This window comes from Aeromonas sp. ANP5 (genome assembly GCF_963870295.1).
Classification (GTDB): Bacteria; Pseudomonadota; Gammaproteobacteria; order Enterobacterales; family Aeromonadaceae; genus Aeromonas; species Aeromonas veronii.
In genome coordinates, this window is sequence record NZ_CAWMRY010000001.1 from 1 (window position 1) to 230686 (window position 230686).

The 230686-nt window shown below is 59.6% G+C and carries 200 protein-coding genes, 1 tRNA gene, 1 pseudogene and 1 riboswitch (1 of these 203 cut by a window edge); of the genes and pseudogenes, 99 read left to right on the plus strand and 103 right to left on the minus strand.

Annotated features, from left to right (window positions below; translation table 11 throughout):
• Nucleotides 1-291 precede the first annotated feature (291 nt).
• The 4 genes from AACT07_RS00005 to rlmM are packed head-to-tail and all read left to right on the plus strand — an operon-like array spanning nucleotide 292 to nucleotide 3359.
• Complete coding sequence (locus tag AACT07_RS00005) at nucleotides 292-1212, plus strand: transcriptional regulator GcvA (RefSeq protein WP_005338622.1); 921 nt, start codon at nucleotides 292-294, stop codon at nucleotides 1210-1212.
• A complete protein-coding gene (locus AACT07_RS00010) occupies nucleotides 1205-1834 on the plus strand; it encodes an alpha/beta family hydrolase (protein ID WP_069526221.1) in 630 nt (209 codons plus the stop codon). Before AACT07_RS00005 ends, AACT07_RS00010 begins: the two co-directional genes overlap by 8 nt.
• A 51-nt stretch (nucleotides 1835-1885) precedes the next feature.
• On the plus strand, nucleotides 1886-2272 hold the full coding sequence (locus tag AACT07_RS00015) for a DUF423 domain-containing protein (RefSeq protein ID WP_019445902.1): 387 nt from the start codon (nucleotides 1886-1888) through the stop codon (nucleotides 2270-2272).
• The gene (gene rlmM, locus AACT07_RS00020) at nucleotides 2265-3359 is read left to right on the plus strand and encodes a 23S rRNA (cytidine(2498)-2'-O)-methyltransferase RlmM (RefSeq protein ID WP_069526222.1); all 1095 of its coding nucleotides are present in this window, start codon (nucleotides 2265-2267) and stop codon (nucleotides 3357-3359) included. Before AACT07_RS00015 ends, rlmM begins: the two co-directional genes overlap by 8 nt.
• Nucleotides 3360-3441: 82 nt before the next feature.
• On the opposite strand, the gene AACT07_RS00025 is transcribed toward rlmM, so the two are convergent.
• The 7 genes from AACT07_RS00025 to queF all read right to left on the minus strand — a co-directional run bounded on the left by AACT07_RS00025 (nucleotide 3442) and on the right by queF (nucleotide 12666).
• The gene (locus AACT07_RS00025; RefSeq protein WP_069526223.1) at nucleotides 3442-3900 is read right to left on the minus strand and encodes a hypothetical protein; all 459 of its coding nucleotides are present in this window, start codon (nucleotides 3898-3900) and stop codon (nucleotides 3442-3444) included.
• 117 nt (nucleotides 3901-4017) lie between these two features.
• Nucleotides 4018-5025, minus strand: coding sequence for an isocitrate dehydrogenase (locus AACT07_RS00030; protein ID WP_069526224.1), 1008 nt, complete (start codon nucleotides 5023-5025; stop codon nucleotides 4018-4020).
• 159 nt (nucleotides 5026-5184) lie between these two features.
• A complete protein-coding gene (xni, locus tag AACT07_RS00035) occupies nucleotides 5185-5985 on the minus strand; it encodes a flap endonuclease Xni (protein ID WP_069526225.1) in 801 nt (266 codons plus the stop codon).
• A gap of 135 nt (nucleotides 5986-6120) precedes the next feature.
• Complete coding sequence (gene ppnN, locus AACT07_RS00040; protein WP_005338611.1) at nucleotides 6121-7476, minus strand: nucleotide 5'-monophosphate nucleosidase PpnN; 1356 nt, start codon at nucleotides 7474-7476, stop codon at nucleotides 6121-6123.
• Between the two features lie 148 nt (nucleotides 7477-7624).
• A complete protein-coding gene (locus AACT07_RS00045) occupies nucleotides 7625-9241 on the minus strand; it encodes a GGDEF domain-containing protein (RefSeq protein WP_040068492.1) in 1617 nt (538 codons plus the stop codon).
• Between the two features lie 83 nt (nucleotides 9242-9324).
• Nucleotides 9325-11607 carry a tetratricopeptide repeat protein gene (locus tag AACT07_RS00050; protein ID WP_069526226.1) on the minus strand — a complete coding sequence of 761 codons (2283 nt, stop codon included), beginning with the start codon at nucleotides 11605-11607 and terminating at the stop codon, nucleotides 9325-9327.
• Nucleotides 11608-11817: 210 nt separating this feature from the next.
• Nucleotides 11818-12666 carry an NADPH-dependent 7-cyano-7-deazaguanine reductase QueF gene (gene queF, locus AACT07_RS00055; RefSeq protein WP_069526355.1) on the minus strand — a complete coding sequence of 283 codons (849 nt, stop codon included), beginning with the start codon at nucleotides 12664-12666 and terminating at the stop codon, nucleotides 11818-11820.
• A 204-nt stretch (nucleotides 12667-12870) separates the two neighbouring features.
• Here queF and syd point away from each other — a divergent pair, with 204 nt between their 5' ends.
• Entirely contained in the window at nucleotides 12871-13419 is a 549-nt protein-coding gene (syd, locus tag AACT07_RS00060; protein WP_069526227.1) for a SecY-interacting protein, read from the plus strand.
• A gap of 92 nt (nucleotides 13420-13511) precedes the next feature.
• Here the strand turns inward: syd and AACT07_RS00065 are convergent, their stop codons facing one another.
• From AACT07_RS00065 to AACT07_RS00085, 5 genes are all read right to left on the minus strand, one after another.
• Nucleotides 13512-14297 carry a Zn-ribbon-containing protein gene (locus AACT07_RS00065; RefSeq protein ID WP_069526228.1) on the minus strand — a complete coding sequence of 262 codons (786 nt, stop codon included), beginning with the start codon at nucleotides 14295-14297 and terminating at the stop codon, nucleotides 13512-13514.
• A gap of 3 nt (nucleotides 14298-14300) precedes the next feature.
• Entirely contained in the window at nucleotides 14301-14597 is a 297-nt protein-coding gene (locus AACT07_RS00070; protein ID WP_069526229.1) for a DNA-binding protein, read from the minus strand.
• An 84-nt stretch (nucleotides 14598-14681) separates the two neighbouring features.
• Nucleotides 14682-14918: a DUF2789 family protein gene (locus tag AACT07_RS00075; protein WP_005338602.1), complete on the minus strand. Its 237-nt coding sequence runs from the start codon at nucleotides 14916-14918 to the stop codon at nucleotides 14682-14684.
• 74 nt (nucleotides 14919-14992) lie between these two features.
• Complete coding sequence (locus AACT07_RS00080; protein ID WP_069526230.1) at nucleotides 14993-15292, minus strand: DUF3301 domain-containing protein; 300 nt, start codon at nucleotides 15290-15292, stop codon at nucleotides 14993-14995.
• A gap of 109 nt (nucleotides 15293-15401) precedes the next feature.
• A complete protein-coding gene (locus AACT07_RS00085) occupies nucleotides 15402-16442 on the minus strand; it encodes a DUF3549 family protein (RefSeq protein WP_069526231.1) in 1041 nt (346 codons plus the stop codon).
• A gap of 276 nt (nucleotides 16443-16718) precedes the next feature.
• On the opposite strand from AACT07_RS00085, the gene AACT07_RS00090 reads away from it, so the two are divergent.
• The 6 genes from AACT07_RS00090 to ptsG all read left to right on the plus strand — a co-directional run bounded on the left by AACT07_RS00090 (nucleotide 16719) and on the right by ptsG (nucleotide 23090).
• Nucleotides 16719-17054: a YqcC family protein gene (locus AACT07_RS00090; RefSeq protein WP_005338596.1), complete on the plus strand. Its 336-nt coding sequence runs from the start codon at nucleotides 16719-16721 to the stop codon at nucleotides 17052-17054.
• On the plus strand, nucleotides 17051-17824 hold the full coding sequence (gene truC, locus AACT07_RS00095) for a tRNA pseudouridine(65) synthase TruC (RefSeq protein WP_069526232.1): 774 nt from the start codon (nucleotides 17051-17053) through the stop codon (nucleotides 17822-17824). Before AACT07_RS00090 ends, truC begins: the two co-directional genes overlap by 4 nt.
• A gap of 90 nt (nucleotides 17825-17914) precedes the next feature.
• Nucleotides 17915-18355 (plus strand): flavodoxin, encoded by a 441-nt coding sequence (locus tag AACT07_RS00100; RefSeq protein WP_019445214.1) that lies wholly within the window; start codon nucleotides 17915-17917, stop codon nucleotides 18353-18355.
• Between the two features lie 542 nt (nucleotides 18356-18897).
• On the plus strand, nucleotides 18898-20160 hold the full coding sequence (locus AACT07_RS00105; RefSeq protein ID WP_042081112.1) for a maltoporin: 1263 nt from the start codon (nucleotides 18898-18900) through the stop codon (nucleotides 20158-20160).
• A gap of 77 nt (nucleotides 20161-20237) precedes the next feature.
• Nucleotides 20238-21236, plus strand: coding sequence for a MalM family protein (locus tag AACT07_RS00110; RefSeq protein WP_069526356.1), 999 nt, complete (start codon nucleotides 20238-20240; stop codon nucleotides 21234-21236).
• Between the two features lie 423 nt (nucleotides 21237-21659).
• Nucleotides 21660-23090 (plus strand): PTS glucose transporter subunit IIBC, encoded by a 1431-nt coding sequence (ptsG, locus tag AACT07_RS00115; protein WP_005338586.1) that lies wholly within the window; start codon nucleotides 21660-21662, stop codon nucleotides 23088-23090.
• Nucleotides 23091-23358: 268 nt separating this feature from the next.
• Here ptsG and AACT07_RS00120 read toward each other — a convergent pair whose 3' ends face one another.
• The 4 genes from AACT07_RS00120 to map all read right to left on the minus strand — a co-directional run bounded on the left by AACT07_RS00120 (nucleotide 23359) and on the right by map (nucleotide 28394).
• Nucleotides 23359-23742 carry a DUF3461 family protein gene (locus tag AACT07_RS00120; protein WP_005338583.1) on the minus strand — a complete coding sequence of 128 codons (384 nt, stop codon included), beginning with the start codon at nucleotides 23740-23742 and terminating at the stop codon, nucleotides 23359-23361.
• 127 nt (nucleotides 23743-23869) lie between these two features.
• Nucleotides 23870-24697: a 2,3,4,5-tetrahydropyridine-2,6-dicarboxylate N-succinyltransferase gene (gene dapD, locus AACT07_RS00125; protein WP_005338581.1), complete on the minus strand. Its 828-nt coding sequence runs from the start codon at nucleotides 24695-24697 to the stop codon at nucleotides 23870-23872.
• A 174-nt stretch (nucleotides 24698-24871) separates the two neighbouring features.
• Nucleotides 24872-27520 (minus strand): bifunctional uridylyltransferase/uridylyl-removing protein GlnD, encoded by a 2649-nt coding sequence (gene glnD / locus AACT07_RS00130; protein WP_019445217.1) that lies wholly within the window; start codon nucleotides 27518-27520, stop codon nucleotides 24872-24874.
• An 85-nt stretch (nucleotides 27521-27605) separates the two neighbouring features.
• Nucleotides 27606-28394: a type I methionyl aminopeptidase gene (map, locus tag AACT07_RS00135; RefSeq protein WP_005338579.1), complete on the minus strand. Its 789-nt coding sequence runs from the start codon at nucleotides 28392-28394 to the stop codon at nucleotides 27606-27608.
• A 371-nt stretch (nucleotides 28395-28765) separates the two neighbouring features.
• On the opposite strand from map, the gene rpsB reads away from it, so the two are divergent.
• From rpsB to accA, 17 genes are all read left to right on the plus strand, one after another.
• A complete protein-coding gene (gene rpsB, locus AACT07_RS00140; RefSeq protein ID WP_005303470.1) occupies nucleotides 28766-29494 on the plus strand; it encodes a 30S ribosomal protein S2 in 729 nt (242 codons plus the stop codon).
• Nucleotides 29495-29598: 104 nt separating this feature from the next.
• On the plus strand, nucleotides 29599-30480 hold the full coding sequence (tsf, locus tag AACT07_RS00145) for a translation elongation factor Ts (RefSeq protein ID WP_005338578.1): 882 nt from the start codon (nucleotides 29599-29601) through the stop codon (nucleotides 30478-30480).
• A 71-nt stretch (nucleotides 30481-30551) separates the two neighbouring features.
• A complete protein-coding gene (gene pyrH, locus AACT07_RS00150) occupies nucleotides 30552-31286 on the plus strand; it encodes a UMP kinase (RefSeq protein WP_005338577.1) in 735 nt (244 codons plus the stop codon).
• A 101-nt stretch (nucleotides 31287-31387) separates the two neighbouring features.
• The gene (frr, locus tag AACT07_RS00155) at nucleotides 31388-31945 is read left to right on the plus strand and encodes a ribosome recycling factor (protein WP_005338576.1); all 558 of its coding nucleotides are present in this window, start codon (nucleotides 31388-31390) and stop codon (nucleotides 31943-31945) included.
• A gap of 72 nt (nucleotides 31946-32017) precedes the next feature.
• Nucleotides 32018-32794: a polyprenyl diphosphate synthase gene (uppS, locus tag AACT07_RS00160; RefSeq protein ID WP_005338574.1), complete on the plus strand. Its 777-nt coding sequence runs from the start codon at nucleotides 32018-32020 to the stop codon at nucleotides 32792-32794.
• Between the two features lie 27 nt (nucleotides 32795-32821).
• The gene (locus AACT07_RS00165; protein WP_069526233.1) at nucleotides 32822-33679 is read left to right on the plus strand and encodes a phosphatidate cytidylyltransferase; all 858 of its coding nucleotides are present in this window, start codon (nucleotides 32822-32824) and stop codon (nucleotides 33677-33679) included.
• On the plus strand, nucleotides 33679-34875 hold the full coding sequence (gene ispC / locus AACT07_RS00170; protein ID WP_069526234.1) for a 1-deoxy-D-xylulose-5-phosphate reductoisomerase: 1197 nt from the start codon (nucleotides 33679-33681) through the stop codon (nucleotides 34873-34875). Before AACT07_RS00165 ends, ispC begins: the two co-directional genes overlap by 1 nt.
• Complete coding sequence (rseP, locus tag AACT07_RS00175) at nucleotides 34875-36227, plus strand: sigma E protease regulator RseP (RefSeq protein ID WP_069526235.1); 1353 nt, start codon at nucleotides 34875-34877, stop codon at nucleotides 36225-36227. Before ispC ends, rseP begins: the two co-directional genes overlap by 1 nt.
• 34 nt (nucleotides 36228-36261) lie before the next feature.
• Entirely contained in the window at nucleotides 36262-38793 is a 2532-nt protein-coding gene (gene bamA, locus AACT07_RS00180) for an outer membrane protein assembly factor BamA (protein ID WP_069526236.1), read from the plus strand.
• Nucleotides 38794-38942: 149 nt separating this feature from the next.
• Nucleotides 38943-39455, plus strand: a complete 513-nt coding sequence (locus tag AACT07_RS00185) for an OmpH family outer membrane protein (RefSeq protein WP_069526237.1) — start codon at nucleotides 38943-38945, stop codon at nucleotides 39453-39455.
• A 3-nt stretch (nucleotides 39456-39458) separates the two neighbouring features.
• A complete protein-coding gene (lpxD, locus tag AACT07_RS00190) occupies nucleotides 39459-40478 on the plus strand; it encodes a UDP-3-O-(3-hydroxymyristoyl)glucosamine N-acyltransferase (RefSeq protein ID WP_005343790.1) in 1020 nt (339 codons plus the stop codon).
• Nucleotides 40479-40502: 24 nt separating this feature from the next.
• Nucleotides 40503-40964, plus strand: coding sequence for a 3-hydroxyacyl-ACP dehydratase FabZ (gene fabZ / locus AACT07_RS00195; protein WP_005338559.1), 462 nt, complete (start codon nucleotides 40503-40505; stop codon nucleotides 40962-40964).
• Nucleotides 40965-40969: 5 nt separating this feature from the next.
• Nucleotides 40970-41761 (plus strand): acyl-ACP--UDP-N-acetylglucosamine O-acyltransferase, encoded by a 792-nt coding sequence (lpxA, locus tag AACT07_RS00200; RefSeq protein ID WP_005338557.1) that lies wholly within the window; start codon nucleotides 40970-40972, stop codon nucleotides 41759-41761.
• Nucleotides 41754-42893, plus strand: coding sequence for a lipid-A-disaccharide synthase (gene lpxB / locus AACT07_RS00205; protein ID WP_069526238.1), 1140 nt, complete (start codon nucleotides 41754-41756; stop codon nucleotides 42891-42893). Before lpxA ends, lpxB begins: the two co-directional genes overlap by 8 nt.
• 119 nt (nucleotides 42894-43012) lie before the next feature.
• Nucleotides 43013-43603 (plus strand): ribonuclease HII, encoded by a 591-nt coding sequence (gene rnhB / locus AACT07_RS00210; protein WP_069526239.1) that lies wholly within the window; start codon nucleotides 43013-43015, stop codon nucleotides 43601-43603.
• 38 nt (nucleotides 43604-43641) lie between these two features.
• Nucleotides 43642-47121: a DNA polymerase III subunit alpha gene (dnaE, locus tag AACT07_RS00215; RefSeq protein WP_069526240.1), complete on the plus strand. Its 3480-nt coding sequence runs from the start codon at nucleotides 43642-43644 to the stop codon at nucleotides 47119-47121.
• 15 nt (nucleotides 47122-47136) lie between these two features.
• Entirely contained in the window at nucleotides 47137-48087 is a 951-nt protein-coding gene (gene accA, locus AACT07_RS00220; protein ID WP_005338549.1) for an acetyl-CoA carboxylase carboxyl transferase subunit alpha, read from the plus strand.
• 286 nt (nucleotides 48088-48373) lie between these two features.
• On the opposite strand, the gene AACT07_RS00225 is transcribed toward accA, so the two are convergent.
• Nucleotides 48374-48556: a DUF3545 family protein gene (locus AACT07_RS00225; RefSeq protein ID WP_005338547.1), complete on the minus strand. Its 183-nt coding sequence runs from the start codon at nucleotides 48554-48556 to the stop codon at nucleotides 48374-48376.
• 160 nt (nucleotides 48557-48716) lie between these two features.
• Nucleotides 48717-49667: a transaldolase gene (gene tal, locus AACT07_RS00230; RefSeq protein ID WP_005349780.1), complete on the minus strand. Its 951-nt coding sequence runs from the start codon at nucleotides 49665-49667 to the stop codon at nucleotides 48717-48719.
• 701 nt (nucleotides 49668-50368) lie between these two features.
• On the opposite strand from tal, the gene AACT07_RS00235 reads away from it, so the two are divergent.
• Nucleotides 50369-51799, plus strand: coding sequence for an alanine/glycine:cation symporter family protein (locus tag AACT07_RS00235; RefSeq protein ID WP_013724018.1), 1431 nt, complete (start codon nucleotides 50369-50371; stop codon nucleotides 51797-51799).
• A 62-nt stretch (nucleotides 51800-51861) separates the two neighbouring features.
• Here the strand turns inward: AACT07_RS00235 and AACT07_RS00240 are convergent, their stop codons facing one another.
• Genes AACT07_RS00240 through AACT07_RS00250 form a run of 3 tightly spaced genes read right to left on the minus strand, consistent with a single transcriptional unit; the run spans nucleotide 51862 to nucleotide 55788 of the window.
• Nucleotides 51862-53877, minus strand: a complete 2016-nt coding sequence (locus AACT07_RS00240; RefSeq protein ID WP_069526241.1) for a transglutaminase TgpA family protein — start codon at nucleotides 53875-53877, stop codon at nucleotides 51862-51864.
• Nucleotides 53864-54859 carry a DUF58 domain-containing protein gene (locus AACT07_RS00245; protein ID WP_069526242.1) on the minus strand — a complete coding sequence of 332 codons (996 nt, stop codon included), beginning with the start codon at nucleotides 54857-54859 and terminating at the stop codon, nucleotides 53864-53866. The genes AACT07_RS00240 and AACT07_RS00245 overlap by 14 nt, the downstream gene beginning before the upstream one ends.
• The gene (locus tag AACT07_RS00250) at nucleotides 54859-55788 is read right to left on the minus strand and encodes an AAA family ATPase (protein WP_409012630.1); all 930 of its coding nucleotides are present in this window, start codon (nucleotides 55786-55788) and stop codon (nucleotides 54859-54861) included. The genes AACT07_RS00245 and AACT07_RS00250 overlap by 1 nt, the downstream gene beginning before the upstream one ends.
• Nucleotides 55789-56144: 356 nt before the next feature.
• On the opposite strand from AACT07_RS00250, the gene AACT07_RS00255 reads away from it, so the two are divergent.
• From AACT07_RS00255 to dtpB, 3 genes are all read left to right on the plus strand, one after another.
• Nucleotides 56145-57317: an MFS transporter gene (locus tag AACT07_RS00255; RefSeq protein ID WP_069526243.1), complete on the plus strand. Its 1173-nt coding sequence runs from the start codon at nucleotides 56145-56147 to the stop codon at nucleotides 57315-57317.
• Between the two features lie 18 nt (nucleotides 57318-57335).
• A complete protein-coding gene (gene yidZ, locus AACT07_RS00260) occupies nucleotides 57336-58298 on the plus strand; it encodes an HTH-type transcriptional regulator YidZ (RefSeq protein ID WP_069526244.1) in 963 nt (320 codons plus the stop codon).
• Between the two features lie 718 nt (nucleotides 58299-59016).
• Nucleotides 59017-60522: a dipeptide/tripeptide permease DtpB gene (gene dtpB / locus AACT07_RS00265; RefSeq protein WP_069526245.1), complete on the plus strand. Its 1506-nt coding sequence runs from the start codon at nucleotides 59017-59019 to the stop codon at nucleotides 60520-60522.
• Between the two features lie 60 nt (nucleotides 60523-60582).
• Here dtpB and ruvX read toward each other — a convergent pair whose 3' ends face one another.
• The 7 genes from ruvX to metK all read right to left on the minus strand — a co-directional run bounded on the left by ruvX (nucleotide 60583) and on the right by metK (nucleotide 66246).
• The gene (gene ruvX, locus AACT07_RS00270) at nucleotides 60583-61005 is read right to left on the minus strand and encodes a Holliday junction resolvase RuvX (protein ID WP_069526246.1); all 423 of its coding nucleotides are present in this window, start codon (nucleotides 61003-61005) and stop codon (nucleotides 60583-60585) included.
• 43 nt (nucleotides 61006-61048) lie between these two features.
• Nucleotides 61049-61603: a YqgE/AlgH family protein gene (locus tag AACT07_RS00275; protein WP_005349793.1), complete on the minus strand. Its 555-nt coding sequence runs from the start codon at nucleotides 61601-61603 to the stop codon at nucleotides 61049-61051.
• 200 nt (nucleotides 61604-61803) lie between these two features.
• On the minus strand, nucleotides 61804-62754 hold the full coding sequence (gene gshB / locus AACT07_RS00280) for a glutathione synthase (protein WP_047435649.1): 951 nt from the start codon (nucleotides 62752-62754) through the stop codon (nucleotides 61804-61806).
• 114 nt (nucleotides 62755-62868) lie between these two features.
• A complete protein-coding gene (gene rsmE, locus AACT07_RS00285; protein ID WP_069526247.1) occupies nucleotides 62869-63600 on the minus strand; it encodes a 16S rRNA (uracil(1498)-N(3))-methyltransferase in 732 nt (243 codons plus the stop codon).
• A gap of 120 nt (nucleotides 63601-63720) precedes the next feature.
• Complete coding sequence (locus AACT07_RS00290; protein WP_021229195.1) at nucleotides 63721-64425, minus strand: endonuclease; 705 nt, start codon at nucleotides 64423-64425, stop codon at nucleotides 63721-63723.
• Between the two features lie 85 nt (nucleotides 64426-64510).
• Nucleotides 64511-65026: a SprT family zinc-dependent metalloprotease gene (locus tag AACT07_RS00295; protein WP_069526248.1), complete on the minus strand. Its 516-nt coding sequence runs from the start codon at nucleotides 65024-65026 to the stop codon at nucleotides 64511-64513.
• Between the two features lie 68 nt (nucleotides 65027-65094).
• Nucleotides 65095-66246: a methionine adenosyltransferase gene (metK, locus tag AACT07_RS00300; protein ID WP_005338519.1), complete on the minus strand. Its 1152-nt coding sequence runs from the start codon at nucleotides 66244-66246 to the stop codon at nucleotides 65095-65097.
• A 349-nt stretch (nucleotides 66247-66595) separates the two neighbouring features.
• Here metK and tkt point away from each other — a divergent pair, with 349 nt between their 5' ends.
• Together tkt and AACT07_RS00310 are read left to right on the plus strand one after the other, a co-directional pair.
• The gene (gene tkt, locus AACT07_RS00305) at nucleotides 66596-68587 is read left to right on the plus strand and encodes a transketolase (protein ID WP_005343828.1); all 1992 of its coding nucleotides are present in this window, start codon (nucleotides 66596-66598) and stop codon (nucleotides 68585-68587) included.
• A 184-nt stretch (nucleotides 68588-68771) separates the two neighbouring features.
• On the plus strand, nucleotides 68772-69566 hold the full coding sequence (locus AACT07_RS00310; RefSeq protein WP_083249897.1) for an HNH endonuclease: 795 nt from the start codon (nucleotides 68772-68774) through the stop codon (nucleotides 69564-69566).
• A gap of 115 nt (nucleotides 69567-69681) precedes the next feature.
• Here AACT07_RS00310 and AACT07_RS00315 read toward each other — a convergent pair whose 3' ends face one another.
• Nucleotides 69682-70947, minus strand: a complete 1266-nt coding sequence (locus tag AACT07_RS00315; protein ID WP_069526249.1) for a RidA family protein — start codon at nucleotides 70945-70947, stop codon at nucleotides 69682-69684.
• 590 nt (nucleotides 70948-71537) lie between these two features.
• A complete protein-coding gene (locus AACT07_RS00320) occupies nucleotides 71538-71717 on the minus strand; it encodes a hypothetical protein (protein WP_139123718.1) in 180 nt (59 codons plus the stop codon).
• A gap of 537 nt (nucleotides 71718-72254) precedes the next feature.
• On the opposite strand from AACT07_RS00320, the gene AACT07_RS00325 reads away from it, so the two are divergent.
• On the plus strand, nucleotides 72255-73001 hold the full coding sequence (locus AACT07_RS00325; protein ID WP_253182211.1) for a hypothetical protein: 747 nt from the start codon (nucleotides 72255-72257) through the stop codon (nucleotides 72999-73001).
• A 22-nt stretch (nucleotides 73002-73023) separates the two neighbouring features.
• On the opposite strand, the gene AACT07_RS00330 is transcribed toward AACT07_RS00325, so the two are convergent.
• Nucleotides 73024-74145, minus strand: coding sequence for an anhydro-N-acetylmuramic acid kinase (locus AACT07_RS00330; protein ID WP_069526252.1), 1122 nt, complete (start codon nucleotides 74143-74145; stop codon nucleotides 73024-73026).
• A gap of 313 nt (nucleotides 74146-74458) precedes the next feature.
• On the minus strand, nucleotides 74459-75784 hold the full coding sequence (locus tag AACT07_RS00335; protein ID WP_069526253.1) for a peptidoglycan DD-metalloendopeptidase family protein: 1326 nt from the start codon (nucleotides 75782-75784) through the stop codon (nucleotides 74459-74461).
• 109 nt (nucleotides 75785-75893) lie between these two features.
• Between AACT07_RS00335 and tyrS the strand changes: the two genes are divergently transcribed.
• The gene (gene tyrS / locus AACT07_RS00340) at nucleotides 75894-77093 is read left to right on the plus strand and encodes a tyrosine--tRNA ligase (protein ID WP_005338509.1); all 1200 of its coding nucleotides are present in this window, start codon (nucleotides 75894-75896) and stop codon (nucleotides 77091-77093) included.
• 25 nt (nucleotides 77094-77118) lie between these two features.
• Here tyrS and AACT07_RS00345 read toward each other — a convergent pair whose 3' ends face one another.
• Entirely contained in the window at nucleotides 77119-78054 is a 936-nt protein-coding gene (locus tag AACT07_RS00345; RefSeq protein WP_069526254.1) for a LysR family transcriptional regulator, read from the minus strand.
• A gap of 108 nt (nucleotides 78055-78162) precedes the next feature.
• Between AACT07_RS00345 and budA the strand changes: the two genes are divergently transcribed.
• Nucleotides 78163-78957: an acetolactate decarboxylase gene (gene budA, locus AACT07_RS00350; RefSeq protein ID WP_005338506.1), complete on the plus strand. Its 795-nt coding sequence runs from the start codon at nucleotides 78163-78165 to the stop codon at nucleotides 78955-78957.
• An 18-nt stretch (nucleotides 78958-78975) separates the two neighbouring features.
• Nucleotides 78976-80646, plus strand: a complete 1671-nt coding sequence (gene alsS / locus AACT07_RS00355) for an acetolactate synthase AlsS (protein WP_069526255.1) — start codon at nucleotides 78976-78978, stop codon at nucleotides 80644-80646.
• Nucleotides 80647-80760: 114 nt separating this feature from the next.
• Here the strand turns inward: alsS and AACT07_RS00360 are convergent, their stop codons facing one another.
• Both AACT07_RS00360 and AACT07_RS00365 read right to left on the minus strand, forming a co-directional pair.
• A complete protein-coding gene (locus AACT07_RS00360) occupies nucleotides 80761-82173 on the minus strand; it encodes an MATE family efflux transporter (RefSeq protein ID WP_069526256.1) in 1413 nt (470 codons plus the stop codon).
• Between the two features lie 73 nt (nucleotides 82174-82246).
• Nucleotides 82247-83185 (minus strand): LysR family transcriptional regulator, encoded by a 939-nt coding sequence (locus tag AACT07_RS00365; RefSeq protein WP_042055187.1) that lies wholly within the window; start codon nucleotides 83183-83185, stop codon nucleotides 82247-82249.
• Nucleotides 83186-83683: 498 nt separating this feature from the next.
• Here AACT07_RS00365 and AACT07_RS00370 point away from each other — a divergent pair, with 498 nt between their 5' ends.
• Nucleotides 83684-84976, plus strand: a complete 1293-nt coding sequence (locus tag AACT07_RS00370; protein WP_069526257.1) for an HAAAP family serine/threonine permease — start codon at nucleotides 83684-83686, stop codon at nucleotides 84974-84976.
• 91 nt (nucleotides 84977-85067) lie between these two features.
• Here AACT07_RS00370 and AACT07_RS00375 read toward each other — a convergent pair whose 3' ends face one another.
• On the minus strand, nucleotides 85068-85787 hold the full coding sequence (locus AACT07_RS00375) for a substrate-binding periplasmic protein (protein WP_064337068.1): 720 nt from the start codon (nucleotides 85785-85787) through the stop codon (nucleotides 85068-85070).
• Between the two features lie 91 nt (nucleotides 85788-85878).
• Entirely contained in the window at nucleotides 85879-86901 is a 1023-nt protein-coding gene (locus tag AACT07_RS00380; protein ID WP_069526258.1) for an MBL fold metallo-hydrolase, read from the minus strand.
• Between the two features lie 152 nt (nucleotides 86902-87053).
• Here AACT07_RS00380 and AACT07_RS00385 point away from each other — a divergent pair, with 152 nt between their 5' ends.
• A complete protein-coding gene (locus AACT07_RS00385; RefSeq protein WP_069526259.1) occupies nucleotides 87054-87953 on the plus strand; it encodes a LysR family transcriptional regulator in 900 nt (299 codons plus the stop codon).
• Between the two features lie 101 nt (nucleotides 87954-88054).
• Nucleotides 88055-89332, plus strand: a complete 1278-nt coding sequence (yjeH, locus tag AACT07_RS00390) for an L-methionine/branched-chain amino acid transporter (protein WP_069526260.1) — start codon at nucleotides 88055-88057, stop codon at nucleotides 89330-89332.
• A gap of 42 nt (nucleotides 89333-89374) precedes the next feature.
• On the opposite strand, the gene AACT07_RS00395 is transcribed toward yjeH, so the two are convergent.
• Both AACT07_RS00395 and AACT07_RS00400 read right to left on the minus strand, forming a co-directional pair.
• On the minus strand, nucleotides 89375-89914 hold the full coding sequence (locus tag AACT07_RS00395; RefSeq protein WP_069526261.1) for a GNAT family N-acetyltransferase: 540 nt from the start codon (nucleotides 89912-89914) through the stop codon (nucleotides 89375-89377).
• 68 nt (nucleotides 89915-89982) lie between these two features.
• Nucleotides 89983-91743, minus strand: coding sequence for an ABC-F family ATP-binding cassette domain-containing protein (locus AACT07_RS00400; protein ID WP_069526262.1), 1761 nt, complete (start codon nucleotides 91741-91743; stop codon nucleotides 89983-89985).
• A gap of 630 nt (nucleotides 91744-92373) precedes the next feature.
• Between AACT07_RS00400 and cadC the strand changes: the two genes are divergently transcribed.
• The 4 genes from cadC (at nucleotide 92374) to pdxY (ending at nucleotide 99169) form a co-directional block, all read left to right on the plus strand.
• Nucleotides 92374-93921, plus strand: a complete 1548-nt coding sequence (cadC, locus tag AACT07_RS00405; protein WP_069526263.1) for a lysine decarboxylation/transport transcriptional activator CadC — start codon at nucleotides 92374-92376, stop codon at nucleotides 93919-93921.
• Nucleotides 93922-94671: 750 nt separating this feature from the next.
• Complete coding sequence (gene cadB, locus AACT07_RS00410; RefSeq protein ID WP_005347861.1) at nucleotides 94672-96006, plus strand: cadaverine/lysine antiporter; 1335 nt, start codon at nucleotides 94672-94674, stop codon at nucleotides 96004-96006.
• 76 nt (nucleotides 96007-96082) lie between these two features.
• Nucleotides 96083-98215, plus strand: a complete 2133-nt coding sequence (locus AACT07_RS00415; protein ID WP_069526264.1) for a lysine decarboxylase CadA — start codon at nucleotides 96083-96085, stop codon at nucleotides 98213-98215.
• 93 nt (nucleotides 98216-98308) lie between these two features.
• Complete coding sequence (gene pdxY, locus AACT07_RS00420) at nucleotides 98309-99169, plus strand: pyridoxal kinase PdxY (protein ID WP_069526265.1); 861 nt, start codon at nucleotides 98309-98311, stop codon at nucleotides 99167-99169.
• Between the two features lie 76 nt (nucleotides 99170-99245).
• Here pdxY and AACT07_RS00425 read toward each other — a convergent pair whose 3' ends face one another.
• Both AACT07_RS00425 and AACT07_RS00430 read right to left on the minus strand, forming a co-directional pair.
• A complete protein-coding gene (locus AACT07_RS00425) occupies nucleotides 99246-99683 on the minus strand; it encodes a PliI family lysozyme inhibitor of I-type lysozyme (RefSeq protein ID WP_058059044.1) in 438 nt (145 codons plus the stop codon).
• Between the two features lie 58 nt (nucleotides 99684-99741).
• Nucleotides 99742-101775, minus strand: coding sequence for a M13 family metallopeptidase (locus AACT07_RS00430; RefSeq protein WP_069526358.1), 2034 nt, complete (start codon nucleotides 101773-101775; stop codon nucleotides 99742-99744).
• 180 nt (nucleotides 101776-101955) lie between these two features.
• Between AACT07_RS00430 and tilS the strand changes: the two genes are divergently transcribed.
• The gene (gene tilS, locus AACT07_RS00435; RefSeq protein WP_069526266.1) at nucleotides 101956-103314 is read left to right on the plus strand and encodes a tRNA lysidine(34) synthetase TilS; all 1359 of its coding nucleotides are present in this window, start codon (nucleotides 101956-101958) and stop codon (nucleotides 103312-103314) included.
• 89 nt (nucleotides 103315-103403) lie between these two features.
• Here the strand turns inward: tilS and AACT07_RS00440 are convergent, their stop codons facing one another.
• On the minus strand, nucleotides 103404-104306 hold the full coding sequence (locus tag AACT07_RS00440) for a GGDEF domain-containing protein (protein WP_005347848.1): 903 nt from the start codon (nucleotides 104304-104306) through the stop codon (nucleotides 103404-103406).
• Nucleotides 104307-104424: 118 nt separating this feature from the next.
• On the opposite strand from AACT07_RS00440, the gene AACT07_RS00445 reads away from it, so the two are divergent.
• Nucleotides 104425-106377: a monovalent cation:proton antiporter family protein gene (locus AACT07_RS00445; RefSeq protein ID WP_069526267.1), complete on the plus strand. Its 1953-nt coding sequence runs from the start codon at nucleotides 104425-104427 to the stop codon at nucleotides 106375-106377.
• 28 nt (nucleotides 106378-106405) lie between these two features.
• On the opposite strand, the gene AACT07_RS00450 is transcribed toward AACT07_RS00445, so the two are convergent.
• The 4 genes from AACT07_RS00450 to AACT07_RS00465 form a co-directional block, all read right to left on the minus strand.
• On the minus strand, nucleotides 106406-107551 hold the full coding sequence (locus AACT07_RS00450) for a patatin-like phospholipase family protein (RefSeq protein WP_005347843.1): 1146 nt from the start codon (nucleotides 107549-107551) through the stop codon (nucleotides 106406-106408).
• A gap of 112 nt (nucleotides 107552-107663) precedes the next feature.
• Entirely contained in the window at nucleotides 107664-108542 is an 879-nt protein-coding gene (locus AACT07_RS00455) for an alpha/beta hydrolase (RefSeq protein ID WP_069526268.1), read from the minus strand.
• Nucleotides 108543-108624: 82 nt separating this feature from the next.
• On the minus strand, nucleotides 108625-109221 hold the full coding sequence (locus AACT07_RS00460; protein ID WP_069526269.1) for a TetR/AcrR family transcriptional regulator: 597 nt from the start codon (nucleotides 109219-109221) through the stop codon (nucleotides 108625-108627).
• A 113-nt stretch (nucleotides 109222-109334) separates the two neighbouring features.
• The gene (locus tag AACT07_RS00465; RefSeq protein ID WP_005338467.1) at nucleotides 109335-109979 is read right to left on the minus strand and encodes a response regulator; all 645 of its coding nucleotides are present in this window, start codon (nucleotides 109977-109979) and stop codon (nucleotides 109335-109337) included.
• Between the two features lie 171 nt (nucleotides 109980-110150).
• On the opposite strand from AACT07_RS00465, the gene AACT07_RS00470 reads away from it, so the two are divergent.
• The gene (locus AACT07_RS00470; RefSeq protein WP_042055224.1) at nucleotides 110151-110777 is read left to right on the plus strand and encodes a glutathione S-transferase; all 627 of its coding nucleotides are present in this window, start codon (nucleotides 110151-110153) and stop codon (nucleotides 110775-110777) included.
• A 75-nt stretch (nucleotides 110778-110852) separates the two neighbouring features.
• Here AACT07_RS00470 and AACT07_RS00475 read toward each other — a convergent pair whose 3' ends face one another.
• The 5 genes from AACT07_RS00475 to AACT07_RS00495 all read right to left on the minus strand — a co-directional run bounded on the left by AACT07_RS00475 (nucleotide 110853) and on the right by AACT07_RS00495 (nucleotide 116348).
• The gene (locus AACT07_RS00475; protein WP_069526270.1) at nucleotides 110853-112964 is read right to left on the minus strand and encodes an alpha-amylase; all 2112 of its coding nucleotides are present in this window, start codon (nucleotides 112962-112964) and stop codon (nucleotides 110853-110855) included.
• Between the two features lie 229 nt (nucleotides 112965-113193).
• Nucleotides 113194-114360, minus strand: coding sequence for a hypothetical protein (locus tag AACT07_RS00480; protein WP_005338464.1), 1167 nt, complete (start codon nucleotides 114358-114360; stop codon nucleotides 113194-113196).
• Nucleotides 114360-114731, minus strand: coding sequence for a GtrA family protein (locus AACT07_RS00485; protein ID WP_005338463.1), 372 nt, complete (start codon nucleotides 114729-114731; stop codon nucleotides 114360-114362). The genes AACT07_RS00480 and AACT07_RS00485 overlap by 1 nt, the downstream gene beginning before the upstream one ends.
• The gene (locus tag AACT07_RS00490; protein WP_069526271.1) at nucleotides 114728-115747 is read right to left on the minus strand and encodes a glycosyltransferase family 2 protein; all 1020 of its coding nucleotides are present in this window, start codon (nucleotides 115745-115747) and stop codon (nucleotides 114728-114730) included. Before AACT07_RS00490 ends, AACT07_RS00485 begins: the two co-directional genes overlap by 4 nt.
• Nucleotides 115748-115802: 55 nt before the next feature.
• A complete protein-coding gene (locus AACT07_RS00495) occupies nucleotides 115803-116348 on the minus strand; it encodes a hypothetical protein (protein WP_041202288.1) in 546 nt (181 codons plus the stop codon).
• 316 nt (nucleotides 116349-116664) lie between these two features.
• Here AACT07_RS00495 and AACT07_RS00500 point away from each other — a divergent pair, with 316 nt between their 5' ends.
• From AACT07_RS00500 to AACT07_RS00515, 4 genes are all read left to right on the plus strand, one after another.
• Nucleotides 116665-117429, plus strand: coding sequence for a substrate-binding periplasmic protein (locus tag AACT07_RS00500; protein WP_069526272.1), 765 nt, complete (start codon nucleotides 116665-116667; stop codon nucleotides 117427-117429).
• A gap of 92 nt (nucleotides 117430-117521) precedes the next feature.
• Entirely contained in the window at nucleotides 117522-119006 is a 1485-nt protein-coding gene (locus tag AACT07_RS00505) for a L,D-transpeptidase family protein (protein ID WP_069526273.1), read from the plus strand.
• A gap of 164 nt (nucleotides 119007-119170) precedes the next feature.
• Nucleotides 119171-119716, plus strand: coding sequence for a DUF882 domain-containing protein (locus tag AACT07_RS00510; protein ID WP_005338458.1), 546 nt, complete (start codon nucleotides 119171-119173; stop codon nucleotides 119714-119716).
• Nucleotides 119717-119763: 47 nt separating this feature from the next.
• Nucleotides 119764-120015, plus strand: coding sequence for a lipoprotein (locus tag AACT07_RS00515; protein ID WP_005338457.1), 252 nt, complete (start codon nucleotides 119764-119766; stop codon nucleotides 120013-120015).
• An 85-nt stretch (nucleotides 120016-120100) separates the two neighbouring features.
• Here the strand turns inward: AACT07_RS00515 and AACT07_RS00520 are convergent, their stop codons facing one another.
• Entirely contained in the window at nucleotides 120101-120715 is a 615-nt protein-coding gene (locus AACT07_RS00520; protein WP_005338456.1) for a trimeric intracellular cation channel family protein, read from the minus strand.
• A gap of 144 nt (nucleotides 120716-120859) precedes the next feature.
• Entirely contained in the window at nucleotides 120860-121624 is a 765-nt protein-coding gene (cysZ, locus tag AACT07_RS00525; RefSeq protein WP_069526274.1) for a sulfate transporter CysZ, read from the minus strand.
• 214 nt (nucleotides 121625-121838) lie between these two features.
• On the opposite strand from cysZ, the gene AACT07_RS00530 reads away from it, so the two are divergent.
• The 3 genes from AACT07_RS00530 (at nucleotide 121839) to ligA (ending at nucleotide 128504) form a co-directional block, all read left to right on the plus strand.
• Nucleotides 121839-125213 carry an AAA family ATPase gene (locus AACT07_RS00530; protein WP_069526275.1) on the plus strand — a complete coding sequence of 1125 codons (3375 nt, stop codon included), beginning with the start codon at nucleotides 121839-121841 and terminating at the stop codon, nucleotides 125211-125213.
• Nucleotides 125214-125228: 15 nt separating this feature from the next.
• Nucleotides 125229-126398 carry a cell division protein ZipA gene (gene zipA, locus AACT07_RS00535; RefSeq protein ID WP_069526276.1) on the plus strand — a complete coding sequence of 390 codons (1170 nt, stop codon included), beginning with the start codon at nucleotides 125229-125231 and terminating at the stop codon, nucleotides 126396-126398.
• Nucleotides 126399-126497: 99 nt separating this feature from the next.
• Nucleotides 126498-128504, plus strand: coding sequence for an NAD-dependent DNA ligase LigA (gene ligA, locus AACT07_RS00540; RefSeq protein WP_069526277.1), 2007 nt, complete (start codon nucleotides 126498-126500; stop codon nucleotides 128502-128504).
• 81 nt (nucleotides 128505-128585) lie between these two features.
• Here ligA and AACT07_RS00545 read toward each other — a convergent pair whose 3' ends face one another.
• Complete coding sequence (locus AACT07_RS00545) at nucleotides 128586-129560, minus strand: ABC transporter substrate-binding protein (RefSeq protein ID WP_005338444.1); 975 nt, start codon at nucleotides 129558-129560, stop codon at nucleotides 128586-128588.
• Between the two features lie 443 nt (nucleotides 129561-130003).
• Here AACT07_RS00545 and nrdD point away from each other — a divergent pair, with 443 nt between their 5' ends.
• The 5 genes from nrdD (at nucleotide 130004) to AACT07_RS00570 (ending at nucleotide 133767) form a co-directional block, all read left to right on the plus strand.
• Nucleotides 130004-132121: an anaerobic ribonucleoside-triphosphate reductase gene (gene nrdD, locus AACT07_RS00550; RefSeq protein ID WP_069526278.1), complete on the plus strand. Its 2118-nt coding sequence runs from the start codon at nucleotides 130004-130006 to the stop codon at nucleotides 132119-132121.
• A 54-nt stretch (nucleotides 132122-132175) separates the two neighbouring features.
• Complete coding sequence (locus AACT07_RS00555) at nucleotides 132176-132451, plus strand: hypothetical protein (protein WP_069526279.1); 276 nt, start codon at nucleotides 132176-132178, stop codon at nucleotides 132449-132451.
• A 2-nt stretch (nucleotides 132452-132453) separates the two neighbouring features.
• Nucleotides 132454-132963 carry an anaerobic ribonucleoside-triphosphate reductase-activating protein gene (nrdG, locus tag AACT07_RS00560; protein WP_005343869.1) on the plus strand — a complete coding sequence of 170 codons (510 nt, stop codon included), beginning with the start codon at nucleotides 132454-132456 and terminating at the stop codon, nucleotides 132961-132963.
• Between the two features lie 64 nt (nucleotides 132964-133027).
• Nucleotides 133028-133198: a YqaE/Pmp3 family membrane protein gene (locus AACT07_RS00565; RefSeq protein WP_005343870.1), complete on the plus strand. Its 171-nt coding sequence runs from the start codon at nucleotides 133028-133030 to the stop codon at nucleotides 133196-133198.
• A gap of 176 nt (nucleotides 133199-133374) precedes the next feature.
• Nucleotides 133375-133767 carry a TonB family protein gene (locus AACT07_RS00570; protein WP_069526280.1) on the plus strand — a complete coding sequence of 131 codons (393 nt, stop codon included), beginning with the start codon at nucleotides 133375-133377 and terminating at the stop codon, nucleotides 133765-133767.
• 56 nt (nucleotides 133768-133823) lie between these two features.
• On the opposite strand, the gene AACT07_RS00575 is transcribed toward AACT07_RS00570, so the two are convergent.
• The 5 genes from AACT07_RS00575 to AACT07_RS00595 form a co-directional block, all read right to left on the minus strand.
• Nucleotides 133824-134180: an MliC family protein gene (locus tag AACT07_RS00575; RefSeq protein WP_069526281.1), complete on the minus strand. Its 357-nt coding sequence runs from the start codon at nucleotides 134178-134180 to the stop codon at nucleotides 133824-133826.
• A 143-nt stretch (nucleotides 134181-134323) separates the two neighbouring features.
• Nucleotides 134324-135088: a substrate-binding periplasmic protein gene (locus AACT07_RS00580; RefSeq protein WP_069526282.1), complete on the minus strand. Its 765-nt coding sequence runs from the start codon at nucleotides 135086-135088 to the stop codon at nucleotides 134324-134326.
• Nucleotides 135089-135260: 172 nt separating this feature from the next.
• Nucleotides 135261-136358 carry a DUF2955 domain-containing protein gene (locus AACT07_RS00585; RefSeq protein WP_216093276.1) on the minus strand — a complete coding sequence of 366 codons (1098 nt, stop codon included), beginning with the start codon at nucleotides 136356-136358 and terminating at the stop codon, nucleotides 135261-135263.
• Nucleotides 136348-137403, minus strand: a complete 1056-nt coding sequence (locus tag AACT07_RS00590) for an HlyD family secretion protein (RefSeq protein WP_069526283.1) — start codon at nucleotides 137401-137403, stop codon at nucleotides 136348-136350. Before AACT07_RS00590 ends, AACT07_RS00585 begins: the two co-directional genes overlap by 11 nt.
• Before the next feature lies 1 nt (nucleotide 137404).
• On the minus strand, nucleotides 137405-137917 hold the full coding sequence (locus AACT07_RS00595; protein ID WP_005349886.1) for a MarR family transcriptional regulator: 513 nt from the start codon (nucleotides 137915-137917) through the stop codon (nucleotides 137405-137407).
• A gap of 986 nt (nucleotides 137918-138903) precedes the next feature.
• Between AACT07_RS00595 and AACT07_RS00600 the strand changes: the two genes are divergently transcribed.
• Genes AACT07_RS00600 through AACT07_RS00615 form a run of 4 tightly spaced genes read left to right on the plus strand, consistent with a single transcriptional unit; the run spans nucleotide 138904 to nucleotide 144079 of the window.
• Complete coding sequence (locus AACT07_RS00600; RefSeq protein ID WP_069526284.1) at nucleotides 138904-140220, plus strand: 2-hydroxycarboxylate transporter family protein; 1317 nt, start codon at nucleotides 138904-138906, stop codon at nucleotides 140218-140220.
• Between the two features lie 23 nt (nucleotides 140221-140243).
• Complete coding sequence (locus AACT07_RS00605) at nucleotides 140244-141794, plus strand: NAD-dependent malic enzyme (protein WP_069526285.1); 1551 nt, start codon at nucleotides 140244-140246, stop codon at nucleotides 141792-141794.
• A 17-nt stretch (nucleotides 141795-141811) separates the two neighbouring features.
• Nucleotides 141812-143380: an ATP-binding protein gene (locus AACT07_RS00610; protein WP_069526286.1), complete on the plus strand. Its 1569-nt coding sequence runs from the start codon at nucleotides 141812-141814 to the stop codon at nucleotides 143378-143380.
• Between the two features lie 3 nt (nucleotides 143381-143383).
• Nucleotides 143384-144079, plus strand: coding sequence for a response regulator (locus AACT07_RS00615; RefSeq protein ID WP_005338420.1), 696 nt, complete (start codon nucleotides 143384-143386; stop codon nucleotides 144077-144079).
• 76 nt (nucleotides 144080-144155) lie between these two features.
• Here the strand turns inward: AACT07_RS00615 and AACT07_RS00620 are convergent, their stop codons facing one another.
• Complete coding sequence (locus AACT07_RS00620; RefSeq protein ID WP_013724000.1) at nucleotides 144156-145055, minus strand: DMT family transporter; 900 nt, start codon at nucleotides 145053-145055, stop codon at nucleotides 144156-144158.
• Nucleotides 145056-145288: 233 nt separating this feature from the next.
• On the opposite strand from AACT07_RS00620, the gene AACT07_RS00625 reads away from it, so the two are divergent.
• A complete protein-coding gene (locus tag AACT07_RS00625; RefSeq protein ID WP_069526287.1) occupies nucleotides 145289-146074 on the plus strand; it encodes a helix-turn-helix transcriptional regulator in 786 nt (261 codons plus the stop codon).
• Nucleotides 146075-146154: 80 nt separating this feature from the next.
• Here the strand turns inward: AACT07_RS00625 and exaC are convergent, their stop codons facing one another.
• A complete protein-coding gene (gene exaC, locus AACT07_RS00630; protein WP_069526288.1) occupies nucleotides 146155-147672 on the minus strand; it encodes an acetaldehyde dehydrogenase ExaC in 1518 nt (505 codons plus the stop codon).
• Between the two features lie 236 nt (nucleotides 147673-147908).
• On the opposite strand from exaC, the gene AACT07_RS00635 reads away from it, so the two are divergent.
• From AACT07_RS00635 to AACT07_RS00685, 11 genes are all read left to right on the plus strand, one after another.
• Nucleotides 147909-149588 carry a sigma-54-dependent Fis family transcriptional regulator gene (locus tag AACT07_RS00635; protein WP_069526289.1) on the plus strand — a complete coding sequence of 560 codons (1680 nt, stop codon included), beginning with the start codon at nucleotides 147909-147911 and terminating at the stop codon, nucleotides 149586-149588.
• Between the two features lie 129 nt (nucleotides 149589-149717).
• On the plus strand, nucleotides 149718-150128 hold the full coding sequence (locus AACT07_RS00640; RefSeq protein ID WP_069526290.1) for a VOC family protein: 411 nt from the start codon (nucleotides 149718-149720) through the stop codon (nucleotides 150126-150128).
• 101 nt (nucleotides 150129-150229) lie between these two features.
• A complete protein-coding gene (gene phoB / locus AACT07_RS00645) occupies nucleotides 150230-150919 on the plus strand; it encodes a phosphate regulon transcriptional regulator PhoB (protein ID WP_005338414.1) in 690 nt (229 codons plus the stop codon).
• 8 nt (nucleotides 150920-150927) lie between these two features.
• Nucleotides 150928-152223, plus strand: a complete 1296-nt coding sequence (gene phoR, locus AACT07_RS00650; protein WP_069526291.1) for a phosphate regulon sensor histidine kinase PhoR — start codon at nucleotides 150928-150930, stop codon at nucleotides 152221-152223.
• Between the two features lie 178 nt (nucleotides 152224-152401).
• Nucleotides 152402-153376: a PstS family phosphate ABC transporter substrate-binding protein gene (locus tag AACT07_RS00655; protein WP_005338411.1), complete on the plus strand. Its 975-nt coding sequence runs from the start codon at nucleotides 152402-152404 to the stop codon at nucleotides 153374-153376.
• Between the two features lie 181 nt (nucleotides 153377-153557).
• Nucleotides 153558-154364, plus strand: a complete 807-nt coding sequence (locus AACT07_RS00660; RefSeq protein WP_005338409.1) for a M48 family metallopeptidase — start codon at nucleotides 153558-153560, stop codon at nucleotides 154362-154364.
• Entirely contained in the window at nucleotides 154352-154858 is a 507-nt protein-coding gene (locus AACT07_RS00665; protein WP_069526292.1) for a GNAT family N-acetyltransferase, read from the plus strand. The genes AACT07_RS00660 and AACT07_RS00665 overlap by 13 nt, the downstream gene beginning before the upstream one ends.
• Nucleotides 154859-154966: 108 nt before the next feature.
• The gene (locus AACT07_RS00670) at nucleotides 154967-155869 is read left to right on the plus strand and encodes an ROK family protein (protein ID WP_069526293.1); all 903 of its coding nucleotides are present in this window, start codon (nucleotides 154967-154969) and stop codon (nucleotides 155867-155869) included.
• Between the two features lie 41 nt (nucleotides 155870-155910).
• Nucleotides 155911-156636, plus strand: a complete 726-nt coding sequence (locus AACT07_RS00675; protein WP_069526294.1) for a copper homeostasis protein CutC — start codon at nucleotides 155911-155913, stop codon at nucleotides 156634-156636.
• Nucleotides 156637-156786: 150 nt separating this feature from the next.
• Nucleotides 156787-157398 carry an FKBP-type peptidyl-prolyl cis-trans isomerase gene (locus AACT07_RS00680; RefSeq protein ID WP_005338405.1) on the plus strand — a complete coding sequence of 204 codons (612 nt, stop codon included), beginning with the start codon at nucleotides 156787-156789 and terminating at the stop codon, nucleotides 157396-157398.
• Nucleotides 157399-157586: 188 nt separating this feature from the next.
• Nucleotides 157587-157901 carry a DUF2845 domain-containing protein gene (locus AACT07_RS00685; RefSeq protein WP_069526295.1) on the plus strand — a complete coding sequence of 105 codons (315 nt, stop codon included), beginning with the start codon at nucleotides 157587-157589 and terminating at the stop codon, nucleotides 157899-157901.
• A 52-nt stretch (nucleotides 157902-157953) separates the two neighbouring features.
• On the opposite strand, the gene AACT07_RS00690 is transcribed toward AACT07_RS00685, so the two are convergent.
• The gene (locus AACT07_RS00690) at nucleotides 157954-158172 is read right to left on the minus strand and encodes a DUF1107 family protein (RefSeq protein ID WP_005338403.1); all 219 of its coding nucleotides are present in this window, start codon (nucleotides 158170-158172) and stop codon (nucleotides 157954-157956) included.
• Nucleotides 158173-158375: 203 nt separating this feature from the next.
• Here AACT07_RS00690 and yfcD point away from each other — a divergent pair, with 203 nt between their 5' ends.
• Nucleotides 158376-158858: an NUDIX hydrolase YfcD gene (gene yfcD, locus AACT07_RS00695; RefSeq protein WP_069526296.1), complete on the plus strand. Its 483-nt coding sequence runs from the start codon at nucleotides 158376-158378 to the stop codon at nucleotides 158856-158858.
• Between the two features lie 83 nt (nucleotides 158859-158941).
• On the opposite strand, the gene AACT07_RS00700 is transcribed toward yfcD, so the two are convergent.
• Complete coding sequence (locus AACT07_RS00700; protein WP_069526297.1) at nucleotides 158942-159868, minus strand: phenylacetate--CoA ligase family protein; 927 nt, start codon at nucleotides 159866-159868, stop codon at nucleotides 158942-158944.
• A gap of 155 nt (nucleotides 159869-160023) precedes the next feature.
• Here AACT07_RS00700 and AACT07_RS00705 point away from each other — a divergent pair, with 155 nt between their 5' ends.
• Nucleotides 160024-160497, plus strand: a complete 474-nt coding sequence (locus AACT07_RS00705; protein WP_069526298.1) for a peroxiredoxin — start codon at nucleotides 160024-160026, stop codon at nucleotides 160495-160497.
• 126 nt (nucleotides 160498-160623) lie between these two features.
• Nucleotides 160624-161592, plus strand: a complete 969-nt coding sequence (locus AACT07_RS00710) for a calcium/sodium antiporter (RefSeq protein WP_005343920.1) — start codon at nucleotides 160624-160626, stop codon at nucleotides 161590-161592.
• A gap of 88 nt (nucleotides 161593-161680) precedes the next feature.
• On the opposite strand, the gene AACT07_RS00715 is transcribed toward AACT07_RS00710, so the two are convergent.
• Nucleotides 161681-162847: a type III PLP-dependent enzyme gene (locus AACT07_RS00715; protein ID WP_058056704.1), complete on the minus strand. Its 1167-nt coding sequence runs from the start codon at nucleotides 162845-162847 to the stop codon at nucleotides 161681-161683.
• Nucleotides 162848-163354: 507 nt separating this feature from the next.
• Nucleotides 163355-163470, plus strand: a riboswitch (glycine riboswitch).
• Nucleotides 163471-163577: 107 nt separating this feature from the next.
• Here AACT07_RS00715 and AACT07_RS00720 point away from each other — a divergent pair.
• On the plus strand, nucleotides 163578-164954 hold the full coding sequence (locus tag AACT07_RS00720) for an alanine/glycine:cation symporter family protein (RefSeq protein ID WP_069526299.1): 1377 nt from the start codon (nucleotides 163578-163580) through the stop codon (nucleotides 164952-164954).
• A 115-nt stretch (nucleotides 164955-165069) separates the two neighbouring features.
• On the opposite strand, the gene AACT07_RS00725 is transcribed toward AACT07_RS00720, so the two are convergent.
• Both AACT07_RS00725 and AACT07_RS00730 read right to left on the minus strand, forming a co-directional pair.
• Nucleotides 165070-165786: a lipoyl protein ligase domain-containing protein gene (locus AACT07_RS00725; protein ID WP_069526300.1), complete on the minus strand. Its 717-nt coding sequence runs from the start codon at nucleotides 165784-165786 to the stop codon at nucleotides 165070-165072.
• Between the two features lie 102 nt (nucleotides 165787-165888).
• A complete protein-coding gene (locus AACT07_RS00730; protein ID WP_040066712.1) occupies nucleotides 165889-167286 on the minus strand; it encodes a nucleobase:cation symporter-2 family protein in 1398 nt (465 codons plus the stop codon).
• 246 nt (nucleotides 167287-167532) lie between these two features.
• Here AACT07_RS00730 and AACT07_RS00735 point away from each other — a divergent pair, with 246 nt between their 5' ends.
• On the plus strand, nucleotides 167533-168654 hold the full coding sequence (locus AACT07_RS00735; protein WP_069526301.1) for a GGDEF domain-containing protein: 1122 nt from the start codon (nucleotides 167533-167535) through the stop codon (nucleotides 168652-168654).
• Nucleotides 168655-168687: 33 nt separating this feature from the next.
• Here the strand turns inward: AACT07_RS00735 and AACT07_RS00740 are convergent, their stop codons facing one another.
• Both AACT07_RS00740 and AACT07_RS00745 read right to left on the minus strand, forming a co-directional pair.
• A complete protein-coding gene (locus AACT07_RS00740) occupies nucleotides 168688-168936 on the minus strand; it encodes a YciN family protein (RefSeq protein WP_005338382.1) in 249 nt (82 codons plus the stop codon).
• Between the two features lie 123 nt (nucleotides 168937-169059).
• The gene (locus tag AACT07_RS00745; RefSeq protein ID WP_069526302.1) at nucleotides 169060-170439 is read right to left on the minus strand and encodes an MATE family efflux transporter; all 1380 of its coding nucleotides are present in this window, start codon (nucleotides 170437-170439) and stop codon (nucleotides 169060-169062) included.
• Between the two features lie 120 nt (nucleotides 170440-170559).
• Between AACT07_RS00745 and AACT07_RS00750 the strand changes: the two genes are divergently transcribed.
• Complete coding sequence (locus AACT07_RS00750) at nucleotides 170560-171417, plus strand: helix-turn-helix transcriptional regulator (protein ID WP_069526303.1); 858 nt, start codon at nucleotides 170560-170562, stop codon at nucleotides 171415-171417.
• A gap of 69 nt (nucleotides 171418-171486) precedes the next feature.
• Nucleotides 171487-173181: an NAD-dependent malic enzyme gene (locus tag AACT07_RS00755; protein WP_021229121.1), complete on the plus strand. Its 1695-nt coding sequence runs from the start codon at nucleotides 171487-171489 to the stop codon at nucleotides 173179-173181.
• Between the two features lie 97 nt (nucleotides 173182-173278).
• Here AACT07_RS00755 and ompA (AACT07_RS00760) read toward each other — a convergent pair whose 3' ends face one another.
• The 3 genes from ompA (AACT07_RS00760) to AACT07_RS00770 all read right to left on the minus strand — a co-directional run bounded on the left by ompA (AACT07_RS00760) (nucleotide 173279) and on the right by AACT07_RS00770 (nucleotide 176509).
• The gene (ompA, locus tag AACT07_RS00760) at nucleotides 173279-174277 is read right to left on the minus strand and encodes a porin OmpA (RefSeq protein ID WP_069526304.1); all 999 of its coding nucleotides are present in this window, start codon (nucleotides 174275-174277) and stop codon (nucleotides 173279-173281) included.
• A 307-nt stretch (nucleotides 174278-174584) separates the two neighbouring features.
• Nucleotides 174585-175604: a porin OmpA gene (ompA, locus tag AACT07_RS00765; protein WP_013723997.1), complete on the minus strand. Its 1020-nt coding sequence runs from the start codon at nucleotides 175602-175604 to the stop codon at nucleotides 174585-174587.
• Between the two features lie 308 nt (nucleotides 175605-175912).
• Nucleotides 175913-176509 carry a hypothetical protein gene (locus AACT07_RS00770; RefSeq protein ID WP_069526305.1) on the minus strand — a complete coding sequence of 199 codons (597 nt, stop codon included), beginning with the start codon at nucleotides 176507-176509 and terminating at the stop codon, nucleotides 175913-175915.
• A 258-nt stretch (nucleotides 176510-176767) separates the two neighbouring features.
• Between AACT07_RS00770 and AACT07_RS00775 the strand changes: the two genes are divergently transcribed.
• Nucleotides 176768-177034, plus strand: a complete 267-nt coding sequence (locus AACT07_RS00775; RefSeq protein WP_005338367.1) for a helix-turn-helix domain-containing protein — start codon at nucleotides 176768-176770, stop codon at nucleotides 177032-177034.
• Nucleotides 177035-177232: 198 nt separating this feature from the next.
• Complete coding sequence (locus AACT07_RS00780; protein WP_005338365.1) at nucleotides 177233-178573, plus strand: APC family permease; 1341 nt, start codon at nucleotides 177233-177235, stop codon at nucleotides 178571-178573.
• 69 nt (nucleotides 178574-178642) lie between these two features.
• Here the strand turns inward: AACT07_RS00780 and AACT07_RS00785 are convergent, their stop codons facing one another.
• The gene (locus AACT07_RS00785) at nucleotides 178643-179518 is read right to left on the minus strand and encodes a patatin-like phospholipase family protein (RefSeq protein WP_058057806.1); all 876 of its coding nucleotides are present in this window, start codon (nucleotides 179516-179518) and stop codon (nucleotides 178643-178645) included.
• A 45-nt stretch (nucleotides 179519-179563) separates the two neighbouring features.
• A complete protein-coding gene (locus AACT07_RS00790; protein ID WP_069526306.1) occupies nucleotides 179564-181102 on the minus strand; it encodes a sensor domain-containing diguanylate cyclase in 1539 nt (512 codons plus the stop codon).
• A 197-nt stretch (nucleotides 181103-181299) separates the two neighbouring features.
• Here AACT07_RS00790 and AACT07_RS00795 point away from each other — a divergent pair, with 197 nt between their 5' ends.
• From AACT07_RS00795 to AACT07_RS00805, 3 genes are all read left to right on the plus strand, one after another.
• Nucleotides 181300-182349, plus strand: coding sequence for an efflux RND transporter periplasmic adaptor subunit (locus tag AACT07_RS00795; RefSeq protein WP_069526307.1), 1050 nt, complete (start codon nucleotides 181300-181302; stop codon nucleotides 182347-182349).
• Nucleotides 182349-185465 carry an efflux RND transporter permease subunit gene (locus tag AACT07_RS00800; protein ID WP_069526308.1) on the plus strand — a complete coding sequence of 1039 codons (3117 nt, stop codon included), beginning with the start codon at nucleotides 182349-182351 and terminating at the stop codon, nucleotides 185463-185465. Before AACT07_RS00795 ends, AACT07_RS00800 begins: the two co-directional genes overlap by 1 nt.
• A gap of 173 nt (nucleotides 185466-185638) precedes the next feature.
• Nucleotides 185639-188014 (plus strand): YgiQ family radical SAM protein, encoded by a 2376-nt coding sequence (locus AACT07_RS00805; RefSeq protein ID WP_069526309.1) that lies wholly within the window; start codon nucleotides 185639-185641, stop codon nucleotides 188012-188014.
• A gap of 178 nt (nucleotides 188015-188192) precedes the next feature.
• On the opposite strand, the gene AACT07_RS00810 is transcribed toward AACT07_RS00805, so the two are convergent.
• The 4 genes from AACT07_RS00810 to AACT07_RS00825 all read right to left on the minus strand — a co-directional run bounded on the left by AACT07_RS00810 (nucleotide 188193) and on the right by AACT07_RS00825 (nucleotide 192678).
• Entirely contained in the window at nucleotides 188193-189482 is a 1290-nt protein-coding gene (locus tag AACT07_RS00810; RefSeq protein WP_139123721.1) for a hypothetical protein, read from the minus strand.
• A 501-nt stretch (nucleotides 189483-189983) separates the two neighbouring features.
• Nucleotides 189984-191483: a histidine-type phosphatase gene (locus AACT07_RS00815; RefSeq protein WP_069526310.1), complete on the minus strand. Its 1500-nt coding sequence runs from the start codon at nucleotides 191481-191483 to the stop codon at nucleotides 189984-189986.
• Nucleotides 191484-191697: 214 nt separating this feature from the next.
• Complete coding sequence (locus AACT07_RS00820) at nucleotides 191698-192138, minus strand: hypothetical protein (RefSeq protein WP_021229110.1); 441 nt, start codon at nucleotides 192136-192138, stop codon at nucleotides 191698-191700.
• Nucleotides 192139-192153: 15 nt separating this feature from the next.
• Complete coding sequence (locus AACT07_RS00825) at nucleotides 192154-192678, minus strand: DinB family protein (RefSeq protein WP_069526311.1); 525 nt, start codon at nucleotides 192676-192678, stop codon at nucleotides 192154-192156.
• Nucleotides 192679-193013: 335 nt separating this feature from the next.
• Here AACT07_RS00825 and AACT07_RS00830 point away from each other — a divergent pair, with 335 nt between their 5' ends.
• Complete coding sequence (locus AACT07_RS00830; protein WP_069526312.1) at nucleotides 193014-194195, plus strand: M28 family metallopeptidase; 1182 nt, start codon at nucleotides 193014-193016, stop codon at nucleotides 194193-194195.
• A 177-nt stretch (nucleotides 194196-194372) separates the two neighbouring features.
• Here the strand turns inward: AACT07_RS00830 and AACT07_RS00835 are convergent, their stop codons facing one another.
• Nucleotides 194373-194981 (minus strand): short chain dehydrogenase, encoded by a 609-nt coding sequence (locus AACT07_RS00835; RefSeq protein ID WP_005347588.1) that lies wholly within the window; start codon nucleotides 194979-194981, stop codon nucleotides 194373-194375.
• A 105-nt stretch (nucleotides 194982-195086) separates the two neighbouring features.
• Between AACT07_RS00835 and AACT07_RS00840 the strand changes: the two genes are divergently transcribed.
• Nucleotides 195087-195968: a LysR family transcriptional regulator gene (locus AACT07_RS00840; RefSeq protein ID WP_069526313.1), complete on the plus strand. Its 882-nt coding sequence runs from the start codon at nucleotides 195087-195089 to the stop codon at nucleotides 195966-195968.
• Between the two features lie 128 nt (nucleotides 195969-196096).
• Nucleotides 196097-197011: a Gfo/Idh/MocA family protein gene (locus tag AACT07_RS00845; RefSeq protein WP_069526314.1), complete on the plus strand. Its 915-nt coding sequence runs from the start codon at nucleotides 196097-196099 to the stop codon at nucleotides 197009-197011.
• Between the two features lie 113 nt (nucleotides 197012-197124).
• Here AACT07_RS00845 and AACT07_RS00850 read toward each other — a convergent pair whose 3' ends face one another.
• The 3 genes from AACT07_RS00850 to AACT07_RS00860 all read right to left on the minus strand — a co-directional run bounded on the left by AACT07_RS00850 (nucleotide 197125) and on the right by AACT07_RS00860 (nucleotide 200486).
• Nucleotides 197125-197475, minus strand: coding sequence for a TusE/DsrC/DsvC family sulfur relay protein (locus AACT07_RS00850; protein WP_019446869.1), 351 nt, complete (start codon nucleotides 197473-197475; stop codon nucleotides 197125-197127).
• Between the two features lie 24 nt (nucleotides 197476-197499).
• Nucleotides 197500-199665 (minus strand): YccS family putative transporter, encoded by a 2166-nt coding sequence (gene yccS, locus AACT07_RS00855; RefSeq protein WP_069526360.1) that lies wholly within the window; start codon nucleotides 199663-199665, stop codon nucleotides 197500-197502.
• 164 nt (nucleotides 199666-199829) lie between these two features.
• Nucleotides 199830-200486 carry a Bax inhibitor-1/YccA family protein gene (locus AACT07_RS00860; protein ID WP_005338308.1) on the minus strand — a complete coding sequence of 219 codons (657 nt, stop codon included), beginning with the start codon at nucleotides 200484-200486 and terminating at the stop codon, nucleotides 199830-199832.
• 208 nt (nucleotides 200487-200694) lie between these two features.
• Here AACT07_RS00860 and AACT07_RS00865 point away from each other — a divergent pair.
• Nucleotides 200695-200782, plus strand: a tRNA-Ser gene (locus AACT07_RS00865).
• Between the two features lie 115 nt (nucleotides 200783-200897).
• On the opposite strand, the gene ulaR is transcribed toward AACT07_RS00865, so the two are convergent.
• The 4 genes from ulaR to ulaG all read right to left on the minus strand — a co-directional run bounded on the left by ulaR (nucleotide 200898) and on the right by ulaG (nucleotide 204652).
• On the minus strand, nucleotides 200898-201656 hold the full coding sequence (gene ulaR, locus AACT07_RS00870) for an HTH-type transcriptional regulator UlaR (protein ID WP_069526315.1): 759 nt from the start codon (nucleotides 201654-201656) through the stop codon (nucleotides 200898-200900).
• 97 nt (nucleotides 201657-201753) lie between these two features.
• The gene (locus AACT07_RS00875; protein ID WP_069526316.1) at nucleotides 201754-202626 is read right to left on the minus strand and encodes an L-ribulose-5-phosphate 3-epimerase; all 873 of its coding nucleotides are present in this window, start codon (nucleotides 202624-202626) and stop codon (nucleotides 201754-201756) included.
• A gap of 14 nt (nucleotides 202627-202640) precedes the next feature.
• Complete coding sequence (locus tag AACT07_RS00880) at nucleotides 202641-203465, minus strand: Cof-type HAD-IIB family hydrolase (RefSeq protein WP_069526317.1); 825 nt, start codon at nucleotides 203463-203465, stop codon at nucleotides 202641-202643.
• A gap of 119 nt (nucleotides 203466-203584) precedes the next feature.
• On the minus strand, nucleotides 203585-204652 hold the full coding sequence (gene ulaG, locus AACT07_RS00885; protein ID WP_021229099.1) for an L-ascorbate 6-phosphate lactonase: 1068 nt from the start codon (nucleotides 204650-204652) through the stop codon (nucleotides 203585-203587).
• 512 nt (nucleotides 204653-205164) lie between these two features.
• Here ulaG and AACT07_RS00890 point away from each other — a divergent pair.
• From AACT07_RS00890 to AACT07_RS00905, 4 genes are all read left to right on the plus strand, one after another.
• Complete coding sequence (locus AACT07_RS00890) at nucleotides 205165-206916, plus strand: PTS ascorbate-specific subunit IIBC (protein ID WP_069526318.1); 1752 nt, start codon at nucleotides 205165-205167, stop codon at nucleotides 206914-206916.
• A gap of 44 nt (nucleotides 206917-206960) precedes the next feature.
• On the plus strand, nucleotides 206961-207437 hold the full coding sequence (locus AACT07_RS00895) for a PTS sugar transporter subunit IIA (RefSeq protein ID WP_042083631.1): 477 nt from the start codon (nucleotides 206961-206963) through the stop codon (nucleotides 207435-207437).
• Between the two features lie 40 nt (nucleotides 207438-207477).
• The gene (locus tag AACT07_RS00900; protein WP_069526319.1) at nucleotides 207478-208170 is read left to right on the plus strand and encodes an L-ribulose-5-phosphate 4-epimerase; all 693 of its coding nucleotides are present in this window, start codon (nucleotides 207478-207480) and stop codon (nucleotides 208168-208170) included.
• A gap of 125 nt (nucleotides 208171-208295) precedes the next feature.
• Complete coding sequence (locus AACT07_RS00905; RefSeq protein ID WP_064338471.1) at nucleotides 208296-208940, plus strand: 3-keto-L-gulonate-6-phosphate decarboxylase UlaD; 645 nt, start codon at nucleotides 208296-208298, stop codon at nucleotides 208938-208940.
• A gap of 63 nt (nucleotides 208941-209003) precedes the next feature.
• Here the strand turns inward: AACT07_RS00905 and exeN are convergent, their stop codons facing one another.
• The 18 genes and pseudogenes from exeN to AACT07_RS00995 form a co-directional block, all read right to left on the minus strand.
• On the minus strand, nucleotides 209004-209771 hold the full coding sequence (gene exeN, locus AACT07_RS00910) for a GspN family type II secretion system protein ExeN (protein ID WP_069526320.1): 768 nt from the start codon (nucleotides 209769-209771) through the stop codon (nucleotides 209004-209006).
• On the minus strand, nucleotides 209768-210259 hold the full coding sequence (exeM, locus tag AACT07_RS00915) for a GspM family type II secretion system protein ExeM (RefSeq protein WP_069526321.1): 492 nt from the start codon (nucleotides 210257-210259) through the stop codon (nucleotides 209768-209770). The genes exeN and exeM overlap by 4 nt, the downstream gene beginning before the upstream one ends.
• Nucleotides 210256-211440 (minus strand): GspL family type II secretion system protein ExeL, encoded by a 1185-nt coding sequence (gene exeL / locus AACT07_RS00920; RefSeq protein ID WP_069526322.1) that lies wholly within the window; start codon nucleotides 211438-211440, stop codon nucleotides 210256-210258. The genes exeM and exeL overlap by 4 nt, the downstream gene beginning before the upstream one ends.
• 122 nt (nucleotides 211441-211562) lie before the next feature.
• Entirely contained in the window at nucleotides 211563-212564 is a 1002-nt protein-coding gene (gene exeK, locus AACT07_RS00925; RefSeq protein WP_005359007.1) for a GspK family T2SS minor pseudopilin variant ExeK, read from the minus strand.
• 109 nt (nucleotides 212565-212673) lie between these two features.
• A pseudogene (gene gspJ / locus AACT07_RS00930) lies at nucleotides 212674-213321 on the minus strand (type II secretion system minor pseudopilin GspJ); the annotation flags it as partial.
• Nucleotides 213318-213677 (minus strand): GspI family T2SS minor pseudopilin variant ExeI, encoded by a 360-nt coding sequence (exeI, locus tag AACT07_RS00935; protein ID WP_069526324.1) that lies wholly within the window; start codon nucleotides 213675-213677, stop codon nucleotides 213318-213320. The pseudogene gspJ and the gene exeI, both read right to left, overlap by 4 nt.
• Nucleotides 213678-213759: 82 nt before the next feature.
• Nucleotides 213760-214332 carry a GspH family T2SS minor pseudopilin variant ExeH gene (gene exeH / locus AACT07_RS00940; RefSeq protein ID WP_005350046.1) on the minus strand — a complete coding sequence of 191 codons (573 nt, stop codon included), beginning with the start codon at nucleotides 214330-214332 and terminating at the stop codon, nucleotides 213760-213762.
• 38 nt (nucleotides 214333-214370) lie between these two features.
• Entirely contained in the window at nucleotides 214371-214802 is a 432-nt protein-coding gene (gene exeG / locus AACT07_RS00945) for a GspG family T2SS major pseudopilin variant ExeG (protein ID WP_005338297.1), read from the minus strand.
• A gap of 97 nt (nucleotides 214803-214899) precedes the next feature.
• Nucleotides 214900-216120, minus strand: coding sequence for a GspF family T2SS innner membrane protein variant ExeF (gene exeF, locus AACT07_RS00950; RefSeq protein ID WP_005338296.1), 1221 nt, complete (start codon nucleotides 216118-216120; stop codon nucleotides 214900-214902).
• Nucleotide 216121: 1 nt separating this feature from the next.
• On the minus strand, nucleotides 216122-217627 hold the full coding sequence (gene exeE, locus AACT07_RS00955) for a GspE family T2SS ATPase variant ExeE (RefSeq protein WP_069526325.1): 1506 nt from the start codon (nucleotides 217625-217627) through the stop codon (nucleotides 216122-216124).
• Nucleotides 217627-219666, minus strand: coding sequence for a GspD family T2SS secretin variant ExeD (gene exeD, locus AACT07_RS00960; protein WP_069526326.1), 2040 nt, complete (start codon nucleotides 219664-219666; stop codon nucleotides 217627-217629). The genes exeE and exeD overlap by 1 nt, the downstream gene beginning before the upstream one ends.
• A 21-nt stretch (nucleotides 219667-219687) precedes the next feature.
• A complete protein-coding gene (gene exeC, locus AACT07_RS00965) occupies nucleotides 219688-220521 on the minus strand; it encodes a GspC family type II secretion system variant ExeC (protein ID WP_139123726.1) in 834 nt (277 codons plus the stop codon).
• 227 nt (nucleotides 220522-220748) lie between these two features.
• Complete coding sequence (gene exeB, locus AACT07_RS00970; RefSeq protein ID WP_069526328.1) at nucleotides 220749-221444, minus strand: GspB family T2SS assembly factor variant ExeB; 696 nt, start codon at nucleotides 221442-221444, stop codon at nucleotides 220749-220751.
• Entirely contained in the window at nucleotides 221444-223012 is a 1569-nt protein-coding gene (locus AACT07_RS00975) for an ExeA family protein (RefSeq protein WP_069526329.1), read from the minus strand. Before AACT07_RS00975 ends, exeB begins: the two co-directional genes overlap by 1 nt.
• A 327-nt stretch (nucleotides 223013-223339) precedes the next feature.
• Complete coding sequence (locus tag AACT07_RS00980; protein WP_069526330.1) at nucleotides 223340-224785, minus strand: HD domain-containing phosphohydrolase; 1446 nt, start codon at nucleotides 224783-224785, stop codon at nucleotides 223340-223342.
• A gap of 49 nt (nucleotides 224786-224834) precedes the next feature.
• Nucleotides 224835-225956: a beta-ketoacyl-ACP synthase III gene (locus AACT07_RS00985; protein WP_069526331.1), complete on the minus strand. Its 1122-nt coding sequence runs from the start codon at nucleotides 225954-225956 to the stop codon at nucleotides 224835-224837.
• A 54-nt stretch (nucleotides 225957-226010) separates the two neighbouring features.
• A complete protein-coding gene (locus AACT07_RS00990; RefSeq protein ID WP_069526332.1) occupies nucleotides 226011-227174 on the minus strand; it encodes a vWA domain-containing protein in 1164 nt (387 codons plus the stop codon).
• Nucleotides 227175-227177: 3 nt separating this feature from the next.
• The gene (locus AACT07_RS00995; protein WP_069526333.1) at nucleotides 227178-228020 is read right to left on the minus strand and encodes an AAA family ATPase; all 843 of its coding nucleotides are present in this window, start codon (nucleotides 228018-228020) and stop codon (nucleotides 227178-227180) included.
• 159 nt (nucleotides 228021-228179) lie between these two features.
• Here AACT07_RS00995 and cysK point away from each other — a divergent pair, with 159 nt between their 5' ends.
• The 3 genes from cysK to ptsI form a co-directional block, all read left to right on the plus strand.
• Nucleotides 228180-229148, plus strand: coding sequence for a cysteine synthase A (gene cysK, locus AACT07_RS01000; RefSeq protein ID WP_047440293.1), 969 nt, complete (start codon nucleotides 228180-228182; stop codon nucleotides 229146-229148).
• Nucleotides 229149-229588: 440 nt separating this feature from the next.
• Complete coding sequence (locus tag AACT07_RS01005; protein ID WP_005338266.1) at nucleotides 229589-229846, plus strand: HPr family phosphocarrier protein; 258 nt, start codon at nucleotides 229589-229591, stop codon at nucleotides 229844-229846.
• A gap of 46 nt (nucleotides 229847-229892) precedes the next feature.
• Nucleotides 229893-230686 carry the start of a phosphoenolpyruvate-protein phosphotransferase PtsI gene (ptsI, locus tag AACT07_RS01010; RefSeq protein WP_021229076.1) on the plus strand. It continues 934 nt past the right edge of the window, so the window shows 794 of its 1728 coding nt (coding positions 1-794); it begins with the start codon at nucleotides 229893-229895; its stop codon lies beyond the right edge, outside the window.

Sequence of the window (230686 nt, forward strand, 5' to 3'; positions counted from 1 at the left end):
CGGGACAAAGGGATGAAAAAAGGCGCCATCCAGCTGGAGGCGCCAAACACATTCAGATGACAGACTGGGTCAAACCGGTGAGATTTGAGCCCCTCTTCCCGCAGAGGAAGAAACACAACACCACAATCGCAGTCGAAAGACTCACTAAAAACACATGTAAACCAACACGTAGTAGAAAATGTGAGCCATATGACGACTGATTGCTGGGCGAATTATGTTTATTCACTGGTCGACCCGCAACCGACAAATTATAATGCGCCCCATTAGAAAAACTCATCGTCGGCTGGTGTCATGTCTCGTCGTTTACCCCCGCTCAATGCCCTCAAAGCCTTTGAAGCAGCGGCTCGTCACTTAAGCTTTACCCGCGCAGCAGAAGAGTTGTTTGTGACTCAGGCTGCCATCAGTCACCAGATCAAGGCGCTGGAGGAGTATCTTGGCATCAAGCTGTTCCGCCGCAAAAATCGCTCCTTGTTGCTGACCGAAGAGGGGCAGGGCTATTTCCTGGATATCAAGGACATCTTTGCCTCCATCTCTGAGGCGACCGACAAGCTGCTGGCCCGCAGTGCCAAGGGGGCGTTGACTGTCAGTTTGCAGCCGAGTTTCGCCATCCAGTGGCTGGTGCCGCGGCTGGTCAAGTTCAGCGAGCGCCACCCCGATATCGACGTGCGGATCAAGGCGGTCGATCTCGACGAAGGGTCGCTCACCGACGATGTAGATGTGGCCATCTACTACGGGCGCGGAAACTGGCCGGGTCTGCGCTCGGACAAGCTGCATACCGAATACCTGATCCCGGTCTGCTCCCCCTTGCTGCTGACCGGGCCCAAGCCACTGCGTACGCCGCAAGATTTGACACTTCATACCCTGCTGCACGATACCTCCCGCCGCGACTGGAAGGCCTGGTTCCGCCAGCTCGATATCGATGCACCCAACGTCAATCAGGGGCCCATCTTCAGCCACTCCACCATGGTGATCCAGGCGGCGATCCACGGCCAGGGGGTGGCGCTTGGCCACAGCGTGCTGGCACAACCCGAGATTGAGGCCGGCCGCCTTATCTGCCCATTCGAGCAGGTGCTGGTGAGCAAAAATGCTTTCTATCTGGTGTGTCAGGAGCAACAGTCGGATCAGGGCAAGATCGTTGCCTTCCGCGATTGGATGCTGGAGCTGGTGGAGCAGGAAGAGGCGCGTCGCAGGGCAAGGCTCGCCGATGCCTGATGTAATCCGCGAGGGGGCAATTGATGCCCCCGTTCGCATTTTGCTGGCCCACGGGGCAGGCGCGGGGATGGATCATGCCTTTCTTGCCGAGTTGTCACGCCTGCTGGCTGGCCTCGACATCGAAGTGGTGCGCTTCAACTTTCCCTACATGACAAAGCGTGCACAGGATGGCAAGCGCCGCCCGCCTGACAGGGCGCCTGTGCTGCTTGCTCATTGGCGCGACATGATCCGCGAGTTTGCCCATCCACGGCTGTTTCTGGCGGGCAAGTCGATGGGCGGGCGGATGGCGGCGGAACTGTACAGCGAAGGCGAGGGTGAGATGAATGCTGCAGGATTGCTCATTCTCGGGTATCCTTTCCACCCTCCGGCCAAGCCCGACAGCTGGCGAGGCGAGGTACTCAAGCATATTGCAGTACCAACCCTGCTGTTGCAGGGGGAGCGCGACACCTTCGGTAGTCGTGCCGAACTGGCCGATTTCCCCTTCTCACCCGCCGTATCGGTCCATTGGTTGACCGATGGTGATCATGGGTTCAAACCGCGTAAAGCCAGTGGCGTGAGTGAGCAGGAGAATATGCAGCATGCAGCGGCGGCCATCAGCCATTTTGTGGCTCGACATGGATAGCACGAGAGGGTTGGTTTGATTGCCAGCCGTGATGAGAGAGGGAGAGTGAGGATGCAGATCCATCGACATTGGCTGATACTGGCTGGTCTCTTCGGGTTGACGGCCACCATGCTGGGGGCTTATGGCGCCCATGGATTGGCGGCGACCGGCATTACGCCCGAGCGTCTGGCGGCATTCAATACCGCCGTGCAATATCAGTTTTTTCACGCATTGGCCCTGCTGGTTCTGGGCTGGTGTGGTGTGCGCAGCAGGGTGATCCACCTGGCTGGCACCGCTTTTGTGCTGGGGATCATCGGATTCTCCGGCAGTATTTACGCCATGGTGCTGCTTGGCAGCAAGGGGCTGGGGTTGATTACTCCGGCCGGTGGCCTCTGTTTTATGTTGGGATGGGCGGCCCTCTGCTGGGCTGGCTGTCGTCTTGGAGGAAAAAATGAATAATCTGCTGCTTTATTGCCGCCCCGGTTTTGAGAAAGAGGCGGCTGCAGAGATCACCGAGCGTGCCGGTAACATGCAGTGCTACGGTTTCGCCCGGGTCAAGGACGACAGCGGTTATGTGATCTTCGAACTGTATGACGAGGAGCAGGCGGACCTGCTGGCTCGCAAGCTGCCGTTCCGCGAGCTTATCTTTATCCGTCAGATGCTGGTGGTCACCCACGATCTGAAGGATCTGGATGTTGCGGATCGGATCACCCCCATCATCGACGCAGTTCGCGAATACACCATTTGTGGCGATTTGCGGGTCGAAACTGCTGACACCAATGAAGCGAAAGAGCTGTCGGCCTTCTGCCGCAAGTTCACCGTGCCGCTGCGTCAGGCGCTGCGCAACAACGAGATCCTGACCAAGAAGGAGACGCCGAACCGCCCGGTGTTCCACGCCTTCTTCATGGCCAATGATCACGTGTTGCTGGGCTACTCCTATTCGTTCAACAACTCCGGATTCCACATGGGGATCCCGCGCTTGCGCTTCCCGGCCGATGCACCGAGCCGCTCCAGCCTCAAGCTGGAAGAGGCCTTTTACGTGTTCGTGCCGCGAGAAGAGTGGGATACGCGTCTCTGCTCCGGCCTGAAGGCGGTAGATCTGGGGGCCTGCCCGGGTGGCTGGACCTATCAGCTGGTGCGTCGTGGCATGATGGTGACGGCGGTCGACAATGGCATGATGGCCCAATCCCTGATGGATACTGGTCAGGTCAAGCATATCCGGGATGACGGTTTCGTCTGGCGTCCGAGCAAGAAGAACACCTACTGGCTGGTGTGCGACATGGTCGATAAACCGGCGCGGGTCGTCCACATGATTGCGGACTGGTTCCGGGAGAATGATTGCCAGGAGGCGATGTTCAACCTCAAGCTGCCGATGAAGAAGCGTTATGCCGAATCGGTGCACAATATCGAGGTATTGCGCGAGATGCTCAAGGAGATCGACAACGCGTTCGTGATCCAGGCCAAGCAGCTCTACCACGATCGTGAAGAGATCACCGTGCATGTCTACAACAAGTACTGGGTTTCCAAGCTCGAGCCCAAGGCGTGATGTAGCCGTTCAGCCCATATGATAAATACCAAGGCCGACAGGGAAACCTGTCGGCCTTTTGCTATTCGGCTGCCGGAAAATATCAGAAACGGTAATCGAGGCGCAGGGAGGATTCGTCGTCGGTCACCTTGATCTCTATCTGCAGCGGGATGGTTTTGTCGACCGGATTGAACTGCATTTTGATGCCATCCCCTCTCAGTCTGATTGCCGTATGCAGTCCACCGGCTTTGAATTTGACCTTGGGTCTGAAGCGTTCAATCGACAGACTGATGCTCTTTTCCGGGGTCAGATTGAGCTGCGGGTAGGAGGTGATCTTTTGATTGCCAAAGTTGTCGGTGGAGACTTCAATACCAAACGACAGGGGTTTGGGTGCCTTGAGCAGGTCGTTGGTATCCAGGCTCGAGCGCCATACCTCGGTGGCAGTCCGTTTTTCCTGCTGCGGCAGTTTGGCTGTTTGGGTTAATTGAGCCTGTTCGAAGGCACTTGCAGTACCACAAACCAGCATCAGACCCGACACCAGATAGCACCCGTATCCCTTCATGAAAAACACTCCCTGTTCTTCTTCTCTATTGAACATAGTTGCTGTTTGGGGAGTGGCAAAGGATTCGGAAGTATAAAAAAGGGAGCCGAAGCTCCCTTTTAAAATCAATGAATTAACTCACAGACGATCGATGATGGCCTGGGTGAATTCGCTGGTGGAAGCCGTGCCGCCCAGATCGCGGGTGACCCGATCACCAGATTCGATGGTAGCTCGTACCGCCTCGCGGATCCGCTCTGCTTTATCCTGCATGCCGAGGTACTCCAGCATCTGGATGGAGGCGAGGATCACCGAGGTCGGGTTTGCAATGTTCTTGCCTGCAATGTCGGGGGCAGAGCCGTGGACCGCTTCGAAGATGGCCGCGCCATCGCCGATGTTGGCGCCAGGCGCCATGCCAAGGCCGCCAACCAGACCGGCGCAGAGATCCGAGAGGATGTCGCCGAACAGGTTGGTGGTGACCATGACATCGAAACGCTCCGGATACATCACCAGATTCATGCAGGCGGCATCGACGATCATCTCTTCGCTCTGGATATCCGGGTAGTGGTTGGCGATTTCACGTGCCACTTCGAGGAACAGGCCGGAGGTTGACTTGAGGATGTTCGCCTTGTGGATGATGGTGACCTTCTTGCGCCCTTCCTGACGGGCCAGCTCGAAGGCGAACTTGACGATGCGCTCGGCCCCTTCGCGGGTGATGATGCTCATCGCCTCGGCACTCTTGTTGTCATCACTGCGCTTCTGACCTGCACCCGAGTACATCCCTTCGGTGTTTTCACGCACCGTGATGATGTCGATGTTGTCGTAACGGCTTCTGGTGCCCTTGAAGGAGATGACCGGACGCACGTTGGCGTAGAGGTTGAACTTCTTGCGCAGGGAGACGTTGATGGAGGTAAAACCGCCGCCGACCGGTGTGGTCAATGGCCCTTTCAGGCTCACCTTGTTCTTCTCAATCAGATCTAGGGTAGCCTGGGGCAGCAGCTCGCCATGCTTCTCGAGGGCAACCAGACCCGCATCAGCGTATTCGTACTCAAAATCACAGCCTGCGTGGGTCAGGATCTGGATGGCTGATTCAATGATGCTGGGGCCGATGCCGTCGCCGGGGATCACGGTAATTTTTCTTTTGGACATGAGAGGGTTCCACTTCCAGGGTATAGGGGAGGATGGGGCTGCTTTATAGCATTTACTCAGCAAACCAACCACATTCCTTTACATTCTACTCACTTTTATCAACAGCGAGGGTGAGTCTCGTCATGGTTCACGCCCTTGCCTGCATTTTTGTTCGGCACTTTAGTCTGGCTGGGGCGGGTAGCGGATGTCCCGCAGGTTGAATCCCAGCGGAATATCCCGCTGCAAGCGCACCAGCCGCTGGGCCAGCAGGGCCTCATCCTGATGTTGGCGCAGCTTGATCAGTGGCTTGGCGGCGTCCTCTTGCTGGCAGGTCTCGAGCATGGCTGCCAGATTGCCATATTTCTGCAACAGCTGGGTGGCGGTCTTGGGGCCAATCCCCGGAACCCCCTTGATATTGGAACCGCTGATACCGGTCAGGGCCCAGAAGTCGACCAGCTGAGCAGGGGCTACCCCATATTGCTGCTGGACGAAGGCCGCATCCAGCCAGCGCTTGTTGAAGTAGTCGCGCACCCGGATCTGCGGGCAGATCAGTTGGCAGAAGCCCTTGTCGGTGGAGATGATGGTCGCCTGATGGCCATGGCTGGCGATGCCGCAGGCGAGAGTGGCGATAAGGTCATCCGCTTCATCTGTCTCGGAGAGCAGGGCATCGACACCGCACTTCCAAAAGGCATCCTGCAGGGTCGCCAGCCCTTCACGCAGTTCGGGGGGCATGGGAGTTCGCCCCTCCTTGTAGGCCGGATAGACCTCCTTGCGCCAGCTATGCACCTCGCCATCAAACACGGCAATGACATGGGTCGGCTCGCTATTGGCCAGCAGCTTGCGGCAGGTATTGATAAGGTTGGCTCGGGTGGCAACCAGCGCCTGGGCAGGGGTCAGTGCCTGCTGGGCCTGTACCGCGTGCAGACGGCGAATGAGGTTGAGAGCATCGATGATGAGCAGGTGTGGCCGGATAGTTGACATGGGGCACTCTTGGCGGTCGGGACGCCCCATTGTAACAAACCGCTCGCCTTATGGGGGATTGATGGTAGTCGGGAAGGTATTGAGCCAATAAAGAGGGGCGCCGCTGCGCCCCTCTGTCGATGATGTATCTGTACCCTAGCGGACGATTTCGTAGCAGGGCACATACTGGCTGCCTGGCAGCTTCATCCGCTGCTGCTTGACGAAGCTCTCCAGCAGTTTGTCCATCAGGTGCATCAGCTCCTTGTCGCCGTGCAGCTTGAAGGGGCCCTTCTTCTCGATGGCGCGAATGCCCCCTTCCTTGACGTTGCCGGCGACGATGCCGGAGAAGGCACGACGCAGGTTGGCGGCCAGCAACTGGGGCGGCTGGTTGCGGTGAAGATCCAGACTGGCCATGCTGGCGTGATCCGGTTCGAAGGGGAGCTGGAACTCCGGCTCAATCTTGAGGGACCAGTTGAAGGAGTAGGCATCGCCGACCGATTTGCGGTATTCGCGGATTTTTGGCATCGCCTCCTTCATCACCCGGGCTACTTCCGGCGCATCGCCGACAATGATCCGGTAGAGCTTGGTCGCCGGTTCACCGAGGGTCGCCTTGATGAAGTCGTCGATGGCACGGAAGTAGTCGGCACTCTCTTTCGGGCCGGTCAGGATGATGGGCATCGGCTGCCGCTCGTTGGCCGGATGCATCATGATGCCGAGCAGATAGAGCAGCTCTTCGGCGGTGCCGACCCCCCCCGGGAAGATGATGATGCCGTGGCCGAGGCGTACGAAGGCTTCCAGCCGTTTCTCGATATCCGGCAGGATCACCAGCTCGTTGACGATGGGGTTGGGCGGTTCGGCCGCGATGATGGAGGGCTCGGTCAGGCCGATGTAGCGCCCGTTGCGCACCCGCTGTTTGGCATGGCCGACGGCGGCTCCCTTCATCGGGCCCTCCATGGCGCCAGGGCCACAGCCGGTACAGATGTTCAGCTCACGCAAGCCCAGCTCGCTACCCACGGCACGGGTGTACTGGTATTCGATCTCGTTGATGGAGTGGCCACCCCAGCAGACGATCAGGTTGGGATCGGCGCCGGGCAGGATCACCTTGGCGTTGCGCAGAATGGCGAACACCACGTTGGAGATGTGAGTGGAGTTGGTCAGATTGACCTGGCGGTTGGACTCGAGCTGATTGGAGACATAGAGAATGTCGCGCAGCACCGAGAAGAGGTGCTCCTGAATGCCGCGAATGATCTCGCCATCGACAAAGGCGTGCTCGGGGGCATTGAACAGTTCCAGCTTGACCCCGCGCTCGCGCCGGATCACATGAATATCGAACGATTTGAAGCGCTCCAGGATCTCCTTGGAGCTGTCGGTATGGCTACCTGAATTGAGCACTGCCAGCGAGCAGTTGCGAAACAGTTGATAGATATCGCTGGAGGCAGTCTGCTTGAGGCGATCCACCTCGAGCTGTGACAGCAAATCCATGCTGCCGACGGGATTGATGTGCGTAATCATAGGTTCCCCTTTACTCACTTGTTATCGTTGTGTTTTTCCCTGGGGAGAAAAGGGGACGCTATGTTGCATCCCCTGAGATCGATAGTAGTGGTAACAGAGGGTGGAGGGAAATAGGGCGACGACTGTTCGCTGTTTTTTTGACCGTTTGTCAGGCCAGTGTCACTTGATCCCGACCGGTGTGCTTGGAGTGGTAGAGCGCCTTGTCCGCCCGCTCGAACACATCTGACGGGTTGTCCCCATCCTTGAACAGGGTTGCACCGATGGAGATGGTGATCTCCACCTTGGCATCGCGAAAACGGAACGGGATGCTCTTGATGGTCTGGCGCAGGGTCTCCAGCGGCTTCTGGAACTTGTCCGGGTTGATGTTGGGCAGCAACACCACGAACTCTTCTCCACCAAAACGGGCGATGAAGTCGGTGTCACGCAGTGCACTCTGCAGCGCTTTGGCGACCACTTTCAGTGCCTTGTCACCCGCCATATGGCCGTAGTTGTCATTGATATTCTTGAAGTGATCGATGTCGATGATCGCCATACAGAGCGGAGTGCGGTAACGAAGCCAACGTTTGTACTCCTGCTCCAGCCGTTCATCGAGGGCGGCCCGGTTGTGTACCTGGGTCAGGCTGTCGAGGAACAGCTTGTGTTTTTGAATGGTCAGCCGCTTCTTGTACTCAGCGGTCTCCTCCTTCATCAAGCGCAGCTTGGACTCCATGGTGGAGAGGCGGGTGAGCAGGTGACGCTCTCGCGCCGCTGTGCTGTCACGCTCTTGCAGCAGCAGGTTGATGGCGCCCATATGGCCGGAGATGGCGCGCTTGAGCGCATCGATGGAGTTATGGCTGGCCAGGGAGTGATCGATCGCCTGCAACTCGTTGACCAGCGCCTCGCGGGTCTCGCGGGTTTCGTTTTGCAGCGCACGCCCCTCATCGAGGGATTCGGTAAACCCGACATGTACTGCGGAGAGGCTTTCGTTGAGGGAGCTGAGGAAGGCACGGGAGGCTTTACGCTCCTCACGGGTGCCTTCGATGATGAGCTCGATCACCTGCAGGCAGGTTTCCGCCAGCAGGGCAGGGTTGATCCCGATCAGCAGTTGGCGGCGAATGTCGCTCAGGCTCTCGCCGATGGCACCGGCAAAGTCGAGTTCGGTGATAAGCCGCTGCAGCTCATCGGCGATACGGGCGTGATCCTTGAGATCAAACGGGTCGACATCGGGTTGGCCATCGTTGCTGGCAGTATCGCTTTCTTGTTGAGTTGCACCTGAAGGTGCCAACAGGGGTTGGCTTGGCAGCAGCTGGATCTTGATCGCCTGCTGGTAGAACTCCAGCAGCTTGATCACCTTTTTCTGGTGATCGGCAATGCCGTAACCGGCGGGACTTGCCAGAAATTCCTTGAGGGACTTGCGGGTCTCTTCCGGGAAGCCCTTGATGTTTTTCAGCTGTTTGGAACCAAGCTCGATGGCGGTCTGGGTCAGGGTGATCGACTCTTCCAGCGCATTGCTGTGCTGCTGCAGCAGTTTTTCAATGGCCAGCAGATCCTCGTCTAGCGCGGTAAATGCGGGATTGTTATCCAGTTTCTGCTTGAGCTTGGCGAAGCGATTGTCCAGCTCGCGGTCGAAGCCACGGCAGGAGAGCATCAACTTGTTGATAAACTGGATGCCGCGAGCACGCTCTGCATCGGAAAACGACAGCACGCCGTCGAGTTCCAGCTGTTTCTGCTGAAGGGATTCCCTGAGTCTTGCCAATTGTCCTGCTACGGCAGCGATGTCATTCATTATCAGGTCGCCCTGTTGTCATTATTGTTTTTGGTGTTGGATAGCAACAGTGGTCGAACCTGGTTTCGATCCTCGCCTGTTATCTACATTATTTCCTGGTGGTTATCGGCTGCCGGCTTCCTTGCAAGGCTGGGCCAATTAACCCATTGCTTTTCATGAGAAGAATTGACTTTTACCAGTCCCTTGTCAATTGCCATCAGGCCGCATTGCCACACATCTCCATTAAAAAATGCCGCTTGTTGGCAATCGATCGCCGCGAGCTCCAACCAGGCGTTTTGCTGGCATTTTTCACTGAGCTGAATGGCTCCCGACAGGGCGAGATAGCAGAGGTCAAACAGGCCATTGTGATCGAGCGCGGTCGCCGCTTTCGGCAGGAAGGGGTGACTGACAATCCCGAGGCTGATCCGGCGATCCAGCGGATAGTTGCAAGGGAAGGCGGCGATGGCGGTCAGCAGGTCTCCCGCCAGTTGATGCAGGTTGGTCACATGGCGCTGTGGCACCACATAGAGCATGTGTCCTTCACGCAAGTCATAGATACGGCCATCTTGCGGGGTCAGGGTGTCCATATAGGCACCAAAGGCCTGCTCGATTTCTCTGCTGGCCTGATAGCCGTGGCGCTCCAGCGTGTTGACCAGAAAGGGCACCCGGAACAGCAGATAGTGCAGCTTGTCATCGAACTCGCTGGAGGGCTGTTCACTGAGGTACCAGCGATCCGATTTCAGCTGGCGCTTTGCCATCTCCCTCGGCCAGCGGTTCATCAGACGCTGCCAGTTGGCTAGCCCCGAACGTGGCTCGATCAGCAGGGCCTCATTGGTCCGTTTCAGTTGCAGGCGGGCAGTACGCAGCTTGAGCCAGAGGGTGAAGAAGAGGTAGATAAAAAGCGCCAGCAGCAGGCTGGTGGTGATACTCGACCAGAGATAGCGCTCCTGCTGATGCTGGCTGTTGTTAAGCCGCTGCTCCAGCTCCTTGATATGTTGCACCCGCTCGACCTGGACATAGTTGTCACGGATCGCCGCCTGCTCCATGGCCTGTTCCTGCTGGCGCACCTCTTCGCCAAGACGGTGGAAGCGCTTGTAGCTGTCGAGTGCCTGACGCAGATACCCCTTCTGCTCATAGGCTAGCGACAACAGGCGGAATACCTCGTACTGACGGCGGGTATCGCCGAGCTGATTGGCCAGCGCGCGGGCGTTCTCCAACTGCAGAATGGCGATGGCGGCCTCCTGCTTCTTCAGATAGAGCTCGCCGAGCAGCAACAGGGTATCGATCAGCGGCTCTTTGGCATCGCTCAGCTCATGGGACTGACGGGCCGCATTGAGGTAGTTGCTGGCCAGCGAGAGGTTGCCGCTTTGCAGGTAGGTTTTGCCGATTTCGTATTTGAGCAGGGAGGCTTGCGGTCGGTTGCTCCCCTCATCGAGCAGATCCAGCGCATTAAAGAAGTAGACCAGCGCCATATTGAGGTCGCCCTGCTCGCGGTTGAGTCGCGCCAGCACCATGAGGGAGTCGCACAGCAGGGAGGGGTTGCCGATGGAGTGGAAGTAGTTGGCCGCCTCATTGGCATACTGCAGCGCTTTTTGGGGCTCCTGCTCCTGCTGGTAGAGTTTCACTATCTGGTTCGACAGCAGGCCGAGAAAGAGCGGGTCGTTGAGGCTTTTGGCCTGTTGCTGGGCATCGATATATTCCCCCAGCGCCAGTTGCGGCTGCTGCAGCGCGCGATAAAGATCGCCGCTGATGGCGCTGACCCAGGCACTGGCGAGAGGATTGGGGGTGTTGGCGGCCCAGATCCGCGCATCTGCCAAGTGGGCCTTGGCATCATCGAAGTGCTGGTTCTCGATGTCGTAGCTGGTGCGTTGCAGGCGGCCATAGATCTGCAACTGGCTCTGCTTGAGCGTGGGGACGGCCAGCTGCTCGTCCAGTTGATCCATCAGGGCGCGGTTGGTGCTCTGGTTATCCGGTTTGAGGGCCTGACTGCGGATCTTGAGATAGAGGCCGTGCGCCTTGAGTTCCGGTTGCCGCTCTTTGTCTGCCAGCGCCATCGCCTTGTCGAGCGCTTGCTGGGTGGCCTGATATTGGCCCAGTTGCAGCAGACACTCCCCTTTGAGCAGATGGGCGCCGATGGTCTGGGCTGCCGTGCTGTAACTCAGGATGGGTTCGCGATAACCGAACTCCTGGCGATTGCTGATGATTTGCTGGGGATTATTGGCTGCGCGCGTCAGGAAGGCGGTGGTGATCTGGACGCATCTGGCAGGATCGGTCAGTACCATCGATTGCGCTTGTTGCAGATCGATAGAGAGTTGCTCCTTGTCCAGATCCAGATTCGGAGCTGACAGGGAGGACATCATCATGGCCAGAAAAAACAGTTGATTCATTGGATTAAGGACGGCGCAGAGGTGTTGGCATGTTATCCAAGCCCCCCCCTGCGAGTCCAGCGTTTACTGTGGTTTGCTGGTGGCCGGCAAGTGGGTTTCGTCTGGATTTTATTATCCAGCCCCCTTATCCCAGCTGCGTAAAGCATCGATTGAAACCTTTTTACCAGTCATGGAGGGCAGTGCGACTGCCCTCTCTGTCGCAACTCGACTTTATTGGCGGATCAGACGCAGGTTGGCGGGCACGGCTTCGAAATCGGAGCGGAACGGGTTGATGTCGAGGCCGCCGCGGCGGGTATAGCGGGCATAGACGGTCAACTGCTCAGGCTGGCAATAGTGCTTGAGGTCGATAAAGATCCGCTCGATGCACTGCTCGTGGAACTCGTTGTGCTGGCGGAACGAGATGAGATAGCGCAGCAGCTTCTCCCGATCGAGTTTCGGCCCCTTGTAGCGGATCACCACAGAGCCCCAGTCGGGCTGGCTGGTGACCAGACAGTTGGATTTGAGCAGGTGGCTGTGCAGGGTCTCCTCGACCAGCTCGCTGCCTGCCGCCCCTTGCAGCAGGGACGCATCAAACTCGTAATTGTCTACCTCGATATCCTGCTCGTCGATGCACTCGCCGGGCAGCTGGGCAATCTGGTGCGGTGCCTTGTCGAGGGGGAACAGGGTCACCTTGACGGTCTCGCCCGCACAGGCGCTCAAATCCCTGGTCAGCATGGCCGTGACTGCCTCGATAGAGTCGCAACGGGTCTGGTTGAAGGAGTTGAGGTAGAGCTTGAAGGATTTGGATTCGATCAGGTTCGCACTGGTGGCCGGGATGGTCACTTCACCCACCGCCACCATCGGCTTGCCCTTGGCATTGAGCCAGGAGAGCTCATAGAGGGTCCAGACATCGCAACCGCTAAAGGGCAGGTCATCGCCCAGCTTGAGATCATCCCGGTTCAGGCTACGTGGAACCGGCTGCAGCAGGGAGGGGGTGTACTGGCTGATGTAATCGGATTGCTGGCCCAGGCTCAGGCCGGTCAGGGCGCTGGCCCCGGCGTATCTATCTTGTTTGCTCACAGGGTTGCTCACGTAATGTGCTCATGATGAGTGGAATGAAACGGGCCATTGCTGGGCCGGATGGTTGCAGCCGTTTGGCTTGGGTGTCGGCCTCTCGGTATCCCGGGTTCTGTTTCCCGGGTCACTAGGTCGGCTGGCAACCTTGTCTGTTACCGGGTTTGGTGGTGCAATAGCGGACTTTGCCAGCAATTGTGGGGATTTTCGATGTCGGATCAAGTTTTGTCTGCCCTGGAGCACTTTTTTGCCCGCTGGCAACGGGATGGCGAGGCCAGACGAGGCCTGCCCCTGTGCGAGTGGGAGGCGGACTGGCGTTCCCCCTGCCAGCTTGGTGAGCCCGCCGATGGTCGGGTGGCCTGGCGTCCTCACCATCGCTCCGAGCCCGCTGACTTTGCAGCCATGGCCGATGCCCTCGAGCTGACAATTCATCCCAGCGCCATTGCCCTGTTCGGGCACTGGTTCAGTCGCCCCATTCCCTGCCTTTTCAAGGGGCTGCGCCTTGAACTGATCCTGCCGTGGAACGACGCGGATCTCGACCTGCTCAGGGAGAACCTCATTGGCCACCTGCTGATGCTGCGCAAGCTAAAACGAACCCCCTCCATCTTTATTGCCACCACCCGCAACGAGATGACGCTCATCTCGCTGGATAACGAGAGTGGTCAGGTGTGGCTGGAGTGGCTCGATTCCGGCCGCCGTCTGCCGTTGGCGCCCTCCTTGCCGGTGTTTCTGGAACGGCTTGAGACGTTGCCGCAATAGCACCTGCTCGAGCCAAGGTTACCCATCGGAACGAAAAGCGCCTTGCCATGCGGCAAGGCTCTTTTTTATGGCATCGCGTACAGGGAGCGCGCTTAATCCTTGAAATCCCAGGAGAGGTTGGAGACCAGACGGCAGCTGTCGCACTTGAAGTCGAAGATCTCGTGCAGTGACTCTGCCAGCGCCCACTCACCGCCACAGCTGGGGCAGGGGCGCGCCTTCTCCTCGGCCGTGCTCAACCCGCCCACCCGATAGAGGTAGTAGTAGGTGGGGATGCCGCTCAGCACTTCCAGCCGCTTGGCCAGATCGGTGCCACGCCTGTAGAGGCGGCTGCCCACTTCGCCGATTTCGTGCAGCGCCGGATGTTCGGCGATGGAGCCGTTCATCTGCAACTGATCGCACGCCTCCCAATCCTCCTGCCACTTGATGATCTGTTTCTGATCGCCGTTGGCGACCGCGGGCAGTTGGTAGAGCGGAATCGGGGCGAAGTGGTCGCCACAGCGCAGCGGCGAGCAGGTATGCAAAAAGCTGGTGTAGAGCAGCATCCAGCTGGGGCGCTCGCCCTGCTGGCCGCAAGGATCTGTGCTGTCGGAGAGCAGATCCGCCCCTTGCAAATGGAGTTTGGGCGCCAGCAGCCCGGCTTGATTGAGCTGCTGCTCAGCCAGTTTGACCTGCTCGCTCTGGTTGTCAGGGTGCAGGCTATCCTGCTCCGGACAGACCACCCGACTGACGAAATAGCCGTCATGCATGCTGGTGGGGAACTCCCGCCCGAGGATCTGACCCTGATAACGCAGCATGTCGAGGTAGTTGACGATGGCCCGCTCGGCGTCGCCAAGGGAGGTATCGCGGTAACACTCAAAGCAGAGTTCGACGATATACATGGTTCAGCCTTGCCCCTGCTGGAGGAGCAGGTCGGTCAGGCGATCCACCTTCTGTTCGATGCGCGCGAGCTGTTCGGCGAGTTGCTGCAGGGTGAGCGCCGGCGCTGGCTGAGGCACAGCCTCTGGCAGGAGCTCGCTCTCGGCGGTCGCGACGGGTTGCTGCTTCCACTGGCTCAGCACTTTCAGCAGCTCGGCCATCGGCACGGGCTGGGTAAGGCGGGCCTTGATCATGGCGGTGGTGGGTGTCAGGCCCTTGGCGGCCAGCTCGTTGGCAATTCGGATGATCTCGTGGGCGGACATAAGCATGCTCTGGGTGAGAAGGAGGGATCGATATCGGGGCGGGATCTTAACCAAAGCCAGCAAGGGAGGAAAGGGGCGGGCGGCTTAGCGGGGCTGGCGCAACATCACATCGAGCTGGTCGATCGCCTCGCACCAGTCGGAGTCGTTCCACAGGGCATCGCGCAGAAAGCTAGCCTGGGCGGCGTTCCAGAAACCGGCCTCCGGCAGCAGGGTCTCATTGTCGAGGTGATGGTCGTGCACAAAGCGGTGCAGGCTCAGCTCGTCGTTGGCCATCCCGAGCTGGGCAAACAGGGCTGGCAGATCGTGGACAAGGGGCTCCATCTCGTCTCTCCCTTTGTTTAATCCCTGAGATTATAGACAGGCATAGCCCACGGGCGCAGAGACGAGACAGGGGATCAGGCAGAGGGGATGCGATGGGGGGGCAGATCGACGCCCACAACGTGCAGCCCCTGCATCTTGAGGGTGCCCTGATAGTGGCTCTCGCCATCGCTGGAGAATTCAAACTGATAGTGGGTCAGCAGCCGCAGGGGATTGCGGGCCAGCTCCCGCCGATGGCGGGCCAGTGACAGCAGTTGCAGATCATGGTGCTGGCAGTAGCGGCGCATGTATTGCCAGGCCACTTCTGCCTGTTGGCGTTGCAGCCAGAACAGGCCGGCAATCGCAATCAGCAACAAAATTCCGAGCATCTCTCCCATAGGCGGGCTTCCTTATCGTGATGTCGATAACCGGGAGTCCTGCTCGGCACTCCCGGTCTCCTTTTCAATTTCCCGCCGTGTTGCCTCGTGGCGTGAGGGGGGCGAGGGATCAGGCCGAGGCAAACAGACGGCCGATGGCCTTGCCCAGCGCATCGCTGCGGTCGGGGTCACGCAGTCTGGCCAGCATATCATTGCGCAGGGCCGGTAAAGTGACCAACTCGGCAAAAACCTGATTGAAGAACTGGGTCGGTTGCAGTGCCAGTTGTTCCAGATAGTGGCTGAGCAGATTGGCATCCTTCAGATCGGGCCAGAGCCGGCCAGCGATGGCGAGCAGTAGCGCAGGGCTCGGCTGGGTTTGCAGCAGGGTCAGCAGTTTGTTGGTGCGCAAAGAGCTGCCGGGACAGGAGGCCATGGCGCGGCAGAGGTAGGCCAGGGTCTCCGGGTTGGGGGCGGCGCACTCCTGCTCCTTGCCGATCCGCTCGAGCAGGGCGCCTTGTACTGCCGGCGGCAGCGGGGCGTTTTCAAGGCTCTGGCAGAGAGCGTAGAGCGGCTCTTGCGGCAGTTTGGGCAGTGCCTTGCAAACCAGCGCCAGATTGCGTTCATCATGCAGTCGCTCGGCCAGATCGGCAAAGCCCTGTAGTCCCAGCGTCTGCCAACCGGTGTCGTTGGGGGCGGCCAGATAGTGGCAGAGGGCATCGTAATAGGCGGAAGGGGCCTGCTCCAGCTGGCGCGCCAGCTTGGCGTGCAGACTGGCCATCTTGGCCTCCGCCGGGCGGAAGGTGTAGGGATTGTCGGCCAAGCGCTGGGCTTTTTCCTCGTCCAGATCGCCGGTGAGCTTGTAGCCCAGGGTCTCCACCACCTGATCCATGAACAGCTTGGGACCATTTGACATCAGCAGGCCGCGCTCATCGAGGGCGAACTTGAGGAACCAGAGGTAGTGGCGAGACTCGCTCGGCTGGAAGAAGTGCACGCCAAGCCAGGCGTGCTGTTGCAGCGGCCAGGGATAGGGCTCCTGCTGCTTTTCGATGCGCACAAAGGTATCGCTTGCCAGTGACCGCACCTGGCGGCCCATGTCAAACAGCTGGAACTGGGTGCCAGCCTGAGTCAGAAATTCGGTCAAGGTATTGATGGCAGTAGGCGTCGCAGACATGGTGAGATCCGGCTAATGGTGATGCGGGCCGATTATAAGGCCCTTGTCGAGGATAGCCAGTGGCAGCAGACGTGCGCTGCGGCAGATATCAACATGGCAGCCATGCGGGGGGAGGTGTATAGTAACGCCCTTTTTTAACGGCGGCAGGCCGCGCTGGCTGCCGTGTATGTCGATGAGCCGACTGAATCGCCGGTGCTGCGCGACCGAATGTACCGGCATCCTGGCTGGCCCTGTCGGATCAGCGGATCAATCTGTGGTTATGAGGAAGAGAGCGAGATGAATCAATATTTGCTGGTAGCTGGCCTGTTGGGGGAACTCACCGCCGAGTTGCAGCGCCTTGAGCGCTGGCAAGCTGACCATCCCGGTGACGAAGCCCTGGCAAGCACCCTGCCTTTTTGTGTCGATACCCTGAGCTTTGATCAGTGGCTGCAGTTCGTGCTGATCCCGCGCATGGAGCAGCTGGTGATGTTGCAGGCTCCGCTGCCCACCAGCGTCTCCCTCTATCCCATGGCCAGCGAAGTCTACAAAGAGGATCTGGCCGAGGCAGAAGCGCTGCTGCGCCTGATCGCCCGCTTCGACCTGCTGCTTTCCGGCAAAGTGATTGAACAATGATGCCAGATCAAACCCGAGAAGAGAGTGACCTGAAGCTGACCCTGCTCTATCAGGATGAGTGGCTGGTGGCGGTCAACAAGCCGTCCGGTCTGCTGGTGCACCGCAGCTGGCTCGACAAGGGTGAGACCCGTTTTGCCATGCAGATGACCCGGGATCTCATCGGTGGTCGCCATGTCTATCCGGTGCATCGCCTTGACCGTCCCACCTCCGGCGTGCTGCTGTTTGCGCTCGATCCGGTGATTGCCCGCGCACTCACCGAAGCCTTCACCCAACGTCAGGTGCACAAGGAGTATCTGGCATTGGTGCGTGGCTGGGCGCCCGAGCAGGGGGTGATCGACTATCCCCTCAAGGAGCAGCTGGACAAGATTGCCGATGCCATGAGCAACCCGGATCGCCCGGCGCAGGATGCCGTCACCACCTTCCGGCGCCTGCATCAGGTCGAGCTGCCCCATGCGGTATCCAAAAAGCACCCTACCAGTCGTTACAGTCTGGTCAGATTGTTCCCGAAGACCGGCCGCAAGCATCAGCTGCGCCGCCATATGGATCACCTGTTCCACCCCATCGTCGGGGATACCACCCACGGGGATGGGCGTCACAACCGTTTCTTTCGTGAGCACTTTGGCTGCGAACGGCTGCTGCTGGTGGCCCGCACCCTGAGCTTTACCCATCCGGTGCTCAAGGTGCCGATGCGGATCCAGGCGCCACTCGGTCAGGATATGCTGCGCCTGTTTGCCGAGCTGGGCTGGCCCGCCAGCGAGAGCGACTACTAAGCGCCTGATCCTCAGCCTTGAACCGGTGGCATCTGACGCCAGCTTGCTGATAGAGTTGCTCAAAAGAGTGACTCAAGCAGGGAGAGGAGAATGGCGCAGATCGATATCGTGGTAGGAACTGTCTATGGCGCAGCCATGCTGGTGGCCGAGACCTTGGCAGATGAGCTGGAACGCAAGGGGCATCACTGTTCTCTGCACGAAGAAGCACGGCTGGCGGACATTGACCCCGGCCGTTTTTTATTGCTGGTAAGTGCCACTACAGGACAGGGGGACATTCCTCCCAATCTGCAGCCCTTTGCCAGCGAGCTGGCTGACAAGGCGCCCTGGCTCAAGGGGCTGCGGTATGCCCTGATTGCCATGGGCGACAGCAGCTATGACCATTTTTGTGGTGCGGGCCGTCGGCTGGACGGATTGCTGCAAGAGCTGGGCGCCACGCGAGTGATGCCCCCGCTGGAGCTGGATGCCACCGTGCACGATGAACCCGAACAGGTGGCACTCAGCTGGCTGAAAAAGTGGGATATTCAGCCCTGAATACTCTCTGAAATAGAGCCATATCAATCCCCTGATCCTTAACCGGCAGGGGATTGTTATTTGCACAAATGTCATCTCACTCAGCAAGCATATTTTCCACGCTTATTGTCGATAGTGGCGGAGGGATATTTTCCCCTTTTGGCATTCCATCGGCGTAATGGTTTCAAGCGCACCGCAGACCTGTCCTCCAAATAAAAGTTCAATCTTGAAAGCGATCTCAGTCATGTTTTTGTCATTCGATCGTAAAATAATGACTTTGGTTCAGTCGCGAATTAATTGCTGGTAACGCTTTCAGATTCGTTTTAATTGCTGACTTTGTTGCGTTGGTGGTTATATGTTGCCTCTTTGATTGGTTTTTTGCCTGATTGTGTTGTGGCGATCGTTTGCCGAGCGATTTGTCGCCATTTTGTGAGTCGCTTCATATTTGTCGTGAAATACGCTCCCTATAATCAACCTCGGTTATCACCAACAGGATTACATGGTGATAAGAAGTTGAATATTCAGGATCACACTCCTCACTGCGGGAAATAAGGAATATGACAATGAAAATGAAGTGGCTCCCGATTGCAGCAGCTGTTACTGCCGCCCTGGCTTCCCAAGCCGCCTTTGCCGTAGATTTCCACGGTTACTTCCGTTCCGGTGTCGGTGTTTCCGATAACGGCGATATGCAAAGTTTGGGGACTGCGGGTAAAAACCGCTTGGGTCGTCTTGGTCAAGAAAATGACACTTATGGTGAAGTTCAGCTGGGCCAAGAGGTTTACAACAAGAACAACCAGACTTTCTATGTCGACTCCATGTTTGCCATGACCTCAAACCAGAAGCGTGACTGGGAGAGTGTTGATGGAAAAGATGCAGACTTTGCTCTTCGCCAGTTCAATGTGCAGGCTAAAAACCTGTTTGGTGGGAACGAAACCCTGTGGGCGGGTAAGCGTTACTACCAACGTCATGACATCCATATCTCCGATACCTACTACTGGGATGTTTCCGGTGCCGGTGCTGGTGTAGAAAATATTGAGGTTGGTCCTGGCAAGCTCTCTGTTGCTGTACTGCGTAACGACCCATGGGATGCAATTACTGGTGATCCATCAGCAAAGACAATGGATACCAACGTATTTGATATCCGTTATGCCGGTATCCCATTGTGGACTGATGCATCTCTTGAAGTTGGTTATGACTTTGCCATGGCCAACCCGACTGATTTGCAAGACAAGCAGAATCCTAATATCAACGATGGACACATGCTGACCGCCGAGCTGACCCAGTCCATGTTGGGTGGTTTCAACAAGACTGTAGTTCAGTACTTTATGGATGGTCTGGCTGCTCAAGGTGTTAGCTATGGTGCCGGTTCAGGGAGTGGTCTGCAGTCTAACTCCAGCAGTGGTGATGGCTTCCGTCTTATCAACTGGGGTGTATTGCCAGTTGGTGACAAGGTTGAATTTGGCCATCAGTTGATTTATGCACAGGCCAAAGACTTTACTGAGTGGGGCACTCAGTATGACGATAAAGATACTTTCTCTGCAGTAGTTCGCCCGATGTACAAATGGAATGATGTAATGAAGACCATCGCAGAGGTGGGTTACTTCAAGGATAACCAGACCAAGAAAGGTGGGGTAGAGTCCTCCACTGATGGCACCAAGTATACTTTGGCTCAGGCTTGGTCTGCTGGTTCCGGCTTCTGGGCTCGTCCTGAAATCCGTGTTTTCGCCTCTTATGTACAGCAAGATGGGGCTTTCCGTGCAGATAGCAACGGAGTTAACCAAGACGATGCTTGGAACTTCGGTGTACAAGCCGAAGCTTGGTGGTAATCTCTCCATCACCTGATTTCAAGTCGCCCCCGCTTGTCGGGGGCTCTTTTTTTCAAGATGGCGTGTAGGGTATGCAGATGAAATATAGCAAGGTAGCGTTGACGATTTTGTGTTCCACTCTGATGACGGCATGTGCGTCGCTTGAGGCAACGGTGGCTCCGACTCAGGAGTACAAGAGCATCCTCGATAGCCGTGCCAGCGCACTTCAGCAGCTCGGCTCAGCCACCGTATGTTGCACTAGTATCAACGAGTTGCAGTATCAGCCGTTGGCTGCTGAGCAGAAAAGAGTGGTTGCTATTGATGGCAGCTCTCCGGCATTCAACTTCCCGGAAGGCAAGAGCTATTACGCCGCCTTCAAATTGCCGACCAATTCCGGTGATCTCAAGATCACAGTTGCTGGGCTGATTGACAAGACATTGTTTAACCCCACTGTGTTGCTGCTGGATTCCCAGTTCAAGCCGACCCGCACCATTGGTGCCGACATCATTACCTACAAACCAGCGCGTATGTTGGATGGCGATCGGGTTGAAGGCGTCTTTACCATCGACCGTTCCTATGTCGGCAATCCGAACAATGAAACCTATATGGTGATTTACACCACTCAGGCTACCTTGAGCCAGACCACCCAAGCCATGAGTCCTTCCAAGATGATGGCCAAGTCCTTGAGCGTGCAGGATTATGGTGCTAAGGATCCGTTGATCCCGCACTCTGCATGGGGTGTGGTCAAGATTGATGTGGAAGATATGAGTGCCAGTGCACTGGGCGATAACTTCTACAAGCCGGTTTACCAGGAGGCGATCGATGCCAATACACCGATCGTGGATGCGACACCTAACAAGTTGGTTGTGCCGGTCGCTACCGCTGCAACAGCAACTGCAGTGGCTGGGGCAACCGCAGCCAAACCTGCTCCTGCCATGCTGAGTGAAACTGAAACCTTCTATCAGGGCCAGATCGAAAAAGCTGTCAAGGCGGGGGATATCGACAAGGCGATGAAGCTGGTGAACGAGGCCGAGCGGGCTGGTTCAACCAAGGCAAAAAGCGTGTTTATTGATGCGGTCAAGCGCTCGCAAAAATAGAGTAATACGACTATTTACTGGTCAGATATATTTATTGAGGCCTCCCTTGTTGGAGGCCTTTTTAATCGGTAGACTGTAATAAATAAAAATCACGCCGTTACATTTAGTTACAATGAGTTGCCGTTTGATGTGAGCGGCATTATTAAAATACAAAGTGAAACTGCTATTTATATGTCTTTGTAATAGAGTAATCATGCGGATTATTAACTTATATTAGATGCGTTTTTTAGCCGCTAAACAAGTTGTGATCTTCCCTCCAAATTCAATATTCCCCCGCCTTCGAAAGCAGCAATTTATGACCCGCTGGGTTATATTCTGATGGTCAAAATAAACAAGCCCGACTCGAAGATATCTGAATGAATCAGTGCTTATTTCATCCAGATAGATCGTTCAGGGACGACAATCCATTCAGGAGCGCACACAATGTTCAAAAATGCTTTCTCTAATCTGCAAAAGGTTGGTAAGGCGCTGATGCTGCCAGTATCAGTCTTGCCAGTCGCAGGTATTCTGCTGGGGGTGGGGGCTGCCCACTTCAGCTGGATGCCGGAAATTGTCTCCCAATTGATGGAGCAAGCCGGTGGTTCCGTATTTGGCCAGATGGCCCTGCTGTTCGCAGTGGGTGTTGCTCTGGGCTTTACCAATAACGACGGTGTATCCGGTCTGTCAGCCATCGTTGGCTACGGCATCATGGTCGCAACCCTGAAGGTCATGGCACCTGTGATGGGTGTTGAAACCATCGAAACCGGCGTGCTGGGTGGTATCCTGGCCGGTGGTATCGCTGCCTGGGCGTTCAACCGTTTCTACAAGATCCAGCTGCCAGAGTACCTGGGCTTCTTCGCGGGCAAACGTGCCGTACCCATCATCACCGGTTTCCTCTCCATCGGTCTGGGTGTGATCCTGTCCGTGATTTGGCCGCCAGTGGGTGGCGCCATCGGTGCCTTCTCTGACTGGGCTGCCAACCAGAACCCGGTACTGGCCTTCGGTATCTACGGCGTGGTTGAGCGCTCCCTGATCCCGTTCGGTCTGCACCACATCTGGAACGTACCGTTCTTCTATCAGGCGGGTACCTGCGTCAACGGTGCCGGTGAAACTGTTCACGGTATCATGACCTGCTTCCTGACTGCTGATGACGCGTCCCGCGCTGCCGGTAACGGCTTCGGTCAGCTGGCTGGTGGCTACCTGTTCAAAATGTTCGGTCTGCCTGCTGCTGCGTTCGCCATTGCTCACGCTGCCAAGCCGGAAAACCGCGCCAAGATCGTTGGTATCATGGCCTCTGCTGCCCTGACCTCTTTCCTGACCGGTATCACCGAGCCGATTGAATTCTCCTTCCTGTTCATCGCTCCGGTTCTGTACGCCATCCACGCAGTACTGGCTGGTCTGGCTTATGTGCTGACCAACTCTCTGGGTATCGTACACGGTCACACCTTCTCCAACGGCTTCATCGACTTCGTGGTGCAATCACCGCGTGCCGACAACATGCTGCTGCTGGTTGGTCTGGGTCTGGTTTACGCGGCTATCTACTACGTCGTATTCAGCTTCGTTATCCGTGCCATGAACCTGAAAACCCCGGGTCGTGAAGACGAGACTGCTGAAGAGGCTGTTGGCCAAGGCAAAGACGAGATGTCAGCTGCTCTGGTTGCCGCCTTCGGTGGTAAAGAGAACATCGCTTCTCTGGATGCCTGCATCACCCGTCTGCGTGTTGGCGTGAAAGATGTTGCCAAAGTTGACCAGGCTGGTCTGAAGAAACTGGGTGCTGCCGGTGTGGTAGTGGCTGGTTCCGGCGTTCAAGCCATCTTCGGTACCAAGTCCGACAACCTGAAAACCGACATGGACATCTGGATGAAGAGCAACTAATTCTGTTGCCTGAATATCAGCGTGTTTTAAGAGGGAGGCGAAAGCTTCCCTCTTGCTATTTGTGGTTATGGAGCGTGCGAGTCGCTGTAGATCGATCTCGGCAGGAGTCTCGTTGCCCAAGGGGCGATATGTAACGGGATGCCCTCTGTCGGCACAACTGCTGGTGTGCCTCGCGGCGCCTTATCGCACGTCATCACCAGATAAACCCATATAAAGTCAGCCAATAAAAAGAGCGCCACCTGGGCGCTCTTTTGTCGAGTCGGGGGGATTAGAGTTTCTCCAGATCCCGCTCGATTTCGCTGATCTTGTTCTGCACCACTTTTTCCAGATGGCGCAGGTCGCGCAGGATCTTCTGCTTGATGTCCGGGTCGGCCTGCTGATGAACGCCCTGGGTCAGGTTGTCCAGCTCATCCACCACATACTTGAGGTTGGCGTTGATCTCGGTGACATCCTTGTACTCATGGGTACCCGAGTCGACCAGCATGGTCTTGCGCTGGCGGGGATACTTGAATTTGACACTCTTGGCGAAGAACTCGCCCTTCTGCTTCTTGAAGTAGATCTTGAGGATGTCGTGGTTGGCCTCCTGGCGCAGGGTATAGCTGTCGACGGAGGCGGGATCCTGGATCCCCAGGCTCTTCAGATTCTCGTACATCAGGCTTCCTCGGTTTGAAACGATCCTGTCCCATCCATCTTAACCGATGCCTCATGGCTTGCCTGTGACAGGGGCGCCAAAATCAAAAGGGCGCCATAAGGCGCCCTTTTCATCACAGCAATGCTGATTACTCGTCGATGGAGCGCAGCAGAGCGTTGATGCCGACTTTGGCGCGGGTCTTGGCATCCACCTTCTTGACGATCACCGCCGCGTAGAGGCTGTACTTGCCGCACTTGGAGGGCAGGGAGCCGGAGACGACCACGGAGCCAGCCGGTACGCGGCCGTAGTGGATCTCGCCGGTTTCGCGGTCATAGATGCGGGTGGACTGGCCGATGAAGACGCCCATGGAGATGACGGAACCTTCCTCGACGATGACCCCTTCAACCACTTCGGAGCGGGCACCGATAAAGCAGTTGTCTTCGATGATGGTCGGGTTGGCCTGCAGCGGTTCCAGTACGCCGCCGATGCCGACGCCGCCGGAGAGGTGAACGTTCTTACCGATCTGGGCGCAAGAGCCGACAGTGGCCCAGGTATCGACCATGGTACCTTCGTCAACGAAGGCGCCGATGTTGACGTAGGAGGGCATCAGCACGGTATTGGGGGCGATAAAGGAGCCTTTGCGGGCTGTTGCCGGCGGCACCACGCGCACACCCGCTTCCTTGAACTGCTCGGCGGTGTAGTTGGAGAACTTGAGGGGAACCTTGTCGTAGTACTGGGCATCGTCGCCCTTGATGATGCCGTTGTCGTTGATGCGGAAGTAGAGCAGTACCGCTTTCTTCAACCACTGATGGACAACCCACTCACCGGCAATCTTCTCGGCAACCCGTGCCTTGCCAGAGTCCAGCAGGTCGATGGCTTGCAGGATGGCGGACTTGGTGGCGCTATCCACGGAGCCCGGAGTAATGGTGTCGCGGCGCTCGAAGGCCGCTTCAATGATCTGTTGCAACTCGGTCATGACAGGTTTCCTTTAAAAAATTCTGTTTGTTGTATCACACTTTTCCGACTGTTTTTAAGGGGTTGACCGGAATTCTTCCGGCCAGCGACCATTTCTTCATCCGGTGTGCGCCAACCAGTTGTTTGGCATGGCAAAAAACGCCCGACAATAAGCCTCTTTCGAATCACTCTTCGCTTAATCCAGTACCGACTGTTGGGGATTGAGTTGGTGTACCAGTCGCTCTTCGAGCTGTTTTTGCTGCTCGGCGGTCAATGGTTCTCCATCGAGGCTGGTCAGGCTGAAAAAGTCCTCGACCCTCTCACCGAAAGTGGCGATTTTGGCGGCGTGCAGCGACAGCCCGCACTGCTGGAAAACGGCACCGATCCGGGCCAGCAGGCCGGGGGTATCGAGGGCAGTCAGCTCCATCAGGGTGTGACGGCTTTCCCCTTTAGTGGGCGAAGAGCGGGGCAGGAAGACCACCCGGGTCGGCACGCTGAACTGGCGGTGGCGCCGTGACAACGGCTTGTTGCGCAGTACCAGCTTGCCCGGCTCCTGCAGCGCCTTCTCCAGCGCCTTCTTGATGGTGGCTGTGCGGTTGGGGCTGATGGGTTCGCCGCTTGGCTCCAGTACCACGAAGGTATCGAGCACATAGTTGCTGCGCGAGTTCATGATCTGGGCGTCGTGGATGTTGAGGTTCTTCTGATCCAGCGCCGAGGCGACGGTGGCAAACAGATTCGGGGTATCGCGGCAGTAGATAAATACCTCGCTGCCGCCTCGGGTAGGGTGTTTTCCGATGATCACCAGCGGTGCCGGATTGTCGCCATGCTCGATGATGTGGCGGCAGTGCCAGGCGATCTGCTCCGGGCTGTGGCGCAGGAAGTAGTCTGCCTTGAAATCGGCCCAGAGCTGGTTGATCGCTTCTTCCGATACATCCCGTTGCGCCAGCAGCTGCTTGGCCTGACGCTGGTTTTCGCGAATGCGCAGCCGCATGTCGGGCGGGTTCTCCAGCCCCTGGCGCAGCGCCTTCTGGGTCGCGAAGTAGAGCTCCCGCAGCAGGGTGCCCTTCCAGTCGTTCCACAGGGTATCGTTGGTGGCGCAGATATCGGCCACGGTAAGGCAGTAGAGCAGGTCGAGATGCTGCTCGTCGCGCACCTTCTGGGCAAAGTCGGTGACCACGTCGGGATCGTAGATATCGCGGCGCTGGGCGGTAACCGACATCAGCAGGTGATGGCGCACCAGCCAGGCGACTAGTCGGCTCTCGTAGCGATCGAGTCCGTGCAGCTGGCAGAACTCCAGCGCATCGACGGCGCCAAGTTCCGAGTGATCGCCGCGCCGCCCCTTGGCGATGTCGTGGAACAGGGCGGCGATGCTGAGCAGCTCAGGTTTGCGCAGCCGGGTGAAGACCTCGTGGCAGAGCGGGTGGCTTTGGCGACTGGCCGGATTGGGGAACTGGTGAATGTTCTTGAGCAGCCGGTGGGTGTGCTCATCTACCGTGTAGGCGTGGAACATGTCGAACTGCATCTGGCCGACGATCAGGTTCCATTGCGGCAGATAGGCCGCCAGAATGCCGTACTTGTGCATCAGGGTGAGCGGCAGGCCGATGCCGTTGGGGTGGCGCAGCAGCGCCATAAAGAGGCGACGGCAGTCAGGCAAGTCCTGCAACCAGCAGTTGAGTTTGCGGCGCGCCTCGCGCAGTTGGCGCAAGGTGGCCGAGTGGATACCCGCAATCTCGGGATGCTGGGCCATCTGATAGAAGAGGCGCAGGATGGCGGCCGGTTCACGGCTAAACAACTCCGCATCCACCGCATCGATGAGGCGGCCACGGAGCTGGAACTCGTCGGAGAGGCGGCGCACATCCATGGCGGTGTTGCCGAGGATGGCTTCGTCAAACAGCTGCAGCAGCATCTCGTTGAGCTCGGAGACCCGCCGTACCGTCTGGTAGAAGCGTTTCATCATCTGTTCGACCGGAGTGTTACCTTCCCCCTCGAACCCCAACATCTGGGCCACGGTGCGCTGGCGATCGAACAGCAGGCGGTTATCTCCCTTGTTTATGGCCATGTGCAGGGCGAAGCGCACCTTCCAGAGAAAATTCTGGCAGTCGAGCAGCTCGCGGTACTCGGCGCGATTGAGAAAGCCGTGGCTGGTCATCTCGAACAAGGTGGTGGCGCCAAAGTGGCGGCGGGCGACCCAGGCGAGAGTTTGAATATCCCGCAGGCCACCCGGATTGCTCTTGAGATCGGGCTCCAGCTTGTAGGCGGTACCGAGAAACTGCTGATGGCGCTCCGCCTGCTCTTGCCGTTTGGCGCGAAAGAAGGCTTCGCTCGGCCAGAAGTGCTGGGGGCCGGTGGCCTCTTTCAGTTGCCGGAAGCCCTCCTGGCGACCTGTGATGTAGCGGGCCTCGATGAGGTTGGTGGCGACCGTAATATCGGCGCGCCCCTGCTCAAGGCACTCCGCCACGTTGCGCACCGCCTGACCCACCTCAAGCTTGAGGTCCCACAGCAAGGTGATGAACTCGCCGATGCGCAGTCCCAACACCTCGTCCAGTTCGTCGCCGTCATAGAGGATCAGCAGGTCGATATCGGAGTGTGGGTGCAGCTCGCCGCGACCATACCCCCCCACAGCGATCAGGGTCAGATCGCTCTTGTCAAAGCCGAACTTCTGCCACAACCGGCAGAGCAACTGATCCATGTACTCGGAGCGGGTGGCGACCAGCTCGATGATGTTGTCGCCGGCATCAAAACGGGCGTGCAGCCAGCCGAGAAAGCGGCTCAGGTACTCTTTGCAGTTGTCGCGAGTGAGCTGATCATCGGGTAACAAATGGGGGGAAAGCAGGCTGGCGTCCATGGCATCTCACACACAGTGGCAGGCAAATGGCTGAAACAGAAGTAAAAACCCCGGCGCTTTGGAAGTTCAGGGCCGGGGTTCGATGTTAGCTGTGTTTGATGAAGCGGTCGATAGTGTCATCGGGGCGCAGGGTGAGCACCTCGCAGCCATCCTCGGTCACCAGCAGGGTGTGTTCCCACTGGGCGGAGTCGCCGCCATCCTTGGTAGTCACGGTCCAGCCATCCTTCGGATTGACCTTGCAGTGATACTTCTTGCTGTTGACCATCGGCTCTATGGTGAAACACATGCCCGCTTTCAGCTCCAGCTTGCCGCTGTTGCGGTAGTGGAGGATCTGTGGCTCTTCGTGGAACTCGGCACCGATACCGTGACCGCAGTAGTCACGCACCACGGAGAAGCCGGCCTTCTCGACGATGGGTTGGATCACTGCGCCAATCTCGGTAATGCAGGCACCCGGGCGCACCTTCTTGATGGCGGCATAGAGGCTCTCTTGCGCAACCTTGCAGAGCTGGCGGCGCAGCGGGGTGGTTTCACCCACGATGAACATGGCCGAGGTATCGCCGTGGTAACCATCCTTGATGACGGTGATATCCAGGTTGATGATGTCGCCATCGCGCAGCTTCTTGTGGTTCGGGATACCGTGGCAGATCACATCGTTAACCGAGGTACAGATGGATTTGGGAAAGCCGTGGTAGTTGAGCGGAGCTGGAACCGCCTGTTGTACGTCGACAATATAGTCGTGGCAGAGGGTGTTCAGTTCGTCAGTGGTGACGCCAGCTTTGACATGGGGCGCAATCATGACCAGCACATCGGCGGCCAATTGGCCGGCAACGCGCATCTTTTCAATCTCTTCCGGTGTCTTGATTTTAATGGACATGGGATCTCTCTTGCGGCCTGCCGCTGGGCCTGCGAGGGCAGACAGGACAGGTAATGAAAAATAGATGCGTTTGCAATCAGGGCAAAATTTTATCCGCAACCCCCGCGTACTTCCAGTGTGATTGTCATCACAACGTCAAATCGGCGTCGCAGCATCCTCTGGCGGGATCCATATTTACACCTGTTTAGGGTGTCGGCCGGTGGTGTCCTGAACAAAGTTATGGTATAAAGCGCGCCGGAATGGGGAACTTGCGTCCCGATTTCATCACCCTTACTTAAACAACACACACACATCGACACATATGCCGGGGTGCCTTAACGGGTCGGTTATATGGGATGTGTGGAGGCCTAACCCCAATACAGAGGTATAAAATGGCTAAAGTTTCTATGCGCGACATGCTGCAAGCCGGCGTTCACTTCGGTCACCAGACTCGTTACTGGAACCCGAAAATGAAATCCTACATCTTCGGTGCCCGCAGCAAAGTTCACATCATCAACCTGGAAAAAACCGTTCCGATGTTTGACGATGCCATGAACTTCATCAGCTCCGTAGCTGCCAAGAAAGGCAAGGTACTGTTCGTTGGTACCAAGCGTGCCGCGTCTGAAGCCGTAAAAGAAGCCGCTGAGCGTTGCGACCAGTTCTATGTAAACCACCGCTGGCTGGGCGGTATGCTGACCAACTGGAAAACCGTTCGTCAGTCTATCAAGCGCCTGAAAGATCTGGAAACCCAGAGCCAGGACGGTACCTTCGACAAGCTGACCAAGAAAGAGGCGCTGATGCGTACTCGCGAAATGGAAAAGCTGGAGAAGAGCCTGGGTGGTATCAAGAACATGGGCGGCCTGCCTGACGTTCTGTTCGTTGTCGATGCCGACCACGAGCATATCGCTATCAAAGAAGCCAATAACCTGGGTATCCCGGTAGTTTCCATCGTTGATACCAACTCCAACCCGGACGGCGTTGACTATGTCATCCCGGGTAACGACGACGCTATCCGTGCCGTACAGCTGTACCTGAATGCTGCTGCTGACACCGTACTGGAAGCTCGCGCTCAGGACATCGTTGTTCAAGCCGAACAAGATGGCTTCGTTGAAGCTGAGTAATTGATAAGGACTGTAAAGCCCTTATTAACCAAGCTGATGTAATTGGTTAGCAGGGGCCCTTGTGGCCCCTGTTTCTTGTCAATTCAAGACCGAGGATACTGGACATGGCTAACGTTACTGCCGCCCTGGTAAAAGAACTGCGCGAGCGCACTGCCGCTGGCATGATGGATTGCAAAAAAGCACTGGAAGAAGCTGCTGGTGATATCGAGCTGGCAATTGAGAACATGCGCAAATCCGGTCAGGCCAAAGCCGCCAAGAAAGCTGGCCGTATTGCCGCTGAAGGCGTTATCTTTGCTCGCACCGAAGGCAACGTTGCCGTCATGATCGAGCTGAACAGCGAAACCGACTTCGTCGCCAAAGATGCCAGCTTCATGGCAATGGGCCAGAAGATCGCTGACATCGCTGCGACCCAGAAAATTGCTGACGTTGACGCGCTGAAAGCCGCTGACTTCGGTAACGGCGAATCCGTCGAGCTGACCATCACCAACCTGATCGCCAAGATCGGTGAGAACATGAACCTGCGTCGCGTGATGCTGGTTGAAGGTGACAACCTGGGTACCTACGTTCACGGTTCCCGCATTGGTGTTATCACCAAGCTGACCGGTGGTTCTGCCGAGCTGGCCAAAGATCTGGCCATGCACGTTGCTGCCAACAGCCCGCAATTCGTCAAGCCTGAAGACGTGTCTGCTGAAGTTGTTGCCAAAGAGCGCGAAATCCAGATCGACATCGCCATCAACTCCGGCAAGCCGAAAGAGATCGCCGAGAAGATGGTTGAAGGCCGCATGAAGAAGTTCACCGGTGAGGTTTCCCTGACTGGTCAACCGTTCGTGAAAGATCCTTCCATGACCGTTGCCGAGCTGCTGAAGAAAGAAGGCGCTGACGTTGTCTCCTTCACCCGTTTCGAAGTGGGCGAAGGCATCGAGAAGCAAGAGACCGATTTCGCTGCTGAAGTTGCAGCCCAAATCGCGGCCGCTCAAAAGGCCTAATCGAACCGGTTTTTCCGTTTCCCCAGACCGCGACTTATGTCGCGGTCTTTATATGACCAGGAATCAGTGACATGAGTACCAATCCCAAACCTGCATACAGACGTGTTCTTCTGAAGTTGAGTGGTGAAGCCCTGCAAGGATCCGAGGGTTTCGGCATTGATCCGGCGGTGCTGGAGCGGATGGCCCAAGAGATCAAAGAACTGGTTGAGTTGGGTGTTCAGGTCGGTCTGGTCATCGGTGGCGGCAACCTGTTCCGTGGTGCCGGTCTTGCCAAAGCGGGCATGAACCGCGTGGTGGGCGACCACATGGGTATGCTGGCAACCGTGATGAACGGTCTGGCCATGCGTGATGCCCTGCATCGTGCTTATGTGAATGCCCGTCTGATGTCTGCCATCTCCCTGCAAGGCGTCTGCGACTCCTACAGCTGGGCCGAGGCAATCAGCCAGCTGCGTGCTGGCAAAGTCGTTATCTTCTCTGCCGGTACCGGCAACCCCTTCTTCACTACCGATTCTGCGGCTTGCCTGCGCGGGATCGAGATCGAAGCTGACGTGGTGCTCAAAGCCACCAAGGTTGATGGTGTATACAACGAAGATCCGGTCAAGAATCCGGATGCCGTGCTGTATCATGAACTGAGTTATGATGAAGTTCTTGAAAAAGAGCTCAAGGTGATGGATCTTGCTGCCTTTACCCTGGCACGTGACCATGATCTGCCGATCCGCGTGTTCAACATGAACAAACCGGGTGCCCTGCGCCGGGTTGTCATGGGTGAACCGGAAGGCACTCTGATCCACCACGTTGGTAAATAAGATAAAAGTGAGCCACCTGGCGCTCTTATCCTATCAATCACGTCAGTAAATAAGATAGACACGGGCCGTGTAGCGGCTCGTTCGCCAAAAGGAAAACCACTGTGATCAACGAGATTAAAAACGACGCCAAGGACCGTATGGGCAAGAGCGTAGAAGCGCTCAAGACTCAAATGTCCAAGATCCGTACCGGCCGCGCTCACCCGAGCCTGCTCGACGGCATCCAGGTTGAGTATTACGGTGCTGCCACTCCGCTGAAACAGTTGGCCAACGTCGTGGCAGAAGATGCTCGCACCCTCTCCATCTCCATTTTTGACCGCTCCATGATCCAGGCGGTAGAGAAGGCGATCCTGACCTCCGATCTGGGCCTGAACCCGTCCAGCAATGGCCAGACCCTGCGCGTGCCACTGCCGCCGCTGACCGAAGAGCGCCGTCGTGACCTGACCAAGATCGTCCGTGCCGAAGCGGAAAATGCCCGTGTTGCCGTGCGCAACATCCGTCGTGACGCCAACGCCGACCTGAAAGCGCTGCTGAAGGACAAAGAGATCTCCGAAGACGACGACCGTCGCGCCCAGGAAGAGATCCAGAAACTGACCGACTCCTACATCAAGCTGGTCGATGAGGCCCTTGCCGTAAAGGAGAAGGAGCTAATGGAAATCTAACCGTCTGAAAGGTATATTACGAGCGCCGTGTAGTGCCCCTGCACGGCGCTTTTGTCTTTGTGGGAGAATTACATGTCGCTTTTGGCTGCGTTGGGTGATTGTGCCAACTCGTCTTTACCCCGTCACGTCGCCATCATCATGGATGGTAACGGTCGCTGGGCCCAGAACCGCGGCAAGATGCGGGTTTATGGCCACAAGGCGGGGGTCAAGTCAGTGCGCGAGGCCGTTACCTTTGCTGCGCGTGCCAAGATCGAGGCATTGACCCTGTTTGCATTCTCCAGCGAGAACTGGCGCCGCCCGGAAGGGGAGGTCAGTGCCTTGATGGAACTGTTCATCACAGTGCTGGGTCGTGAGGTGCAGAAACTGCACAACAACGGGATCCGGCTCAAGGTGATTGGCGATACTGCTCGCTTTAGTGAGCGGTTGCAGGCCAAAATCGCCAAGGCGGAAGCCTTGACCGCCAATAACAAGGGGTTGACCCTGAACATTGCGGCCAACTATGGCGGCCAGTGGGATATCGCCCAGGCGGCCCGCAAGCTGGCCAAAGCAGTGGCGGCCGGTGAACTGGCCGCTGACGACATTGATGAATCCATGTTGACCCGTGAGGTTTGCATGGCCGATCTGCCACCCGTGGACCTGTTGATCCGCACCGGTGGCGATCATCGCATCAGCAACTTTGTGTTATGGCAGCTCGCCTATGCCGAGCTCTATTTTACCCCGGTATTGTGGCCCGATTTCAATGAGGCCGAGTTCAGTGAGGCGGTCGCCTCTTTCGTTGCCCGCGAGCGTCGCTTCGGTTGCACGGGTGAACAGATACGGGAATTAATCGCCGAGCAGCAGACCGGCTAAACCCCGCTCCCAAGAGAGAGGTTTCTTTTGCTAAAACAACGAATTATTACTGCTTTGATGTTGATCCCCCTGGTGTTGGGGGCGCTCTTCTTTCTGCCATTGAAATTTTTTGCCCTGTTGGCTGCGCTGGTGTTTTTGTTGGCCAGTCGCGAATGGAGTGGGTTTGTCTCTGCTGCTCCGCAGCAATGGTTACCCATCGTATTTTGTCTGTTGCTCGGTGCCAGCCTCTTTTGGCTGCCGGTGGAGCAACTCTGGACGCCCCACCTGCACCCCCTCGTGATGGGCGTGCTCTGGACAGCGGTAAGCTGGTGGATGCTGGGTCTGCTGCTGGTGTTGCGCTATCCCCAGAGCGCCAAGCTGTGGAAAGAGTCTATCTGGCTCAAGTCGCTGTTTGGTCTGGTGACCCTGGTTCCCTTCTTCTGGTCGCTGGTCGCCATCCGTGGTTACAACTTTTACCATGACCCCATGATGGGCGCCTGGATCCTGTTGTTCGTGATGGGACTGGTCTGGGCGGCAGATTCTGGCGCGTATTTTTTCGGCAAGGCGTTCGGTAAGCACAAGCTGGCACCGGCTGTGAGTCCGGGCAAAACCATCGAAGGAATGTGTGGCGGTCTCTTTACCGCCAGCCTGCTGGCCATCGGCGTTACCTGGTCGATGGGATTTGTTCCTGCCAAGATGATCACCGTGCTGTTTTGCTCTCTGCTGGCGGTGCTAGCCTCCGTACTCGGTGATCTGACCGAGAGCATGTTCAAGCGCGAAGCGGGCATCAAGGACTCCGGCACCCTGCTGCCGGGTCATGGCGGGATTCTCGACCGGATCGACAGCCTGACCGCCGCCCTGCCGGTGTTTCTGCTCAGTTATCTGCTACTCAGTCAGGAGTTTTGATGCACAAATCACTGGTTATTCTGGGGGCATCTGGCTCCATTGGTCAGAGTACCTTGAAAGTGCTGCGCCATAACCCGGGCAGTTGGCAAGTGTTGGCGTTGACCGCCGCCCGCAACGTGGATGCCATGTTGCGGGACTGCCTCGAATTCTCCCCCCGTTTTGCCGTGATGGTCGATGAGAATGCCGCCCGTGAACTCGCTGCCCGTCTGAAAGCGCACGGCAGTGCGACCCGGGTCATGTCTGGTGCAGCAGCCCTTTGCGAGGTTGCCGCTCACCCCGACGCCCATAGCGTGATGGCCGCCATCGTCGGTGCGGCCGGTCTGGCCCCGACCATGGCTGCGGTACGTGCCGGCAAGCGTATTTTGCTGGCCAACAAGGAGGCGCTGGTGATGTCCGGTGCTTTCTTCATGGAAGCCGTGCGCGAGCATGGCGCCGAGCTGCTGCCCATCGACAGTGAACACAATGCCATCTTCCAGTGTCTGCCGACCGCCGTGCAGCGCCAGCCCGGTTTTTGCGATCTGGCGGCGGCGGGGATCAGCAAGATTTTGCTGACCGGTTCCGGCGGCCCGTTCCGTTACACCGAGATCAGCGAGCTGGCGAAGGTGACGCCGGCGCAGGCCATCGCTCATCCCAACTGGTCGATGGGGGCCAAGATTTCGGTCGACTCCGCCACCATGATCAACAAGGGGCTGGAGTACATTGAGGCGCGCTGGCTGTTCAATGCGGCGCCCGAGCAGATCCAGGTGGTGATCCACCCGCAGTCGGTGATCCACTCCATGGTGCAGTACAAGGATGGCTCCGTGCTGGCTCAGCTGGGCAATCCGGATATGTGTACCCCCATCGCCCATGCGCTGGCTTATCCCAATCGCATCCCCTCCAGTGTGGAACCTTTGGATTTCTTCAGTGTCGGAGAGTTCAGCTTTATCCGGCCTGATTATGATCGCTACCCCTGTCTGGCGTTGGCCATCAATGCCTGCCAGAAGGGACAAGCGGCGACCACTGCGCTCAATGCGGCCAACGAGGAGGCCGTTGCCGCCTTCCTGGCCGGGCGCATCGGCTTTATGGATATTGCCCGGATCAACGAGGCAGTGATGCTGGCGCTGGATAGCAGCGCCGTCGGCTCGCTCGATGATCTGTTTGCCCTGGACGGTGCGGCAAGAGCCCGTGCTCACACTTTGATTGAGGAGCTTGGCTGATGGGCGGTGTGTTGTGGAATATCGGTGCCTTTGTTGTTGCGCTGGGCCTGCTGGTCGCGGTGCACGAGTTTGGTCACTTCTGGGTAGCCCGTCGTTGTGGCGTCAAGGTTGAGCGCTTCTCCATCGGTTTTGGCAAGGCGATCTGGCGCCGGATGGGTAAGGATGGCACCGAATATGTGCTGGCGCTGATCCCGCTCGGTGGTTACGTCAAGATGCTCGATGGCCGGGTCGATGAACTCAAGCCCGGTGACGAGCAGTACGCCTTCAACCACAAGAGCGTCTGGGCGCGGATGGCGATTGTTGCCGCAGGTCCTATGGCCAACTTCGTCTTTGCCCTGTTTGCACTCTGGCTGATGTTTATCATCGGGGTGCCGAGCGTCAAGCCGGTGATCGGTGAAGTGCGTCCGGCATCCATAGTTGCCGAGGCGGGTGTGCTGCCGGGGATGGAGATTGTCGGGGTCGGCGATGAGCAGACCGGTGACTGGGAGAGCGTCACTTACGCCCTTATCAGCCATCTGGGTGATGATGCAGTCTCCCTGAAAGTGCAGGCACCCAATACCAGCTACGCCACCGATAAAACCTTGTCGCTGACCGGCTGGACTTTTGATCCGGATAAAGAGTCGCCCATCGGCAGCTTGGGAATTGTCCCCCTGAGTGGCAAAGTGCTGCCAGTCGTGGCTGCCGTGGTGGCCAAGAGTGCCAGTGAAAAGGCGGGGCTGCAGGTTGGTGACCGTATCAAACAGGTCGGCGATCAGCCTATTACCGCGTGGGCCCAGTTTGTCGAACTGGTGCAGCAGGCTCCGGGCGAACCCCTGCAAGTGGTGATTGAGCGCAACAACAGTGACCTCAACCTGACCCTGACCCCGGATAGCCGCAAGGTGCAGGGCAAGCTGGTAGGATTCGTCGGTCTCTCGCCGCAACTGGTTCCATTACCGGATGAATATCGAATTCTGTTACAGTATGGGCCTTTGCAGGCGCTGTGGCATGGCGCGGACAAGACCTGGAGTCTGATCACGCTCACCTTTGACATGATTGGCAAGTTGATCGGTGGCATCGTGTCGCTGGACAACCTGAGCGGCCCCATCTCCATTGCCAAGGGCGCCGGCAGCAGTGCCGACTATGGTCTGGTCTATTTCTTGAGTTTTCTGGCGCTGATCAGCGTCAACCTGGGAATTATCAATCTGTTCCCCCTGCCGGTGCTCGATGGTGGCCATCTGGTCTATTTCCTGATCGAAGCGGTCACCGGCAAGCCGGTATCAGAGAAAATACAGGAAGTGGGTTTCAGGATCGGCGCCGCCATTCTGATGTTATTGATGGGCATTGCGCTGTTTAACGATTTCGCTCGCCTCTGAGGCCAGAGCATCAACAAGGACACATAAGAACAAAATGGCTGTTAAAAAAGCATTGGTGTTGAGTTGCCTGCTGGGTGCCAGTTTCCTGGCCCAGGCGGCCCCTGCCTCTTTTGTGGTGCAAGATATCCAGGTCGAAGGTCTGCAACGGGTGACCCTGGGTGCTGCACTGTTGAACCTGCCGATCCGGGTCGGTGATACCGTCGACTCCGTGGCTCTGGCCAGCGCCATCAAGAAGCTCTATGCCTCGGGTAACTTCGAGGATGTGAAGGTTTACCGTGACGGCCAGGTGCTGCAGGTGATGGTCAAGGAGCGTCCGACCATCTCCAGCATCGAGTTTGCCGGCAACAAGGATATCAAAGAGGAGCAACTGACCCAGAGTCTGGAGTCCTCCGGTATCCGTGTGGGCGATCCGCTGGATCGCACCGTGCTCACTTCCCTCGAGAAGGGACTGGAAGATTTCTACTATGGCGTGGGTAAATACTCCGCCAAGGTCAAGGCGATCGTCACCCCGTTGCCGCGCAACCGGGTTGACCTCAAGTTCACCTTCGTGGAAGGGGAAGCGGCCAAGATCCAGCAGATCAACATCGTTGGCAACAGCGTCTTCCCGGAAGAGAAGCTGATTGCCCAGCTCTCCCTGCGCGACGAAGTGCCCTGGTGGAACTTCACCGCCGATCAGCGCTATCAGAAGCAGAAGCTGGCGGGGGATATCGAGACCCTGCGCTCCTACTACATGGACCGCGGCTATATCCGCTTCCAGCAGGAGTCTACCCAGGTCTCCATGACCCCCGACAAGAAGGGCGTCTACGTCACCCTCAACATCAAGGAAGGGGATCAGTACAAGGTCTCCGGTGTCCAGCTCAAGGGCGACCTGATCGATCGCGGTGGCGAGATGAAGGGATTGATCCCGATCGCTGCCGGCAGCACTTACTCTGCCAGTCAGGTGACCCATACCGAAGAGGTGCTCTCCAAGTTCCTCGGCCGTTACGGCTACGCCTATCCGAAAGTGGTCACCTTCCCGCAGATCAATGACAAAACCAAGGAAGTGGAGCTGATCGTCAACGTTGAGCCGGGCCCCCGTGTCTATGTGCGCAATATCAACTTCAGCGGTAACGCCACCACCGAAGATCAGGTACTGCGTCGCGAGATGCGCCAGATGGAGGGCACCTGGCTCTCCTCCGACAACATCGAGCAGTCCAAGAGCCGTCTCAACCGCCTTGGCTACTTCGAGAGCGTCGAAGTGGACACCAAGCGGGTGCCGGGCAACGATGACCTGGTTGACCTCGACTTCAAGGTCAAGGAGCAGCCTGCTGGCTCCATCAACGCCGGTATCGGTTACGGTACCGAATCGGGTCTGAGCCTGCAGGCGGGGATCTCCCAGGACAACTTTATGGGTACCGGTAAAAAGGTCTCCATCAACGCCAGCACCAACGACTACTCCAAGAACGTTGACCTGAGCTACAACGACCCCTACTTCACCGTGGATGGTGTCAGCCTGGGTGGTCGGGTCTACTACAACCAGTTCCGCGCCGATGATGCCGATATCGTCGATTACGAGAACGAAACTATCGGTTTCCGTCTCTCCAGCGGCTTCCCGGTCAACGAGTTCAACCGTCTCGACTTCAGTACCGGTATCGAGAGCACCAAGCTGAGCCGTCCCTCATTCAATGCCCAGAACTATCAGGAGTGTCTGAAGGACAATCCGGATACTGATGGCAATACCTACTGCTGGGATCAGTGGAATGATAACCGCCAGTCGGTACAGATGGATCAGTTCTGGAATGCCTATTCACAGGATGGTTCCAACCTCGACTTTGTGACCGTCGATGTCACCGCTGGTTGGACCCGCTCCACCCTGAACAAGGGGATGTTCCCGACAGCCGGTGACCGCCAGCGTATCAACGCCAAGGTGACCGTGCCGGGCATGGAGCTGCAGTACTACAAGCTCTCTGCCGAGGATGCCCACTACTTCCCGCTCGATGCGGATCATAGCTGGGTAATGATCGGCAAGGGTCGTGTCTCCTACGGTAACGGCTATGGCGATGACTCCATGCTGCCGTTCTTCGAGAACTACTATGCCGGTGGTTTCGATACGGTACGTGGCTTCAAGAGTAACACCATTGGTCCCAAGGCGATCTACAAGACCTACAACAAGCCGGGTGCTGGCAGTTGCACGGGTTCTCAGCCGTGTGAAACTGGCTACTACGAAGGTTCCGACACCTCGGTGGGTGGTAACGCTCTGGCCGTCGCCTCACTGGAGCTGGTCTTCCCGACCCCGTTCGTCTCCGAGACCTATCGTCCGCAGATCCGTTCAACCGTCTTTATGGACGCAGGTACCGTCTGGAGCACTGATTTTGCCAACGGGGCATATCCTTGCGCCGCCGGTTCTGATTGCAACTATCTGAGCCAGGACTACTCCAACCCAGGCAATATCCGGGTCTCTGCCGGTGTCTCCCTGCAGTGGCTCTCGCCGATGGGGCCGCTGGTGTTCGCCTTGGCCAAGCCGATCAAGAAATATGAAGGGGATCGCACCGAGTTCTTCTCCTTCAACATCGGTCGTACTTTCTAAGCAGAGTTTCGCCCCCACCCATGCGGTGGGGGTCTTCAATGATGGGACGCGCGGTATGCGTGCCTCACCAGGTAACAAGACGGTCCTAACGCCGCTTGCATAATCGGGTAAATCAGGTAGCCCTCACCATGAGGGAACAAGGAGTAAGTGTGAATAAAGCGTTGAAAGTAGCTGGTTTGAGCTTTGCACTGATGGCTGCCGGCATGGGTTCTGCCTTCGCTGAGACCAAGATCGCCGTGGTCGACATGGGCGAAGTCTTCCAAAAGCTGCCCCAGCGTGAAGCCGTTGCAGCCAAGCTGAAAGGTGAATTCGAGCCGCGCATGCGTGAGCTGCAGAAGCTGGAACAGGAAGGCCAGAAGCTGGTCGAGAAGTTCCGCAAGGATGAAGCCTTCATGAGCACCGAGCAGAAGAAGCAGAACCAGGAGAAGCTGGCCAAGCTGCAGATGGAGTTCAACCAGAAGCGTCAAGCCTTTGAGCAGGACAACGGTCGCCGTCAGTCCGAAGAGCGTAACAAGATCCTGACCAAGGTGCAGGCTGCCATCGATTCCATCGCCAAGAGCAATGGTTACGATCTGGTGCTGGAGCGCAATGCCGCCCCGTATGCCGCCAGCAAGCTGGACATCTCCGGCCAGGTTATTTCTCAGGTAAGCAAGAGCAACTAATTGATGGCATTCACTCTCGCACAGCTGGCCCAGCAACTGGGGGCCCAGGTCCATGGCGACGGAACCCTGGAAATCCGCAAGGTAGCGACACTGGAAAAGGCCGGGGAGGGTGAGATTACCTTCCTGTCCAACAAGAAGTACCGCTCTTATCTGGAGCAGAGCAAGGCGACTGCCGTGCTTATCACAGAGGCGGATCTCCCTTTCTGTCCCACCAATGCGCTGGTGCTCAAGGATCCCTACGTGGGTTTTGCCCGGGTAGCCCAACTGCTGGACACTACCCCGCAGCCGGCCATGGATATCCATCCGAGTGCCGTCATCGCGGCCGACGTGCAGCTGGGCGAGAGAGTGGCCATCGGCGCCAATGCAGTGATCGAATCCGGCGTTGTGCTGGGTGACGATGTCCGCATTGGCCCGGGTTGTTTCGTTGGCAAGAATACCCGGCTGGGAGCTCGCTCCCGGCTGTGGGCCAACGTCACCCTCTATCACAATGTGACCATGGGTACCGACTGTCTGGTTCAATCCGGTACAGTGATCGGGGCCGATGGTTTCGGTTATGCCAACGAGCGAGGCGAGTGGATCAAGATCCCCCAGCTCGGCGGCGTGACCATTGGCAACCGGGTCGAGATCGGTGCCTGCACCACCATCGACCGCGGTGCGCTGGAAGATACCCGCATCGCTGACAACGTCATCATCGACAACCAGTGCCAGATCGCCCACAACGTGGAGATCGGCTACGGCACTGCCGTGGCGGGCTCCACCGTGATGGCAGGTAGTCTCAAGGTCGGCAAATACTGTATCATTGGCGGCGCTTCCGTCTTTAACGGGCATATGGAGATCTGCGATCAGGCCACCGTTACCGGCATGGCCATGGTGATGCGACCCATTACCGAGCCCGGTGTTTACTCTTCCGGCATCCCTCTGCAAACCAATAAAGAGTGGCGCAAGACCGCCGCCCGGGTGATGCGTATCGAAGAGATGCACAAGCGGTTAAGCAAGCTTGAGAAGAAGCTGGATCAAGAATAATCACGATTGGTATAGGGTACTGTTTTGACTACTGAAAAGAAGAGCCTGGGTATCCAGGAAATCATGGATCTGCTGCCCCACCGTTATCCGTTTCTGATGGTGGATCGTGTAGACGACTACGAGATCAGCGATGAGCGCAAAACCCTGCGCGCCATCAAGAACGTCTCGTTCAACGAACCGATCTTCCAGGGGCACTTCCCGGCCAAGCCGGTGTTCCCGGGCGTACTGATCCTGGAAGCGATGGCGCAGGCCACCGGTATCCTGGCCTTTACCATGGTGGGCAAGCCGTCCCCCAATGAACTCTATTACTTTGCCTCAATCGACAACGCTCGCTTCAAGCGTCCGGTCGGCCCCGGTGACCAGCTGGTGCTCGACGTGGAGTTCCTGAAAGAGCGTCGCGGTATTGCCAAGTTCACCGGTGTCGCCACCGTCGACGGTGAAGTGGTCTGTACCGCCGAGCTGATGTGCGCCAAACGCGAGGTTTAACACACGTGATCGACCAGACTGCCATCATTCACGATACTGCCATCGTCCATGAGTCTGCCGTGATCGGTAAAGGGGTTGAAATCGGCCCCTTTTCTGTCATCGGCGCCGAGGTGGAAATCGGTGACAACACCTGGGTAGGTTCCCATGTGGTGATCAAGGGCCCGACCAAGATTGGTCGCGGCAACAAGATCTTCCAGCACACCTCCATCGGTGAGGATTGCCAGGACAAGAAGTACGCCGGTGAGCGCACCTTCCTCGAGATTGGCGACAACAACGTCATTCGCGAGAACTGCACCTTCCACCGTGGCACCATTCAGGATCAGAGCCTGACCAAGGTGGGCAGTGGCAACCTGTTCATGGTCAACGTTCACGTTGCCCACGATTGCATCATCGGTGACAACTGCATCTTCGCCAACAACGCGACCCTTGCGGGCCACGTGGTGATCGGGGACTTCGTGATCTTCGGTGGTCTCTCTGCCATTCATCAGTTTGGCCGCGTCGGCTCCCACGCCTTCGTCGGTGGCTGTGCCGCCCTGAACAAGGACGTGCCGCCTTACGTGATGGCAGCCGGTAACTACGCCAAGCCGTTCGGGGTCAACTCCGAAGGTCTGCGTCGCCGCGGTTTCAGCGCTGAGGCAATCTCTGCCGTCAAGCGTGCCTACAAAGAGATCTTCCGTTCCGGCAAGACCATCGAAGAGGTGCTGCCGGTGCTGATCGAGATGGCGCAAGCCGAACCGGCCGTCCAGCTCTATGTGGACTTCCTCAAAGATAACGAGCGCGGGATCATCCGTGCCTGATCCGGTTCGTATCGGTATCGTCGCCGGAGAAGTCTCCGGCGACATTCTGGCTGCCGGTCTGGTGCGCGAGCTGCAGGCCCGCTACCCGGATGCGCAGTTCGAAGGGATCGCCGGGCCGCGGATGCGGGCCCTCGGCGTCAAGGCGCTGTTCGAGATGGAAGAGCTCTCCGTCATGGGGATCACCGAGGTGCTGGGCCGTCTGCCGCGTATTCTCAAGGTCCGTCGCGAACTGCTGCGCCACTTTATTGCCAATCCGCCCGATATCTTCATCGGCGTGGATGCACCGGATTTCAATATCGGAGTGGAGCTGAAACTGCGCCGCACCGGTATCAAGACGGTTCACTATGTCAGCCCCTCTGTGTGGGCCTGGCGCCAGAACCGCATTCACAAGATCAAGGCCGCTACCGACATGGTGCTCGCCTTCCTGCCGTTCGAGAAAGCCTTTTACGACCGCTTCGACGCCCCTTGCCGTTTTGTCGGTCACACCATGGCGGATGATATTCCATTGGTGCCGGATCAGGCTGCCGTGCGTCGCAATCTCGGTATCGATGCCAATCGCCGCTGGCTGGCAGTGCTGCCGGGCAGCCGCACCGCAGAAGTGGGCTTTATGTCCCCCCTGTTTCTCGAAGCGTGCAAACACCTGACGGTGCGCTATCCGGATCTCGGCTTCATCGTGCCGCTGGTCAACCAGAAACGGCGTGAGCAGTTTATGGCCATCAAGGCCGAGGTAGCGCCGGGTCTCGACATGGTGCTGCTGGAAGGGCAGGGCCGCGAGGCGATGATCGCCGCCGACGTGGTGATGCTGGCCTCCGGTACCGCGGCACTCGAAGCCATGCTGGTGAAAAAGCCGATGGTGGTGGGCTACAAGCTCAAGCCCTTCAGCTATTGGCTGGCCCAGCGACTGGTAAAGACCGAATTTGTCTCTCTGCCCAACCTGCTCGCCGGTCGCATGCTGGTGCCGGAACTCATCCAGCACGAGTGTACCCCGGAGAATCTGGTGGAAGAGGTGAGCAAGTACTTCGAGCACGACAACAGTGCGCTGGTCAACACCTTCACCGAGCTGCACCAGCTGATCCGCTGCAATGCCGACTCTCAGGCCGCCGATGCGGTGGCGGATCTGCTTGGCAGATAACGCTATTTCGGACCGTCGATTGCGCCGCGCAGCCCGTTAATCCGTTTTCCGAGCGGTGATGTCGCGCCAGTCGACCCCTGTCAGGCCCCACGGGGCCTGTTTTGATTCAAGGCTACAAGATGATGATCGATATTCCTGACGACAAGCTGGTTGCCGGTGTGGACGAAGTGGGTCGTGGCCCCCTGGTGGGTGACGTGGTCACCGCTGCGGTCATTCTCGACCCCGCCAATCCGATCGCGGGGCTAAACGACTCCAAGAAGCTCTCCGAGAAGAAGCGCCTCGCCCTGTTTGACGAGATCAAAGAGAAGGCGCTCGCCTGGGCCATCGGTCGCGCCACTCCGGAGGAGATCGACGAGCTCAACATCCTGCATGCCACCATGTTGGCGATGCAGCGAGCCGTGGCGGGGTTGAAGGTCACCCCCGAGCTGGTCTTTATCGATGGCAACCGCTGCCCGGCATTGCCGATGGAAGCGCGCGCCGTGGTCAAGGGCGATAGCCTGGTGGCTGCCATCAGCGCCGCCTCGATCCTCGCCAAGGTGACCCGAGATGCGGAGATGACCGAGCTGGACAGTCGCCATCCCGAGTATGGTTTTGCCCGTCACAAGGGTTACCCTACGCCTGAGCACCTCGCTATTCTGGCCGAGCGCGGCCCGTTGCCGGAGTATCGTAAGAGCTTCAAACCGGTGCGCCGCGCATTGGGGATCGAGTAGACCATGCCATTTAGTTTGAGCAGCGAGAGGAGATGACGATGGCTGAACCCCGTTTTATCCACCTGCGAGTCCACTCCGACTTCTCCATGGTCGATGGCCTGCAGAAGATCAACCCCATCGTCGGGGCGGCGGCGGCCAACAACATGCCGGCGCTGGCGCTGACCGATCAGATGAACATGTGTGGTCTGGTGCGCTTCTATGGCGCAGCCCACGGCAAGGGGATCAAACCCATCGTCGGGGCAGACTTCTGGGTGCAGAGCGATGAGCTTGGCGACGAGCAGTTCCGTCTCACCCTGCTAGCCATGGATAACGACGGCTACCAGAACATCACCCTGCTTATTTCCCGCGGTTACCAGCGCGGCCACGTACAGGGGCGGCCGGTCATCGACAAGAGCTGGCTCGCCGAGCATGCCAAGGGGGTGATCGTCCTCTCCGGTGGCCGCGAGGGGGATGTGGGCAAGTTCCTGCTCAAGGGCAACCGGCAGATGACCGAGCAGTGTGTCGCCTTCTATCAGACCCACTTCCCCGATGCCTACTACCTCGAACTGCTGCGTACCGGTCGACCCGACGAAGAGGTCTACCTGCACATGGCGGTGGCCGTCGCCACCGAGTTCGAGCTGCCAGTGGTCGCCACCAACGAGGTGGTGTTCCTCAACGCCGATGACTTCGACGCCCACGAGATCCGGGTGGCCATCCACGATGGCTATACCCTGATGGACAAACGCCGTCCCCGTCGCTACAGCCCCCAGCAGTACCTGCGCAGTCAGGAGGAGATGGCGGAGCTGTTTGCCGATATCCCCGAAGCGCTGGAAAACACGGTGGAGATCGCCAAGCGCTGCAACGTGACGGTGCGCCTTGGCGAATACTTCCTGCCCAACTTCCCGACCGGTGACATGACTACCGAAGATTTTCTGGTGGCCAAATCGAAAGAGGGTCTGGAGGAGCGTCTCGAGTTCCTGTTCCCGGATCCGGCGGTGCGTGCCGAGCGTCGTCCCGAGTATGACGAGCGTCTCGACATCGAGCTGAAAGTGATCAACCAGATGGGCTTCCCGGGTTACTTCCTCATCGTGATGGAGTTTATCCAGTGGTCCAAGGACAACGGCATTCCCGTTGGCCCGGGCCGGGGCTCGGGTGCAGGTTCTCTGGTGGCCTACGCCCTCAAGATTACTGACCTCGACCCGCTGGAATTTGACCTGCTGTTCGAACGTTTCCTGAACCCCGAGCGGGTATCCATGCCCGACTTCGACGTCGACTTCTGCATGGACCGACGCGATGAGGTGATCGAGCACGTCTCCGACATGTACGGCCGGGACGCGGTCTCCCAGATCATCACCTTCGGCAGCATGGCGGCCAAGGCGGTGGTGCGGGACGTAGGCCGGGTGCTGGGCCACGCTTACGGCTTTGTGGATCGCATCTCCAAGCTGATCCCGCCGGATCCGGGCATGACGCTGGCCAAGGCATTCGAGGCCGAGCCCAAGCTGCCCGAGCTCTACGAGCAGGATGAGGAGGTCAAAGACCTCATCGACATGGCCCGTCGCCTCGAAGGGGTGGTGCGCAACGCCGGTAAACATGCCGGTGGCGTGGTGATCGCACCCACCAAGATCACCGACTTTGCGCCGCTCTACTGCGATGACGAAGGCCATCACCCGGTCACCCAGTTCGACAAGAACGACGTGGAGTACGCCGGTCTGGTGAAGTTCGACTTCCTGGGTCTGCGGACCCTCACCATCATCGACTGGGCGCTCGGTATGATAAACCCGCGTCTTGCCAAAGAGGGCAAGCCGCCGGTGGACATCGCCGCCATCCCCATCGATGACAAGAAGTCGTTCGACCTGCTGCAGCGCTACGAGACCACGGCGGTATTCCAGCTGGAATCCCGCGGCATGAAGGATCTCATCAAGCGGCTGCGCCCCGACTGCTTCGAAGACATGATCGCACTGGTGGCCCTGTTCCGACCGGGCCCGCTCCAGTCAGGCATGGTGGATAACTTCATCGACCGCAAGCACGGTAATGAAGCGATCTCCTATCCGGACGAGAAGTGGCAGCACGAGAGCCTGAAACCGATTCTGGAACCGACCTACGGCATCATCCTCTATCAGGAGCAGGTGATGCAGATCGCCCAGACCCTGGCGGGCTACACGCTCGGTGGCGCAGACATGCTGCGCCGGGCGATGGGTAAGAAAAAGCCCGAGGAGATGGCCAAGCAGCGGGCCGGTTTCGAGGAGGGCGCCGTCAAGAATGGCGTCGACGGCGAACTGGCGATGAAGATCTTCGATCTGGTGGAGAAGTTTGCGGGCTACGGCTTCAACAAATCCCACTCCGCCGCCTATGCGCTGGTCTCCTACCAGACCCTCTGGCTCAAGACCCACTTCCCGGCCGAGTTCATGGCGGCGGTGATGACCGCCGATATGGACAACACCGACAAGATCGTGACCTTGGTGGATGAGTGCCAGCGGATGGGGCTCACCGTGATTCCGCCGGATGTGAACACCGGCCGCTATCGCTTCTCGGTCAACGAAGATGGCCATATCGTCTACGGGATCGGGGCGGTGAAAGGGGTCGGTGAAGGCCCCATCGATGCGATCTTGAGCGCCCGGGATCAGGACGGCCCGTTCCGCGATCTGTTCGACTTCTGCAACCGGGTCGACATCAAGAAGCTCAACAAGCGGGTGATGGAGAAGCTGATCCTCTCCGGCGCCATGGATCGGCTCGGCCCCCACCGCGCCGCCCTGATGGCGACCCTGGAGGAGGCGATGCGTGCCGCCGAGCAGCACGCCAAGGCGCAGGCGGTGGGGCAGGTCGACATGTTCGGCGTGCTCACCGAAGAGATTGACGACGTCAAGAAGGCGTTTGCCAACGTGCCGCACTGGCCTGACAAGGTGTGGCTGGAAGGGGAGCGCGAGACCCTCGGGCTCTATCTCACCGGCCACCCCATCAACCAGTACAGCAGCGAATTGCGTCGTTATACCTCGGGTCGCCTGTGCGATCTGCATCCCACCTCCCGCGATACCGTGACCACGGCGGCGGGGCTGGTGATTGCGGCTCGCAGCATGGTGACCAAGCGTGGCAACAAGATGGGGATCTTCACCCTGGACGACCGTTCCGGTCGCCTCGATGTGACCCTGTTCAGTGAAGCGCTGGAAAAATATGAAGAATTGATGCAAAAAGACCGCATTTTGGTGGTTTCTGGACAGGTCAGCTTTGATGACTTCTCCGGTGGCCTTAAAATGTCGGCTCGAGAATTACTGGATATCAACGATGCGAGGGAGCGTTTTGCCAGAGCAATCCGCATCTCCCTCGATGAACAGCGGATTGATGATCGCTTTTTCCCGCGTTTGTGCGAGATTTTGGAGCCCGCCCGTGCCGGAGTCTGTCCGGTTCAGGTAAACTATCGTCGCCCCGGCTCCCGGGTGCGATTGACGCTCGGTACCGAGTGGCGGGTGACGCCCACCGATCAACTGATAGATGACTTGCGAGTCCTGCTTGGACGAGAGCGGGTTGAATTGGTTTTTGATTAGAGGTTCTAAGGCCCTATGAGTCTTTTTCTGGATTTTGAACAGCCGATTGCCGAGTTGCAGGCGCAGATTGATGAACTCAAACATGTGAGTGAAGGCAATCACGCCGTGGATCTGAAAGACGAGATCCGCCGGCTGGAGAAGAAAAACGAAGAGCTGACCAAGAAGATCTTCGGTGATCTGGGTGCCTGGCAGGTATCCCAGATGGCGCGTCATCCCCAGCGCCCCTACACCTTTGACTATATCGAGCATATCTTCACCGATTTCGACGAATTGGCTGGCGATCGCGCCTATGCCGATGACAAGGCTATCGTCGGCGGCATCGCCCGTCTCGACGGTGAGCCGGTGATGGTGATTGGTCACCAGAAGGGTCGTGAGACCAAAGAGAAGATCAAGCGCAACTTCGGCATGCCGCGTCCGGAAGGATACCGCAAGGCCCTGCGTCTGATGGAGATGGCCGAGCGCTTCAAGATGCCGATCATCACCTTTATCGACACCCCGGGTGCTTACCCCGGCGTCGGTGCCGAAGAGCGTGGCCAGTCCGAAGCGATTGCCCGCAACCTGAAAGTGATGGCCGGTCTGACCGTGCCGGTGGTCTGCACCGTGATCGGTGAGGGTGGCTCCGGTGGTGCGCTGGCAATCGGCGTGGGTGACCGGGTCAACATGCTGCAGTACTCCACCTACTCCGTCATCTCGCCGGAAGGGTGTGCCTCCATCCTGTGGAAGAGCGCTGACAAGGCCTCCGTAGCTGCCGAAGCGATGGGTATCACTGCCCAGCGTCTGAAAGAGCTCAAGCTGATCGACCACGTGATCGACGAGCCCCTCGGCGGTGCCCACCGCGATGTGGAGAAGATGGCCAAAAACCTCAAGGCTCGCATCAAGCAGGATCTGGACGCCTTGCGTCCGCTCGATACCGAGCAACTGCTGGAGCAGCGCTACCAGCGTCTGCTGGGCTACGGCTACTGCTAAGCGCAGCCGTTAATCCCGAATATTCAGGCCCCCGTCATCGACGGGGGTTTTTTATTGCTGATGACTTGTCTTGCGGTGATTGCGCCAACGCGCCCTGAAACGGTGTCGCTCACTCTTCGCGGGTGAGGGGCAGGGTTGGTATGCCACGCTTTTGGTGAGGGCTGTCAGTAGCCTGCAGCATCCTTTGGCATCGCTAGCGGTGGCATGACAAGCCGCTTGATCATCCGATTGCGGCAGAAAAAAGCGCCCCGACTGTGCGGAGCGCTTTTACAGGTGTCTGGCAGTATTACAGTTCGATCTCGTCTGTAAGACCTTCATAGGCGATATCGATGGATTGCAGCTCCTTCTGCAGGCGATGTTTGTCTTTCAACGCCTCGATTTCACGCCATTTACGTTTTTTTCCCGTTGTCCCGCGGCTACGCGAACCGAGTTCAACCACCTCGTCATAATCGAAGTTGAACATTTCCATGGCTCCCTCCTTGGTTTTTATCGTTTTCACCACCCGTATAACATAACGAATCTGAAATTAAAACGTTTTCGTGACGACTCTATGACAGCGCTAAAAAAGCCCATGAAAAAAAACCAGGCCCCTTATTAGGGGCCCGGTTTTTATCAGAAAAAAGAACTGATTACAGGCGGCTTGCCAGCATGGTTTCCAGCTTGCCCTGGTCGATGGCGAACATGCGGATACCTTCGCCCAGCTTCTCGTGAGCCATGGCGTCCTGGTTCAGTTCCCAGCGGAATTCGGCTTCGGTCATCGGAGTCGGTTTGGCCTTGCGCTCACCGGTGTAGTCCAGTTTGCGTACCACAGCGCCTTCGGTTTTGCTCAGCTCTTCCAGCAGAGCCGGGCCAATGGTCAGGCGGTCGCAGCCGGCCAGTTCCAGGATCTCGCCGGTGTTGCGGAAGCTGGCCCCCATCACGACGGTCGGGTAGTCGTGCTGCTTGTAGTAGTTGTAGATGGAGGTGACGGAGACCACACCCGGATCTTCGCTGGCGGTGTAATCACGGCCATTTTTAGCCTTGTACCAGTCGAGGATACGACCCACGAACGGGGAGATCAGGAAGGCACCGGCTTCGGCACAGGCACGGGCCTGGGCGAAGGAGAACAGCAGGGTCAGGTTGCACTGGATACCCTCTTTCTCCAGTACCTCGGCTGCACGGATCCCTTCCCAGGTGGAGGCCAGCTTGATCAGAATGCGGTCGTTGCTGATGCCGGCTTCGTTGTAGAGACGGATCAGCTTGCGGGCCTTGGCGATGCTGGCCTCGGTATCGAAGGAGAGACGAGCATCCACTTCGGTGGAGATACGGCCCGGAACGATCTTCAGCACTTCCAGACCGATGTTGACGGCCAGCTTGTCGCCCGCGTCGATGATTTGCTGTGCCTTGTCCTGGCTCTGGGCTTTGGCCCACTTGATGGCGTCTTCGATCAGCGGAGCGTACTCGGGGATCTCGGAGGCCTTCAGAACCAGAGAGGGGTTGGTGGTGGCATCGATGGGCTGATAGCGTTTGATGGCTTCGATATCACCGGTGTCGGCAACAACAGTGGTCAGGGCTTTCAGCTGGGTTAATTTATCGGCCATAGCGAATATCATCTCTTAATGAGGGAGTAATCCCTGGGTTGCGGGCTTGAGACGGTGGTTCTGAAATAAAATTACAGGATCTTGGTGCCTCAGGCTCAGAAAAGCGCGATGGGGGCGGCCCATCGTCATTGCCTGCCTAATTAATACTGATGTGCTGCATCCTGCAATAGGGGCGCTTGGTTGTTAAACATTCAGGCTGTTGAGTTATCCCGTTTTATGGCGTGAAACTATATGATTTGTAAGGTTTTTTACATTTCCTTCCGACCTCGCTCCGGTTTGCTTTCAGCTGAACTTTTTTAGCCAATATCCATATTTGTGTCGTCGATCACATAAATTATCTCACTACGTACTTGAAATTTAATTACAGCGAAAACGTTTGGCGAAATGTCTCCGTTTGAAAGCCATTTCATGCAAGCGTTTGCGTTTTCGGATAGCTCATCAGGGATATATCAAAATGGTTCTCTTATGGGGCTTAATGGTGGCCTGTCTGATTGAATTATTGAGTTTGTTGAAAGTTTGCGATTTAAATGGAGCTTTATGGGCTTTTACCGTTCGTTTTTTGTGTCTCGCGTGACCGGGATCACTATTCCGGGCTCTCCCGCTGTGCTAGATTCCGCCCCTTTAGCGAAACGCTAATTAAACGACAGACAGAAAACGGTCAGCGCAGACTGACCATGGATGTGAATAACAACGAGAGAATTATGGACACCTTGATTGCGATGCTAAACGACCTGATGTGGGGAGCCGTGCTCATCTACCTGCTCATCGGGGTCGGTATCTTTTTCACCTTCCGCCTGGGTTTTATCCAGATCCGTCACTTTGGCCACATGTTTTCCGTGCTGAAAAACAGCCGTAAATCGGACAACGCGGGCATCTCCTCTTTCCAGGCCCTCTGTACCAGCCTTGCCGCCCGTGTCGGCACCGGCAACCTGGCCGGTGTGGCAGTCGCCATCTATCTGGGTGGCCCCGGCGCCATCTTCTGGATGTGGCTGATTGCCTTTATCGGCATGGCGACCGCCTTCGTCGAAAGCACCCTGGCCCAGCTCTACAAGGTCAAGGATGAGGATGGCAACTACCGTGGTGGCCCGGCCTACTACATGGAGAAAGGCCTTGGCATGCGCTGGATGGGGGTGGTCTTCTCGCTCTGCCTGATCCTGGCGTTTGGTCTGGTGTTCAATGCGGTGCAGGCCAACTCCATCAGTTTGGCGATGAAGGTGGCGTTTGGCATTCCTGACTGGGTCAGCGGTCTGGCGCTGGTGGCGCTCTCCGGCCTGATTATCTTCGGCGGCATTCGTGGCATAGCCCGTTTTGCCGAGCTGGTGGTGCCCTTTATGGCACTGGCCTACATCCTGCTGGCGCTGGTGATCGTGGCGATGAACATCACCGAGTTGCCCCATGTCTTCATGCTGATCATCAAGTCCGCCTTCGGGATTGAGCAGGCAGGCTCGGGTGCGCTGGGTTATGCCATCTCCCAGGCGATGATCAACGGTATCAAACGCGGTCTCTTCTCCAACGAGGCGGGCATGGGCTCTGCGCCCAACGCTGCGGCGACTGCCACTCCCTATCCGCCGCACCCGGCCTCCCAGGGTTATGTGCAGATGCTGGGGGTCTTTATGGACACCATCGTCATCTGCAGCTGTACCGCTGCCATCATCCTGATGTCAGGTCAGTTTGAGCCGGGATCCGGCGTGACCGGTGTCGAGCTGACCCAGCGGGCGCTCTCCTCCCAGATTGGTAGCGGTGGCAACATCTTCATTGCGGCGGCCATCTTCTTCTTCGCCTTCACCTCCATCGTGGCGAACTACTCCTATGCCGAGACCAATCTGGTGTTCCTCGAGCACAACCACAAGGGCGGCCTGATGCTGTTCCGGGTGTTCGTGCTGGGGATGGTGATGTTCGGTGCCGTGGGGGAGTTGCCGATCGTGTGGGCGATGGCGGATGTCTCCATGGGGCTGATGGCCATCGTCAACCTGGTGGCGATCCTGCTGCTCTCCAGCGTTGCCATCAAGCTGGCGAAGGATTACAACGACCAGCTCCGGCTGGGCAAGGTACCCACCTTCGATGCCAACAAATACCCCGAGATCCGCTCCCAGCTGGAAGAGGGGATCTGGGACAATCCGACCAAAAAGTAACAAGCGGTGAGTCAAACCTCTTGATTAAAACCTGAAGGGGGAGCCGGTGGCTCCCCCTTCTTTTATGGCGCACTCGTTGGCTGTTGATCCCAGCGCCGAACGAGCTGTCTGACACGCCGTCGCAACTGGCGCCAGCAGCGCCCTTGTTGCCGTTCGCTGAGGGGGGCATAACGCCAGCGGCGATAGAGCCAGGCCGCCTGCAACAAGGGATGGGCAAGGTCGGGACGCAGCCGTGCCAGCCGCTCGCACCATGCCCCCATGCTCTCGGCGGGCTCTGGGGGATAGCCGCTGCGTTTACCCCGTTTGAGCAGGGGCTGCCAGATGCGCCGCTCTGGCGGCAGGCGGGCGGGCAGCAGCAGGGGCAGGCTCACCAGCAGGGCGACCAGCATCAGGCTGGCGAGGATGAACCAGGGTGTGTGCCCCGCCAGTGCGGGCCAGCGCAGGCCGATTTGTTGCCAGAGTTGGCCCGCATCGTAACCAATCACCCAGCGACTCCACTGGTAGTCGATATTGTTGCCCCACCAGCGCAGCTGATTGAGCAGGACCCAGTTGCGATAACGCTGCAAAGCGAGGGGGTCGGCAGCGGTAAACTCGTCGCTCAGCGCCTCCCTCACGCCGCCTTCAATACGCTCCGGTGCCACTGCCGCAGTGGGGTCGATTCGCCGCCATGATCCCTCTTCATCGAGATACTCTACCCAGGCGTGAGCATCGAACTGGTGTACCGCCAGATAGTTGCCTGTGGGATTCCACTCGCCGCCGAGATAACCGGTGACCAGCCGTGCCGGAATACCGGCGGCGCGCAGTACGAAAGCGGTCGCCATGGCGTAGTGGCCGCAAAAGCCGCGCTTGGTATCGAACAGGAACTCATCCACCCCGTCACTGCCAAGCCGTGGCGGGGTCAGAGTGTAGTAATAGGATTGGCTGCGAAACTGTTCGAGCAGGGCGGCGACCAGCGTGCTGCGATCCGGATAGCGTGCCGCAAGCTCTTGGCCATAGGCTCGCGCTCTCGGGTTGCCCCCGGCTGGCAGTTGCAGGTTGCGCTGGGCGGCTTGGTTGTCGTCCTCGGGCTGCGCTTCACCGCGGCCAATGCGATAGCGGATCGCCACCTCGCCGCTCCCCTGTCGATAGAGGGTGTCGAGAGGGGTAAGCAGCACAGGGCCCGCCAGCAGGCGCGGTTCACTCAGGGCAAAGGCCCAGCGGTGGCGCTGGGGCTCTGCGATCACCTCGTAGCTTCCGGCGGGTAACGAACTATCTGTCAGTTGATTGTTTGTCTGTGAAGAGGATGCCAGAAGGGTGAGTCCGGTTTGCACCGGCACTGTCTGCTGCCATGCTTTGACATCGGGGCTCAGCAACCAGCGCTGACCATCGAAAACTTCTTGGCGCATCACCGGAAAATAGCGCTCGCGGACAGGGGGCGGGCCATCGGCAAAGGTGACCCGAAACGCCAGTTCCGAGGAGTTGACCAGTTCGCTGATATCGCCGGGGGCCAGCTCTTCCGAGAGCCCCGACAGGGCGCGGCTGGTGGTGGGCATCTGCCAGAGGGGCGGGAGCCTCGGCAGCAGCAGAAACAGAGTGATGAGCAGGGGAAGCGCCAGCAGCAGGGCGCCGCCCGCGCTGCGCCAAGGCCGTTTCTGCTCGGGAGCGATGGCGGCCACCAGCGCGGTCACTGCCAGCCAGAGCGCTGCTGTCATTCCGGCCGTCCAGCCGATGCTCTGTCGCTGCACCAGCGTCAGCGCGATCAGAAAGAAGGCGAGCAGCAGCACCTGCTCGATATCCCGCTCGCGCCGTACCTCGATCATCTTGAGGCTATAGCCGAGCCAGAGCAGATTGATCAGGGCGGGCAGGGTGCCCAATGTGCGCCACTGCAACCCCAGCAACACCACGGTTGTGATGGCCAGCAGCGCCAACCAGCGGGCAGGCAGGGGCGGCCAGCCGCGCCACAGCATCATGGCCCGGATGCCGAGGGTTATGGCGCCCACTGCCACCACCCAGAGCTGCAACTGGGGCCAGAGCGCCGCGACCAGCAGCAGCTGTTGCAGGATGATGAGTGGCAACAGGCGGCGGTTATCGAGCAGCATCTGGCGTGCTCTTCGGTGGTGTGGCATCGAACTGGGCCAGTGCCAGCAGGCAGCGCTGCACAAAGGCGGCGCCGCTATCGGGCCCCAGTGTCTGGTTTGACAGTGTCAGGGTAAAGGGGATGCCCCGCTTGCCGTAATCGGCGCACCACCAGGCCAGCACTGCCAGCCGCTGCTCCAGATCTCCACCCGCGACCCGCTGCAAGGTGAGGTGAGTGTCATCCTGCTGTGGTTCATGGAACTGTTTGGTCAGCAAGCCGCGCCCCTGGGCAAGTTGCTTCCAGGCGACCCGGCTCAGTGGTTCACCGGCCTGATGTGTCCGCAGGGTATCAAAGTCACCGAGAGTGGCCGGAGCGGGCTGGCCCTGATTCCCCTCGCTTTCGGTCGCATGTTCCCCTCTTAGCGCCCCGAATGCCGGTTTGGGGGAAAGCCAGCCCTCCAGCTGCAAGTCCAGCAGGGACCAGCAGCGAAACAGACCGAGGGGGTAGCGGCTCTCGACCCGCAATCGGCCAAGGGGCAGTGGCCCGCGGCGTGAGCCCGATACTGGCAGGATAACAGTGCGGGGCACAGCGTCGGCCTGTGCCAGCCAGAGGGTGCCTTCGTTGAGACTAAAGTGAAGTGCCTGCACCGGGCGCGGGCTCTGCACCAAGATACGGATAGGCAGCTGGCTACCCGCTTCCCCCAGCACCAGCGGGCCCCCCAGCAGCTCCAGCCCCAGCAGATTGCGGTGGGTGAGCCACATGGCTGCCATAAACAGGCTGCCGAGGCAGTAGGCCACCAGCAGTACCAGATTGTTCTGGTAGTTGGTGCCTAGCAGATAGATGGTGAGCAGCACCAGCAGATAGAGCAGCCCCATGCGGGTGGGGAGGATAAAGAGGCTGCGGGTAACCAGCGTGATCTTGCGGGCCGGGGGAATGCGGCGGTCGAGCCAGCGTCGCTGCCAGCGGGCTCGCCACTGCTGCCAACGGTTTAGCAATTTGCTCATCAGGGATTGTCCGGATCGACCCTGGCCAGCAATCGCTGGCTCAGGGGACAGGCTTCGCCGTGCTGTACGCCAAAGCTGCCCCGCAGCCGATGCTCGGCCACATAGGGGAAGACTGCCTGCACATCCTCCACCGTGACAAAGCGCCGCCCCGCCACCAGCGCCCAAGCACGGCTCACCGCCAGCAAGGTCTGGGCTGCCCGGGGGGAGAGGGGCTGTGGCAGCTCCCCATCAAAGCGGCTCTGGTGCACCAGTGCCAGCAGGTAGTCGAGGGTGGCATCCGAAACATGGATGGCATCCCCTTCGCTTTGCAAGGTGGCGAGTCCGGCAGCATCCAGCATGGCGGGCAATCGGCCAGTCGGTTGGTGGCCCCGCAGTAGCTGGCGCTCCGCCTCTCGCGGCGGAAAACCCAGCGAGAGTCGCACGGCGAAGCGGTCGAGCTGGGACTCCGGCAGCGGATAGGTGCCCGCCTGATCCGCCGGATTCTGGGTGGCGATGACGAAAAATGGATCGGGGAGTGGGTGCGTGTGGCCCTCGATGCTCACCTTGCCCTCGGCCATCGCCTCCAGCAGGGCGCTCTGTACTTTGGGGCTGGCGCGATTGATCTCGTCCGCCAGCAGTACCTGGGTGAAGATGGGGCCGGGGTGAAAGCGAAATGTTTGCTGCTGGGGGTCAAAGATCTGCAACCCCAGCAGGTCGGCGGGGAGCAGATCGGCGGTGAACTGCATCCGCCGGCATGCCAGCCCCAGTACCTGTGCCAGCGCGTGGGCCAGGGTGGTCTTGCCCATACCGGGCAGATCCTCGATCAGCAGATGACCGCGCGCCAGCAGGGTCACCAGCGCGATTTTCAGTTGCAGCGGCTTGCCCAGAATGACTTGCTCCAGTGCTGCCAGCAGCCCGGCAATCTGCTCTTCTCTCTTCATCCCCTTCATACACATTCCCTGTATTGCGTCGCACCTACAGCTTATACGCCCGCAAGGGTGAAGGCGGATAACTAACGGGCGGTAAAAGTGCAGCGCAGGGATGGCAATGAGCGGGAGGTGACCCGGTTTATTGCAGAATCCGCTCGATTCAATATGGCCGCCCAGGCACGCAGCTCAATACAATATTTCCTGATTGGAATGTACCGATCGCCATCTCTTCACTAGGTGAGGGCGGTGGGCACCCATATAGTTGCCCCATTGCGACGCACTGTGTTGCTACCTTTGTCACCACCTTGGCCCCGCCACTGTTCGCCTGTCGCTGTGATCTGGCAGGCATCGGCCCGCCACTCTGTAATGGAGCATCCATGCCTGTTTTCCTGTTGTGCACTTTTCTGATGATCATTCTCTATCCGGTCGGGATCGATCTCTATCTGGTCGCCGTGCCCCAGATTGCCGATACCCTGCAGGCTAGCGAGGCGCAGATCCACACCGCCTTCTCTATCTATCTGTTTGGTATGGCGGCGACCGTGCTGCTGGGGGGAATGATTGCCGATCGCTACGGGCGGCGCTGGGTGGTGCTCGGGGGGGCGCTGATTTTTGTCCTCGCCTCGCTGGTGGCGGGTCATGCCGAAGGGATCACCCAGTTCTACCTCGGCCGTTTCTGGCAGGGGGTCGGGGCCGGTGCGCTCTATATCATGACCTTTACCGTGCTGCGGGATGTGCTGAGTCAGGAGCGGCTGGCGATGGCGCTCTCGATGATCAACGGGGTGATCTGCGTGATCCCGGTGCTGGCGCCGGTGCTCGGTTACCTCATCCTGTCCCATTTTGACTGGCGCGGGATCTTCGTGGCGATGGCGCTGGTGGCGGCCATCAGCGGTCTGGTGAACTTGCTTCTGCTCAAGGAGACCCGCCCTGCGCGGCAACCGGGCAGTGACGCGGCGCTTCCATTTGCCCTGCTGCGCTCCCCGCGCTTTATGTTGCTCTCCCTGCTGACCAGTGCCAGCGTGACCTCTATTTTGGTCTATGTCAGCGTCTCACCGCTGATCCTGATGAAGGAGTTTGGCTTCACCACCGAGCAGTACTCCATCGTGATGATGGTGATGGCCGGCGTGAGTATGTCCACCTCCTTCCTGACGCCCCTGCTGTTGCGCTGGTTGGGCAAACAGAAGGTGCTGGCGGTGTCTCATCTCTCCTATCTGCTGGCGGCCTGTTCACTGATCGGCAGCTGGCAGGCGGGGGGCGATATCCATCTTTTGCTGCCGGGGTTTGCGCTGGTCTGTGTCGGCTTCTCCTGTGGCTTCGGGGTAGCGATGGGGGAGGCGCTCGATGGTTGTCAGCATAACGTGGCCTTTGCCAGCGCCGTGCTCTGCATCATGCAGATCAGCCTCTCCGGCCTCTATATCTGGCTGCTGGGCCAACTTGGCTTTACTCCGTCCGAGATGCTGATCTGCGCTCTGCTGCTGGCACTGCTCAGTTACCTGGCTGTCAGAGGGCTGTTACCATGGCTCGCGCTTCGTGAAGCGCGGTCGCAGGGCTGATGGAAGATGAGAGGGGATATGCGCAATCTGGGTGAACTCGATTTAAACCTGCTGGTGGTCTTCAAGTACCTGATGCAGGAGCGCAGTGTGGCAGGGGCGGCCAAAAAGCTCTGTGTCACTCCGTCGGCGGTGAGCAAGTCTCTGGCCAAATTGCGGGAGTGGTTTGACGATCCCCTGTTTGTGCGGGTGCGGCAGGGGTTGCAGCCCACCAACCTCTCCCTGACCCTGGAGGAGGAGCTGAAGGTCTGGTTCCAGCTCACCGACAGCATCACCTCGCTCAATAGCGACGCGATCCCCGACGGTGCCCGTTTTACGCTGGTGATGGAGTCCCCCTTCTACATCAGTTTCCTGAGCGATCTGCCGATGACCATCTACCAGAAGTACCCCAACTCGGTGGTCAGGATGCTGGGGTGGGATCACCACTCCCTCAACGACATCGTCAACGGCGATGCGGATCTCGGCTTCTGCGCCCGCGAGACCCATGGCCGCTCCCTGGCCAAGGTCAACCGCTTGCCTTATTACATCGATCACGAGGTGCTGTTCAGCGATCGCCCGGTGGTGTTCCTGCGCAAGGATCACCCCTTGCTCGAGCAAAAGTGGTCGCTGGAGAATTTTCTGGCCTGCCCCCAGATCAGCATGGTGTGGGAAGCGAACGATACCTGGGCCCTCGACAGCCTGCTGGAGGACGAGGGGCTGAAGCGGGAGGTGCCCATAATGGTCTCCAGCTTCGAGCAGGCGCTGCATATTGCCTCCCAGTCGAGTCACGAGCTGATTGCGGTGGCCCCTTCCTACTGCGGTGGTTATGCCAGTCGGCATCATGGCAATCTGATCGCCATGCCGCTGCCGCTCCCCGAGAAGCTCTACGCCCAGCTGGAGATCGCCTTCATCCTGTTGTGGCACAAACGACACAATCAGGATGCCAAGGTGATGTGGCTGCGCAACGAGATCCGGCGGCTCTACAACGACGAATCACCACACTAATGTGGCCGTGATGGCACCCATCGATCAGCCGGAGCCATCTGCTCCGGCTTTTTGTTGTTGCATCGACCGGATGAACGGACTTTTGCACGACTGAAGTGCCGAGTGCGGGTTCACGGGTTCATATGGTGTTTCATTCAACTCTCTTTATGCACATATTGGCCTTGGTTGCACGTCTCGAGTGAAGCTCTTTTCACGAAAAAAATTCATGTGGTTTCATTAGAAAACTTCACTAATGGTCACTTTTAAAGTGTGATCGACCATTAAGTTCCTGTATTTGCAGTGATATAGCATGACACCCCTTGGAATGGCGGGGTTAGATAGCGCCTGCGTAGGTGACTGCCATTAGAGCGCGGCGTGAGCCAGCCCCACAGGTCGTCTGTGGCCGTGTCATGCCCCGGCTATCTGGCCACCAGCCATGAGTGACGGAGCAGAGGGGAATAAGCATCAAGGTTGATAAACCGGCTTGAGTGAAGGGATGCAGCAAAGGTAGAACCCGGAGCCGGTAACTGTACTGGGAGACGCCACTCACCATCCCCCGATAACCCGTAATTGAAACCGGCTAGATGAAAAACACCTTTCATCGAACGGGGCGCGTGCACCCGAAAATAGCCAGATTGGCAGGCTGACTGTGCTCTCCGTTATAGCAATGGCGGGCAAAAAATAGTGCGGCAGCCACCACCAGATTAATAAAAATAAATCTCAGCAAAGGCAGGTTGATATGCGTCCAGCAACAGCACCCACAGGGTTGTTACAACAACCCAAACCCTTCTTTATGATATTTTTCGTCGAACTCTGGGAGCGCTTCGGTTATTACGGCGTGCAGGGGATCCTGGCGGTTTTCTTTGTGCAGCAACTGGGTTTTTCCCAAGAGCAATCCTTTATTACCTTCGGTGCCTTCTCGGCGCTGGTATATGGTCTGATCTCGGTTGGTGGCTATGTCGGCGACCATGTGCTTGGCACCAAGCGCACCATGGTGCTGGGGGCCGTGGTGCTGGTGATAGGCTACTTTATGACCGGTCTCTCTATCTACAGTCCCGACCTGATTTTCTATGCGCTAGGCACCATCGCGGTCGGTAACTGCCTGTTCAAGGCCAATCCGGCAAGCCTGCTGTCAAAATGCTACCAGCCAAAAGATCCGCGGCTGGATGGGGCGTTTACCCTGTTCTATATGTCGATCAATATTGGCTCCCTTATTTCCCTCTCGCTCGCGCCGGTAATTGCCGATCACTACGGCTATACCGTGACCTATAACCTGTGCGGGGTGGGGCTGATTATTGCGCTGCTCACCTTCTTTGCCTGCCGCAATATGGTCAAGGATATTGGCTCCGTACCGGATCACCTGCCACTGAATTACAGCAAGCTGCTGCTGGTTATATTGGGCTCGGTAGCCATGGTCTTTTTTTGCGCCTGGCTGATGCACCACGTGGTGATCGCCAACATGGTGCTGATGACGGTGACCATCGCCGTGGTGATCTTCTTCTTTCGCGAGGCATTCAGGCTTGACACAGTGGGTCGCAACAAGATGTATGTGGCCTTCGTGCTGATGCTGGAGGCAGTGCTCTTCTATGTGCTGTATGCCCAGATGCCGACGTCTCTGAACTTCTTTGCCATCAACAACATGCACCACGAGATGCTGGGCATGAGCGTCAACCCAATCAGCTTCCAGGCGCTCAACCCATTCTGGGTGGTGGTGGGTAGCCCGGTACTCGCGATGATCTATACCCGAATGGGCAGCAAGGGGAGGGATCTCACCATGCCGCTCAAGTTCACTCTCGGGATGTTCTTCTGCTCGCTGGGCTTTCTGACGGCGGCGGCTTCCGGCTGGTGGTTTGCCGATGAGCAGGGGCTTACCTCCCCCTGGTTTATGGTGCTTATCTACCTGTTCCAGAGTTTGGGCGAGCTGATGATCAGTGCGCTGGGACTGGCGATGGTCGCCGCGCTGGTGCCGCAACGCCTGATGGGCTTCATTCTCGGAATGTGGTTCCTGACTCAAGCGATGGCGTCCCTGCTGGGTGGCTATGTGGCGACCTTTACCGCCGTGCCGCAAGGGATGACGGATCCGCTGCAAACCTTGCCGATCTACACCGGCGTATTTGGCAAGATCGGGATGGCGACCCTGCTGATTGCGGTAGTGATGGGGCTGATGGTGCCCTGGCTCAACCGGATGATGAATGCGAACCCGACAGAGGCCGAGGGGCTGGTGGCGGGACAATCACAGGCGTAATGAGGGGAGGATAGTGCGAGACAAGGCAAGGGCTGTGACCCTTGCCTTGCTGTTGATGGCTTAGTTGTACTGCTCTTCCATCCAGGCTTCGACGATCAGCTGCGCCGATACCCCGTCCACACTGCCCTTTTCCAGCGCGCGATAGCCGCCCCGCTCAAACAGGCGGGCACGGGCATCTGTGGTGGTGAGTCGCTCATCCTTGAATTCCACCGGCTTGCCGAAACGGCCATGCAGCCGGTTGCCGAATTTGCGGGCCCGTACCGTGATCTCCTGATCGGTGCCATCCATGTTCAGCGGCAGGCCGACCACCAGCAGGTCCGGTTGCCACTCCTTGAGCAGCTTCTCAATCTCGCCCCAGTTGGGGATGCCGTCGTTGGCCTTGAGGGCGCGCAGAGGCTGGGCTGTGCCAGTCAGCTCCTGACCGATGGCGACGCCAATGCTCTTGGTGCCATAGTCAAAGCCCATGATGCTGCGTGATGACATAACTGATAAATCCTCGAAATAGAGAGCGGAGCGGGCCAGCCGATTAGCTGTGGCCGATATCGCTGGAGAGGTGAACCGGGTTCACCCCTATGCTGGCGGCGGCTTGCTGCCAACGTTTGTGAATGGGGGTCTTGAACACCAGAGCCGGATTGGGGGGGATCACCAGCCAGGCGCCGTCCACCAGCTCCTGTTCCAGTTGACCTGCGCTCCAGCCTGCATAGCCAAGGGCCACCAGCCAATGGGCAGGAGCCTCGCTCGTACCCAGGGTTTCCAGAATATCCTTGGAGGTGGTCACCATCATCTCATCCCCCACCTGCAGGGTGGAGTTGAAACCGGGGCGGAAGCTGTGCAGCACGAAGCCGCGATCGGCGTGAACCGGCCCCCCTTGCAGTACCGGTTGTTTGAGCTCCGGGTTGTTGGGCGGGTTGAGCTGGAGCTGGGTCAGCATGGTTTCCAGCGACATCTCGACCGGAATGTTGACGACCAGTCCCATGGCGCCCTCTTCGTTGTGCTCGCACAGATAGACCAGCGAACGCTCGAAGTAGGGATCCGTCAGGCTTGGCATGGCAAGCAGGAAGTGATTTTGCAGTGTTTGCATAGAGGCCAAATAGTGCAAAGGTATTTGAGGTCAATTATGGCAGTTGATCCCCATGGGAAAAACCGCTTTTTGGGCTGGGCGAGATCCCGCCCCTTTCCGGATTGTCTTGAAACAGAGAGGGTGGCGCCGGGCCACCCTCTCTTTTTCCGGGCTTGTCGGGGGCGGTTACCCCTGAACAGGCCGGTTAGCCTGCCTGGCGATTATTTGCCCAGTCGACGCTCGATGGCATCCATCAGCATGCCTGTGATGTGTACATCGAACGCTGCTTCAATCTCGCGAATGCAGGTCGGGCTGGTGACGTTAATCTCGGTCAGCCGATCGCCGATGATGTCGAGGCCGACGAAGATGAGGCCTTTCTCTTTCAACGTCGGGCCCACCGCACGGGCGATGGCCCAGTCCGATTCGCTCAGGGGGCGTGCTTCACCACGGCCACCGGCCGCCAGATTGCCGCGGGTCTCCCCCTGCGCCGGAATACGGGCCAGGCAGTAGGGAACCGGTTCACCGTCCACTACCAGTACCCGCTTGTCGCCATCCTTGATGGCGGGCAGATAGGTCTGCGCCATGCAGTACTGGCTGCCGTGGGCGGTCAGGGTTTCGATAATCACGCCGACGTTGGCGTCATCTTCCTTCATGCGGAAGATGGAGGCGCCGCCCATGCCGTCCAGCGGCTTGAGGATCACGTCCTTATGCTTCGCGTGGAAGGCGCGCAGCTTGTCGGCGCGGCGTGTCACCAGCGTGGTCGGGGTATGCTCGGCAAACCAGGCGGTGTAGAGCTTCTCGTTGGCGTCGCGCAGGCTCTGCGGCTTGTTGACGATAAGGCAACCCTCATCCTCGGCTCGCTCCAGCATGTAGGTGGCATAGATAAATTCGGTGTCGAACGGCGGATCCTTGCGCATCAGGATCACATCGAGGTTGGAGAGGGGCTGATCCACCACCTCGCCCAGCGTGTACCAGTCGGCATAGTCATATTTGACGGTGAGCGGGCGCATGGTGCCAAAGGCGCGACCGGCTTCCATGTAGAGATCCTTCATCTCCAGATAGAAGAGCTCATAGCCGCGCTTTTGCGCCTCTTCGAGCATGGCAAAGCTGGAATCTTTCTTGATGTTGATGGCCGAGATGGGGTCCATCACGATGCCGAGTTTAATGGTCATCCGCTGTTCCTTTTTAATGGCTCGATAGGGTTGTAGGGTCGATTAGCGCAGCGTAATCGGCCGCTTGCGGCGGCGTCGATGCAGCCATGAGGCTGATTGATGCGGCCGATAGTATCAAGCGAGATCGCCAAAACGGCACTGCAGCGCAGTTATCGCAGTCAGGGCGGCAGTTTCGGTGCGCAGCACCCGCGGCCCCAGCAGCATCTCTTTGAAATCTTCCTGCACGGTACGGGCGATCTCGTCGCTCGACAAGCCCCCTTCCGGGCCAATCAGCAGGCGCACGCCGTGCTCGGGAACGGGCAGGGTGTTGATGCTGTACTCGGCGCGCGGGTGCAGATTGAGCTTGAGCTCTTTGGTCTCTTCCGCCAGCCAGGCGTCCAGCTCCATCGGCATGCGCACCTCTGGCACCACGTTGCGGCCGCACTGTTCGCAGGCGCTGATCACCACCTTCTGCCACTGTTCGCGCTTCTTCTCCAGCCGGTCTGCCGGCAGCTTGACGCCGCAGCGCTCGGAGAAGAGCGGGGTGATGCAGGTGACGCCCAGCTCCACCGATTTCTGGATGGTGAAGTCCATCTTGTCGCCACGGCTGATCACCTGACCCAGATGAATGGCCAGTGGTGACTCCACCGATTGGGTATCGCAGCGGTCGATGGTCACTTCCACCGACTTTTTGCTGACGCCGGTGATGGTGGCGGGATATTGATTGCCATCGCCGTTGAATAGCTCGAGCTGCTGGCCCGGCTGCATGCGCAGTACCCGGCCGATATGGTTGGCGCCGTCTTCCGACAGGGCGATGGTCTGGCCCACCTGCAGGGTGGCCGGTTCATAGATACGTGGAATGCGCATGGCTGCTTGTCAGTCTCTTGCTTGGAAACCCTTTATATCCTGCGCCGAGCAAGGCTCACGCGGCAGTGGGTAAGGGTTTCATGATAGGAGGGGGCAATCCCCCTCCCTGGTCAAATGGGGTTATTGGCACTGCTTTTCAATAAAGGGATTGGTATTGCCCTGCAGCTTGCCGATGCGGCGGTTGCGCTCGCACTCCCAGCCCTCTGCCGGGTACTGGCGATCCCAAGCTTCAAACAGTTTACGCTGTTGCGCTGCCAGACGCAGCCCATACTGCTGGCTCATGTAGAGGTAGGCGCGGGCAATCTGGCCCCGTACCGGCCCCTTGGGCGGCTGCACCCGACGATCCTTGAAATCCACCAGCATCTGGCACTGGCCGTACTGATCCGGCTTGCCGTTCCAGTCGGAGAAGCGGTAGTTGGCCCGATCGCCGTTCACCTCGCCAATGGCGGGGAAGAGGTTGTGCATGTCCCCCTCCATCTTGTTGAACTCGGGGCTCGCTTTTTCGCAGTTCTTGCGACCGCCATCCTGCCAGCATTGCAGCTGGTGGCCGAACTCCCAGGCCGGAACCACGTGTTCCCACTCGATGCGGGCGGCGCGCTTGGCCTGCTTGCGCGGCTCATAGCCGCAACTGGCGAGATCCGGGCTCATTTTCTTGCCCTGATAGTCGATGTCGCAGCCGCAGTAGAAGGTGGTGACCGCAGGCTGGCTGCGATAGAGCTTCACCAGATCCTGCTTGGCTTCGCGAAAGGTCTGGGCGTGCAGGGGGGCGCTGAGCAGCGGTAAACCGGCCAGCAGGGTCAGGGCGAGGGAGGAGATGAAACGCATGGGATTCCTTGCAAACGGGGTGATTGACGAACGATGGCGGGCACCCTACCACAGGGGCGCGACACAAGCTGGCTTACTGCTCTGGCTACGGCCGTTCCCGTTCCAGCGGTTGCTTGCAGCGGCGGCAGTGATAGCGGGCCTCGCCACGCACCACCTTGTTGTGGCGGCGAATAGAGAGCTGATGCTGCTGGCAGAGGCAGCGATAGGGCACAGTGCGCTGGGCCAATACCGCCAGATCGAAGCTGTGGGTAGTTCTGGGCTCAAGGCCGAACACCTCCCGCATTACCGATTGCCACTGGCGGCCGTGGGGCAAGACCCGGTTTTTGCCGCGCCCGTCACCCCATAGGGCGTAAACCAGCAGATGGGCCACCTCGTGGGGCACCACCTCATCCAGAAACGCCTGCTGGTTGGCCTGATAGAGGGCGGGATTGAAGCGCAGCTCCCAGGTTTGCAGCCGCGCCGATCCCGCCGCCCGGCCCCGCATATTGCAGTAGATCCGCGGGCGGGGGAAGGGGCGGCCAAGGCGCGCCTCGGCCTGCACAAAGCAGGCTTCTACGCGTTGTTGCAGCAGGGCGACAAGCTGGGCAGGGGTGGCAGACATCAACATCTCGTCAGATAGCGGATAAGCAAAAGGGGAGCCAGGCTCCCCTTGTATCACAACAGCGAGCCTTACAGGCCAGCGGCGGAACGCAGCAGTTCGGCCTTGTCGGTCTGCTCCCACGGGAACTCGTCGCGACCGAAGTGACCGTAGGCAGCGGTAGCCTGGTAGATCGGGCGCTTCAGATCCAGCATTTCGATCAGGCCATATGGGCGCAGTTCGAAGTGCTCGCGCACCAGCTTGACCAGCAGCTCTTCGGCGACCTTGGCAGTACCGAAGGTTTCGACGCTGATGGAGGTCGGCTCGGCCACGCCGATGGCGTAGGAGATCTGGATTTCACAGCGATCGGCCAGACCGGCGGCAACGATGTTTTTGGCAACGTAGCGGGCGGCGTAAGCAGCGGAGCGGTCAACCTTGGACGGATCCTTACCGGAGAAGGCGCCACCACCGTGACGAGCCATGCCGCCGTAGGTGTCGACGATGATCTTGCGACCGGTCAGACCGCAGTCACCCATCGGGCCGCCGATAACGAAACGGCCGGTCGGGTTGATGAAGTATTTGGTGTCCTTGTTGACCCACTCGGCCGGCAGTACCGGCTTGATGATCTCTTCGCGTACCGCTTCAACCAGATCCTTGTGGCTGATGGATTCGGCGTGCTGGGTAGACAGTACAACGGCATCCACACCGATGATCTTGCCTGCGTCGTCGTAGGCGAAGGTCAGCTGGCTCTTGGCATCCGGACGCAGCCACGGCAGGGTGCCGTTCTTGCGCACTTCAGCCTGACGCTTCACCAGCAGGTGAGAGTAGGTGATGGGGGCCGGCATCAGCACGTCGGTTTCGTTGGTGGCGTAGCCGAACATCAGGCCCTGGTCGCCCGCGCCCTGCTCCAGCGGATCGCTGCGGTCAACGCCCTGGTTGATGTCCGGGGACTGCTTGCCGATGGCGTTCAGCACGGCGCAGGAGTCAGCGTCGAAGCCCATGTCGGAGTGGGTGTAGCCGATTTCACGTACGGTATCACGCACGATCTCTTCGATATCAACCCAGGCAGAGGTGGTTACTTCGCCGGCCACCATGACCATACCGGTCTTGACCAGGGTCTCGCAGGCAACGCGTGCCTTGGTATCTTGCTTGAGGATGGCGTCCAGTACCGCATCGGAGATCTGGTCCGCAATCTTGTCGGGATGGCCTTCGGAGACCGACTCGGAAGTAAACAGCTTTGCCATGATAAGAGTCTCAGCTTGTCTGGGTTATCGCCACAGCAATAACCGGATGAATAGGATGGTGTAGAGGTATCTACATCTGGACGTCTATTTTAATTAGCGCCCCCCGTGATTGCCAGCACTATTTTGTCGCGCAGTGCCCAATGGGTCACAAGCGGTGCTCTCCTATCCCAAAAGGGATGGAAATCAAACGTTTTTCTCTGGTTGCTTTGGTCAATAGAGGGCAAGAAAAGCGATTGTCCTCCCAAAGCCACTTTATTCATCCAGATAATATTTGCACGCCGCGCGCCCTGCTGGGACAATAACGCGCCTTAATCTTGGCCATCAAATGAAGCAATCGCAGGAGATTCAGATGCCTTCTCGTAAAGAGCTTGCCAATGCCATTCGTGCATTGAGTATGGATGCCGTTCAAAAAGCCAACTCCGGTCACCCGGGCGCCCCCATGGGAATGGCGGATATCGCCGAAGTGCTGTGGCGTAGCCACCTCAGACATAACCCGAACAACCCCAAGTGGGCCGACCGCGACCGTTTCATTCTCTCCAACGGCCACGGCTCCATGCTGCTGTACTCCCTGCTGCACCTCTCCGGTTATGACCTCTCCATCGACGATCTGAAAAACTTCCGCCAACTGCACTCTCGCACCCCGGGTCACCCGGAGTACGGCTATGCACCGGGCGTTGAAACCACCACTGGCCCGCTGGGTCAGGGCATCACCAACGCCGTTGGTATGGCGATCGCCGAAAAAGCCATGGCTGAGCAGTTCAACCAGCCGGGCCACGACATCGTTGACCACTACACCTACGCCTTTATGGGCGACGGCTGCCTGATGGAAGGTATCTCCCACGAGGCTTGCTCTCTGGCCGGTACCCTGCAACTGGGCAAACTGATCGCGTTCTGGGATGACAACGGTATCTCCATCGACGGTCACGTTGAAGGCTGGTTCACCGACGACACCGTCAAGCGTTTCGAAGCCTACGGCTGGCACGTTATCCCGGCTGTTGACGGTCACAGCCCGGAAGCCATCAATGCCGCCATCGAAGCCGCCAAGGCCGAGACCGGCAAGCCGACTCTGATCTGCTGCCGCACCATCATCGGTTACGGCTCCCCGAACAAATCCGGTTCTCACGACTGCCACGGCTCACCGCTGGGCAACGACGAGATCGCCGCTGCTCGTGCCTTCCTGAAGTGGGACCACGCGCCGTTCGTTATCCCGGCCGATATCGCTGCCGAGTGGAACGCTCAGGAGAAGGGCGCCAAGCTGGAAGCCGACTGGGCTGCCAAGTTTGCCGCCTATGAAGCCGCTCACCCGACTCTGGCTGCCGAATTCAAGCGCCGCACCGCTGGCGAACTGCCGGCCAACTGGGCTGCCGAATCCGCCAAGATCATCGAAACCCTGCAAGCCAACCCGGCCAAGATTGCAACCCGTAAAGCGTCCCAGAACTCTCTGGAAGCGTTCGGCAAGCTGCTGCCGGAGTTCATGGGCGGCTCTGCTGACCTGGCTCCGTCCAACCTGACCATGTGGTCCGGCTCCAAGTCCCTGACCAACGACGATGCCTCCGGCAACTACATCCACTACGGTGTACGCGAGTTCGGCATGTCCGCCATCATGAACGGTATCGCCCTGCACGGTGGTTTCATCCCCTACGGCGCCACCTTCCTGATGTTCATGGAGTACGCCCGCAACGCCCTGCGCATGGCCGCCCTGATGAAGCAGCGCGCTATCTTCGTTTACACCCACGACTCCATCGGTCTGGGTGAAGATGGCCCGACTCACCAGCCGGTTGAGCAGATCGCCTCCCTGCGTCTGACTCCGAACATGAGCACTTGGCGTCCGTGTGACCAGGTTGAATCTGCCATCGCCTGGAAACACGCCATCGAGCGTACCGACGGCCCGACCTCTCTGATCTTCTCTCGTCAGAACCTGGCCCAGATGGATCGTACTGCCCAGCAGCTGGCCGACACCGCCAAGGGTGGCTACGTGCTGAAGGATTGCGCCGGTACTCCGGAGCTGATCCTGATCGCCACCGGTTCCGAAGTGGAACTGGCCGTTGCCGCCTATGAGCAGCTGACTGCCAAGGGCCGTGCCGTGCGCGTGGTCTCTCTGCCGTCTACCGACGTGTTCGACGCTCAGTCTGCCGAGTACAAAGAGTCCGTCCTGCCGTCCTCCGTCACCAAGCGTGTGGCCATCGAAGCTGGCATCGCTGACTACTGGTACAAGTACGTCGGTTTCGGCGGCAAGATCATCGGTATGACCACCTTCGGTGAGTCCGCACCGGCCGAGCTGCTGTTCAAGGAATTCGGCTTTACCGTGGAAAACGTGGTTGCGACCGCTGAATCCCTGTAATTCCTGAAGATTGGGCCAGCTTGGCCCAATAGCCGGAAAATAAAACGCCCTCCATCGCAAGATGGGGGGCGTTTTCATGCTTTATAAAAAACAGTGTATTTGTACCATACAGCATTCTTAGATATTGAGTTATTTCCAATATCCATAAGAATAGTTCATTGCAAAAATTTACTAAAAGGTTGCTATGACTAATATTAGTCTATTCGCTCATGTCAGGAAGGAGAACGTAAATAATGAATTTGCTTTCCGAGTTCGAGATAACAAACATGTAAATTTGAAAGATTTTTTCTCTACGTTAAGTAAAAAACTGACGTTGGTTTTTGGTGAACTGTTAGTTGAAACAGAAAGAGGGGGTGTTGATGAGCAATTTTATCTAAAAGTGCCAGTTAATTGCATTGTAAATTCTAGGCCAATAGAGAGAATGTCGCAGAAAACACTTGTGAAATATCTAGGTCTTTCGGCTGGTGATGAAATTCGCTTTGAGATATGTAACATCCACGATGAACATTATCTATTGGCTGTAGATTTTGAACAGTCTAATTACTTATCCACTGTCGGTGGAAAAATATCATCCGAGCATGTAGATGCTAAAGTCTACAGGGAAATAATGTCAAGGCGAGGGCAGTTCGCTTTTCGACAAAAACTTTTATCTAGGTATAATAGTAAATGTGCTATATCTGGATGTGAAACCATAGAAGTACTTGAAGCTGCTCATATTATTCCCCATTCGGAAAGTCCATCTTATGACATCGGTAATGGGATTATATTAAGGGCTGATATTCATACACTATTTGATTTATATTTGCTATCAATTAACCCTGACACTGAAAAAGTTGAAGTTAGCAACCGCTGTTGTGGGCAATATGCTGGATTTAGTGGTATTGCAATTGACCTTATGCCAGAAAAGTTATCATTATCTAAACATTACCAGCGGTTTTGTGAATTAAATAAAGTTATGGTAGCTCGCAGGTTCGATTAGCGAAGCGTAATCGGTCGCTCGCGTTCTTTAAGACAATGCCATAAAAATAATACCCCTTCCTGTTACCAAAAAAGAGACCGGCATATAGCCGGTCTCTTTTTTATTTCCGCAAACCTTACACCTGCGGCGGGGTACTTTCCGCATTGGACATTACTGCATCCATCTGGATTCGCGCGCCAGCGGGCAGCTCGCTCACCGCGATCACGGTGCGGGCCGGCAGGTAGGCCGGGAAGTATTTGGTGTAGATGGCATCCACCTCGGCCAGATCCGCGATATTGGCGAGCTGGATATTGACCTTGACGATATCGTCCATCACATGGCCGATGCTCTCCACAATCGCCTTGATATGGCTGAGGCACTGGGCGGTCTGCTCCCGCACGCAGCCAGTCAGGATCTTGCCGGTGGCCAGATCAACCGGCAGCTGAGCGGCGATATGGTTGTAGTGGGAGAAGGCGACGGTTTGGGTATGCAGCGGGCTGCGTGGTGCCTTGTCGGTATTGCGCGGGCGGATCACCAGATTGTGTCTGTCTTCCACCAGTTGCGGCGGGGTGCCGTCACCGTGAGAGATGACCGCATCCATCTGTACCAGCGCCCCCATGGGCAGGGCGGAGGCGGCAATCACGCTGCGGGCCGGCATATAGGCAGCGGCGCGGGCAATGGCAGAGTCGGGGAAGAAGGTGGTGTAGACCTCGTTAACGGCCTCCAGATCGGCCAGATCGGTCAGATAGACGGTCACCTTGACGATATCGTCAAACGGCACGTCGATGCTCTCCAGCACCGCCTTGATATTGCGCAGGCACTGGCCCGCCTGCTCCTTGATGCCACCGGCAACCAGCTGGCCCGAGGCGGCCTCGACCGGCAGTTGCGCGCCGATATTGTTGTAGTGGGAAAAGGCCACGGTATGGGTGGAGAGCGGATTGTGCGGCGCCTTGTCACTGTTGCGGGCGAGCTTCACCAGCGGGCAAGGATCTTGCGGGAAGGTGCCTTCGCCGTTGGAGATGATGGCATCGATCTGCACCAGCGCACCCAGCGGCAGGGCGGCGACGGCGAGGGTGGTGCGGGTCGGCAGATAGCCCGGGAAGAATTCGCGATAGACGGCGTTGACCGCTTCCAGATCCGCCATCTCTTTCAGGAAGATGGTCGCTTTGACCATATCGTCCATCACATGGCCGATGCTCTCGATGATTGCCTTGAGGTTGCTCAGGCACTGTCTTGCCTGCGCGGTGACATCGCCGCTCACCATCTTGCCGGTGGCGGGATCGACCGGCAACTGGGCCGAGATATTGTTGTAATGAGAAAACGCCACCGTTTGGGTGCTGGGGCTCAGGTCCTGGGGTGCATGGGGGGTATTTCTTGCCGACTTGATGATGGTGCCACTCATAGATATGCCTCTTTTTAATATTTGTTGTTCATTCAGGTACAGGTTTACCCCATCTTGTTATGCGCCATGGCCACTGCGTCAGCGACGGCATCCCCGGTTATTATTTGTGATCCACTCAATTACTGAGAGGAATAATGGAGAAGAGGACAGGGTAGATATTTCAGACGCTGCGATTCTATGAGTGGCTATCAGGGGTTGCAAACCGCTGATTGCATTTCTATGAGATAGCTCAATGGGTGCAAATTTAATCATATTGCTATTCAATTCACCCGCAATCGTAACCAATTCGTGCACAAATGGTGCCGAACCGGCGGACAGCCTTGCCCTGACTGGGTTTGCTCTCCCCCTCTTCGGGATATTGGCGTGTGAATAAAGGGTTAATATTATGCGCCGATGTGCAAATAATGCATATTATGGTGCATGGATATCTGTTTTCAGCTCTTTTAAGGGGCTATGAAAATTCTCGTGAATATGCATATCAACATTATTAAAGATACCTCTGGAATATAATTCACGGCTTTTGCATTCCTCTCTGTAAATGATTATTCCGGCATACTCGATGACGCCTTGCTGGCAGCCGGGATCTGTTATTAACGCCATAAAATTCTATGCCATGAATTTGCACGGCGGATCTGCCCCTGCTGCACAGGAGTGGGGAGCATGGCGTTGGCGTTGGCGTTGGCGTTGGCGTTGGCTTGGCGTGACGGCGTGCGGGAGCGGTGGCGCTGGATAAGGAAGGGGGAGGGGGGTGGCAATCCGCTTCTCTTCACGCCGGTTGCATCCCCCGATGGGTGGGGTTGCCCCTCGTCATCGCTTTTTCCACTTTTTTGCGGCTTTGTCTGATCTCCCTCTTATCTGTGGCTGGTTGTGATGATTGGGGTGGTTTTCAGGGCTCTGGAACAGTTCGGGTGATTTCGTAGGCACAAAGTTCAATATGTTGTTTTTAAAGGTAAATACGTCAAGAAATAGATTTATTGACCGCTTTTTATGGTTTCTTGATGAAACTGTTAATTAGTGGCGTGATTGCGAGTCAGGTCGCTTTTTTTACTCACTATTAATCGTATGATTAATAAGGTAATCAAGGAGCCCTGACGGAGAGCATCGATGCACCGGCAGGCCATTGCCCAGGATTGGCAAGCGAGATCGCGTCGCGATCATCATTACCTGACTGTGGAGGATTTATGCTGGGTTTCGTTCTGGGCGATATGTATTGTCAAACATCTGGGCAGCGGTTATCTCCTCGCCTGGGAAAGAGCTTTCCCATTCCTGCCGATTACCGACTGCGCGGCCGGGTATCCGCCGCCATCATGACCATTGAGAGCCTGCTCGATACCCCTTATCCGCAAAAGCAGTTTCGTGATCTGGTCTTTGGCGCCTTTATCGAGCGCCAGCGTCGGCTGTTTGGCGAACATGTGATTGTGGCCCGCATGGAAGGGGAGGAGGGGCTGGAGCTGTCGATTGATCTCTCGTTTGTCAGCACCGCCGTACCTGTGGGCCTCTTGGCCATCTCTGAAGAGCTGGCCCTCGCTACGGCGCCGCGTCCCAAGAAGAGCCATCCCCACTACGAGGCGCTGTGCAAGGCGATCGACTGCATGGTGATGCTGATGTTTTATGGCAAGGTGATCCGCCAGCGGAATACGGTGTTGGAAAATATCGGCCATCAGTTTGGTTATCAACCCGCGGCGACCCTGACGGCGCGTGTTGGCAAGGGTGGGGAGGATGATTACAACGCCTTCATGGTCAATATCATGACCTGTATTGCTCACTCCAACTCGCTCAAGGAGGCGCTGGAGAACGCCAGCCGGATGGGAATTCAGGAGCCCGCTTTCTTCTGCATCGTCGGGGCGATTGCCAGCACTCTGTGGGGCGTTCCCAGACAGTGGGCGTATCAAGCCTCACAGCTGATCCATCGCTCCCACCATCACTACATCCAGAATCTGCTTCGCTGTGAAACCCGTGCCGGGCGGCGCCATATCAATCTGGAGCCGCCAAAGCCCCCGCTGTTTGCACCGATCCGGCAACAGGTTGTGCGTCTGTTCAAGGGGGCACACTGATCCGCAGCCCCCTTGTCATCACTCAGGCGGGATAAAGTGCCCCCAGCACAGCCGGACGGCTGGCACCGGTGACGGCGGGCAGGTTGCCCGGCTTGCGGTGGACAAAGCACATGGCCAGCCATGCAAAGGCTGCGCCTTCCACCCAGTCGGGGGCCAGCCCCAGCTCGGCGGTGCTGGCGATGCGCCATGCAGGCAGCAGGCTGGCCAGCTCCTTCAGCAAGGGGGCGTTATGGGCGCCGCCGCCGCAGACAAACAGCTCGGCTTTCGGCTGGCTGGTACCGACTGATTCGGGCCGGGTGGGCAGTTGGCGGGCGATGCTGTGGCAGGTGAGCGCCTGCAGGGTGCGCTGCACATCCACGGGGGCGTATGAAGTCCCTGCCAGCTCCCCATCGAGCCAATTGAGGGTAAACATCTCCCGTCCGGTACTCTTGGGGGCGGGGGCGGCGAAGTAGGGGTGAGCCAGCAGCTTCTCCAGCAGGGCCGGGATGGGCTTGCCACTGGCGGCCCATTTGCCACCGGCGTCATAGCTGCCGCCGTGGGGCTGATGGCGGCGATACCAGCCATCGAGCAGGGTGTTGGCCGGGCCGGTATCAAAACCATATACCCCGCCCGGATTGCCCGGCAGCACCGAGATATTGGCGATGCCGCCGAGGTTCAGTACCACTCGCAGGGCGCCGGGTTTGGCAAACAGCGCCTGATGGAAGGCGGGCACCAGCGGCGCCCCCTGACCGCCGAGGGCCATATCCATGGTGCGAAAATCGGCGATAACGTCGATGCCGGTCAAGGCGGCCAGCAGGGCGGCGTTGCCGATCTGCAGGGTAAAGCCAAGCTGGGGGCGATGGCGGATGGTCTGGCCGTGGCTGCCGATGGCGCGAATATCTTTGGGCTCAAGCTTCGCCTTGGCCAGCAGCGCGTGGGTGGCGGCGGCAAACTCTCGCGCCACCAGATTATCGGCCACCCCCATGCGGTCGATTTCGTTGTCGCCCGGGGTGCAGAGGGCATGCAGCGTGCGGGCGGTCTCTTGCGGCCAGGGGTGACAAAGCGCCGCTTCGACCCGCAGTTCATCCCCGGCGATCATCACCAGCACGGCATCAATGCCGTCCATGCTGGTTCCCGACATCAGACCGATATAGCGCTCAGCCATGGTGTCTCCTTACATTGCTGTTCGAAAATACGGTGTGCAGAGAGGGTGAAGAGGGGAACGGCTTTCATCCCATGCCACATGGCGTGGTCTTTGACATCAGACCGATATAAAGCTCAACCATGTTGCATCCTCAATGCGGACCGGAAAAAGAGTGAGAGAGACAGGATAGATAAGCCCTTGCTTCCGTGCCACATGCCGCTCCCGGTGTTCCATCTCATCTTATGTCCGAAGGTGGACTCATTTCAATCTGGTCACCTGGCGCGAGCTCAATAAAATGGGCTGGCAGGGCCTTCACCCTGCCAGCCCTGATGGCTTAGTTGCCGCGACTATCCCGCTTGTTCTGGGCCAGCTGTAGCTCGGGGTTGTCGAGCTTGGCCAGTTGCGGCATCGCCAGCTTTTTGAAGTTGGCCAGCTCGCGTCCGCTCAGGGTCTCTGCCTGCGGCAGGGTGAGGGTGCGCGGGTTCTTGTGAATGCCGCCCACCACGAATTCGTAGTGCAGGTGCGGGCCGGTGACGCGGCCGGTGCCACCCAGGGTACCGATGGTCTGCCCCTGCTTGACCCGCTGCCCCTTGTTGACGGTGCGCTTGGAGAGGTGCAGGTACTTGGTCACATAGTTGCCGGCATGCTTGATAAAGACGTAGTTGCCGTTGAACTGGTTGTAACCGGCGGCCACCACGCTGCCGGAGCCCGCCGCCATGATGGGGGTGCCCACCGGCGCCACATAGTCGATGCCGTTATGGGGGCGGATCTTGCCGGTCACAGGATGGAGGCGGCGCGGGTTGAAGTTGGAGCTGATGTATTTGAAGTTGACCGGCGCGCGCAGGAAGCTCTTGCGCATCGCCTTCCCTTCCGGGGTGTAGTAGTTGCCATCTTCATTGAGCACGGCGCGGTAGGCGGTGCCCTGGTTGACGAACTCCGCCGCCAGAATATCGCCGGAGGCGACCCGCTCGTCATCGCGGAACTTGTCTTCATAGACCACCCGGAAGCTGTCGCCCGGTTGCAAATCCTGGGCAAAGTCGATATCCCAGCCGAAGATGGCGGCCAAGTCCATGATCTGATCTTCGGTCATCCCCGCATCCACTGCGGCGCCCCAGAAGCTGGAGCGGATCTCGCCTTTGCTCACCTGTTCGCGGGTGTCGAGGGCGATTTTGACATTGCGAGCGACAAAGGTCTCCTCCTTGCGGCTCACCTTGAGCGCCTGCTCCAGACTGTGGGGGTAATAGAGGCTGTGCAACTGGCCATCTTCGGTCAGCTTGAAGGTGAGTTCCTGCCCAGGTTGCAGCATCCGCAGGGGATCGCTGCCCTCGAGCTGATCGATCAGGTGCAGATCCGTGGTGCTCAGGCCAATGCGCTGGAAGATCACCCCCATGTTGTCGCCACGGCGCACCTTCACCTGCTTGGTGATGTAGCGCGGCTTGGGGGGGGTAACGGGCTGGGCGGCTTCGGCCGTCAGCTCGTCGTTCAGTGTGTTGTCGTTCGCCGGTTCCCGCAGGGCAATTTCGTTGCCGTTTTCATCGACCCGTGTTGCTACTGCCTGTTCGCTGGGCCAGGCAGCCAGCATCATGATCATGATGCTCAAGATCAGCACCATCTTGCGGTGCCAGTGGGGGAGTGCGTTGAAGGCGTGCCAAATAACCATGAGAAGCAGATGAAGTCGGGCAGAATGGACGGATTTTACAGCCTTTCCAATTGGCCCGCCATTCCAGTAATATGTTTGGCCCTGTGGAATCGTGATGGAGAGTCAAAAAATGTCCCAGCTCGAGGTGGCGCTAGCCGAGATCAAGCGCGGAGCGGAAGAAATTCTGGTTGAAGAAGAACTTGTCGCCAAGTTGAAGGAAGGGCGCCCGCTGCGCATCAAGTTGGGCATGGACCCGACCGCCCCCGACATTCACCTGGGTCATACCGTGATCCTCAACAAGCTGAAGACCTTCCAGGATCTGGGCCATGAAGTGATCCTGCTGATCGGTGACTTCACTGCCATGGTGGGTGACCCCTCCGGCAAGAACGCCACCCGTCCGCCGCTCTCCGAAGAGGCCATCAAACACAACGCCCTCACCTATGCCGAGCAGGCGTTCAAGATCCTCGACCCCGCCAAGACCCGCATCGAGTACAACTCGACCTGGCTGAGCGAGCTGGGTGCGACCGGCATGATCAAGCTGGCGGCCAAGCAGACCGTGGCCCGCATGATGGAGCGCGACGACTTCAAAAAGCGCTACACCGGCGGCCAATCCATCGCGATTCACGAATTCCTCTATCCGCTGCTGCAAGGCTATGACTCGGTCGCGCTGAAGGCGGACGTTGAGCTCGGCGGTACCGACCAGAAGTTCAACCTGCTGATGGGCCGCGAGCTGCAAAAAGATGCCGGCATGGCGACCCAGTGCGTGCTGATGATGCCGCTGCTGGTGGGTCTGGATGGCGTCAAGAAGATGTCCAAGTCCGCAGGCAACTACATCGGCGTCCACGACGCCCCGGGCGAGATGTTCGGCAAGATCATGTCCATCACCGACGATCTGATGTGGAACTACTACGAGCTGCTCTCCTTCCGTCCGCTGGCCGAAATCGAAGAGTTCAAGGCAGGCATCGCTGCCGGTACTCTCAACCCGCGCGACGTGAAGATCTGGCTGGCCAAAGAGATCATCGCCCGTTATCACGACGAAGCGGCGGCTGAAGCGGCTCATGAAGATTTCACCCAGCGCTTCTCCAAGAACGCCATTCCGGACGAGATGCCGGAAGTGGAGCTGGCTCTGGAAGGTGACGGGCTGGCCATTGCCAACCTGCTGAAAGAGGCCGATCTGGTGGCCACCACCTCCGAAGCGCTGCGGATGATCAAGCAGGGCGCGGTCAAGGTGGATGGCGAGAAGCTGGAAGATGGCAAGGCACTCATCGGTGCCGGTACCGCCGTCTATCAGGTCGGCAAGCGCAAGTTTGCCCGTGTGACTGTCAAATAAGCAGTCGCATCAGGCAAGCCGGCCATCAGGCCGGTTCAAGCTTGTTCAACAGGGCCTCCTTCGGGAGGCCTTGTTGTATCTGGGCGGCACGGATCTGGGCGATAAAGTGCCGCAGCACGGCACTGCTTGGGTGTGGCCGTGTTGCCAGACTGATGCTGGTCATCATGCCGTTGCCCTCAATGGGGTGATAACTGACCCCGAGCGGGCGCAGCGCCGCCACCGAGCTGGGCACCAGAGTCACGCCAAAGCCCGCCTGCACCATGCCGACGGTGGAGATCACCTGCGGACATTCGGGCCCCAGTATCGGCTCGAAGCCCGCCTCCCGACAGAGGCCCACGATGCCGTCATAGAGCCCGGGCCCGATGGCGTGGGGAAACAGAATAAAACTCTCGTCTTTCAGGCTGACCAGTGGCAAGGGGCCCGGCTTGGCCTTGGGATGGCTGGTCGGCAGGGCGATCAGCAGCGGCTCCTGCTCGATAAGGTGATGGGCAAAGCCCTCGCTACCCCGGCAGGGGAGCCGCAAGATGGCCGCGTCCAGCCGATCGTTGCGTAGCGCCTCCACCAGTGCCGGCATGGTGCCCTCCTGCGGGCTGAGGGCCACCTCGGGGTAGCGCTCCCGATAGTCGTGCAGCAGGGTCAGCACCGCGGGGTGGAGCACGGTGGAACCGGCAAAGCCGATCCGCAGCGCTCCCTGCTCGCCCCGGGCAATCCGCTTTACCTTCAGTTTTGCCGCATCTGCCAGCGCCAGGATCTGCGCCGCATCCCGATAGAGGCTCTCGCCCGCCTCGGTCAGCTCGACACTGCGGGTCAAACGGCGCAGTAGCGGGGTGCCCAGGGTCTCTTCCAGCTTGCGGATCTGCTGGCTCAGCGGTGGCTGGGCCATGTTGAGTGATTCGGCTGCGCGGGTGAAATTCTGCTTTTCAACAACGGCCATGAAGTAGCGGAGCGTACGAAGTTCCATATCGATTGAGTCTCAAAGTCATGGGATCAGCGTATTGGTGTTGAAATGTGAACCAAGTCACCATTGGATCCGAACGCTAACAGGATTCACGGTGGAGGTGAAACCCGAATGGAACATATTGCAACATCTGACAGTGCCGGGTGCAGCTGTGCCCTCGAAGTGAGCCAGCAGTTTTCCCGCTGGCGCAGGCAGCATGACGGTGGCGAGATCTACCAGAGTTCCCTGATGAGCGCCCTGCTGGCGGGGGTCTACGAAGGGGAGACCACCATGAGCGAGCTGCTGCGCCACGGCGACTTTGGCCTCGGCACCTTCAATCACCTCGATGGCGAGCTGATCGCCTTCGAGCGCCAGATCCACCAGTTGCGCTCTGATGGCTCGGCCCGTCCCGCCCGCGCCGATCAGAAGACCCCCTTTGCGGTGATGACCCATTTTCGCCCCTGTCTGGAGCGTCGCTTCGATCACCCCCTCAGCCGTGACGAGATCCACCAGTGGGTGGATCGGCTGGTGGGATCCGACAACGTCTTTGTCGCCCTGCGCCTCGACGGCCAGTTTGAGACGGCCAAGGTACGAACCGTGCCGCGTCAGGAGCCCCCTTATCGCCCCATGCTGGAAGCAATCGAACAGCAGCCGCTGTTCCGCTTTGCCGCGGTGGCGGGAACCCTGGTGGGCTTTCGCTGCCCGCCGTTCGTGCAGGGAGTTAATGTAGCGGGCTTTCACGAGCACATGATCACCGCCGATCGCAAGGGGGGTGGCCATCTGCTCGACTACACCATGGCCCACGGTACCCTGCGGCTTTCTGTGGTGCGTCACCTCAATCTGGCCCTGCCATCGGATCCCGCTTTCCGGCAGGCCGACCTCAACCCCGCCGATCTCGATCGCGCCATTCAGGCCGCCGAAGGCTGATAGACAAGGAGCAATATCATGGAAAACAGACAGTGGAAGTGCGGTGCTGAGCTGGTGGTTCGTCATCTGGAGGCGCAAGGGGTCAAGCAGGTGTTCGGTATTCCCGGTGCCAAGATTGATCGGGTGTTCGATGCGCTGGAGGACTCCCCCATCGAGACCATAGTGGTGCGCCACGAGGCGAACGCCGCCTTTATGGCGGCCGCCGTGGGGCGTCTCACCGGCAAGGCGGGGGTGGCGCTGGTCACCTCGGGCCCCGGCTGCTCCAACCTTATTACCGGGCTGGCGACCGCCACCTCGGAAGGGGACCCCATGGTGGCGCTGGGCGGTGCGGTGCGCCGTGCCGACGGCCTCAAACTCACTCATCAGAGCATGGATACGGTCAACCTCTGCCGTCCGGTCACCAAGTTCAGCGCTCAGGTCAACAGCGGGGCGGCAATTTCGGAAGTGATGGCCAACGCCTTTCGCGCTGCCGAGCTGGGGCGGCCGGGGGCGGCCTTTGTCAGCCTGCCGATGGATATCATCAACAAGCCGGTACAGGGCAATGTGCTGGTACCACGCGAGGTGCCGGAGCCGGGCTGCGCCGATGAGCAGAATATGGAGCAGGCATTGACCCTGCTGCGTAACGCCGAGAATCCGGTGGTACTGCTCGGCCTGATGGCGAGCCGGCCGGAAAATGCCGAGGCAGTGCGTGCCTTCCTCGACAAGGCGCGGCTGCCGGTGACCGGTACCTATCAGGCTGCCGGGGTGGTGGACAGCTGCCACTTCGATGACTTTGCCGGACGGGTGGGGCTCTTCAACAACCAACCGGGGGATCAGCTGCTGGCAGGGGCCGATCTGGTGATCTGCATCGGCTACAGCCCCATCGAGTACGATCCCGTGCTGTGGAATGGCGATCGGGAGCGGCGCATCCTCCATATCGATGTGCTGCCTGCCGATATCGACAGCAGCTACTGCCCGACCGCCGAGTTGGTGGGGTCGATCCGCGCCAACCTGTTGCAGCTGACCCGCATCATGGGCAATCCGAAAATCCGTCCCCCCGAGGTGGATCGGTTGCTGCAAGGGGTGCGCCAGCAGCGACTGCGACTGGCAATGCGGGCAGACGATCTGCACGGCAATCCGGTTCACCCCTTGCGTATCGTGCGCGAGCTGCAGGATCTGGTGCGCGACGACATGACCCTCTGCGTCGACATGGGCAGCTTCCATATCTGGATTGCCCGCTACCTCTACAGCTTCCGCGCTCGTCAGGTGTTGATCTCCAATGGTCAGCAGACCATGGGGGTGGCACTGCCGTGGGCCATCGGCGCGGCGCTGGTGCGGCCGGGGGAGAAGGTGATCTCGGTATCGGGGGATGGCAGCTTTATGCAGTCAAGCATGGAGCTGGAGACGGCGGTGCGGCTCAAGAGCAATATCGTCCACATCATCTGGGTCGATAACGGCTACAACATGGTCGCGATGCAGGAGCAGCAGAAGTATTGTCGCACCTCCGGCGTCTCTTTTGGTCCCATCGACTTCAAACTCTATGCCGAATCGTTCGGGGCGGCCGGTTTCGCGGTGCGCTCTGCCGACGAGCTGCGCGCCACCCTGCGGGCCGCGCTGGCGGTGGAGGGGCCCGCTGTGGTGGCGATCCCGGTGGATTACTCCGACAACCCGGGGCTGATGGCCCAGCTCAGGCCAGAAGTATTGGCATAGTGTGGGCAGCAGTGCTGGCCTGAATCCCTGTGTAAGAGCAGGCAGACCCGTCCATATAGCAAAAACCGGCATCAATGGATGCCGGTTTTTTATTGCTACGCGGGATGGGTGGCCTTAACGGGCCAGCTGGACGGCGGCGCGTGCGCGGGCCGGTTGTGGGCGCTGTTTGGCTTTTGGCGCGCAGGCCATCTTCAGGCGCAGCCACTCGCGCCACAGCAGCCAGCAGAGCGGCAGGGTGAGCAGCAGCACGGTCGCGGGCTGGGCCATCAGCACCCCATCACGGCCCCACAGTTGCGGCAGCAGGAAGATGAGCGGCAGCAGCAACACGGTTTTGGCGATGGAGATGACCAGCGCCTGACGGGTACGTGCCATGGATTGCAGCAGCACTATGCCGAACATGATGATCCCCTCCAGCGGAATGGCGCCGAGGTTGAGGGTCAGGCTGCTGATGGCGGCGGCCAGCAGCTCGGGATCCTGATCGCCGGTATAGAGCATGGCGACCTGTCCCGGTAGCAGCTGGATGGTGAGCCACACCAGCATGCCGTAGATAAAGGTGAACTTGAGCCCCATCTCCATCAGGTACTTGAGGTTGCGATGGCGCTTGGCCCCTGCCGCCTTGCTGATGAGCGGCTGAATGCCGAACGCCAGCCCCTGCAGAATGACGATAAAGACCGCCTCGGTGTAACCGGCCACGGTAAAGCCCGCCAGATCCTTCACATTGCCATACACCATCAGCTGGCTGTTGTGCAGCATCAGCAGCAGGCCGAGGTTGAACTGGGCAATCAGGCTCGGCAGACCGGTAAAGAGCAGGTGCGGCATGGCGGGGAGGTTGGGCACCAGATCCCGCCAGCTGAGGCGCAGCCGCGCCCAGGGGGTAAAGAAGTAGCCAAGGCCGATCAGGCTCACCGCACCCTCTGCCATCAGGGTGGCTTGCGCGGTACCGATCAATCCCAGCCCCAGCCGACCCACCATGATGTAGTTGAGGATGATATTGAGCACGGCGCCGCTGCTCACCAGCACCATGGCCAGTTTCGGGCGGCCATCGTTGCGCAGCAGATAGGGAACCGCCAGATTGCTGGCCAGCAGCAGGGTACCGCCGCCAATCCAGGTGAGGTAGTCGCTCGCCTGTTTCCAGGTCTCGGTGCCCTGTTCAATCCCCAGCCCCAGCAGGATATCGGTGTGGGTGTAGTAGAGCAGCACCGGCGCAACGCCCCCGAGTCCGGCCAGCAGCCAGAGGGCGTTGACCAGCGCCTGACGGGCCAGCGTGTCGTTTTTCGCCCCTTGCTGGAAGGAGATGGCGGTGGCTGCCCCCATGCTGATCATGGCAGCCAAGCCGATCAGCACCATGATGACCGGATAGACCAGGTTGATCCCGGCGAGGCCAGCGGCACCGACATAGTGGCCGACGAAGATGCCGTCGATGAGGTAGTAGGCCCCCGAAACCAGCATGGCAAGAATGGAGGGGAGGGCGTAAGCCCAGAAGCGACGGGTCATGGCCCGTTGCCGCAGTGTTAAATAGGCAGACATATCTGTTCTCTCGGGGAGTTCGATTATCGAACAGCTAGTCTAGATTAATACTTATTTGGTGATAATCAGGGTTTCACTTGATGAATTGCTGAGTATTACTCACTAATCCGGGGTTTTGGTAGTGCGCCTTGAGCATGTCGATCAGGATGCGCAGGCCGCTGCCCAGCTGATGCCGACTGGGATAGAAGAGATAGAAGCCGGCAAAGGTGGGGCACCAGGGCTCCAGCACGGTGAGCAGTTTCCCCTCCGCGACCTTTTGGCTCACCTCCTCTTCCAGACAGTAGGCGAGTCCCAGCCCCGCCTCGGCGGCGCCCAGATAGAGGGCCGGGGTGCTGGTAGTGAGCGGCCCGGTCACTTCGATCTCCAGCATGGTGCCATCGGCGGCAAAGGCCCAGCGATAGTGATGGTGCGGAGTGAGGCGATAGCCGATACAAGCGTGGCGACTCAGCTCGCTCGGGTGCTCCGGCGTACCGTGCTCCGCCAGATAGGCCGGGGAGCCCACCACCAGATAGCGCTGGGGCGGGCCGAGGGGGATGCCGATCATCTCCTTGGGCAGCAGATCCCCATAAAAGAGTGCGGCATCGTAACCATCTTCAATCAGCCGGGGCATCAGCTCCTGCTCCACTACCTCCACCTGCATCCGCGGATAACGGGCCAGATAGTCGATCAGCACAGGTGCCAGCAGGCTGTCGATGGCGCCGCGGGGGGCGCAGAGCTTGAGTCGACCCACCGGTTCATCGCTGTTGCGGGCCAGCTCGCAAAGCGCCTCTTCCAGGGTATTGAGGGTGGGGAGCAGCTGCTTGAGCAACCGCTGGCCCGCTTCGGTCGGCACCACGGCGCGGGTGCTGCGGTTGAGCAGCCGTACTCCCAGACGGGCTTCCAGCCCCTTCAGGCTATGGCTGAGGGCGGAGGCGGAGACCCCGAGTTCGAGGGCGGCCTTGCTGAAACTGCGGTGACGGGCGACGGCGGCAAACACCGCCAGTTCGGCGAGATCGGTACGGGTAATGGTCATCATCAATCAACAAAAAGGCGTGAGTCACAAGGGTACGCCAAGGCCGTGCTGCACACAATCCGCGCTAAATGGGTGGCTTGTTGCAAATATGTAGCTGCTCGCAGGCCATTGATTCCAGTGAAACTAAGTTGAATTGTTAAAAAAAACTCACAATAAGGCGCTTTGAGTGTGATCTTGGTCGTCCGAAAGGCGACCAAAATCAAACTTTGGTTGATTAATTCAAAAAAACGCTGTGATTAATAAGGGCATTTAATTAAAGTCAGCCCATCAAGAGTGGCGCACGTTAATCGGTTGTTAAATGAAACGGGCGCCGACCCTCAGGGTCAAAATCTCGCACTGTTGTTTGTTGCAATCCTGTTGTCACAAGGAGTGATGGCCAGGTTGCCGGGGGGCGAGAGGTTAATATCAAGGACGGACAGCAGGCGTTCCAGGGAGATGGAACCGGGCCAAGGCCCGACCAAACAAGAATCCCATTTTCCTAGATGACAGGAACAACGTATGTCTGACATGAATATTGCAGCTGATGGTCGTTTAGCCAGCAACACCTCCCGCGGCGTCAACAAGGCCGATGTGGTCTGGATGCTGGGTCTGTACGGTACCGCGATCGGTGCCGGTGTGCTCTTCCTGCCAATCAACGCCGGTGTAGGTGGCCTGTGGCCGCTGGTTGCCATGTTGATCCTGGCGCTGCCGCTGACTTTCTTTGCTCACCGTGGTCTGACCCGCTTCGTGCTGTCCGGCTCTACCCGTGATGGCGACATCACTGAAGTAGTAGAAGAGCACTTCGGCAAGACCGCAGGCAAATTCATCACCCTGCTCTACTTCTTTGCCATCTACCCGATCGTGCTGATGTATTCAGTCGCCATCACCAACACCGTCGAGAGCGTGATTGTTCACCAGCTGGGCATGTCTGCACCTCCCCGTGCTGTTCTGTCACTGGCTCTGATCCTCGGTCTGATGGCGGTTGTTCGTCTGGGCGGCCAGGTTATCGTCAAAGCGATGAGCGTGCTGGTATTCCCGTTCGTGCTCACCCTGATGGGTCTGGCGTTCTACCTGATCCCGCACTGGAACGGTGCCATCATCACTGAAGCTCCGGCCCTGTCCGACGCCTTCAACGGTGACTTCATCAAGACCCTGTGGCTGGCTATCCCGGTAATGGTGTTCTCCTTCAACCACTCCCCGATCATCTCCTCCTTCGCGGTGGACAACAAAGGTCGTTACGGTGAAGGTGCCGAGAAGAAGTGCAGCAACATCCTGCTGGGTGCCCACGTCATGATGGTGATGACCGTTATGTTCTTCGTATTCAGCTGCGTACTTAGCCTCTCCCCGGCTGACCTGGCTGCTGCCAAAGAACAGAACATCTCCATCCTGTCCTACCTGGCCAACCACTTCGATAACCCGGTTATCGGTACTGTGGCTCCGCTGATCGCCATGGTTGCCATCAGCAAATCCTTCCTGGGTCACTACCTGGGTGCGCAAGAAGGCATGAACGGCCTGATGGCCAAGGCGCTGCGCGAGAAGGGCAAGAATGTTGACATCAAGCAACTGAACAAAGTCACTGCCGTGTTCATGATCCTGACCACCTGGGCTATCGCTACCATCAACCCGAGCATCCTCGGCATGATTGAAGACCTGGGCGGCCCGATCATCGCAATGCTGCTGTTCCTGATGCCGATGTACGCCATCACCAAGGTTCCGGCCATGCGCAAATACGCTGGCAACATCAGCAACGGCTTCGTGACCATCATCGGCCTGATCGCCATGTCCGGTATCATCTACAAGCTGATTGCCTGATAACTCCGGTTACCAAGTTGAATGAAGAAGCCGCCTCGCAAGAGGCGGCTTTTTTTATGGCTTTTTGGGGCGGCGAGCGGATGCGGTATCGCTACTTCATCAGCTTCTTCACTTCATCGCTGGCCAGCGCCTTGTTGAATTTGTCCCGCGCCTCTTTCCCCTTGGCTGAGTTGGTAAAGCAGACGTGGAGGGACTTGTCCTCGAGGATCTTGCCGTTGAAGCCGAGGTTGGCGGCAACGTCCTTGAGTTGGGGATCGCTCTCCAGCAGATAGGTCATCACATTCTGGTCGATGACCGCCAGATCGAGCCGACCGTTGCCGAGCTTGAGCAGGTTCTGGCTGTCCGAGCTGGTGGCGTCAGCCGAGAGCGCCTTGCTGGCCACTTTTTCGTCGAACTCGGTGGTGTTCACATAGCCGGTGACGACACCAATTTTCTTGCCCTTGAGGTCATCAAGGCTCTGCCAGGTGACCGGCTGATCGGCTCGCTGGGCAAACCCGAGAGGGCCGTTACCTATGGGGTCGGAGAAGAGGCAGCTGCTCTTGGGGTCGAGATACTCGGGGAAATAACCCAGTACCTCGGGGTTGTTGGTCGCCTCGTCCACGGCCCGTTGCCAGGGGTAGAACTTGATAGTCAGCGGGTCGCCAGCCAGGGCAAAGGCTGCGGTCACCACCTGACTGCTCTTGCCCTGTTCAGGCAGGCTGGCGCTGGTGTAAGGGGGCCATTCAAGGCTGGTCAACACCGCCGCCTGAGCGACCGACATGCCGAACAAGGGAAGAGTGGCCAGGGCGAGGTGCTTCCATTTCAGGCTCATAGAGATAACTCCTTGTAGTCAAACACCCCTTAAAGATAGCCCCCGGTGTCGATTGTGGATGCCGACCATGACTGACCGGCATCCGTGCCATCTATTTGTTGTCGATATTCTCCGACTGCCAGAGGGCATAGCCCTTGCCGGAGGCCGTGGTGGGCAGATCAATCTGCATCAGGTCGTTGCCGATGACAAACGGGCCCGAGTAGCGGGCGCGCAGATCCTGCGCCAGATCCTTCACCCTGATCTTGCCGTTGAGCCCTATGTGGCTGAACACGGTCAGCGCCGGTTTGGCTTCGTTCAGAACGCGGGCGGCCTGCTCGGGGGAGGCGAGGTGACCGGCGATCGCCTTGTAGCCGGGGTTGGCCTTCATCTGCTCGGCAGAGGTCATGGAGACGCAGTGCACCAGCAGATCGGCCCCTTTGGCCTGCTTCACTACTTCGGGGCTGTAGCGGGTATCGCCGGAGAGCACCACGCTGTGGCCGTGATAGTCGATACGATAACCAAACGATGGCTTGATGTTGACCCCGTGGTCGTTGTCAAAGGCGGTTACCTTGACCCCGTCATGGTTGTAGACCACCCCGGCGGTGACCTCGTGGCTGTTGATCTCCACCCCGTCCAACGGCGTTCCCTCATCCTTGACCCGGGTGGCGATGTCGGTGGCGTAGGCCTGCTGCAAGCCACGGGCGAGAGCTGTGGTGCCTTTGGGGCCGTAGAGTTCCATCGGCGCGTGGCGCTGGCCATAGGCCGGTTGCAGCCAGCCGGTCAGCCAGAGATCCGCCAGCCCGTTGGTGTGGTCGGAGTGAAAGTGGGTGAGGAAGAAGGCGTTGACCCGGCCGATGGGGATATGCAGCTGCCACAGGCGAGTGGCGGAGTTGCGGCCAAAATCGAACACCAGCTTCTGGTTGCCCGCCTCGACCAGAGTGCTGTAGCCGCCCCGGCTGATCTGGGGCACCGGAGTGCCGGTGCCGAGCAGGCTGACCCGAAAGATATCGGGCTGGGCTTGAGTTGCTGAGGCAGGGGCATGGTCGTGGTTGCTGATAAAACTGCTCTCGGCAGCCTGACTGACACCGGTAGCCAGCAGACCGACCAGTAATGCGGCCAGATAGGTGTTTTTCATGGGAATTTATCCTGTGGGGAAGGGACGGCATCACTGTATTGGTAACTAAAAGTTGAATAAATTGGCTAAAATCCATTTCTTACTAAACTTTTGGTTGTGAATTAGGACTCGGTAGCGGGTCGTGTTACTCAGGAACGAACAAAGGAGCGGTTGTGGACCGATTGACCAGCATGCGTATCTTCACCCGGGTGGTGGATCTCGGCTCCTACAGCGCGGTGGCGAGCGAAGAGGGGATCAGCGCCCAGATGGTGGGCAAGCATGTGCTGGGACTGGAGCAGTGGCTGGGGGGCAAGCTGTTTCACAAGACCACCCGCCAGCAGACTCTCACCGAACTGGGCCAGCTTTTTCTCGCTCGCTGCCAGCGGGTGCTGGAGGAGCTGGCACTGACCGAGTCGCTCACCCAGAACCTGCTGGCCGAGCCGGCCGGACGACTGCGCATCGCCGCTCCCCTCAGCTTTGGCCACCACCGGCTGGTGCCGCTGCTGCCCGCTTTTCTCGACCGCTACCCCAAGCTGGATCTGGATCTGCAGCTCACCCCGCGCTGGGTCGATCTGGTGGAGGAGGGATTCGATGCCGCCATCCGCACCCTGCGCCCGCAGGATGAGGCGCTGATCGCCCGTCCGCTGCTGACCCAGCACTACCGCCTCTGCGCTGCCCCCGACTACCTCAATCGCCACGGCGTGCCCCGTCATCCGGCCGATCTCGCCTGCCACCAGTGTCTGCACGGCAACTGGGGGGAGCACGAGCGTTGGCAGTTTGTCGGTGAGGATGGCCAGAGCGAGGAGGTGCGGGTCGCCTCGCGCCTGCGCATCAATCACTGGCCAGCCTTGTTGACGGCAGCGCTCTCGGGTGCTGGCATCACCTTGCAGCCAGCCGAACAGGTGCGTGAGCATATCGCTTCGGGGCGTCTGTTGCCGCTGCTTGGCCGCTATCAGAGCCCTGCCAAGACCCTCTACTTCATCTATCCGGCGGCGCGGCGGCAGGTGCTCAAGATCACCCTGCTGGGGGATTTTCTGGCCGAATCCCTGCAAGCTGGGCCCGAGCCTGAATAAAAGGCTGCATATTTTCGCCCCCACGCTTAACCATCGTACTTAACAAAGGGGCGTAGCAGGCCTAACATGGCGGGATGTTTTTTTAGTCAGGACAAAAGGATATGTCTGGGTTGAAAAAGGATCTCGGGCTCTGGCAGGGGATGGGGCTGCTCGCCACCTCGCTGCTCGGCACCGGGATCTTCGTGGTACCGGCGACTGCCGCCTCGCTGGCGGGCGGGGCCTCGCTCTGGGCCTGGTTGCTGCTGATTGCGCTGGTGCTGCCCATCGCCTTTACCTTCGCTCGCCTCGGCCGTCGCTATCCCCATGCGGGTGGCGCGCCGCACCTGATTGGCCTCGCCTTTGGCAACGGCGCCGAGCGCTTCTCCGCCTTCCTGTTTCTGGCAGTGCTGCCGGTGGGGCTGCCTGCCGCCCTGATGATTGCCGCCGGTTTCTGGCACGCCCTGTTCGAGATGGGGGAGTGGACCCTGTGGGCAATCCAGCTGCTCACCCTGCTCGGGGTCTTTCTGCTGGGGCTGCGCGGGGCGCGATCTTCCGGCAACCTGCAACTGCTGATTGCGCTCGCCATTTTGGGGCTGACCCTGCTTATCTGGTTCAAGGGGGAGGTGAGCTGGCGCGATGCAGCCCGGCCGCTACCGAGCGCGGATGAGTGGCCCCCTATGGCCACTGCGCTGGCGGTGATGTTCTGGTGTTTCGTCGGGCTGGAAGCCTTCGCCCACATGGGGGAGGAGTTCAAGCGGCCGGAGCGGGACTACCCCATCGCCCTGCTCGGCGGGGTGCTGCTGGCGGGGCTTATCTACTGGGTGCACTCGCTGGTGGTGCTCAAATATGGCCTCTACGGCGATGAGGCGAAAAACGCCACCGCAATCCCCTCTCTGCTGGCGCTGCTGTTCGGCCCCACCGCCAAGTGGCTGGTGGCGGTGCTCGGCTACCTCTCCTGCTTTGCCAGCATAAACATCTACATTCAGGGCTTTGCCCGGCTGATCTGGAGCATGGCACGGGAAGGCAAGTTGCCCCCCTCGCTGGCCGTGCTCACCGCGCGCGGCGCGCCGCTGCGGGCGCTCGGCCTAGTGCTTGCCATCTGTCTGCTCTGCATCACCCTCATCATCTGGTTGCGACTGCCGCTCGATGAGCTGATCCGCTACGCCAACGGCAACTTCGTGCTGGTCTACCTGCTCTGCATGGCGGCGGGCTGGCGTCTGCTCGGCGGGGTGGGCAAGGGGCTGGCGGGGATAAGCGTACTGCTCTGCGCTCTGGTGCTGGTGGCGCTTGCCACTCAGGTGCTCTATGCGGTGGTGCTGAGTCTTGGCTACGGCGGCTTCTCGTTGTGGCGGCGCAGACGCCGGCTGCTGACCTCTGACGATATTTGCGCCATCAAGTAGCTCCCGAAAAAAGCCCCGTAGTGCGGGGCTTGTTGTTGTCTGTCAGCGGCTTGCGGGCAGGTCGCTGCGCAAGATGGCGTAGTGGCGCAGGGAGATGAAGCCATCCCCCTTGCGTTCGCACTCCCGCGCCGTGCCCTCGTAGTGAAAACCGGCCCGCTCCATCAGACGGGCGGAGGGGAGGTTGGGCTCCTCCACCACCGCCAGCAGCCGGTGCAGGTCGGTAGTGCGGTAAGTGAGCGGCAGCCACAGCCGCAGCGCCGCGCTCATCACCCCCTTGCCCCAATGCTCGGGATAGAGCCAGTAGCCCAGCTCGGCCCGCCGATGAGTCGGGTCGGCATCGTTGTAACCGATGGCGCCGAGCGGCTCGCCCGATCGCCGGTCGCGAATGAGGTGCCAGGCGCCACTGCTGGTACGGGTCAACTCTGCATACCACGTCATCTGGGCCTGGCACGCCGTCAGGCTGTCGTAGCTGACGCCGTAGTAGGCGACGACCCGCGGATCCGACAGACCGCGGAAGATGTGGGGCAGGTCGGCGTCGGTGACCGGATCCAGCCTGATGTGGGGTTGTTGCGTTGATGTCATGGTGGCTCCTTGCGGCCAACCGGAGTTGGCCGCGTGAGTTGAGTAGTAATGGATGGATGATGCCGGCATCAGGCAAAGCCGAGCCGCTCGGCAAGGTGCGCCAGCTCGCTCTGCCACTGCTGCTGCAGGCGCGGGGTCTGGTGTCTGGGCTTGCGGGCCAGATCGGCGGCGAGCAGGGCATCGAGTTCATACCAGCGTGCCAGCAGCGCCTCTTCGTCATCTGCCTGTCCAGCCGGGGCCTTCCCCATGGCGGGGTCGGCCAGTGCCTGAGCTGTTGTGGGGAGGGCCCTGCTTGCCTTGTCTGCTGCCGGCAAGGGGGCATCGCCGAGCAGTTCGGCATAGGCCCGCTCGGCGCAGTGGGCCTCCCGGATCTGCCCGTCCCTGATCAGCCAGAAGCGGTTACAGCTGCGCTCGATCAGCTCCCGGTCGTGGGAGACAAGTAGCACGCCGCCCGGGAAGGCGGCAATCGCCTCGGCCAGCTCCTCCTTGCCTGCCAGATCCAGGTGGTTGGTGGGCTCGTCGAGCCAGAGCATGTGGTGGCTGCCGAGGGACAGGGCGAGAAACAGCAGCCGTGCCCGCTCGCCCCCGCTCAAGGTACGTACCTGCTGGCCGTGACGGGCATAAGGGAAGCCCGCCCGGATCAGCGCCTGACGCCGGGTCATCTCCGGCAGAGGTGCCAGCGGGTAGAGGGCATCGCTCAGGGGGGCGTCGTCAGACAGCTGCTGCAGCGACTGATCGTAATAGGCGATGCTGGCGCCGGGGTGGCAGTACCAGCCCGCCTGCGGGCTCTGCGCGGCCAGTTCGCGCCAGCACTGGCGAAGCAGGGAGGACTTGCCGGTGCCGTTGGCTCCGAGCAGCGCGACCTTATCTCCTGCCCGCAGCCAGAGCCCTTCGGCGCGCAGCAGCGGCGGCAATGCTGGCGCTGGCGATACGTCGAGGGTCTCCAGTCGCAGCAGCGTGTCGGCAGGCAGGCTCACTCCGCGCAGCTCGAGCCGCCAGGGGGCCTGCGCTGCCACCTGGCTCTGCTCCTCCTGCAGGCGGGCGATGCGCTTCTCCATGGATTTGGCCTGACGCACCAGCTTCTCGTTGTCATGCTCTCGCCCCCAGATGGCGAGGCGTTTGCTGCTGGCGCTCAGGCGGTCGATCTCTTTTTGCTCGTCAGCCCGGCGCAGGAGGGCCTGCTCATCCTCGGCGGCCAGCGCCGCTCGCGCCTCGCTGCAGGGCAGGGCGAAGCGGTGCAGCTCGCCATCGCGCAGGATCAGGGTCTGCTCGGTGACCCGATCCAGCAGGCGGCCATCGTGGGAGACCAGCACGAAGGCGCCGCGCCAGCCCAGCAGAAACTGCTCGAGCCAGAGCAGGGCGGGCAGATCAAGGTGGTTGCTGGGCTCATCGAGCAGCAGCAGGTTGGGTTGGCGCAGCAGGGCACGGCCTATCTGCAGTCGGCTGTGCTGGCCGCCGCTGAGTGCACTGACCGGCAGCGTGGCCTGAGCTTCCAGCTGCAACTCGGTCAGCAGCTTGTCCACCTGCCATTCGGCGGCGGGGTCGTTGCCCAGCACGTCAAACAGCACGGCGTGGGTGCTGAGGGTAGAGAGCCCGGCGGGTAGTTGCTGGGCCACGAACTCGCAGCGGCAGGCTGCGGCCTGCACGACACGGCCGGCTTGAGGCGTGCGCTCGCCCGCCAGCAGCGCCAGCAGGGTGCTCTTGCCGCAGCCGTTGGCGCCAATCAGACCGAGCCTGTCGCCTGCGCGGATGCCGAGTTCGAGATTGTCAAATAACGGAAGGTGCCCCGCACTCATCTGCAGGGAATGGGTACTCATCAGGGTTGTCATGCTCTTGCTCTCTTAAATCGCGGGATCGGATATCCCTGTCATCAGGAGCGCTGGCGACAACGGCAGAGTCGAGAAAGGTCTCGGTATGGAGGGGAGTCGGCTTTGCTCGAACCCGCTATCGCAGCGCGATGGTATGCAGGCAAGAGCAGGCAAATGTGCCGAACAGGCGGGCCGAAATGATCGGGCACGCTTGGATAACCATGTTTTACCTCCTTGTGTTTCGTTATGGCACGGTGTGGCGATTATAAGAAGAGAGCCGGATCCAGTTCAACAATTCATCATCGTTGTGGAAGGGGCTATGGAGAGGTTGCCCATATGGGCCCTCTATTCTCTATCCCAGGCCCCAAACCCCCTGTTGGATCAACTCATCGGTGATTTGTCGGCAAAAAAAGTGGGATCCAGCTCCCGTTTTGCTTAAAGTGATCCCTTCCGATCCCGGTGGTCGGAATGCCCGCAAGGATGCCCTTCAGACGTAAACAGGATGGCCTGGCCAGACTGACTCTCAGAGATGTGATTGCTCCGGTTCTCTTTTTATCTGTCACCTGTGGTGATAGCGCCTTGTTCCGTTCAGTCAGCCCGGGTTTTGCGTCTCTCTCATCGTGCATTGTCACCATCTGCAGCGAGTGAATCATGAGCGAATCGGTTTTTGAGATCCACGACTGGACCCTGAGCGTTGACGACAACATGTTGTGTCGCCCCGACCGCGAGGTCTACCTCGAACCCAGACTGGTCAATCTGTTGCGGTTTCTGGCCCACAATGCCGGCACCGTGTTTGGCCGCGATGCCCTGATCAATGAGGTGTGGGATGGCGCCGAGGTGACCGATCAGGTGGTGACCCAGTCCATCTTCGAACTGCGCAAGATCCTCAAAGATGGTCGCACCGATGCGACCGACTATATCGTCACCGTACCCAAGCGCGGCTACAAGCTGGTGGCACCGGTGCGGCCGCTGCAGGTGGTTTCCGTGGTGATGGCGGACGAGCAGCCCGCGGTCAATACCTCTCTCTCCGATAACCCGACGCTCTCCGATCTGAGCCCGCCCGCGGCTGAGCAGGATGATGATGCACAGCCCAATGTCGCCCCTTTTCCCGCCGGGCCCCTGACCCGCGCCATCTCCACCCATGCCAAGGATGCTCGCAGCCGCTGGAAGATGGTGAGTTTCGATATCTTCGTTGCCATCGTGCTGATCGCCATTGTCAGCATGCTCAGCTACCAGCACACCAGTCCCCAGGTACACGCCATGCTGGATCCCAATCTGCTGGTGTTCCGCTTCCACTCCGGCATGGATGACAACAACGAGAACGTGCGCCTCGCCGATGGCATTACCCGTGCCCTGATGGGGGAGGTGGCCGTGGCCACGCCGCTGCGGGTGCAGTACGGCGCCACCACTCTGATGGGGGGCATCATGCCCGGCAAGGAGCTGAGTGTGCGGGTCACCCGCCAGCCCCGTGGCACCTATCTCGATCTGGAGTATCGCAATATCAATACCAACCGGGTGCTGTTCAGCCATCAGTACCAGCTCAGTCGCCACAGTGTGCACGGCGTGTTGCAGGCGAGCAGCCAGGATCTGCTGCGCGCCCTCGACCAACCCGATGCCGAGCCGGGGATGGGCTGGCCGACCGATGATGCCTCCCTGATGGCGATGATGGAGGCGCAGTACTACATCAACAGCCGGGATCCGGTCGCTCTGAAGCGGGGTATCGATCTGCTGGAGCAGGCGCTGATTGCCCATCCGGATCAGCCGCTGCTGCTGGCGGAGCGCTATCTGGCGGGCGAGGCGCTGGCCACTCTGGCGGGCAAATCCGAGAGCGAGCGACTGCAGGGGATTGGCACCCATCTCGCCAGCGTGGTGCAAAACAGCGGCGCTCTCCCAGCTCGGGTGTGGGAGGCGTTGACCCTGCAGGCGATCCTCAACGGCCAGCAACAGCAGGCCAACTATCTGCTGGAGAAGGCGGCGAGTCGCGGCCGCTCGGTGCTCTATTACATACTGCAGGGCAAGCTGGCGGAGCTGGATGGTCGCCCCGAGGCGGCGGGGGATGCCTACAGTCAGGCCTTCCTGATGGAGGCGACCGAGCAGACCTATCTGCTCTGCCAGCAGCTCGGTTTCTACAGCAATATGGAGAGCCTCACCCCGGCTCTGTTCAATGCACTGGGCCAGAGCAAGGTGAAGCTCTTCTAACGCTACTGCTCTACGCTTCTATCGGCCAGCCCTGTTGTTGGCACTATCGACAGGCTGCCTTCGGGCGGCCTGTGCTGTTTCTGCTCGTTTCAATCCTGCTTCTTTGCCACCGGGGATAGTCGCTCTGGCGCGGCCCGATTTATCCCCCGCAGCTCCCCACTATCTGCCTTTGTCTTGCACGCGGCATTCGCTGCACTCGCGTTTGTTCGGCTTCACGCCGCGCACGCAGCTTGTGACATCTGCTCATTGTCGGTTGCGGGATAAGCTGTCTGTCTCGACCCATTTCTCATTGCTTACCGGTTATCGCCGTTGCGCTTTACCTCTGAGTTTGGATTGTGATGAGCCGAGCTGAGGGGCGAACAGGAGGTGAGTGGCCACTCAGGGTGATGGTCAGCTGGGCGTTCGGATGGTTACAAGGGGAGGGGGTGCATTGGGAGCTGCTTTATCGCGGGTTTATCTGGCCAAAAATATCAAGACGGCGAGATAAGGGGGTTATCAAGGGGAAAAAATGGGGCGGAAGGATATCAAGGTTTTATCAAGGCGGCTGTGTGATGTGATGTCAATTTACTGTTTTTAAATGGTTTTTATCAAAAGTAACGAGGCGGCGAAAAAAGTTGGCTCATATTTTTATCCGTTAGCTGGTCTTTATGTTTTCCGGGGATGAGAGGCCTAGTCTGTGCCCATTCTTTGGCGGGGCGTTCCGCCAAATGTGTATGTGACGACCCGACCTTTTATAGAACCGGAGATCTTATGTCCCTAGATACGAGCAAGAAGATTGGCCTTATCGCCTGTACAGGTGTGGTGGCCGGCAACATGATGGGGAGTGGCATCGCGCTGCTGCCTTCGGCACTGGCCACCATCGGCTCCATCTCTGTCTTTAGCTGGGCAATCTGTCTGGTAGGCGCCATGGGCCTCGCCTTTGTCTTCGCCCGCCTTGCAACCAAGAACCCGCAAGAGGGTGGCCCCATTGCTTACGCTGGCGAGATCTCTCCGGTGTTCGGTTTCCAGACCGGAGTGCTCTATTACCACGCCAACTGGATCGGTAACCTGGCCATCGCCATTACCGGCGTCTCCTACCTCTCGGTCTTCTTCCCCATTCTCAACAGCCCAATTCCGGCCGCCGCAGCCACCATCGCTGCCGTCTGGATCTTCACCTTCGTCAACCTGCTTGGCGGTAGCTGGGTGAGCCGACTCTGTACTCTGGGTCTGGTGCTGATCTTGCTGCCGGTTGTCGGTACTGCGGTGATGGGCTGGGGTCATTTTGATGCCACAGTCTACAGCCAGAACTGGAACACCACCAGCGGCAGCGACCTGCATGCGGTCATCAGCGCCGTGCTGATCTGCCTCTGGTCCTTCGTCGGTGTTGAATCTGCCGCCGTCTCTTCCGGCATGGTGAAGAACCCCAAGCGCACCGTACCGCTCGCTACCATGCTGGGTACCGGTATCGCGGGTGTTATCTACATCCTCTCTACCCAGGTGATCAGCGGCATGTTCCCGGCCGGTGAAGTGGCTGCCTCCGGTGCACCGTTTGCCATGGCCTCTTCCGCGATCTTCGGTAGCTGGTCTGCGCCGTTTGTCTCTGCCTTCACCGCCCTGGCCTGCTTCACCTCGCTGGGCTCCTGGATGATGCTGGTGGGCGAGGCGGGCAAGCGTGCCGCCAACGACGGCAACTTCCCGAAAATCTACGGTGAAGTGGACAAGAACGGCGTGGCCAAGAAGGGTCTGATCCTGGGCTCCCTCAAGATGACTGCCCTGATGGTTGGCCTGACCGCCTTCACTTCTCAGTCCGCTCACGCTGCTGATCTCTTCAACGTGCTCACCACAGATGCGGTGTTGCTGACCATGCTGCCCTACTTCTACTCCAGCATTAACCTCATTCGCTTTGAGGGCATGACCTCCCGCAGCATCGGCGCGATGATCTTCTCCGGTGTGGCCTGTGTCTTCTGTCTGGTGGCCCTGATGGGTGCCAAGGGTTCCAACCTTACCGCTACCTTCGTGGTGTCGCTCATCATCCTGATGTTCTACGCCAAAAAACAGGGTCTGCGTCAGCACGACGCCCTGCTCAACGAGCAACCTAGCAACTAATTCCCCTTTTATCTTCCGAGCGCTCTTCACTCACCATCCCTGATGGAGAGCGCCCCTTTACGTGTGGAGCATTACGATGAATATCATTGCCATCCTCAACCACCTGGGCGTTTTCTTTAAAGAAGAACCCATTCGCCAGCTGCAAGCCTCCCTCGAGCGCAAGGGTTTCGAAGTTGTTTATCCGGTCGATGTGGCCGACCTGCTGAAACTGATTGAGAAGAACCCCCGCGTTTGCGGCGCCATCTTCGACTGGGACAAATACTCTCTGGGCCTGTGCAAGGAGATCCATGATCGCAACGAGAAGCTGCCGATCTTCGCCTTCGCCAACGACCAGTCCACCCTGGATATTCACCTGACCGACCTGCGTCTGAACGTGCACTTCTTCGAGTACCGTCTTGGCATGGCCGATGACATCGCCCTCAAGATGGGTCAGGCCACTCAGGAGTATCAGGACGCCATCCTGCCGCCGTTCACCAAGGCACTGTTCAAGTACGTGGAAGAGGGTAAATACACCTTCTGTACTCCGGGTCACATGGGCGGTACCGCCTTCCAGATGAGCCCGGCCGGCAGCATCTTCTATGACTTCTATGGCCCGAACGCGTTCAAGGCTGACGTCTCCATCTCCATGCCGGAGCTGGGCTCCCTGCTGGATCACTCTGGTCCGCACAAGGAAGCAGAAGAGTACATCGCCCGTACCTTCAACGCCGATCGCTCCTACATCGTTACCAACGGTACCTCCACTGCCAACAAGATCGTCGGCATGTACTCCGCGCCGGCCGGCAGCACAGTGCTGGTTGACCGCAACTGCCACAAGTCGCTCACTCACCTGATGATGATGAACGACGTGACGCCGATCTACTTCCGTCCGACCCGCAACGCCTACGGCATTCTGGGCGGTATCCCGCAGAGCGAATTCAGCCGCGACACCATCGCTGCCAAGGTTGCCGCGACACCGGGTGCCCAGGCTCCCCGTTACGCCGTCGTCACCAACTCCACCTATGATGGCCTGCTCTACAACACCGGCTTCATCAAGGAGAGTCTGGATACCCCTTACATCCACTTCGACAGTGCCTGGGTCCCTTACACCAACTTCAGCCCGATCTATGAAGGCAAGTGCGGCATGAGTGGCGAAGCGATGCCGGGCAAGGTGTTCTATGAAACCCAGTCCACCCACAAGCTGCTGGCAGCCTTCTCCCAGGCCTCGATGATCCACATCAAGGGTGACGTGGAGGAAGAGACCTTCAACGAAGCCTTCATGATGCACACCTCTACCTCGCCGCAGTACGGCATCGTGGCCTCGACCGAGATCTCCGCTGCCATGATGCGTGGCAACACCGGCAAGCGTCTGATCAAGGACTCCATCGATCGCGCCATCTCCTTCCGCAAAGAGATCAAGCGTCTGCGTGATCAGAGCGAAGGCTGGTTCTTCGACGTATGGCAGCCGGACAACATCGACACCGTCGAGTGCTGGAAGCTGGATCCGAAAGATGACTGGCACGGTTTCAAGGACATCGATGACAACCACATGTACCTGGATCCGATCAAGGTCACCCTGCTGACCCCGGGTATGGGTCGTGATGGCAAGCTGCTGGAGAAGGGCATCCCTGCCTCTCTGGTCTCCAAGTTCCTGGACGAGCGCGGCATCGTGGTCGAGAAGACCGGTCCTTACAACATGCTGTTCCTCTTCTCCATCGGTATCGATCAGTCCAAGGCGATGCAGCTGCTGCGCGCCCTGACCGAGTTCAAGCGTGGTTATGACCTGAACCTGACCATCAAGAACATCCTGCCGAGCCTCTATCGTGAAGACCCGAGCTTCTACGAAGGGATGCGCATTCAGGAGCTGGCCCAGAGCATCCACGATCTGACCTGCAAGTACCGTCTGCCGGAGCTGATGTTCAAGGCGTTTGACGTGCTGCCGGAGATGAAGATGACCCCGCACGCTGCATGGCAGCAAGAGCTGGCGGGCAATCTGGAAGAGGTGCCGTTGCGTGACATGGTTGACCGCATCAGCGCCAACATGATCCTGCCGTACCCGCCGGGAGTTCCGTTGGTTCTGCCGGGCGAGATGGTGACCCAGGATTCTCTGCCGGTGCTCGAGTTCCTCGAGATGCTGTGCGAGATCGGTGCCCACTACCCAGGCTTCGAGACCGACATCCACGGCCTCTATCGTCAGGCCGATGGCAGCTACACCGTCAAGGTGCTGCGTTAATCGACAGTGACAACAGTCGAAAGTGACAACAACGGGCCGCAAGGCCCGTTTTTCCCTCCGGAATTCCTGTTCTTATTGCGTGAGTCGCCAACCATGAAGCGAGTGCTCTCCATTCAATCCCACGTAGTCTTTGGCTGTGCCGGCAACAGCGCCGCCGTTTTTCCCATGCGTCGCCTCGGGATCGAGGTGTGGCCGATGAACACGGTGCAGTTCTCCAACCACACCCAATACAGCGAAGGCTGGCAGGGGATGGTGATGCCTGGCGGCCATATCCGTCAGCTGGTAAACGGCCTGGCGGAGATCGGTGTGCTGGCCGAGTGCGATGCGCTGCTGAGCGGCTACCTCGGCTCGGCCGAACAGGGGGAGGAGATCCTGGCGGCGGTGGCCCGGCTCAAGGCGCTCAATCCGGCCGCGATCTATTTTTGCGACCCCGTGATGGGTCACCCCGACAAGGGGTGCATAGTGGCACCCGGCGTCGCCGATTTTCTGAAACATCGGGCACTGGCCTGCGCCGATATGTTGGCCCCCAATCTGCTGGAGCTGGAACAGCTCACCGGCCGCGATATCCGCAATGTGCCTGAGGCCATCGAGGCGTGCCAGCAGCTGCGCGCGCAAGGGGTCAAGCTGGTGATGGTCAAGCATCTGGGCAAGGCCGGTTTTGCCATGGACCGCTTCGAGATGCTGCTGGTGTGCGAGGAGGGGACCTTTCATCTCTCCCGCCCGCTCTACCCTTTTGCCCGCCACCCCATCGGGGTGGGGGATCTGCTGAGCGCCACCATGCTGGCCAATCTGCTGGCCGGTTGCAGCCCGGTAGCGGCGTTCGAACTTACCAACGCCAGCGTTGATGCCGTGCTGGCTCGCACCTGGCTGGCGGGGGCCTACGAGTTGCAACTGGTGGCGGCCCAGCATGAGATGGCGCTGCCGCAGGTCTCCATTCGGGCGACCCGCCTCTGAGCTGTTTGCGCCAACAGCAAAAACAACAAAGCCCTGATCATCAGGGCTTTTTATATGTCAGATGTCGGGAGAGGGCTTAGTCCTGCGGGCTTTTGAGCGCCTTGACCACATCCTCTTTGGGCTCCAGCTCCTTGACCTGATTGAAGATCTCCAGCTCCCCTTGCGGGCTGACGGTGTAGGCATCGGCATCCTGATAGCTGCCGCTGCCGGCGCTCTCGATGATGACCACCAGCTCGGGCTGCTTGTCGCCATTCAAATCGACCAGTTTCAGCTCCCGGATAAAGCCGTTGCGGGCCATCACCTTGCCATCCTGAAACTCATCCAGTGGAAACTGGGCGTTCTGGCCCGAATAGAGCCGCACGTCATAGCTGCCGATGGAGGCGGGCTCACCGGCCCCCTGCTCCACCCGGATCACCTGCCCGGAGGGGAGGGTCAGCTGCTTGCTAAATCCCTCTTCGGCTTGTGCCGCCAGCGGCAGGGTCAGCAGCCCTGCCATCATCAATGCTCTGTTCATCTTGCAACCTCTTGCTGTCTCTTGAGTGCGGGCTCCCGGGGAGCCCGCCGTGATGCTGTTACCAGATCTTCACCCGCTTCTGGGGTGGCAGATAGAGCTTGTCCCCCGGCTGGATGTTGAATGCCTCGTAGAAGGCGGGAATGTTCGGCACCACGCCGTTGACCCGGTACTCGGGGGGCGAGTGGGGGTCGGAGCGCAGCAGCATCTGCATCAGCTCGGGGCGATACATCCCCTTCCACACCTGCGCCCAGCCGAGGAAGAAGCGCTGTTCGCCGGTGAAGCCGTCCAGCACCGGTGCCTCCTTGCCATCCAGCGACAGCTCGTAGGCTTTGTGGGCGATGGTGAGACCGCCCAGATCGCCGATGTTCTCCCCCAGGGTAAACTGGCCGTTGACGAACTGGCCGTTGATGGGCTCGAAGCGGTTGTACTGGGCCACCAGACGGCTGGTGCGGAAGCGGAACTCCTTGAGATCCTGCGGCGTCCACCAGTCGCGCATCATGCCGTCACCGTCGGATTTGGCCCCCTGATCATCAAAACCGTGGCCCATCTCGTGGCCAATGACCCCGCCGATGGCGCCGTAGTTGACCGCATCATCCGCCGTCATGTCGAAGAAGGGGGGCTGCAAAATGGCCGCTGGGAAGACGATCTCGTTGTTGCTCGGGTTGTAGTAGGCGTTCACCGTCTGCGGCGACATGTGCCACTCGTCCCGGTCGACCGGCTTGCCGAGGCGCGCCAGACTGTCTGCGTATTCAAAGGCTTGCGAGCGTTGCAGGTTGCCCACCAGATCATCCGGTTTGATGGTGATGGCGCTGTAATCCTTCCACTTGTCGGGGTAGCCGATCTTGGGGCGGAACTTGGCCAGCTTCTCGAGTGCCTGCGCCTTGGTCTCGGGCGACATCCAGTCGAGCTCCTTGATGCTCTGACCGTAGGCGGTGCGCAGGTTCTCAACCAGCTGCTCCATCCGCTCCTTTGCTGCTGGCGGGAAGTAGCGGGCCACATAGAGCTGGCCGACTGCTTCACCCAGATGATCGTTCAGCACCCCGAGTGCCCGCTCCCAGCTGGCGCGCTGCTTGGGCGTGCCGCTCAATGTGGTGCCGTAGAAGGCGAAGTTGGCGCGGTCGGTCTCGCTGTCGAGATAGGGGGCGTAGTCGGTCAGCAGTTGCCACTTGAGGTAGGCCTGCCAGTCGGCGATGGGGGTCTGGGCCATCACCTGATCCAGCGCGCTCAGATAGGTCGGCTGACCGATGATGAGCTCCGGCTGGCCAGCGATGCCCGCGGCATTGAGATAAGCCTGCCAGTCGAGGTGGGGGGCGAGCCGTGCCAGTTCGCTGACGGGGCGCTTGTTGTAGTTCTTCTCCCGATCCCGCAGCGCGACGTTGTCCCACTGGATGGTGGCGAGCCGGGTTTCGAGGGCCAGAATCCGTTTGGCCTTGCCGCTCGGATCAGACTCACCGAGGCGGCTCAGCATGGCGGCGATATGCTGCTGGTACTTCTGGCGCAGGGCCTGACTCTCGGGATCCTGCTTGAGGTAGTAGTCCCGATCCGGCAGCCCCAGTCCACCTTGATAGAGGTAGACCGCATAGCGGTCGGGGGACTTGGCATCGGCGTCGATCCAGATGCCAAACGGCGCGCCGCCGCCCATGCGGCCCGACTGGGCAAAGGCACGGGCCAGCGCGGCCTGATCACCGATCCGATCGATGTCGGCCAGCGTCGGTGCCAGCGGGGTGAGCCCCTTGGCGTCACGGCCAGCCTGATCCAGATAGCTGGCGTAGAGATCGCGGATCTGCTGGGTCGGCGTGCCGGTGGCGGCCTCCTGCTTGGCCAGCCCCTCGACCAGCACCCGCACATCGGCGAGGGATTTGTCCCGCAGCATGTAGAAGGCGCCATCGGCGGGGCGATCGTCGGGGATCTTGGCGGTGGCGAGCCACTTGCCATTGACGTAGCGGAAGAAGTCATCGCCGGGTTTGACCTGGGTGTCCATATTGGCCAGCGCCAGCCCGGAGTGTTTGGGGGAGTCTTGCGGTGCCTGACTGCAGCCAGCCAGCAGTGCCAGTCCAATCAGGCCGGCCAGTAAGCTTTTCTTATTGTTCATCTTGTTTGATTCCAATTCGGATTGTTTGCTTCCCTGCCCATCTTCCTTGCTCCAACCGGTTGTGCGACCGCCTTGCGGCCAGCCTGGTGGAGAGGGCGGGCGAGCCTCACTCTAGCAGCAGGGTTGCAGCTTGATAAGCCCGACTCTGCTAAGATCGGCCGGTTCGTTTTGGGGAAGCCTATGATTTCTCATCTTTATTCTCGCTTTTGTCTGACTATGCCAGCGCCGGAAGGTTCCATCGGTCTGCTGGTGGCCTTCAGTGGCGGCCTCGACTCTACCTTGCTGCTGGTGCTGGCGGCGCAGTATGCCCGCGAGCACGGCCTGCCACTTCGCGCCCTGCACGTGCACCACGGCCTCAGTCCCCATGCCGATGAGTGGGTCGCTCATTGTGAAGCCGTGTGTCAGCAATTGGCGGTGGAGCTGCTGGTCGAGCGGGTGACTCTGGCCCGCGGCAATGGCGAGAGTCTGGAGGCGCAGGCGCGCACAGCCCGTTACCAGCGGCTGACCGCCCGGATGCGGGAGGGGGAGTGGCTGCTCACCGCCCACCATCAGGACGATCAGCTGGAGACCCTGCTGCTGGCCCTCAAGCGCGGCGCCGGTCTGCGTGGACTGGCGGGGATCCTGCCAAGCCAGCCCTTTGCTGGCGGTCTGCTGCTGCGGCCGCTGCTCGATATGAGTCGCGCCGAGCTGGCCGAGGCGGCAGCGAGCCTCCCCTTTGGCTGGGTGGAGGATGAGAGCAATCTGGACGTGAGTTATGACCGCAACTTTTTGCGCCAGACGCTTATCCCCCAACTCAAGGCGCGCTGGCCCGCCATGGCCCAGACCGCGGCACGCAGCATGGCCCTGTGCGCCGAGCAGGAGGCGCTGCTGGATGAGTTGGCCGAGAGCGACTGGCAGCTGGCGGGCGAGGGGGAAGCGCTCCATATCGGCCCGCTGCACGCCCTTTCACCCACCCGGCGCAACAACCTGCTGCGCTACTGGATCCGCCGTCAGGGGGGGGAGATGCCATCCCGTGAGCAGCTTGCCCGGCTCTGGCAGGAGGTAGCGTTGGCGCGCGGCGATGCCAATCCCCGGCTCAACTGGGGGCGCCAGAGCTGCCGTCGTTTTCAGGAGCGACTCTATCTGGTGAGCCCTGATCTGCAACCTTGCCATCAGGTGTTGCCGGTCACAGTGGGTGAGCCGCTGACCCTGCCGGACGGGTTGGGTGAGCTGGTGGTGCGCATGGCGGAGCACGGCGAGGGGCTGCTGCGCCCCCCCCGAGCGGATGAACCCCTCTCGGTGCGTTTTCAGGTGGCGCCCGGGATCCCCCTCAAACCGGTGGGGCGAAGCGGTAGTCGGCGGATGAAGAAGCTGCTGCAGGAGTATGGCGTGCCTTCGTGGCAGCGGGGGCGCATTCCCATCCTCTACTATGGCGAGCAGGTGGCGGCGGTGGTGGGGCTCTTTGTCTGCGACGGTTTTATGGCACAGGGGGCCGGGCTGGTGTGCCACTGGCAGGGGAGCGGTGCAGCCCCGGTTCTACCCGAGCAGGATCTTGCCTGAGGTGAGCTCGGTGTGAGGGGGGATTAGCCCCAAAAAAAGAAGCTCCGGTCACATGGCTCGCATGTGCCGGAGCAAAGAAGAGTTCGGGATTATTCGTTAGGGCTGGCCTTGCCTGCTTTCTTGCGGGCGTAGAGGTGACTGTCGGCTGCCTCGTAGAGGCTCGGCACATCGACCCCGGATTGCCAGCTGGCGGCGCCAAGGCTGCATCCGACCGAGAAGGTGCTGAGCTCCTTGTTGGTCATCAACATATGCTGCAGTCGCAGCCAGACCGGACGCCACGCCTCGGGTTCGGCCGGTTGCAGCAGCAGGGCAAATTCATCTCCCCCGAGCCGGAAGGCTTGATCCGTACTGCGGATGCACCCTTTGAGCAGCTGGGCGAAGCGGCTCAGCACCAGATCCCCCACCGGATGACCCCAGGTGTCATTGATCTGCTTGAAGCGATCGAGATCCAGCAGCACCAGCACCAGACCGTGAGGCTCGCGGCTGTGCTGCTCGATGGCGCGGCCGATGGCCTCGTCAAAGTAGGAGCGGTTGCCAAGGCCGGTCAGGTGATCGAGCCGGACCAGCTGATCCAGTTTTTCCAGCCGCAGATAGAGGGGCAGCAGCAGGCAGAGCAGCTGATGGTATTGCATCAGTACCCGTTGCTGGCTGCCGCTCAGCGGATGTTCCAGCTCGTAGTGGAGCTGGCCGAGCAGCTGGCCATGCTGACCGCGCAGCTCGAACGGATAGTTGTGCAGGTTGAGGGTGGCCAGCGGCGGGTGCTGGATCAGCACATGGGGCTGGCCACAATCGAGGTAGAGACCGTGGATCCTGACAATTCTTGCCGCACGATCGGCAAAAGTTGTCAGCAGACCGCCGAGATCGCTCTGCCCCAACAACTGCTCGAGCAACTGGTTGCGTTCAACGCTGGGCAACGGCGTGAGCCGCTCCATCTGGCGAACCCACTGCTCGATGCCATGGCTAAAGCCATTAAGTGACGACGTATTTTCCATGGTCTTCCACCTGTAACACCTGACTACTGTCTCCTCCCTGCAATTGGCATGCCCAATATATCTTTCCTGCCCGCCAGATCGGCTGACTAAGCTTAAGTCGATAAAAGGAGAGGGAAATTTGTACACCGACCTGTTGATCCTGCTGTTCGCCGCTGTTCTGCTGGTGGCAACTTTCCGGCGCCTCGGCTTGCCGGTCATCCTTGCCTACCTGATTGCCGGCGTCTTGCTCGGGCCCCACGGGCTGGCGGTGATCACCGGTCAGTCGATCATGCAGACCATTGCCGAGCTGGGGATCGTCTTTCTGATGTTCTCGCTGGGGCTGGAGTTCTCCCTGCCGAAATTGCTGGCGATGCGCCGGTTGGTGCTGGGGGTCGGGATGTTGCAGGTGCTGCTCACCTCGTTGTTCTTCTTCGCCATCGGCTGGTGGTGGGGGCTGGGTCTGGCCCAGTCGCTGGTGGTGGCGGGGACGTTGGCACTCTCCTCGACGGCGGTGGTGATCAAGCAGCTCGGCGAGCAGAAGCAGCTTCATACCCGCCGCGCCCAGTTGGGGGTGAGCGTGCTGCTGTTTCAGGATCTGGCAGTGGTGCCCCTGCTGGTGATGATCCCGATCCTCGCCCAGCCGGAAGTGCAAGGGAGCGCCCTAGCCGCCGAGATCGCCTGGGCCACCCTCAAGGGGCTGTTTGCTCTCTTCACTCTGCTGGCGGTGGGCAAGTGGTTGCTGCCGCTGCTGTTTCACGAGGTGGCGCGGGCCCGCTCCGACGAGCTTTTTGTGCTGAGCGCCCTGCTGGTGGCGCTGCTGGCTGCTTACATGACCCATTCGCTGGGGTTGTCGATGGCGCTGGGGGCGTTTCTGGCGGGGATGATGCTGGGGGAGTCCCACTACCGTCATCAGCTGGAGGTGGACATCAAGCCCTTTCGCGATGTGCTGATGGGGCTCTTCTTTATCACCATCGGTATGGCCATGGAGTGGGAGCTGGTGGCGCGTGCTTGGTGGCAGGTGCTGATCTGCGTGGTGCTGCTGGTGCTCTGTAAATCCTTGCTGGTGCTGCTGGCCGGGCGTCTGATGGGGGAGCGCAAGCGCGACAGCATGGCCGCCGGCATCATGCTCAGTCAGGTGGGGGAGTTCGGCTTCGTGCTGCTGGCACTGGCGCTCCACCACGGCCTGCTGGATCAGCAGCTGGTCTCCCTGCTCATCGGCATCGGCATCATCTCCATCGCCATGACCCCCTGGCTGGTGACTCAGGCCCATTCGCTGGCCCGCAGCCTGACCGATCCGGCGCTGCTTACTCGCTCCGAGGTAGCACAGTCGGGCCTGAGCAAAAACCAGCACGTCATCATCGCCGGCTTTGGCCGGGCGGGGCAGACCTGTGCCCGCTTTCTCAAGATCGAGGAGATCCCCTTTCTGGCCCTCGATCTTGACCCGGAGCGGGTGAGCGAGGCCAAGCTGGCGGGGGAGCAGGTGGCCTTTGGCGATGCCAGTCGCCGCGATATTCTGCTGGCCGCCGGGTTGTTGCGGGCGCGGCTGGTGATCATCACCTTCGATGATCGCAAGCGGGTGGAGGCGATGCTGGCACTGATCCGCGAACTGGCGGGGGATCTCAAGGTGCTGGTGCGCACCCGGGATGACAGTTTTCTGGAGCAGTACAAGCAGGCGGGGGCTTTCGAGGTGATCCCCGAATCCCAGGAAGGGGCCCTGATGCTGGTCTCCCACCTGCTGCTCAATTGCGATATCCCCATCGGTCGGGTGATCCGCCGGATGGAGCTGGAGCGCAGCAGTCAGTATCGCTTCCTGCACGGCTTCTACTGGGGGGATCAGAGTGCCAGCAATCTGGAGGCAGATCAGCTGCTTGAACGCCTCCATCCGCTGTTGCTGCACGATCAGGCGTGGGCGGTAGGCCGTGAAGTGCGCGAGCTGCCGCTCGATGAGGTGCGGATCAAGGAGGTGCAGCGCGGGGATCAGAGTCTGGAGCCCAGACCCGAGCTGGTGCTGGCGGCCGGTGACCGACTGATCCTGTTTGGTACCGTGGTGGCGATGGAGCAGGCGGAGCAGCGTTTGCTGGAGGGGCGCTGAGTCCCCTTGCACTCATCGGCCGCCCCCTTTATTCCCGTTCTTTTGGTAGCCCTTCGATATCGAGGAAGGCGACGACTCTCTCCCGCTCCCTCAGGGTGTCCTGATAGCCCAGCTTGATCAGCTGCTGACAATAACCCGGATAGAACATCAAAAAGCTGGCCAGACTGCTGGTCTCATCCCCCTTCACACCCAGCACCCGCAATAGCCGGCGCAACTTTAGCGGCAGTTTGCGCAGGTAGGCCAGTGCGATGGTGTCGAGATCCTGACTCGGTTTCAGCACGCAGGTCTCCACCCGCTTCAGCTTTAGGCGGTTGCGTTCCCGCTCCGGGATAAGATCCAGAGTCTGGTTGATGCGCCACAGCCGCTCCAGATCGGAGTTGAGGGTGTCGGTAAAGACTGTATCGAGCAGATGGCTGGCGATATTGGAGCTGGTGAGATGGCCGTGATGATGGGTCGGCGCCGAGTGGGCCGGCGGATCCAGGGTGATCAGCAGGATCCGCTCCGCCCCCAGATGGATGGCGGGGCTGAGCGGGCTCAGCTGGTGGATGGAACCGTCGCCGTAGAATTTCTCGCCGATCCGGGTGGCCGGAAAGACAAAGGGCAACGCCGAGGAGGCGAGCAGGTGCTCCGATGTAAGCACGGTGCGTACACCGCGCCGTCTCGCCCGCTCCCATGGATGATGGTCGGCCCGCCCCTGAAAGAAGGTGGTGGAGAGGCCGTCATCGTAATCCGACGCCGTGATGGCCAGTGCCTCCAGACTGCCGTAGAGGATGTTGTCATCAATGCGGTGATAGTCGATGAGTTGATCCAGCAGGCGGTGCAGCGGCGCGTTGTCAAAGAGGTGAAAGGCGTGGTTGGTGTGGGGATTGATCAGCCCTGCCGACCCCTCGTACATCAGCCGCCACAGCAGGCGCCCCGGGTGAAAATCGAAGATGTGGTGAGTCTCGAAACGGCGCCAGACCCACTCCAGCTTGCGCACCCCCAGATGGAAGCAGGAGGCGTAGCAGGCGAGCGCGGTGACGTTGATGGCCCCCGCCGAAGTGCCGCACAGGATGGGAAAAGGGATGCCGAGATTGCGCGGGTAGAGCTCCGCAATCGCCTTGAGGGCGCCGACCTGATAGGCGGCGCGAGCACCGCCACCGGTGAGCAACAACGCTGTATTGGGTCTGGCCATATGCTGGCGCCTTATTGTGTCCTGATAAGAATGTTCCCACTGACAAATTAACTATAAGGCGCTGTATCAAATATAAAAACGGGCGCTGGCCCGTTTTTTTCATGGCCCCATGTCAAAGGGCGCGGTGAGGATTTTCCGGTCGAGCCAGCTGATCGAAGGCGGCGAATACCGGGGCGCTGGCGAGGATACGACCGTGGCCCAGACCCCGGGTGCTCACCAGCCGGGTATGACCATCCTGACTGGCCCGCAAGGAATCGCCGTGCGGGGCAAATCTGTCCTCCTCGTCGTGCACTATCATCGCCGCACCGCTGCGACTGGCGAGGCGGCCCAGTGGATCGACCGTGCTCAAGGGGTGTTGGTACTCTTGCTCAATCTCCTTGACCACCGCATCGAACAACCGGATGGAGTAGCCGGAGCGCGCCACCATGCCGTAGAGCTGGGGCACATAGTCGAGCACTGGCGAAATCAACAGCAGCGGCAGGGTATCGATACCCGGCTGACGGCTGGAGAGGGTGACGGCGCCCCCCATGCTGTGGGCGATGATCCCGTGCAGCGGGCCTACTTCGCTGGCCAGCTTGGTCGCCAGCTCGTCGAAGGCGCGCACGAAGCGGGGCAGATGGCCAGTGTTGCCTGCGCTCTGGCCGTGGGCCGGATGATCGTAGGCAATGGCGGTGAAACCCTGCGCGGCGATATGGCTCATCAGCGGATAGAACTGGCTGGCGCTGCCGGACCAGCCGTGCATCAGCAGCCACAGCGGCCCCTGACCTAGCCGATAGCTCATCAATACCCCTTCGCTGGTATGGACGGCCTGCTTCACCAGACCGGCAGGTTCGTGGCCACCCCGCTGGTTGCGCTGGGGGGTCAGCAGCAACTTGCTGGCGGTGCGCTTGGCATGGGTGGGGGCGAGTCTGTGGTGTAAGCGGGTGCCGATCCCCAGCAGCCATTTGCTCGGGCTAAAGCGGCGGGTGTTGAAGTAGATCTTGCTGCTCATGGTCATCCTGTGGTTTTTATGTGCGAACGGTCGTGCTTTTTTGTCGGTTTTTAAAAAGTCGTGTTGAACGGATGCCAAAACATCAGCGCCAGCTGCTCAGCAGAGCGTCCACTTCGGGCCAGAAGTGGCGGGCCGGATCCTGACACAGTTCGAGATCGTTGAACACCTGATCCGCCAGATAGAGGCCATAGAGGCGATAAACGGCGCGCCAGGGATCCATCTCCCGTCGCCACTCACCAGCGGCCTGCCCCTGCATCACCTGACGGGCCAGATAGTCGAGCCAGAAGCGCACCAGTTGCCGGGCGGCTTGCTGCACGGGGCTCTTTTGCTCATGGCCATCCTGCACCGAGGTCCAGGCGTCGAGGAACATGCAGCGTCCGGCGAAGCAGTGGTTCCACGCCTGCCAGGCGCGCAGCAGGGCGATCAGCTTGTCGTGCTGGCTCTGGTGCTCCTGCTGGCGTACCGGCTGGATCACCCGCAGCCGGAACACCTCGGCGGCGTACTCCAGCACGGCGATCTGCAGGTTGTCGCGGGATTGAAAGTGGGCAAACAGGCCGCTTTTCGACATCTCGCAGGCGCTGGCCAGCGAGCCTATGGTCAGGCTCTCCAGCCCTTGCTGGCTCGCCTGCTCAAAGGCGGTCTGCAAAATGGTTTCCCGGGTCAGGCGCCCTTTACTCATCCTTCTCTCCTCGTTGGCGCTGGCAGCATAAAGTACGATCGTGCTAATTGTCGAGCAACAAATAGCCAGCATGGCTGGCTATCTCATCTGGCCTGTGTCGCCGCGTTCGGGGCTCAGCTCTCCTTGATATCGAGCTGTTGCAGGGCGATGACCGCCTGAGTGCGGTTTTTGACGCCCAGTTTTCTGAAGATGGCGGTGATATGGGCCTTGATGGTGGCCTCGGAGACGTTGAGCTCCCAGGCGATCTGTTTGTTGAGGCTGCCATCGCGCAGCATGATCAGCACCTTGTATTGCTGGGGGGTAAGGCTGGCCAGCTTGCTGGCGAAATCGGGGCCATCTTCCGATTCGGGATGGAGCGAGATGCCTTCCGGCACCCAGTTATCCCCCCCGATCACCGTATTGAGGGCGTTGACCAGCTCCTTCATCGGTACCGATTTGGGAATGAAGCCGAGCGCCCCGAGCCGCAATACCTGCTGGATGATGGCCGCATCTTCCGAGGCGGAGACCACCACGATGGGCAGGTCGGGATACTGGCCGCGCAGGTGGGCCAGCCCCTCGAAGCCATTGGCTCCCGGCATCTTGAGATCGAGCAGCAACAGGTCAACTTCGGGGTGCTCGCCGAGCAGGCTGGTCAGGCTGTCGATGGAGTCCGCTTCCAGCAATTGAGCGTCGTTGATGGCCATGTGCACCGCTTGGTAAAGGGCGCCCCGAAACAGGGGGTGGTCATCTGCGATGACGATGGTAAATTGGCTGTCCATATTTCGGTTAATGGCTCACATTGTTGCTAACTGATTGTTTTGAAAAATCAAACTAGCATCGCTCACCAAGAGGGTCAAACCCGCCGGTGCGCAAATGTGAAGCGACCATCGGATGTTTTGCCATCAAGGGCAGGCAGGCCGGTCGCAGGCAACTCATGCAGGAGGCAACAGATGGGTTCCTTGGTATTGGCGGTGGGCACCGGCTCCACCTGGGCGATGCGGGCGGCACTGGTGCTCGCCATGAGCGGGTTGACGTGGCAGGAGCAGGTGTTCGATCTGGAGGATGCCAAGTCGCTGGCGCGGCTCAAGCGGCTGGCACCGGCCGGTCTGGTGCCCTGGCTCGAACACGATGGCGTGCGGGTTCACGACTCGCTGGCCATCGCCGAATATGTTCACGAGCTCTGTCCCGACCGCCAGCTCTATCCCGTTTCGCTGGCCGAGCGGGCACTGGCTCGCAGCCTCTGCGCCGAGCTACACGCGGGATTTCGGCAGATCCGTTCTCTGCTCCCCTTCTTTCTTGGGGCGCCAACCCGTATCGATCCCCCGGTGGAGGCGGTCGGTGAGCTGGCCCGTTTGCAGGAGATCTGGTCGCAGACGCGGGGCCCCTTCTACTTTGGCGAGGCGGGCATTGTCGATGCCTTCTATGCGGTGATGGCCTACCGGCTGGCCAGCTACGGCATCCTGTTGCCCGGTCAGGCCGGAACCTATCAGCAGGCGCTGCTGGCCTGGCCCCTGTGGCAAGAGATGTTGGTCAAAGCTCGCCTGCAGTGGCCGGAGGCAGCGCGCCAGTCACAGTGAACCGTGGCAGATGGATAAACGAGAGAGGGGAGCCAGTGGCTCCCCTCTCTGCTGCTGGTCAATGTGGCTTAAGGGTTACTTCTGCCGGCCGGCAAAGACCACCACCACCTTGTCATCCCCCTTCTCCCGCACAAAGGCGTAGGGGGCATCCGAGAGTTTCTGGTGGCTGCCTGCCGCAATGGCCGGATGGGCGGCGCGGAACTGGCCCAGTTGCTGCCAGTGCTTGACCAGCTCAGCCTTGTCTCCGCTGGCCAGCTCCTGCCAGTTCATATCCGAGCGCAGCGCCTGATCGAACACCCCGCCATCCTTGGCCAGCCCGCGGCCGGACTCGTCGCCGTAGTAGAGCTGGATGCCGCCTGGCAGCAGCATAAAGCTGTTGGCGACCCGGCGCTGTAGCGGCACATCCTGATAGTCGCCAAAGAACAGCTTGGTGTCGTGGGAGCTGATGTAGCTCAACACGTTGAACTCGGGATCCTGATTGATGCGGCTGGCGTAGCTGGCATAGGTGGGCTCGGCGCTGGCCATGCACTGGGCCTGTGACAGGGCGAATTCGCGCTGATAGTCGAAGTTGATCAGGGAATCGAAGCCGTTCTGATACCAGAAATCCTTGGCGACCCCGTGATCCCACACCTCACCCACCATGTAGAAGGGCAGAGCGTCGAGGGCCTTGTCCGGGTTGGTGGCTTTCCACTCCTTGAGTGCAGCGGTGCCCGCCTGCTTGAGCTTGGCCCACACTTCGGGCTCCAGATGCTTGACTGTGTCGGCCCTAAAACCGTCGATACCAAAGCGGCGCACCCAGTCGGTGTGCCAGGCGATGAGATAGTCGCTCACGGTAGCGTCGGGCAGCGCCTTGGCGAGGGTATCCTTTTTCGCGGCCAGCAATGGCGGCAGCCCTACCGGTTTGGCCGATTCGGTGAGAAAGTCCGGCAGCCCCGCCACCGAGCCAGTGACATCGTCGGTGCCGGGCTGCGGGTAGCCGGGCAGACCGGCGCGCACCCAGTCACCGCTCCACCATTTGCTCCACGCGGGTGATTGATAGTCGATGAACTGGTTGTAGCCATGCCAGTTGAGGCCGCCGCTCGGGCGCCACTGGTTCCAGACGGTTGGCAGTTTGCTGCTGTTCTGGGTCAGTTCGGTGAGCCCGAGATCTTGCAGATCGGCGAGGGTGGCGTAACCGGCGTGGTTCATCACCACGTCGAGGATGATCCGCATGCCGCGCTTGTGGGCCTCGTCCACCAGGGTTTTCAGGCTATCTTCATCGCCGTAGTTGGGGTCGATTTTGGTGAAGTCGAGCGCCCAGTAGCCGTGGTAGGCGTAGAAAGGGAAGTTGCCCTGCTCGCCACCGCCAATAAAGCCGTGCACCTGCTCCACCATGGGGGTGATCCAGATGGCGTTCATGCCGAGGCTCTTGATGTAGTCGAGCTTCTCGGTCAGCCCCTTGAAGTCGCCGCCGTGCCAGGTGGCCACCTCGTCCTGTCCATCCTTCTGGCGGCCGAAGCTGTGGTCGTTGGCGGGATCGCCGTTGTTAAAGCGATCGGTCAGCAGGAAATAGACGCTCGCCTGATCCCAGCTGAACGGTGCTGGCTTGGCCGCCTTGACCGGTTCGAGCAGCAGCAGGCCGCCGCTCTCTTTACTCGGGGTCAGGGTCAGTTTGCCCTGTTTGACCACCGCCTCCTGTTTCGAGTAGGCATCCCGCAGTCGGGTGCCGTCGGGCCAGACCCCTTGCAGCGATACCTTGACCGGGCCGCCATCCCAGCTGATGCAGGGCTCTTCTGGTGGCTGGCGTTTGAATTCGCTCTTCTTGGTCGCCCGCAGCACCTTGAGGCTGGGGGTATCCGGGTTGAAGGTGAACTGATACTCCCCGGCCAGCATCACCCGCAGAGTAAAGCTCTGATCCTTGCTGCATTTGTCCATGGGCTGGGCGGTGCCGAAGGGGAGCGGCTTGCTCTCGCTCGGGCCAAAGCTGGTACCGCAACTGTTGTCTGCGTCGCTGATGCGGATCTGGTGGCTCCCCTTGGCAAGGGTGTGGGTCAGCTCCACCGTGCCCTTGTCCAGCACGATCGGGGTCGCCACCGGTTGACCATCCACATAGAGGCGAACCTCGGGGGCGGCCATCGCCTGTTGGATGAACAGAGGGGCGGCCAGCAGGGCAAGCCAGAGAGGGGATAAGTGATGAGCACGACGCATAAGCCATTCCTTGAGCAGGGCAGTTCGGACAAGGGCCCATTCTAGGAGCAGCAAAGCGCGCCTTGGATCGGCAAAATGCCGATTTGTGACTTCAGTTCAAATGGTTACGTTTTCAAGCCGAGGAAAGTGTGACGGAGAGGAGATGGGAGGCTCTGTCGATAAAAATAGCGGCCATAAAATAATGCCGGTCAGGTGACCGGCATTTGGTGTGTCAGGCATCGTCGTCACATCAGACGGTGAAGAACTTGAAGTTGACGAAGGCCACCGCGATGAAGGAGGCCACCATGCCGCTGATACAGAGCACAGCAGGGCGGATGGCGGGCCAGCGATGGGTCAGCAGAATGATGGCCAGCAGGGTCGGGTAGAGCCCGAACATATAGCGTGGCATGGCGTTGAGGCCGGTCATCAGCGGGATGGTGCAGCAGATGAACATCAGGGTCGCTTCCGCCCAGCGTTTCTGGCTGAACAGGTAGCCGTTCAGGCACCAGCCGAAGATCACCATGATGGAGAGGTAAGCCTTGCGTCCGCCCAGCTCGAAACCGCTCAGCCACCAGTCCAGCGGGCTGTCCATGTAGCGACCCCAGGCCACCTGAATGTGCTTGAAGGCAAAGGCATCGCCGGTCAGGTGATAGAGGTAGACCATGTAGGCAAACAGGCCAAACGGGATCATCCAGAGGGTGAAGACCACCTTGAAGGCGCGCTCGGTAAAGCGGAAAAATTCCCGCCAGCCGTAGGCCTGCAGCGCCAGGATCAGCACCGGGAAGACCATCATCACCCCCAGGTTGCGGGTGGCGGAGATACAGACCCCCAGCACGGCCACCATCAGCCACTGCTCCCGATAGGCGAACAGGAACATCCCCAGCATCAGCGCCATAAAGGTCGACTCGGTATAACCGGAGACGAAGTAGGCGGAGAAGGGGGAGAAGGCGAGCAGCCATACGCCAAAGCGGGCGGTATCGTCCCCCAGCTTGAGCTGCCGCAGCACCAGCAGCATCAGCGGCAGGCTGGCGAAGAAGGAGATATTGGTAACAATAATGAGGCCGATCAGGCTCTCCACATTGAACAGGTTGGAGATGGCACCAGAGACCATCGGATAGAGCGGCATAAAGGCCCAGTTGGCCGCATTGCCCTTGCTCAGCCAGCGCGGGTAGAGGTCGTAGCCGTTCTCGATAATGCGCTGGAACCAGACGCAGTCAAACTGACAATAGGCCTGCAGCGGGCCAATGTCGGGGGAGCCATAGAGCTGGACCCCGAAGTAGCCCATGCCATACAGCGCCACCCGGCTCAGCATGAAGGCGGCGATGATCATCAGCCAGTCACGACCGCTGATGCGCAGTGACGGGCGATAGGGGAGTGCAGCCCCGGTGAGCGGGGCAGTATTGGTCATATCATTCATCAGGCAAAAACCCAGACGCGAGAGAGAACGTAAGTGAGGACGGTAACGGTCAGGGTGGCGATGACCACCGGCAGCAGACCGGAGAGCCCCGCAAACAGCAGGCCGCTCAGGATCAGGTTACGCACCGCCAGCGAGAAGAGGGCAACCAGCAGAAACTTGCTGGCGGCTCCCTGCTTCTGGAAGGTGATGTAGCGGTGACCAAAGAAGGAGAACCAGAACGCGATGGCAAAAGCCAACGTGGTAACCAGGTGCTCCGAGATGGTGGGCCAAGTATGAAACAGTGCGATGGAGGTGCCAAGGTCGACGAGGGTAGCCCCCCCGCCGACAAAACCGAAACGTACCAGCCGCCAGAATTCCTCGCGGGAGATCATTGAGGCGCTTGCTCCTGCTGCTCTTGCTGGTTGCTGTCAGCGCTCTGCGGTTTGCCCGCATCCTGCTTGGCATACTGGCCATAGACCCCTTCAATGAGGTAGACCGGGCGCTGTTTCACTTCCACGAACATGCGGCCGATGTACTCGCCGATGATGCCGAGCGACAGCAGCTGGATACCGCCGAGGAACAGCACTACGGACATCAGGGAGGCGTAACCGGGTACGTCGATGCCGAAGAAGATCACCTGGGTGATGATTTTCAGGATATAGAGGAAGGCCACCAGCGAGACGCTGACACCCACATAGCTCCAGACCCGCAGCGGCCAGCTGGAGAAGCTGAGCAGACCGTCGAGGGCGAAGTTCCACAGTTTCCAGTAGTTGAACTTGGTTTCACCGGCGTGACGGGCCGGGCGCTCGTAGGGGACGCCAACGGCACGGAAACCGGCCCAGGCAAACAGCCCCTTCATAAAGCGGTTGCGCTCGGGCAGCAGCTTGATCGCCTCGACCACGCGACGGTCGATCAGGCGGAAGTCACCGGCGTTCTCCGGTAGCTTGGTGCTGGTGGAGAGCGCATTAAAGAAGCGGTAGAAGCCACCGGCAGTCAGGCGCTTCATCGGGGTATCGGCGCTGCGATCGACGCGGATGCCGTAGACGGTGTCATAGTCACCGGTCTGCCACAGTTTGACGAACTCCAGGATCAGGGCGGGCGGGTCTTGCAGATCCACATCCATCGGTACGATGGCATCCCCTTTGGCTTGATGCAGACCGGCGGTCAGGGCGGCTTCTTTACCGAAGTTGCGTGCCAGGTTGACCAGGGTTACGCGCGGATCGCGGGCGATGGCCTGCTCGACCACTTCACGGGTGCGGTCACGGCTGCCATCGTTGACGAATACAATTTCAAGCTGGTCTTTCAGCGGGGCCAGTTCGTTGTCTATCGCGTTGATGAAGGCATCGATGCTCTCTTCCTCGTTGTAAACGGGAACGACCAGAGAGAGTCGAAAATCTGGATGCGACATAAGAACGTCCTTATTTGGGATAGTTGTTTTTATAAAATGGTATTCGGGGCAAGGATCACTGGGCTACGGTCAAACGTACCGACTGCACATTGATGGGAGTAGGTGCCGAGAGCGCCAGAAAATTGGGCCGCTTGGGATCTGCCGTGAGCGAGTCACCGGGCAGACTGAGGCGGATTTCGTTGATGCCCGCTTTGGCCAGTTTCACCGTGGTGGTGAAGTCGTGACCCAGCGCCACTTTCAACAGAGCACCGGCTTCCGGGCTGTTGATGCGGGCCTGTACGGTAAGCTGATCCGGATTGGCCGCTTGCTTGGGCAGCACAAAGTAGAGACCGCCCTGACCGCTAAGCAGGGTACCTTCGTCGCTCGGCTTCTTGGCCCAGCCTTCGCTGGAGAGGAAGCGGCTCGGTTTGGTCAGATTGAGCTCGTTACCCGGCTGATAGGTCATGCTGGAGTTGTGTTCCCAGAAGCGAGTCTTGCCTTCCAGATAATAGAGTTTGTAGGCCAGGCTCACGTTGGGGTGAGCAGCCAGATAGAGGGTGTAAAGATAAAAACCGCTTAACGCCAGAATGGCAGTCAAAAAACCGAACTTTTTGTACGTCATATCACTCTCTATGCCTGACAGAATGGGTAGGCCGATGTCGCGCATATGCTAATCCAATTGCAAAAAAAGCATAGTGGATCACAAAAAAATATTTGGTCACATATTAACCCCTTTTTACCCCTGTTCCAAACGTTGCTGTTTCCCGGTTAAACAGGCCTGGCGGGGTGCAGGTTGCCAGTGGTGCTCCGGCAGGGCAATTGGCAAATAGACGTGCTTTGCTGCGTCATTTTCTAGCGGATGCGATAGTCATCTGGCCTCTATCGCCATTTTGCAGGGGGCGATTTATGATGACTCACTTATTCGTCAAGGATGACATATGAAGTGGATCTCTTGCTGTCTGTTGCTTGGATTATGGGCGCCAATGGCATTGGCCAGGGCCCTGTGTCCCGAGCCTATTCAGGTCGGTTACGATAACTGGCCACCCTACCATTATTACGAAGCCGACTCACCGCAAGAGGTGCGCGGTTATGCCGCCGAGGTGCTGACGGCTGTGCTCACTTCCATGCACTGCAAGGTCAACTATGTGGAGCTGCCCTGGAAGCGGGTACTGCACGAGATGGAGCATGGCGAGATAGACATGGCGATGGAGGCGAATATCAATGATGAGCGCGCCCGTTATGCCTGGTTTTCCGACTCCTACAACCCGGGGCGCACCTTGCTGTGGATCCGCAAGGGCAGCCACTATCCCGAACAGGATCTGACGAGCTGGCTGGCCAGTGGTTACTCCCTCGGTGTCACCAAAGAGTACTTCTATGGTGATGAAGTGATGTCGCTGCTCGCTCGCTATGCCAAACAGGTGAGTGCGGTGAGCGACCAGCAAAATTTTGAGAAGCTGGCCCGCGGGCGGATCGACGGTTTCCTTGGTGACATGCTGGCTACCCCCAGCGCCCTTAACAAGGAGGGGATGAGCGGTCTGTTCACCAGCCATCCCATGGTGGTATCTGAATCGCCGAGCTTCTTTATGTTGGGCAAACGCAGTTTTTCGCCGCAGTTCTTGCAACAATTTAATCAGGCGTTGGCGCGGTTCAAGGAGACAGATGCGTATGACATTATCTGGCAGCGTTATGCCCCCGGGCGCTAGCAAAGTATTGGCCGTTCACGCATCATGAGCGGCCTGAGCATCGGGTCTGCTTGTCAGGCCTGACAGAGTGAACAAACCGTTTTGAGGTACCCATGGGGATGAAGTATTGGCTGGCCCTTGCCAATCTGGTGTGGCTTGGATGTTTGCCCGCTGGCGCGGTACATGCGACCGAAGCACAAGTTGTGGTGGCGGCCAGTGAAACCGGACACGACTGGTATCAGGGCAGTCAGGCCGAACAGGCCCGTGTCGAGCTGGAGCAGCAGTTGCAAGAGGCTGTGCTTGCCCAGCTGCACCCCGATTTTTTCACGCTGTGGAAGCGCCTGCAGGCCACCCCTGCAGACAAGCGTGGTGCCATCTATGACGACATTTTTACCAAGCTGAGCCGTTTCCAGCACGCCTGGCGGGGGATGGATCTGGTCTCTCGCGAGCAGATGAAGACCCTTAAGCTCGATTTGAACCGCCCTGTGGTGACCCAACCCAGCGATGATGACCTGCTCACCCAGGTGAAATCCCTGCGCCCCCAGGTGGCTGAATACGAGGCGGTGCGAGCCAAAGTGCACAAGCTGCTGGCGATGCCGATGGCCAGCAAGTGGCCGACCCTCGATATGCCGACCCTGCGTGCCGGAGAGAGCGCCGCCGAGCTCGGCCAAATCCGCGCCATGCTCAACGAGCTGGGCGACAGCGCCCCGAGCCATGGTGATCAGATTTACGATGGTGATACCGAGCAGGCCATCAAGCAGTTCCAGCGTCGTCACGGTCTCACCGCGGACGGCATCATCGGTCGTCAGACCCGCTCCTGGCTCAATACCGGTCCGCAAGTGCGCGCCAGCTTGCTGCTGCGTAACCTGTGGCGTCGCGATCTGGTGGATCAACTCGCCGGTGGCCGCTACGTGCTGGTCAATATTCCTGACTACCGCCTGAGCGTGGTGGAGTCCGGCAACGAGGTGTTTACCAGCCGGGTCATCGTCGGCAAGGAGCAGCGTGCCACCCCCATTCTGGCCAGCGAAATTCGCTCCATCGTGCTCAACCCCTCCTGGCATGTGCCGCGCTCCATCCTGAGCAAAGACATCCTGCCCAAGCTGGGTCGGGATCCCGCCTATCTGAGTCGCGAGCAGTTCGAGGTGATCGACAGCGAGGGTAATCCGGTCCAGTTCACCGAAGAGGGGTGGCATCAGGCGCTGGCCGCCGGTTTCCCCTATCGCTTGCGGCAAAAGCCGGGGGATCACAATGCCCTGGGGCGCTACAAGTTCTACCTGCCCAACAATGACGCCATCTATCTGCATTCCACTCCGCGCAAGGCGCTGTTCGAGCAGGGGGCGCGCGCCTTCAGTTCGGGCTGCATCCGGGTGGAACATGCGGACGATCTGGCTGAGCTGTTGTTGGCGGACTCCCGCTATCAGCCGGACAAGGTGGCCAATATCCTCAAGGAGAGCCAGACCAAATGGTTGCCGCTCACCACGCCGATCCCGGTCTTTACTGTCTACTGGAGCAGCTGGATCGACGAAAATGGTCGCCAGCAACTGCGTAACGACATCTACGGATTTGATCGGGTCAGCTTCCAGAGTCGCCTGCTGTGATCCCTGCCACAGAGTGAAAAGCCCGGCCTGTGCCGGGCTTTTCTATGGGCGATTGAGGTTTGACAGGCCCCCCCGCCGGAAGGTAGTTTCAAGCGCCTGTATCACATTCAATCAGTGATTTTATTCAACTATTTTCGCTTGAATCTGCGATGGACGAACCCCTTATGCTGGAACAAGAGATAAGTCGACGTCGCCTGTTGTTGGGAGCCGGTTGCCTGCTGGGCAGCTCGCTGATCTCCTTCCCTGCACTGGCCAGCCGCAGTACCACCGGGCGTGAACTCAGTTTCTTCAATCTCAATACCGGCGAGCGGGTGCGCGCCAGCTATTGGGAGAATGGCCACTATCTGAGCGACGGGTTGGCCGAGCTCAACCACATCTTCCGCGATTACCGGCGCAACGAAGTGTTCAACATCGACAAGAAGCTGTTTGATCAGCTGTTTCTGTTGCAGCACAAGCTGGGTCGGCGCAGCGAAATCCAGCTGATCTCCGGCTATCGCGCCCCGGCGACCAATCGTCAGAAGCGCCACAAGAGCCGCGGTGTGGCCAAGCACAGCTACCACACCTTGGGGCAGGCGGTGGATGTGCGGATCCCCGGCGTACAGCTGGCTCATCTGCGCAAGGCGGCGCTCCAGCTCAAGGTGGGTGGGGTTGGTTACTATCCTCGTGATAACTTCGTTCACCTTGATACCGGCCCGGTGCGCAGCTGGTAAAGGGGATGGCAAGCTGCCAAGCTCTTCCCACCAGAGAGGAGATAGCGATGAAAAAGATAGTGATTGGCGGCCTGATCGCCCTGTTGTTGACCGGTTGCAGCAAGCTCAACCGTGAAAATTACGACCAGTTGAAGATGGGGATGAGTTACGCCGAGGCCAGCACCATTCTGGGCAAGGCGGAGCGTTGTGATGATGCCTTGGGCACCACCAGCTGCCTCTGGGGCGGGGAAGGGAAGAACATCAAGATCCGCTTTATCGCCGACAAGGCGACCTTCTTCAGCTCGGAAGGGATTAACTGAGTCGCAGAACGTCCATGAAAAAAGCGCCGCTCGGGCGCTTTTTTGTTGCTCGTAATCCAACCCGCTTCGCCAGAAGCTGGCGTACTCAGTGGGTCGCGTACTGGTAGTTGAAGGTGGGCAGACCCCACTTGAAGCGAACCGCCAGCAGCCGAAGTACAAAGCCAATTCCGATAGAACCGAACGCCGCCCAGTTGGTCGGCAAGCCCTGATCCAGCGCCAGACAGTAAAGCGCTGCGGTGATCAGCGAAATGGCTGCATAGAGCTCGCGACGAAACACCAGCGGAATGCGTTGGCAGAGCAGATCCCGCAGCACCCCGCCAAAGACCCCGGTCACCACCGCCATGATGCAGGCAATACCGGCGCCGTGGCCCATATCCAGCGCTCGGGCCGCACCGAAGATGGAGAAGACCACCAGCCCCAGGGCATCGAGGGCCATGAACAGCTTGCCGAGATAGCGCATCAGGGGGGCGGAGACCACACCCGCCATCGCGGCTGCGGCAACCAGCAGCACATATTCCGGATGTTCAATCCAGAGCAGCGGATAGTGGCCGAGCAGCACATCGCGGATGGTGCCACCACCGATGGCCGTCGCCGAGGCGATGATCACCACACCAAACAGATCCATCCGTCGCCGACCCGCGGCCAGCGCGCCGGTCATCCCTTCGGCCACCAGGCCCACCAAGAAGAGTGCATGTAACATGAGATATCCCAGGGAACGAGAAAGGCCAGAATCCTACCAACTCGTGTCATATGGGACAAGCTATCGAATGCATGCATTAATTTAATTCATGCTAAATGCAAAAAAGCACCGTTTCGGGAGCCTTTTCGAATCAATGTTCAAGGGTTAGCGCCCCAACTGCTCCTTGCGGTAGTGATCGACCCACATGGCGGTGGCGCCACAGATGGCGACCGGCATCACGAAGAGGTTTACCACCGGAATGGCGGAGAAGAGGGTCACCAAAGCGCCGAAGCTGAGGCACTTGCCACGGCGTTGCTTCAAGGCGTCACGCATGGTGATGAAGTCGATCTTGTGGTTGTCGAACGGATAATCCACATACTGGATCGCCATCATCCAGGCGCTGAACAGGAACCAGAGCACAGGCGCCAGGGTCTGGCCCACCACCGGGATCAGAAACAGGATCAGGCAGCCAATGGCCTTGGGCAGGTAATACTTCAGCTTGGTCCATTCGCGGCCGAAGGTGCGTGGCACATCCTTGACGATATCCAGCATGCCGCTGTCATTGGCGGGCTGACCGGTGAGGATCTGCTCCACCTTCTCCGCCAGCAGGCCGTTGAAGGGGGCGGCTACCCAGTTGGCAACCGAGCTGAAGATAAAGGAGAAGACCACAAGTATGGTGATGAGGGCGATGGGCCACAGCAGGTAGTCCAGCCAGTCGAGCCAGGCGGGGATCTGCTGATGGAGCCAGGCGAACAGGCCGTCCAGTTGCAGCAGCAGGGCATAGAAGGCCCCGGCAAACAGCACGAAGTTGACCAGCAGGGGGATCAGCACAAAGGTGCGGATGCCCGGTTGGCGAATGAGGGAAAAACCGCGCAGAAAGTAGTCTGCACCGCTGATTGAATCTTTGACCATATGGGGTGATTGGCTCATGTGAGCTCCATCTATGCATGGGAGAACTGCCAGCATATTACAAACAAGCCTTTGATTTGGTAAAGTCGCCGACTATTCCTTATTTCGTGCCGTGGCGACTGAAAATCGGGCATTGAATGGGGATGATGCCTGCATATTACAAACAAAGCCGGGTCTGGATTTGGTAAAATCGCCTGCCCGCCTCCTCTTTATTTAGCCACTGATACAGGTCGCCATGCGTCTGAAACTGATCAAACTCGCCGGCTTCAAGTCGTTCGTCGAGCCGACCCGCATCGAACTGTCGGCAGATATGACTGCTGTGGTTGGCCCCAACGGCTGTGGCAAATCCAACGTGATCGACGCGGTGCGCTGGGTGCTGGGGGAGAGCTCGGCCCGCCATCTTCGCGGCGAGAACATGACCGATGTCATCTTCAACGGCTCTATCAATCGCAGTGCGCACGGGCGCGCCTCGGTCGAGCTGGTGTTCGACAATCCCCATAACCGGGTGCCCGGTGAGTTCGGCCGCTTTACCGAGATTTCGGTGCGCCGCGAAGTGCTGCGCGACGGCTCCAACCACTATCAGATCAACGGCCAGAAGTGCCGCCGCAAGGATGTTACCGACCTCTTCCTCGGCACCGGTCTTGGCCCCCGCAGCTACGCCATCATCGAGCAGGGCACCGTCAGCCGACTGGTGGAGTCGCGTCCGGCCGATCTCAAGCTCTTTATGGAAGAGGCCGCCGGGGTCTCCCGCTACAAGGAGCGGCGCCGCGAGACCGAGCAGCGCATTCGCCATACTCAGGAGAATCTGGAGCGCCTCGGCGATATTCGCGGCGAGCTGGGCTCGCGCCTCGACCACCTCAAAGCCCAGGCCGAAACGGCCGAGCGCTACAAACAGCTCAAGAGTCGTTCGCGCGCAGCTCGCGCCGAGCTGATTGGCTCCGAGTTGTGGGCGCTGGAGACGCGCCTTGGCGAGGCCAAAACCGAGCTGGCGCAGGCCGAGCAGGCGCTGGCGGCGCTCGATGCCAAGCGCACCGCCGATGAGGGGCGCCACGTCACCCTGTCGGTCGCCAGACAAGAGGCGCAAGCCGAGCAGGCGAGCCGTCAGCAACAGATTTTTCTCGGCGGGCAGGCCATCGCCCGTCTCGAGCAACAGCAACTGCACCAGAGTGAACTGGGGCGCGACTGGCAGGCCCGTGCAGAGGCGCTGGGCGAGCGGATTGCTACCCGCAAGGCGCAGCTTGCCAGCCAGCAGGATCAACTGACCGAAGGGGTATTGCGCGCAGAGCAGGAGAGTGCCCGGCTGGAGCAGTGTGAGCAGTTGCTCACTGAGCAGCAGGAGGCCCGCCAGCACGCCAGCGAGCAGCTGGAGCAGGCCCGCCTGCGCCAGCAGCAGTGGCAACAACAGTTGGCCGGGTTGCAGGGCCAGCTCAACCAGACCCGCACCCGGTTGGGTGGCCTGCAGGAGCTGCAAGCCAAGACCCGGCTGGCCCGCCTCAAGCTGGAAGATGAACGTGCTGGCCCCCTCGGCACAGAGGCCGACGATCTGCAACCGGCCCTCGATGCCCTGAGTGGTGAGCTGGAGCTGACGCGGGCGGCCAATGGTGAGCTAACCCAGCAGCTGGCACAGGCGGTCGACGCCCATGAACAACTCAAGCAGCAGCATGGCCAGCAGTTGAGCCTGCAACGGGAGCTGGAGGCGCGGCTGGCGACCCTGGATCAGATCCTCGGCGAGCAGATGGAGGGGGCGACCCTGGCGGATCGACTGCAGGTTGCCCCCGAGTGGGCACAGGCACTCGACAAGGTGCTGGGTCGCTGGCTTACCGCAACGCCGGCGGACGAGTGCAATCTGGCGCAAGAGGGACTCTGGATTGGCCCGGCGCAACCGGCGGTTGCCGGTACGCTGGCGGCGCAACTGGGTGGTGAGTATATTCCTGCCTTCCTCAACGCCATCTGGCTGGTGGAGAGCAGGGAGGCCGCATTGGCCCGCCAGCCAAGCCTTGCGGCCGGTGAGTCGGTACTGACTCCTGCTGGCGACTGGCTGGGGCCAAACTGGGCAGATTTGGGACAGGGCGCGGCGCTTGGCACCATGGCGCTGCTGGGTGAGCGTGAGCGGTTGCATACCGAGCAGGAGAGGGTTGCCGCGGGGCTGGCACAGTTGAGCGAGCAACTTGTGGCTGCCGATGCCCGGCGCGCCCAGATTGCCAGTGCGCAGGAGTTGTCGCAGCGAACCTTGCGCGAGCAAGAGCAGAAATGGCAACAACTGCGCGAAGCCTGGAGCCTGCAACAGGGTCAGCGGCAGGAGCGGTTGCAGCGGCTCGGTCAGCTCGGTGAAGAGCTGATCCGGCTAGATCAGGAGCAGGCCGAAGAGGCAGAGCGGCTGGCCAGCGCCCGTGAACAACTGGAACTCGATGAGGCGCGCCTTGCCGAGTTGCAGGAGCAGGGGGAGCCGCTGACACAAGGGTTGCAGCTCGCTCAGGATCAGCTGACCCGCTGCGAGCGGGCGGTTGACGAGGCCCGTGTGCGCCGCGAGCAGCAACAAGCGGCCTGCCAGCGTTTGCAACTGGAGCTGGGCAATCTGCGCCAACTCATTACCCTGGGTGAAGAGGAGTTGGCGAGGCTCGGGCTGGAGCTGGCCGGGCTGAAAGGGCCGGATCGCGAGGCCGTGCCGGATCTGGCGCCCCTGCTGGCCGAGCAACGCAATCTGGAGGCGCAGCAGCTCGCCTGTCATCAACGGCTTGCGGAGCTGGAGCGCCAGCTCGGTGAGCTGGAGCAGGCCAGAAGTGCCGATCACAAGCAGCTGGTGACGTTGCAAGAGAAGCTGGCGACCCTGCGCCTTGAGCGCGAACGCAACCTCACCCGTCGACAGGGGCTGCACGAGCAGTTCGAAGAGCTGGGGATTCGACTGGTGGATCTCGATCAGGCGGTGCTGATCGCCGCTGATCGCAGCAAGCTGCGGCAGGAGATCCAGACTCTGGAGGGGCAAGTGGAGGCGCTCGGCGCCATCAACCTGGCGGCGCTGGAGGAGTACGAAGAGGCAAAAACCCGGGCAACCTATCTTGAAAATCAGTGTCAGGATCTCGAGCAAGCGCTGGAAACCTTGAGCCAAGCCATTAAAAGAATTGATAAAGAGACACAAATACGGTTCCGGGACACTTTCGATAAGGTCAACGAAGATTTAAAATCCCTGTTTCCAAAAGTGTTCGGTGGGGGCAGTGCCTGGCTTGAGCTTACCTCCGATGATCTTTTGGAGGCCGGAGTGAGCATCATGGCGAGACCTCCGGGTAAGAAGAATGCTACCATTGCCCTGCTTTCCGGGGGGGAGAAGGCGTTAACCGCGCTTGCGCTGGTTTTTGCCATCTTCAGACTCAACCCAGCACCTTTTTGTCTGCTGGATGAGGTGGATGCACCGCTCGATGAAGTGAACGTCGGTCGCTTCTGTTCTCTTGTCAAAGAGATGTCGAGCACAGTACAGTTCGTTTACATCAGTCATAATAAGGTCTCCATGGAGATGGCTGAGCAGCTGGTTGGCGTCACGATGCAAGAGCCCGGGGTTTCTCGCATTGTGTCGGTCGATATCGGTGAAGCCGTCGCTTTGGCTGAGCAAAACTAGAAAGAGAAGCAGCTAATGCAGGAATTGCGTTACATCTTGGTTGCCCTGGGCGGTATTGCTATTGCGGCATTGCTCATTCACGGGTTGTGGAGCAACAAAAAGAATCGTCAGGCACCGATCAAAGAGAAACCGATTGGACGGATGGACTCCAAGTCGCGGGATCGTGATAACGGCGCCTTCGACAGCGATGGCATCGGCCAGGTACGCGTGGTCAGTGGTGGCCGTCGTGCCGAGCCCAAGCTGCGCAGTGAAGAGAGCCGCCAGCCGGAACTCGGTCGTCGCCCTGCCGTCCCCGCCTTTGATGATGAAGATGACGAGGACGATCTGCCGCCGCCCGTAGTGCGCAAGCCTGCTGCCCGCCCGGTTCCGCCGCCTCCTGTCTATGAAGAGGAGGAAGCGTTCGACGAACCGCTGCCCGAGGAGATCGACGAGGCGCCCGCCGCGCCGGTGCGCAAACCTGCTCAGGTCAATCGTCGTACCCCGGTCTACCGTTCCCGTCCCCAGCGCGAGCCCATGATGCAGTCGCTGGACGACGAGCCGCTGGTCGAGCCCGCTTACGCGACCGCCCCGACTTTTGGTGCCCGTGCAGAGACAGCCCGTACCGCTGACACCGTTCGTGCCGAACCGGTGCGTGCTCCCGAGCCGGAATATCAGCCGCAGCCCCGTCATGTGGCTCCCGAGCCTGTTTATGAAGAGCCAGCCTATGTGGCACCTGCACCTGTGGTGGAAGAGCCGCGCATGGCACCCCAGCCGGTCGAGAAGATCTGGCAGGATGTCTATGTCATCAACCTGATGGGCCGTCCGGGTCACGACTTGCAAGGTGCAACCCTGCTCTCATCCCTGATGGCGCTGGGCTTCAAGTTTGGCGAGATGGATATTTTCCACCGTCACGAAGATCCCAACGGCAAGGGTGAAGTGCTCTTCTCCATGATCAACATGGTCAAGCCGGGTACCTTTAACCCGTACCGGATGGAGCAGTTCACCACGCCGGGTGTCTCCCTGTTCATGCAACTGCCGCTGCGCAGCAATGCCGCGTTTGCCTTCGAGGACATGCTGCAGGCTGCCGATCAGCTGGCCAGCGATCTCGATGCCATGCTGACAGATATGGATCGCAGCCCGCTGAGCGACGAGACCATTGCCCGTTACCGTCACGAGCTGGCTGCCTACGAGGCCAGCCGCGACTAATACGCCATGCGGGTCGAGTGAAGAAAAAGTGCGGTACCCTGGTACCGCATTTTTGTTTCTACCCCGGCCGGATGTTCAATCACACTTCGAGACTTTTTCATGAGCGATATCCTCTCCCGCCACCGTCAATTGTGTGAACTGCTTACCGAATATGGTCACCAGTACTATGTGCTGGATAACCCGACCGTACCGGATGCCGAATACGATCGCCTGATGCGCGAACTGATGGCGCTGGAAGCCGAGAATCCCGAGCTGAAAACACCGGCGTCACCCAGCGTGCGGGTCGGCGGTCAGCCGCTGACGGCGTTCAGTCAGGTACGTCACGAGATCCCCATGCTCAGTCTGGATAACGTCTTTAGCAGCGAAGAGTTGCAGGCGTTCGAACAACGCATGAGCGATCGTCTCAAGCGTGACGTGCGTTTCACCTTCTGCTGCGAGCCCAAGCTCGACGGCTTGGCGGTGAGTCTGCTCTATGTGGATGGTCAGCTGGTGCAGGCGGCGACCCGGGGCGATGGCGCCACCGGTGAGGAGATCACCGAGAACGTGCGTACCATCAAGGCCATTCCGCTCGCATTGCGGGGCTCTGGTTGGCCCGAGCGGCTTGAGGTGCGTGGCGAAGTGTTTATGCCCAAGGCCGGTTTCGAGGCGATGAATGCCAAGGCACTGGCAGCAGGCGAGAAGGTGTTCGTCAACCCTCGTAACGCCGCCGCCGGCAGCCTGCGTCAACTCGATTCACGCATCACCGCCAGCCGTCCCCTAAGCTTTTACGCTTACGGTGTCGGTGTTGGCGGCGAGCTGCTCGGTGACTCTCACTTTGGTCGCCTCAATCAGCTCAAAGCGTGGGGGCTGCCGCTCAGTCCCGAGGTGAAGCTCAAAGAGGGGGCCGCCGGTTGTCAGGCGTTCCATGACGACATTCTGGCCCGCCGTGGCGAGCTCCCTTACGAGATCGACGGCGTGGTCTACAAGGTGGATGCCATCCCCCTGCAAGAGGAGCTGGGCTTTGTGGCCCGCGCCCCGCGCTGGGCGACCGCCCACAAGTTCCCGGCGCAGGAGGAGATGACAGAGCTTGAGAACGTCGAGTTTCAGGTTGGCCGTACCGGCGCCGTGACCCCGGTCGCCAAGCTAAAACCGGTGTTTGTCGGCGGCGTGACTGTCTCCAACGCGACTCTGCACAACGCCGACGAGATCGAGCGCCTTGGCGTCATGGTCGGCGATACCGTGATCGTGCGCCGGGCAGGGGACGTGATCCCGCAGATCGTCGCCGTAGTGGAGGCGCTGCGCCCTGTTGATGCGCGCGAAATTCTCTTCCCGACCGAGTGTCCGGTCTGTGGCTCTGCGGTGGAGCGGCTGGAAGGGGAAGCGGTTGCCCGCTGCTCCGGTGGCCTGTTCTGCGAGGCGCAGCGCAAGGAGGCGATCAAGCACTTCGCCGCCCGTCGCGCCATGGATGTGGACGGCCTTGGCGACAAGATTGTCGAGCAGCTGGTAGACAAGGGACTGGTGAAGACTCCCGCCGATCTGTTCAGCCTCAATGCCATCCAGCTGGCAGGTCTTGAGCGGATGGGGCAAAAATCGGCCCTCAATCTGGTAGCCGCCATCGATGCGGCGCGCAGTACCACCCTGCCGCGCTTCCTGTTTGCCTTGGGGATCCGCGAAGTGGGGGAGGCGACTGCGCTCAACCTTGCCAACCACTTCCTCACCCTGGATGCCCTGCGCGCGGCCTCGGTGGAGCAGCTGCTCGAAGTGGCTGACGTGGGAGATGTGGTGGCCAAGCATGTCTACTACTTCCTGCGTCAGCCCCACAACGTGGAGGTGTTGGAGGCCTTGCTGGCTGCCGGCATCCACTGGCCGGCCATCGAGAAGAAAGAGGCCGCGGAGCAACCCTTTGCCGGCAAGACCTTCGTGCTGACCGGTACGCTGACCACCTTGTCGCGCAACGACGCCAAGGCAGCGCTGCAGGCGCTGGGGGCCAAGGTGGCGGGTTCGGTATCTGCCAAGACCGATGTGCTGGTGGCGGGGGAGGCGGCCGGTTCCAAGCTGACCAAAGCACAGGAGCTCGGCATTACCATCTGGACCGAAGAGGAGCTGCAACAGGCGTTGCAGGGCTGATAGCCCTCACCAAGCCTGCTAACCGCAGCACCCGATAAAAGAGAACCCGGCATGGCCGGGTTCTCTTTTTTGTTTCGGCGGTTACTCACGCCAGAGGATCTTGTGGCGCCATTTGTCGGGCACGGTGAGCTGCCAGCGGGCCAGTTCGCTCTTGCTGAAGACATATTCGCCGCGCAGGGCCGCGCGCGGGGAGATGGTACGGGGCAGGGTGCCCGCCAGTATGGTGTTGATGAGGCTGGCTGCCTGTATCCCCTGATCGTGGCCGTCCAGCACCAGTCCGCCGATGGCCATCCCCTTGCCGACGGTAAATTCCCAGAAACAGAAGAGCGGCACCGGCGTGTTGGCGCTGGTCCACTCCAGCACAGTCTTTTCGCTCACATGCTTGCCATTGTCATCGACCAGCGTGTGGTAGAGGCCGAGGAAGATTGCCTGATAGCCGTTCTTCTTGGCGTTGAGCACCGCCTCCTGCCAGAGGCTGTAATCCCCCATCAGCTGGCTGTTGATCCGGGTCTGACCGACCCGCAGCTCGGTCTGGGTCTTGAATTCATCCTCGATGGCGGTGAGGGCCACATTGCTGGAATCAAACAGCACCAGTGCCTTGTCGAGCCCCCCCATCATCTGGCTTATTTCGCTGATGTTGCGCTTGAGCAGGGGGCGTTCCAGCACGCCGGTGATCTTGGGGTGGCCGACAAAGCCCTTGAGGCGCGGATTCTCGTTCATGCCGAGAAAGACCACCGGGGTACCCAGCGAGGCGATCTCGTTGGCCAGATAGTTGATGGCGTTGTCATCCCCCAGTACTACCAGATCCGGTTTGCTCTTCAGATAAAAGGCGATGGCTTGCTGGGCTATTTCGTCGAACTTCTCCCGTGGATGGCGTTTGGTATCCATATAGAAGTGAGTGATCTTGTGCTCCCCCTGCAAGCCATCGAGCAGCCCTTTGTTGTAGCTTTGGTCCCACAAGTATTCGGGATGGTAGCTGCTGATCACCAGAATGTTGGCAGCCCAGAGCGGCAGTGAGAGGGTTGATAGCAGTAGCAACAGCAGGGAGGTACGCATGGGTTGTCCCTTGTCGAGGGGAGAGAGTTCTTGTTCAGTATGGGCGGTTTTGGTTGGCGCTGTCATCTCGAAACCGGTGCGGCGGGGGGCGATTTTTTTCGGGTGGGCGGATCGGACGCCAGCCCGCACTCTGCTTGAGATTGGATTTGAATGGAGCTCCTTTTGGTTGGTCGTGAACTGTCCCGCTCGCTGAAAAACCTGTTCTGGATCAAGAAATGAGGCGGCGCTTTGGTGCCTAATAGACACCACATATAGGGATGCATTCGTTTTTAATCCCTATATGTTGTGTTATTAAGCTGTGTATAAGCTGTTCCCTTCCTATCTTCAGCCCAGGCTTGTCAAGCCTCGGCTGAATTTATTTGCGTCCAGGACGAGATGCCGGGAGGGGGGCCCAACAAGGGTGAGCCAGAGGCAAATGCCTGGCCTTTTAACGGGGAAAATCCATGAAACCGGTTGTGATCAAACGTGACGGATGTCGCGCACCATTCAATGCCCAGCTGATTGCAGAGGCGGTCAGCCGAGCGGCGGAAGCGGTCAATCAGGCCAATCCGGCACTCGCCTCCCGCATTGCCAATGCAGTGAGTCAGGAGCTGGAAGGGCGTGGTGAAGTTGATATCCACGAGATCCAGAACCGGGTCGAAAACCACCTGATGGCTTCCGACGACAAGGCCATCGCCCGTGCCTATATCGAATATCGCCACGACAGGGATCAGGCCCGCGAGGCGCGCGGCCGTCTGGCGCAGGAGATCCGCGGTCTGGTCGAGCAGACCAACGCTGCCCTGCTCAACGAGAATGCCAACAAAGACTCCAAGGTGATCCCGACCCAGCGCGACCTGCTGGCCGGTATTGTCGCCAAGCACTATGCCACCAGCCACATGCTGCCCCGTGATGTGGTTCAGGCCCACGAGAGTGGTGATCTGCACTTCCACGATCTCGACTACTCGCCTTTCTTCCCGATGTTCAACTGCATGTTGATCGATCTGAAAGGGATGCTGACCCACGGCTTCAAGATGGGCAATGCGGAGATCGATACCCCGAAATCCATCAGCACCGCCACGGCCGTGACCGCCCAGATCATCGCTCAGGTGGCGAGCCACATCTATGGCGGCACCACCATCAACCGCATCGACGAAGTGCTGGCCCCCTATGTGACCATCAGCTGGCAGAAACACCGTGAAGTGGCCGAAGAGTGGGGCATTGCCGACGTAGAAGCCTACGCCATGGCTCGCACCGAGAAAGAGTGTTACGACGCCTTCCAGTCGCTGGAGTACGAGGTCAACACCCTGCACACCGCCAACGGTCAGACGCCCTTCGTCACCTTCGGCTTTGGCTTGGGGGACAGCTGGGAGTCGCGGATGATCCAGCGCGCCATCCTCAGCAACCGTATCGCTGGTCTTGGCAAGAACAAGAAGACCGCCGTGTTCCCGAAACTGGTGTTTGCCATCAAGGATGGCCTCAACCACAAGCAGGGCGATCCCAACTACGACATCAAGCAGCTGGCGCTGGAGTGTGCCTCCAAGCGGATGTACCCGGATATCCTCAACTACGACCAAGTGGTGAAGGTGACCGGCTCCTTCAAGACCCCCATGGGCTGCCGCTCTTTCCTCGGCGCCTACGAGGAGAATGGTGAGCTGATCCACGAAGGCCGCAACAACCTCGGCGTGGTGAGCCTCAACCTGCCGCGCATTGCGCTGAAATCCCGCGATGAAGCGGACTTCTGGGATCGTCTGGATGCCTCCCTGCGGGTCGCCAAGAAGGCGCTGATGTACCGCATCACCCGTCTGGACGGGGTGAAGGCGCGGGTTGCACCGATCCTCTATATGGAAGGGGCTTGCGGCGTGCGGCTCAAGGCCGACGACAACGTCAGCGAGATCTTCAAGAACGGTCGTGCCTCCATTTCCCTCGGTTATATCGGGGTTCACGAGACCATCAACGCCCTGTTTGGTGACAAGGTGCACCTGTTTGACAGCGCCGAGCTGCAACAGAAGGCCATCGCCATTATCGCCCGTCTCAGGGCGGCCATCGATGAGTGGAAAGAGGAGACTGGCTACGGCTTCAGCCTCTACTCCACCCCGAGCGAGAACCTCTGCACCCGCTTCTGCCGCATCGATGCCAAGGAGTTTGGCGTGGTGCCGGGTGTGACCGACAAGGGGTACTACACCAACAGCTTCCACCTCGATGTGGAGAAGCAGGTCAACCCCTACGACAAGCTGGACTTCGAGGCGCCCTATCCGCCCATCGCCAGTGGCGGTTTCATCTGCTACGGTGAGTACCCCAACATCCAGCACAACCTGGAAGCGCTCGAAAACGTCTGGGATTACAGCTATGACAAGGTGCCCTACTACGGTACCAACACTCCCATCGACGAGTGCTACGACTGCGGCTTTACCGGCGAGTTCGAGTGCACCTCCAAGGGCTTTACCTGCCCGCGCTGCGGCAACCACGACCCCGCCAAGGTGTCGGTGACCCGCCGAGTCTGCGGCTACCTCGGCAGCCCAGATGCGCGCCCCTTCAATGCGGGCAAGCAGGAAGAAGTGAAGCGCCGCGTCAAACATATGTAAATCGATAGAGACTCCCTGTGCAGCAGGGAGTTTCCCTTTGAAAAGGAAGAGAGCATGTTTCTGAAGCCAACTGCAGAGCAGTTATTACAGCAATGGGTCAGTCGAGACTCTTGGCATGAAGGTCATGACGGTAACACCCAATTCTTCTATCGCTTCATTCATGCCTATGTTGAAGAACATGGTTACGAGCTGGATGAAGCTCTTCTTCGGGAAAAAATTCTGTTCATCTTAGACCGTCGTGAAGATGAAGATTTCCAAAGACTTGCCTGTGAGAGGGTAGGTTTTATGCGGAATGTATTGGATTACCTTCAATTCACAAAGAATCTCTAAGAATGCACTACCACCAATACTATCCGGTCGATGTGATCAACGGCCCCGGCACCCGCGCCACCCTGTTTGTCTCTGGTTGTGAGCACCAGTGCCCGGGTTGCTACAACCAGAGCACCTGGCGGCTCGATGGCGGCAAGCCGTTCGATGAGACGATGAGCGATCGCATCATTGCGGATCTCAACGACAGCCGCATCAAACGGCGAGGTCTGTCGCTCTCCGGCGGCGATCCGCTCCACCCGGCCAACGTGCCCCACGTGCTGGCGCTGGTGAAACGGGTGCGCGCCGAGTGTCCGGGCAAGGATATCTGGTGCTGGACCGGTTATCTGCTCGGCGAACTGTCAGAGGCCCAGCGCGAGCTGGTGGCCTTGCTGGATGTGCTGGTGGATGGCAAGTTTGAAAAGGCGTTGGCAGACCCGGGCCTGCTCTGGCGCGGCAGCAGCAATCAGCAGATCCACGACCTCAACGCCTGGCGTGATGCGGGTGAGCGAATTCCCTGTCTGGTTTGCAGTTGAAGCCCGGGATGTTTATGGTTAGCCCATTCCAATCCTGACGATATTTTTGAAAAGGAGAGCCGAAATGAACAATCTGCTCAAGATCCTGCTGGCCATTTTCCTGCCCCCGGTGTGCGCGTTTATCCAGGTGGGCTTTAGCCTGCACTTTTTAATCAACATAGTGCTGACCCTGCTGGGCGGTCTGCCGGGCATGGTCCATGCGCTCTGGCTGGTGGTGAGCGACAAGCGCGGCTGATGCCAGCGGATGGTTAGTGAGCTCATTGACGATAAAGGGGCCAACCTCTCGGGGTTGGCCCTTTTGTTCATGTTCATACGAATACTTTTTCGTTAGGATGGGTGACTGACCAAGCGGGGCGCGTTGAGCGTCCCGCAGTCCGGCAACAAGCACCGGCAGAGAACAAGGAGCGTTACATGAAGTGGAAAGTCGCAGTATGGTCAGGTCTGGCAGTGACACTGTTGCTGGGGTGCTCATCCCGTCAGGAGGTGGCGCACGAGCGCGCTCCGATCGCTATCCCTCTCGAGCAGTTGTCCAGCTACTGGGTTCAGGAGAAGCAGTGGTCATGGCTTGGCAATGACGAGCCCGCCCTGCCAGCCAAACCGGTCAAGGGGTATGTGGAAGTTCGCTATCAAATCGACGCCAGCGGCACGCCGGTCAAGCCGGAAGTGGTAGCGGCCGAACCCCCCGGCGAGCTGGAACAGAGCGCGCTGGCGACCCTCTCGCGGATCCGCTACAGCCCGGCAGAGGGCAACCCGGATGCCGTTCCGGTCGAGGTGACCAACCGTTTCGAAATCGAGATCAACTGATCCCCCATCACTCTGATGCCAGAGAAAGAGAGACCCCGGCCAGGCCGGGGTCACGTTTATTGCTGTTTGCAGTCGTTGTAGGCGGTCTGCCACTCGCCATCCTGATCCCGAAGCTCGACAAAGCCCTCATTTCCCTTGTTCCACCAGACGGCCTCATGTTCGTCCGTATAGCGGGCGCCGGAGGCCGAAATGGCCTGGGGCAGGGTGTAATCCTTGCCGTCCGGCAATGACAGCTTGATAAAGTTGAGGCTTTCGTCGGAGAGAGAGAAGTAGCGCACCTGCACCTTCTTGCCCTGCTCGCACTGGTAACTGACCGGTTCGCCACCAGTGACTGAGAGGGTATTGCCCTGATTGCAGCCAGCGAGCAGGCCGAGGGCCAGCGCACCAGCGGCCATCATATGTGCCTTATTCATGATTACAGCTCCATTGGTGTCATACGGGCGTGAGCCTAACAGGTTGCCGTTATTGTGCAATCAGCGGGGCTATTCGGTGCGTCGCTGGCTGTCCGGCATACCGCGCGAGTATGAGGGGGGCGCTATCAGGAAGGCATCGTCAATCAGTAGAGGCCAAGTCTGGTTTCAAACTGGCGGATCAGCGTCTCATAGATGCCGTTGTTCTTGATCTTCTGCAGCCCCTGCTCGAACTGTTTGGCGAGCGCTTCCCCTTGCGGGTGGTGGCGGGAGAAGGCGAGCCAGAAGCCATCGGTGGAGAGCTTGCCAACCTTGACCACCTTGCCGGTCAGCTGCTTCTGCTGGATCTTGAGGTAGCCCGGCATGCCGTTCATCAGGATGTAGTCGACCCGGCCACGTACCAGCATCTCGAGGATCTGGGCATCGGATTTGGCCTGAAAGCGGGTGATCCTGGGGTTCTCCATAAAATCGGTGGGGTAGGTGTAGCCGAGGGTGATGCCCACCCGCTTGCCCTCCAGCGAGGTGAGTTTGAGATCTCGTTGCGGGTCGCTGGCAAGGGCGAAGATGGCAAGATCCTCCTCGAACATGGGGGTATCGTGCCAATGGTACTGGTAGCGGTTCTCTTCGGTGATGGTAGCGTTGAAGCACCCCGCAAGTTTGCCGCTTTTCGCATCGTGCATGCAGCGGGCGAAGGGGAGGGTGCGAAAGACAATCTCGATCCCTTCGGCGGCGAACACCGCCTTGACCAGCTCAGGCGCCAGTCCGTGGGGCTGGTCATCCTCATTGTCCTTGTCGCGCTCGCAGTAGGGGGCCCAGTCATCTTCGGCACCAATGACAAGCGGGGTGGCCCCGAGCGGGCTGGTAGCCAACAGTACCAAACAAACCAGCCATTTTTTTAACAACGGAGCCATAGGTACACCTCATCGACAGCAGCCTTACAAGCATAGCCACACTTCTGCGCTGACTTGTAGTGGCAGGAGTATTGGTGAGGGAGGTAAACGAGGGCGAGAAAAAACGCCCCGGCAGGCGACGGGGCGAAAGAGAGCTCATCCATGGGCTGACAGCAGTGCTTACAACAGGAAATCAATAACCGAAGCGGGTCGCCTCGAAGCGGTTGAGCAACCGGTGGACGAGGTAGCAGGCCAACAGGGTGACCACGATGGCAAACAGTATGCTGCTCACCCGGTAGAGGGCGCTGAACACCAGATCGTTGCCCGGGGTGAGGTACTGGCCAAACAGGATGCCGAGGGTGGTGAGGGCGCCAAAGCCGACCCCGGAGCCGCCCGCCTCCTTGACGTGGGCATGGCTGAACAGCATGGCGCCGAGCCACAGTAACGGGGCGACAAGCAGCAGTTGTCCTGACCAGTCATAGAGCAGCAGCTGGCCGAGCAAGCCGAAGGTGACCCCCAGCAAGGTGCCCATCGCCCGTTTGCGGGCATAACTCAGCGCACCGTTCCAGTGCATGGGGAACAGCACCAGCAGGGTCGTGGCCTGGGCAGACATGGAGTCGCGCAGGTCAAACACCTGAAATACCAGAAACGACAGAGTAGCCACTGTGGCCCCCAGCAGGGCTTCATGGCGCATCCGGTGCGGCGCCTTGGGGGTCGAGGCTGGCTTGGGTCTGGCCTCCACATCCGGGATCAGCATGGTCATCAGGTAGGCGATCAGCACCGACAGCACGCTCGCCCAGATATTGTTGAGGATCAGGTCGTTGAGGTCGGTCTGCGGATAGCTGGCAAAGTGCAGCATGATGCTGAGGCTCAGCACCCCGTTGGCCCCGAACAGAAACAGGCTGCCCCGCGACATGGCGGCGAAACGGTAGAGAAACAGCAGAAAGGCGATGGGAGTCATCAGCGCCGGATGGCTGCCAAACAGCCCTCCCAGCAGCCCGACCTCCACCCCACAGACCACCGCCGCCGCGATCAGCTGGCGCGCGGCATGGCCATTCATCACCGGCACCATCCCCAGCAGCAGCACAGGCGTGACCGTATAGAAGACCCCGTAATTCCAGCCAAACAGCTTGCAGAGCAGAAAGCCCGTGGTGCAGCCAAAGGCGATGCGCAGGCACTGGCGCAGCTCGTTGCCGGTGAGGGGCCGATACCAGAGGTGAGTGGCAGCACCGCCGACGGGGTGGGCTGGGGCAGTATTGGCCGACGGGTGAGTGGCGTGGTTAGTAGACATAATGGAGCAGGCTGAGCAGGTGGATCTGGCCCCGTGCCAGCATGGCGGTCAGGGCATTGTCCGGCAGCAGTTGCACCGTGGCCCGCGCCCCGGCTGGCAGATGATCGGGGAGCTGCTCCAGCTCGAGGTGCAGCCGCATCCGCTGGGCATCTCTTACCCAGCGATCCGACTCCACCGGTGCGGCCAGTCGACCGTTGGCATCAAACTGACCGGCACTCACCCCGGCATCCAGGCTGCTCACCCGGGCAGGATAGAGCTGACCCGGCTCGCCATCGAAGGCGACCAGTGCGCGGGTTTGCTCGCCAACATGGCGCAGGCTCTTCTCCCGAAAATCGGCTATGACATCGACCTGTTCCGACACCAGTGCCAGCAGCGGGCTGCCGGCGCTGGCGATACTGCCCGGCTTGAGCTGCAGGTTGGTGATGGTGCCATCCTGATCCGCGTGGACCTGGCTGTAAGAGAGGGCCAGCTGCGCTTGCGCCAGCTTGTTGCGGGCCTGGCGCAGCAACAGATTGTCCTCACCGGTCACGCCACGACTGGCCTTGATCTGGGCCAGTTTGGCCTGACTGGCGCGCAGGTTGGCCTGGGCGCTGCGCAGGGCGCTGTCAGCCTCATCTTTTTGTTGCAGCGAAACCATGTGACGTTGGTAGAGCGCATCGATCCGCTCAGCCTCGCGCCACTTCTGGCTGGCCAGGGTCTCCTTGGCGTTGATCTCGGCAATGGCGGCGGTCAGGGCGGCATCCAGTTCACTGTTCTGCTGCTCTGCCTGCGCCAGCGCAAGGCGGGCCTGCTCCACTGCCAGTTCAAAAGGGGCCGGATCCAGCCTGAATAGCAGGTCCCCTTTCTTGACCTGCTGGTTGTTGTGAACGGCGACCTCGACCACCTTGCCGCTCACTTGCGGAGCCAGCTTGGTGACCACCCGGGTCGCCATCGCCTGAGGGGTGAGGGGCATCAGCAGGTCGGCTATCAGAAAATAGGCAAACAGGGTGGCAAAGCCCGCCATGGACCATTTGATCCAGCGGGTAAATTGTTGATCCGGAGTCATCTTATTCTCTCTCTGTGTCGGTCTCGGGAGGGCTTGTATCGCCTCCGGCTTGTCGGTCGTGGTGTTGTTCAATTTTGCTGAGGGCGTTGGCCGAGATCCGCTGCACAGTGGCTTCAAACAGTTGCAGGGTCTGCTCGTCGATGCCCCCCAGCAGCTCCCGGCGGATATTCATTATGCGGTCGGCGATCTGATCGAGCAGGGTCTGGCCTGCCGGGGTCACGCAGACGATGCGGGCCCGCTTGTCCTGACTGCAGCAGTGGCGCTCAATCAGTCCCTGCTCTTCCAACTGGCCCAGGGTGCGCATCAGGGATGGCAGTTCTATTTCGAGGGCTTCGGCCAGGGTCTTCTGGCTGACATGGTTCCCCATGCGGGAGAGTTTCCACAGCGCGGTCCAGCGGGGATGGGTGAGGCCAAGGGGAGCCAGCTCCAGGTCGGCGGCAGTACGCCATAGCCGGTGCATCCGCGCTATCTGCTCGGCGAGCGACAGCTCGCGCAACCTTTCCAGATCCGTCATCTTCTCATCCTCAATGTACTTAGCCTGCTAAGTATCATACTTGTTTAGCAGGCTAAGTAAATAGTGTGATGCGGATCATGTTTCTGGTCGGATCTTTCGCTGGTGCGAGTTGGCAGCATTCGAGACCCTGATATTATTTTCGGGGCTGATCCACTCGAGACTCTCTTGCCGCTTCGGATATTGCGCCGTGAATGGAGGATATCTGGCGATTATTTTCATGAAATTTTCAGCTTCAGCGAGCAGCTCTTTTTTTATCCGCTAATATTGATGGGGTTATAAAACAAGGGGGAAACGGGTTGTGGATGGATATGACAGTGGATGTGTGTATCTGGCAATTGAAACGCTGTTGAGTGATGGAGAATATGGTGCAGAGTCACACCATGGCGTGAATCGGGAAGGCGCTATCAGAAGTACCGATATCAGTCATGATTTTGACCCCGCCAATATTCCATTGTTGTTGGCAGAATAGACCTGACCGTGTGTGATCCTTGTGAGTTCAAGCCAGTGCTCTGGTATTCGCTGGCTTGACTCATCACTATTTCAATCTCCCCTTTTTGCATCTTTCTTCTCACCCTTTTTCATCGTGAGAGCTTCCTGCACGCTGACTCAAACCCTGATGTGGCATGCCGTGGCACTCGCGTCGTGGCGATGATATTGCCCGCTGATTATCACTCACAGGATCTGTGGCGATAAATGGTCGCAGAGCTTGTCATCTGGCTCTGTTATTTCCCCGAAGGGGGGAGATCATCGCATCGTTATTACTGCTGATCACCAAAATATCCGCCATTATGGTCGCTCGTTTTATCACCCTATTTCCTGACTTGGTCGGGTATCGGATGTCTGGTGTTCTATTGTGCTGCGCACGTTGGCGGCACCATGATGTTTAAGTTTTTAATGTTTTTATATGGCTTTGCAATCTGGCTAACCGACAGGAGTGAGGGGGATCAATAAAGTAGCGGTCACAATCACACGCAGAGTACATAACAATGAAAAACCTCTCACCCCTACAAACCACACAAGAAAAGGCCGCCTTTATGGGCGGCCAACAAATTGCCGGTATGCCGCTCTTTATATTTCTGGGGCTGGCGACCTGTGTTCTCTTTTCCGGCTGGAATGGCTCGCTGCCGCTGGGCATGGTCGGTGCGTTGGCGCTGATGTTCGTGCTGGGCACCCTGCTGACCGAGCTGGGTGAGCGGATCATGCCGATCCGCGAATACCTGGGGGGCGGCACCATCCTCGCCATCTTCGGCGGTGCCGCCCTGTTTGAATATCAGTTGCTGCCGGTGCAGGCGGGGCAGGTCATCACCAACTTCATGAAGGAGGGGGGCTTTCTCAACTTCTTTATCGCCAGTCTGGTGACCGGTTCGGTGTTCGGCATGAGCGGCGCGCTGCTGAAAAATGCCGCCATGCGCTACCTGCCGGTCATTCTCGGCGGCGTCGCACTGGCGCTGCTGAGCGTGGGGCTGGTCGGCTCCCTGATGGGGTATGGCTTTAAGAATGCGGTGTTGCTGATCGGCCTGCCCATCATGGGCGGTGGCATGGGCGCCGGTGCGGTGCCCCTGGTGGAGATCCTCTCCGGCCCCATGCAGATGTCCAGTGCGGATCTATTGTCGCGCATGGTACCGGCTGTGGTGATCGCCAATACCCTGGCCATTCTGGTGGGCTCCCTGCTGGCGCGGCTCGGTCGCCGCTACCCCTCCCTGACTGGCAACGGCAAGCTGATGGTTAAAGAGAGTAGCCAGAGCATTGCTGACGAGCAGGCCGAAGCGCCGACCCTGCAGAGTCTGGGCATGGGCCTTTTCATCAGCTCCAGCATGTTTGTGCTGGGCTCCCTGCTTGGCAACTTTATCCCGATGCACCCCTTCGCCCTGATGATTTTGGCGGTTGCCTTTATCAAGGTGAGTGGTCTGCTGCCGCGCCGTTATGAGCAGGCGGCGGCCGACTGGTATCAGTTTGTGGTGAGCAACCTCACTCCCTCCCTGCTGGTGGGGATCGGCGTCGCCTATACCAGTATTCCGGAGCTGATCAGTGCCTTCTCCGTCAGCTACTTCGTGCTGGTCATGGTCACCGTGATCGGTGGCGCCCTTGGCGCGGCACTGGTGGGGCGGATGATCGGCTTCTATCCCATCGAGGCGGCCATCACCGGCGGGCTCTGCATGGCCAACATGGGCGGCACCGGCGACGTAGCCGTGCTCTCGGCGGCCCAGCGGATGAAGCTGATGCCCTTTGCCCAGATCTCCTCTCGCCTTGGCGGCGCCGTGATGCTGATCCTGGCTACTGCTCTTATCTCCCTGCTCGCCTGATACCGGATTGAGGAACAAACAAAATGAACGACATCATGATGGGCACCAGCCTGCCCTATGCAGAACGCAAGCGTCAGGGCGTGCGGGGTCGCATGCCCCACAAGGAGGAGTCCCTCTCCCAGCAGCGGCGCCGGATCTACCGATTGGTCAGCGCCATGCAGAGTCCGTTTGACCAGCATCTGCTGCTGCGCCAGCTGCAGGAGGACAACCCGGTGCTGTTCTACGATCTGGTGCGCCACCACCTGCCGGAGCTGCTGCCGATCATCTACACCCCGGTGGTGGGGGAGGCGTGCCAGCGCCACAGCGATCTCTATCTGCGCAGCCACGGCCTCTACCTCTCCTGGCACGACCGGGATGATCTTGACGACATCCTCGAGTCGGTGGAGCAGGAGGTGGATGTGATCGTCATCTCCGACGGCGAGCGGGTGCTGGGGCTTGGCGATCTCGGTATCGGCGGCATGGGGATCTGTATCGGCAAGCTGGCGCTCTACTCCGCTGCTGGCGGCATCAATCCGGCGCGCACCCTGCCGCTCTGTGTCGATGTAGGCACCAACAACCCCGAGCTGCTGGAGGATGACTCCTACCTCGGCTGGCAATCCCCGCGTATCGACGGCGAGAGCTATTACCACTTCATGGACAAGGTGGTGGGCGCCATTCGCAAGCGCTGGCCGCAGGTGGTGCTGCAGTTTGAAGACTTTGCCGGCAAGCATGCCGCCAACTTGCTGACCCGTTATCGCGACGAGCTCTGCATGTTTAACGACGACATTCAGGGCACGGCGGCAGTCGCCTCCGCCTGCGTGCTGGCCGGGTTGCAGCAGGCGGGGACCGCCCTGTGCGATGCCCCGGTGCTGATCGTCGGCGCGGGTTCAGCCGGTTGCGGCATCGCCGCCATGCTGGCCCAGCTGGCGGGGAGTCACGACGGCGTCTGGCTGTTTGATCAGGACGGGGTGGTTTGCAGCGATCGCCCCAACCTGACTCGTGCCCAGCAGCCATTTGCTCGATCCGTGGAGGAGGGGAGCAGTTCACTGCTGGAGACCATCCGGCAGGTGCGTCCGGCGGTCTTGATTGGCGTGAGCGGGCAGGGTGGCCTCTTTACTGGCGAGGTGTTGCAGGCGATGGGGGAGGTGTGCGATCAGCCGGTGATCCTGCCACTCTCCAACCCGACCCGCAGCGCCGAGGCCACTCCCGAGCAGGTGTGGGCCGCCACAGATGGCCGCGCTCTGCTGGCCACCGGCAGCCCCTTTGCGCCGGTGACGGTGGCCGGGGAGCGGCGGGTGGTCTCCCAGTGCAACAACGTCTATGTATTCCCGGGCATTGGTCTCGGAGCCTGCGCCGTCAAGGCGCGCCGCATCAGCGATGGCATGTTGCTGGCCGCGGTGCGGGCAGTCGGCGCCTATCCGCTGGTGGCGGGTCGGCTGCTACCCCCCATCGAACAGGTGGGAGAGGTGGCCCGCGCCGTCGCCAGAGCGGTGGCGCTCTGCGCCCGCGAGGAGGGGGTGGCCGATTTTGTCGGCGATCCGGCACCTTTGATTGACCAGACCTGGTGGCATCCGCACTATTGGGCAGCGTCCTGACGTTTTAAGGTATGTGCATGAAACTTCGCCACCAGTTGGTCACCCTCTCTCTCGGGCTCTCCCTGCTGCTGATCCTCATTCTGGGCAGCCTGCTGGCCCTCTTTATCCGTCATCTGCTGGAGAGCAATCTGCAGGATAAAGGGAGCGATCTGGCACGGGTGATGGCGGCGGACACCCGGGTGGTCGAGGCTCTGCGTCAGGGCAGTGATCCTACCCTGCGCGACTATGTGGAGGCGGTCTGCAACCGCACCGACGCCACCTATATGGTGGTGACCGACGAGCATGGTCGCCGCCTCAGCCACCCCAACCCCGAGCTGGTGGGGCAGAAATTCCGCGGCGAGGATATCTGGCCCGCGCTGCAGGAGCGGCGCAGCTACTGTTCCAAGGATCGGGGCACCATGGGACCGGCGATCCGCTGCTTCTCCCCGGTGGTTGGCGGGGATGGGCGCGTCATGGGGGCCGTGGTGGTGGGCTACCTGATGCAGCAGGTGGAGGGCATCTATATGGAGCGGGTGGCCCTGCTCATCTGCGCCATCGTTGCTGTGCTGGGGTGCGGCCTGCTGTTGGCACTCTGGGTGCAATACCTGCTGCGCAAGACCCTGCTCGATCTGGAGCCGGAGGCAATCGTGCGCCGTTTCACCCTGCAGGATCTGGTGCTGGAGCACATCACCGAAGGGGTGATTGCCCTCGATGGCCGCGGCAACATCAACATGATCAACAGCACCGCCAGCTATCAGCTGCGGCTGCCGGTCACCGGGCGCCATGCCTTGCAGGGGCAGTCGCTGGCGGAGCTGGTGCCGCCCCTCGCCCCCTGTCTGGAGCAGGAGGGGGGCGAGGTGAGCTTTACCATTCAGGGAGAGTCCTTTGTCGGCCGCTGGCAGGCGGTGCAGGGCAAGGCACCGGGGCGACTGCTGATCTTCAGCCGCCCAGAGGTGGCCGCCAGTCTGGGGGTGCAGGTGACCCACCTGCGCCAGTATGCCGAGATGCTGCGGATGCAGAGCCACGAGTTTGCCAACAAGCTGAGCAGCCTCTCCGGTCTGTTGCAGCTGGGCCATGTGGATCAGGCGGTGGAGCTTATCCAGCAGGAGAACGAAGCATGCCAGACCATGCTGCAGGAGCTGCTGCGGCTGATCGACAACAAGCCGGTGGCGGGGCTTATTCTCGGCAAGTTCAGTCGGGCCCGCGAGCTCGGGGTGACCCTGGAGCTCGATCCCGATTCGGCGCTGGCGGAGTATCCGGCTTCGGTCTCGGCCGATCTCATCACCCTTATTGGCAACCTGCTGGACAACGGTCTGCAGGCGGCCTGGCGCAACCGCCAGCAGCGGCCGCCGCGGGTGCTGCTGTCCCTGTGCGATGTGGGGCGGCGGCTGGTGATCGAGGTGGAGGATAGCGGCGAGGGGGTCGACGAGGAGCTGGCCGATCACCTGTTCGATTACGGGGTGAGTCGCCAGAGCGGCGATCACGGGGTGGGTCTGTTCCTGGTCAAGGAGACCGTGGGTCGGCACGAGGGTGTGATAGAATGGCGGCGAACCGCCGAGCAGACCACCCTGTTTGGTATCTACTTGAATAAAAACCAATTAATGTGAGCCATGGACCCAATAATCACGCTTGTTATTGAAGATGACGATCGGATCGGTGCCATCTTGTCAGAACTGGTGGCGGCGACACCCGGTTTCTCCCTGCTGGGGCGGGCCGGCACCCTGGCCCAGGCCGATGCCATGATGGCAGGTGTGGTGCCCCAACTGCTGCTGGTGGATGTCTCCCTGCCCGATGGCTCCGGCCTTGAGTGGGTGAGCCGCCTGCGCAGCCACAACCGCGAAGCCTACGTCATCATGGTGACTGCCTCGCGGGATGTGGAGACCATCCAGCAGGCCCTCAACCTGGGGGTTCATGACTATGTCATCAAACCATTGCGGCTGTTTCGCATCCAGCAGAGTCTGGACGAGATCCTGCAATTGCACAGCCGCCTCTGCGAGAGGGGTCGGCTGGAGCAGGAAGATCTCGACAAGCTGCTGGGCAAGGGAGGGCGCTCTCAGATCAAGGAGATGCGCGTCACTCCCAAGGGGATCGACAGCATCACCCTGCGTCAGGTGCTGGATCTGCTGGCGGGCGAGCCGGAGAACGTCTTCTCCACCGACACGGTGGCGCTGCGACTCTCCCTCAGCCGCACCACGGCGCGCCGCTATCTGGAATATCTGGAGTCGGAAGACAGGGTGGATGTGGATCTCAACTATGGTCAGCGGGGGCGGCCGGAGCGGCGCTACCGCTGGCGCCGGGCCGGTTGAGATGCGCACTGGCGTGCATTGCAGAAACAACAAGGGAGCCATGGGCTCCCTTGTTGTTTCCGGACGATGTTCTTTCTCAGGCGGCTTCCCGTTCGGCTACCGGCGCACGCCCCTTCAGTTGGGAGGCCATCACCCCGCCCAGGATCAGCCCGCCCCCCAGCAGGTGGTAGCCATGGATCGGCTCGCCCAGACCGACGACGGCGATCAGCGCCGTACAGAGCGGCATCAGGTTCATAAAGACCGAGGTGCGCTCTGCCCCCATGCAGGCGAGGCCGCGCATCCAGCAGTAGGCTGCCAGCAGAGAGGAGGCGAGCCCGGCGAAGAGCACCAGTCCCCACCCTTCGGCCGGCACCGCCATCGAGTCGGCGCTGAGAGCGAGCGGTACCAGCAGCAGTACGGCCAGCAGGATCTGCATGTAGAGGTTGAGCCAGGGGCCAAACGGCAGGTGCCAGCGGCGGATCAAGAGGCCGTAAAGGGCGTAGCTGGCGGACCCCAGCAGCATCATGCCATCCCCCGGGTTGATGCCGTTATGGAGCAGGGCAAGCGGTTCGCCCTTGCCAAGCAGCCAGAGCACCCCGAACAGGGAAAGACTCATGCCGAGCAGTGCCTGTTTGCCGGGACGCTGGCCGAAGAAGAGCGCCCCTTGCAGCAGGGTGAGCAGCGGAATGAGGGAGCCGATCACCCCCATATTGGTGGCCGAGGTGCTGTGGGCAGCGTAGTAGGCCAGACACTGGTAGAGCACCATACCGAGCGCCGCCAGCACCAGCAGCTTGCCGAGCCAGGGGCGAACCTCACTGCGTCGCCGCCAAAGGGTGGGCAGGCAGAAGGGAGTCAGCGCCAGGGCGGCGATCACCCAGCGATAGAAGGAGATAGCCGCGGGGTCGAGCACGCTGGCGGCCGCCTTGGAAACCACGGTATTGGTAGCCCAGATCAGCACCGCCATCAGCGGAAAGAGAAGAGGGGAAAAGATTCGCATCAGAGGCTCCTTATTAACAGGGGGCCAAGTCTACCCTTGTCTTTATATTATCAAGTAGCGTAAAACAGACAGATGACCCAGCGGAAAAGACAACTCTTTCTGATGCACCTTATTCCGGCCCACACGGGCTGCGTCTGCCCGCAACTGATGGCTGCTTTTGGCCTGTGCCGGAGACCGAGCCAACAGGGCGTTGCATCACGCCTGCTCCTCTCTCTCGCTGACAAGGGGCGCTGATGGCCACTCACCACTTTCAGCCGGTAGATGTCGTTCCGCCTGCTCCCAATCCGCTCTATTTCAGTTACCAGCAGATGCTGGCCGACAGTGCGACCGTGCTGCACTCCCACCCCTGGGGCCAGCTCAACATGATCAGCCTGGGGATCATGGAGATAGAGCTGGGGGATCAGCGACTGGTGGCCCCTGCCGACTACCTGATCTGGGTGCCGGCGGATCTCGAGCACACCTCCTACAACGAGCAGACCCTCGACTACACCTCCATCTACGTCAGCCACGAGCTGGCGGCCAAGCTGCCGCCAGAGCCCAGATTGCTGCTGCTCACCCCACTTATTCGCGCCCTGCTGAGCGATTTTTGCGAACGGCGGGTAGGCCATATGGTGGATGAGTGGGATCAGCGTCAGGCCGAGTTGCTGGTGGAGCGACTGGCGCGCACCCGCTGTCAGGAGAGCTACCTGCCGATGAGTCAGGACAAGCTGCTGGCTCCCATGCTGGCGGCGTTACACAGCGATCCTGCCGACCCCCGTACTCTGGCCCAATGGGCCGGACAACTGCACACCACAGAGCGCACCCTGGCGCGGCGCTGCCTGCGGGAGCTGGGGATGAGTTTCGGTCAGTGGCGGGCGCGGCTGCGGCTGCTCAAGGCGCTGGCCTGGCTCAAGGGGGACATGCCCATTCAGGAGATCAGCTGGCGGCTCGGTTACGGCTCCACCTCGGCCTTTATCGCCATGTTCAACCGGGAGCTGGGCTGCTCCCCCCAGCGTTATCGTCTACAGTCAGGCCGATAACAAATTGCCGGACATGTCATCTGATGAAGCAAAACAAGAAGGGCGCCCGCAGGCGCCCTTTCTGATGACGTCTGCTTGCGCTAGAAGAAGCCGAGCGGGTTGATATCGTGACTCACCAACAGGTTCTTGGTGTTCTGGTAGTGGTCCAGCATCATCTTGTGGGTCTCGCGGCCTATCCCCGACTTCTTGTAACCGCCAAAGGCGGCATGTGCCGGGTAGGTGTGGTAGCAGTTGACCCAGACCCGGCCAGCCTGAATGCCACGCCCCATGCGCCAGGCCAGATTGCTGTCTCGGGTCCACAGGCCTGCTCCCAACCCGTACTGGGTGTCGTTGGCAATGGCCAGAGCATCCGCCTCGTCCTTGAAGGTGGTGACCCCGAGCGCCGGCCCGAAGATCTCCTCTTGGAACACCCGCATCTTGTTCTGACCGGAGAAGATGGTGGGCTGGATGTAGAACCCCCCCTCCAGTCCGCTCACCTTGGCCGGGCCGCCGCCGATCAGCATCTTGGCCCCTTCGCCGCGGCCGATCTCCATGTAGCCCAGGATCTTGTCGAACTGCTCGCGGGACGCCTGCGCACCCACCTGAGTGGCGGTGTCGAGGGGGTTGCCCTGCACTATGGTGCGGGCGCGGGCCAGCACCCTGTCCATGAAGTCGTCATAGATGCTGGCCTGCACCAGCGCGCGGGAGGGACAGGTACACACTTCCCCCTGGTTGAAGAAGGTCATCAGCATCCCTTCTACCGCCTTGTCGATGTAGTTGCTCTCGTGCTGCATCACGTCGGCGAAGTAGATATTGGGGGACTTGCCCCCCAGCTCCACGGTGGAGGGGATCAGCTTGTCGGCGGCGCAGCGCAGGATATGGGCGCCCACTTCGGTCGAACCGGTGAAGGCCAGTTTCTGGATCCGGTTGCTGGTGGCCAGCGCCTGACCTGCATCGGCGCCGAAGCCGTTGACCACGTTGACTACGCCGGGGGGCAGGATGTCCTTGATGAGATCCATCATCAGCATGATAGTGACCGGGGTCTGCTCGGCGGGCTTGAGCACGCTGCAGCAACCCGCCGCCAGCACAGGGGCAAGTTTCCAGGCGGCCATCAGCAGCGGGAAGTTCCACGGGATGATCTGGCCGACCACGCCGATGGGTTCCTTAAAGTGGTAGCTGACGGTGTTCTGATCCAGCTCGGCGGCCGAGCCCTCCTGAGCGCGAATGCAGCCAGCGAAATAGCGGAAGTGATCCACCACCAGCGGCAGGTCTGCCGCCAGGGTTTCGCGTACCGCTTTGCCGTTCTCCCAGGTTTCGGCGATGGCGAGTCGCTCGATGTTCTGCTCGATGCGATCGGCGATGCGCAGCAGCAGATTGCTGCGCTCGGTGACGCTGGTTTTGCTCCAGCTGGTGAACGCCTTGTGGGCGGCATCAAGCGCCAGCTCGATATCGGCGGCGTCGGAGCGGGCGACCTCGCAGAATACTTTGCCGTCCACTGGCGAGATGTTTTCAAAGTAGCGGCCGGCGCGAGGTGCCACCCACTCACCACCGATGAAGTTGTCGTAACGGGACTTGAAGCTGACCAGGGCACCTGCCTGACCGGGAGCGGTATAAATCATCTCATCATCCTTTATGTGTGTGATCCTGACCGGGCTGGCTGACAGACCGGTTGCCAGCTGATATCGCAAGGGGCGTGCCAAAGGGTCTGACCAGCAGGTGGAAGGTTACAAAAACGTTATCAAATGGGGTGTGGCAGCGTATCTTGGTTAACCAATGACCACGACTACTGCGATAAAACTGTACCGTTTCTGGACAGTGGCCGAGACAGTCGTGCTGTTTGTGAACAGGAGGCGTGATGAGTGAGTCACTTCAACCCGGTCCCGGTCCGATCCAGCGTTCCTGGCAGCGTTGCCTGCATCAGGGGCTGAGCCGCCAGCAGAGCGCTGATCTGGACTTGCTGCCCCAGGGGGAGCTGTCGGCCCGTCAGGAGCAGCACAGGGCGCTGATCGCCTGCTTCCAGCGCTTCGTGCTGCCGCTGTTTGCCCAGTTGCTGGCGGGTCGCCCCTGTCGCCTGTTGTTGTGTGACGGTGAGGGGGCCATTCTGGCCGCCAGTGGTGATGAGGGGTTCGCCCGCCATGCCGAGCGTATCTTTTTGCGCAGTGGCGCCCGCTGGGGGGAGGCGAGCAAGGGCACCAACGCCATCGGTACTGCGCTGGCCGAGCAGAGCGAAGTGCAGGTGCTCGGCAATCAGCACTTCTTCGCCCAGCACAGCTTCCTCAGTTGCAGCGCCTGTCCGTTGCTCGGGCCGGACGGGCAATTGCTGGGCGTACTCGATATCTCCACCGATGCTGCCCACCACGACGGTGACATGCTGGGCACGGTGCGGCTGCTGGCGATGACGCTGGAAAATGCACTCTTGGCGCGTCAGCCGGGCTGGCTGGTGGATCTCGAGCCCCAGAGCCTCTGGTCCGCTCGCCTGTTGCTGGGAGAGGAGGGGGAACTGCTCGGCGCCAACCGGGCAGGCCGGCTCTGGCTCGGCCAGCACCCTTTCGATGGCAGACAACTGCTGCGCGAGGGGCGTGGCTTGCGGCTGGTGCCAGAAGCGGACGAGACCTTTTCCCGCGCCGTGCTGCCGGGTCACTCAAGCCCGGTGCCACATCCGCAGCAGGTGCCGCTCAAGATGCTGGAGCGCGGCATTTCGCTGCTTATAGAGGGGGAGACTGGCAGCGGTAAAGAGCATCTGGTGCGGGCCCTGCACCGAGCGTCGAGTCGGCGGGAGCAGCCACTGGTGTGCGTCAACTGTGGCGCGTTGCCAGCAGATCTGGTGGAAGCCGAGCTGTTTGGCTATGTGGGCGGGGCTTTCAGCGGTGCCCGCAGTCAGGGCAGTCAGGGTTATCTGCGTGCAGCCCATGGTGGCATGCTGATGCTCGATGAAATTGGCGAACTGCCGCTGCAGGCTCAAACCCGACTGCTGAGGGTGTTGCAGGAGCGCAGCGTGACACCGGTTGGCAGCCACAAGCCGGAGGCGGTGGATTTCTGGCTGGTCAGTGCCAGCCACCGGGATCTGGCGGCCATGGTGCAGAGTGGCGCATTTCGCGAAGACCTCTATTACCGGATCTGCGGCTGGCGCCAGCAGCTGATGCCGCTGCGCCGTTGGCCTGCCGCTGAGCGTCTGGGGTTGATCCTGCGACTGTTGGCGGAGATGGACCCGACCCTGCGTCTGACCCGCGATGCGGAGCAACAGCTGCTGGCCCATCCGCTGCCCGGCAACGTGCGCCAGCTCAAGCAGGCACTGGAAGTGGCCTGTGTGCTGGCAGAGGGGTTGGGTTGGATAGAACCCGCCCACCTGCATCTGCCCAGTGTGGCCACAGAGCCCGGCGTCTTGCCGATGGGGGAGGCGACCAGTTTGCGTGAACAAAACCGGCGGCAGGTACAGCAAACGCTGGCGGCGTGCGGGGGCAACGTGAGCGAGGCGGCGCGCCAGCTCGGCATCAGTCGCACCACCCTCTACCGGGCGCTGCGTGAGGCGCTCTGAGTTTTCGATTCCTCTCACCGGTTGTTTTCAAGCAGCAGATGACGGCTGGAGCCCTGCCCGTCCAGCCGCTATGATGCGCCCTGGCCGGGGCATTGCGCCCGTTGACTCATCCGTTGAGGATTTTCTGCCATGTCACAACACATAGGGGCGCTGACCCTGCTGGTGGCTGATTACGATCAGGCCATTCGCTTTTTTACCGAGGGACTTGGCTTTGCGCTCCTGGAAGACACCCGGCTCGACGAGCCGGGCAAACCGGGCAAGCGCTGGGTACGGGTTGCTCCCAAAGGCGCTCCCGGTTCCGCGCTGCTGCTGGCACAAGCGGCCAATGCGCAGCAGCAGGCCGCCATCGGCCAGCAGGGCGGTAGCCGGGTATTTCTGTTCCTCGAGACCACTGATTTCTGGGGGGATTACCAGCGCATGCAGGCGTACGGTGTTCATTTTTGTGAACTGCCCCGCGACGAGCCTTATGGCACCGTGGTGGTGTTTGAGGATATCAGCGGCAACCGGTGGGACTTGTTGCAACGTACTGCTGCCAACTGAATCTGAAAACGTTTATCATCCCGCCTGTCATAAAGTCATAAAAGTGTCACAGAAAATTCTAATAATTGGCGCACCCATCTTCACAGAGGAGAGAGAAGGGAATGGCTAAGCGAATTCTGGTGGTCGAGGACGAAGCACCGATCCGCGAAATGCTCTGCTTCGTGTTGGAGCAGAAGGGATATGAGACGATTGAAGCGGAAGATTACGCCGATGGACTGGCGAAGGTGCGCGAACCCTACCCCGAACTCATCGTGCTCGACTGGATGATGCCGGGCGGCAGTGGCATCCAGTTTATCAAGCAGCTCAAGCAGGATGAGGTGACGCGCCAGATCCCGGTGGTGATGCTCACCGCTCGCGGTGAAGAGGAGGACAAGGTGCGTGGTCTGGAGGCCGGTGCCGACGACTATATCACCAAGCCGTTCTCGCCCAAGGAGCTGACCGCTCGCCTCCATGCGGTGATGCGCCGCGTGTCGCCCACCTCGGTGGATGAGGTGATCGAGGTGCAGGGGCTGAAACTCGATCCTGTCTCCCACCGGGTCAGTGCCGAAGAGAAGGCGCTCGACATGGGGCCGACCGAATTCAAGCTGCTTCACTTCTTCATGACTCACCCCGAGCGGGTCTACAGCCGTGAGCAGCTGCTCAACAATGTCTGGGGTACCAATGTGTACGTCGAGGACAGAACCGTGGATGTGCATATTCGTCGCCTGCGCAAGGCGATTGAAGAGACAGGGCACGACAGATTGATCCAGACGGTGCGTGGAGCCGGATACCGCTTCTCAACCCGTCTCTAGAGGCAGTTATGTTGCAACCTTACGCCTGGCGGCGACAGTTGTGGCGAATGGCGTTTTTTTACGCCCCCTTCGCATTGGTTGGCTGGTTGATTGATCATCTTGCCCTCTGCCTGTTGGTGGCGGCCGTGTTGCATCTGGGCTGGCACTATCGCTTCCAGAAGCGGCTCTCTGACTGGCTGTGGCACGACCGCAGCCTGGTGCCCCCCAGCGGCAATGGCAGCTGGGAGTACATCTTCAACGGTATCTACAAGTTGCAGCAGCGTCACCGTGCCCGTCGCCGCGAGCTGGCGGGGCTGATCCGCCGCTTCCGGGAGGGTGCCGAGGCGCTGCCCGATGCCGCCGTGGTGTTTCGCACCGATGGCAGTATCCTCTGGTGCAACCGGCTGGCGGAGCAACTGCTCGGTTTTCGCTGGCCGGAGGATGCCGGCCAGCATATCGGCAACCTCATTCGCAATCCGGCCTTTAACGCCTATCTGGGCAAGGGAGCGTATGACGAGCCCCTCGAGATGCACTCCCCGGTCAATGAGGAGAAGTTTCTCGAGTTTCGCATCATGCCCTACGCCTCGGATCAGGCGATGCTGGTGGTGCGGGATGTCACCCGCTTGCGCAGTCTCGAGAAGACCCGCAAGCACTTCGTCTCCAACGTCTCTCACGAGCTGCGCACCCCGCTGACCGTGCTCAAGGGCTATCTGGAGATGACCGAGGAGCCGCCCCCGCCCGCCATGTGGGCCAAGGCGCATCGGGTGATGATGGAGCAGACTATCCGGATGGATAATCTGGTCAATCAGCTGCTCACCCTCTCCCGTATCGAGGCGGCCCCGACCGTGGATCTCTCCCATCTGGTGGACATGCCTGCCATGCTGGGGCTGCTGGAGCAGGAGGCGCGGGCACTCTCGGGCGAACGGGCCCACCAGCTCGAATTTGTGGTGCAGCCCAATCTTCTGGTGCGCGGGGATCAGGAGCAGCTGCGCAGTGCCGTCTCCAACCTGGTCTACAACGCCATTCACTACACCCCGGCGGGGCGAAAAATTACCGTGGAGTGGCGCAAGCAGGGGGCGATGGCGCTGTTTGCCGTGAGCGATGAAGGGGAGGGGATTGCCCCAGAGCATCTGGCGCGGCTGACCGAGCGGTTCTATCGGGTCGACAAGGCCCGTTCCCGCCACACCGGCGGCTCAGGCTTGGGCCTTGCCATCGTCAAGCATGCCCTCAGTCATCATGACTGCCAGCTCGATATCGAGAGCCGGGTCGGCCTTGGCAGCCGCTTCAGCTTTCTCATCCCGAGCCGCATGGTGTTGATTAAATAGTCTTTTATGGCAATGGGTTAGCTGCAAAAAGAGGGCCTTTGAACGGGCCCTCTTTTCATTTGTTCAAATCTGTCGCCATGTCATTAAAGTGTCACATTAAATCCATAAATTTGTCACTGCCAGGTCAGATACTGGCGCCGTCTTAAGAACGGACCTTCTGTAACTTTGGAGAGATTGGATGAAACTCAACAAACTGGCTGGTGTAATCGGATTCACCGCAGCAACCCTGTTTTCTGTCAGCGCCCTGGCTGCCGGTGTGGATAAAGACCTGCCGGATTACACACCGACCAGCGGCATTTCGGGCAACCTGTCCTCTGTCGGCTCTGACACTCTGGCCAACATGATGACCCTGTGGGCCGAAGAATTTAAGCGCTTGTACCCCAACGTCAACGTGCAGATCCAGGCCGCCGGTTCTTCTACCGCCCCGACTGCCCTGACCGAAGGTGTTGCCCAGTTCGGCCCGATGAGCCGTGCCATGAAGGCTGGTGAAGAGGAAGCATTCGAGAAGCGTTACGGCTACAAGCCGACTGCCATCCGTGTCGCAGTCGATGCCCTGGCGGTGTTCGTCAACAAGGACAACCCCATCAAGGGGCTGACCATGCCGCAGATCGATGCCATCTTCTCCAGCACCCTCAAGTGCGGCGAAGCCAAGGCTGCCACCAAGTGGTCTGATCTGGGTCTGGACGGCAACTGGTCCTCTAAGGATCTGCAACTGTTCGGTCGCAACTCCGTATCCGGTACCTACGGTTACTTCAAGGAGCACGCCCTGTGTAACGGCGACTTCAAGAGCGGCGTGAACGAGCAGCCGGGTTCTGCCTCCGTGGTGCAGTCTGTCTCTGCCTCCCTGAACGGCATCGGCTACTCCGGTATCGGTTATGTCACCTCCGGCGTGCGTGCAGTACCGCTCTCCAAAGATGGCAAGACCTTCATCGAAGCGACCTCCGATAACGCCATCACCGGCAAGTATCCGCTGTCACGCTTCCTGTACGTTTACGTGAACAAGCATCCGAACAAGCCGCTCTCCCCGATGGAGCAAGAGTTCGTCAAGATGATGCTCTCCAAAGCAGGCCAGAACATCGTTGCCAAAGATGGCTACGTGCCGGTGCCGGCCAAGGTGGTACAGGCTGACCTGAAAAAGCTGGGTATCATGTAACTGCCTGCAGTCAGCATGCCCTGATAAAACGAGCCCCAAGCGGGCTCGTTTTGTTTTTGTCGGCTGTCAGTTTTGTTAATAGCGCTGGATGGATATTTTTCCGCCAGCCGGGGGCTGGCTCCCTTGCTTAGCAGGGCGGCATTTCCGAGAATAGGGCAACTTTATGGCAAAGGATCCCTTCATGATTGCGTCCCTCACCAAGTTTGGCATGGTAGCCCTCTGTAGTTCCCTGCTGGTCGCCTGCGCCCAGTCGCCGACCGGCCGCAGCCAGATGCTGCTCTACTCTCCCCAGCAGATGAACCAGCTGGGCGCCGACTCCTTCGAACAAATGAAGAAGCAGGAGAAGGTGAGCAAGGATGCCAAACTCAACGCCTATGTCTCCTGTGTCGCCAAGGCGGTGACCGCCCAGGTGCCGGCCAGCTATGGCATCACCAACTGGGAAGTGGTGGTGTTTGACTCCAAACAGGTCAACGCCTTCGCCCTACCCGGCGGCAAGATCGGGGTCTACAGCGGCCTGCTCAAGGTGGCCAAGAATCAGGATCAGTTGGCGACCGTCATCGGTCACGAGCTGACTCACGTACTGGCCCAGCACTCCAACGAACGACTCTCGCGCAGCCAGCTGGCGGGGATCGGTCTGGCGGCCGCCGACATTGCCATGGGCACCAGCGAGTATCGCGGCGCCACCATGGCCGCCCTTGGCCTCGGGGTTGAGGTGGGGGTGATGTTGCCCTATGGCCGTACTCAGGAGAGCGAAGCGGATCGGCTGGGGCTTGAGCTGATGGCGCGCGCCGGGTTCAATCCGGCCGAGGCAATCCCCCTGTGGCAAAACATGAGTGCCGCTGCCGGTGGCAACACGCCGCCGCAACTGCTCTCCACCCACCCGAGCAACGAGAACCGGATCGCCGAGTTGCAGGCGCAACAGGCGCAAGTGTTGCCGCTCTATGAGCAGGCCCGCGCCAACGGTCTGGTGCCCCAATGCAAGGCATAAGCCTGCGCATGGCGCGCAGCGACGATGCTGCTGCCATGACGGTGATGCAGCGAGCCAGCTGGCTCGCTGCCTATGGCCAGGTGCTCGGCGCCGACATGCTGGAACAGCTCGATGTCACCGCTCATCTGCAGATCTGGCAGAGCCGTCTGGCCGAGCCGGGTCCCAGGCCCATGCTGCTTTGTCTCGACGAGGTGGTGATCGGCCTGCTCTACTGGCAACCACTGCAGGAAGCGGGGCAGAGCAGCGCCCTGATCCGCGCTTTTTACCTCCATCCCGACCACTGGCGACAAGGCTATGGCAAACGGCTGTGGCAGGCGGTGGCGATGCAGATGCGCCGCGCCGGTTGCCATAGCGTCAAATTGTGGCTGCTCGATGGCAACCACATTGGCGAGGGGTTCTACCTGCGCCGCGGCTTTGTCTTTGATGGCGAAGAGCGCACCCTGATAAGCCTCGGGCAGCCCTGCCTGCAGCGACAAATGAGCCGTTTGCTCTGATCACTCTCCCGTTTTTCGCCTTTGGTCACTTTATTTTTTTTGCGAATTAATACAATGTCCCCCTTGAAACAGAGTTGGATAAACACGGGCTGACAAGGGAGTGCTGGCATGTATTACGGCTTTGATATCGGTGGCACCAAGATCGCCTTCGCGGTCTATGACGGTGCATTGAACCTCTGCCACGAGGAGCGCTTGAGCACCCCGGGCAACGATTACGAGGGGTTGCAGCAGCTGATCCGCTCCCGGGTCGAGCAGGCGGATGCCCGCTTCGGCGCACGGGGCTCGGTCGGCATCGGTTTCCCCGGTGTCATCAACAGCCAGGATCACAGCATAGTGGCGGCCAATCTGCCCTCCATCAATGGTCGCCATCTGGGCGCCGATCTGGCCGAGCTGCTGGAGCGGCCGGTCAAGGTGGATAACGACGCCAACTGCTTCCTCTGGTCCGAAGTGCATCAAGGGGCAGCCGACGGCGCAGGCAGTGCGCTCGGTGTCACCATCGGTACCGGCATCGGCGGCGCTGTTTATCTGGCGGGCAAGCTTATTCAGGGGCGCAACTGGCTGGCTGGCGAGATTGGTCACTACCCCTTGCCCGCGACCATGCTGATGAAGTACCCCGAGTTGCCCCGTCCCCGTTGCGGTTGCGGCCGTCTGGTCTGTTTTGAAACCTATGCCTCCGGCACCGGTCTGGAGCGTCTCTATCACCATTTCCATGGCCAGCGCGCCACGGGTCACCAGATTGTGGGGCGCTTCGAGGCCCATGAACCCCATGCGGTCGAGACGGTCGACTGCTGGCTGGAGATCATGGCTGCCGGGCTTGCCACCGCCATTTCGGTGATTGATCCCGAGGTGGTGGTGTTGGGGGGCGGCCTGAGCGGCCTGCCCGCCCTCTATGAACAGCTGCCGCTGCGTCTGCCCGGTCACTTGCTGCCCGGGGTCGCCCTGCCCGAGATCCGTCAGGCCCGCTTCGGCGGCGCCGGCGGTGTACGCGGCGCAGCCTTGCTCAATCTATGAGATCAGATGTGGGGTCTGATCTCCCCGAAAAAGGAGTCCTCATGACCCGTCTTGAAATCTGTATCGACAACCTGGAATCCCTGTTTACTGCCCAGCAATCCGGGGCAGATCGCATCGAGCTCTGCTCTGCGCTGGGTCTGGGCGGCCTGACCCCCTCCTACGGTTTTATGCAGCAGGCGGCCCGCCATGCCACCGTGCCGGTTTATGCGATGATCCGCCCGCGCGCCGGGGATTTTTGTTTCAACGACGGCGAGTTCGAGATGATGCTGCAAGATATCGCGGCGGCACGCGCTGCGGGGCTGCAAGGGGTGGTGGTCGGTTTGCTGGATGAGGAGGGACGGGTGCCTGCCGCCAAGCTCAAACAGCTGGTGGATGCAGCAGGATCGTTGGGGGTCACCTTCCATCGCGCCATCGACCTCTCCTCCGACTGGCGCCTCGATCTGGAGACCATAGTCGCGGCCGGTTGCGAGCGCATTCTGAGCTCGGGCCATGCGCCGACCGCGTTGGCTGGGTTGGAAACCCTGCAAGAGATGCAGCAGGCGCTGGCGGGGCGTGCCAGCCTGATGCCGGGGGCCGGGGTCAATGCCGACAATGTGCGTACCATCATCGAGTTCACCGGAGTGAGCGAAGTGCATATGTCCGGCATGGGCTGGCGCGGTGGCATGGTGCCGCACGGAGTGAATATGGGCACTTCGGATGATGGTCGGGTCAATATCACCGATGGCGCCAAGGTGGCTGCGGTCAGAGTCTTGCTGGATCGCGGTTAAGCAGATCGCCGCCGTTGGGCGGCGTTCATCCGCATCTTGTGTGAAGTTCCTCCCACTGACGGGGAAATCAGGGGCGCCCCCGGCAGCACCCCGGCCAAAAGTCTGATATTATCCCGCCTCTTTACTACATGGATCTGGAGCAACATCTCAATGTCCCAATACGACTCTATCGAACAGAAGGCCAGCTATGGCATCGGCCGCAACATGGGTGATCAGCTGGCGCAGCAAGCCTTCGCCGGTCTGGATATCCCGGCCCTGCAACAAGGTCTGGCAGATGCCCTGAATGGTCTGGAGTTCGCGGTCAGCCGTGACGATATCAATGATGCCTTCCAGGTGATCACTGCGCGTATGCAAGAAGAGCAGGAAGCCGCCGCCAAGGCCGCCGCTGCTGACGGCGAAGCCTTCCTGGCTGACAACGCCAAGCGCGCTGAAGTGAAGGTGACCGACTCCGGTCTGCAGTACGAAGTGCTGGTAGAAGGCAACGGTGCCGTTCCGGTAGCCGGTCAGTCCGTGCGTGTGCACTACCACGGTACCTTCACCCACGGTGGTGTATTCGACAGCTCCGTTGCTCGCGGCCAGCCGGCTGAATTCCCGGTGACCGGCGTGATCGCTGGCTGGGTTGAAGCGCTGCAGCTGATGCCGGTTGGTTCCAAGTGGAAGCTCTACATCCCCCACGATCTGGCCTACGGTGCCCGTGGCGCGGGCTCCATCCCGCCTTACTCTGCACTGGTATTTGAAGTCGAGCTGCTGGACATCCTGTGATCCTGCTGGCTTGATGCAAACGGCGACCCTCGGGTCGCCGTTTGTTTTTGGGCTATGTGATAGACAGCATTTGTCGCGACCAGCGGGCTGGAGAGCAGAAAAGGGCGGCACTTTTGCGCTTTTTACTGGTTTTTTCAGAAACGGGAACAGGCATACTGCGACTCATTAGAGAGGATAAGGAGAACCCGATGAGCAAGAAGATGAAGAAAGTAGCGGGGCTTGCTCTGTTGCTGCTGAGCATTCCGGCCAGTGCTGATGCCATGCGCTGCAAGAACGCCCTGATCACCGAGGGTGACAGTACCGCCGAGATGCTGCTCAAGTGCGGTGAGCCGATGTTGCGTGAAGAGCTCAACCGCAACGAGGAGAACCAGTTTGGCAACATGGTGCAGGTCAAATATGGTGAACGCTGGACCTACAACTTCGGCAAGAACGAGTTCATGCGCTTTGTGACGGTGCGCAACGGCATCATTACCGATATCGAAAATGGCCCGCGCGGCCAGTAGCCGGCGGGCAAAGCATGGATGCACAACAGACAGTAGGGCAAGACCCTTTGACTCACATGTCCGGCAAGGGGTCGCGGTGACCAAGTTGTCTGACAGCCAGATTGATCTGGCGAGCCAGTCTTAGCCGCTGGCGGCAGGTCAGGCCATGGAGGCTGATCCTGCCCGCGTTGAATTCAAATGTCCCCAGCGACTCGATGGCAAAATAGCCTCGATGAAAGCTCTTGATGTAGCGAGCGATCTGCCGTGGGGATAACTGCTTGAATACCTTCATCACACGGTTCCCTGATTGCCTGGACAGGGCACACTATGGTGTCGGTCGATGACACTGAGATGACGGTTTGTAAAGATTTGCATGAATCCTTATTTTGCTGATGGGTTCGGCAAATTGACGGTGTCATAGAAAAAGTTGTGCCATGGCAAACCACCGCACCGATATACTGCGGGCTTGAATGGAACAAATAAAAGGGCCTGTGCGTGGAATGGGTTGATGTGGTGGACGAGAATAACCGGGTGATTGGCGTGGCCGAGCGAGCCGAGGTGCGGCGGGAGAATCTCTGCCATCGTGCCAGCTATATTCTGGTGCTCGACGACGCGGATCGGATCCTGGTGCAGCGACGCACCCTCATCAAGGATTTCTGCCCCGGCATGCTGGATGCCTGCGCCGGTGGTGTGGTCACCACCGGTGAGGAGATGGAGCGCTCCGCCCGCCGCGAGCTGGCCGAAGAGCTGGGGATTATGGATGTTCCTCTGCAGGGCTTTGGCAGCTTTTATGCAGAAGGGGAGGGCTACCGGGTCTGGGGTGGCCTCTTCAGTTGCCGTTATCAGGGTCCGCTGCAGTTGCAGGCCGAAGAGGTGAGCGCGGTGCACTGGATGAGCCTGGCCGAGATTGCCGAGCGCGCCAGCGAATTTACCCCCGACTCCCTGCTCGCCATCGCCACCTGGCAGGCGAGACGCTGACCAACTTCATATATTCTCTTCTCCAGAGACAAGACGGGCAGCCTGATGGCTGCCCGTCTGCCTTTGTGCATTTACTTGGTCTGCTACACCAGCTTGAGGCGCCGGTTGGTGCGCCCGCAAGCGCTCGGTTTGGCGAGCCAGTGACCTTGCCAGTCGGTGGCTAGCCGCAGCAGCGGATACTCCAGATCGAGCCGGGTCACCACCAGCTGGCCTGTTTCATCGCCACTCACGGGATTGCCGCTGGCGGGATCGATGATCTCGATGATGCAGCTCTCGTTGACGATAAAGCCCTGACCGGGCTGACTCTCGTAGGCTACCACCCCCACATCCTGCCACACCAGACAGTTGAGGGCCGCAATGCCATGAATGGCGCGCAGTGGTGCCGTTTCAGGATGGGTGGCTTCGCACAGTAGGGCGCGGCGCAGCGAGTCGCTCGGGATCTCCGCCGCTTCGGCCGCTTCCAGCAGGTCGAGCAGGGTCACCAGCGGGCCGACATAGCCGGTGGGTTGATAGCGCAGCAGTGCCTCCAGCTGGCGCTGGGTATCGTGGGGCCCGCAGGGTACCACGGGAGCCCCCAGCTGGCGGGCGCCGTTATCGAAGATAAAGGCGGTGGGGCCAGCATGATAGTCGTGGCCGTTGAGCATCACTTCCCCCGCCTTGAAACCGGCGGCAAACAGCGCCCGGGCGGCGCCCCACCAGTCAGCACCCGCATACTCGGGTATGGCCAGCTGGCCCGGACAGGAGAAGACCCGCAGCGCCTGACTGGCCGGACGGCCGGTGAGACCGGCAAAGGGGGGATGAGCTTGCTGAGCGGCAAAGAGCTCTTTGCTATCGAGCAGTGGCAGGGTGGCCAGCTCTGCCAGGTCCTCGAGGCGGCACTGGCGATAGGCGCTGGAGTAACCGGCGCAATATTGACTGACATGGGTAAGCTGATGATTGAGCTGGTCCAGTTGCTGCTGTTCGCGCATGGCGGGGGGACGAATTTCCAGACCATCGTAATAGTGTTGCATGGGGCCTCCTGGCGCCGTGAAACCAGCTCAAGAGTAGTCTGCCCAAGGGGAAAATGCCTGCCGCTATCCATGGTCAGGCTCAGAGCCGCTGTTAGGCGGCATCGTCACTCTGGGATAAACTGGCGACTTCCCATCACGACTCAGGACGAGAAATCATGATTGCTGTAGGACAACCCCTGCCTGCGGGCGAATTTACCTTTATCACCGCCGAGGGCAAGCAACTGCGGGATAGCCAGACGCTGTTCGCCGGTAAAAAAGTGGTGCTGTTTGCGGTACCCGGCGCCTTTACTCCCACCTGCTCCAATGCCCATCTGCCCGGCTATGTGGTGCTGGCCGATCAGTTTATGGCCAAAGGGGTGGATGCCATCTGTTGTCTGTCGGTCAACGACGCTTTCGTGATGCGGGCCTGGCAGATGGCCCAGAATGCAGAGGCGATCACCATGCTGGCGGATGGCGATGGCAGCTGGACCCGGGCGCTGGGCCTTGCCAAGGAGACCGGTGCCTTTGGCGGCGTGCGCGCCCAGCGCTTTGCGTTGATCGCCAACGATGGTGTGGTCGAGCAGCTGTTTGTGGAGGCGCCGGGCAAGTTTGAGGTCTCCGATGCCGCGAGCCTGCTGGCTGCACTGTGAAATGTTAATCACGGTTTGATTTCCCCTTGAAATGGGAGGTGGCACAGCTACACTGGCGCCACTTTCCCATGGTGCCTGCCCGTTCGGGCTGGCGCTTCGTTGCAGATAACAAGAGATGAAGATCCTATGACCCTGGCTTTTGTTGCCCTGATTGCCGGACTGGCGCTGCTGGTCTGGAGTGCAGACAAGTTTGTCGACGGTGCCGCCGCCACTGCCCGTTATGCGGGGATGCCGCCGCTGCTGATCGGCATGGTGATCATCGGTTTTGGTACCTCGGCCCCGGAGATGGTGGTCTCGGCGCTGGCGGCGTCACAGGGCAATCCCGGGTTGGCGCTTGGCAATGCCTATGGCTCCAACATCACCAATATCGCGCTGATCCTGGGTCTGACAGCACTGATCAGCCCTATCGCGGTGGCCTCTCAGGTTGTGCGCAAGGAGATCCCGATCCTGCTCGGTATTACCCTGCTCTCCGGCGCCCTGCTGATTGATGGTCATCTGGGCCGGATGGATGCGGTCATTCTGGGGGCCGTCTTCGTTGCCCTGATGGGCTGGTCCATCTGGGCTGGCATGAATGGCAAGGGAGATGCGCTGGATACCGAGACCGCTGAGGATATCGAGAGCGAGGGAATGTCCCTCAAGAGCGCTATCTTCTGGCTGGTGGTCGGGCTGGTGCTGCTGATCGGTGCTTCCCGTCTGCTGGTCTGGGGGGCGGTGACCATCGCTCAGGCGCTCGGTATCAGCGATCTGGTGATTGGTCTCACCATAGTCGCGGTAGGAACTTCCCTGCCAGAGCTGGCCTCGTCCCTCATTGCCATTCGCAAGAACGAGCATGATCTGGCCCTTGGCAACGTGCTCGGCTCCAACCTGTTCAACACCCTGGCGGTGGTGGGGATCGCGGCGGGCATCCACCCGCTCGATGTGGCGCCGGAGGTGCTCACCCGTGACTGGAGCATCATGATGGGGCTGACTCTGCTGCTGCTGGTGATGTGTCTGGGCCGCAAGGGGCAGGGCCGCATCAACCGGCTGGAGGGGGGCGTGCTGCTGACCTGCTTCGTCGCCTACACCGGCTGGCTGCTGACCAGTCAGTTTATTTGATAGGGGTTGGTGAAATGAGAGAGGGGGAAGCGCAAGCTTCCCCCTCTTGTTTTTGCCCAGTGAACCTGTTGGCGAGCGAGCGGTGTGCTCAGGCTACTGCCACCAGCTTCTGCCCCTTCTGGCTGCTGTCCAGAATGAGGATGCTGGCCTTGGGGAAGAAGTTGAAGGTGGAGGCGGAGGCCCAGGTGTAGGCGCCCATCACCTTGCCAACCACCAACTCGCCGATAGCCAGATCCGGCAACATGATGCCATCGCGGATCACATCCACGCTGTCGCAGGTGGGGCCGGAGAGCACCGAGTTGTGCTGCTCGCCACTGGCATAAGGCGTGCTCACCGGATAGGTGACGTGGTCATAGAGCTGGCCGTTGTAGCTGCCGTAGAGGCCGTCATCCAGGTAGTACCAGATCTTGTCGCCACGGTGGGCCTTGCCCATCACGCTGGATACCGAAGTCATGGCCGGCGCGCTGATAAAGCGGCCCGGTTCGGCAATCTTCTGCACGGTAGCGGGCAGCTTGGCCAGCGCTTCGCGGATCGGCGCGCAGAAACCGTCGATATCGAACTCGCCCCCTTCATAATCCACAGGGAAACCGCCGCCGATATCCAGCACCCAGGGCTTGAGCCCAAGCGCCCAGGCCTGCTCCATGATCTCGCGGCAGGCGTCGATGGCCTGCACATGGCGACGGGCGTGGGGTACCTGGGAGCCGACGTGGAACGACAGCCCCATCACCTTGATCCCCTTGGCGTGGGCCAGTTGCAGCAGTGGCAGCGCCTGCTCCGGAGTGCAGCCGAACTTTTTGGAGAGATCGACCTTGGTCTCGGGGTTGGGGAAGCTGACCCGCAGCAGCAGTTTCACTTCGTCCTTGTAGGGAATGAACTTTTCCAGCTCCAGCGGGTTGTCGTAGACAAACACTGTGCAGCCAAACTCCAGCGCATAACGGATATCGCTGTCGCGCTTGATGGGATGGGTATGAATGCAACGTCCCGGGCGAACCCCCTGACTGCGCACCAGATCCACTTCGCCATTGGTGGCCAGATCGAAACAGGCCCCCTCTTCCTTCAAGACAGAGACCACCGCCTCATGGGGCAGGGGTTTGAGTGCATAGTGCAATCGTACATCGGGCAGGGCGGCGGCCAGGGCCCGATACTGTTTGCGGACGGCTGCCTTGTCGAGCAGCAGCAGGGGGGAGCCGAATTGTTCAACCAGCTGACGGTAATCTTGTGCGACCACATCTTTTGCAACCAGGGCGTCGTTCATTCTCTTTTGGTCATCCTTAGGGGGCGTGATATGCCCAAGCCATATGCGATTGAACCGGCGACGGCCGGGTCAGGCGAGCGGTCCGGTGGGACCAACCGAACACAGTGCATAAATTGATAGCAAAGTGCTTGGTTATGCAGCGGATTATCGGCTTATTGATTCTGTGTGCAAGCATTTTGATTGGATATGTCGGCAAGATTTTCTTGGCGAAACGAGAGGGATCACTGTTCTCTATCCGCCATTTTTCCCGTTTGGGCCACATTTGATCCGTGAAAGCCTAACTTGTTGATAGTTAACTAACATTTAACATTCTTGCTGCAATTCTGGTGGTCACTAAAAAAATATAAATGGGGGCGGCCAAGTGCGAGACAGCTCACATTTTTTGGATTAACATGCCGACTTCCTAATCCAAACTAGTTCGGATGAAGGTAGCAGGAGAGCGATGGGCAACCATCCACCGAAGAAGTGAATCTTTCAGGTACCGGGCAACCGGTGTGGACTGCTACTGGACGATACTCTGGAGAGACCCGTTAAATCGGGCGCCGAAGGAGCAAGGCACCATGACTACCCGCAAGGGCAGGCTGGCGCCGGAAACTCTCAGGCAAAAGGACAGAGGGGATGGGATGGTTGTACCTGGGCTTGGCCCGCATCCGATCGCCTCTGGCCGATCGCGACACCTATGGGAAGATCATCCTTCTCCTCCTTAATTTCTGTTTCTTAAGGAGGATGCATGTCATCAATTCAATCGGCGTTAACCGCCATCGATAGTTTTATCTGGGGTCCACCCCTGCTGATCCTGCTGGTCGGGACCGGTATCTATCTCACCCTGCGTCTGGGTCTGCTTCAGGTGGTGCGCTTGCCGCTCGCTCTGCGGCTGGTCTTTGGTCGCGATCAGGGGCAGGGCAAGCAGGGGGATGTCTCCAGCTTCGGCGCCCTCTGTACCGCTCTCTCTGCCACCATCGGTACCGGCAACATCGTCGGGGTGGCTACCGCCATCAAGCTCGGCGGCCCCGGTGCCCTGTTCTGGATGTGGATGGCGGCGCTGTTCGGCATGGCCACCAAGTACGCCGAGTGTCTGCTGGCGGTGAAATATCGCGAGCAGGATGCCAACGGCCAGATGGCTGGCGGCCCCATGTACTATCTGGAGAAGGGGCTCGGTTCCAAGTCGCTCGCCAAGCTGTTTGCCCTGTTCGGCATCGGCGTCGCCTTCTTCGGCATCGGTACCTTCCCGCAGGTCAATGCTATCTCAGACGCCATGAGCCTCTCCTTCTCGGTGCCCCGTGAGGCGACCGCCGTGGTGCTGACCCTGATCGTGGCGCTGGTGACCCTGGGGGGGATCAAGTCCATCTCCAGCGTGTCGAGCAAGGTGGTGCCCTTCATGGCCATCTTCTACATCGTCGCCTGTCTGGGTGTGCTGGTGAACAACGCCAGCGCCTTGCCCGATGCCGTCATGCTGGTTATCGAGAGTGCCTTCACCGGCCATGCGGCGACCGGCGGCTTCGTCGGTGCCAGCATCATGCTGGCCATTCAGTCCGGGGTGGCGCGCGGGGTTTTCTCCAACGAGTCAGGTCTGGGCTCTGCACCCATCGCGGCGGCGGCGGCCAAGACCGATTCCTGCGTGGAGCAGGGGCTGGTCTCCATGACAGGTACCTTCATCGACACCATCATCATCTGCACCATGACCGGCCTGACCCTGGTGGTGACCGGCGTGTGGAGCGGCGATGCAAGCGGTGCGGCCATGACCAGTCTGGCCTTTGCCCAGGGGCTCGATGCCCATGTTGGCCAGTATCTGGTGAGCATTGGCCTGCTGTTCTTCGCCTTTACCACCATCCTTGGCTGGAACTACTACGGCGAGCGCTGCACCGAATACCTGTTCGGGGTTAAGGCGATCAAGCCCTATCGTCTGGTCTATCTGGCGCTGGTGGCGAGCGGCGCCTTCCTCCATCTGGATATGATTTGGCTGCTGGCCGATATCGTTAACGGCCTGATGGCGGTGCCCAACCTCATCGGCCTGATTGGCCTGCGCCATGTGGTGATCGCCGAGACCCGCGCCTACTTTAGCCGGGATCTGGATAGCGAAGCCGAGCCGGAGCCGCAGACGGCCTGAACGCCTCAGCCCGTTTCACGTTCCCATTGAAAAGAACAAGCCACGACTCCGGTCGTGGCTTTTTTTGTGCGCAGTGTCTATGGACGGGGACTTTCCCTCTCCCTTCGGGATAAGATCAGGATGAGGGGGATAGCCCCTTGCTCAGCAGGCTATCCAGACGTGCTCGCACTTTCTCCACCAGTGCCTGATCGCTACCGCGCCAATCGATGCAGCTTGCCAGCGTGGTGGAGGTTCTCGCCATAAAACGCAGTTCGCCGCCCGCCAGCTCGTAGAAGCGGCTCGCCATTCTGGTTCCCTCATCCACATCACCCGCCACCAGCAGCATGGCTTGTGCCAGCACGGCGCCCTGGTGATCCTGCCCCGGTGCCAGCCAGCGCTGGGCAGTGCCGGTGATCTTGCGTCCCCCGATCACCAGATTGTACTGACCATCGCAAAAGGAGCCGGGCACGAAGTCATAGCTTCCCTCAAGGCCGTACTCCGCCAACAGGGTCAGCAGCGGCGCCCCCAGCAGCCGGTAGTAGTGGGCGAGATCTGTGGTGGTGCGGGGCAGCAGCAGGGATAGGTTGAGGATCCCCGCCCCGTGGGGCACGGCGGTGCCGCCGCTGTCGCGCACATGTACCGGCCAGCCTTCAGCTGCAAGTTGCTGGCAGGCGGCTTCGTAATGGGGGAGGCGAGTATCCTTGCGAGTGACAATCAGGCATTGGGGGGCCTGCCAGAGGTGAGCGCGGGGCTGACCGTCATGGGCGCAGTCGCGCAGCCAGTGCTGCTCTTGTGCCAGTATCTGTGCGGGTGAAGCGGTATCGGGGAGGGGAGAGAGCAGGCGATAGGGCATGGCGGCATCCTCAAAAAAGGCTGCCCAGCACACTACCCGTGGCGACTGGCAAGGTAAAGCCCCGCAGTGCGGGGCTTGAGTCTGCTATCGGTTGATTACGTCTCAGGAGTGGCGCGCTTCGCGCTTGGGCAGCAGCAGGTTGAGCACGATGGCGGTAATGCCACCGGTGGCGACGCCGTAGGAGAGCACGCTCTTGGCCAGCTCCGGCAGGTGTTGCAGCACTTCCGGCACCTGCGCGACCCCCAGCCCCATGGCCAGCGACACTGCCAGGATCATCAGGGCGCGGCGATCCAGCTCCTCGCGGGCAATGATGCGCACCCCGGCGGCGGCGATGGTGCCAAACATGACGATGGTCGCTCCGCCCAGCACGGGCTCGGGGATCTGTTGCACCAGACTCGCGACAGCCGGGAACAGGCCGAGCAGGGCCAGCATGGCGGCGATAAAGAGACCGACGTGACGGCTGGCGACGCCGGTCAGCTGAATGACGCCGTTATTCTGGGCGAAGGTGGACATGGGGAAGGTGGAGAACACCGCCGCCAGCATGGAGTTGGCGCCATCAGCCAGCACGCCGCCTTTGATACGCTCCATATAGACAGGCCCTTCCAGTGGCTCGCCGGAGATGTCCGAGGTGGCGGTCATGTCGCCGATCGCTTCGAGCGCCGTCACCACGAAGATGATGGCGAGCGGCACGAACAGCTGCCAGTCAAAGCCGAGACCGTAGTGAAGCGGAATGGGCACCATCACTAGCGGGCCGTCGAAGGTGGGGGCGCTCACTTTGCCCAGCAGCAGGGCCACTGCATAGCCCGCCAGCATGGCGATCATGATGGCGGAGAGGCGCAACCAGGGGTTGCGACTGCGTTGCAGCAACACGATAAGGCCGAGCACCAGCAGGGAGAGGAAGAGGTTGGTGTGACTGGCGAAGCTGCCATCAGAGAGGGCTGCATAGCCGCCGCCCATGCTGATCAGGCCCACTTTGATCAGGGTCAGACCGATCAGCAGCACCACTATACCGGTGACCAGCGGGGTGATGATCCGTTTCACCAGATGGAGGAAGCGGCTCATCACCACGATAGTGAGTGCGGCAACCATCATGGTGCCAAACAATGTGCCCAACAGATCCTCGGTGGGCATGGCGGCCTGTTTGAGTGCGAGACCGGAGGCGATGATGGGGCCGAGGAAGTTGAAGCTGGTACCTTGCACCGAGAGCAGGCCGGAACCGATGGGGCCGAAGCGGCGGGTTTGAATGAAGGAGGCGATGCCGGACATGACCAGCGACATGGAGACGATATAACGGGTGTCGGCGGCAGGGAGGCCGAGGGCATTGGCGATAATCAGGGGCGGGGTAATGATGGCGACAAACATGGCGAGCATATGCTGCAGGGCGGCGAACAGCGTCTGGGGCAGAGGTGGGACATCCTCTATGCCATAGACCAGTTCGCTATGGGCTCGCCTGGGTGGATGTGCCTCTCGATTGGCGCGTGTGACAGCAGCCTGTTCCATAAGTACCTCGAATTGTGTGGGGAGGGGGAGAAAATTGGGCGCTATTGTAGTGATTGAAATGAGGCTGACCAGCGCTAATTATGCAAAAAAAGGTTTATTTTTTGATGGGTTGAAACGTTTGCGCGCTGCGATTATCATCTGTCGGTTTGTGTGACCGACCTCTCCTTTTTATTCTCCCCGCTAATGACAATTTTACCACTTTGTAGGTGTAGAATGAGCCCTCAGTATTCATCGTGGAGACTCTGGATGCTCAAGTTGTCAGAGTTCTGGAGTGCGAGGGTTCACTCCGAAGACTTTACTCGTACTCGCATGGGCTTTATGACGGTGCGTTTGCGCCTGCTGACCTGCTTGCTGATGCTCGGATTGCCCGCCTGGGCCGTGGTGGATTGGTTGACCTTGCCCGCCGTTCATTTCGAGCAGCTATTCCAGGCCAGGATCTTCTGCACCCTGGCGCTCTCGCCACTTATTCCGCTCTCGTACCTCATCCACTTCAAGCGGGAACGGATGAAGCTGGCCCTTGGCTACCTGATGGCCGTGATGATGCTCTTCTCCCTCTTCTGCCTGAACAGCTTTGGCGCCGGACAGGAGTTGCAGGCGGGCTATGCTGCCTTTCCCTATCTGCTGATCACCCTGTTTGCCATCTTCCCCATCCCTCTCTCCCTCGGCTTGCAACTGGCTGGTGTGGTGCTGGTGACTATGCTGCTGGGTCACTGGCTGCTGGTGGGGCAGAGCATCTGGAGTCAGGCCACCCTGAATCAGGTGTGGGTGCTCGGCATGTTTACCATGGCCAGTTGCTGGGTGCAGTGCGGCCAACTCAACATGCTGCTGCGGCTCTATCGGGAATCGACCACCGATGAGCTGACCGGCATGATGAACCGCCGCCTGCTGATGAAGCAGCTGGAGCAGGCCAGAATCCGGCTGCAACTCAAGAAGAAGTCCTTTGCGGTGATGCTGCTGGATCTCGATCGCTTCAAGCGGATCAACGATATCTACGGCCATCTGGCGGGGGATGCGGTGCTCAAGGAGGTGGCTACCACCCTGGGCGAGCAGCTGGAGCCTGACATGGTGCTGGGGCGTTATGGCGGCGAAGAGTTTGCCATCCTGATGCACAACTGCGCCGATCCGGCGCTGGTGAGCAAAATGGCCGAGCGGCTGCGCATTGCCGTCGAGGCGCGGCTGGTGAAGAGTCCCACCTCGGACGAATTGCTGGAGGTGACGGTGAGTATCGGGATTGCCATGGCTCGTGCCGATGACACCATCGATATTCTGATCAACCGTGCCGACGAGTGCCTCTATCAGGCCAAGATGGCGGGACGCAACTGCGTAGTGGTCGAGGGGCAGAACCGCGCAAAAACAGATGCCGCCTGAGGGCGGCATCCTGTTGGCAATGAGCTAGCGAGATCAGGCCAGCTTGTACTTGCCGGAGAGCTGCTGGGCCAGCAGCTTGAACATGTTGAAGACCGCCATGGTCTTGCCGGTTGGGGTACCATCTTCGGCCAGGAAATACTCCCCCTTGAACACCAGAATATCCCCCTTCTGCTCCACCGAATCGGCGCGCATACCGTGGATGAAGTCTTCATGCTCTTTGATGATCTTGTTGGCCATCTCAAGCAGGGCCGTCTCGGTGATCAGCTCTTTCTGTGGTTGCATGCTCGTCTCCTTAAACGACTACTGGACAGGGAAACCGTGGATCCCTGTCTCTGATTGAAGAGGCGCCCAGCATACTGCAAACAGGGTTTTTCTGTCATTGATATGACCCCGATTTGTGGCTGTTTATCCGATCACCAGATTCTTCAACCAGCAGCGCTGGCGAATACGGCGCTGCACCAGCAGCACCTTGCTAAGCTCCTCAAGCAAGACCACCGCCACCACCCAGGAGAGGGGCCAGCCGAGCAGCGTGACCGCCACCCAGGCGAGCGGGATGCCGATGCACCACATGCCGACAATATCGATGAAGATGCTGTAGTTCACATCGCCGCCAGAGCGCAGCACTCCGATGATCCCCACCATGTTGAACACCTTGAGCAGCATCCCGAGGTACATGATGCCGAGCACCTGTCCCGCCTCCGTCATCAGCTCGGGGGGCAGGTTGCCGACCCACTGCAGCAGGTTGGCTTGCAGCAGCCAGACGATGATCCCCACCAGCAGCGCGCCAATCGGTGCCAGCAGCAGGAACAGCTGGGAGTGCTGCCAGGCAATCTCGTACTCCTCGGCCCCGAGCCGGTGGCCGAGCAGGGTGGAGCAGGCCACCGCCAGTCCGAAGAAGAGGGAGATCAGGATGCTCTCCAGGGTGCCGAGTGTGGTCATGATGGCCAGCGAATCGGTGCCAAGATGGGCGTAAAGAAAGCCGTAAATCAGCATGCCGAATGCCCAGAGGCCGTCGTGGAACAGCAGCGGCAGGGCGATCAGGGTAAAGCGCACCACCTCCTTGCGCTTGAAGGCGGCCAGCCAGTCTGGTGCGCGCGGGATCAGGCGTGCCTCATAACGCTTTACGTAGAGCAGCAGCAGGGCTGTCTGCAGCAGTCGGGAAATGGTGGTGCCCCAGGCCGAGCCGGCCACCCCCATCGCCTCGAAGCCGAAGTGACCGAAGATGAGGGCGTAGTTGAGGATGACGTTGGCGATGATGGCGATAATGCCGATGCGGGTCGGCGCAGCGGCATTGCCGACCGAGCGCAGGGCTGATTCCAGCGGCACCACGATGGCGGTACAGAGGATGGTGGCGCCGGTGATCATCAGGAATTGATCTGCCAGTGCCCGCAGCGCCGGATCCTGACTGGCAAAACCGAGTACGCTGCCCGGTGATAACACATAGATGAAGGCAAAGGGCAGGGTGACCAGCAGGGCGCCCACTATGGCCAGCGCCAGGGAGCGGCGTACCCCGGCCATCTCCCCGCGCCCGAAGTATTGTGCTGCCAATACCGAGACCCCGCCCGCGAGGCCCGCTATCACCAGCAGATTGAAAAAGAAGACCCGGTTACCCAAGCCGACCGCCGCCACAGCCGTGGTGCCAAGCTGGCTCACCATCATGATATCGATGAGGCCGAGCAGGGAGAACATCATGGATTGCAGCGAGACAGGCAGGGCCAGCCGCCACAATCGGGTCATGAACTCGCGATCGGTGGTTTGTTTTAAAATCGCTTGCCAATAATTCATAGTTGTTAACCGGGTATGAGAAAAGCAAGGTTTGTCAGGGGTATGATAGGGGCTGATGAGGCTCTTCTCACTGTGAGTAGCTCTCGATTTTCTTGTGTAAAACTATCCTGTTGAGGTGTTATGCCATTTGCCAGCGAGTGTCTGGAGATAGCGCCAGCCTGTGAAGAGCAGATGCTGGGACGTGAAGGGCTGCCCCTGCTCGGCGAGGCGGGGATCTTCCTGACCGGCCTCTCCCGGGTGCGTGATCACTACCTCATCCGTCGCAATCGCCCCGAGTTTCACATCCTGATGGTGAGTCACGATGAGGGTGGCGCGCTGCTTACCGACGAGGGTGAGCAAGCCATTCCGGCCGGATCGCTGATTTTCCTGCCCGCCGCCGTGCCTGGCGGTCTCAAGCTGATTGGCGAAAGCTGGCAGATCAGCTGGATTTTGCTCGATGACGTGCCGCGCTGGCAGCACCTGCATCGCCTTGGTCACCGTATCTGGCAAGGGGATGGCGGCGATCAGCTCTACCATCTGCTCAACCTGATGCAGGGGGAAGGGGTTCGCTCTTCGCTGCAACCTCAACTGCTCAGCCTGTTGCTGGCGCTGCTGGAGCGCACCCTGCAAGGGGAGGTGCGCGGTACCCCTGAACTCAGGTTGCAGGCACTGTTTCGCCGGGTGGAGGCGCGCCTGGACGAACCCTGGAGTGTCGCCCTGCTGGCCCGACAGATGGCTTGCTCTGTACCCCATCTGCACCGGCTTTGTCAGCAAGCGTTCGGTATGGGGCCGATGGCGAGGGTGACCGAGCTCAGAATGAACAAGGCGCGCCAGCTGCTGCTCTATACCAACTGGCCACTTGGCGAGCTGGCGGCCCGGGTCGGTTACAGCGATGGGGCCAACTTTGCCAACCGCTTTCGTCGTCTGACTGGTCAGACCCCCGGCGCCTTTCGTCGACTGGGTCGCAAACCTTTTGCAACGGATGTGCAAACTCTTTGAAATTAATGAGACAAGCCCCTAGGATCGGCGGGTCCCTGCGTCTAGCTAACCGTTTAGGTACCAAGATCCATGTTTGAAGATAATAACCAGAAACGTCCTCTCTACATTCCCTACGCCGGTCCCGCCCTGCTGGAGACCCCTTTGCTCAACAAGGGCAGCGCCTTCACCAGCGAAGAGCGCAGCAACTTCAACCTCGAAGGTCTGTTGCCCCAGAATATCGAGACCATCGAAGAGCAGGCCGAGCGCGCCTATCGCCAGTTCATGGCGTTTGGCAACGACATGGACAAGCACATCTACCTGCGCAACATCCAGGATACCAACGAGACGCTCTTCTACCGTCTGCTGCACAACCACCTGACCGAGATGCTGCCCATCATCTACACCCCGACGGTGGGCAAGGCGTGCGAGGAGTTCTCCAACATCTATCGTCGCGCCCGTGGCCTGTTTATCTCCTATCCGGACAAGGACAGGATCGATGACATGCTGCAAAACGCCACCAAGCAGAACGTCAAGGTGATCGTGGTGACCGATGGTGAGCGGATCCTGGGTCTGGGTGATCAGGGGATCGGCGGCATGGGCATTCCCATCGGCAAGCTCTCCCTCTACACCGCCTGTGGCGGCATTTCGCCCGCCTACTGCCTGCCGGTGGTGCTGGATGTGGGCACCAACAACCAGCAACTGCTGAATGACCCCTTCTATATGGGGTGGCGCAATCCGCGTATCTCGGGGGATGAGTACGCCGAGTTTGTCGATGCCTTCATTCAGGCGGTCAAGCGCCGCTGGCCCGATATCCTGCTGCAGTTTGAGGATTTCGCCCAGAACAACGCCATGCCACTGCTCAACCGCTACAAGAACGAGCTCTGCTGCTTCAACGACGATATTCAGGGTACTGCTGCCGTGACCCTGGGCAGCCTCATCGCCGCCTGCAAGGCCTCCGGCGCCAAGCTCTCCGAGAAGCGGGTTGCCTTCCTCGGGGCGGGCAGCGCCGGTTGCGGCATTGCCGAGCAGATCGTGGCGCAGATGAAGGCCGAAGGGCTGACCGATGCCCAGGCCCGCAGCCGGGTATTTATGGTGGACCGCTTTGGTCTTATCACCGACAAGATCCCCAACCAGCTCGACTTCCAGCGCCGTCTCTCCCAACCGGTGGAGCGCATCGCCGACTGGCCGGTGGGTGACAACATCTCCCTGCTGGAGGTGATGGAGCATGGTCGCCCGGACATCCTGATCGGGGTCTCCGGCCAGCCGGGGCTGTTTACCGAAGAGGTGGTCAAGACCATGCACAAGCACTGTGCCCGTCCCATCATCTTCCCGCTCTCCAACCCTACCTCACGGGTCGAGGCGACGCCGGCAGACCTTATCCGCTGGACCGACGGTCAGGCGCTGGTGGCCACCGGCAGTCCGTTTGCACCGGTGGAGCACAAGGGTAAGCGCTACGTCATCGCCCAGTGCAACAACTCCTTCATCTTCCCGGGGATCGGCCTTGGCGTTATCGCCTCCGGCGCCACCCGGGTGACTGACGCCATGCTGATGTCGGCCAGTCGCGCGCTGGCGGAGTGCTCGCCGCTGGTAAAAGGGGAGGAGGGCTCCCTGCTGCCAGATCTGGCGGATATCCATCAGGTCTCCCGCTACATCGCCAAGATGGTGGCCAAGACCGCCATGCTGCAGGGCAAGGCGGTGCAGACCCCGGACGAGGTGATCGATCAGGCTATCGAGGCAAACTTCTGGCATCCGGAATATCGCCGCTACCGCCGCACCTCGTTCTGATTTCTGCGGGAAGTGGCAAAGCAAAAGGGATGCCTCGGCATCCCTTTTTGCATCCTGAGGGGATGCAGCTTCATCCCCTTGGTGTTGTCAGATGTGGTTACTGGGTCACTTGCTGCACGCCAGTGACGCGTACTTCTACGCGGCGATCCGGTGCCAGGCAGGAGATCAGCTGAGCCTTGCCTTTGACGCTGTTGCACTGGGTACCGGTGACCGGATTGGCTTCACCGCGACCTTCGATGGCAACTTTGCCAGCCGGCAGACCTTTGCCAACCAGGAAGTCGGCTACGGTACGGGCACGCGCTTCGGAGAGTTTCAGGTTGTAGGCATCAGAACCGATACGGTCGGTGTAACCGACGACCACGGCGCTGCCATCTTTCGGCTGAACATCAACGATCTGCTGATACAGGGTGTTCAGCGCTGCGACACCTTCTGGCTTGAGGGTGGATTTGCCAAAGGCAAATAGCACGTCAGAGCTCAGGGCGAAGTTCTTGTCGACCAGTACCGGCTCGGGAACCGGCTCAGGCGCAGGGGCGGCAACCGGGGCAACATAAGAGGTGCGGTTCGGGTGCATCACCAGCTCCAGGGTCGCGATGCTCATGTCGCTCTCCCAGGTTTTCTGCTCGTCACCCAGATTCCACAGATAGCGGTAGCGTGCCTGCACATCGATAAGGTCGGAGAGCTTGGCAGTCAGACCCAGACCCGCCAGCGGTGCAGTGCCGTTGTCGCTGTTGCCATTGCCGTTGACGTGATTGAAGTAGGCACCACCTTCAGCAAACACCGAGAAGATGTCGCCCAGCGGCAGGCGGGCGATACCGGAGAGGGTGGCACCCTGGGTTTTGAAATCGGCACCGTCCACGCCCGCTTTACCGGCGTAGAGGTAGCCCAGTTCAGCTGCGTAGTAGTCGTTGAAGTTGTAACCGCCGAACAGGCTCAGCGCAGTGGCGTCTTTGTCAGTGTCTTTGCCAAAATCATCCAGACCGTGGGCATAAGCCCAACCTGCACCAACACCGGTGTACCAGTCATCGGCAGCCTGAGCTGTGGTACCTGCGGCGGCGAGCGCCAGTGCAATCAGGGTAGGAGCCATTTTGAGTTTCATCGGTTTATCCTCGTTGTGTTAGCCCATGTCGGGCAATGCACTTGTTTTTATTGCTGCGAAAAATCGCCAGCAAAGTGGATAGCGAAGGCTTTGGACTCTCATGATGCATTGGCGTCATGGACAACAGACCGGACAAGAAGCGCTTTTTAGTGCTTATCCAATACCTTACAGGCGCAACTACTTTATGCTTTCGAGACGGGGCAGGCAAGGGCAGGGAGGCGGGAGTGAGGGATGCAAGCGAAAACGAGACAAACAAAAAGGGATGCCGCAGCATCCCTTTTTTTCGCACTATCTGAACGAGGTCAGATTATTGCTGAACTTCTTGTACGCCAGATACGCGAACTTCTACGCGACGATCCGGAGCCAGGCAGGAGATCAGTTGAGCTTTAGCGGTTACGCCGTTGCACTTGGTGCCGGTAACCGGATTGGCTTCGCCACGACCTTCGATGGCCACTTTACTGGCGGCCATACCTTTGCTTACCAGGAAGTTGGCAACGGTACGGGCACGGGCTTCAGACAGCTTCTGGTTGTAAGCGTCGGAACCGATACGGTCGGTGTAACCAACAACAACAGCGTTGCCATCTTTCGGCTGGAACTCAACGATTTGCTGATACAGACCGTTCAGGGCTGCAACGCCTTCCGGCTTCAGGGTGTCTTTGCCGAAGGCAAACAGCACGTCTGAGTTCAGGGCGAAGTTCTTCTCTACCACTTGCGGAGCAGGAGCCGGCGCTTCTTCAACTACCGGAGCAGCTACCGGAGCTACGTAGGAAGTACGGAACGGGTGGTATACCGCTTCCAGAGTAGCGATGCTCTGGTTGGCTTTGTAACGCTCACCGTTGGCGTGCAGGTCAGCCACGTCCCACATGTAGCGGTAGCGAGCTTGCAGATCCAGCGCGTCATTTACCTTGTAAGTCACACCAGCACCGGCCAGCGGGGAAACTTTAGTGTCGCTGGTACCCAGACCATCGGTGTGACCCCAGTAGGCGCCGCCTTCAGCGAACAGGGAGAAGTCGTTGCCAACCGGCATACGGGCGATACCGGACAGGGTGGCGCCCTGGCTCTCGTAACGGTTGCCGTCGGTGTTGCCACGACCGGTGTACTGGTAGCCCAGTTCGGTACCGAAGTTCTCGGTGAAGTTGTAACCCATGAAGGCGTTGGCAGCCGCCGCGTCTTCCTGGCCTACATTGGTGCTTTCCAGCTTGTTCAGGCCGTTGAAGTGAGTAGCACCGACACCGGCACCGAAGTAGATGTCGTCAGCGGCGTGAGCAGCGGTAGCACCCAGAGCAGCCATGGCGATGGCGATCATGGAAGGAGCCATTTTCATCATAAAAAAATCCTCGTTGAGATCGCACGTTATTCACGTGCTTCACACTTTGTAATTTATGTAAGCTGCAGGCTCCGCCGTACGGCTGGCGTCGAGTCTGGCAGATGACCCGGTATAACCGGGTTGCACACTCTCCTGGTGTGTCGAGTGCGCTGGCATGGCACGCAATGCGTGAGAAACCACTGCCAGGCAACTGATGTCATTCCGATGACGAGGCGCACTCTATGCCGATTTTAAAACATGATCAAGCTCACAAATGAGCCTTGTGGCAAATTGTGTCGTGCCCTTAACTGGCTGTTTATTTTGATTAATTAGTGATCCAGATAGGCCCTGTGCAGTTTCTTCTCCAGCTTCATATAAGCCTTAACCCAGTCGCTATGCGGGCTGGCAGGATTCGCTCTGGCGGCAAAGACCGCGAGGTAATCTGCCTGGGTTGCGCTCTGCAGCAGGGGGGTAAATGTCATCAAGAAATGTCGGGCCAGATAGGGGTCAAGGGGCCAGATGTTGAGGATGGCGCGAGCCACAGGCTGAACCGCAGCTGAACAGATGAAGTGGCGGTGTCCCGCCTCCAGCCAGTCGGCCATCTCGCACATGCCCGATTCGGGCACCAGACCACCATCACCTTGAGTGGTTGCCAGAGCAATTGCCTGACCGTTTACCGTGATGAGCTGCTCATTGTTATGCAAGGTGCCGTCGTGGCTGCGCAGGGCCAGGTCCGGGCATGCCTGTTCAAGAAATAGACTGCAGCTCTCCGGCAGGGCGGCCAGCAGTTCGCTGGCGTGGCTGGACATCAAGGCCGGAAGCCAGAATGCTTCGGCGCGATATTGTTCACCTTGCAGGCGCTGTTGTGCCAGTTCTTCTGTGCTGGATACGGGGTGCAGGCGAGAGATAATGCCGGGAAACGCCATACTTATTCCTCTTAATGGGTATCCGGCGGATTATACGAGTTATTGGGGGGGCCACAATAAAGGTTTCTTTTCGAGACTGTTTACCTGAGGCGGCTGAGCGATTACCATCCCCCCTTGAAGGCAAGGGTTGTCGCCGAAAGGCGCTCATAAGATAGAGGCTCGACCATAACGAGTCCGAACAAAACTGATACACTTGACTACGAGTCGTCGCGAAAAATAAAAGGCGGAGTAAATCCGCCAAACGGAGTATGGAACATTATGAATTCAAATATCGTCACTGTTGGCAAGAAGATCCGTCAGATCCGTGAAGCGGTCGGTTTGAGCCGTCCGAAGTTTGCAGATTTGCTGGGTGTTCCTCCCACCACGCTGAAAAACTACGAGCTGGGTTACCGTGAAGTTGGGGGCGCCTTCCTGGTTGCCCTGGCGCACCACCCGGATCTGCACAAGTTCACCCTCTGGCTGCTGGCAGACAAGAAAGTCGCCGAAATCGGCCAGATTGGCCCGGATGACCTCGCCAAGGCGTGATCATCGATGTGAATAGAAATGCCGCCTTCGGGCGGTATTTTTTTGGGTTGCCGATCGATATTTTGATCTAACACGCTTTGAATTATCCATGCAGGCCAACGAGAATAAGCGGCCCCGAAAAGTGGGCCCCTGGTGGTATCTGGCCACCTGAACACTATTACATTCAGGATGATATGAGCAATCGTATGGAGTATGGGTATGAGCAGTAATGAGTTGGATAAACGCTATGGCCTGATGACTGCCATTGCGATGGTGGTCGGCGTGGTGATCGGCTCCGGTGTCTTCTTCAAGGCCGATGATGTACTGCGTCTGACTGGCGGTAATCTGGCCATTGCGCTGCTGGCATGGGCGCTGGGGGCATTTTCGATGATCTTCGGCGCGCTGGTGTTTGCCGAGTTTGCCCAGCGGATCGAAAAGTCCAACGGTATCGTCGATTATGCCGAAGCGGCATACGGCAAAATGTTTGGTTATCTGGTGGGGTGGTTTAAAGGCGTACTCTATTACGCCCCTCTTTCCGCCATCCTTGCCTGGGTCGCTGCTCTGTACACCATGATCTTGCTCGGTAGTGATAATCCGACCAACTCTGGTGCGACCTGGATACTGGCGGCTGTCTATATGACGGTCACCTATCTGATCAACTTCTACACCCCGGTCCTGGCGGGCAAGCTGCAAGTGGGCTCTACCCTGATCAAGTTGATCCCGCTGATCCTGGTTGCCATTGTGGGCACCATTTCAGGCTTGCTCAATGGTGTCACCGTGACCAACTTTGTGCAGGCAATGGATGGGATAGGAAGCACCGGAGGCACTCTGGCCACGGCCGTGGTTGCTACCGCCTTCGCTTATGAGGGGTGGATTGCCGCTGTGACCATCAACAGCGAAATTCGCGATTCCAAGAAGAATCTGCCCAGAGCGCTGGTGATTGGCACCCTGATAGTCTTTGTGGTCTATGTCACCTATTTTCTGGGGATCGCCAGCGTCTTGCCGACGGACGAGATAGTGGCGCAAGGGGATAACGCGGTAAATCTCGCGACAACCAGCCTGTTTGGCGGGACTGCCTCGACCATTTTGACCGTGTTCGTGATTATCTCCTGCCTCGGAACTCTCAATGGTCTGGTGTTGGCGACCATGCGCATTCCCTACTCGCTGGCGATCCGCAATCAGGGTCCTGCCCCCAAGTGGATGAGCCGTATCGAACCGCATCACCACATGCCAATCAACTCGGCCCTCGCGGCAGCGCTGTTGTCGGTGATCTACTCAGTGCTGTGGTACTGCAGCATCAACGAGACATTCGGTCGTTACATCGCCCTGGACGAGATGCCGATCGTGCTGATTTATGGCCTCTATCTGTTCCTCTATGTCTGGTACATGCGCACCTTTACCGAGTTGGGCTGGATAAAGCGGTTTGTGATCCCGACCTGCGCCACTTTGGGCGCGCTCATCATTCTGTATGGTGGTATCACCAATCCCAGTCTGGGACTCTATCTGCTGGTCTCTGTGGGGGTGATTCTGCTCGGGTTGCTCTTCTACCGTAAGGAGTGACCGGGTAAGTGAGTTGAAAAAAGCGCCGGATGGCGCTTTTTTCATGTGTAAACCGCAGCATGTCGACAACTAACTGCCCAGCAACCCGAGGCGGCCCAGTTCATCCTTGAGCTGATCGAGATTGCGCTCGACACAGGCTTCCCCCTCGTTGATGGCATCGCTGGCGCGATGAAAATCCATGATGGAGAAGCTGCCAAGGCGCGGGCAGAGCTGGATCTCCGGCGGGTCACCGGCCATCCGGGCGCGGGTGATCCGCTCCTGCATGATGTTGATGGAGCCACTCATCACGCTCCACAGACCCGGGGTGGCTGGCGCGGTTTCACCGCGATTGAGCCACTGGCTGAGCAGACCGCCGCTGCCGGGTTGATCCGGCTCGTCGGTCCAGGGTTGGTGCATATCGGTGTTGAGGTTGACCGCAATCACCACCTCGGCCCCCATGGCGCGGGCCAGCGAGATGGGCACCGGATTGACCACGGCGCCATCGACCAGCCAGCGGTCGTTGATCCGGGTCGGGGTGAGGATCCCCGGCATGCCGCAGGAGGCGCGCACCGACTGACGCAGCGGGCCCTGTTGCAGCCAGATTTCGCGGCCGGTATCGAGTTCGGTGGCGATGCAGGCGAAGGGGATGGGCAGATTCTCGAGATCGGGATCCCCCAGATGGCTGGCGGCAAGGCCAAATACCTTTTCGCCGCGAAACAGACCGCCGGAGAGGGCCGGGTCGAGCAGGCTGACCACCTGCAGGCGGGTAAAGCCGCGCACCCAGGTTTCCAGCCGATCCAGTTCACCGGCGGCATAGGCGGCACCGACAAAGCTGCCGATGGAGCAGCCTGCGATCAAATCCGGTTTGATGCCGAGACGTTCAAGGGCGCGGATGACGCCGATATGGGCCCATCCTCTGGCGGCGCCGCTCCCGAGAGCGAGCCCTACGCGGGGTTTACGTGGCACGACAATCCTCCAAAAAGGGGTTGAGGGCTCAGCTTACTCCGAGAGTCAGGAGGCGTCACCCTGCCATCTTTCGCTGCGGTTGCGACCGTTAGCCTTGGCCTGATAGAGCGCCACATCGGCGCGGCGTACCGCTTCGTGCAGGGGAAGGTTCTCCTGGTGGGGCAGATAGCCGAGGCTGATGGTGACCTCCAGCCCGGGCTCGATGGTGGCCCAGTCGTGATCCGCCACCGCTTTTCTCAGCCGCTCCGCCAGCTCGCCGATCTGTGCGGCGTCACTGCGGCCAATCAGCAGCAGAAACTCTTCACCCCCCCAGCGGATCAGGCGATCAGTGGGTCTAAGCTGCTGCTGGCAGAGCTGCACCAGCCGGATCAGCACCATATCGCCGACGGCATGGCCGAAGTTGTCATTGACCCGTTTGAAGTGATCCGCATCGAACATCAGGATCCCCGCTTGCAGCCGGGCCAGATCGCCCGTCTGTTCCAGCAGCACCAGATAGTGGCGGTTGAAGGCACCGGTGAGGGCATCGTGGCAGGAGAGGTAATTGAGCCGCTCGTTGAGGCGATGGGATCTCAGGTTGGAGAGGGCGGCCAGCAGCATAAAGAGGATGGCAAGCAGGGTCGGTGCGGACTGGCAGGCAAGGGCCCATGCCAGTGGCAGCAGAGTGACACTGTGAACTAGCCGCAACGGGGTATCGGGGACTGCAAGAGTCAGTTGCAATGCCCCCTCTTGCCACTGGTAGTGTGCTGTGGGAGCAAGATCCCGGGGGATCTCTGGCTGCGGGGTACTGCTGGCCAGCACCTGATGGTACTGATTGAGCAGCAGATACTCACCCAGCGTTGGCGCCAGCTGATTGAGCTGCGATTGCAAGCGGGAGAGCAGGATATCCATACTGATCATCCCTACCAGCGAGCCGTCTTTGTAGAGAGGCTGGGACATGGTGACCATGGTGCCCAGTCCGGCGAAGTCTTCGTAGGGGCGGGAGAGAATGGTGTCCCGGCTGGGGTTGGGTGACATCAGCGCATCCTGCCAGTAGTGCTTGTCATAGATGCTGCGGACAAAACGAAACTGGCTGGAGGGGATCCAGGGATAGAGGTAGATAAAGTTGTCCACGCCGGTGAAGTAGGCCCAGGCGATCTCGCTGCCCAGGCGCTGGCTGGCGGTGGCCAGCAAGGGGGAGAGGCTCAGGGCCAAATGAAGTTGCGCCTCCCGCGCACTGCCGGGAGGCGGCAGCGGCCCGTCACCGGTGAGGTTGCCCGCCAGTCCGGCCGGTAAATCGGCAGGGAGTTTGTCGAGGGCCAGCCCCTCTGGCAGCGCCTCGATATAGCCATAGAGCTGGCGGGTGAGCACCGACTGGGGGTCGCTGCGCAGTCGCTCTTCGGCCTGTCCGCGCATCGCCTCCAGAAACACTTCGGTCTGTTTGAACCGATCCCGCAGGTAGATGGCGCTGTTGAGGGTATCGCTCTGGTAGAGGCGTTCTATCTGTTTCAGGCTTTGCCGCAAGGTCAGACCAATCAGCAGGATGACCACGGCGAACAGGAGCCAGGTCAGGCGTGTGAGAAAGCGGGGGTCAGACGTTTTGGGCATAGGCAGTCAGTCGGGTTGCGAAGGAAATTGTCGTTAGTGTATGCGATGTGGCGTGAAAACAAACGGCGCGACCTGAAACAGAGTGAGCTTACCCCGCTCTTGTTACGTTTTGTCACATTTATACATAGTCACGGCATAGTCTGGGGCTAAAATGGCCCCAATCTGGATTTACCCTCTCACTCTTCATGGACTGTTCGATGAAAATGCGTATCTGGCTCGGCTTGGGCCTTCTTCTAATCGTGGTTGCCGGCGTCTGGGCGCTGCGTCACAGCGAACCCGCCGCCAAAGCACCGACCAGACAGGTCAATATCCGCACTCAAACCGTCAAGCAGAGTCTGGCCGAGCCGACCCTCAAGCTGGTGGGCAAGCTGGCAGCCAATCGCTCCGTCATCATCAGCCCCGAAGTGACCGGCCGCATCGTCAAGATTGCGGTGCAGTCGGGTCAGAGCGTGGCGAAGGGGGAGACCCTGATCGCGCTGGATGCGGGCAAGCAGCAGGCGGAGCTGGCCGAGCAGAGCGCCAGTCTGCGCGACGAGAACCGCAAGCTGGGGGATATGCGCAAGCTGGTGGCCCGTGGCGCCGTGACCCAATCCGAGCTGGAGGGGCAGGAGGCCACCGTGGCTCAGGTGCAGGCACGCCTCGATGCCGCCCGCTACGAGCTCTCCCTGCGCACCTTGCAGGCGCCCTTTGCTGGCACCGTGAGCCTGATTGACTTGAGTGAAGGGGCGCTGGTCAACAGCGGCGATACCCTGCTGCATCTGGATGAACTGGACAAATTGCGCCTCGATCTGGCGGTGCCGGAGCGTTACCTCTCCCTGCTGCGGCCGGGCATGGCGGTCACCGCCACCAGTACCGCCTGGCCGGATCAGCACTTCAGCGGCACCCTGACCACCCTCGACAGCCGCATTTCCAACGATACCCAGAACATCAAGGCGCGGGTGATGATCCCCAATGGCAACGGCCAGTTGCGTCCGGGCATGCTGCTCAATGTGGAGCTGGCACTGCCTGCCCAGCAGCTCACCCTGATCCCTGCCCAGTCGGTGGAGTACGCCGGTGAGCAGCGTTTTGTTTACCGTCTCGAGGCCGATGGCCGGGTCAAGCGGGTGCCTGTAGTGCTCGGCGAAACCGAAGGGGAGACCGTCTGGGTCACCGAGGGGCTCAAGGTCGGCGATCGCATCGTGGTCGAGGGGCTGGTCAATCTGCGTGATGGGGTGCAGGTGCGTGATCTGGCCGAGGTGAACGGCTGATGTGGCTCTCCGATATCTCAGTACGCCGCCCGCTGGTGGCGGTGGTGCTCAGCGCCCTGCTCACCGTGTTTGGTCTGGTCGCCTTCAGCAAATTGACGGTGCGGGAGATGCCCGATGTGCAGATCCCCTCGGTCTCCATCACCACCACCTATGAAGGGGCGGCCCCCTCGGTGATGGAGAGCCAGGTCACCAAGCCCATCGAGGATCAGCTCTCCGGCATCAGCGGCATCAAGAACATCAACTCCATGACTCGCAAGGGGCGCTCGATGATCACCGTCGAGTTCAAGCTCGGCTGGAACATGGTGGAGGGGATCTCCGATGTGCGCGATGCCCTCTCCCGCGCCCGGCCCCGGCTGCCCGATGATGTGGACGAGCCGCTGGTGACCAAGGATAGCGGCAACGGCGATGTGGCGATCTGGCTCAACTTCAGCAGCAGCCAGATGGATCGCACCGCCATGACCGACTACGCCAACCGCGTGCTGGTCGACCCCCTGAGTCTGGTGGACGGTGTGAGCGAAGTGGCGCTCTCCGGCGATCTCACCCAGGTGATGTATGTGCGGCTGCGCCCGGCCGACATGGCCGCCCGTGGCATCACGGTGAGCGATGTGGAAGATGCCCTCAAGCGGGAGAACATCGAGCTGCCGGGTGGCGAGATCCGCAACAACTCCATGACCATGGCGGTGCAGATCGCCCGTCTCTATCACACAGCGGAAGATTTCCAGCAACTGCAAGTCACCACAGCCGACAACGGCCAGAGCGTCTATCTGGCCGATATCGCCGATGTGGAGGTGGGAGCCAAGAACGAAGACAGCGCCTATCAGCGCAACGGCAAAGAGAGTCTGGGTATCGGCATCGTCGCCCAGTCCACCGCCAACCCGCTGGCGGTGGCGCAGGGGGTGGAGAAGAAGCTGGTGGAGATGCAGCGCTTCCTGCCGGAGGGGGCCAAGCTGGAGGTCGATTACGACTCCACCATCTTTATCAAGCAGGCCATCGACGAGGTATATGAAACCCTGGCCATTTGCGCCGTGCTGGTGGTGGCGGTGCTCTACCTGTTCCTCGGTCAGGGGCGCACCACCCTGATCCCGGCCATCACGGTACCTGTGTCGCTGATTTCCGCCTTTATCGGCGCCTGGTATCTCGGTTTTTCCATCAACCTCATCACCTTGCTGGCGCTTATTCTCGCCATCGGTCTGGTGGTGGACGATGCCATCGTGGTGGTGGAGAACATTCACCACCATCTGCAGCGGGGTGAACCGCCCCTGCTGGCGGCCTGGCACGGCACCCGCGAGGTGGGCTTTGCGGTCATCGCCACCACCGCGGTGCTGGTGATGGTCTTTATTCCCATCGCCTTTATGGATGGCATGGTGGGCCGGCTCTTTACCGAGTTTGCGATCCTGCTCTCTTTGGCGGTGCTCTGCTCCTCGCTGGTGGCGCTGACCCTGACCCCGGCCATGGGCTCCTGGCTGATGCGCCCGCTGGATAAACCGAACCGGCTTACCGCCGGGCTCGATCGCGGGCTCGGCTGGCTGGAGGGGCACTATCGCCACCTGCTGGCGTGGGTGCTGCGTCGCTCCCGCTGGACGCCGCTGGTGCTGCTGCTCTGTCTCGCCGGTATCGGTGCCCTCTTTACCCAGCTGCCGACCAGCCTGACCCCGACCGAGGATCGCGGCGTCATCTATGTCTTCGTCAAGGGGGCAGAGGGGACCAGCATCGAGCGGATGAAGCGCAACATGCAGCAGGTGGAGTCCGCCATCATGCCGATGCTGGGCAAAGGGGTGGTGCAGGCGCTGAGCTTCAGTACCCCCGCCTTTGGCCGTGGTGGCGATCAGACCGGCATGGTGATCATCCAGCTCACCGACTGGGCCGAGCGCGACGTCACCGCCACCGAGTTCTCCCGCTCGCTGGGTGCCAAGCTCTCCGGTATTCCCGATGTGATGATCCGCACCTTCCAGCCCGGTTTCCGGGGGGGCTCCACCGCGCCGGTGCAGTTCGTGCTGCAGGGTAACGACTATGCCGAGCTCTACCAGCAAGGGTTGGCGCTGCAACAGGCGGCGCAGGGCAGCGGCCTGATGCTGAGCCCGGATCTCGACTATGCCGAGAAGACCCCCGAGCTGCAGGTGACCATCAATCGCGATAGCGCCAGCCAGCTTGGCATTCCGGTCTCCACCGTGGCCAACAGCTTGCAGACCCTGCTGGGCGGGGCGAGCAAGACCACCTATGTGGACAGGGGCGAGGAGTATGACGTCTACCTGCGCGGCAACCAGACCGAGTTCAACGGCATCTCGGATCTCGGCCGCATCTATCTAAAAGCCGCCAATGGCGAGATGGTCAGTCTCTCGACTCTGGCGACCGTCAAGCAGGTGGCGACTGCCAACCGCCTCAACCACTACCAGCGGCAAAAGGCGATCACCCTGACCGCCGATGTGCACCCGGATCACACCCTGGGTGAGGCCCTCGATTTCCTCGATGGCTGGGCCAACGCCAACCTGCCCACCGGCATGACGGTGGATTACGCCGGTGATTCCAAGGATTACCGCGACAATCAGGGGGAGATGGTGCTGGTCTTTGGCCTCGCCCTGCTGGTGGTCTATCTGGTGCTGGTGGCCCAGTTCGAGAGCACCCTGACCCCGGCGGTGGTGATGGTGACTGTGCCACTCGGCATCTTCGGTGGCCTGCTAGGCCTCTGGCTGACGGGGCAGGAGATGAGCATCTACAGCCAGATCGGGATGATCATGCTGATCGGCATGGTGACCAAGAACGGCATCCTCATCGTCGAGTTCATCAACCAGCTGCGCCAGCGGGGGGAAGGGTTCGAGGAGGCGATCATCGCAGGCTCGGTGCGCCGCTTGCGCCCGATCCTGATGACTTCGCTCACCGCCATTATCGGCGCGGTGCCGCTGATGCTCTCCATGGGGGCGGGCTACGAGAGCCGGATGGCGGTGGGAACCGTGGTCTTCTTCGGATTGTCGTTGGCGACCCTGGTTACCCTGCTGGTGGTGCCCGCCATCTACCATCTGATCGCCCGTCACGCTGGCATGACAGGATCGCGGGATCAGCAGGTAGACGAAGCGCTGGCCGCCAAGGGGGCAGGGGAGTCGCACCCTCCGGCGCCCTGACCTCAATCCTGACGGGGGCCAGTTATCAGCCTCATCATCACAAGGGCGCCTGCGGGCGCCCTTGCTATTGCGGGCGGCGGCCTATTCCGCGGGATCTATAGGGACAAAAAGCCATCGCTCCCCTTGGCCGCAACCGGTATAATGCGCGACCCGAATTTTTCCAGGTGTTCAAAATGCAGCCGGTACCCAACCTTTTCTCCTATCCCCGCTATTGGGCCGAGTGCTACGGCACGGCGCCCTTCCTGCCCATGTCCCGCAAAGAGATGGACAAGCTCGGTTGGGACAGCTGCGATGTCATTCTGGTGACGGGGGATGCCTATGTGGATCACCCGAGCTTCGGCATGGCGGTCATCGGCCGCATGCTGGAGGCGCAGGGTTTTCGGGTCGGCATCATCGCCCAGCCGGACTGGTCATCGAAGGATGACTTTATGCGTCTGGGCAAACCGAACCTCTTCTTCGGGGTCACCGCGGGCAACATGGACTCCATGATCAACCGCTACACCTCCGACAAAAAGCTGCGCCACGACGACGCCTACACCCCGGGGGATGTGGGCGGCAAGCGGCCGGATCGCGCCACCCTGGTCTATACCCAGCGCTGCAAGGAGGCCTTCAAGGAGGTCCCCGTCGTTATCGGCGGCATCGAGGCTTCCCTGCGCCGTATCGCCCACTACGACTACTGGTCCGAGACCATCCGCCGCTCCATCCTGCTCGATGCCAAGGCCGATATCCTGATCTACGGCAACGCCGAGCGGCCGCTGGTGGAAGTGGCACACCGCATCGCAGCGGGGGAGACCATCGACACCATGCAGGATATTCGCGGCACTGCCGTTATCCGCAAGGAGCCGCTGCCGGGCTGGAAAGGGGTGGATTCGAGCAAGCTCGACCAGATTGGCCGCATCGATCCCATCATGAACCCCTATATGGAAGGGGCACCATGCACTGAGGACGCCACCGAATCGGCCCCTGCCGCGCAGGAAGCCCAACCCGTGCTGGTGCAGCCGCCCAAGCCCAAGCCGTGGGAAAAAACCTATGTGAAGCTGCCGGCGTTCGAGCGGGTGAAAGAGGACAAGGTGCTCTACGCCCACGCCTCGCGCATTCTGCACCACGAGACCAACCCCGGCTGTGCCCGCGCCCTGTCGCAGGCTCACGGCGATCGCATCGTCTGGGTCAACCCGCCCGCCTTCCCGCTGGAAACCGAGGAGATGGACGGCGTCTTCGGCCTGCCCTACCAGCGGGTGCCGCACCCGGCCTATGGCAACGAGAAGATCCCCGCCTTCGAGATGATCAAGACCTCGGTCAACATCATGCGCGGCTGCTTTGGCGGCTGCTCCTTCTGCTCCATCACCGAGCACGAAGGGCGCATCATCCAGAGCCGCTCGGAAGAGTCGATCCTCAAAGAGATCGAGGATATCCGCGACAAGGTGCCGGGCTTTACCGGCGTCATCTCGGATCTCGGCGGCCCCACCGCCAACATGTACAAGTTGCGCTGCAAGAGCCCCAAGGCTGAGCAGACCTGCCGTCGCGCCTCCTGTGTCTGGCCCACCATCTGCCCGCACATGGACACCGACCACAGCCCGACCATCAACCTCTATCGCAAGGCGCGCGACCTCAAGGGGATCAAGAAGATCCTCATCGCCTCCGGCGTGCGTTACGACATCGCGGTCGAAGATCCCCGCTATATCAAGGAGCTGGCCAAGTACCACGTCGGCGGCTACCTCAAGATCGCGCCGGAACATACCGAGGAGGGGCCCCTCTCCAAGATGATGAAGCCGGGCATGGGCAGCTACTACCAGTTCAAGGAGCTGTTCGACAAATATTCCAAAGAGGCGGGCAAGCAGCAGTACCTGATCCCCTACTTTATCTCTGCCCACCCGGGCACCACCGATGAAGACATGATCAATCTGGCGCTCTGGGTCAAAGAGAACCGCTTCAAGCTCGATCAGGTTCAGAACTTCTATCCGTCGCCGCTCGCCAACGCCACCACCATGTATTACACGGAGAAAAACCCGTTAAACAAGGTAAGCCGCACCGGTGGCGATGTGTTTGTCGCCAAGGGCGAGCGCCGTCGCCGCCTGCACAAGGCGCTGCTGCGCTACCACGACCCCGCAGGCTGGCCGATGATCCGCGAAGCCCTGCTCGCCATGGGCAAGGGCCACCTGATTGGCAGTGGCCCCGGCTGTCTGGTGCCGCCAGAAGGTAGGAATGAGCGGCGCAACGAGCGCGCCGCCAGCGGCAAGGGGTTGAAACCGGCCCTGACTCGTCATAGCAACATCAGTCACCAGCGCGGCAATGGCACAGGCAACAAGCCGACGGGCGGCAAGCCGATGGGTTCCCAGCTGCACAATGGCGCGGCTAATGGCAAACCGGCCGCACAGGGCGAAGGCAAGAGTGCGGGCCAGAATGCGGGTAAGAGCAAACCGACTGTCAAACCCGCCCATAAGGGCAAGACGCCGACCCGCGCAGGCTCTGCCAAGCCGGGTGCCAAACCCACTGCTCAAGGCGGCAAGCCAGCGGCTAAAGGCAATGGTGCCAAGCGACCGGCTCGGTGACATTTGCTGATTAGCAAAACGATAGAAGTAAAAAGGCGACCGGATGGTCGCCTTTAAGTATGTATTACCGTAATTATTGCTTTCTGTAATTTATTAGTTTTTACATCTAATTATATAAATGCTTTGCAGCCTTTTACATGATTATTAAATGTTTTCATTTTGTGTGTATAAATGTGAATCACCAAGGTGAAGAGGTCGAAGTAATTAATCTGCCATCAGCATACCATGGAAGATCATGTATGTTGTGTGATTTTATAAATTTTCCAAACGGACATAATTCGTCTTGATGTGCACGGCGAAATGGAGCATCAATACAATCATGAGTCATATTTTCAACATGTTCAAGTTCACAGTAGCTGCAAAGTGGACATTGTGGGTCACTCTGCTCTAAATATGATGTGAAGTCATAAGCTAATAATAATTGTATGAATGGTTCTTTTTTATATTTATCGCTTAAGTATGAGACTATTTGGCCTTGTGAGTTCATTATTATAGGTATGCCAATTGAAGAGATTATCTCCAGCATTCTGCTATTAAAGTTGTCTGTCGTGGTTCCATATAAATGTGAAAAAATAAAAACCCCAGATAATTGACTTTCCACATATCCAATGGTTTTCACAAGCCAGTCATGGATGTCTGGGAATGTATCTTTGGGATATCGTTGTTGTAAAAGAAGAGATAATTCTTTATGGCGACGATTTAATTTTTCTTTTATTGTTTCAAAGGGTCTACCTGCTGACTTGTAATTTCGCCTACCGAGCATTGCAATAAATTCTTGATCTTTAAGGGTCAGTAGTTTGCTATCAATGCTGCTATTGTCAAGGAATGACTTAAGAATATTTATCAACATATTAGCTGGATTGTCATTTATAAGGCAATACTCAGCTAATGCCATTCTTTTTATATTGCTAAGGCTGTTTAAATTATAGTGATTTATAACTAAATCTACAGAGTGATAAGGGAAGTCGGCTAGTGTATCTTCATCCGGGTAGTGTTGTTTTTCGATTTTATACGCAATGTACTCAAGAATATCTCGAGCTCCAAAATGATATTTCACACCATTTTCAAAATTCAATTCATAGCTATGAAGTGTAAATTCATGTTCAGGTATAGGTTTAGATTTCTGGGTGATAGATATTATTTCTGGTGCTTTTATTATTTGATGTAAGCTGCCCCATGTCATTTCTGTTTGAAGTGTTGTTAGCTCTAACCCATCAATTGAATTGTTTTGTGGGATTGTTATTTTTTTATCTTTTTTGGCCATATCCAAACGGTCAAAAAAAGTTGACAAATGTACTAGGTTCTCTCTTACGCAATATGGTAGCGTTAGATCTTGTAAAAAATGGATGTATTCATGAATAAATGTTGATGTCATTTCACATTCAAAGTTTGAAATGTCATCAAATGTCTTTATTTTAATCATAAATGACGATGGAAGGTATTCACCCTCTACTCTACTTAGCAACATATGCTCTCCATATTTGTTTTGCGAAATAACAAGCCCTGTTCAATTCTTGTCCAAAAAAATCTGGCAAAATCTGGGAGGCGAAATTTGGGACAGCCACGCTTTCTGAGCAAAGCGTAATTCAACTAAATCTGGGACACTCACCGTTTAGGAGGAAGCCTAAAAAATTGGGACACCCACCTTTCTGTATGAGGTGTAACGTCACCAAATTCCACGCTACCGCCCGTGGATGACAGCTTCCAATATGCTCCCTTGACCTGCGTTGGCAGTAACCCATCGCGGTTCAACAGGTTCTGGATGGCTATGGTAAGCCAAACGAAACTGCCGAGGCGAGACTTAAAGTGACCTAACTATCAGAAATTAATCGTTTTATGAGCTTGATTATCAAATGGAGCCTGAAGGCGGCTTTATAGCCATATTGATCTCTGGCAAGCAGGGAAGGGGAGTGGATTGGGGCGACCCGCTGGTCGCCCCTTGTGATTGCCATATCCGGCGTGCGAGGGGCTAGCCGTGATAGCCGTAGCAGCGCTTGAGCTCCTCGAAGTCGTAGTAGTGGCTGCCGCTTTGGTAGGGCTGGCAGCCCGTTTTAAAGGCGATCTCTTTTTCGTTGTAGAGCATCTTGACCAGCACCTGCCGCTGCCCGTTCTGGTAGATATCCCACTGAATATTGGCGGTATAGGGGGAGACCCAGCCGCCGCGCCACTCGTTGTTCTGCTGGCTGAACAACTGAACCACGCTGGCCCCCTGACGGCTCCCTTCCAGCTTCATCAGGGCGGCGAGGGGGATAATGGCTTCGGCGTGGGCAAAGCGCAGGGTGGCCCGTCGGCTCTGCTCGCCTTCCACCACCTGACGCTGCACCTCACCAAACAGGCCGTCGAGCAGTGGCTGGGCAATGGCGTAGGGGGCGCTCTGGTTGGCAAAGCTCGGCCCCTTTTCGTAGAAATCTTCCGCATCGGAGAGGTAGGAGAACCAGGCAGACTCCTCCGGGGTGAGGAACTGCTCCAGCGCCCAGGGTTCGCTGCCCTGTGCCTGCGCTTCGCGGATCATGCCGGGGCCGATGATAAAGAGGTTGTAGAGCATCAGGGCCGCATCCACCTCGTCGCGCACGTAGGTCATGCCGCCATCTTCCGGGTTGATGGCGACAAACTCGACGCCGCCCGCCAGATAGTCGACAAAGCCCTTGCTGTAGATACGCTCCAGCATGCTGCGGGCCATCTCTTTGGTCTTGCTCAGGTTTTTAAGCTGATCCAGCGCCCTGGCCAGCTCGGGGGCCGGGGCGATTGCGGCATCTTCGTCGCCGATAAAGCGCTGGTAGCTCTCATAGGCGGGCAGGTAGCGGGCGTAATCCCCCTCGGGGGTGGTCTTGTGGAAGTAGAGCTCGAACTTGTTGACCAGCTTTTTGTCGATCTTCGAGGGGTCATCCTGCGTGAGGTAGCACTGCGCCGAGTCGCTGACATAGCTCACGTCGCGCTTGAGACTCTCCATAAAGTAGAAGGCGCTTTCGTTGGCCCTGTCCTTGCCCGAGGTGACCACCTTGATGCAGTGGGGCTCGCTGCTGTTGAGCAGGGTCGGCAGCCGCGCCGCCAGCCGGGTGGCGAGATTGGCGTGCTCCTCCTTGCCCAGCGCCGAGAGCAGGCCATAGCCCAGTTTCTGGTTGGCGGCCGTCACCAGATCGACCTTGCCTCCCAGCCCCTGCCCGAGTGGGGTGAGCGCCCCCTGACGCTGCGCCTCTTCCCAGACCAGCTTGGTCAGCACGTCATATTTCGGGCTGGAGAGGGAGCGCGAGCCGTGGCGCGCCACCATCTCGGTAAAGACCGGGCTGAACCCCTGCGGCGCTGGCTCGTAGCTCTCCGCCTGCTGCTGCGGGTTGTAGACCGCTTTGGTGCTGTATTGGTAGGCGGTTTTGCCCTGGCTGTCGGCAGACGATTCGTTCTCTGACTGGCAGCCGCCAAGCAAGACCAGCGAGACGGCCAAAGCCACATAAGAAGAGCGCGGGAAAGTCATGATGTTCCTTATCTATCCATATGAAAAATAAGTGAAAAACTCTATGGTTTGAAAATGACCGCGGGATGTCAGCCAGATGACAGGCTGATGACTTCTGATAAAGCAGTAAGCAAGGGGAGGGGCAGAGGATGGCTATAGGGAGGGCAATAGAGGCTCACCCAACCACTGCGCCGGTCACGGGTGAGTGGTCAGTGAGCGCATTTGGGATGGGGGCTTATTGTCTTACCTCCTGCCCCTTGGCGTTCTGCAGGGTGTGAAACAGGTAGTGATCGTCCCGATCGTAATAGACGGTAATGGTGTGGCGCTGGGTGTAGTCCGCCGCGACCCCGGCTACTGTCATCGGCACCAGGATCAGCTCCCCCAGCCCCAATGTCACGGCGCTCGCCGTGGCCTGGCCATTGCCGTCAGCGCGCTTGTGGATCTTGCCGAGCACGGTAAAGCGATCGCAGCCCTTGACCTGCGGCGTATCCATATATTGGCCTTGTGTACAAGGCTGCGGTTCGCCCAACTCGGCACGGATATGTTCTCGGGGTTGTCCCTGTGTCAGGGTCTCGCGAAAGCGCCCCGAATAGTGATCGATGGCGGCGGCGCAGCCACCTAGCAGCAATGGCAGCGCGAGCAGCAGCGGATGAGAAATACATACAAGACGATTCATAAGGACAAGACTCCGTTATTGCGCCAGTGACGCGCTATCTTGGCCACGTCGCTCCGGTTCGCTGCGATGCAAAAAGGTGGTCAGGGTATCGCGCGGCGGCGTGATGCCGCACTGCACCAGAATCCGCCCGATGGCTCCCCTGTGATAGCCACCATGAGTTACCAGATGGAGCAGCATTTCATCGCGGCTCATCTGCCCCTTGTCACCATCGACAAAGCGAAACGAGAGCGGGGTTGCACCCTCTTGCGGGCTCAGCGACGCGACGTAATCCACCAGCCAGTTATCCAGCTTGGTAACTGCGCTGCGCAGGGCGGTGAGGGTCGGTGTCTCCGGGGTATTGGTGGCGGTAAAGCCGTGGCGTTCCCCCAGCAGATTGGCCTTGAAGATGGCATCGACCACATGGATATGGTTGAAGATCCTGAGGCAGGTGTGGTGGGCCTCGCCATATTGCTGCGCATCGAGCGTGGCGATCGCATCCAGCAGTTCGCCATCGGCCCAGCGTTTGTAGTGAAAGAGGGATTGCAGTGTCTTGTTGCTCATCGCGTCCTTGCCCTTGTCGCTTCGTGAAGTGCGGCATGTTAGCCAAAATGGGTTCAATACGAAACCCGTTCTGCTGCTGTTCTGCCCCCCACCATACAAAAAGCCCCGAGAGCTGGCGCTTTCGGGGAAGAGGAAAAACATCGACAAGGCATTACAAAGGCATTGGGGCCACACCTGAACCGGAGCAGGCATCGACATAGAGTACTTGGCTGCTAATAAGCGCCCTTTTTCGAGACATCCGCCTTTTTGACAGCAGTGGGTGCCTAGACTAGGTTGGTATTCTTATGAGGCCTGCCAAGGCTGTTCACTGTTAACCATAACCGGAAGGATCCGACATGAAAGCGATGACTGCAGCCCTCTTGCTCCCCCTGATTCCCCTTGCCGTTCAGGCGGGGGCACCCGTGTGGATCACGATTGGGGCCGATAGCGGGGTTGAGCTCAAGCAGGTCAATGCCAAGCTCTCTCCCCTGTTCAGTGCCAGCGGGGCGCCTATCCAGCTGGCCCAGATTGAGGCAAGCGAGCTTGGCTCCCTCTCGCATCTGATGCACGAAGGGCACCAGCGTTGCGGTGGCTATGTGGTGCACACGACCCTGGCAGATGCGCTGCAGAGCATGGCCCAGCCCCTTAGCCAAAACCTGTTCAGCGCACCGCCATTGACCCAGGGGGCCAGTGTCAACCGGCTGCTGCCTCATCTGGATCAAGGCAATATCGCCAGCACCATCAGCAAGCTGTCCGGCTGGCGCAACCGCTACTACACCACCCCCACTGGCACGCAATCCGCCGACTGGGTGGCCAGCCAGTGGCAGAGCCTCGGCAGCACCTTGCCATGGGCCAGCGTCAGCCGGGTCAAACATAGCGGCTACCCGCAACAATCCGTGGTGCTGACCCTCAAGGGAAGCCGCTATCCGGACGAGGTGGTGGTGCTCGGTGGCCATCTCGACTCCACCGCAGGCTCGGCCCCCAACAGCAAGACACTGGCCCCCGGTGCCGATGATGACGCCTCCGGTATCGCCACCCTGACCGAGGTGCTGCGGGTCATCGCCGAGCAGGGCCGCCAGCCGGAGCGCACCTTGCAATTTATCGGCTATGCGGCAGAGGAGGTGGGCTTGCGGGGCTCCAAGGATATCGCCAGCCGCTACAAGGCGGCCAACACCAAGGTATTGGCCGCGCTCCAGCTGGACATGACCAACTACAAGGGCTCGGCGAACGACATCGTCTTTATGACCGACTACACCGACAAGGGGCTGACCGGCTACCTCACCCAGCTGATCGATGCCTACTTGCCGCAAGTCAGCTATGGCTATGACAGCTGTGGCTATGGTTGCTCGGATCACGCCTCCTGGCACAATCAGGGCTACCCCGCCGCCATGCCGTTCGAGTCACGTTTTAGCGAATACAACCCCAGGATCCACACGGCGCAGGATACGTTGCAAAACTCGGATCCCTCGGCTGGCCATGCTCTCAAGTTTGCCCAGCTGGCGACCAGCTTTGCCGTTGAAATGGGCAAGATCAACTGAGTCACAGGCCGCAGCGCAAGCCAAAAGGAAGGAAGTTTCTACTTCCTTCCTTTTTTTCTATCTTCTGTGTGGCTTTGCCCCCGTCATACAAAAAGCCCCGAGAGCAGGGCGCTTTCGGGGAAGAGGAAAAACATCGACAAGGAATTACAACGGCATTGGGGTCACACCTGAACCGGATCAGGCATCGACATAGAGCACCTGACCGCTAATAAAGCCATCGACGGAGCGCTCAAACGCCTTGCCGACCAGGGCGCCCGGCACCGGCTGGAAGCCCGGCATCATCTCGCCATATACGTCCCACGCCTCTTCCAGTACGGTCGGGTTGACCACATTGATGCGGATGCCGCGGGGCAGCTCGTGGGCCACGCACTGGACAAAGGTATCTATGGCGCCGCTGGTGGTGGCATCGGCAATGGCCAGCGGGATCGGCTTGATATTGAGGATGCCGGAGATCAGGGTGAAGGAGCCCCCCTGATTGATGTAGTTGAGGCCGATATTGACCAGATTTATCTGCCCCATCAGCTTGCTCTGGATGGTGGTTTGCCACTGCTCGTCGCTCATCTCGCCAAAGGGGGCGTATTCGCAAAATCCTGCGGTATTGACCACCGCATCGAAGGAGCCCACGTTTTGGTAGAGTCGCTCGATGGATTCTCTGCTGGTGATATCCACCTGAAAATCACATCCCTCGCCGGAGCGGCTGGCGGTGATCACCTTGTGCTTGCCCAGACCACTGAGGGCGGCTTGCCCCATTTTCCCCTGAGCACCAATCAGAATGACAGTTTTCATCGTTAACCTCGCTTTGCTGGAAGAGCTGCAAGGTTAGAGAGCCACTGATACAATGTAAATCATGGGTGATTTGTATGTGATACAACTGAAATTGGTGAGGTAAGGGTGGAAAAGATCGATATCAGGCAGATGCGGGTGCTAGTGCTGCTGGTGAGATACAAGAGTGTGTCGCGGGTGGCCGAGCTGCTGGAGATCTCCCAACAGGGGGTGAGCAGCCATTTGAAAAAGCTGCGCGATCTCTTTCCCGCCGAGCTCTTTATCCGCCAGAGCGCCGGGTTGCAGCCCACCGATTACGCCTGCGATCTGGCCGCCAGGTTCGAGCAGATCCTGGCCGATATCGACGGGGTCTTTGTGACTGCCCCCTTTGATCCCGCCAGCAGCGAGCGCACCTTCAGGGTGATGGCGAACGAATATGCCCAGCTCGCCATTATCCCAAGGCTGGCGAGCGCCCTGCGCACTCAAGCGCCCTCCATCCGGCTCGATGTGGTGGACTTTCAGGCCGAGCTGCATCTGGAGGCGCTGGCCAGCGGAGAGGTCGATCTGGTGATTGGCTTTGATGCCTATCTCGACCCGGGGTTGCTGCGCGCCACCCTGCGCCGGGATCACTACTGCTGCGTGCTGCGCCGCGACTCCCGATATCTTCCGGACAACGCCCCGCAGGATCTGGCGGCCATCCCCTTTGTGCAGTTCGCCAACAGCGTCGGCAATTTCGAAGGGCAGATGAGCCCGCAGCAGGTTGCCAGCGCGGCGGTGGCGACGCTCCCCTGTTACACCTCGCTGCAAGCCTTTATGTCGGTCAATGACGTAGCGGCCTGCATCCCGTCGGCCATCGCCGCCCTTGGGGATTTTCGTGTGCTGGAGCTGGCCGGGGCGCCGCAGCCGTTCGAGGTGGTGGTCGGCAGACACCGCAAAAGCCAGGGCAATCTCGCCATCGAGTGGCTGGCTGATGTAATCAAGTCGGTCAGCGATCTTGCCATGCCCGGATAACGCCGCCGTTTGCACAGAGCGGCCGCCACCAGCCAGCGCGCTAACGGCAGGCTGGATCTGCGGGAGAAATCCTGCGATGGTGCGGGCAGTTATCCGCTTGTCCCGTTATCGAGTGAAAAGGAGTTGAGATGCGCATTGCCATGATTGGTCTGGGGGATATCGCCCAGAAAGCCTATCTGCCGCTGCTGGCGAGCGACGAGCGGGTCACCCCGCTGCTCTGCACCCGCAATCCAGCAGTGCTGGAAAAGCTGGCCCGCCAGTATCGGGTCGCTGAGTGCTTTACCGATGTGGCGGCCATGCTGGCCAGTCGCCCCGACGCCGTGATGATCCATGCCGCCACCGCCGTTCACCGCCAGCTGGCCGAGCAGTGCCTGCACGCAGGGATCCCCACCTTTGTCGACAAGCCCCTGTGCGACAATCTGGCCGAAGCAGAGGCGCTGGCCAACCTCGCCATCGCGCAGGATTGCGCCCTCTTTACCGGCTTTAACCGCCGCTATCTGCCCGCCATGGCCGAGGCGCGGGCCCAGCCGCTCACCGAGCTTAACTGGCAAAAGCACCGCTTCGCCCTGCCGGGCAAGGCGCGGGATTTTATGTTCGACGACTTTATCCATGTGCTCGACAGCCTCTGCTTCTATGGCGGCGTGCCACAGGGGGACTTCCATGCGGTCTTGCGACCAGATATGAAGGACAACAGCCTGTTGGCCGGGGTCAGCGTCAGCTGGCAGAGCGGGGATCGCGCCATCAGCGGCAGCATGAACCGCAGCGCCGGGATCACCGAGGAGCGCATCGATGCCTACGGCGACAACCTCTCTCTGCACCTTGAGAACTGCACCCGCGGCATCATCGCCCGCGACAAACAGGCGCAGATGCTTAGCCCCAACGACTGGCAGCCGGTGCTGGCCCAGCGCGGCTTTGCTGCCATGCTGGAGCACTGGTATCAGCAGATTGAATCGGGCAAGGCGGATAGCGAGTTGATCGCCTCCTACCTGCACGGCCACCGGCTGGCGGAGCAGCTGGTGGCGCTGGCTGACAAGCGGAGTTAAGGCTGGCTGGAAGTGGGCGTGACATGAATGCGCGTTGCGCGGGGAAGGCGCATCAAAAACAACGGGGGGCCGCAGTTGCGGCCCCCCGTTGTTATGGGATGAGATGCATGGGATCAGATGCACTTCACCGGCTTGGGCAGGCCGCCAATCTTGGTCGCCTGCTTGGCTGGGCCTTCCGGGAACAGCTTGTAGAGGTAGCGGCTATTGCCCTTCTCGGGGCCGTACTGCTTCTCCATCGCCTTGACCAGTGCGCGGATGGCGGGGGAGGTGTTGAACTCCAGATAGAAGGCGCGCACAAAGCGCACCACTTCCCAGTGCGGCTCCTCAAGCGTGATCCCCTCCTGCGCAGCCAGCACCAGCGCCAGCTCCTCGCTCCAGTCGTTGCTGTTGAGCAGGTAGCCCTTGGCATCGGTCTCGATGAGTTGGCCGTTGAATTCCAGCTGATGTTTTTCGGACGCAGACATGAGGGCTCCTCGCTAATGGGGCTATCAGGATTGGGCGGGCATGGTAGCGCCTTGATCCCCGGTGAGCAACCGGCTCTCGTTGGCCAGATGCAGCAGCTGATCCGCCAGCTCGCTGATCAGGTTGAGCTGCTGGGTCAGCATCAGCTGCTCCTCGCTGCTGTCTGCACTGCTGTCCGTGCAAAGAAGGGGGCTCTGACCACCGATGGAGCTGGAGGGGTTGCCCGCCAGATGACCGGCGGCCTGCTCCAGGGTGTGGCAGATGTGGTGGCGCACCTCATCCAGCCCGCTGATGGCCTCCAGCTTGTCGCGATGGGCCCCCAGCGCCGAGATGTAGGAGAGCAGGGCGTGGTTGCGCCAGGTGAGGGTAAAGCAGAGATCGAGGAAGCGACGGCGCTTTTGCGGCTCCACCAGCATGCTCTGCCAGGCGGTAGCCAGCTCGCTGTCCGCCAGATGGGCGCTCTTGCGCGCCACCCGATAGTCGATGGATTCGTCCCGCTGCTGCTTGAGGCTTGCCAGCACCGCCGAGAGGTAGCGGGCGTTGGCCGAGAGCGAGTTGGCGATAAGCGTCGGCAGCCGCTTGTATTGCCAGTCCGGCCAGAGCCAGGCCACCAGCCCGTAGGAGATCAGGCAGCCGAGCAGGGTATCGAGCAGCCGTGGCCCCAGAATGGCAAAGCCGATGCCATCAAGCAGGTTGAACGCCATCAGCACGTAGAGCGTGATAAAGCAGACCGCGGCGCTGTAGTTGTTGCGCACCTGGGTGAAAAACAGGAAGGCGGCCAGACCCATCACCACCAGCTGAACGTGCAGCTCGGGGAAGAGCCAGAGCACCGGAATACCCACCAGAATACCTGCGAAGGTGCCGAGCATCCGCTGCACCAGTCGGCGGCGGGTGGCGCTGTAACTGGGCTGGCAGACAAACAGCACGGTCAGCAAAATCCAGTAGCCCTTCTCCAGATCAAAGGCTTGCAGTATGCCGTAGCCGATCACCAGCCCGAGTGACAAACGCAGCGCATGGCGAAACACCATGGAGTGCAAGGTGAGGTGCTGCTTGAGCTGGGCCAGCAGCGGCAGGCGGGGCGGGCGCGCCAGCGCGGGCAGCTCCTGCTCCGGCTGCTCGGGGTTTTGCAGCACTTCGGCGCTGCCCAGCAGCTGGTTGATGCTGGCCAGATTGCGGCGCAGGAACTTCATCGGCGTCAGCAGGGTTTTCGGGTAGTGCTGTTTGAGATTTGTGAACTCCAGCTGATCGCCAAGGGCCTCCAGCGTCCAGTGGATGCGCTTGTTATGGGTGTAGGGCTTGTGCACCAGAATGGCGTAACCGAGCCGCTGGCACGCCTCGGAGAGTTGCAGGAACACCTCCTGAAACCCTTCCAGTACGATGCCCTGCTTGAGCTCCGCTTCCAGCCGGCTGTAGGGGTAGTGGCTGGAGGTGGCGCGTTCGTGAATTTCCAGCGCCAGCAGATAGAGGCGCAGCAGGCTGGCAAGCTCGGGGCTGGCCGGATGGCGGCGGCTCAGGCGGGCGTTGAGGGCCGATTTGGTGAGGGTCAGCGCGCTCACCAGATTGATGTTGAGCTGGGCCAGATTGTGGCGAATGGCCTGGGCGCCGTGCTCGTCCGCCGGGAAGAAGCGGGATTTCTCCAGCAGGTAGCGACCAAGGGCGAAGTAGCTCTGGGCCAGTTGCTCGTGCAGGGTTTTGTAGGGCAGCAGCCAGAGCCAGATAAACGAGACCAGCCCGTACCAGAGGGCACCCGCGCCGAGCGCCAGCGGCTGGTAGAAGAGATCCGGCGCCTTGGCGGCACCCAGCATGGTGTAGATGGCGATGAGCAGGGAGCCAAAACTGATGGTGGCATAGCGGGCGCCGAGCGCCCCCACCATCACGAAGATAAAGGTGGAGCTGGCCAGCCCGATGGCAAACAGCCAGGGGGTGGGGTAGAGATACTGCACGCACAGGGACGCAAACATGAAACAAATCAGCGTCATGGCGAGATTTTTGAGCCGTCCCCACAGGCTGTCGTCGGTTTCGGCGATGGCGCCCGCCACGACCCCGAGGGAGAGCAGCACGGTGAGCTGGATATTGCCGGTGGCCAGGGTGAAGGCGAGCAGACCGAGAATGGCCAGCAGCACCTTGAGAGCGAAGTAGATGTGACTATCGGTCAGCAGTCGGCGCAGCAGGCCAGAGAGATCCATCGGCATGAGACAGGTGAAACCCTTGATCGAAAGGAGAGCGAGATAGTAACCCGCCAAGCGCGAAGTGGCCCTGATCCAAATCAGGGCCACTTCGCTTCATATCCTTGATTTACAACTTATCCTGACAAAAATCGGCGCCAATAAAAACCCCGCCGAAGCGGGGTTTCTGATTAGTTGCGGTTGCCGCCAAGCAGGCTCAGCAAGCTCAGGAAGATGTTGTAGATGGAGACATACAGGGTGACGGTGGCGGAGATGTAGTTGGTCTCGCCGCCGCGCACGATCTGCTGGGTAGTCAGCAGGATGGCCCCGGAGGAGAAGAGCATGAACATGGCGGACAGCGCCAGGCTCAGGGCGCTCATCTGCAGGAAGATGTTGGCAATCATGGCCACCAGCAGTACCCAGAAACCGACGAACAGCATGCCGCCGATGAAAGAGAGGTCACGCTTGGTAGTCAGGGCATAGGCCGACAGACCGAAGAAGGTGAGCGCGGTGCCGCCAAGGGCGGTCATCACGATCTCGCCACCACCATTGTTCATGTACATGTTGATGATGGGGCCCAAGCTATAGCCCAGCAGACCGGTCAGGGCGAAGGTGAAAACCAGCCCCATGCCGTTGTTGCGATTCTTCTCGGTCAGGAACATCAGACCGTAGACACCGATCAGGAACACGGCCCAGTGCAGCGGCGGCATGTTCATCACGGTAGCGACCCCCGCCACCACGGCAGAGAAGCCCAGAGTGAGGGAGAGCAGCATATAGGTGTTACGCAGTACCTTGTTGGTATCGCGTACGGCACTTTGGGTGCCAGTGTAGATAGAACGGGTATCCATCTTGGGTGTCCTCTTGATGTCCGGGTGAGACGGCGAGCAGCCGCCTCGTGATCGCTGTTTGTTACTGCATGTTTACGCATTGTATGTAGAACAAATAGGGATGACGAGGAACAATTTCAAGCCACCTGCCATTTTGCTCCCGCACACTATCCCACAGGAAATATGTATTGCATATGAACAAGGGCTTAGCGTAGTATGCACGCCGTTCGGAGGGGTGGCAGAGCGGCTGAATGCACCGGTCTTGAAAACCGGCGATGGGCGACCATCCGTGGGTTCAAATCCCACCTCCTCCGCCATATTCAAAGAGAAAGCCCAAGTGATTCAATCGCTTGGGCTTTTTTGTATCTACGGTTTCTGGCCGAAAATGGTCTTGAAAGAAGGCGCCGACAAAGCGCCCCGGCACTTTATGTCCTAGACCAGAATGACCTGCACATCTCTGGCTTTGATCTGCTCGATAACCTCTTTATCCGCATCCTTGCCGGTGATCAGAATGTCGATCTTGCTGGCGGCGCAAAACAGCATGCCTGCCCGCTGTCCCACCTTGCTGCTGTCAGCCAGTACCACCAGCCGGCCGACGTGGTTGAGCATCTTCTGCTCCGCCATGGCGGTCAGCATATCCATCTTGTAGAGACCATCCGCGGTGACACCCTTGCCGCTGGTAAACATCCAGTGCCCGGCATAGAGGGAGGAGATCTCGTCCTGCGGTGCCAGGGTGATGGATTGTGACTTGTTGTATTGACCCCCGATGATCACTACGCCGTCATGGTCATTCTCGATCAGGTAGTTGGCGAGCGGGAAGTAGTTGGTGATGACCTGAACATCCTGCCCGCAGATCTCCTGACCCAGCACGAAGGCGGTGGAGCCACAGTTGATGACCGCGCTTTCCCCCGGTTTGATCAGGGCTGCTGCCGCCTGGGCGATGCGCACCTTTTCGCTGTGATTGAGGCTTTCATTGCTGTCGAGCGGAGACCAGTGGGCCTTTCTGGCCTGCATCAGGGCTTCGGCCCCGTTGCGCACCTTGCGCAGCTTGCCGGAGTCATTGAGCTTGTTGATATCGCGGCGCGCGGTGGCCGGAGAGATATCAAAGGCTTGCATTATGCTGTTGACCGACAGATGACGTTTCTGATTGAGCAGTTCCAAAATGGCGTTATGGCGATGTGCTTCTGTCATATCATGCCTAATGATGATTGAATCTGATTGGGTGGTGATTATATCGCGCATAGGTGTGGATGACAGCAACCTTGTTAACTCTTCTGATAATGAGCCTTCAGGCGATTGCCAGACCGGCTTGCCGAGCGTGTTCGACCAGTCGCCCCTTGGCCGTTTTCAGCTTGCTGGCCCACTCTTCATCCTTGGCCCACATCTCCAGCACCAGGGGGCCGTTGTAACCGATTTTTGCCAGCGTGTGGAAAATGGCTGCAAAGTCGACCTCTCCCTCGCCAATGACCAGATCACGGAACTGCCCGCTGCAATCTGCCGTTACCTTGCGGGTGTCTTTGAGGTGGATCTGCACGATATGGTTCGCACTCAGTTGCAGCTCGGTGCAGATGTCATAGTTCCAGCCGGTGATATTGCCGACATCCGGATAGGCCATAAAGTAGGGGGAGGGGATCTGCTTTTTCAGCACCTCGAATTTGCTGAGGGAGTTGAGATAGGGGGTATCCATGATCTCCACACCCAGCATGATGCCTGCCCGTTCCGCCATTTTGGCTGCCGCCTTCATCCCGTCGATGAAGTGGCGGTGGGTCTCGTTGCTTTGCGGTTCGTAATAGACGTCGTAGCCCGCCAGCTGGATGCAGCGAATGCCGAGCTTGTACGCCAGATTGATCGCTTTTTCCATGATGATGGCCGCCTGCTTGCGGATGGCCGGATCCTGCGAACCAAACGGAAAGCGGCGATGGGCGCTCAGGCACATGGAGTGCAGCGGTAAGCTGTGCTGCTCGCACAGGCGTCTGAGCCGATAGATTTCGCTATCTGACCAGTCGAGCCGTTGCAGTTTTTCATCTGATTCATCAATGGATATCTCGATGAAATCAAAGCCAAGCTCCTTGGCCGACAAAATTTTCTCTTGCCACTCCAGTGCAGAGGGCATGGCTTTTTCATAAAGGCCGAGGCGTAAGGCATGGTCAAAGTGGTGCATACAAGCTCCTGCATTCAGATAGGGAAATAGCGGTTCAATACCTCGAGGATCCCGCCCTCGTCGTTGCTCTCGCGGGTGACCCGGTTGGCCATCTGTTTGACCTCCTGCTCGGCATTGGCCATGGCGATGCCCATCCCTGCGAGGCAGAGCATGGAGGCGTCGTTGTGGTTGTCGCCGATGGCGACCAGTCGCGCCGGGCTGATCCCTTGCTGGTCCAGATAATCCTGCAGTCGCGCTCCCTTGCTGTTGCCGCGGCGGGCAAAATCAACCCGATTGGCCCATGACTGCTCGCCACTGAAGTGTTCGCGTACCCAGGGGTGATGTGAGAAGGCCTGAATGGCGGTGATCTCTCCCTCGGCCACGAACTTCCAGACATGGCTGCTGTTGGCCAGCTCATCTTCAAACGAGTCAACACTGGCTACCTGCGGCTGGATCGGCGGTGCAAAGCCGCTGGCCCACTGCTGCAGGGCCGCCACGTAGCGCACCGGCTGATGAGCGGAGTAGACCATGCGGTCAGTGACATACATGACGAGGTTGAGTCGGTGCTCCCTTGCCAGCGCGATAAAGCGTTGTGCCAGTTCATGGGGAATGGCGTTCTCTGCCAGCACGGCGCGCCGGTCGTAGTCGTAAACGTAGGTGCCGTTGCAGCAGATGATGGGAGTGGTCAGCCCCAGTTCGTGGTGATAGGGGTGGGCGGCTGTGTGGTGTCTGCCGGTGACCAGCATGACGGTGGCCTGCTCCTTGATCCTCATAATGGCCTCTTTGACGGCCGGCATGATGGTGTGAGCACTGGTCAGGGTGGTGCCATCGAGATCGAGGGCCAGGGCGTGATAGCGCATCGTCTGATCTTCTTGTTATCCGGTGAGGTGGGGGCAATAGAGGGGGTGATTGAGATGACGCCTTGCTGGCTCATCTCCATCACCCTCCCTCGTATTACCCGGCGTCTGACAGGTCGTGCTTACAGGAAAGATTTGTAAGGCAGCTCCGGCTCGTCGATGAAGATGTCATCGAACCCGCGCGGGTGCTGGTAGTGCAGCTTGCTCTGGTCGGTCGGGAAGGTGTATTTGCCACCGACTTGCCAGAAGAAGGGGCTGAAGCGATAGCCGAGGCGATCTTTTTTCATGTTCCAGAGCACTTCGATCTCGCGGGGATCGCTTTGGAAGTTGGCCCAGATATCGTGGTGGAACGGGATCACCACTTTGGTGTTGAGGGACTCCCCGGCCCGCAAGATGTCTGATGAGGTCATCTTGTCGGTCACGCCGCGCGGGTTCTCGCCATAAGAGAGCAGCGCCACATCTATCTGGTAGTCATTGCCATGCTTGGCGTAGTAGTTGGAGTAGTGAGAATCACCCGAGTGGTAGAGGTTGCCCCCGGATGTCTTGACCAGATAGTTCACTGCCCGATCATCCATGCCATCCAGAATGCTCTTGTCGGTGGAGGAGACCCCCGCCGGCAGGGTGACCAGCGCGGTACGGTCAAAGGCATCGAGTACCTGGATCACGATATCGCCCACCGGGATCTCGTCACCTACGCGGGCCACCACGCAACGCTCGGCAGGCACCCCCCAGCGCAACCAGAGGTCGACACAGGCTTTCGGGCCGATGAACTTCACATGCTCACCACAGTTTTGCAGCACGGCAGCCGCCACATTGACGTCGATATGGTCGGCATGATCGTGGGTAGCGAGCACTGCATCGATATCTTTAATCCCGAACGGATCGAGCACGAAAGGTGAGGTTCTCAGGTTGGGTTGCAGCTTGCGTACGCCCCCCATCCGCATCATCTGGTGCTGCTTGTTCATGTAGGGATTACCATGGGTTCGCTTGCCCGTGCCGCACCAGAAGTCGATGGAGATGTTGGTATTGCCGGCAGACTTCAGCCAGATACCGGTGCAACCCAGCCACCACATGGCGAAGGTATTCGGTTTGACCTCTTCCTGCTCAATCTCTTCATTCAGCCAGGTGCCCCACTCGGGGAAGGTGCTGAGGATCCACGATTCACGGGTGATTTCTTCAATCTTGCTCATCTCACATACCTTTCTGATTTGGATGGTTCACACAGTGGTGATTCATCGGGTGATGACATGACTTGCATGGTTGCGAGTCAGTGATTTGCTTTGATTGGTTATGACTATATTACTCACATTTGTGATTATCAATGATTGTGGTGATTGTTTTGTGAGATTAATTGCGGCATATCACAATCAAGAGGTGAGTACATTTTTAAGTGATTGTATTTATTGGGTTTACTTGTTTTTTGTCTATTTATAGGGATTCTTTGAATCCTTTTATGCAGCTTTGAGTGCCCTTTTAACCGAAGTTTTACATCCAGATGGTGGAAAAAAGAGATTCTCCCGACCTCGATCTTCATCACAATAAATCACGACGTGATTATGTATGATTATTTTGAATTTGATAGTGAGTGGTGGCAGTTGAATCTGCTCGCGGGGCGTCAGGTAAAGCAATGCCCATATGAATGGTGAGATGTCTGCACCAATCCAATAGCAATGAGTTGTCCTCATCTGGACGGAGCATAAATATGGAAACCCTCTACAACGCTTTTTACATCTTTTACAGTCAGGTGATGACCAAGGCACCCCTGCTGTTGGGGCTGGTGACCTGTATTGGCTACCTGTTGCTCAAGCAGGATGGCACGACGGTCGTCAAGGGCACCGTGAAGACCATCGTCGGTTTCATGCTGGTGCAGGTGGGCGCCAGTACGCTGGTGGCCGGTTTCAAGCCGGTGGTGGACAAGATTGCGGAATATCATCACCTCACCGGTTCAGTGATTGATCCCTACACCACCATGATGGCGACCATGGAAACCATGGGAGAGAACTACTCCTGGGTCGGATATGCGGTATTGCTGGCCCTCGCCCTCAATATTCTGCTGGTGTTGCTGCGGCGTTATACCGGGATCCGCACCATCATGCTGACCGGCCACATCATGTTTCAGCAGGTAGGTCTGATCGCGGTCTTCTATATGGTGATGGGGGCCTCGATGTGGGAAACCATCCTCTATTCCTCCGTCATCATGGCGCTCTATTGGGGGATCTCCTCCAACATCATGTTCAAGCCGACTCAGGAAGTGACAGGTGGGGCGGGGTTCTCCATCGGCCACCAGCAACAGGTTGCTTCCTGGATTGCCACCAAGGTGGCTCCGAAACTGGGCAATAAAGAAGAGAGCGTCGATCACCTGAAGCTGCCAAAGTGGCTGCACATCTTCCACGACAGCATCACGGCGACCGCCATCGTGATGACCATCTTCTTCGGTATCATCCTGCTCTCGTTTGGCCTTGATAATCTGCAACAGATGGCGGGTCAGACTCACTGGTCCATCTACATTCTCGAAACCGGTCTCAAGTTTGCGGTCGCCATTCAGGTCATCGTGGTGGGGGTGCGGATGTTCGTTGCCGAACTCTCCGAGGCCTTCAAGGGGATCTCCGAACGGGTCATTCCCAACGCCGTCCTGGCAATCGATTGCGCCGCTATCTACGCCTACTCGCCGAATGCCATGGTCTTTGGCTTCATGTGGGGGGCTATCGGTCAGTTCCTTGCTGTGCTTGCCCTGCTGGCATTCCAGGCGCCCATCATGATTATCCCGGGCTTCATTCCCATGTTCTTCTCCAACGCCACCATAGGGGTGTTCGCCAACCACTTTGGCGGCTGGCGCGCAGTGATGAAGATCTGCTTCGTGATGGGGATCATCGAGGTGCTGGGCTCTGCCTGGGCAATCCACCTGTTCGCGGTCAATGGCACCAGCTTCAATGGCTGGATGGGGATGGCTGACTGGGCGCTGGTGTTCCCGGTGATCATGCAGGGACTCTCCTTCTCTTCCCTGTTCTTCGTGGTATTGCTGGCCGGTGCCGGGCTTTATATGTACTTCGCTTCCCGCACCCTGCGGATGGAAGAGGATATGGCTGTCCCGAGTGCTGCCGTGGCAGAAGACGCGGCCGATCTGCCAGCCTCGCCAGTCGAGAGTGCCAAAGGGGGGCATGCAGTGCGGATCCTGGCGGTATGCGGCAACGGTCAGGGTTCCTCCATGATGATGAAGATGAAGATCGGCAAGTTTCTCGAACAGCGTGGCGTGCCCCATGTCATGGACTCCTGCGCCGTTGCTGATTACAAAACCAAGCTGCAGACCACCGACATCATCGTCTCTTCCAAGCATCTGGCCGGCGAGATGAGCCCCGGTGAGGGCAAATTCGTGCTGGGCGTGCAGAACATGCTCAACCCCAATTCGTTTGGTGATGAACTGCTGGGCATCATCAAGAACAACTTTGCAAATTAAGCCGATGATCCTCGCTGCACTCGGCAGCGGGCAAGGAGAACAAGATGAAATTCAAACAATCGCTGATGGAAAACAACTCTGTATTGCTCAACTCGGCCGCCAGCGACTGGCGCAGCGCCATCAAGCTGGGTACTGACATGCTGATCCGCTCCGGCGCCGTGGAGCCGCGTTACCACGATGCGATCATCGGCAGCATTGAAAAGATGGGGCCCTATATCGTGATTGCCCCCCAGTTCGCGATGCCCCATGCAAGGCCGGAGGATGGAGTCAATCGCACGGCGTTTGCACTGGTCACCCTGACTACGCCGGTGAAATTTGAAGGGGAAGAGGAGCCGGTGGACGTGCTGGTAACGCTGGCGGGCAGTACCTCGGATGAACACATGGAGGGACTGATGGAGGTGACTCAGGTGCTGGAGGATGAATGCAGCGAGAGCGGGATCAACCTCGACAAGCTGCGAGCGTGCCAGAGCACAGCAGATGTATTCAACGTCATTGATCAGGCGCTGGCGCAAGTGGTCTGAGGCACCCAACGCGGCCCCGCAAGGGGCCCAGGAGAACGAAATGTACAACTCATTGAAAGAGGCGGTATTGGAGGCCAACCTGCTGTTGCCCCGATACGGTCTGGTTACCCTGACTTGGGGCAATGTATCCCAGATTGATCGCAGCCTGGGCGTGGTGGCCATCAAGCCATCGGGGGTCTCTTACGACAATATGACTGTTGACGATATCGTGGTGGTTGATTTGGAAGGCCAGATCGTCGATGGGCATTTATCCCCGTCCAGTGATACCGCAACCCATCTGGTTTTATATAAAGCGTTTAAAGGTATTTCCGGTATTGTGCACACCCATTCCCGTCATGGCACTATTTGGGCGCAAGCAGGAATGGATATTCCCGCCTTGGGTACCACCCATGCCGATTATTTCTATGGCGATATTCCCTGCACCCGTCCGCTGACTGAAGATGAAATCCGCATTGATTATGAAAAAAATACCGGCAAGGTCATTGTCGAAGAATTTCAGCGACGGGATCTGGATCCGCAGGCCTTGCCTGGCGTGGTCATCACCGGTCATGCCCCCTTCTGTTGGGGCAAGAATGCGGTGGATGCGGTGCACAATGCGCTGGTGCTGGAGGAGGTCGCTACCATGGCGCTGGCAACCAGAGCGTTGAACCCGGCCATCCATATTACGCAGGAGTTGTCTGATAAACACTACTTCAGAAAGCATGGTGAGAATGCCTATTACGGCCAGTGTTAATTAGTTGGCCCATTATTTAAATTACCCATCTATCTATATTAGTGACATCAGGTTGCAGCCCTTTATCGACTTTAAATCAATGGGCCAATCAATTAAGCCAAGGTTTTAAATTGAGGAAATATAGTATGACCAAACCAATGTTACAGATTGCTCTGGATTCTACCGATCTTGCTACCGCCGTGGATATTGCCGATCGCGTTGCCGGTTATGTCGAGGTGATCGAGGTCGGCACTATTCTGGCCTTTGCGGAAGGCATGTCTGCGGTACGCACCATGCGCGAGCGTCATCCTGATCACATTATCGTGTGTGATATGAAGACCACAGATGGTGGTGCCATTCTGGCTCGCATGGCCTTCTCGGCCGGAGCTGACTGGATCACGGTATCGGCCGCCGCACATGTCGCTACCATTGCTGCATGCAAGAAAGTCGCGGACGAGTTTGGTGGGGAGATCCAGATAGAGATCTATGGCAACTGGACGCTGGATGATGCCAAACAGTGGGCCGATATGGGGATCACCCAGGCTATCTATCACCGCTCGCGGGATGCCGAGTTGGCCGGGGTCAGCTGGACGCAGGCTGATTTGAGCAAGATGCGGGCACTCTCCGAGCTGGGGCTGGAGCTGTCGATCACCGGCGGTATAGTGCCGGAAGATATCCACCTGTTTGAAGGGATTAGGGCCAAGACCTTTATCGCCGGACGGGCACTGGCATCGGAAAGCGGACAGGCAACCGCAGAAGCGTTGCGCCGAGAGATAAGCAAATATTGGTAACAGGAGCAGGTTATTAGCGGATAAAGGCCCCGGAAATACTCCGTGGCCTTGTCGCAGCAGGGGTTAGATCCGCCCCTGATAGCGCAGGGGGAAGCGGCCCTGACTGTCGGGCTGGCCGAGGAAGGGGAGCCCTTGCTGCATCTGTGGTGGCAGTGCCGGGCCCGGCTTCAGGGTGCCCTGGAACAGGTATTGGCCATTGGGTTGCAGCTCGAGGCGACCCATGGTCTGCACCGCATCGGAGCCCTGCTTGAGTTCGGCCACCAGCTTGGAGTCGAGGCAGGTGAGTTTCAGCTCGGGGTCGGCCAGATCCAGCTTGCCCGCCGGGGTATCGGCGCTGGCGTTGTACCAGTCGAGGTTGCCGTAGAGGTTGTCACACCAGGGGTTGCCCTGGGCAAATTGCTCCACTTTGAGCTGCAGCTGGCCGCTGACGGTGAGCGGGATCGGCAGGCGCATCGGCACCCGGCTCAGCAGCCAGGGGGCGGGGGCGTTGAGGGTCAGATCCCGGCCGAAGGCGGCGCCATTCCAGCCGACAACGCCCTGACCATTGAGGCCGTTGCGATCGCCAAAGCGAATGGCCACTTCGGGGGCGAAGCGCAGCAGCGACCAGCCGTTGAGATCCCAGCGCAGCTGGTTCACCGATTCGCTGGCATATTGCAGTCGGGTAATCTGGCCACTCCAGAGGGTGCCGCTCACCCCTTCCAGTTTCAGCAGGTTGGCAACGTTGGCAGGCAGCGGCAGATGGCGAGCCACCAGTGCCGCGGGCAGGGTGGCCAGCAGGAAGAGCAGATAGGCTGCCAGAAACAGGCTGGCAATCAGGATGCGTTTTTTCATTGTGGACGACTCAACTGCAAACGTCTGACCTTGACCAGACCCGGGGCCAGATCCTCGCGGGCGATCTCGATGATTTGAACCTGAATGCCGTGCTGCTCCACCAGCGTGGAGAGCCAGAGCAGCAAGTCATCGAACTGGACCGTGTCGATCCACACTTGCAGCTCCTGCGCCTGGGGTTGCAGCCGGGCAATCTTGATCTTGTGGTTGAAGGCGGTGCGGTTGACCACCCCTTCAAGGGTGCCGCTGGTATCGATCTGGCGACCCGAGCCACCCTGCATGGCCAGCACCTCTTCCCCCTTCTCCTTGAGCCAGGCGAGGGTCTGCTGCTGGTTTTGCACCTGCCGCTCCCGCTCTGCGATGCGGTTGGCGATGGGCTGCCAGACGCTCCAATAGAAGAGACCGACCAGCAGCAGAACGCCGCCTGCGACCACCAGCCGCTGTTCCCGTGCTGTGATGCCGTGCCACCAGCCCTGCAATTTTTCCATCATGATGATTTACCCTTGAGCACCAGTGCGCCCTCTACCTTGCCCTCGGTGCTGCGCACCTCGCCTTGCTGTACCTCGAATTGCTTGCCAGCCAGCTCGCGGAACCGCTCGATCTCGGCAAAGCCGGGAGCGGTCACCTGCAGCCTCAGCTCGCGGCGACTGGCATCAAAGCGCATCACCTGTGGTTTCAGACCGGGGACTTCGGCAAAGGTGGGGGCCAGCTCGGTGAGCATCAGCAGTACGCCGTTTTGCGGGGCTTGTCCCATCTGTTGCAGATGCTGGTTCATCTGGCTGCGTACGTTCACGATGCGGCTCTCACCCGGGAAGATGCGGGTATAGACGGCGCGGATCTCCGCTTTCAGCGCCTTGTCCTGCTCGGTGAGCTGATAGAGCTGTACCCCGCGCTGGCCGAGGGCCACCAGCAGCAACAGACCCGCGGTGATGACTACCTTGCGCCACTGCAACCAGTAGCGGGCATATTCGGTCTGCGGTCGGTAGGGGCCGATCAGCAGGTTGGCCCTGCAGGTGAGGGCCCCCTTGGCCAGCAGCAGCATGGGTAGCTCGGGCTCCGCCGCCAGCCAGTTGGCGGCGGCAATGGCGGGCACCGGGGTGTGGCTGTGGATGGTGACCGGCTCCGCTTCGGTTGCCAGCAAGATAGCCAGCAGCGGCTCGTCGGCTACGATCCCCTGACTGGGGCCCTGGCGTACCAGCCACTCGCTGCCGAGTTGCAGGGCTGACCAGCCATCCGCGGCCTGTGGCAGCGCCAGCACATCGGGCAGCAGTTGCAGGCTTTTGAGGCCAGCGGCATCGAGCCAGCCGAGCCACTCGCCCATCTTCTGCCGATCCACCGCCATCAGGTCGACCTGTTGCCCTTCGTGGGCCAGCACCACCAGATGGAGCTCGTCCACATCGGAGGCGATCTGCTCCTCCAGCAGGTAGGGGAGGGCCGCCGCCGACTGGCGGTTGTAGCGACCCGGCAGGGTGACGCGCCGGAAGATCAGATCGCTGCCCGGCACTAGCGTGACCACGGGGCGGCCACCGGCCCGCTCCTGCAGCTCGCCCAGAGCATCGGCCGAGGGCAGGGTGCCGGAGGCGATGATCTCCTGCTCCTGACCGGACCAGACCAGCCAGGCCACGGGTTGTTGTTTATTGGTCCCCAGTCGGATGACCAGACTTTCGCTCACGCATCTCTCTCCTGCGATACCGGTTTGCAAAGGGCGTTGTGCGCCCTGGCAACCGGTGCGCAGCCCGCAGGCTGCATCCAACATCTCTCGTACCCGCAGGCGATGGCCTGCAGGTGCGCTGTTTATTCGGCGCCGCTACTGAGCCGGCGCAGCATCACCAGTTTATTGTCCTTGCCCCGCTGGAACAGGGTTTCGAGCCAGGCCCGGTTGTCGCCGACCTCGGCCACGACTCGGGCTTCGAAGAAGTCGCTCTTGACCACCAGCGCCTCTTTCAGCCCTTTCACCGCATCGACCGGAGCGAGCATGTCTGTCATCAGCTTGCTCTCTTTCCACCCCTTCTGTGGCCGCTCGTTCAGTACTCGCTTGGCGTCATCCAGCCCGATAGTGCCCAGATAAAGGGCGACCAGCAGCTCGGGGCGCTGGGGGGCAAGGGTATTGATATTGATCTTCAACTTGTCGTTGGGCAGGGTGCAGACATAGGGGGCCAGCTTGGCATAGACCCTGGCCGTCACCCCGCGCACCGCCCTCAGCTCATCCTTGCCCAGCATCCACTGATTGGCGGTCAGATAGGGTGGCTTGAGCCCCTCGTAATAGGCGTCCTCTGCGCCAAGGCTGGAGACCAGCACCGTATCCTTGTCGGTCCAGTCACGGATGGCATCGGTGAGCTGGGCCGCCTCGTAATCATCCATCGCCAGCTGCTTGAGCAGTTCGCGAAACACCTGCACCGGATAGGGCTGCTGCGCCAGCTCCTCGCCGCTCCCCGCCTTGGAGGCCACGCTCAGGCTGTTGAGGTTGAAGCAGGATTGCAGGTCGGTCACCTCGCCTTTGAGCTGGCCATCGTCCACCGGAAATACAGTGTTCTTGCGGGCCCAGTTCTGGCTGAGGTTGACCACCTCGGGGTTGTCCTTGAAATCCTGCGTCAGCACCTTGCTCACCAGCGCCTCTGCCGAGAGGGCATACCACCATGCCTGTTTGCCTGTGGTGATGTTGGCGGTGCGGCGCAGCTCAAGCTGCAGGCGGCCGCTCATATTGCTGGCGATGATCACCATCACCGAGAGGATCAGCAGCACCACCAGCAGCGCCATGCCGCGCTGGCGACCGGGGGCGGCGAGATTAGCCCGCATTGGCGCCCCCTCCGTTCTGGTTGTCACCATTACCGCTATTGGTATTGCCGTTGCCGCCACTGTTCCCGTTGCTGTTGCTGCCACCCCCTTGGTCGGGGTTGCTGCTCTGGCTGTTCTCTTCGGCGCGCTGGCCACCGGCGCCAATCAGGAACTGACGGCGAATGGTGCCGTAATCTTCCAGATCCAGCTCTACCGCCAGCCCGTGGGGCAGCACGCTGCGCTGGCTCCACTCCTCTTTCCAGTTGCCCTTGTCGAAGAAGTAGAGGCGAAACGCCGTGACCCCCGTCAGCACCGGCTGGATGCGTGGCTCGGTACCGATCACCGGATCCGGATAGAGGTAGCTCAGGCGCTCCAGCTTCTGATCCTTGAGACGCCAGCCGACCCGCTGCAGATGGGAGCGGGGCAGCATGCCGTCCGGGTTGAGCCAGCCGCTGCGCATAAAGGCCATGCCCCAGTCATCGCTCTGCTGGCCGAACCGGGAGGCCGCCAGCAGCACCTTGTTGCTCTCCCCCTCAATGCGACCGCTGCGCGGCACCATCTGGGTGATGTCTCGCTCCAGCAGGGTGAAGGCGAGCTGCAATTCGTTGAGGCGAGCCTCCTTGCGCTTGGCCACCTCGTCACTGGTGAGCACCCCCTGCAGCACCTGATAGGCGCCCATGCTGAGAGTGGCGAAGATGGCGATCGCCACCAGCATTTCGAGCAGGGTAAAACCGGCGTGACGGACGGGGCGAGGCGTGCGGGCGGATAGCTGGGTCATCGGCTGATATAGGTCCGCATCATGGCGACCGGGTTCTCGGCCTTGGCCTCGGTACGCACTTCCATATCGAGCGCCCGGAAGTTGTTGTCGGCGGTGGCGACGCCGCGATAGCGCCAGTACCAGGTGCTGCCAGCCATCTGCTCATCCCCTTCCACCCAGCTGTCGCCGGGCCACTTGTTCTCGAGCTTCTGTTGCACCAGCTGATTTTCTACCACCCAGGTGGCGAGTGTCTTCTGCTCCAGATAGTTGAGGGCCGAGAGGTGTTCGCTGGCGGTTTTTATTACCGCGAGACCCGCGATGGCAAAGACTGCCAGTGCCACCATCACTTCGAGTAAGGTCATGCCCCGGGCGTTCATCGTGCCACCTGTTGAGGGTGTGGTTGGCACAGCAGTAGCGCCACCATGACTCCTTTCTCAAACAACGTCATGCCGCGAGCGTTCATTCGCTCACCTCTTCATCTTCATCGCCGGTGAGCAGGGTGAGGCGGCCGAACTCGTCCCCCTTGACGATGCGGGTGTAGCGGGCATCGTCATCCTGCTGGGTGAAGGTGAGCACGAACGGGCTCAGTTCGCCGCCCGGGAAGATCAGTAGCTGCGGCGTGCGCTCCTTCTCGTCGCGCTTCTGTTCGGTTTTCTCGTCGGAGTCCGGCTGCCAGCCAAAGCCTTCCAGCTCCAGCGCCAGCGTCATGTTCTCGGCCAGTTGCACCGGCCCCAGCTGCTTGTCGCCAGTCAGGGCCAGCCACTTGCGATCCTTGGCCTGACGCTGCATAAACTGCCAGCCGTTATCCTCGATGCGAATACCAACCAGCCGACCATCCATCACCGCATACTCCTGCGCCAGCTGCAGGGTCGCCATCAGGCGACGCGCCTGCTTGTCCAGCTCCCGATCCCCCCTGGCGCCACCCATGCTGAGGGTGACGGCGGTGGCCACCAGCCCCATCAGCATGGCGACCAGCAACACTTCCAGCAGGGTAAAGCCGGATTGGCGATGAAAGGAGAGAGACCGCTTCATGCAGTCAGCTCACAAGGAGTGCGGTGGCGGCACATCACTTATTGGAAATCCTTAAGGTTCCAGTTGCCGATGTCGTCATCGGTACCGGCTTCGCCATCCAGACCCATGGAGAAGATGTCGATCTTGCCGAACTGGCCCGGGCTCAGCAGCTGGTACGGGTTGCCCCAGGGATCTTGCGGCAGGCGCTTGATGTAGCCGCCATCGCGGTAGCTGCGCGGTGCCGGATCGATAGAAGGCTTGGTCACCAGCGCGTCCAGACCCTGTTCGGTGGTCGGGTAGCGGTTGTTGTCCAGCTTGTACATGTCGAGGGCGTTTTCCAGCGCCACGATATCGGAGACCGCTTTCTGCTGGTCAGCCTTCTCCTTGTTGCCCATCAGGTTGGGCACCACCAGACTGGCCAGAATGCCGAGGATCACGATGACCACCATGACTTCCAGCAGGGTAAAACCGGATTGACGACGTTTGTTCATGAGTTGCTCCGTAACGAATGAGATGGCATAGCCCATCAGAGAGTGATCACTGGGTGGGTTCGACGGGCCGCCAGCGGCGCCACCGAACACCGGAAAATTACATATTCACCATATTGTTGAGCTCGAGGATCGGCTGCAGGATCGACATCACGATAAACAGCACCACCCCGGCCATGGAGACCACCAGCATGGGTTCGAACACCCCGAGGGCGATATTGACCTGGGATTCAAACTCCCGATCCTGGTTGTCTGCCGCCCGCTCCAGCATGCTGTCGAGCTCGCCGCTCTGCTCGCCGGAGGCGATCATGTGCAGCATCATGGGCGGGAAAATCTTGGTCTCGGTCAGCGACTTGCGCAGACTGGTCCCCTCGCGCACCCGTTCGGCGGCCTCGAGAATGCGCATTCTGGCAAAGTCGTTGGAGAGCACTTCGCCGGAGATCTTCATCCCCTCCAGCAGCGGCACCGCGCTGGCGTTGAGGATGCTTAAAGTACGGGCGAAGCGGGCGGTGTTGAGACCGCGACTGACCCGGCCAATCACCGGCAGACCGAGCAGCACCTGATGCCAGCGTCGGCGGCGTTTTTCATCAGTGAGCCACCAGCGCCAGACAAAGCTGCCAAGGAAGATCAGCAGCAGGAACCAGAGGCCGTAGGCCTGCATCAGTTCGCTGGTGCCGATGAGAAAGCGGGTGGTGCCCGGCAGCTGCTGGCCCATGTGTTCAAACTGGGCCACCACCTTGGGTACCACGGCGGTAAGCAGGATCGAGATAACCCCGATGGCGACACAGGTGAGCACGATGGGGTAGATCATCGCCTGCAGCAGCTTGGTGCGCATATGCTGGCGCTGCTCGGTGTAGTCGGCGAGGCGGTTGAGCACTTTTTCCAGATGGCCCGATTTTTCACCGGCCGCCACCATGGAGCGAAACAGCTGGTCGAACACATGGGGAAAAGCCCCCAGCGAGTCGGCCAGCGAATAGCCTTCCACCACCTTGCTGCGCACGGTTGCCACCAGAGAGCGCAAGTGCGCCTTTTCGCACTGCTCGGCCACTGCCTTGAGTGCCTCTTCGATGGTGAGACCGGCGCCCACCAGAGTGGCCAGCTGGCGAGTGATAAGGGCCAGCTCGGCAGTGCTGGCACCGCGCCGAAACAGGGCGAAGCGGGTCGCTTCCCGTTTCGCCTTCTCGGTGGTCTCGTTCACCTCGAGGGGAGTGAGCCCCTGCTCGCGCAGCAACTGGCGTACCTGACGGGCGGAATCCCCCTCCATCACGCCGCTCTTGCTGCGCCCCTTGTTGTCGAGGGCCTTGTATTCGAATGCCGCCATCTCAATCTTCCCGGGTCACGCGCAGTACCTCTTCGAGGCTGGTCTGCCCCTTGAGAACCTTGTCGATGCCGTCACGGCGGATGCTGGGGGTGTGGCCGCGGATCAGCCGCTCAATGGCGAGCTCGCCGCTGGCGCTGTGAATGGCTTCTCGCACCGCTTCGTCGATCACCACCAGCTCGTGGATGCCGGTCCGGCCACGGTAGCCGGTGTGGTTGCACAGCTCGCACCCGACCGGACGCCACACCTGCTGATCGGGAGCCAGCTCGCTGCCCATGGCGAGGCGCTCCTGCTCGGTGATGGGGCGCGGGGCGCGGCAATCGGGGCAGAGGGTGCGCACCAGCCGCTGGGCCAGCACAGCCAAGAGCGACGAGGAGAGCAGGAAGGGCTCGATCCCCATGTCCCGCATCCGGGTGATGGCGCCGATGGCGGTGTTGGTGTGCAGGGTCGACATCACCAGGTGACCGGTCAGCGACGCCTGCACCGCAATCTGGGCGGTTTCCAGATCTCGAATTTCCCCCACCATCACCACATCCGGATCCTGACGCAGGATGGCGCGCAGGCCGCGGGCGAAGGTCATGTCCACCTTGGTGTTGACCTGGGTCTGGCCCACCCCTTCGAGGTCATATTCGATAGGGTCTTCCACCGTCAGGATGTTGCGATCCCGCGAGTTGATTTCTGACAGCGCCGCATAGAGGGTGGTGGATTTACCGGAGCCGGTCGGGCCGGTGACCAGAATAATGCCGTGGGGCTTGCGAATAAGCTCGCTGATGATGGTGCGGTTGGCCGCGGTCATCCCCAGTTGCTTGAGTTCGAGGCGCACGTTGTTCTTGTCGAGCAGACGCAGTACCACCCGCTCGCCGTAGCTGGACGGCATGGTGGATACCCGCACGTCGACGGCGCGGCCGCCGATACGCAACGAGATACGGCCATCCTGCGGTACCCGCTTCTCGGCGATATCCATCCGCGACATCACCTTGATCCGCGAGACCAGCAGTGATGCCAGCTTGCGATGGGGGCGCAGGATCTCCCGCAGCACCCCATCGATGCGAAAACGAATGACCAGTGCCCGCTCGAAGGTCTCGATATGGATATCGGAAGCCTCCTCCTTGATCGCTTCGCTCAGCATGGCGTTGATGAGACGAATGATGGGGGCGTCGTCATCGGCATCCAGCAGATCTTCGCTTTGCGGCAGCTCTTCGGCCAGGGCGAAGAAGTCCATCTCGTTGCCGAGATCTTCCATCAGCTGGCGCGCTTCGGAGGAGTCTCGCTGGTAGTGAGCCATCAGCAGCTCTTCGAAGGCCTCGTTGTCGAGCTGCTCCACCGCGAAGCTGCAACCCGCGACCCGCCGCACTTCCAGCAGGGCCTGCGGGGTGACGCCAGGGCGGCACTGCAGCACGGGGGCGCCGTCCCGCTCAATCAGGATCACCCCGAAATTGCGGGCAAAGACAAAGGGGAGCTCGGGCAGTGGCGCAGGCCCGACGCTTCCATCCAGATGGTAGGCACTCATCAGGGCTTACTCTGCACAAACGGGGTGGTGGTCTCGACAGTGCTTTGCTGTCTGCTCCGCATCTCGTTGATCTGCTTCTGGATCTCTTTTTGCAGCTCGGGCGACACCATCACATCCTGGCCATAGGCAGGCAATACCTGACGGGCGGGGGAGGTGAGATACCCCTCCTGCGAGGCGGCATTGAGCTGCTCGGCGCGGAACAGGGAGTACTTGTTGCTGGAGACACCGGTATAGACATCCGCATCACGCAAGATGGTCGGCCGGATAAAGACCATCAGGTTGCGCTTGGAGGTGGTGTTGGAGGTTGAGCGGAACAGGTAGCCCAGCACCGGGATATCGCCAAGCAAGGGCACCTTGGAGACCTGCTCCTTGGTCTGTTCGTCCATCAAACCGCCCAGCACCACGGTTTCGCCGCTTTTGACCAGCACCGCATTCTTGACGGTACGGGTATCGAAGGTGGGGCCAAGGTTGGCGGTACCGGTCGCCTGGGTCTGGGCGACGCTGGAGACCTCCTGCTCGATATTGAGCAGCACCGAATCCCCTTCGTTGATCTGCGGGGTCACCACCAGCTTGGTGCCCACCGTCTTGCGCTCGATGGTGTTGAACACCTGATCGCTGGTGGTGGAGCTTTGCGAACCGCTCTGGACCGGGACCTCCTGACCGACGTTGAAGGAGGCCTCCTTGTTGTCCATGGTGACGATACTCGGGGTGGAGAGAATATCGTTCTTGGTATTGGAGGCCAGCGCCGTGGCCAGCATGGCCCAGTCGCCGTGATAGAAGCCGGCGGCCATGCCGTTGAACTCTTTCAGCAGGCCGGCAGCGGTGTCGGTCTTGCCATTCTGGTAATCCTTGCCCGCCGCGATGGCGCTGCCGAGGGGCAGACCTGAGTTGGTGAACTGGGTACCACCGCCGTTGGCATTGCCCCACTGGACGCCAAGGGTGAGGCCGTCGCCATCCTGCATCTCGACGATGATCGCCTCCACCAGCACCTGGGCGCGGCGGATATCGAGCTTGGCCACCACCTGCTCCAGTTCGGACATCACGTCCGGCTGGGCGGTGATGACAAGCGCATTGGTGGTCTCGTCGGCTGAGATGGCCAGCTTGCCTCCGCCGATGCTGGCGCCACCTGTGGTTGCGCCGCCGCCCTTCTTGTCGGCCTCGATGCTGGAGCTAACCCCCTTGAGCACTTCGACCATGTCTTTGGCCTTGCCATATTTGAGGTAGAAGACCCGGGTGTTGCCCTGGCTTTGCAGGTCGCGGTCGAGCTGGCGCACCATCTGGATGATGCGGGCGCGCGCTTTCGGCTCACCACTCACCACCACAGAGTTGGTGCGCTCGTCGGCCACCACCTTGGGGGAGAGCAGCAGGGAGGCGGTGCCGCCCTGCGGGTTGCCATCCTTGTTGAGGTTGGTTACCAGCCGCACCATTTCACCCGCCGAGGCGAACTTGAGCTTGATGATGTCCACATCCTGATCGCCGGCGCGGTCGACCCGGTTCACCACCTCTACCAGACGATTGACCACGGCGGCGCGGCCGGTGATCAGCAGCACGTTGGAGGGCTCGTAGTGCACCACGTTGCCACCACCGGCGTTGTCGTTGAGCTGGCGCAGCAACGGCGCCAGTTCACGGACCGAGACGTTGCGCACCGGCACTACCCGGGTCACCATCTCGTCGCCGGAGCCCGGGTTGCTGCCATCCACCACCGGAATGGCGGAGGTCTTGGCATCCCGCGAGCGCAGCACCTTGAGCACCCCGTTGTCCATCGGTACCACGGCAAAGCCGTAGACGTCGAGCACGCTCAGGAAGAACTGGTAGTACTGATCCTCATTGAGCAGGTCGTAGCTGCGCACGTTGATCTTGCCGCGCACCGAGGGCTCTATGATGATGGTTTTATTGAGGTTCTTGCCCACCGTATTGATGAACTCTTCAATGTCGGCGTTCTTGAAACTGGCAGAGTATTCGGTGGCCCAAGCTGAGCCCGCCATCATCAGTGCCGCTGCGATAGTGGCCAGACGCCAGCTTTTCCCTTTAGTGGTCATTATTGGTACGACTCCAAATCATTATTCTGACAAGCGCACAAAGATGTCGAACTGTTCGCCCTGTCGCTCGACGGTCACTGTCATTTCCGTTGCGCCAGCCATCTGCTGCATCGCCTGCATGGCTTGCATGTTGTCCCGTAAATCCAGCCCGTTGATGCTGATGGCCAGGTCATTGGCCTGCAGCCCGCTCTGGTTGAAAAACTCAGGATTGCTGCCCGGATTGAGGCGATAGCCGGTCATGCGGCCATCCACCTGAACCGGTGAAATATTGAGGTAATCGGTGATCTTGCCCGGATCGGCCATCAGCTCGCTGCGCAGGGAGCCAAGGGGGGCGGAGTTGGTCTGCGGCAGCGGCTTGCCATACTCCTCGCCATCCAGCATCAGGGTCTCGTCACGGCCATCCCGCTCGATGATCACCCGATCCGGATAGACCTGCCGGATCCGCGCCTGGGTGCCGTCAATCATGTCACCGACCCCGTAGGAGTTCTGGATGCCGGACATGGCGATGATGGCGATGGATTTGGCGGGATCCGAGCTGGCCAGCACCCCGTTGAGCTGGGCATTGAGCTGGGTACGCGGCGCATTGGCGGCCACGGCGGCTTTGGCTTGCGCCTTGGGGATCGCCTTGCCAAACAGCGCCAGTCGGCTTACCTCGCCCAGTTCAAGGCGCGGGTTGCTCTGGCCGCTGACCGCTACGGCGGAGGGTTGCCACGGTTGGCTGGTTTGCGGGTTTGCCAGGGTGAGCAGACGCCAGGTGAGGGCGGCGCTCTGCTGGGCCAGTATGATCAGCAGCGCCAGAAAGGCCACCTGGGTGACTCTGGTCATGGGAAGCCGCCGGCACTGGGCCAGCAGCATGGTCAAGATGTCATCCCTGAATCGTAATGTCATATTAATCAACAAATTCCAGGTTCTGGTGCGGCTGCGTATTGTGTACGGCCAGTTGCTGTGACACAACGGGTCGGGGCGCGCCAAACCCTAAAAATGGATATTTCATCACACCGTAAACCTTTGAATGCTCACAAAAGTGGCACTCAGGTGAGGTGCATCCTGCTTGCCAGCGAACATCAGGGTACGGTACGTACTCACCCTCGCCAATCCTGCAGCGCCTTGAGGGTCACGCTCTGTCCGGCGACCTGCAGCACTATGTATTGCTGGTCGATGGTAGCGAGCACGACTCCCGGGGCGATTTCGCTCCCCTCCCGGTATTCCCGGCCATTGAGCACCACGGCCCGCTTGGCGGGGTTGGAGGAGAATACATGAGAGCCATAGCTCAGTTGCGGTACCTGCTGGCGCACCGATTGGGGTGCCGAGCCCAGCGCCATCAACTGGGCCGGTTGCACGTTGTTCTGGCCGGTGGGGTGTGGCGTCTCCTGCAATGGGGTTTCATTGAGGGCTTTCATCAGCTGCTCGGCCAGACTCAGCGCGGGGGTATTCCCCTGACTGGTCCCCTCGTTTTTGGCCACTGCTCTGGGTTGGACCACCGGCTCCGGCAGGGGCGGGGGCAGTGGACGGGTCACCATTGCCTTGGGTTCGACCCGCACGAAGGGCGGGGTGATCACCTCTTTCACCTCTACCTTCTCTTCGATGGGGCGTAGGTGGAGCAGATGCCAGCCATAGTTGGCGCCCGCCCCCAGCAGTAGGGCCAGGGGGGCCAGCAACCAGCCGATGCGGCGTGGGTTGCGCTCCTCTTCCCGGGGCATGGGCAAGCCCATGGCCGGAATATGGGCGGAGAGTTGCGGTTGCTGCGCACGGCGCAGCGCCTTGAGCAGGGTAGACATCAGGAGGCCTCCTCCAGTCTGGGCATGGGTTCACCGGAGAGGGCGTTGAGACGCAGCAGAGTGTTGCTGCCCGCGATGCCATCAGGGGTCAGCCCCTGATCTCGCTGGAACTGCTGCAGCTTGTTCTTGAGCTCGCCATCGAAACGGCGCACCTTGCGCTCGGGTTGTTGCAACGCACGGCTCAGGGCGTTGTCGAGCCACTGGATCTGGGTCTGACCGGCATTGCTGGCGATCAGGCTCACGCCCCCTTTGGGCATACGCCAGAGCAGGGTGTAGCTGCCGCCCCAGTTGTCGCTGAGCCACTGGCGATCCACTTGCCAGCTCTGGTCACCTATCATCAGGCTGGCCTTGCCCGGCCCCAGATTGACCAGGGTCGCATAATAGAGGCCGCCAGTCTGGTCAGTGAGCGTGATCATGGCGGGATACTGCAGGGCGCGCAGCTCGTCGAGGCTTGCCTCTCCCTCCTGACAGCGCAGACCGGCACGGGGCGCGTTATCGCAGGTTGCCTCGAACGGTTCTGGTTCATAACCCCAGACCCGATAGAGATTCTGCATGGCGCTGTCGGAGTCGATGGCCTGATTGATTGCCTCGGTCAGCTGCTCCTGCTGCTCGGCGGTCTCGTCGATGGTGACCGGCACCTCGACCTTGACTACCGGACGGGTGGGGAACACGCCGAAAAATTGCCAGCCCCACCAGCCTGTGGCCACCAGCAGGGCGCCTGCCAGCATCACCATCAGACCGGAGACCCAGCTTCCTTCGTCCCGCACGCCATTGACCTCGAAGGCGGCCTGGCTGATATCGCGGTGGACAATCTTGTAGCTGCCACGGGCGAAGGCGGCGATCAGGGCGCGGTCGCAGATGAGATTGATGAAACGGGGGATGCCGCCACTCAGGCGATGGAGCGTCTTGATGGCGCGCGGGGTGAAGATGGGTTGCACACACCCCGCCACTTGCAGCCGGAAGCGGATGTAAGCATCCACATCGCTGTGGGAGAGCGGCAGCAGGTGATAGCGGGCGGTAATGCGCTGGGCCAGCTGGCGCAGCAGGGGTTGGCGCAGCATCTCTTGCAGCTCTGGCTGACCGATCAGCACCACCTGCAGCAGTTTTCGTTCGTCGGTTTCGAGGTTGGTGAGCAGACGCAGCTGCTCCAGCACGCCGGGCTGCAGGTGCTGCGCCTCATCCACCAGTACCACGCTGCGCTTGCCTGCCGCCAGGTTGGCCAGCAGGTGATCGCGAATAAGGTCGAATAGCCGCTTGATCCCGGCATCTTCGAGATAGGTGAGTTGAAACTCGTCACAGATGGCGGCCAGCAGATCCCGTTCGGTCAGAGAGGGGTTGAGGATATAGGCGATCTCGGTCTCGGCGGGGAGCTGTTGCAGCAGGCAGCGGGAGACGGTGGTTTTGCCGGTGCCCACTTCGCCGGTCAGCAGCACAAAGCCGCCGCCATCCTGCAATCCATAGTTGAGATGAGCAAGGGCTTCGCCGTGGCGCTCGCTCATATAGAGGTACTTGGGATTGGGCGAGATGGAAAACGGGTGTTCCGAAAGGCCGAAGAACTGTGTGTACATGAGGGTATTCTTTTGTAGCCGACGACAGATGAAAAATGTCTCCGGATGATAGCAAACCTCGCTTTCATTGGAAGCCATCATTGGTGCCGGAGGGCAAATTGCGGCCTTTTCCTGCCATCTTGTGATCCCGGTTGCGTCATTGGCACGAATCCGGATCACAAAATGACAAAAAACAGCTGTAAATAAAGGGAAATATCAATATGGGCGCGGCGTGGCAAAGGCCGTCAGCATGGTGCTGAATCGGCGATGGTCAGACTTGTTTGTGTACACTTTATGACACCGGTTGCCCTGTCAGCCATCAGGGCAAGCTGGTCAGCATGTAATTGCTCAGTGGTGATCCTGAAACTGCGCGGCAATCTCCCTGAACTGCGCTTCGCAGGCGAGAAACGCCGCGACAATGCCGGGATCAAAATGGCTGCCGCTCCCCTTCACGATGATCTCCTTCGCTTCCTCATGGCTGAAAGCAGGTTTGTAGACCCGTTTCGAGATGAGAGCATCGTAGACATCCGCTACCGCCATCAAGCGCCCGGAGAGGGGAATCGCCTCACCCGCCAGCCCAGCCGGATAGCCGCTGCCATCCCACTTTTCGTGGTGGGTGAGGGAGATCTCCCGGGCCAGTCGCAAGAAGGAGTTGGAGCCCAGCTGCGCCTCGGCACTCGCCAGCGCATCGGCGCCGATCTGCGGGTGGCGCTTCATGATGGCGAACTCCTCGTCGGTCAGCTTGCCCGGTTTGAGCAGGATGGCATCGGGAATGCCCACCTTGCCCACATCGTGCAGAGGGGCCGACTTGAACAGCAGGTCGATGGTGGCATCATCGAGCGGATAGCGATCCCAATCGCTGCGACTGAGGTATTGCGCCAGCGCCTTGACGTAGTGCTGGGTGCGAATGATATGGGCGCCGGTCTCGTTGTCCCGGGTCTCCGCCAGCGAGGCGAGGCCGAGGATGGCCACGTCGCGGGTCAGGTTGAGCTCGTCGCTGCGGGATTTCAGCTCGCCGATCATCTGATTGGTGCTGGCGGCGATAAGGCCGAACTCGTCATCCCGGGTGACCGGCACCCGGGCGTCGAAGTCACCACACTGCACTCTGGCCATGGTGCGGGTCTGCTGGCGCAGGGATAGGCCGAGATTGCGACCATAACCGTGAATAATGAGGGCGAGATAGCAGAAGGTCACCGTCATCACGAAGGCGATCTCCCACAGGATGTAGTGCTGGGCATCGACCCTCGGCAGGCTGCGCTCCACCGTCACCAGCCACTCCAGATCCTTGTTGAACAGCAAGAAGAAGACGCCCCCCAGCAGGGTGAGGGTCGCCAGGGTAAAGAGGGTGAACTTGCGTGGCAGCGGCATGGCCAGCGGGTGGCTCAGTGCCAGGCTCTGCTCGGCTTGCCGTGTTCTGGCCCGATTCCAATCCCGCTCCAGGGTCAGGTCGGCCGCCACCAGAAAGCCGAGGGTAGTCATCCCCAGCAGCACCTTGAGGTGACTCTCCAGCGGAAAGTCGTGGGCCAGGGCGTTGTAGCCCGAGAGCAGCAGCGCTCCCAGCAGGTAGAAACCCACCTCCAGTCCAAACCCGTCCAGCCCGTTGCGCGGCAGGGGCCGCCTTGAGAGCAGCCAATTACGCACGGCGAACATGATGGCGAACGTCACCAGGGTCGGCCCCAGCAACTGGGGCAGGGTGAGACTCTCGAGAAACGGGCAAACCTGCCAGCCATAGAGACAAAATAGTGACAGGGTTACCCCGTAGTGCAGGGCGCAGCGCCCCGTGATCCTCTGCATATTCCCACCCATGTTGCTGGTTATTGTTATGTCGGCGGGAGGCCCGCCATTACAGGCGCCGTAGCAGCAGGCTACCGATGGAGTAGCCAGCGCCAAAGGAGCACAGTACGCCGCGAGCCCCCGCAGGAAGGTCGCGATTGTACAGATGAAACGCGATGATGGAACCCGCCGAGCTGGTATTACCATAGCTATCAAGAATGACCGGCGCCTCCTGCTGGCTGGCATCGTGGCCCAGCAGCTTGCGACCGATGAACTGGTTCATGGTGAGGTTGGCCTGATGGAGCCAGAGCCGGTTCAGGCTCTCGGCAGGCCAGCCCTGCTCGTCGAGCTGGTTGGCAATCTGGTCGCACACCAGTGGCAACACCTCCTTGAATACCTTGCGCCCCTGCTGGCGAAACAGCTTGTCGTCGCCGTAGCGGGTGCGCGGGCTCAGCCGGTTCAGAAAGCCGAAGTTGTTGCGGATGTTGTTGGAGTACTGGGTCACCAGCTTGCTGGCTACCAGTTGCCACGGATTGGCCACCTTGCAATCTTCCGCTCGTTCCAGCAGCACCGCGGTGCAGGCGTCGCCGAAGATAAAGTGGCTATCACGATCGCGAAAATTGAGATGCCCCGAGCAGATCTCCGGATTAACCACCAGCGCCACGTTGGCGGTGCCTGCCGCCAGCATGTCAGCGGCTGTCTTGATGCCGAAGGTGGCAGACGAGCAGGCCACGTTCATATCAAAGGCCATGCCGCTCGCCCCGAGATAGTGCTGCAGCTCGATGGCCAGCGCTGGGTAGGGGCGCGGCATGTTGGAGGCGGCCACGATCACCAAATCGATCTCGCCGGGCTCGCGACCGGCGGCGATCAGCGCCTGCTCGGCGGCAGCCACCGCCATCTCCACCATGATGGAGGGCATCTCATCGGGCCGCTCCGCCAGCAGCGGTTGCATGATGTCGGGGTTGAGTACCCCTTCGCGGCTCACCAGATAACGGCTCTTGATGCCGGACGCCTTCTCGATGAACTCGCAGCTGGAGTGCTGCTTGGCGGGGAGCTGGCCGGCGTCGATGGCGGAGGCGTTCTCCTCGTTGTAGAGATCCACATACTGGTTGAAGGCGGCCACCAGCTCTTCATTGCTGACGGCAAAGGGTGGGGTATAGAGGCCTGAGCCACTGATCACTATAGAGGTCATCTTTGCTCCTCGCCGGGTGCGTTCCCGGCTTGTCGGTTTATAGGGTAGAGAGGGTTACAGCTGGTCGATCGCCGCAGCGAGACCCGCCAGGGTCAGCGGATGCATCCGTCCGCCAACCACGTCATTCATCAGTTTGATGGAGGGATGCCAGAGCCACTCCCGGCGTGGGGTGGGGTTGATCCACACCAGTTTGGGAAAGTGCTGCTGCAAGCGGGTAAGCCACACCTGACCCGACTCCTCGTTCCACTGCTCGACACTGCCGCCCGGCCAGGTGATCTCGTAGGGGCCCATGGTGGCATCCCCCACCAGGATCACCCGGTAGTCGCTGCCGTAGGTGCGCAGCAGCCGCAGGGTATCGAACCGCTCCTCAAAGCGGCGCTCGTTATCCTTCCAGACGAAGTCGTAGAGGCAGTTGTGAAAATAGAAGTACTCCAGATGCTTGAACTCGTGGCGCAACGCAGAGAAGAGACGCTGCACCTCGGCAACGTGGGCATCCATGGATCCTCCCACATCGAAAAAGACCAACAGCTTGACCCCGTTGTGGCGCTCGGGCCGCAGCTTCACATCGAGCCAGCCCTGGCGGGCAGAACTTTTTATGGTGTCGTCGAGATCCAGCTCGTCGGGATTGCCTTTGCGCACCCAGCGTCTGAGTTTGCGCAGTGCCAGCTGGATGGCGCGCTGGCCGAGCGGTGAGTCGTCGCTGAAGTTGCGATAGTGACGGGCCTCCCACACCTTGGCCGCCTTGCCATGCTGGCCCTCTCCTCCCATGCGGATCCCTTCCGGGTGAAAACCGCCGTGGCCAAACGGGCTGCTGCCACCGGTTCCTACCCACTTGTTGCCGCCGGCGTGGCGCTCTTTCTGCTCGTTCAGCCGCTGATTAAGGGTTTCCAGCAGCTTGTCGAGTCCGCCGAGGGATTTGAGCAGCGCCTTCTCCTCTGGGCTCAACAGTCGCTCGAACTCCTTGCGCAGCCACTCCTCGGGCAGGCTTTCCGGCAGCAGGGGGATGGCGTCCAGCCCCTCATAGTATTCGGCGAAGGCGCGATCGAAGCGATCGTAGTGGGCCTCGTCTTTTACCAGCAGGCAGCGGGAGAGCTGGTAGAACTCGTCCATATCGACAGCGACCAACCGGGCTGCCAGTGCGGCGTGCAAGTCCAGCAGCTCGCGCAGGCTGCAGGGGAGCTTGTGGCGGCGCAGGTGGGTAAAAAAGTCGATCAGCATGGGTCAGTTGCCGCGCCGGGCCAGAAAGGCGAGCTTCTCGAAGAGATGCAGGTCCTGCTCGGTCTTGAGCAGGGCGCCATATAGCGCGGGCACCAGCTTGCCTGGCTCGCGGGCACGCATTGCCTCGGGGGCGATATCGTCGGCCAAGAGCAGGCGGATCCAGTCCAGTAGCTCCGAGGTAGAGGGCTTCTTGCGTAGCCCCTCTACCTCGCGCAGCTCGAAGAAGAGATCCATCGCCTCGCCAAGCAGGCTCTCCTTGGGGTCGGGGTAGTGGAGTTTGACGATGGCCTGCATCTCGGCCTTGTCGGGGAAGCGGATGTAGTGGAAGAAACAGCGGCGCAGGAAGGCATCCGGCAGCTCTTTTTCGTTGTTGGAGGTGATGATGACCACCGGCCGCTGGCGCGCCTTGACTCGTTCGCCGGTCTCGTAGACGTCGAACTCCATCCGATCCAGCTCCAGCAGCAGATCGTTGGGGAATTCGATGTCGGCCTTGTCGATCTCGTCGATCAGCAGCACAGGTCGCTGCTCGGCGCTGAAGGCCTGCCACAACTTGCCTTTACGAATGTAGTGACTGATATCGGCCACTCTGGGGTCGCCGAGCTGGGAGTCGCGCAGCCGGGCCACTGCATCATATTCGTAGAGTCCCTGTTGAGCCTTGGTGGTGGACTTGATATGCCAGGCAATGAGATCGGTGCCGAGATTGTCGGCGACCGCTTCTGCCAGCACCGTCTTGCCGGTGCCCGGCTCCCCTTTGATCAGCAGCGGTTTTTCGAGGGTGATGGCGGCATTGACAGCCATCTTCAATGCATCGGAGGCGAGATACTGGCTGCTTCCTGAAAATCCCATAACGTCGGTTCCTTTGACGATTGGCTCCCGGAGTCAGGGGCCAGAGAGAATAAGCTCTATATGTTGTAATACCATATGGTTATAACGAATAGTCACTTCTCATTCAGAAACCACAGGGTAATCTTGTTTCATCGTCGTAACAAACACAGGGATAGCACCATGAGCAAAATATTTGAGGACAACAGCCAGACTATCGGTCACACCCCGCTGGTTCGTCTCAACCGTGTTACCAAAGGCCGCGTGCTGGCCAAGATCGAGAGCCGTAATCCCAGCTTCAGCGTCAAGTGCCGGATCGGCGCCAACCTGATCTGGGATGCCGAGAAGCGCGGCATCCTGACCAAGGGTAAGGAGATCATCGAGCCCACCAGCGGCAACACGGGTATTGCTCTGGCCTTTGTCGCGGCAGCTCGCGGCTATCCCATCACCCTGACCATGCCGGCCACCATGAGCCTGGAGCGCCGCAAGCTGCTCAAGGCGCTCGGTGCCAATCTGGTGCTGACCGAAGGGCCCCTCGGCATGAAGGGGGCCATTGCCAAGGCCAACGAGATCCTCGAGTCCGAGCCGGGCAAGTATGTGTTGCTGCAACAGTTTGAAAACCCGGCCAACCCGGAGATCCACGAAAAGACCACCGGCCCCGAGATTTGGGATGCCACTGACGGCGAAGTGGATGTGTTCGTAGCCGGGGTCGGTACCGGCGGCACCATTACCGGTGTCTCCCGCTACCTGAAGAAGACCCAGGGCAAGGCGGTGGTCTCTGTCGCGGTCGAACCGGCGGAGTCGCCGGTTATCAGCCAGAAGCTGGCCGGGGAAGAGATCAAACCGGGCCCCCACAAGATCCAGGGGATCGGTGCCGGCTTTATCCCGGGCAACCTGGACCTCTCCCTCATCGATCGGGTGGAGAAGGTGACCAGCGATGAAGCCATCGAGATGGCTCGCCGCCTGATGGAGGAGGAGGGGATCTTGGCCGGTATCAGCTCCGGTGCTGCGGTGGTGGCTGCCAGCCGTCTGGCCGAGCTGCCGGAATTTGCGGGCAAAACCATAGTGGTCATCCTGCCGAGCGCGGCGGAGCGTTACCTCTCCAGCGCCCTGTTTGCCGGGGTGTTCAGCGAGCAGGAGCTGCAGCAGTAACTGATCGGAATCTTTCAAAACAGCGGCGCTCCCAGGAGCGCCGCTTCTTTATGGGCTAGACTCAACCCCTGTTAGTGTCACTTGATCCTTATTTTTTGGGGTAAAATAACAAGTTCCGGAGTGAGAAAAAAAGCAGACATTCCGCTCTAAATCTCATATCCTGTGCGGCGTCACGCGGTGTTTGCTGACTGGGTATCACAAAGTAACAAAGTGTTATTTTTCGTTATAAAATAATTTCAGGCCAGTCCTGATGCGGCTTGTAGCCCAATAACTGAAAATTGCCAACCAGCGCGCCGATTACTGCACAGAAACTTGACCTGGATTAAACCATTGCGGGTCTGCTTTCGTTACTTTACAACATATCCATACTGACACGGTGGGTCAGGTTGCTTCAAAAACGACCAATCCACCAAAAAATATCAATAATATGGGGTGAAACCATGTACGAGAAGTCTGTTGTTATTACTGCTGAAAACGGCCTGCACACCCGTCCGGCAGCTCAGTTCGTGAAAGAAGCCAAAGAATTCCAAAGCGAGATCACTGTGGTCTCCGGTGGCAAGTCCGCCAGCGCCAAGAGCCTGTTCAAGCTGCAGACCCTGGGCCTGACCAAGGGTACCAACGTAACTATCCAGGCTGACGGCCCAGATGCTCAGCAAGCTGTTGAGAAGCTGGTTGCCCTGATGGACGAGCTGGAGTAATCCAGCTTTAGATTCCTCCCCCACAGTCGTTTTAATAGGAAGGATTATGATATCTGGCATTCTTGCGTCCCCCGGTATCGCATTCGGTAAGGCGCTTCTTCTGAAAGAAGATGAAATCGTTATCAATCAGGGCAAAATCTCTGCTGACCAGATTGATGCCGAGATCAACCGTTTCCTCGAAGCTCGTACCAAGTCAGCTACCCAGCTGGAAGCCATCAAAGAGATGGCCGGTCGCACCTTCGGTGAGGAAAAAGAGGCCATCTTCGAAGGCCACATCATGCTGCTCGAAGATGAGGAGCTGGAAGGGGATATCAAATCCTTCATCAAAGAGAACAAGGCTTCCGCTGACAAAGCCATCTATGAGGTGATCGAACAGTACGCCAAGATGATGGCCGAGCTGGATGACCCTTATCTGCGCGAACGCGCTACCGACTTCCGTGACATCGGTACCCGTCTGGTCAAGAACGTACTGGGCATCGCCGTTGTCAACTTGAGCACCATCGACGAAGAGGTGATCCTGGTCGCCAAAGACCTGACCCCGTCTGAAACCGCTCAGATCAACCTGAAATATGTGCTGGGTTTCGTCACCGACATCGGTGGCCGTACCTCTCACACCTCCATCATGGCCCGCTCCCTGGAGCTGCCGGCCGTGGTAGGCACCAACGACATCACCGAGCGCGTCAAGAACGGTGACATGCTGGTGCTGGATGCGATCAACAACCAGATCATCATCAATCCGACTGCTGAACAGCTGACCGAAGCCAAGAAGTTCCAGGCTCAGTTCCAGGCCGAGAAAGATGAGCTGGCCAAGCTGAAAGATCTGCCTGCCATCACGCTGGA

Bases quoted from the DNA above. Each gene is read 5' to 3' on its own strand.
- AACT07_RS00005 (WP_005338622.1), top strand. From the start codon at position 292: ATGTCTCGTCGTTTACCCCCGCTCAATGCCCTCAAAGCCTTTGAAGCA.
- AACT07_RS00010 (WP_069526221.1), top strand. From the start codon at position 1,205: ATGCCTGATGTAATCCGCGAGGGGGCAATTGATGCCCCCGTTCGCATT.
- AACT07_RS00015 (WP_019445902.1), top strand. From the start codon at position 1,886: ATGCAGATCCATCGACATTGGCTGATACTGGCTGGTCTCTTCGGGTTG.
- rlmM (WP_069526222.1), top strand. From the start codon at position 2,265: ATGAATAATCTGCTGCTTTATTGCCGCCCCGGTTTTGAGAAAGAGGCG.
- AACT07_RS00025 (WP_069526223.1), bottom strand. From the start codon at position 3,900: ATGAAGGGATACGGGTGCTATCTGGTGTCGGGTCTGATGCTGGTTTGT.
- AACT07_RS00030 (WP_069526224.1), bottom strand. From the start codon at position 5,025: ATGTCCAAAAGAAAAATTACCGTGATCCCCGGCGACGGCATCGGCCCC.
- xni (WP_069526225.1), bottom strand. From the start codon at position 5,985: ATGTCAACTATCCGGCCACACCTGCTCATCATCGATGCTCTCAACCTC.
- ppnN (WP_005338611.1), bottom strand. From the start codon at position 7,476: ATGATTACGCACATCAATCCCGTCGGCAGCATGGATTTGCTGTCACAG.
- AACT07_RS00045 (WP_040068492.1), bottom strand. From the start codon at position 9,241: ATGAATGACATCGCTGCCGTAGCAGGACAATTGGCAAGACTCAGGGAA.
- AACT07_RS00050 (WP_069526226.1), bottom strand. From the start codon at position 11,607: ATGAATCAACTGTTTTTTCTGGCCATGATGATGTCCTCCCTGTCAGCT.
- syd (WP_069526227.1), top strand. From the start codon at position 12,871: ATGTCGGATCAAGTTTTGTCTGCCCTGGAGCACTTTTTTGCCCGCTGG.
- AACT07_RS00065 (WP_069526228.1), bottom strand. From the start codon at position 14,297: ATGTATATCGTCGAACTCTGCTTTGAGTGTTACCGCGATACCTCCCTT.
- AACT07_RS00070 (WP_069526229.1), bottom strand. From the start codon at position 14,597: ATGTCCGCCCACGAGATCATCCGAATTGCCAACGAGCTGGCCGCCAAG.
- AACT07_RS00075 (WP_005338602.1), bottom strand. From the start codon at position 14,918: ATGGAGCCCCTTGTCCACGATCTGCCAGCCCTGTTTGCCCAGCTCGGG.
- AACT07_RS00080 (WP_069526230.1), bottom strand. From the start codon at position 15,292: ATGGGAGAGATGCTCGGAATTTTGTTGCTGATTGCGATTGCCGGCCTG.
- AACT07_RS00085 (WP_069526231.1), bottom strand. From the start codon at position 16,442: ATGTCTGCGACGCCTACTGCCATCAATACCTTGACCGAATTTCTGACT.
- AACT07_RS00090 (WP_005338596.1), top strand. From the start codon at position 16,719: ATGAATCAATATTTGCTGGTAGCTGGCCTGTTGGGGGAACTCACCGCC.
- truC (WP_069526232.1), top strand. From the start codon at position 17,051: ATGATGCCAGATCAAACCCGAGAAGAGAGTGACCTGAAGCTGACCCTG.
- AACT07_RS00100 (WP_019445214.1), top strand. From the start codon at position 17,915: ATGGCGCAGATCGATATCGTGGTAGGAACTGTCTATGGCGCAGCCATG.
- AACT07_RS00105 (WP_042081112.1), top strand. From the start codon at position 18,898: ATGAAAATGAAGTGGCTCCCGATTGCAGCAGCTGTTACTGCCGCCCTG.
- AACT07_RS00110 (WP_069526356.1), top strand. From the start codon at position 20,238: ATGAAATATAGCAAGGTAGCGTTGACGATTTTGTGTTCCACTCTGATG.
- ptsG (WP_005338586.1), top strand. From the start codon at position 21,660: ATGTTCAAAAATGCTTTCTCTAATCTGCAAAAGGTTGGTAAGGCGCTG.
- AACT07_RS00120 (WP_005338583.1), bottom strand. From the start codon at position 23,742: ATGTACGAGAATCTGAAGAGCCTGGGGATCCAGGATCCCGCCTCCGTC.
- dapD (WP_005338581.1), bottom strand. From the start codon at position 24,697: ATGACCGAGTTGCAACAGATCATTGAAGCGGCCTTCGAGCGCCGCGAC.
- glnD (WP_019445217.1), bottom strand. From the start codon at position 27,520: ATGGACGCCAGCCTGCTTTCCCCCCATTTGTTACCCGATGATCAGCTC.
- map (WP_005338579.1), bottom strand. From the start codon at position 28,394: ATGTCCATTAAAATCAAGACACCGGAAGAGATTGAAAAGATGCGCGTT.
- rpsB (WP_005303470.1), top strand. From the start codon at position 28,766: ATGGCTAAAGTTTCTATGCGCGACATGCTGCAAGCCGGCGTTCACTTC.
- tsf (WP_005338578.1), top strand. From the start codon at position 29,599: ATGGCTAACGTTACTGCCGCCCTGGTAAAAGAACTGCGCGAGCGCACT.
- pyrH (WP_005338577.1), top strand. From the start codon at position 30,552: ATGAGTACCAATCCCAAACCTGCATACAGACGTGTTCTTCTGAAGTTG.
- uppS (WP_005338574.1), top strand. From the start codon at position 32,018: ATGTCGCTTTTGGCTGCGTTGGGTGATTGTGCCAACTCGTCTTTACCC.
- ispC (WP_069526234.1), top strand. From the start codon at position 33,679: ATGCACAAATCACTGGTTATTCTGGGGGCATCTGGCTCCATTGGTCAG.
- rseP (WP_069526235.1), top strand. From the start codon at position 34,875: ATGGGCGGTGTGTTGTGGAATATCGGTGCCTTTGTTGTTGCGCTGGGC.
- bamA (WP_069526236.1), top strand. From the start codon at position 36,262: ATGGCTGTTAAAAAAGCATTGGTGTTGAGTTGCCTGCTGGGTGCCAGT.
- lpxD (WP_005343790.1), top strand. From the start codon at position 39,459: ATGGCATTCACTCTCGCACAGCTGGCCCAGCAACTGGGGGCCCAGGTC.
- rnhB (WP_069526239.1), top strand. From the start codon at position 43,013: ATGATGATCGATATTCCTGACGACAAGCTGGTTGCCGGTGTGGACGAA.
- dnaE (WP_069526240.1), top strand. From the start codon at position 43,642: ATGGCTGAACCCCGTTTTATCCACCTGCGAGTCCACTCCGACTTCTCC.
- accA (WP_005338549.1), top strand. From the start codon at position 47,137: ATGAGTCTTTTTCTGGATTTTGAACAGCCGATTGCCGAGTTGCAGGCG.
- AACT07_RS00225 (WP_005338547.1), bottom strand. From the start codon at position 48,556: ATGGAAATGTTCAACTTCGATTATGACGAGGTGGTTGAACTCGGTTCG.
- tal (WP_005349780.1), bottom strand. From the start codon at position 49,667: ATGGCCGATAAATTAACCCAGCTGAAAGCCCTGACCACTGTTGTTGCC.
- AACT07_RS00235 (WP_013724018.1), top strand. From the start codon at position 50,369: ATGGACACCTTGATTGCGATGCTAAACGACCTGATGTGGGGAGCCGTG.
- AACT07_RS00240 (WP_069526241.1), bottom strand. From the start codon at position 53,877: ATGCTGCTCGATAACCGCCGCCTGTTGCCACTCATCATCCTGCAACAG.
- AACT07_RS00245 (WP_069526242.1), bottom strand. From the start codon at position 54,859: ATGAGCAAATTGCTAAACCGTTGGCAGCAGTGGCGAGCCCGCTGGCAG.
- AACT07_RS00250 (WP_409012630.1), bottom strand. From the start codon at position 55,788: ATGAAGGGGATGAAGAGAGAAGAGCAGATTGCCGGGCTGCTGGCAGCA.
- AACT07_RS00255 (WP_069526243.1), top strand. From the start codon at position 56,145: ATGCCTGTTTTCCTGTTGTGCACTTTTCTGATGATCATTCTCTATCCG.
- yidZ (WP_069526244.1), top strand. From the start codon at position 57,336: ATGCGCAATCTGGGTGAACTCGATTTAAACCTGCTGGTGGTCTTCAAG.
- dtpB (WP_069526245.1), top strand. From the start codon at position 59,017: ATGCGTCCAGCAACAGCACCCACAGGGTTGTTACAACAACCCAAACCC.
- ruvX (WP_069526246.1), bottom strand. From the start codon at position 61,005: ATGTCATCACGCAGCATCATGGGCTTTGACTATGGCACCAAGAGCATT.
- AACT07_RS00275 (WP_005349793.1), bottom strand. From the start codon at position 61,603: ATGCAAACACTGCAAAATCACTTCCTGCTTGCCATGCCAAGCCTGACG.
- gshB (WP_047435649.1), bottom strand. From the start codon at position 62,754: ATGACCATTAAACTCGGCATCGTGATGGACCCCATCTCGGCCATCAAC.
- rsmE (WP_069526247.1), bottom strand. From the start codon at position 63,600: ATGCGCATTCCACGTATCTATGAACCGGCCACCCTGCAGGTGGGCCAG.
- AACT07_RS00290 (WP_021229195.1), bottom strand. From the start codon at position 64,425: ATGCGTTTCATCTCCTCCCTCGCCCTGACCCTGCTGGCCGGTTTACCG.
- AACT07_RS00295 (WP_069526248.1), bottom strand. From the start codon at position 65,026: ATGTCTGCCACCCCTGCCCAGCTTGTCGCCCTGCTGCAACAACGCGTA.
- metK (WP_005338519.1), bottom strand. From the start codon at position 66,246: ATGGCAAAGCTGTTTACTTCCGAGTCGGTCTCCGAAGGCCATCCCGAC.
- tkt (WP_005343828.1), top strand. From the start codon at position 66,596: ATGCCTTCTCGTAAAGAGCTTGCCAATGCCATTCGTGCATTGAGTATG.
- AACT07_RS00310 (WP_083249897.1), top strand. From the start codon at position 68,772: ATGACTAATATTAGTCTATTCGCTCATGTCAGGAAGGAGAACGTAAAT.
- AACT07_RS00315 (WP_069526249.1), bottom strand. From the start codon at position 70,947: ATGAGTGGCACCATCATCAAGTCGGCAAGAAATACCCCCCATGCACCC.
- AACT07_RS00325 (WP_253182211.1), top strand. From the start codon at position 72,255: ATGACCATTGAGAGCCTGCTCGATACCCCTTATCCGCAAAAGCAGTTT.
- AACT07_RS00330 (WP_069526252.1), bottom strand. From the start codon at position 74,145: ATGGCTGAGCGCTATATCGGTCTGATGTCGGGAACCAGCATGGACGGC.
- AACT07_RS00335 (WP_069526253.1), bottom strand. From the start codon at position 75,784: ATGGTTATTTGGCACGCCTTCAACGCACTCCCCCACTGGCACCGCAAG.
- tyrS (WP_005338509.1), top strand. From the start codon at position 75,894: ATGTCCCAGCTCGAGGTGGCGCTAGCCGAGATCAAGCGCGGAGCGGAA.
- AACT07_RS00345 (WP_069526254.1), bottom strand. From the start codon at position 78,054: ATGGAACTTCGTACGCTCCGCTACTTCATGGCCGTTGTTGAAAAGCAG.
- budA (WP_005338506.1), top strand. From the start codon at position 78,163: ATGGAACATATTGCAACATCTGACAGTGCCGGGTGCAGCTGTGCCCTC.
- alsS (WP_069526255.1), top strand. From the start codon at position 78,976: ATGGAAAACAGACAGTGGAAGTGCGGTGCTGAGCTGGTGGTTCGTCAT.
- AACT07_RS00360 (WP_069526256.1), bottom strand. From the start codon at position 82,173: ATGTCTGCCTATTTAACACTGCGGCAACGGGCCATGACCCGTCGCTTC.
- AACT07_RS00365 (WP_042055187.1), bottom strand. From the start codon at position 83,185: ATGACCATTACCCGTACCGATCTCGCCGAACTGGCGGTGTTTGCCGCC.
- AACT07_RS00370 (WP_069526257.1), top strand. From the start codon at position 83,684: ATGTCTGACATGAATATTGCAGCTGATGGTCGTTTAGCCAGCAACACC.
- AACT07_RS00375 (WP_064337068.1), bottom strand. From the start codon at position 85,787: ATGAGCCTGAAATGGAAGCACCTCGCCCTGGCCACTCTTCCCTTGTTC.
- AACT07_RS00380 (WP_069526258.1), bottom strand. From the start codon at position 86,901: ATGAAAAACACCTATCTGGCCGCATTACTGGTCGGTCTGCTGGCTACC.
- yjeH (WP_069526260.1), top strand. From the start codon at position 88,055: ATGTCTGGGTTGAAAAAGGATCTCGGGCTCTGGCAGGGGATGGGGCTG.
- AACT07_RS00395 (WP_069526261.1), bottom strand. From the start codon at position 89,914: ATGACATCAACGCAACAACCCCACATCAGGCTGGATCCGGTCACCGAC.
- AACT07_RS00400 (WP_069526262.1), bottom strand. From the start codon at position 91,743: ATGACAACCCTGATGAGTACCCATTCCCTGCAGATGAGTGCGGGGCAC.
- cadC (WP_069526263.1), top strand. From the start codon at position 92,374: ATGAGCGAATCGGTTTTTGAGATCCACGACTGGACCCTGAGCGTTGAC.
- cadB (WP_005347861.1), top strand. From the start codon at position 94,672: ATGTCCCTAGATACGAGCAAGAAGATTGGCCTTATCGCCTGTACAGGT.
- AACT07_RS00415 (WP_069526264.1), top strand. From the start codon at position 96,083: ATGAATATCATTGCCATCCTCAACCACCTGGGCGTTTTCTTTAAAGAA.
- pdxY (WP_069526265.1), top strand. From the start codon at position 98,309: ATGAAGCGAGTGCTCTCCATTCAATCCCACGTAGTCTTTGGCTGTGCC.
- AACT07_RS00425 (WP_058059044.1), bottom strand. From the start codon at position 99,683: ATGAACAGAGCATTGATGATGGCAGGGCTGCTGACCCTGCCGCTGGCG.
- AACT07_RS00430 (WP_069526358.1), bottom strand. From the start codon at position 101,775: ATGAACAATAAGAAAAGCTTACTGGCCGGCCTGATTGGACTGGCACTG.
- tilS (WP_069526266.1), top strand. From the start codon at position 101,956: ATGATTTCTCATCTTTATTCTCGCTTTTGTCTGACTATGCCAGCGCCG.
- AACT07_RS00440 (WP_005347848.1), bottom strand. From the start codon at position 104,306: ATGGAAAATACGTCGTCACTTAATGGCTTTAGCCATGGCATCGAGCAG.
- AACT07_RS00450 (WP_005347843.1), bottom strand. From the start codon at position 107,551: ATGGCCAGACCCAATACAGCGTTGTTGCTCACCGGTGGCGGTGCTCGC.
- AACT07_RS00455 (WP_069526268.1), bottom strand. From the start codon at position 108,542: ATGAGCAGCAAGATCTACTTCAACACCCGCCGCTTTAGCCCGAGCAAA.
- AACT07_RS00460 (WP_069526269.1), bottom strand. From the start codon at position 109,221: ATGAGTAAAGGGCGCCTGACCCGGGAAACCATTTTGCAGACCGCCTTT.
- AACT07_RS00465 (WP_005338467.1), bottom strand. From the start codon at position 109,979: ATGGACAGCCAATTTACCATCGTCATCGCAGATGACCACCCCCTGTTT.
- AACT07_RS00470 (WP_042055224.1), top strand. From the start codon at position 110,151: ATGGGTTCCTTGGTATTGGCGGTGGGCACCGGCTCCACCTGGGCGATG.
- AACT07_RS00475 (WP_069526270.1), bottom strand. From the start codon at position 112,964: ATGCGTCGTGCTCATCACTTATCCCCTCTCTGGCTTGCCCTGCTGGCC.
- AACT07_RS00480 (WP_005338464.1), bottom strand. From the start codon at position 114,360: ATGAATGATATGACCAATACTGCCCCGCTCACCGGGGCTGCACTCCCC.
- AACT07_RS00485 (WP_005338463.1), bottom strand. From the start codon at position 114,731: ATGATCTCCCGCGAGGAATTCTGGCGGCTGGTACGTTTCGGTTTTGTC.
- AACT07_RS00490 (WP_069526271.1), bottom strand. From the start codon at position 115,747: ATGTCGCATCCAGATTTTCGACTCTCTCTGGTCGTTCCCGTTTACAAC.
- AACT07_RS00495 (WP_041202288.1), bottom strand. From the start codon at position 116,348: ATGACGTACAAAAAGTTCGGTTTTTTGACTGCCATTCTGGCGTTAAGC.
- AACT07_RS00500 (WP_069526272.1), top strand. From the start codon at position 116,665: ATGAAGTGGATCTCTTGCTGTCTGTTGCTTGGATTATGGGCGCCAATG.
- AACT07_RS00505 (WP_069526273.1), top strand. From the start codon at position 117,522: ATGGGGATGAAGTATTGGCTGGCCCTTGCCAATCTGGTGTGGCTTGGA.
- AACT07_RS00510 (WP_005338458.1), top strand. From the start codon at position 119,171: ATGCTGGAACAAGAGATAAGTCGACGTCGCCTGTTGTTGGGAGCCGGT.
- AACT07_RS00515 (WP_005338457.1), top strand. From the start codon at position 119,764: ATGAAAAAGATAGTGATTGGCGGCCTGATCGCCCTGTTGTTGACCGGT.
- AACT07_RS00520 (WP_005338456.1), bottom strand. From the start codon at position 120,715: ATGTTACATGCACTCTTCTTGGTGGGCCTGGTGGCCGAAGGGATGACC.
- cysZ (WP_069526274.1), bottom strand. From the start codon at position 121,624: ATGAGCCAATCACCCCATATGGTCAAAGATTCAATCAGCGGTGCAGAC.
- AACT07_RS00530 (WP_069526275.1), top strand. From the start codon at position 121,839: ATGCGTCTGAAACTGATCAAACTCGCCGGCTTCAAGTCGTTCGTCGAG.
- zipA (WP_069526276.1), top strand. From the start codon at position 125,229: ATGCAGGAATTGCGTTACATCTTGGTTGCCCTGGGCGGTATTGCTATT.
- ligA (WP_069526277.1), top strand. From the start codon at position 126,498: ATGAGCGATATCCTCTCCCGCCACCGTCAATTGTGTGAACTGCTTACC.
- AACT07_RS00545 (WP_005338444.1), bottom strand. From the start codon at position 129,560: ATGCGTACCTCCCTGCTGTTGCTACTGCTATCAACCCTCTCACTGCCG.
- nrdD (WP_069526278.1), top strand. From the start codon at position 130,004: ATGAAACCGGTTGTGATCAAACGTGACGGATGTCGCGCACCATTCAAT.
- AACT07_RS00555 (WP_069526279.1), top strand. From the start codon at position 132,176: ATGTTTCTGAAGCCAACTGCAGAGCAGTTATTACAGCAATGGGTCAGT.
- nrdG (WP_005343869.1), top strand. From the start codon at position 132,454: ATGCACTACCACCAATACTATCCGGTCGATGTGATCAACGGCCCCGGC.
- AACT07_RS00565 (WP_005343870.1), top strand. From the start codon at position 133,028: ATGAACAATCTGCTCAAGATCCTGCTGGCCATTTTCCTGCCCCCGGTG.
- AACT07_RS00570 (WP_069526280.1), top strand. From the start codon at position 133,375: ATGAAGTGGAAAGTCGCAGTATGGTCAGGTCTGGCAGTGACACTGTTG.
- AACT07_RS00575 (WP_069526281.1), bottom strand. From the start codon at position 134,180: ATGAATAAGGCACATATGATGGCCGCTGGTGCGCTGGCCCTCGGCCTG.
- AACT07_RS00580 (WP_069526282.1), bottom strand. From the start codon at position 135,088: ATGGCTCCGTTGTTAAAAAAATGGCTGGTTTGTTTGGTACTGTTGGCT.
- AACT07_RS00585 (WP_216093276.1), bottom strand. From the start codon at position 136,358: ATGTCTACTAACCACGCCACTCACCCGTCGGCCAATACTGCCCCAGCC.
- AACT07_RS00590 (WP_069526283.1), bottom strand. From the start codon at position 137,403: ATGACTCCGGATCAACAATTTACCCGCTGGATCAAATGGTCCATGGCG.
- AACT07_RS00595 (WP_005349886.1), bottom strand. From the start codon at position 137,917: ATGACGGATCTGGAAAGGTTGCGCGAGCTGTCGCTCGCCGAGCAGATA.
- AACT07_RS00600 (WP_069526284.1), top strand. From the start codon at position 138,904: ATGAAAAACCTCTCACCCCTACAAACCACACAAGAAAAGGCCGCCTTT.
- AACT07_RS00605 (WP_069526285.1), top strand. From the start codon at position 140,244: ATGAACGACATCATGATGGGCACCAGCCTGCCCTATGCAGAACGCAAG.
- AACT07_RS00610 (WP_069526286.1), top strand. From the start codon at position 141,812: ATGAAACTTCGCCACCAGTTGGTCACCCTCTCTCTCGGGCTCTCCCTG.
- AACT07_RS00615 (WP_005338420.1), top strand. From the start codon at position 143,384: ATGGACCCAATAATCACGCTTGTTATTGAAGATGACGATCGGATCGGT.
- AACT07_RS00620 (WP_013724000.1), bottom strand. From the start codon at position 145,055: ATGCGAATCTTTTCCCCTCTTCTCTTTCCGCTGATGGCGGTGCTGATC.
- AACT07_RS00625 (WP_069526287.1), top strand. From the start codon at position 145,289: ATGGCCACTCACCACTTTCAGCCGGTAGATGTCGTTCCGCCTGCTCCC.
- exaC (WP_069526288.1), bottom strand. From the start codon at position 147,672: ATGATTTATACCGCTCCCGGTCAGGCAGGTGCCCTGGTCAGCTTCAAG.
- AACT07_RS00635 (WP_069526289.1), top strand. From the start codon at position 147,909: ATGAGTGAGTCACTTCAACCCGGTCCCGGTCCGATCCAGCGTTCCTGG.
- AACT07_RS00640 (WP_069526290.1), top strand. From the start codon at position 149,718: ATGTCACAACACATAGGGGCGCTGACCCTGCTGGTGGCTGATTACGAT.
- phoB (WP_005338414.1), top strand. From the start codon at position 150,230: ATGGCTAAGCGAATTCTGGTGGTCGAGGACGAAGCACCGATCCGCGAA.
- phoR (WP_069526291.1), top strand. From the start codon at position 150,928: ATGTTGCAACCTTACGCCTGGCGGCGACAGTTGTGGCGAATGGCGTTT.
- AACT07_RS00655 (WP_005338411.1), top strand. From the start codon at position 152,402: ATGAAACTCAACAAACTGGCTGGTGTAATCGGATTCACCGCAGCAACC.
- AACT07_RS00660 (WP_005338409.1), top strand. From the start codon at position 153,558: ATGATTGCGTCCCTCACCAAGTTTGGCATGGTAGCCCTCTGTAGTTCC.
- AACT07_RS00665 (WP_069526292.1), top strand. From the start codon at position 154,352: ATGCAAGGCATAAGCCTGCGCATGGCGCGCAGCGACGATGCTGCTGCC.
- AACT07_RS00670 (WP_069526293.1), top strand. From the start codon at position 154,967: ATGTATTACGGCTTTGATATCGGTGGCACCAAGATCGCCTTCGCGGTC.
- AACT07_RS00675 (WP_069526294.1), top strand. From the start codon at position 155,911: ATGACCCGTCTTGAAATCTGTATCGACAACCTGGAATCCCTGTTTACT.
- AACT07_RS00680 (WP_005338405.1), top strand. From the start codon at position 156,787: ATGTCCCAATACGACTCTATCGAACAGAAGGCCAGCTATGGCATCGGC.
- AACT07_RS00685 (WP_069526295.1), top strand. From the start codon at position 157,587: ATGAGCAAGAAGATGAAGAAAGTAGCGGGGCTTGCTCTGTTGCTGCTG.
- AACT07_RS00690 (WP_005338403.1), bottom strand. From the start codon at position 158,172: ATGAAGGTATTCAAGCAGTTATCCCCACGGCAGATCGCTCGCTACATC.
- AACT07_RS00700 (WP_069526297.1), bottom strand. From the start codon at position 159,868: ATGCAACACTATTACGATGGTCTGGAAATTCGTCCCCCCGCCATGCGC.
- AACT07_RS00705 (WP_069526298.1), top strand. From the start codon at position 160,024: ATGATTGCTGTAGGACAACCCCTGCCTGCGGGCGAATTTACCTTTATC.
- AACT07_RS00710 (WP_005343920.1), top strand. From the start codon at position 160,624: ATGACCCTGGCTTTTGTTGCCCTGATTGCCGGACTGGCGCTGCTGGTC.
- AACT07_RS00715 (WP_058056704.1), bottom strand. From the start codon at position 162,847: ATGAACGACGCCCTGGTTGCAAAAGATGTGGTCGCACAAGATTACCGT.
- AACT07_RS00720 (WP_069526299.1), top strand. From the start codon at position 163,578: ATGTCATCAATTCAATCGGCGTTAACCGCCATCGATAGTTTTATCTGG.
- AACT07_RS00725 (WP_069526300.1), bottom strand. From the start codon at position 165,786: ATGCCCTATCGCCTGCTCTCTCCCCTCCCCGATACCGCTTCACCCGCA.
- AACT07_RS00730 (WP_040066712.1), bottom strand. From the start codon at position 167,286: ATGGAACAGGCTGCTGTCACACGCGCCAATCGAGAGGCACATCCACCC.
- AACT07_RS00735 (WP_069526301.1), top strand. From the start codon at position 167,533: ATGCTCAAGTTGTCAGAGTTCTGGAGTGCGAGGGTTCACTCCGAAGAC.
- AACT07_RS00740 (WP_005338382.1), bottom strand. From the start codon at position 168,936: ATGCAACCACAGAAAGAGCTGATCACCGAGACGGCCCTGCTTGAGATG.
- AACT07_RS00745 (WP_069526302.1), bottom strand. From the start codon at position 170,439: ATGAATTATTGGCAAGCGATTTTAAAACAAACCACCGATCGCGAGTTC.
- AACT07_RS00750 (WP_069526303.1), top strand. From the start codon at position 170,560: ATGCCATTTGCCAGCGAGTGTCTGGAGATAGCGCCAGCCTGTGAAGAG.
- AACT07_RS00755 (WP_021229121.1), top strand. From the start codon at position 171,487: ATGTTTGAAGATAATAACCAGAAACGTCCTCTCTACATTCCCTACGCC.
- ompA (WP_069526304.1), bottom strand. From the start codon at position 174,277: ATGAAACTCAAAATGGCTCCTACCCTGATTGCACTGGCGCTCGCCGCC.
- ompA (WP_013723997.1), bottom strand. From the start codon at position 175,604: ATGATGAAAATGGCTCCTTCCATGATCGCCATCGCCATGGCTGCTCTG.
- AACT07_RS00770 (WP_069526305.1), bottom strand. From the start codon at position 176,509: ATGGCGTTTCCCGGCATTATCTCTCGCCTGCACCCCGTATCCAGCACA.
- AACT07_RS00775 (WP_005338367.1), top strand. From the start codon at position 176,768: ATGAATTCAAATATCGTCACTGTTGGCAAGAAGATCCGTCAGATCCGT.
- AACT07_RS00780 (WP_005338365.1), top strand. From the start codon at position 177,233: ATGAGCAGTAATGAGTTGGATAAACGCTATGGCCTGATGACTGCCATT.
- AACT07_RS00790 (WP_069526306.1), bottom strand. From the start codon at position 181,102: ATGCCCAAAACGTCTGACCCCCGCTTTCTCACACGCCTGACCTGGCTC.
- AACT07_RS00795 (WP_069526307.1), top strand. From the start codon at position 181,300: ATGAAAATGCGTATCTGGCTCGGCTTGGGCCTTCTTCTAATCGTGGTT.
- AACT07_RS00800 (WP_069526308.1), top strand. From the start codon at position 182,349: ATGTGGCTCTCCGATATCTCAGTACGCCGCCCGCTGGTGGCGGTGGTG.
- AACT07_RS00805 (WP_069526309.1), top strand. From the start codon at position 185,639: ATGCAGCCGGTACCCAACCTTTTCTCCTATCCCCGCTATTGGGCCGAG.
- AACT07_RS00810 (WP_139123721.1), bottom strand. From the start codon at position 189,482: ATGTTGCTAAGTAGAGTAGAGGGTGAATACCTTCCATCGTCATTTATG.
- AACT07_RS00815 (WP_069526310.1), bottom strand. From the start codon at position 191,483: ATGACTTTCCCGCGCTCTTCTTATGTGGCTTTGGCCGTCTCGCTGGTC.
- AACT07_RS00820 (WP_021229110.1), bottom strand. From the start codon at position 192,138: ATGAATCGTCTTGTATGTATTTCTCATCCGCTGCTGCTCGCGCTGCCA.
- AACT07_RS00825 (WP_069526311.1), bottom strand. From the start codon at position 192,678: ATGAGCAACAAGACACTGCAATCCCTCTTTCACTACAAACGCTGGGCC.
- AACT07_RS00830 (WP_069526312.1), top strand. From the start codon at position 193,014: ATGAAAGCGATGACTGCAGCCCTCTTGCTCCCCCTGATTCCCCTTGCC.
- AACT07_RS00835 (WP_005347588.1), bottom strand. From the start codon at position 194,981: ATGAAAACTGTCATTCTGATTGGTGCTCAGGGGAAAATGGGGCAAGCC.
- AACT07_RS00845 (WP_069526314.1), top strand. From the start codon at position 196,097: ATGCGCATTGCCATGATTGGTCTGGGGGATATCGCCCAGAAAGCCTAT.
- AACT07_RS00850 (WP_019446869.1), bottom strand. From the start codon at position 197,475: ATGTCTGCGTCCGAAAAACATCAGCTGGAATTCAACGGCCAACTCATC.
- yccS (WP_069526360.1), bottom strand. From the start codon at position 199,665: ATGCCGATGGATCTCTCTGGCCTGCTGCGCCGACTGCTGACCGATAGT.
- AACT07_RS00860 (WP_005338308.1), bottom strand. From the start codon at position 200,486: ATGGATACCCGTTCTATCTACACTGGCACCCAAAGTGCCGTACGCGAT.
- ulaR (WP_069526315.1), bottom strand. From the start codon at position 201,656: ATGACAGAAGCACATCGCCATAACGCCATTTTGGAACTGCTCAATCAG.
- AACT07_RS00875 (WP_069526316.1), bottom strand. From the start codon at position 202,626: ATGCACCACTTTGACCATGCCTTACGCCTCGGCCTTTATGAAAAAGCC.
- AACT07_RS00880 (WP_069526317.1), bottom strand. From the start codon at position 203,465: ATGCGCTATCACGCCCTGGCCCTCGATCTCGATGGCACCACCCTGACC.
- ulaG (WP_021229099.1), bottom strand. From the start codon at position 204,652: ATGAGCAAGATTGAAGAAATCACCCGTGAATCGTGGATCCTCAGCACC.
- AACT07_RS00890 (WP_069526318.1), top strand. From the start codon at position 205,165: ATGGAAACCCTCTACAACGCTTTTTACATCTTTTACAGTCAGGTGATG.
- AACT07_RS00895 (WP_042083631.1), top strand. From the start codon at position 206,961: ATGAAATTCAAACAATCGCTGATGGAAAACAACTCTGTATTGCTCAAC.
- AACT07_RS00900 (WP_069526319.1), top strand. From the start codon at position 207,478: ATGTACAACTCATTGAAAGAGGCGGTATTGGAGGCCAACCTGCTGTTG.
- AACT07_RS00905 (WP_064338471.1), top strand. From the start codon at position 208,296: ATGACCAAACCAATGTTACAGATTGCTCTGGATTCTACCGATCTTGCT.
- exeN (WP_069526320.1), bottom strand. From the start codon at position 209,771: ATGAAAAAACGCATCCTGATTGCCAGCCTGTTTCTGGCAGCCTATCTG.
- exeM (WP_069526321.1), bottom strand. From the start codon at position 210,259: ATGATGGAAAAATTGCAGGGCTGGTGGCACGGCATCACAGCACGGGAA.
- exeK (WP_005359007.1), bottom strand. From the start codon at position 212,564: ATGCGGGCTAATCTCGCCGCCCCCGGTCGCCAGCGCGGCATGGCGCTG.
- exeI (WP_069526324.1), bottom strand. From the start codon at position 213,677: ATGAACGCCCGGGGCATGACCTTACTCGAAGTGATGGTGGCACTGGCA.
- exeH (WP_005350046.1), bottom strand. From the start codon at position 214,332: ATGAAGCGGTCTCTCTCCTTTCATCGCCAATCCGGCTTTACCCTGCTG.
- exeG (WP_005338297.1), bottom strand. From the start codon at position 214,802: ATGAACAAACGTCGTCAATCCGGTTTTACCCTGCTGGAAGTCATGGTG.
- exeF (WP_005338296.1), bottom strand. From the start codon at position 216,120: ATGGCGGCATTCGAATACAAGGCCCTCGACAACAAGGGGCGCAGCAAG.
- exeE (WP_069526325.1), bottom strand. From the start codon at position 217,627: ATGAGTGCCTACCATCTGGATGGAAGCGTCGGGCCTGCGCCACTGCCC.
- exeD (WP_069526326.1), bottom strand. From the start codon at position 219,666: ATGACCACTAAAGGGAAAAGCTGGCGTCTGGCCACTATCGCAGCGGCA.
- exeC (WP_139123726.1), bottom strand. From the start codon at position 220,521: ATGCTGCTGGCCCAGTGCCGGCGGCTTCCCATGACCAGAGTCACCCAG.
- exeB (WP_069526328.1), bottom strand. From the start codon at position 221,444: ATGTCTACCCTGCTCAAGGCGCTGCGCCGTGCGCAGCAACCGCAACTC.
- AACT07_RS00975 (WP_069526329.1), bottom strand. From the start codon at position 223,012: ATGTACACACAGTTCTTCGGCCTTTCGGAACACCCGTTTTCCATCTCG.
- AACT07_RS00980 (WP_069526330.1), bottom strand. From the start codon at position 224,785: ATGCAGAGGATCACGGGGCGCTGCGCCCTGCACTACGGGGTAACCCTG.
- AACT07_RS00985 (WP_069526331.1), bottom strand. From the start codon at position 225,956: ATGACCTCTATAGTGATCAGTGGCTCAGGCCTCTATACCCCACCCTTT.
- AACT07_RS00990 (WP_069526332.1), bottom strand. From the start codon at position 227,174: ATGCTGATCGACTTTTTTACCCACCTGCGCCGCCACAAGCTCCCCTGC.
- AACT07_RS00995 (WP_069526333.1), bottom strand. From the start codon at position 228,020: ATGGGATTTTCAGGAAGCAGCCAGTATCTCGCCTCCGATGCATTGAAG.
- cysK (WP_047440293.1), top strand. From the start codon at position 228,180: ATGAGCAAAATATTTGAGGACAACAGCCAGACTATCGGTCACACCCCG.
- AACT07_RS01005 (WP_005338266.1), top strand. From the start codon at position 229,589: ATGTACGAGAAGTCTGTTGTTATTACTGCTGAAAACGGCCTGCACACC.